The sequence below is a fragment of the Ensifer sp. R1-3 genome, from assembly GCF_056739175.1.
Window position 1 is genome coordinate 2,740,001 of sequence record NZ_CP096515.1, and the last position, 230,686, is coordinate 2,970,686.

A 230,686-nucleotide genomic window follows, 5' to 3' on the forward strand; every position below is an offset into this window, starting at 1 on the left:
CTCGACATCATCTTCGCCTTCAACCCCGCGGAAGCCTCCTCCGCGATCGCCAATGGCGAGCTGCCGGAGACGGTCCGCTCCTTCGCCTTTTCCGGCGGCACGCTCGGCAATACCCATTTCGTCGCCATTCCCTACAACGCAACGGCAAAGGCCGGCGCGCTTCTGCTTGCCGATTTCCTCCTCACGCCCGAGGCGCAGCTTCGCAAGCAGGATCCGAAGATCTGGGGCGACCCGACCGTGCTTTCTCCTGCAAAACTTCCGGCAGCCGACCGGTCCGCTTTCGAGCGCCTGGACCTCGGCATTGCGACGCTCCGCCCCGGCGAACTCGGTCCCGCGCTCGACGAACCGCACCCGGACTGGATGATACGGATCGAAACCGAATGGATCCGTCGTTATGGCGCAGCCAACTAGGCTCGGCGGAAACGCCCTCCTTGCCTTCATTCTGGGGCTTCCCATCCTTGCCGGGCTTGCAGGCACGATCCTGCCGGCCTTCGGCTACCTGCCGGCGCTCGGCGGTTTTCGCGTCACGCTTGCCCATTTCGGCGAACTCGCCGGCCAGCCGCACATCCTTCGCTCGGTCCTGACCGGCCTCGCTGCGGGATTGCTGACGACGGTCGCAGCGACAGCGGTCGTCGGCACATTCGTCGCGGGTTTCGCCGGCACGCCGACTTTCGCCCGCATCCAGCATCTCGTCTCTCCCCTGCTTGCCGTTCCGCATGCCGCCGCCGCCTTTGCGTTGGCTTTCCTCGTCGCCCCGTCGGGCTTCCTGCTCCGGCTGATCTCGCCGGAGGTGACGGGCTTCACGCGGCCGCCGGACTGGCTTCTTCCCAACGACCCTTTCGCGCTGACGATGATTGCCGGGCTCATCGCCAAGGAGGTGCCGTTTCTCTTCCTGGTGACGCTTGCCGCCCTGCCGCAGCTTGCCGTCACGAGAGCCTCGCGCCTTGCGGCGGCGCTCGGCTACGGGCGCGTCGCGGGCTTCGCCGTCTGCCTTTGGCCGGCCCTCTACCGCCAGATCCGCCTGCCGGTCTTCGCGGTGCTCGTCTATTCGGTATCCGTCGTGGACGTCGCCATGATTCTCGGGCCGAAGCTGCCGCCAACATTGCCGGTGCGAGTAACCCAATGGGCCGGAGATGACGACCTCGGCGCGCGATTTCTCGCATCGGCGGGCGCTTTCCTGCAGCTTGGGGTCGTCGTCGCTGCAATGGCCATCTGGATCGCGCTCGAACGGATCGGGAAAGCCGTTCTCGCGCGCCTGACCTTTTCGGGACGGCGCTTTGCGCGGGACGGCGCGGTTCGCGCCGCGGGCGCCCTCGCCATGACCACCTGTACGGTCACCATTTTCGCGGGGCTCAGCCTGCTTTCGATCTGGTCGGTTGCGGGCCTCTGGCCATTTCCCGACGCGTTGCCCGGAAGTCTCACGCCCAATACCTGGATGCGCATATTGCCTCAACTCTGGGCGCCGCTTGGCACCACGGTCGCGCTCGCTCTTTCGGCGTCATCGCTGGCGCTCGTATTTACGATCCTCCTGCTCTACCGCAACGGCATCGCCGGCGGACGGAAGAATGCAGCCGGCTACCGGCTGCTTTACCTCCCCTTGCTCGTCCCGGAGATCAGCTTCATCTTCGGGCTGCAGGTCCTGATGCTCTCGGCGGGGCTCACGCCGGGCTTCGCGAGCGTGCTGGCGGTCCATTTCGTTTTCGTGCTCCCTTACGTGCTTCTGTCACTGTCGGCCCCCTGGCGCGAGGTCGACCCGCGCTTCGAAAAAATCGCCGCCGGCTTCGGCAAGCCGGCGTTGGAAATCCTGTTCGCGGTCCGGCTGCCATTGCTCTTTCGTGCCTGCCTCACCGCGCTCGCGGTCGGTTTCGCGGTGTCGGTCAGCCTCTATCTTCCGACGCTCCTCATCGGGTCCGGGCGGCTGACGACGATCACGACCGAGGCCGTCGCACTCTCGTCGGGCGGCGACCGGCGGGTCATCGGCATCTACGCCCTCGTTCAGGGGCTCCTGCCTTTCCTCGCATTTCTCGTTGCGTCGCTCGGCCCGCAGTTGCTATTGCGCAACCGGCGGGCAATGAGGACGTGAATGCAGGAAAACGCCGGGTCAAAATCCCCGATCAAGACAGGATGCCTGACGCTCTCGGAGGTGACGATCTGTCTGGGCGGCCGGGCCCTGCTCGCCATATCGGCGGCCGTCGCACCGGGCGAGGTGCTGACGATCATGGGGCCGTCCGGCTCCGGCAAGTCGACCCTGCTGGCCTTTGCGGGAGGCTTTCTCGATCCGGCATTCGATGTGAGCGGCCGCATCCTGATCGACGGCAAGGACCTGACGGCGGTTCCCGCCAACCGGCGACACGCGGGCATCCTGTTTCAGGATCCGCTGCTCTTTCCCCATCTATCGGTCGGCGGCAACATCGTCTTCGCCATAGCGCCCGATGTCAAAGGACGGGGCGCACGCCGCCGGCTGGCCGATGCAGCCCTCGACGAGGTGGGCCTTGCCGGCTTCTTCGACCGCGACCCGGACACGCTCTCCGGCGGCCAGAAGGCGCGCGTGGCACTGCAAAGGGTGCTCGTTTCAGCGCCACGATTCCTGCTGCTCGACGAACCCTTCTCCAATCTCGACGCGGCGCTCAGGCAGCAGACGCGCGAGCTCGTCTTTTCCAAGGCGAGGGCGGCCGGGCTGCCGACCATCCTCGTGACCCACGACAGTGCCGACGCGGAAGCCGCCGGCGGCCGCGTGATCGAAATCGGAACGGAGGAGCAGGCGTGATGCGCGCGCTTCCTGCCCTGCCCATCCGCGAGATCCTGCCCGGCCTTGGCGACGCGCTCGCTTCGGCGGGATCGGTCGTGCTGTCGGCTCCTCCCGGCGCCGGCAAGACGACGCTGGTGCCGCTTTTTCTGCTCGACCAGCCCTGGCGCGGCGACGGCAAGATCATTCTCCTCGAACCGCGGCGGCTCGCCGCGCGGGCCGCGGCCGGACGCATGGCCGAACTTCTGGGGGAGAAGGTCGGCGAAACCGTCGGCTATCGGATGCGGCTCGACAACCGCGTATCGGGCAAAACCCGGATCGAGGTGGTAACGGAGGGCGTCTTCAGCCGGATGATCCTCGACGATCCCGAATTGTCCGGCGTTTCGGCTGTCCTGTTCGACGAGTTCCACGAGCGTTCGCTGGATGCGGATTTCGGACTGGCGCTGGCGCTGGACGTGCAATCGGCACTTCGCGAGGACCTCAGGATCGTCGTCATGTCGGCGACGCTCGACGTCGAGCGCATCGCCGGACTCGTCGGCGATGCGCCGGTCCTGAAAAGCGAGGGCCGGAGCTTCCCGATCGACATACGCTACGAAAACAGAGCGGCCGGTGAAAGCGTCGAGGACGCGATGGTCCGGACGATTGCCGAGGCGCACCGGTCCGAGAAAGGTTCCATCCTCGCCTTCCTGCCGGGGCAGGCGGAAATCGCCCGCACCGCCGCGCGTCTCGCGGATCGCTTCGGGGAGGCGACCGCAATCGTGCCGCTCTACGGCAATCTGAGCCAGAAGGAACAGGATGCGGCGATCCGACCGGCACCGAAAGGCACGCGCAAGATCGTGCTGGCGACCTCGATCGCCGAAACCTCGATCACCATCGACGGCGTCAGGATCGTCGTCGACAGCGGTCTGCAGCGGCTGCCGGTCTTCGAGGCCTCGACGGGCATAACGCGGCTCGAAACCGTGCGCGTTTCCAGAGCCTCGGCCGATCAGCGCGCCGGGCGCGCCGGAAGAACCGAGCCGGGTATCGCGATCCGCCTGTGGCATTCCGGCCAGACGGCGGCGCTCGCCGCTTTCACGCCGCCGCAGATCCTTGCCAGCGATCTCTCCGGCCTGCTCCTCGATCTTGCCCATTGGGGTGTGGCCGATCCGTCGACGCTGAGATTCCTCGACCCGCCGCCGGAAACGACCCTGCGCGAGGCGCGAGGCCTGCTCCTCGAGCTCGGCGCCATCGACAGCCGCGGCGCGCTGACGCCGAGAGGCCGCAGGATCCGCGATCTGGCGCTGCCGGTGCGGCTTGCGGCAATGGCGGTTGCAGCCGCCGAGGAAGGGCGGGCGCAGGAGGCCTGCCTCCTCGCGGTGATGCTCACCGAGCAGGGCCTCGGCGGCAACGGCATCGATATCGAGGAGCGGCTGCGCCGGTTCCGGAGCGAGCGCAGCGACCGGGCGGAAGCTGCCCGCGGTCTGGCGCGGCGAATGGCCGCCGAACTCGGCGCCTCAAAGAACGCGGGTCCGAAGCCCGTTTTGCCTGGAGCCCTGCTGATGCACGCCTTTCCCGACCGCATCGCGCTGCAGCGCGGCGGGCGCGGCCGCTTCGTCATGGCGAACGGACGCGGCGCCGAGATACCCGAGACCGAACGGCTTGCTGCGGCCGGAATGCTCGTCATTGCCGATCTTACCGGCAGAGCCGGCGCACAGCGGGTGCTCGCAGCCGCGGAGATAGACCGGTCGGATGTCGAGGGGCACATGCCGGAAGCCATCGTCACCGAGGAGCAGAGCTTCTTCGATCGGGCGAGCCGGCAGGTGCGTGCCCGCCGGGTGACACGGCTCGGGGCGATCATCTTCGAGGAGAAACCCCTGCCTCGTCCCAGCGGCGAGGCGGCGGCGCGGGCACTCGCGGACGGTATCCGGCAGTTGGGGCTCGCCGCTGTCCCGTTCCCGAAGGACGTGGAGCAACTGCGCGACCGCATCGGCTTCCTGCACCGCTCCATCGGCGAGCCCTGGCCGGACATGTCGGATACGGGTCTGATCTCCCGTCTCGACGAATGGTTCGTTCCTTTCCAGGGAGGCGCCGGCGGCATCGACGGGATCAAGGGCCGCGATCTCGCCGAAGGCCTCATGTCGCTCGTTCCATACGAGCTTCAGCGCGACCTCGCCCGGCTGGCCCCGACGCATTTCGAAGCGCCGACGGGCCAGCGTCATCCGATCCATTACGACGGCGACGAACCGCTCCTGTCGATCCGCGTTCAGGAGCTCTTCGGTCTGCAAACGCATCCCGCGATCGGCGACGGTCGACTGCCGCTGCTTCTCGAGCTGATTTCCCCCGGCCACCGCCCGATCCAGACGACACGGGACCTGCCCGGCTTCTGGGCGGGTTCGTGGAAGGACGTGAGAGCCGAGATGCGCGGCCGCTATCCGAAACATCCCTGGCCGGAGGACCCCGCCAATGCGATGCCGACGACGCGCGCGAAACCGCGCGGGACTTAGAGCGGGGTGGGATGAAGTGTACTCGTTTCCCGCTCGCATTCCGCTCCAACGTGGCCGGATGCGGCTCTACGGCGCACCGCGGTTGGGCGCCGTTTCATATTTGCCGGGTTCGGCATAAAGTCCGGTAAGATGAAATGACGCCCGGTCGCGCATGCGACCCGCATCGCGAAACGGAAACGCATGGCAGCTGCGACACTCTATAACGATCTGAACAGCAACCGCAGTCTGAGGCTGCAGACGCTCGTGCGGCTGCGCTGGCTGGCGGTGGGTGGACAATCGCTCGCCGTCATCGTCACGGCGCTGTGGCTGCAGTTCCCGCTGCCGGTCGTTCCCTGTTCCGTATTGATCGCCTGCCTGGCGCTTCTCAACGTCTTTCTCACGCTCCGCTTTCCGCCGACGCAGCGGCTGACGCCGCCGGCCGCCTTCACCCTGCTCGGCATCGACCTTGCGCAACTGACTGCGTTGCTCTTCATCACCGGCGGCCTTGCCAATCCCTTCGCACCGCTTCTCTGCGTGCCGGTCATCATATCGTCGGCCTCGCAGCCGAAGCCGCAGAGCATCGTGCTGGCCGGCCTCGCCGTCCTGGGCGTCACCGCCCTTGCCTTCTCGCCCTTCCCGCTGCCCTGGTATCCGGGCACCCTTCTGTTGATGCCGCGCGTGCTGACGGCGGGCATCTGGTTCGCGATCGTCTCGATGACGGCCTTCGCCGCCTTCTACACCTATCGCGTCTCGCTCGAGGCAAGCGAGCTTTCCGAAGCGCTGACGGCGACCGAGCTCGTGCTCCAGCGCGAGAAGCACCTGTCGCAGCTCGACGGTCTCGCGGCCGCCGCCGCCCACGAACTCGGAACGCCGCTCGCGACGATCAGCGTCGTCGCCAAGGAGATGGAACGGGAGCTCGGCGACGATCCGCGTTTCGGCGAGGACGTCCATCTTCTGCGCAGCCAGAGCGAACGCTGCCGCGACATTCTGAGGCGGCTGACCACCCTTTCGTCCGAAAGCGAGGAACATATGCGGCTTCTGCCGCTCTCATCGCTGATCGAGGAGGTAATGGCACCGCATCGCGAATTCGGCATAGAAATCCAACTGAAGGAGCAGGGCGATCGCGCCTCGGAACCGGTCGGCATCCGCAATGCCGGCATTCTCTACGGCCTGGGCAATCTACTGGAGAACGCGGTCGACTATGCGCGCAAGAAGGTGACCGTCACGACGGAGCACACGGCCGAGCGCGTGCGGGTGACGATCGAAGACGACGGCGACGGTTTTTCGCCGGACATCCTGGCGCGGATCGGCGAACCCTATGTGACGCGGCGGCAGAAGGACGACAGCGCCGGCGGCCTCGGCCTCGGCCTCTTCATCGCCAAGACGCTGCTCGAGCGTTCAGGCGCCCGGCTGCGCTTCGAGAACGGCGGCTCGAAACACCCGGGCGCCCGGGTCAGCGTCGAATGGCCGCGCGTGCTGATGGACACGAAACTGGCGAAATGACTTTTGGCGGTTTATTGAAGACAGGTGCGGGGAAACCCACATGATTGCCAGAAAAACCACCGGTTTATGCCTACCGCATGTTTCCTTTGATCCTGTCCGGTGAAAGGATAGCACATGCAGCACTTGAAGGGTTACAGCGGCCTCTGCGCGTCCGGTGAGACGCATGGCGCTGTAGGGATTTGAGAAATGATCGAAAAGTCGATGCCTGCGCCAAACACTCACGCCGCGGATGCGGACCTGATCGGGCCTGACAAGAGCCTTCTGATCGTCGATGACGACACGGCTTTTCTGCGGCGCCTCGCGCGCGCCATGGAAGCGCGCGGCTTCGCGGTCGAGATCGCCGAATCGGTCGCCGAGGGCATAGCCAAGGCGAAGACCCGCCCGCCGAAACATGCAGTCATCGATCTCCGCCTGAGCGACGGCAGCGGTCTCGACGTGATCGAGGCGATCCGCGGGCGCCGCGACGACACACGCATGATCGTTCTGACGGGCTATGGAAACATCGCGACCGCGGTCAACGCCGTGAAGCTCGGAGCGCTCGACTATCTGGCCAAGCCCGCGGACGCCGACGACATTCTCGCGGCGCTGATTCAGCGCCCGGGCGAGCGGGTGGAGCCTCCGGAAAACCCGATGTCGGCCGACCGCGTACGGTGGGAGCATATTCAGCGCGTCTATGAAATGTGCGAGCGCAATGTTTCGGAAACCGCGCGCCGGCTCAACATGCACCGACGGACCCTGCAGCGCATTCTGGCGAAACGGGCGCCCAAATAACCGCGCCGCCCTCTAATCCCGCTCGCCGCTGACGATGTCGCTGATGGATTGGCCGAGGTCGCCGTTTCGCTCGGCTGCCCATTCTGCGAGCGTCAGGCGCTGCGCCGCCGTGCGGGCGAAGGCCTGCGTCACCGATTTTCGCGTGCTCGGCGGCAGGCGGTGTTCCGGTGCCTCGCGCAGCATATGCGCGCCGTAGCCGTCGGAAAGCATCAGCCCGCATTCTTCCGGAAAGATGTCGAGCGGCACCTGCGCATGGGTTGCGAAGAACAGGCGGTCGCAGTGAAGCCGGTATTCCGGCCACTTGCGGTCGACGCGGAAATCCTCGATCGAGGTCTTGATCTCGATGATCCAGATTTCGCCCTTGGGCGAGAGCGAGATGAGATCGGCCCGCCGGCCGCTCGCAAGCGTCAGTTCGGGCAGAGCCGCGTGGCGCAGTTCCATCAGCAGCCGCTGAACGCCGCGGCGTACCTTCATCGCCCGCTCTGACTGGCGTCCGTCTGCGAGCGGATTATCTCCATGGATAGATAAGATCGTCATTGCCGCCCTCGGAAAGTGCTACGGCGACCTCTGCGCGTCTGATGAGAAGCGCGGCGCTGCAGGGTGGTTTGTTGCAAAAAAGCAATCGTCACGGAATTTACACCTTTCGGCCACATTGCGGGGGGCCGGTCCCTTGCGCACTGCGGTGCAATAGAAAATAAGCTGGTGCCGCTGACGGCCGGACACCCTCCCCCGTATTTTCCTGACCTCTTTTACGAGACCATCATGCGCTTCCGCAACGCTCTCCTTCTGTGCAGCCTGGCGGCCACCGTTGCCCTCGCCGGCTGCTCACAGACCACGACCACGGCCGGCTCCTCTCCCGAGGGCGAGAAAGTGGCGACGAACCAGATATTCTCCAGCAATTATGGCCCTGTTGAGGACCACGGGTATGCGGTGCCGGGCGTTCCGATCAACCGCGTAGACCAGCGTTTCCATCGGCAGATCGTCGATTACCCGACGAAGGAACGCCCGGGAACGATCGTCGTCAACACGCCGAGCCGCTTCCTCTATTACGTGCTGCCCGGCGGCAAGGCCGTACGTTACGGGATCGGCGTCGGCAAGCAGGGTTTCGCGTGGGAAGGCGAGGCCTACGTCGCCTGGAAGCAGGAATGGCCGACCTGGCACCCGCCGAAGGAAATGGCCGAGCGCAAGCCGGAAGTCGCCAGATATGTCGAGGCCGGCATGGGCCCGGGCATCAGCAATCCGCTCGGCGCACGCGCTCTCTACCTCTTCAACAAGGAAGGCCGGGACACGCTCTTCCGCCTGCACGGCACGCCGGAATGGTCGTCGATCGGCACCGCTGCCTCGTCCGGCTGCATCCGCCTGATGAACCAGGACATCATGGATCTCTATTCGAGGGTCCGCCCCGGCCGCAACGCACGCGTCGTCGTGCAGCAGTAGCGGCTGCAACACATCGAAAAAGGGCCGCCCGGTGATGCCGGGTGGCCCTTTCTTTTTGCCGTAGCGGGGTGATTGCGCTCAACTCGATAAGTTAGTGCGTCCCTTTGGACGCACGGCGCGCCTTGTTGATCCCCTCATTCCTGTGCTTGTCACAGGAATGAGGAAATCAAACAAGCGACGGCGGGTGGCCCGAACCTCAACAGGCCTTATGCCCCCTGCTTCGCCTTCAGCTCCAGCCGGCGGCGGTGCAGGACCGGCTCGGTATAGCCGTTCGGCTGCTCGCGGCCCTTGAGCACGAGATCGAGCGCCGCCTGAAAGGCGATCGACTCCTCGAAGCGGCCGGCCATCGGCTGATAGTTCGGATCGCCGGCGTTCTGCCCGTCGACGATTGCCGCCATGCGCTTCATGGTTTCGACGATCTGCGCTTCGCTGACGATGCCGTGATGCAGCCAGTTCGCCATATGCTGCGCCGAGATGCGCAGCGTCGCGCGGTCCTCCATCAGGCCGACATTGTTGATGTCGGGCACCTTGGAGCAGCCGACGCCCTGGTCGACCCAGCGCACGACATAGCCGAGAATGCCCTGCGCATTGTTGTCGAGTTCGCGCTGGATTTCCTCCTCGGTCCAGTTCGGCCGTGCGGCGACCGGCACGGAGAGGATATCGGCGAGCTTCGCGCGGGTGCGGCTCTTGAGGCCCGCCTGGACTTCGGCGACGTTGACGCGGTGGTAGTGGGTGGCGTGCAGAGTCGCGGCCGTCGGCGACGGTACCCAGGCCGTGTTCGCGCCCGCCTTCGGATGGGCGATCTTCTGCTCCAGCATCGCCGCCATCAGGTCCGGCATCGCCCACATGCCCTTGCCGATCTGGGCGTGGCCGGAAAGCCCGCATTCAAGACCGACATCGACGTTCCAGTCCTCATAGGCCGATATCCACGGCGCCTGCTTCATGTCGCCCTTGCGGATCATCGGTCCGGCTTCCATCGAGGTGTGGATTTCGTCGCCGGTGCGGTCGAGGAAGCCGGTATTGATGAAGACGACTCGTTCGCGGGCGGCGCGGATGCATTCCTTGAGGTTGACGGTCGTCCGCCGCTCCTCGTCCATGATTCCCATCTTCATCGCGTTGGCCGGAAGCCCGAGCGCCGCCTCTACGCGGGCGAATATCTCGCAGGCGAAGGCGACTTCCTCCGGCCCATGCATTTTCGGCTTGACCACATACATGGAGCCGCTGCGGGAATTCGCCCGCCGACCGTTCCGGCCGATGTCGTGGAGTGCGATCAACGCCGTCACCATGGCGTCCATCAGGCCTTCCGGCACCTCTTCGCCGTCCCGGTCGAGGACCGCGGGGTTGGTCATCAGGTGGCCGACATTGCGCACCAGCATCAGCGACCGCCCCGGCAGTGTCAGCGTCGCACCGTCCGGAGCCGTATAGGCCCTATCGGGGTTGAGCCTCCGGGTGAACGCCCTGCCGCCCTTGGTCACCTCCTCCTCGAGATCGCCTTTCATCAGTCCGAGCCAGTTGCGGTAGACGAGCACCTTGTCCTCGGCATCGACGGCCGCAACCGAATCCTCGCAATCCATGATCGTGGTGATCGCCGATTCCAAAACGACGTCGGAAATGCCGGCGGCGTCGGCCTTGCCGATCGGTGTCGTCGCGTCGATGACGATGACGATGTGAAGGCCGTTCCGACGCAGAACGATCTCGGACGGCGCCGCGGGGTCACCGGCATAGCCGGCGAACTGAACGGAATTGCGCGGCGCGCTCTTCGTGCCGTCGGCAAGCGTTACGGTTAGCGTCGCTCCCTCGACCGAGAACGATTTGGCATCGCTCCAGCGGCCGGCCGCCAGCGGGGCGCTCGCGTCGAGAAATTCTCGCGCCCAGGCGATGACCTTGGCACCGCGCTGCGGATTGTATCCCTTGCCGCGCTCGGCCCCGTCGGTCTCGGCTATCGCATCGGTGCCGTAAAGGGCGTCGTAGAGCGATCCCCAGCGGGCATTGGCGGCATTGAGCGCGTAGCGCGCGTTCATCACCGGCACGACAAGCTGCGGCCCGGCGATCGTCGCGATCTCGGAATCGACATTTGCGGTCGAGACGTAAAAATCGGGACCTTCCGGCAGGAGGTAGCCGATCTCCCGCAGGAAGGCTTCATAGGCTTCCATGTCGACCGGGGCACCATGCTCGCGATACCAGCCGTCGAGCCTGGCCTGCAGCTCGTCGCGCTTGAGGAGAAGGGCCCGGTTCTTCGGTCCGAGATCGTGAACGAGATCCGAGAAGGCGGAAAAGAACCGATCCGCGTCGACGCCGGTGCCCGGCATCGCCTCTTCGACCAGAAAGCGGTGGAGCCCCGCATCGATCTGCAATCCATATTTCTCAACGCGGTCCATGCCACAGCTCCTGAATTCAGTATTTCTATTGCAATAGATAGAAGCGGTGCCCGGAAGGAAAAGCGCCTTGGCCCCGCTTACATGCGCGGACACTCTCTCATCAAACCATTCCCTGTCAATTCCGCAAGGATGCGAAGAATTGTTTCCGGAATGGAAAAGATCAAAACGCGTGATGCGCTATACGGGGCCGGCCGCTTGCCGAGGCGATGAAGCGTGCCTCGATCAGCTTGCGGCTGCCTTCGACTTCCGGCGCGTCGATCTCTTCCCGAAGCACCGCGGCCGGTTCTTCTGCACCGTTGGCGCGGGCGCTCTCCAGCGCCATCGTTTCGGCGCGCCGGCGGGCGACGCCGAAGGCCTCCTGCTGATCGACGAAGCGCTCGCTCGCCCCCGCACCGTTGACGATGAAAATGCCTTCTTCCGGCGTCGTCACGAAGACTGTGACTGTTGCCCGCACCTGACCGACAACCGCGCCGACGGCGTTTGCCACATCTGCCTCCGCGGGGATCGCGGCCTCGGTGGAAAGCATTTCGGCGATGGCGGGGTAATAGACCGGCGCCGAGGCGCCGAGGCCGACAAGCGGCCGGTCGAGGCTGATCGAAAAGCGCACGATGCCCGGTTCCCGTTTCAGCGCCCGGTCGACGGCAAGCGAGGCGGTGGGGTCGATGGCGGCGCTGTCCTCGCTGAGACAGGCCTGCAGGATGGCTTCCGAGGATTGCCGCGTCAGCCGGTCGACGATCATCTGCGCGAGAGCCTCGACGGAGGCGGCGATAGGCTGCCCCGAGCCGTCCTTGGTGCGGGCGGCGATCTCGAGGCCCAGGCGTGCGGCCTCGCCGTTCCACTGCGCCTGCCGTCCGAGAACATGCATCGCGTCCGAGGGGGTGAGCCCGCAGATATGCACCAGCCCGCGCGCCACGAGCCGGTCGAGCGTCGCCTTCTGCGGCGTGCTGACGAGAAGGTCCGCAAGCGCCACCGGCGCCATGCCGATGCGGCCGTAGAGTGCCTGCTCCTGCGGCTGAAGCCCGCTCGCCAGATGGTCGGGCAAGCCGGTGCGGACCGCCAGGCGGCCATCGTGACGGCCGGGATGGGGCGCCCGCAACTGCTTTTCGAGCACCGACAGGACCGCGTCGCCATGCAGCGCCGCGGCGAGGCTCAAGGGCAGAAAGCGGCGCGGCCCCAGATCGAGCCTGGCCTTGAGACCGCGATCGTTGATCTTCACCTCGGAGTCGCCGCCGAGGCCGTAGGTGCGCATGGCGACCGCCTCGACCATGGTGCGAAAGCCTCCGACGACCGCGCCCTCGGCATCGAGCCGCGGGCGGCCTTTTTCGAGTACGGCTACGTCGGTCGTCGTGCCGCCGATATCGGAGACGATCGCGTTGTCCAAGCCGGTCAGATAGCGAGCGCCGACGAGGCTCGCGGCCGGCCCGGAGAGGATCGTCTCGATCGGGCGCAGCCGCGCTTCGGCGGCGGAGATCAGCGCACCGTCGCCGCGCACCACCATCATCGGCACGTCGATGCCGCGGGCTTTGAGGAAATCCTCGCAGGAACCGATCAGCCGGTCGATCATCGAGACGAGGCGCGCATTCAGAAGCGTCGTCAGCGCCCGGCGCGGGCCGCCGAGCTTGGAGGAAAGCTCATGGCTGCAGGTGACCGGCAGGTGCGAGACCTCGCGGATGCGATCGCGCACGCGCTTCTCGTGGTCCGGGTTGCGCACGGCGAAATAACCGGCGATCGCGAAGGACGACACCTGGGAGCTGAGGTCCGGAAGCGCCTCGTCGAGCGCACTCATGTCGAGCGGCGTTTCGCCGCCATGGACGTTGTGGCCGCCGGGAAGGAAAAGAACGGGATCGGACCCGAGCGCTTCCTGAAGACCGTCGCGCTTCAAGTCTTCCGGACCGAAGCCGATCATGATCAGGCCAGCACGGCCGCCCTGGCCTTCGACCAGCGCATTGGTGGCAAGCGTCGTCGAGAGCGACACGAGGCTGATCGCCGAAACCGGTACCCTCGCCTTCGCGAGCACCGTTTCCACGGCGCCTGAAACGCCCTCGGCCAGATCGTGACGGGTCGTCAGCGCCTTGGCCTTGGCGACGACGCCGGTCGCTTCGCTGAAGAGGACGGCGTCGGTATAGGTGCCGCCGGTGTCGATGCCGAGGAGAAGATGCGGGGTCAATTTCTGCTCAGTCCAATGGTGAGGGGTCCGGAAGGGTCTGTCCGGTGATAGGACATATTTTTAGAAAAAACCATCGCGCGACAGCGACGTTTCCGTGTCTGATGGCGGGCGTATCCCGCCAACCGGAGACCTACTTGACCCTTGCCGACACCTTCATCGGCAAGCCGCCCCTCGGCTGCGTCGTCAGCCTTTGCACAGGCCAGGGATGCGTCTCGTCCGTCAGGTCGAAGCGGAAGCGGTGCATGAGCACGGCAAGCGCGATCACCGCCTCCTGCAGCGCGAAGGTCGCGCCGATGCAGACGCGCGGGCCGGCGCCGAAGGGCAGGTACTGGAAGCGGTTTATCTTGTCCCGGTTTTCCGGAAGGAAGCGCTCCGGCATGAAGGCGCGGGGTGTCTGCCAGTAGAGCGCGTGCCGGTGGAGCGTCCAGGGCATGACCAGCACCGATATTCCCTTGCGGATCGGCACGCGCTCGCCTTCCGGGGATGTCCACGCATCCTCCTCGATCGCGGCCCGGTTGATGGATGGCGCCGGCGGATAGAGCCTCAACGCCTCCTCGAAGGCGGCAAGCACATGCGGCATGCGCCCGAGCCAGTCGACCGGATCGGCGCCGCTTGCAAGAACCGAATCGATCTCCTGCTCCATCGTCTCGCGATAGGCGGGCGTATTGGCGACGCAGTAGAAGCACCAGGCGAGCGCCCGTGCGGTCGTCTCGTGGCCGGCGCCGATGAAGGTGAGAATATTGTCCTCGATCTCGGAGGTCGAAAGTCCATCCGGACCTTCCAGCTGCAGAAGCAGGGTCAGGAAGTCGTTCGGGACGTCGCCGGGCGCTTCCGTCATTCGTCGCCGGCGCGGAGACATCGTCTCGGAAACGACGCCGCGGAATCGGTCGAGCACCTTCCGGCCGCCGATGCGGGTCAGCCGCGGAACCCAACTCGGCGCAACCAGGAGGTCCATCGGATCGACGCGCCCCATTCGATGCAGCAATTCCTCGACATTGGCGGCGAAGCCCTGCTTTTCGACGGCGATTTCGCCGGAAAAGAGCGTCTCGGCCAGGATCTCGAAGGTGAGTTCCGTCATGTCCACGGCGACATTGGTGACGAAGGGTTCCGATGAAGCGCCCGCGTAGCGGTCGGCGAACGTCTCGGAAACACGAAGCATCTGGCCGGCAAAGCCTTGTGCGTGCCTTGGCGTGAAAACCGGCGCCATCGCCTTGCGCGACCGTTTCCAGACCTCGCCTTCCGCCGTCAGGAGGCCGTCGCGCAGGATCGGGCGCAGGATCAGCCGCCGAACATTCGACATTTCGTAGTTGGCGGCGTTCTCGACGAGGATGTAGCGGATGAGGCCTGGATCGTTGACGATAAGCGTCCGCTGATTGATGAACTTCGTCTCGATCCAGGGAAGCGTGTATGAAGGCTCGCCCCAGAGCTCGAGCGGGTTTCGCAGAACCGTGCGGATGATCTCGAGCCGCGAGGGAATGCCGGTGCGCGGCACGGGCGCGGGCGGCTCGAACGGCTCCGGTCGCGTATCCATGTGAATGCCTTCCTAGAGCACTTCCAGGTAAAGTGTGCAGCGGTTTTCCGTCCGGAATGTGGAATGCTCTTGTCTGCGTACCGTTCCAGTTTTTTACGGCGCAATCAAGAAATGCTTCACGTGAACCGCGATGATTCCGGGCGACAAAGGATCACAACAGGCTTTCGAGCTCTGCCAGTTTGTCGTTGACGAGCCAGCCGTAATAGTTCTCCTCCGGCCAGTGGACCTCGCCCCCCCGGTTCTTCGCGGCAAGCGCGGCCGCACGGGCATCCGGATTGCCGACATTATAGAGCGTTGCCGTCAGGCCCGGATTGCCGGAGATATCCATGCCGGCGATCGTGCGATAGGCGTCGATCGAATGCCGGATGGAGGCGGCCATATAGGCAAGCGACACGTCCGGGTCCATGATCGCCTCATAGACGCCGGCGGCATTGCTTTCATCGAGGCGCTCATAGCCGGAGACGCGCGAGACCATATCCGTCAGCATCAATGCGGTCAGCGGATTGATCTGGCCGAGACCGAAGGTCTGCCCGGCGAAGAACGGCTGGAAGAAGACGGCACTGAAGCGGTTGTTCGGGAAGGATTTGCCGGCCACCGTATGGCCGCGGAACTGGCTGTCCCAGACCCGCTCGCGGCAGCTCCAGAGCGCGTAGGAGCCTTTCTTGCCGGCGCATTCGGCAAATTCGGGCCGCTCGACGAATTCGGCGATGGACTCGCCCTCATGGCCGAACTGGAAGCTGTCGCCCGCATAGGCGGCCGCCTTGACGTAATAGGATTGCAGCCGGTCATAGGCGTCGACATTGTAGGTGTGTTCGCCGACGATCGCCCCGACCATGTGGATGGGCGCGATGCCGTAGGCGCCCGCGACCGACTTGATCTTGCCGACGAGGCTGCGGTCGGTGGCGAGAAGCTCGCGCACCTTCTCGTATTTCGCGTCGAAGGATGTGCGGCCGGCCTTGGTGCGGCGCACCGAGGCGCCGGGAACGCCCGGCTGCTCGACGTGGCGATTGCCCTGCGGGACGATGAGTATCCCGCTCGCAGCCGAAGGCCCGGCAGCGAGGCAAAATGTGAAGATCACGAGCATGCAGGCGGTAAGGCGCACGATCTGTTTTCCTGTAGAACTCTTCCAAGAACCGGCGGATCCCGCCCGTTCGGCGGCGCCCCTAAGGCAAGATCATGTCGGAATGATGCCTTAATTCTCAACGGCTCTGATCGGTCTAGAAAAAATGAAGGCGCCTGTCGAGTGACAGGCGCCCCACAATTCGGTGATCGGCTGCTCCCGGCGCCGTGCCGGGTCAGAGGATCGCGTCAGAGGATATAGCGCGACAGGTCGGTATTGGCCGCGAGATCGCCGACATGCCGGCGAACGTACTCGGCGTCGATCGTGACGCCCTGGCCGCCCCGATCGGGCGCGTTGAAGGAGACGTCGTCGAGCACCCGCTCCATCACGGTCTGCAGGCGACGCGCGCCGATGTTCTCGACATTGGCGTTGAGCTGGACCGCGACCTCCGCCAGCGCATCGATCGCGTCCTCGGTGAAGTCGAGGGCAACACCCTCGGTCTCGAGCAGCGCCTTGTACTGGCGGATGAGGCTCGCCTCCGTCTCGGTCAGGATGCGGCGGAAATCCTCCTTGGTGAGGGCCCGAAGCTCGACGCGGATCGGCAGGCGCCCCTGCAGCTCCGGCAAAAGATCCGACGGTTTGGCGACGTGGAACGCGCCGGAGGCGATGAAGAGGATGTGATCGGTCTTCACCGGCCCGTATTTCGTCGCCACAGTCGTGCCTTCGACCAGCGGCAGGAGGTCGCGCTGCACGCCTTCGCGCGACACGCCGGCACCGATGCCGCCTTCGCGGGTGGCGATCTTGTCGATCTCGTCGAGGAAGACGATGCCGTCGTTTTCCGCCGCCGCCACCGCCTCTCGCTGGATCTGCTCGTTGTCGAGCAGCTTGTCGGACTCGTCGTTGACCAGGAGCGCATAGGAGTCCTTGACCGTCGTCTTGACCTTCTTGGTCCTGCCGCCGAGTGCCTTGCCGAACATTTCCGAGAGGTTGAGGACGCCGATGTTGGCGCCCGGCATTCCCGGGATCTCGAAGGCGCCGCCGGGCGAACCGGTTTCGGCGACATCGACCTCGATCTCCTTGTCGTCGAGTTCGTTGCCGCGCAGCTTCTTGCGGAAGGAATCACGGGTTGCCGGCGAGGCGGTGGTGCCGACCAGCGCGTCGAGAACGCGCTCCTCGGCGTTCTGATGAGCCTTCGCCTTCACTTCGGCGCGCCTTTTCTCCCGCACGAGGCTGATGCCGACCTCCACGAGATCGCGCACGATCTGCTCCACGTCGCGGCCCACATAGCCGACTTCCGTGAATTTCGTTGCCTCCACCTTGACGAAGGGCGCGCCGGCGAGCTTGGCGAGACGACGGGAAATCTCCGTCTTGCCGACGCCGGTCGGACCGATCATCAGGATATTCTTGGGCATGACCTCGTCGCGCAGCTCGTCGTCGAGCTGCTGACGGCGCCAGCGGTTGCGCAGCGCAATGGCAACCGCGCGCTTCGCGTCCTTCTGTCCGATGATGTAGCGGTCGAGCTCCGACACGATTTCCCTGGGTGAAAAGTTGCTCATCGATTCCTCTCAAATTCCGTCCGCTTGAGCTCCATCAGGAGGGTTCGACCGGACTCGTCTATCCATTCGCCAAAAGGTACGAAACCGGCCTTCGCATAGGCTCGGACGGCGCGGCGGTTGCCGGCGTCGGGGTCGATGACGATGCGCGCGGCGCCGCTTTCGAACAGTCTTGCGGCAAAGGCTCTGAGCGCCATGGCGGCGACGCCTTTGCCTGTCATTTCGGGCGGGCCGATGAAGATGTCGACGCCGGGCGTGTCGCCCGACAGGTCCTTGGCCCAGGGCTCCTCGTCATATTCCGACGGGACCCAGGACTGGATATAGCCGGCCGGCTCCCCCTTCACACGAAAGACGAAACCGTCGACCTCACCCTTCGCACAACCGTCCCGTATCAGCCCGAGTTCCACATCGGGATCGCCCCACCACTGCCGGACATGCGGCTCGGAAAGCCAGGCAAGGAGCATCGGCAGGTGCCCCTCGGCCACCGGCTCGAAGCTGACCTCTGCCGGCTCATTCCGCATCCAGCGTCTCCACGACGACGTTGTGGTTGGTGTAGACGCAGATGTCGCCGGCGATTTCCAGCGCGCGGCGGGCGATCTCCTCGGCCGACTTGTCGCTGTCCATGAGCGCCCGTGCCGCGGCAAAAGCATAGTTGCCGCCCGACCCGATGGCGATCGTCCCGTGCTCGGGCTCGAGAACGTCGCCGTTGCCGGTGATCGCCAGCGTTACCGTCCGGTCGGCAACCAGCATCATCGCCTCAAGATTGCGCAGATACTTGTTGGTACGCCAGTCCTTGGCGAGCTCTACGGCCGCGCGCATCAGCTGGTCGGGATATTGCTCGAGCTTCGCCTCCAGCCGTTCCAGAAGCGTGAAGGCGTCCGCCGTCGCGCCGGCGAAGCCTGCAATCACGTCGCCCTTCGACAGGCGGCGGACCTTGCGGGCATTGCCCTTCATAACCGTCTGGCCGAGGCTCACCTGGCCATCGCCCGCCATAACCACTTTGCCGCCCTTGCGCACCGTGATGATGGTGGTCGCATGCATCGTTCCGTAAGGATTGTGTTCGCTCATGAAAGTACCTTTGGGCCCGGGAAGCCGGGGGGATGCGGCTCGAATGAGCCTGGTTGCTTGAGGCCTATGTAAGTCGCAGCCGCGCGATTGCAAATGTGCGAACCCCCGTCCGGGCGCCTTTCGTTTTCACGTCGCCGCGGCGGGCCGAATCTCCGTCGCAGTTCTGGATATTTCATGCCTCCCCTGATAAGGAGCGGCTCTGTGACGGAATGCGGAGAGCGAAGGCGGTATTTCGCCCCTCTCCGCAACGCCCGAAAACGATGTTGCTCCGATAGCCCGGCTGGCCCAAAGTCATCGGAGAGTGCAGACAGGAGAGCCTGATGGCAGACGTGACGCCGAGCCGCACCGGCCAAGTTTCGCGAAAGACGAATGAAACCGCCATATCCGTCTCGGTCAATGTCGACGGAACGGGCGTATCGAAGATCGCGACCGGCGTCGGCTTCTTCGACCATATGCTGGACCAGCTCTCGCGCCATTCGCTGATCGACATGGAGATCAAGGCGGAGGGCGACCTCCATGTCGATGATCACCACACGGTCGAGGACACGGGCATCGCCATCGGCCAGGCGCTGGCCAAGGCGCTCGGCGATCGCCGCGGCATCACCCGCTATGCCTCCATCGACCTCGCCATGGACGAGACGATGACGCGCGCCGCCGTCGACGTCTCCGGCCGGCCCTTCCTCGTCTGGAACGTGACCTTCACGTCGCCGAAGATCGGCACCTTCGACACCGAACTCGTGCGCGAATTCTTCCAGGCGCTCGCCCAGCATGCCGGCATCACGCTGCATGTGCAGAACATCTACGGCGCCAACAACCATCATGTCGCCGAGACCTGCTTCAAGTCCGTCGCCCGCGTGCTCCGCACGGCAACCGAAATCGATCCGCGCCAGGCGGGACGCGTCCCCTCGACCAAGGGGACGCTCGCCTGAGCCGGCCAGTATCTGGTTTAAAGACCATGGCCTCCTACCTGATCATGACCCCGCCCGGCGCACCGGCCGATGACGAAAGGGCGCGGTTCATCGCCGACGGATTCTCCTGGGCCGCCTTCTTCTTCCCCGGTCCGTGGCTCATCGTCAAACGCGCGTGGCTCATCGGAATCTTCGTTTCCGTTCTGCAGTTCCTGTTGCTTCTTGCGGCAACGATGCCCGGCGGCTTCAGCGCAGCGCTGCTCATCCATCTGGCGCTCGGTCTCATCGTGTCGCTCGAAGGACCGCTTCTCGTCGCCCGCAAGCTCTCCGCACGCGACTGGACGTTTCGTTCGGTCGTTCCGGCACGCGATCTCGAGACGGCCGAAGAAATCTATTACTCGAACGCCGAGCCGTCCGCCCGTGAAGGACATGCGGCTCCCATGCCGGCCGACCGGTCCGCCACGGGACGGCCGGGCGCTGCCGCCGGGCTCGGCTTCTTTGAATCCTATGGAGAGCGCTGATGCGGGTCGCCATCATTGACTACGGGTCGGGCAATCTGCGCTCGGCTACGAAGGCCTTCGAGCGCGCCGCCCGCGAGGCGGGCATCGCGGCCGAAATCGATCTCACCGACAGGCCGGAACGGGTGGCCACGGCCGATCGCATCGTGCTGCCGGGCGTCGGCGCCTATGCCGATTGCCGCCGCGGCCTCGCCGCCGTGGAGGGCATGGAGGAAGCGCTGACGGAGGCGGTCGAGAAAACCGGCCGCCCCTTCTTCGGCATCTGCGTCGGCATGCAGCTCATGTCGTCCCGCGGACTCGAAAAGACGGTGACGAAAGGTTTCGGCTGGATCGCCGGCGATGTCGTCGAGATGACGCCCGGGGACCCCTCGCTCAAGATCCCCCAGATCGGCTGGAACACGCTTGATCTCAAGCGCCCGCACCCGCTCTTGAACGGCATTCCGACCGGCGAGAACGGTCTGCACGCCTATTTCGTCCATTCCTACCACCTCGCGGCGGAGCGTGCCGAAGACGTGGTGGCCGAGGCGGGCTATGGCGGCCCGGTGACGGCCTTCGTCGCACGCGACAACAAGGCGGGCTCGCAGTTCCATCCGGAAAAGAGCCAGGCACTCGGCCTTGCCCTCATTTCGAATTTCCTGCGCTGGAAGCCCTGAGGCTGCCGCGTCATTTCTGATCGGACGAACAAATGATTCTCTTTCCCGCGATCGACCTCAAGGACGGGCAATGCGTGCGCCTGAAGCTCGGCGACATGGAGCAGGCGACGGTCTATAATCCCGACCCGGCCGCCCAGGCGCGCGCCTTCGAGGAGCAGGGTTTCGAATGGCTGCACGTGGTCGACCTGAACGGCGCCTTTGCCGGGGAGACCGTCAACGGCGCGGCGGTCGACGCCATCCTCAAGGCGACGAAGAACCCCGTGCAGCTCGGCGGCGGCATCCGCACGCTGGAGCATATCGAGAACTGGCTTTCGCGCGGGCTGAAGCGCGTGATCCTCGGCACCGTCGCGGTGCGCGATCCGGCCCTGGTGATCGAAGCCTGCAGCAAGTTCCCGGGACGGGTCGCCGTCGGCATCGATGCGAAGGGCGGCAAGGTCGCCGTCGAGGGCTGGGCGGAAGCCTCCGAGCTCGGCGTGGTCGAACTCGCCAGGAAGTTCGAGGGCGCGGGCGTCGCGGCGATCATCTATACGGACATCGACCGTGACGGCATCCTGACCGGCATCAACTGGGCTTCGACGCTCGAACTCGCGGACGCGGTTTCGATCCCGGTCATCGCCTCGGGCGGCCTCGCCTCGATGGACGACATCCGCCGCATGACCGAACCGGATGCGCAAAAGCTCGAAGGCGCGATTTCCGGCCGGGCGCTCTATGACGGGCGCATCGATCCGAAGGAAGCCCTGGATCTGATCCGCGAAGCAAGAAAGGGGAAGTTATGACCCTTAAAGCCCGTGTAATCCCCTGTCTCGATGTGAAGGACGGCCGTGTCGTCAAGGGCGTGAACTTCGTCGATCTGATCGACGCCGGGGACCCGGTGGAGGCGGCACGCGCCTATGACGCGGCCGGGGCCGACGAGCTCTGCTTCCTCGACATCACCGCCTCCTCCGACAATCGCGAAACGATCTTCGACGTCGTCGCCCGCACCGCGGAGCAATGCTTCATGCCGCTCACCGTCGGCGGCGGCGTGCGCCAGGTAGCGGACATCCGCAAGCTCCTGCTTGCCGGCGCCGACAAGGTGTCGATCAACACGGCGGCGGTGAAGAATCCGGAATTCGTCGCGGAAGCCGCCGACAAATTCGGCGACCAGTGCATCGTCGTCGCGATCGACGCCAAGAAAGTCTCGGCGCAAGGTGAGGCGGACCGTTGGGAGATATTCACCCATGGCGGGCGGCAGCCGACAGGCATCGACGCGATCGAATTTGCGCGGAAGGTCGTCGATCTCGGCGCCGGCGAAATCCTTCTCACCTCCATGGACCGCGACGGTACGAAGAGCGGCTACGACATCAGCCTGACACGGGCGATCGCCGATGCGGTACGCGCTCCCGTCATCGCCTCCGGCGGCGTCGGCACGCTCGACCACATGGTCGAGGGCATCCGCGACGGCCATGCGACTGCAGTGCTCGCCGCCTCGATTTTCCACTTCGGCACCTACAGCATCGGCGAGGCGAAGCGCCACATGGCCAAGCACGGCATCGCCATGCGGCTTGATTGAGACAGTAACGATGCAGGCCAGATGGGTGAACGCGTATGCCGCATAAGACCGAAGGGATCCGACAATGACCGACTTCACCCTTTCCGACCTGGAGAAGATCGTGGCGACCCGCGCCCGGGCGGCGCCAGAGGAGTCCTGGACCGCCAAGCTGGTGGCGGCCGGGCAGACGAAGGCTGCCAAGAAGCTCGGCGAGGAGGCGGTGGAAACGGTCATCGCCGCGATCGGCGAGGACCGGAAGAATCTGGTCGATGAGAGTGCCGATCTCCTCTATCATCTTATGGTCGTATTGAATATCGCCGCCGTCCCGTTGCAGGATGTGATGAGCGAACTGGCCAGGCGGACGAGCCAATCCGGCCTGCAGGAAAAAGCGAACCGGCAGAATCCATGAGCATCGCCGCGAAAGACATCGAACCGGCCGACATTCCGGGAAATCTCCAGGGGGGCGAATATTCGCCCTATCACGTCTTCTCCGCGGAGGAATGGTCGCGCTTTCGCGCCGACACGCCGCTGACGCTGACGGCCGACGAGGTGCAGCGCCTGCGCTCTCTCAACGATCCGGTCGATCTCGACGAGGTGCGACGGATCTATCTCTCGCTCTCACGGCTCCTCTCGGCCCATGTGGAGGCGTCGCAGATCCTCTTCAGGCAGCGCACGCGCTTCCTCAGCATGTCGAACGAGACGAAGACGCCCTTCGTCATCGGCGTCGCCGGCTCGGTAGCCGTCGGCAAGTCGACGACCGCGCGCATCCTTGCCGAGCTTCTCGCGCGCTGGCCCTCGAGCCCGAAGGTCGACCTCGTCACCACAGACGGCTTTCTTTATCCGAATGCGGTTCTCCAGCGGGAAAACCTGATGGACCGCAAGGGTTTTCCAGCGAGCTACGATATCGGTGCGCTGCTCAGATTCCTCTCTGCGATCAAGGCGGGCCGGCCGAACGTCAAGGCACCGACCTATTCGCACCTGACCTATGACGTGATCCCCGATCAGTTCCAGGTGATCGACCGGCCGGACATCCTGATTTTCGAAGGGATAAACGTACTGCAGTCGCGCGATCTGCCGGCCGACGGCAAGATCGTGCCGATGGTCTCCGATTTCTTCGACTTTTCGATCTATATCGATGCCGAGGAGAGTCTGATCCACAGCTGGTACGTGAACCGCTTCATGCGACTGCGCGAAACCGCGTTCCAGAACCCGCAGTCCTTCTTCCATCGCTATGCCACGATCAGCGAGGATGCGGCGCGCGCGATCGCCGAGGGCCTCTGGCACAATATCAACCTGAAGAACCTGCATCAGAACATCCTGCCGACGCGGCCGCGCGCCGATCTCATCCTGCAGAAGGGTCCCAACCACCTGACGCAGACGGTGGCGCTCAGGAAGCTCTGAGCGAGGTGATCGTGTTTTGGGAAGACCCCTCCCCAACCCCTCCCCCTTGTGGCCCCTTGTGGGGAGCTACGGCATGCACATATCTCTTGCGCGCCGGTGCGGCGGATACTGCTCATGAAGGGGATCCCTCGGGAACCCAACCGCCTCAACCCCGCTCGGTCGGGATTGCCCCTCAACCGGCTGCCGCCACCTTCTCCCCGCAGGCGGGGAGAAGGGATATGCCGCGCCCGCTCGCTCCCTCGGGCGGGCGGTGAATGCGGGGTTCAGTTGGCGCCGCTTGTCCCTTCTCCCCGCCTGCGGGGAGAAGGTGCCGGCAGGCGGATGAGGGGCGGGTGACCGCTAATGCCAATGTTAGCGCATACGGGTTTGATCCCAAGGACCCATCCGCAAGCCTCGCCACTGCTGGAAATACAGATGCCGCCACTCCAGAGTAAGTCCGCGAAGGGCTGGACAACAGGAGATATGTGCATGCCGTAGTTGTGGGGAGGGGTTGGGGAGGGGCCTTTTGCGGACATCGCGACCTCAAGGATTGACCCGTCGCAGCGTTAGATTGAGCCGGCCGCCGCTTCTCAGGAGCGTCGACGTGTTCGGATAGATGCGGTCGACGCCGTGAAAGGCGAGGCGTCCTTCGCCGCCGAGCACGACGACGTCGCCGCTTTCGAGCCTGAAAGACACGGTCTGTCCGCCGCGCGTGCGGCCGCCGACGCGGAAGAGGCAGTCGTCGCCGAGCGAGATCGAAACGACGGCGGTCTCGAGATCGCGCTCGTCCCGGTCCTGGTGGAGCCCCATGCGTGCCTCTGCCGAGTAGAAATTCACGAGGCAGGCCTCGGGGGACTTGTCGCTTCCGGCCACGGCATTCCAGATGTCCTGCAGCATGCCCGGTATCGGCGGCCACGGCTTGCCGGTGACCGGATGCGTGGCCTGGTAGCGGTAGCCGTGCTCCCGGTCGGTGACCCAGCCGAGCGCGCCGCAATTGGTCATGCGCACGGACATGGGTTTGCCGGTCTTCGGCATTGCGGGCGCGAAGAGCGGAGCCTCCGCCACGACGGCGCGGACGGCCTCGACCAGTTCCTCCTGGCGCGAACGGTCGAGGAAACCGGGAATGTGTCTCACCCCTTTCGGCAGCACAAGCATTGGCGGCATCCTGTCATGCGGTATCGATCGAATCCTCCCGTCAGCAGATCCGGCGGGAGATGACAGGTACATAGCGCTCACCGGGGTCGGGATCGACCCGAAACGGCCTTCGTTCAGCCGGCATCCAGATCCGGGATGCGCAGCACCTGCCCCGGATAGATCTTGTCGGGATGGGTGAGCATGGGCTTATTGGCTTCGAAGATCGCGGTGTGCTTGGCGCCCTTGCCCTTGCCGTAATGCGCCTCGGCGATCTTCCAGAGATTGTCCCCCTTCTTCACTGTGTGGAAGACCGGGGCCTTCGCCTCGGCCGGCGCGGCCGCGCCGTCGGCGACCTTGAGCTCGGATGCCTCGACCTTGGATATGCCGAGCGTATTGCCGACCGCCACGACCGCCTTCTCGAAGGTGGACTGGTCCCGTACGACACCCTTCAGTACGACCTTGTCATCCACGACATCGACCTTGACGTCCTTCGTGCCGAGATCATGGGAAGCGAGCTCCTTTTCGACACTCGCCGCATCCGGCGGCGTGTCGTCGCCGCCAATCCCGAGCTTCTTTCCCGCGTTCTTGATGAAACTGAACAAACCCATGATTGCCTCCTCTTCCGCAGACTATCCAATAAGAGAGGGCGATTGCGGGAAAAAGACAAGAGGAGCGAACACAACTTTCGCGCGCTCAGTCGCCGGCGGGGCGGCCGCGCAGCTTCTTGACTTCGGAACGGCCGGATTTTTCCTTCAGCCGGCGCTCGATCGAACCGCGCGTCGGCTTCGTCTTCCTGCGCGGCGGGGGCGGCGGTTCCGCCGCCTTCAGGATCAGTTCCTTCAGCCGCTCGCGGGCGTCCTCGCGGTTGCGTTCCTGACTGCGGAAGCGATTGGCTTCGATCATCAGGACGCCCTCCTTCGAGGCGCGCCGTCCGGCCAGCTTCAAGGCATTGGCCTTGACGCGCTCCGGCAGGGACGGCGAAGCCTGCACGTCGAAGAAAAGCTGGACGGCCGTCGAGACCTTGTTGACGTTCTGCCCGCCCGGGCCGCCGGCCAGCACGAATTGCTCCGTGAGCTCCCATCCGGCGATCACGATGTTTTCGTTGATGTAAAGCGGTTCGCTTGCCATGGTTCTTCCTCGGCCGTTCTATCGCATGCCTGAAAACCAGCCGCAAATGCAAACCCGGCCGCAGGCAGCCGGGTTTCACGTGAATCATGGCAAGAGACCGGTTTATTCGGCGGCCACCCTCGCGCCCGGGGCTGCGTCGCGCACGCTGCCGTCGACATGGCGCTCGAACTTGGCGAAGTTGGCAATGAACATGTCGACGAGGCGCCGTGCCTGGGTGTCGTAAGCCACGCCATCCGCCCAGGTCGAGCGCGGGTCGAGAATGCCGGCCTCGACGCCCGGTACCGACACCGGCACCGCGAAGCCGAAATTCGCATCCGTACGGAACGAGGCGTTGTTCAGCGAGCCGTCGAGCGCTGCCGAAAGAAGTGCGCGCGTCACCTTGATCGGCATGCGGCTTCCCGTGCCAAAGGCGCCGCCGGTCCAGCCGGTGTTGACGAGCCAGCAGGTGACGCCGTTCCTGGCGATGAGGTCCTTGAGAAGATTGCCGTATTCGGACGGATGGCGCGGCATGAAGGGTGCGCCGAAGCAGGTCGAGAAAGTCGCCTCCGGCTCCGTCACGCCCTTTTCGGTGCCGGCGACCTTGGCGGTGTAGCCGGAGAGGAAGTGATACATGGCCTGTTCCGGCGTCAGCTTGGCGATCGGCGGCAGAACCCCGAAGGCGTCCGCCGTCAGCATGATGATCGTGCGCGGCTGCGGCGCCGTGCCGGTCTTGCTGGCGTTCGGAATGAAGTGCAGCGGATAGGCGCAGCGGGTGTTCTCCGTCAGCGAGCCGTCGTCGAAGTCAGGAAGGCGCCGCTCGTCGAGGACGACGTTCTCCATCACGGTACCGAAGCGGCGCGTCGTCGCAAAGATCTCGGGCTCGGCCGCTTCCGAAAGGCGGATCGCCTTGGCATAGCAGCCGCCTTCGAAATTGAAGACGCCCTTTTCGCTCCAGCCGTGCTCGTCGTCACCGATCAGGGTACGGTTCGGATCGGCGGAGAGCGTCGTCTTGCCGGTGCCCGAGAGGCCGAAGAAGATCGCCGTGTCCCCGGCGGGCCCGACATTGGCCGAGCAGTGCATCGGCATCACCGACTTCTCGGGCAGCAGGTAATTGAGAACGGTGAAAACCGACTTCTTCATCTCGCCCGCATAGGAAGTACCGCCGATCAGCACGAGGCCGTTGGTCAGGTCGCAGGCGATGACCGTCTCGCTGCGGCAGCCGTGGCGTGCGGGATCGGCCTTGAAGCTCGGCAGGTCGATGATCGTGAGCTTCGGCTGAAAAGACGGAAGCGCCTCGCGCTCCGGGCGGATCAACAGATTGCGGATGAACAGCGAGTGCCAGGCGAACTCGGTAACGACGCGCGTCGGCAGCGCGTTCTCCGGGTCGGCACCGCCGACGAGGTCCTGGACATAGAGCGACATGCCCTTTGCATGCGCGAGCATGTCCCGACGAAGAACCTCGAAATGCTCCGGCGAAATCGCGCTGTTGTTGTCCCACCAGATCTGGTCGGCCGTGTTGGCGTCGCGCACGACATACTTGTCCTTGGGCGAGCGGCCCGTGTGCTGGCCGGTGCGGGCGCAAAGCGCGCCATGGGCCGTCAGTTCGGCTTCACCGCGAGCCAGGGCTTCTTCGTAAAGCTGCGCCGCCTCGAAGTTGTAGCGGACGACCGAGAGGTCGGAAAATCCGATCGATTCCAGTCCGATAGAGGGATTGCGGCTGCCGAGCTCATCCATGGTCAAGCTTCCTTCGTGTTTGGCCATTGGCGTTGAATTTCGTCGGAACATACCGGCAAGGCTGACCCAAGACAAGATAGCCAATTCTAAAAGGATAATGAATTCAGTATATTAATCGATTTAAAGAAAAATATGCATTTTTTAATCGGTTGAATCGCAGCTTCCGGAAACCCACCTGCGAGGCCAATTGCGGGGAAACCGGATCAGGTGCTTTTGCGCTTCGCCACAATTTGTTCCACCTTTATACTCAAGTAACGCGGCCGTGACTCGCGGTTGCCGCGATTCTTGCAACGTATCTCGAAGCGTCTCGGCAACCGGGCCTCGAAACGGAGTAGAATAAGATGCAGACCATCGCGCTTGTCGATGACGACCGCAACATCCTGACGTCCGTGTCCATCGCGCTGGAAGCCGAGGGCTACAAGGTCGAAACCTATACGGACGGCGCATCGGCGCTGGAGGGTCTGCTGGCGCGTCCGCCGCAGCTCGCTATCTTCGACATCAAGATGCCCCGCATGGACGGCATGGAGCTGTTGCGGCGGCTGAGACAGAAGTCCGACCTGCCCGTCATCTTTCTGACGTCCAAGGACGAGGAGATCGACGAGCTCTTCGGTCTGAAGATGGGCGCCGACGACTTCATCACCAAGCCCTTCTCACAGCGCCTCCTGGTGGAGCGCGTCAAGGCGATCCTGCGTCGCGCGGCCAACCGGGAGGCCGCGGCCGGGGGCACCGGACCGGCGAAGAATGCCGACACGCCTTCCCGCTCGCTCGAACGGGGACAGCTCGTCATGGACCAGGAGCGGCATACCTGCACCTGGAAGAACGAGTCCGTCACGCTGACCGTCACGGAGTTCCTCATCCTGCACGCACTGGCGCAGCGACCCGGCGTGGTGAAGAGCCGCGACGCGCTGATGGATGCCGCCTACGACGAACAGGTCTATGTGGACGACCGCACGATCGACAGCCACATCAAGCGGCTTCGCAAGAAGTTCAAGATGGTCGACAACGACTTCGACATGATCGAGACGCTCTACGGCGTCGGCTATCGCTTCCGCGAGACGGCCTGAGGGAGCGAGCCGGCGGATTGCGGATCACTCGTGGCCAGCGCCGTTGCGCCCGTGCCCCCCTTGCTGGATCACGATGTTTTTAGGTCGGGTGGACCTAAAAACATGAACGTGATCGACTAAGAAGTTAGCGGGATGCGGGCGGAAAACCGCACACAGTTTTCCTCATCCCGCTCTACTGCATGTTTCCTTTAATCGCATCCGATTAAAGGGCAAAAACATGCAGCAGATCAAAGTGCTACAGTGACCTTTGCGCGTCTAATAAGACGCGCGGCGCTGTAGCGCTTGCGCAGCAGCGCCGGCTGGCGTAGGGCATCGCGGAAACGGGCGAATGCGACAGGCGACGCGGGCAGTAGCGAACGTCGAATCGCGGGAGCGGGAGACTTGGTAGAAGTCTTGCAGGGCGATATCGAAGAAGCGGAAGGACGGGCATCGACGCTGCGCGGGCAGCGGCGATGGGCGCATCCCTTTACGCTGATCCGGCGCCTGTTCGGCAATGCGGTCTTCTCGAGCCTCACGCGGCGCATCGTCTTCTTCAACCTGGTGGCGCTCGTGGTCCTCGTCGGCGGGATCATGTATCTCAACCAGTTCCGGGAAGGTCTGATCGACGCCCGGGTGGAGAGCCTTCTGACGCAGGGCGAGATCATCGCCGGCGCCATCTCGGCCTCCGCCTCGGTGGACACCAATTCGATCACCATCGATCCGGAAAAGCTGCTCGAATTGCAGGCCGGCGAAAGCATCACACCGCTGCCGAGCGACGAAGACCTCGAATTCCCGATCATTCAGGAGCGCGTGGCGCCGGTCTTGAGAAGACTGATCTCGCCGACACGCACGCGCGCGCGCCTCTTCGACGCCGATGCCGACCTGCTGCTCGATTCGCGCCACCTCTATAGCGGCGGACAGGTGCTTCGTTTCGACCTGCCGCCGGTCGATCCGGAAAGTCCGAGCCTCGCCGATGAGTTCGGCACCTGGTTCAACCGGCTGCTGCAGCCGGGCGACCTGCCGCTCTACAAGGAGCCGCCCGGCGGCAACGGCTCGATCTATCCGGAGGTGATGAACGCCCTGACCGGCGTGCGCGGCGCCGTGGTGCGCGTGACCGAGAAGGGCGAGCTGATCGTTTCGGTGGCCGTTCCGGTACAGCGCTTCCGCGCGGTCCTCGGCGTGCTCCTCCTCTCCACCCAGGCCGGCGACATCGACAAGATCGTCCATGCGGAACGGCTGGCGATCATCCGCGTCTTCGGCGTGGCGGCACTGGTCAACGTCATCCTCTCGCTGCTTCTCTCGTCGACGATCGCCAACCCGCTGCGGCGGCTTTCGGCCGCGGCCATCCGCGTGCGCCGCGGCGGCGCCAAGGAACGGGAGGAGATCCCGGACTTCTCATCCCGCCAGGACGAAATCGGCAATCTTTCCGTGGCGCTCCGGGAGATGACGACGGCGCTCTACGACCGCATCGCGGCGATCGAGAATTTCGCCGCCGATGTGAGCCACGAACTCAAGAACCCGCTGACGTCGCTTCGCAGCGCGGTCGAAACCTTGCCGCTCGCGCGCAACGAGGAATCGAAGAAGCGGCTGATGGACGTCATCCAGCACGACGTGCGACGCCTCGACCGGCTGATCAGCGATATCTCCGACGCCTCGCGCCTGGATGCGGAGCTTGCCCGCGCCGACGCGAAGAAGGTCGACCTCGAAAAGCTGCTCGGCGACCTCGTCGAAATCTCACGCCAGATCCGGGGCAGCAAGAAACCGGTGCTGCTCGACTTCGTCGTCGACCGCAAGGACAATCCGCGCGCAAGCTTCATCGTCAGCGGCTACGAGCTGCGCATCGGCCAGATCATCACGAACCTGATCGAAAACGCCCGCTCCTTCGTCCCCGAGCAGAACGGCCGCATCGTCGTCCGGCTGACCCGGTCGCGATCGAGGTGCATCGTCTATGTCGAAGACAACGGCCCGGGCATCCAGGCGGAGGACATCGACCGTATCTTCGAGCGCTTCTACACAGACCGGCCGGAAGGCGAGGACTTCGGCCAGAACTCGGGACTCGGCCTTTCGATCTCGCGCCAGATCGCCGAGGCGCATGGCGGAACGCTCAGGGCCGAGAACATCGCCGGCAAGGACGGCCGCATCAGCGGCGCCCGCTTCGTTCTCTCACTGCCCGCCGGACCGCACCCGTGAATGCGCCCTTCGTCAATGTCCACGGGACCGCGATCGTTCTCGGCACGACCGGGCTGCTGATCACAGGGCCTTCCGGCTCGGGCAAGTCGGCGCTCGCGCTTTCCTGTCTTTCGGAAGTGAGGCACCGGGGCCGCTTCGCCGCGCTCGTCGCGGACGACCGCGTCGATCTGACGCTCGAGAACGGGCGCATCGTCGCGCGCTGCCCTGCCGCCATTCGCGGGCTCATCGAAATCCGCGGATCCGGAATCGCGGAAGTCGATACCGTCTCCGCCTGTGTTCTCGATTGGGCGATCATGCCGGTCAGGGCGCCCTTCGATCCGCGTCTGCCGCCGGAGGAGGAGTTGCAGCTCGAGATCGGGCGAAGTCTGCCGCTGTTGCGCCTCCCCGTTGAAGGGCCGCTGTCCCCGGTCGATGCGCTCGCCGCGCTTCTGCCCCAAATCTAGAGCGGGATGAGGAAAAGTGTTTGCGGTTTTCCGCCCGCATCCCGCGTCTCAACTTCTAGGAATCGATCACATTCATGTTTTTAGGTCGACCCCGACCTAAAAACATCTTGATCTAGGACTTTAGCCTTATCGGAAGGCAGTGCGGCTGCTTTTTCGGCATTTTTGGCTTGCACTTCGCCTTTTCCTTGCCAAGATGGCGCCCCCAACAGGTGGACGAAATTGCTGCATTGCGATATCTGGCCATCAACGAGTTGCATATGCAGTTGGAGCAAAGATACCCATGATCGGACTTGTGCTTGTCACTCATGGCAAGCTGGCGGATGAGTTTCGGCATGCTTTGGAGCATGTCGTCGGTCCGCAAAAAGCTATCGAGACCGTCTGCATAGGCCCCGAGGACGACATGGATCAGCGGCGTCAGGATATCCTCGATGCCGTCGAAAAGGCCAATGAAGGCGACGGCGTCATCATCCTGACGGACATGTTCGGCGGCACCCCCTCCAATCTCGCCATTTCCGTGATGCGCGGCGGCAGCGTCGAGGTCATCGCCGGCGTCAACCTGCCGATGCTGATCAAGCTCGCAGGCGTGCGCGGTGAAAGCGACATGGACAAGGCGCTGGTGGAAGCCTCCGAGGCGGGGCGCAAATACATCAACGTCGCCAGCCGGGTTCTGAGTGGAAAATGATGGACCACCGCCCCGACACGGCTCTGACGCGCGAACTGCTCATCGTCAACAAACGCGGCCTGCATGCGCGTGCCTCTGCGAAATTCGTGCAGACCGTCGAGACCTTCGACGCGGAGATCACCGTCTCCAAGGACGGCATGACCGTCGGCGGGACCTCGATCATGGGGCTGATGATGCTGGCGGCGAGCACCGGCTGCTCGGTCTTCGTCACCGCCAGCGGCGCTCAGGCCGAAGAAGCGCTCAACGCGCTGGATAGGCTGGTGCGCGACAGGTTCGGCGAAGAGATGTGACCGATATAAACATATAAAGACCTCTTTATATGTCGGTTGCCCTTCACGGGGTTTCCTGATAGACCGAAGGCACGCTGCCCGCGATCGCGGGAGGCACTGTCATGCCGCCAAACGGCCATGTGGCCGCGCGGCCCTAGGATCAGCCTGGAGAACTTCATGAGCGCAACTCAGGACTATATCGTCGCCGACATCGGGCTTGCCGACTTCGGCCGCAAGGAAATCGCCATCGCCGAAACGGAAATGCCGGGCCTGATGGCCTGCCGTGAGGAGTTCGGCGCATCGAAGCCGCTGAAGGGCGCCCGCATCACCGGCTCGCTCCACATGACCATCCAGACCGCCGTGCTGATCGAGACGCTGGTTGCTCTCGGCGCCGAGGTCCGTTGGGCGTCGTGCAACATCTTCTCGACCCAGGATCACGCTGCCGCCGCCATTGCCGCGAGCGGCGTACCCGTCTTCGCCGTCAAGGGCGAGACGCTCGAGGAATACTGGACCTACACCGACAAGATCTTCCAATGGGCCGATGGCGGCGTCTCGAACATGATTCTCGACGACGGCGGCGACGCGACCATGTACATCCTGCTCGGCGCCCGCGCCGAGGCCGGCGAGAACATTCTGACGAATCCGGGCTCCGAAGAGGAAGAGATCCTTTTCGCGCAGATCAAGAAGCGCCTCGCCGCGACACCCGGCTGGTTCACCAGGCAGCGTGACGCGATCAAGGGCGTGACCGAAGAGACGACGACGGGCGTCAACCGCCTCTACCAGCTCCAGGCCAAGGGCCTGCTGCCCTTCCCGGCGATCAACGTCAACGACAGCGTCACCAAGTCGAAGTTCGACAACAAGTACGGCTGCAAGGAATCGCTCGTCGACGGCATCCGCCGCGGCACCGATGTGATGATGGCCGGCAAGGTCGCGGTGGTCTGCGGCTACGGCGACGTCGGCAAGGGCTCGGCGGCCTCGCTCAGCGGCGCCGGCGCACGCGTCAAGGTCACGGAAGTCGACCCGATCTGCGCCCTCCAGGCGGCCATGGACGGCTATGAAGTCGTCCAGCTCGAAGACGTGGTATCCTCCGCCGACATCTTCATCACCACCACCGGCAACAAGGACGTCATCCGCATCGAGCACATGCGCGCGATGAAGGACATGGCGATCGTCGGCAATATCGGCCATTTCGACAACGAGATTCAGGTCTCGGCGCTTCGGAACCTGAAGTGGACGAACGTCAAGCCGCAGGTCGACCTGATCGAGTTCCCGAAGGGCAACCGCATCATCCTGCTTTCGGAAGGCCGCCTGCTCAACCTCGGCAACGCCACCGGGCATCCGTCCTTCGTCATGTCGGCATCCTTCTCCAACCAGGTTCTGGCGCAGATCGAGCTCTTCACCAAGGGCGAGCAGTACAAGAACGAAGTTTACGTGCTGCCGAAGCAGCTCGACGAGAAGGTGGCGCGCCTGCATCTTGCCAAGCTCGGCGCCAAGCTGACCGAGCTCTCGGAGGAACAGGCCTCCTATATCGGCGTCAAGCAGCAGGGTCCGTTCAAGGCCGAACACTACCGGTACTAATCCTTACCCGGGCAATCCACAACATCTTGTGGCCGCGATCTTGACAAGAGATCGCGGCCGCTTTTTTGGGCCTCGCACTTTCAGCCGAATCGTCAAAGAAGTATGTTTAGCTTATCGATTCGTTATGCCAGCGCGGTCTTTCCGGGCTGGCGCGGTCGAAATGGGATGTCTTGTCGGACAGGCGGCAAACAGACGGAGACAGACCGGAGATGCAATCGGAACTGACAGGAGCCTTTGAACGGGCTCCGGCGCGCGGGGGCGCAAGGTCGCCGGCACTTTCCGGACGAACGGGGACGGCGCCGTGAAAACACATGAAACCATGTCTTCTGCAGGACGGCTGGGGGCGCCGAGACTGATCAAGCGGCTCCTTGCAGGAACGGTACTGCTTGCGGCAAGCGATGCCGCAGCCCAGGCCACCGATCCCGGCAGAAGCATATTCGGCACCTCCGAGGTCGTGACGTTCTCCGTCCTGATCGGCGTTATTTCCGCCGCCATGATTTCGGCGATCTGGCTCATCCGCCAGCGCGGCAACATCGAGGCCGAGAACCGCGAGCTTCGTTCCAATCTATCCGACGCGAACCAGCGCATTTCCCGCTTCCAGGCTCTCATTGCCGACAAGAACAGGCGCATCGTGATCTGGGACGGGCTAGCGGAGCGCCCCGAATTCCTCGGTCAGCTTCCGGCCGAAACCGGCGCGCCGCAGGACGACCGGGACTTTCTCGCCTTCGGCCGCTGGATCAAGCCACAATCGGCAGGCCAGCTCGAAAAGGCGATCGAGGCCTTGCGTGCCCAGGCGCAGAGCTTCGATCTCGTACTCGAAACCCAGCGCAACGAGGTACTCGAGGCCCAGGGCCGGGTATCCGGCGGGCGGGCCTTCGTGCGCTTCATCGCGCTCAACAATCTCAGGGCCGAACTCGCCGAGCTGAAGCTCGAGCGCGACCAGCTGCATTCTTCGCTTTCGACGTTCCGCACGCTGCTCGACGCGGTCGATCTTCCCGCGTGGCAGCGCGGAGGAGACGGCAGGCTCGAATGGGTCAATGCGGCCTATGCCAATGCGGTCGAAACCCAGAGCGCGAGCACGGCCGTCGCCGAAGAGCGCGAGCTGCTTGCGACCACGGCCCGCGAGCGTATCCGGGCGGTCTCGACGCTCCAGACGCCTTTCCGCGACAAGGTTTCGACGGTGGTCAGGGGCAACCGGACGTTCTTCGACGTCGTGGACGCCCGCACGCCCGCCGGCTCCGCCGGAATCGCAATCGACGTCTCCGGCATCGAGGCGGTGCGCGAGGAGCTGGCGCGGACGCTCAAGAGCCATGCCGAGACGCTCGAACACCTGGCAACGCCGGTGGCAATCTTCGACGGCAATCAGCGGCTGCAGTTCTACAATCAGGCCTTCCAGCGGCTTTGGGATCTCGACATGGGATTCCTCGAGCGCAAGCCCGACAACGGCGAGGTGCTCGATCGGCTGCGTGCCGGCGGCAAGCTGCCGGAGCAGCTCAACTGGAAGCAATGGAAGACGAGTGCGCTCTCCGTCTATCAGGCGATCGATACGCAGTCCGATCTCTGGCACCTGCCGAACGGCCAGACGCTCCGCGTTTTCGCCACCGCGCGGCCGCAGGGCGGCGCCACCTGGGTGTTCGAGAACCTGACGGAACGGGTCGATCTCGAAACGCGCTACAACACGCTGGTCCAGGTCCAGGGCGAAACGATCGACCATCTCGCCGAGGGCGTCGCCGTTTTCGGCCCCGACGGCCGCATCCGGCTCTCCAACCCGGCCTTCCGGGCGATCTGGGGCATCAGCGAGACCGAGGCGCAGCCGGGCACCCATATCCGCGCGATCGAGCAGGCTTGCCTCGCCTCCTACGACCAGCCCGACGGCTGGAAGCGCTTCGCCCATATCATCACCAGCTTCGACGACGAGCGGCCGTCGAGCCGCGGCATTCTGGAGCTGCGCACCGGCCTCATCCTCGACTACGCGGTCATTCCGCTGCCCAATGCCCAGACGATGCTGACCTTCGTCAACATCACCGACAGCGTCCGCGTCGAGCGCGCACTCACCGAGAAGAACGAGGCGCTGCGCAAGGCGGATGCGCTGAAGAACGATTTCGTGCACCACGTCTCCTACGAGCTGCGCTCGCCGCTGACCAACATCATCGGTTTTGCCGACCTTCTGAAAACGCCGGTCTTCGGCGAGCTCAACGAGCGCCAGGCCGAATATGTCGACCACATCGCCACCTCCTCGTCGCTGCTTCTCACGATCGTCAACGACATCCTCGATCTTGCAACCGTCGATGCCGGCATCGTCGAGCTCGAACTCTCGGAGGTGAATCTCATCGACCTGATCGACGATGTGACGCAGCAGATGGGCGACCGGCTGGTCGAGAGCGGCGTGTCGCTTCGAACCGATGCACCCGACAATCTCGGCCGCATCACCGCGGACCAGCAGCGGCTGAAGCAGATCTTCATAAAGCTTCTCACCAATGCGGCGAATTTCGCGCCGGACGGGAGCACGATCGAGCTCAAATGCTGGCGCGAGGGGAGCGACTTCGCCTTCTCCGTCACCGACACCGGACCGGGCATCCCGCAGGACGTTCTCAACACCGTGTTCAACCGCTTCGAAAGCTACGGCCAGCGCGGCGGCGCGGGTCTGGGCCTGTCCATTGTGGAGAGCTTCGTCAGCCTTCACCACGGCAATGTTTCGATCCGCAGCAAGGAGGGTGAAGGTACGGCAGTAACCTGCCGCATTCCCTCCGCCGAAGCGCCGAAGGTCATCGCGGCGGAATAGATGAACTAAATGAAATCTCTCGAACGTCTGCTGAAGGACGAGGCCGCCACCATCGAATTCGGCGAAGATCTCGCATTGGCGCTGAAGGCCGGCGAATGCGTCGCGCTCTCGGGCGATCTCGGCGCGGGAAAGTCGACCTTCGCAAGAGCCTTCATCCGGGCAATGGCCGACGACGAGACGCTCGAGGTGCCGAGCCCAACCTTCACCCTGGTTCAAAGCTACGACCTCAGGATCCCGGTCGCTCATTTCGATCTCTACCGGCTCGCGGACGCATCCGAGCTTGACGAGCTCGGTTTCGACGAGGCGCTCGCCGACGGCATCTGTCTCGTCGAATGGCCGGAGAAGGCCGAGGAGGCACTTCCGGCCGACCGGATCACGCTCACCTTCTCGCATGAAGACGACGGGCGGCGCATTCACCTGACGGCTCCGGACGCGGCTTTCGAACGGATCACCCGCTCGCTTGCCATTCGCAAGTTCCTTATCGATGCAGCCCATCCCTACGCCCGTCGGCGCCACCTGAGCGGCGATGCTTCGATCAGGGCCTATGAACGCATCGACACCCAGGATGGTGCGCCGGCGAAGATTCTCATGGATGCGCCGAGACACAAGCCGGGACCTATCCTCCAGGACGGAAAGTATTACCAGCAGCTCGCCCATATCGCCGAGGACGTCGTCCCATTCGTCGCGATCTCGCAACTCCTGCGCAAACGCGGTTTCGCCGCACCGGCGATCTACGCGCGCGACCTCGACCAGGGTCTGCTGCTCATCGAAAATCTTGGATCCGAAGGCATCCTCGACACCGATGGCCGCCCCGTCGCGGAGCGCTACATCGAAGGCGCGCGGCTTCTCGCCCGGCTGCATGCCCAGCCCGCGGAGCGCGACATCGCGGTCGCTGAAGGGGTCGTGCACAGCATCCCCGATTTCGACCGGACGGCGATCAGGATCGAAACCAGTCTGCTCGTCGACTGGTATCTCCCGTGGAAACGGGGGCGGCCTGCCTCGGACGATGAGCGGCGGGAATACTTCGCCGTATGGGATGGACTGATCGACGTTCTCGCCTCCGCGGAGAAGAACCTTCTTCTGCGCGATTTCCACTCGCCGAACATTCTCTGGCGTCAGGACCGCGCCGGCTTCGACCGCATCGGCATCATCGACTTCCAGGACGCGATGATCGGGCCGACGGCCTATGACGTGGCCTCGCTGGTGCAGGATGCGCGCGTGACGATCGAGCCCGATCTCGCCAAGCGGATGATGACTGCCTACATCTCCGAGCGCCGGGAGTTGGGTCCCTTCGACGAGGCGACCTTCCGGCGCGACTGGCATCTGATGGCCGCTCAGCGCAACTGCAAGCTCGCCGGCATTTGGGTGCGGCTAAAGGAGCGCGACGGCAAGCCCGGCTACATGAAGCACATGCCGCGCACCTTTGCCTATCTCGAGCATGCGCTCTCCCATCAGGTGCTGACACCCTTGCGCGAATGGTGCATTAAGGCTGGAATCCTCGCTCCCGAATCAGCGAACCGTTAGGATACGATGCCCATCACCAATGCCATGGTGCTTGCGGCCGGACTGGGCACCCGCCTGCGGCCGGTCACCGACACGCTGCCGAAGCCGCTGGTCAGGATAGCCGGCAAGCCGATGATCGACTATGTGCTGGATCTGCTCGCCGCCGCGGGTGTGACCAGGGCCGTTGTGAACGTCCATCATTTCGCCGGCCAGATGGAGGAGCACCTCGGCCGGCGGGAGGTGCCGCATATCCTGATTTCGGACGAGCGGGACGCGCTGATGAATTCCGGCGGCGGGCTCGCGAAGGGCCTGAAACTGCTCGATGGCGGGCCCGTCCTCGTGATGAATGCCGACCTCTTCTGGATCGGCGAAAAACCGCGGCAACCGTGCAACCTGAAAAAGCTTGCCGAGTTCTTCGATCCGGAGCGCATGGACATGGCGCTGCTCTGCGTGCGTCTCGAGGACACGACCGGGCACAACGGCAAACGGGATTTCTCGCTATCGGAAGACGGCCGGCTCACGCGTTATGAAGAAGGCATGGAAAATCCCGTCGTCTATGCCGGCGCGATCGCCATGGACGCAGCGCTGCTTGCCGATGCGCCGGACGAGGCGTTCAACCTCAACATCTATTTCGACCGGGCGATCGCCCGGGGACGCCTTTTCGGCCTGATGCTCGAAGGGCACTGGATCACCGTCGGCTCGCCGGAAGCCATAGCGGAGGCCGAGGCTGCGATCCGCCGCTTCCGGCCGGAGGGATGAGGTGCCCGGACATCCGAACGTCTTCACGATTCCAGCTGGCCTGCCCTTTCTGAGGACGGTCGCGGAAAGGCTCTGCAATGGCGAGCTGACCCCTGGCTTCCGCTACGATCCGGCGCAGCCGCTGGCACCGGCCGGTGTTACGATCTTCGTGCCGACCCGGCGCTCCGCCCGCGTGCTGCGTTCGGAATTCGTCGATCTGCTCGGCGGCCGTTCGGCGATCCTGCCGATGATCCGGGCGCTCGGCGAGACCGACGACGACAGCGGCTTCTTCGACGCCGAGGTGCCGGCGATCCTCGACCTCGCGCCGCCGCTTTCGGGAACGGCACGGCTCATCGAACTCGGCCGCCTCATTCTCGCCTGGCGAAACCGCCTGCCGCAGGTGGTCCTCGACATCCACGCGGAAAGCCCGCTGATCGCTCCGGCAAGCCCTGCCGACGCCATCTGGCTCGCGCGGAACCTCGCCGAACTCATCGATGCGATCGAGACCGAGGAACTCGACTGGGATGCCCTCGACGGGCTCGACGGGGGCGAACATGCGCTCTGGTGGCAACTGACGCTCGCCTTCCTCAAGATCGCCCGCACCTATTGGCCGGAGCGGCTGGCCGAACTCAAGCACTCCTCGCCCGCACGCCACCGCAATGCAGTGCTGAAGGCCGAGACCCAGCGTATCGCCGCCGGCAAAGTGAGCGGACCGATCATCATCGCCGGTTCGACCGGTTCGATCCCGGCGACGGCCGCACTGATCGCCGCGGTCAAGACGCTGCCGAACGGTACGATCGTGCTCCCCGGCCTCGACGGATCGATGAGCGATGCGGAGTGGCGGCTGATCGCGGGAGAGACGTCCGGCTCCGGCACTTCTGCAAGGAACCCGGCAAGCCGCACCCACCCGCAATATGGATTTCATCGTCTGCTCAAGCGCATGGGCATCGAACGCGGGGACGTGCCCGCCCTTGCGAGCGCTGCCGATGATCTCGACTATCGCAGCGCGGTCCTTTCGCGGGCGCTGTTGCCGGCCGACGCGACTGACGTCTGGATGGAGGCCCGCCGGAGCTTCGATGCGGAAAGACTCCTCTCCGCCTTTGCGGATGTGGCGCTGATCGAAGCGGCCAACGAACGCGAAGAGGCAACCGCCATCGCGATCGCGCTTCGGCTCGCGCTCGAAGCCGACGAGGAGAGCCAGGCGGCGCTCATCACCCCCGATCGAGGCCTTGCGCGTCGGGTCGGCACCGAGCTTGCCCGCTTCGGTATAGAGGCGGACGATTCCGCCGGCATTCCGCTCTCGGCGACGCCGGCGGGCGCACTTGCCCGGCTGCTGCTGGAGGCAACGCTCAGGCCCGACGACCCGGTCGCCCTGGTCGCACTCCTCAAGCATCCGCTGGCGCGCTTCGGCCAGACGGCGGACGATGCGCGCCGAGCTGCGGACGTGCTGGAGCTCGCGGCCCTGCGCGGCGGCACCGATGCGGCCGACATTTCGGCCTTGGAAGCGGTCCTCGACAAGGCGCTCGACAGGCAGAAGACCGACCGGCACCCGCCGCCCTGGAGAACGGGTATCGGCCCGGACGATATCGCCATGGCGCGCGCACTCGCACGCCGGATAGCCTCGGCGGTCGGCCCCCTGTCCAGCACTCTCTCTGCCGATCCGCAAACCGGCCGTCACCGCTCGACCGTGCTGCCCCTTTCGAATTGGGCGGAGCGTACGGGGCGCGCTCTGGAGGCGGCCGCGATCGACGAGCAAGGCAATCTCGGCGCCCTCTGGGCTTCGGAAGCCGGCGAAATATTGGCGACGCTCCTCAGGGGCATCATCGAAACCGATGGCCAGATGGAGGCCGACGGGCCGCAATGGTGCGACATTCTCGAGGCGCTTGCCGCAAGTGAAGCCGTCAAGCCGCGGTCGATGCGCCATCCCCGCGTCTTCATTTTCGGAGCGCTCGAATCGCGCCTGCAAAGCGTGGACCTCGTGGTGCTCGGCGGCATGAACGAGGGCACCTGGCCCGGGCAGACGTCGAACGATCCGTTCCTTTCGCGAACGATGAAGGCGGGTATCGGTCTGGAGCCGCCGGAGCGGCGCATCGGCCAGCTCGCGCATGACTTCCAGATGGCCTGCGGCACCCGCCGGCTGATCCTTTCGCGCTCCATGCGTCAGGGATCCGCGCCGACGGTGGCTTCCCGATGGCTGCAGCGCCTTCAGGCGCTCGGCGGCGAGAGGCTGACGGCGCTGCTCAAGGCAAATGGCGCCGACTATCTCCACTGGATGCGCATTCTCGACCAAGGCGAGCGTCAGCCGTTGTCGGAGCGGCCGGAACCGAAGCCTCCCGCGGAGCTGCAGCCCCGAAAATATTCCTTCAGCGAAGTGACGCGGCTGCGCCGCGATCCCTATGCCGTCTACGCGAGGCGCATTCTCCGGCTGGAACCGATCCAACCGTTCAACCGCGATCCGGGTGCGGCCGAACGCGGCCTGCTCTATCACCGGATCGTCGATCGATTCGTGAAGGGCGGCTTCGACCCGGCGGCGCGCGAGGGCGAGGAAGCGATGATCCGGCTCACCGACGAGGCCTTCGACGAGGAGAAACTGCCTGCGCATATCGACACCATCTGGCGGCCACGCTTCCAGGCGGTCGGAAGGGCGTTCCTCGAATGGGAACGGGAGCGCCGGCACGGCATTGTGAAATCGTTCACCGAGGTACCGGCGGCGATGGATCTCGGCATCGGCGATATCCGGCTGACCGGCATCGCCGATCGGCTGGATCGCCTGGCGGACGGAACGATCGACATCATCGACTACAAGACCGGATCGAGCCCCTCGCCCAAAGAGGCACGGGCGCTTCTCGACCCGCAGCTGGCGCTCGAGGCGGCGGCGCTCAGGGCCGGGGCATTCCATGTGATCGGGCCGGCTCAGCCGCACTCGCTGCGCTATGTCCGGCTGAAGCCGGGGAGCCGATTTGCCGTCGACACTGTCAACAACGAGGGCGCCCGTTCGAAGGAGACGAAATCCACCGGACAACTGGCGGACGAGTCGCTCGCCGAGCTCCGCAAGCTGCTTTCCGCGCTTATGAGCGGCAAGTTCGGCTTCGCCTCGCGCCTGATCGTTCAGAAACAACGCGACTACGGCGGGGAATACGATCATCTGGCGCGCGTCGCCGAATGGGCGACCGCAGATGGCGAGGACGACGATGAGGAGTGATGCGACAGGCCCGGAGGAGAGAAGCCCCGAGGGGTGGCTCGACTGGACGACGCAACGGCAGGCGCTCGCCTCCGATCCCGCGCGTTCCGCCTGGGTTTCCGCCAATGCCGGCTCCGGCAAGACGCATGTGCTCACGCAGCGCGTCATCCGGCTTCTGCTTGCGGGTTGCCGGCCGTCCGCCATCCTCTGCCTGACCTACACGAAGGCGGCCGCCTCCGAGATGTCGAACCGCGTGTTCGAGAAACTCGCCGAATGGGCGACCCTCGACGATACCACGCTGGAAAAGCGCATCGAGGCGATCGAAGGCAAGCGGCCGCCCACGGCCAAGATCCAGGAGGCCCGCCGGCTGTTCGCGCGCGCCCTGGAAACCCCGGGCGGGCTGAAAATCCAGACGATTCATGCCTTCTGCGAGGCGCTTCTGCACCAGTTCCCGCTCGAGGCCAATGTCGCAGGGCATTTCTCCGTTCTCGACGACCGCGCAGCGGCGGTGCTGCTCGCCGATGCCCGCAGGGCTCTCTTGACCGCCACGGCAGCAGCGAGCGACGGGGAACTGGCGGAGGCCTTCGCCACGGTCCTCGATCTTGCCGACGATACCGGGCTTGAAAAACTGCTTGCGGCGATCGTCGCCAACCGGGCGCCGATCCAGGCCTTTCTCGACCACGCCTCCGGACGCGGCGGTATGGAAGCGCATCTGCGGGCAGCGCTCGGCCTCGAACCCGGCGAGACCGCCGGGACGGTCATGGCCGCGGTCTGGCCGCTGGCGGGGCTAAATGGCCCGGCACTCGATGACTATATCGACCTTGGATTGCGCCTCGGCGGCGCGAAGCCCTCTGCCATCGCAGACGGCTTGCGGGCCGTCCGCGCGATCGAGGACGCCGCCACCCGCTATGCCAAACTTGTGGAACTCTTCTTCAACGGCGGCGGCAAGCCGAAGGCGGAATCGGCCTTTCTGAACGCCGCCATGCGCCGTGCAGCGCCGCAGCTCGAACTCAGGGTCGAAGAGGCGCGCAGCCATATGCTCGCCTGCGTGGACCGCCTGAGCATCGTCCAGATGTACGGGGCGACCCGCGCCGCCCTCATTCTCGCCGAGAGGCTCAACCGCGACTACGAAGCGCTCAAGAAGGCACGCAGCCAGCTCGATTTCGAGGATCTCATCAACCGCACGGCGGCACTGCTTGCCCGAAGCGACGTCGGTGCCTGGGTGCACTACAAGCTGGATCAGGGGATCGACCATATCCTCGTCGACGAGGCGCAGGATACGAGTCCCGCGCAGTGGACGATCATCCAGTCGCTCGCGGCGGATTTCTTTGCCGGCGAAACGGCGCGTGCGGACGACCGCACGATCTTCGCCGTCGGCGACGAGAAGCAGTCGATCTATTCCTTCCAGGGAGCCCGGCCGGAGCGCTTTTCGCGTGAGAGCACGTTGACGGAGCGGCGGGTGCGCGCGGGCAACAAGCACTTCAGCCCCATCCGCCTGCAGCTTTCCTTCCGCTCGACGGTGGACGTGCTCTCCGCCGTCGATACGGTCTTTGCAAATTCCGGGAATGCGAGAGGCCTGAGCGCCCGGAGCGAGGCGATCGTGCATGCCTCGAACAGGATCGGCCAGCCCGGTGCCGTCGACCTCTGGGATGTGATCGCGCCCGAGCCGGCGGCTTCGGAAGAGGATTGGACCGCTCCTTTCGACGCGACGCCCGAGCGCGCGCCGGTCAACATCCTCGCCCGGCGCATTGCAGCGGTCCTCGAAGATTGGATCGGCCGGGAGACGGTGATCGAAAAAGGCGTGCGCCGAGCGATGCGGCCCGGCGACGTCATCGTGCTGGTCCGCAAACGCGACGCCTTCGTCAACGCCCTGACGCGCGCCCTCAAGCGGCGGGGCAATATCCCGGTCGCCGGCGCGGACCGCCTGGTTCTGACCAGCCATATCGCCGTGCAGGACCTGATCGCGCTCGGCCGGTTCGTGCTTCTGCCCGAGGACGACCTGTCGCTCGCGGCACTGCTGAAGAGCCCGCTCCTCGATCTTGGCGAGGAGGATGTCTTCGAACTCGCCGCCCGGCGGACCGAGGGCAAAAGTCTCTGGCGGCGGCTGCGGCAGGCGGGCGCGGAGGAGACGAGCCGTTATCATGAAGCGGTCCGCACGCTTTCGCGCTATTCCGGCCTGGCGCGGGAACTGCTGCCGCACGATTTCTATGCCCGTGTCCTGGGCGCCGATGGCGGACGGCGTGCCTTCCTGGCGCGCCTCGGCAGCGAAGTCAGTGATATTCTCGACGAATTCCTCACCTTCGCTCTCGATCATGAAAGGAACGGTCTGCCGGGCCTGCAGGCTTTCATCTCGACGCTGGAGATCGAAGCGCCGACGGTCAAGCGCGAACAGGACAAGGAACGCGACGAGGTCCGCGTGATGACCGTACATGCCGCAAAGGGCCTCGAGGCGCCGGTCGTCTTCCTGGTCGACGGCGGCGGCGAGGCCTTCGTTCGCCAGCAGGTCTCGGACCTGCGCTTCCTGGAGAAAGCGCAGGCCGATCATTCCACGCTCACGGTCCCGGTCTGGCGCGCGCCGGGCTCGGCGCCGAACTCGCTCATCGCCGCCGACAACGAGCGGCTGAAGAAGCTCGCCGAGGAGGAATACCGCCGGCTCCTCTATGTCGGCATGACGCGCGCAGCCGACCGCCTGATCGTCTGCGGCTATCGCGGGCAGCGCCAGAACACCGACACCTGGCATTCGATGGTGCAGGGGACGCTGGCACAGGACCTCAAAGGCCGCGGAACGCCGAGGCTTTTCCGCGCCGGAAGCGAGGAGTGGCAGGGGATAGCCTGGCGCGAAGCGCATGTGCCGCGCGACCTCCCGACATCCGAAGGCCGCTCCGAAGAATCGCAACGGCCGACAGCCGGCCTGCCGACGGCGCTTTTCACGCCTCCGGCCGCGCCGCGGCGGCTGCCCCGGCCTCTTGCCCCGTCCGGAACGACCATCGCAATCGACGATCCCGACGCCGAAGCGATCGTCGGCTCGGCCCTCTTCGCCGGCAAGAGCGCGCCGAAATTCTCGATGCTGCGCGGCGCGATCCTGCACCGGTTGCTGCAGGTTCTTCCGTCGGTCGACCCCCGCGAACGTCTGGCCGCGGCGGAGCGCTATCTCGCCCGCTCCGTGCCACGCTGGCCCGAAGCCGAACGGCGCGCACTCGCCGGAACCGTGATGGACGTGCTCGACCATGCGGATCTGCAACCGCTTTTCGGCGAGCACAGCCGGGCGGAGGTCTCCGTGATGGGGACCCTGAAGCTTGGGGTCCGCGATTTCGCCGTATCGGGACGGATCGACCGTCTGGCCGTCACCGGCGACATGGTGACGATCGCCGATTACAAGACCAACCGCGAAATCCCTGAGACGCCCGAAGAGATAGCGCCGGTCTACAGAAATCAGCTTGCGATCTATCGCGAACTCCTGAAACCTCTTTACCCCGGCAAGCGTTTCCGATGCGTGCTGATCTTCACGGAAGGGCCCGCGATCCGGGTGCTTCCCGAGCCGATGCTGGACAGGAGTCTTGAAGAGCTCGCGACAAAGTGAGATACACGATATTGAAAATCCGGTGGCGATGCCTCACATGAGACACAACATCTGGACACTGCCATTCCGAAGGAGCACCCGATGGCTACTGTGAAAGTCGATACTGCCAATTTTCAGAAGGAAGTTCTGAACTCGGCCGAACCGGTCGTCGTCGACTTCTGGGCGGAATGGTGCGGCCCGTGCAAGATGATTGCGCCGAGCCTCGAAGAAATCGCCACCGAGCTTGCCGGCAAGGTCAAGGTCGTCAAGCTCAATATCGACGAAAACCCCGAGCTCGCGGCACAATACGGGGTCCGCTCGATCCCGACGCTTGCCATGTTCAAGGGCGGCGAAGTCGCAGACATCAAGGTCGGAGCCGCACCGAAGACGGCGCTCAGCTCGTGGATTTCGAGCGCGGTGGCTTGAGCCGCCGGGACTTCACTTCGACAATGCGAAAGCCCGGCTTGGCCGGGCTTTTTCTTTTCGGCTGAACCATGTGCGTCGCCGGCTATCTGCCCCTCACCCTAACCCTCTACCCGCGAGCGGGGAGAGGGGATTGCCCTGGCGCTTGCCGCGAGTCTCCTTCGCCCCGCCTGCGGGGAGAAGGTGGCCGGCAGGCCGGATGAGGGGCCGGCAACTGCGAACCCTTCGTTCCGAACCTTAGAGCGGGATGACGAAACGTGTGTCGGTTTTCCGCCCGCATCCCGCGTCAATCCATTCGAATCGATCACGTTCATGATTTTGGGTCTATCCTGAAACCATCGTGATCTACCGCGGCGGCGTGCCGTTTTCCGCCAGCACGTCGCCGACCAGGTAGAGCGAGCCGCCGATCAGCACACGCGGCGGCACCGGGTCCTCGTCGGTGAGTTCGGCGATCTGGCCGAGCGCTTCGGCAACCGAGGAGGTGGCATTGGCCTCGAGTCCCGCAGCGGCCGCATCGGCGGCCAGCGCCAGCGGGTCCAGTCCCGCGTCGGACCCGTGCACCGGCACGGTGAAGACCTGTTCGGTCAGATCGAGGAAAGCCTTGAAATAGCCGATCGGTTCCTTGGTATTGATCATGCCGATGATCAGGAAGAGCGGTCGCGGGTCGCGCTCCTCGAAGGTGGCCATCGCCTCGGCAATGACATGGCCGGCGCCCGGATTGTGTCCGCCGTCGATCCAGATCTCGGCGCCCGGCGGGCCGAAATGCGAGAGCCTGCCGCCGGCGAGGCGCTGCAGGCGTCCCGGCCACTCGACGCCGGCCAACCCTTTCTCGATAGCCGCCTCGGGAACATCGAAGCCGGCTGCCCGAACGGCACGGATCGCCGCCGCGGCATTGGCATATTGATGCCGGCCCGGCAAGCGCGGCAGCGGCAGATCCGCAAGGCCGTTCTCATCCTGGAAGATCAGCCTGCCGAACTCCTCATGCGCCATGAAATCCTGTCCGTAGACGGATATGGGGCAGCCGAGACGTTCGGCGGTCGCGATCAGCACATCGCGCGCACTCTCTTCCTCCTGGTGGCCGATCACCACCGGGCAGCCGCGCTTCATGATCCCCGCCTTTTCCGCAGCGATCAGCTCGACCCGGTCGCCGAGATAGGCCTGATGATCGAGCGAGATCGGCATGATCACGGCGACGGCCGGCCGGGCGATCACATTGGTCGCATCGTAGCGTCCGCCGAGACCGACTTCTATGATCGCGACATCGGCCGGATGTTCCGCGAAAAGCAGGAAAGTTACCGCGGTCAGGATTTCGAACACGGTGATCTTCTCACCGCCATTCGCTTCTGCAACGCGGCGTACGGCATCGGCAAGCACGGGGTCGCTGACCAGGGCGCCCTTGCCGCCCTTTACACCCAGGCGATAGCGCTCGTGCCAGTTCACTAGATGCGGCGACGTGTGGACATGGACGCTGAGGCCCGCGGCCTCCAGGATCGCCCGGCAGAAGGCCGTGACCGAGCCCTTGCCGTTGGTGCCGGCCACGTGGATGACCGGTGGCAGGCGCTCGTGAGGATTGCCGAGGGCAGCAAGCAGCCGCGTGATCCTGTCGAGCGAAAGGTCGAACCCCTTGGGATGCAGCGCGAGAAGCTTCTCGATCTCCTGCGCCGCCTCGCTGACCTCAGTCGCCGTCATGATGGTAGCCCTAATCTAGGCGCTCGCGGCCACCGGCAGCGGGGCCAACTCCGTCGCGGTATCGCGCTTGACCGCCTTGGCCGGCTTCTTCATCAGAATGTTGAGAACGCGCGCGAGCGTCTCCGGGATGTCGTGGCGCTTGACGACCATGTCGACCATGCCATGCTCCAGCAGATATTCCGAAGTCTGGAAGCCTTCGGGAAGCTTTTCCCGCAGCGTCTGCTCGATCACCCGTTTGCCGGCAAAGCCGATTTCCGCGCCGGGTTCGGCCATGTGGATATCGCCCAGCATCGCATAGGATGCGGTGACGCCACCGGTCGTCGGGTTCGTCAGGACGACGATATAGGGAAGGCCCGCTTCCTTGAGCATGTTAAGAGCCACGGTCGTCCGCGGCAGCTGCATCAGCGACAGGATGCCTTCCTGCATGCGGGCGCCGCCCGAGGCCGGGAACATCACCAGCGGGCACTTCTCCGCTATCGCGCGCTCGAAGGCCTTCACGATCGCTTCGCCCGCGGCAATGCCCAGCGAGCCGCCGATGAAGTTGAACTCATGCGCGACGGCGACGAGCTTGATGCCCTGGACCTGGCCGAGGCCGGCAACGATCGTGTCCTCGAGTTCGGTCTTGGCGCGGCTGTCGCGCAGGCGATCGGAGTACTTCTTCGAGTCGCGGAACTTGAGCGGGTCCTGCGCCACCTTGGGCTGCGGGAAGGCCTCGTAGATTCCGCCGTCGAAGAGATCCTTCAAACGGGCCTTCGCCGGCATCTTCATGTGGAAGCCGGACTGCGGGATGACCCATTTGTTCTCTTCCAGATCGCGATGGAACACCATCTCGCCCGTTTCAGGGCACTTGATCCAGAGGTTCTCCGGAACTTCCCTGCGGCCGAGCATCGAGTTGATCTTCGGCCGAACGTAGTTTGTGATCCAGTTCAATTAAGCAGTCTCCTGAAGATTTTCCTTCGGCTTGTGCGCGTCAATATGGGCAATTATTCGGCTGCAGCAAGCCGTGCCGCCCGTACGCCGGCCGCAAGCCCCCTGACGAGCGCTTCGACACCCGGGACCGTCGCTTCCGTTGCCCGGCCTTCTTCGGTCAAGCTCGACGCGATCTGATTGACGATCGCCGTGCCGACGACGACGCCGTCTGCGGATGCGCCGATGGCGCGCGCATGGTCGGCGGTCTTCACCCCGAAGCCGACGCAGACAGGCAAGGGCGTATGCGCCTTGATGCGCGCGACCGCTCCGGCGATCAGCGACGGATCGGGCAGCGCCGAGCCGGTGATCCCGGTCATCGAGACGTAATACACGAAACCCGACGTGTTTTCGAGAACCTTGGGCAGGCGGCGATCGTCCGTCGTGGGCGTTGCCAGGCGGATGAAGCTGATGCCCTTCTCAAGTGCCGGAATGCAGAGTTCGTCGTCCATTTCCGGGGGCAGATCGACGACGATCAGGCCGTCGACGCCGGCCTCGAGTGCGTCCGCCAGGAACCGCTCGACGCCATAGATATAGATCGGGTTGTAATAGCCCATCAGCACGATGGGGGTGCGCTGGTCCTCCGCCCGGAAGAGCCGGGCGAGCTCCAGCGTCTTGGCGAGAGACTGCCCCGCCTTCAGCGCGCGCTGGCCGGCGAGCTGGATCGCCGGTCCATCGGCCATCGGGTCGGAAAAGGGCACGCCGAGTTCGATGATGTCGGCACCCGCCTGCCGCAGCGCCTTCATGATCGCCAGCGACGTGTCGAAATCCGGGTCGCCGCCCATGAAATAGGTCACGAGGACCGGGCGCCCCTCGGCCGCCACGTCGGCGAACCGTTGCTCCATGCGTGCGGTCATGATCTTTACTGCCCCATACCGAGAATTTTGCCGACGGTGAAAATGTCCTTGTCGCCGCGACCGGAGAGATTCATCAGGATGATCTCGTCCTTGCCCATTTTCGGCGCGCGCTTGATGACTTCGGCAAGCGCATGGGACGGTTCGAGCGCCGGGATGATGCCTTCGAGCCGCGTCAGCGTCTGAAAGGCCTCGAGTGCCTCATGATCCATGATCGGCACATATTCGACGCGGCCGATGTCGTTCAGCCAGGCATGTTCCGGTCCGATGCCAGGATAATCGAGCCCGGCCGAGATCGAATGGCCTTCCTTGATCTGGCCGTCACCGTCCTGAAGAAGATAGGTGCGGTTGCCGTGGAGCACGCCGGGCGAGCCGGCGGTCAGCGAAGCGCAATGCTCGTCGCCGTCGAGCCCCTTGCCACCCGCTTCGACGCCGACGATCCTGACGCCCTCGTCGTCGAGGAACGAATGGAAGATGCCGATCGCATTGGAACCGCCGCCGACGGCGGCGACGACGAGATCGGGAAGCCGGCCTTCGGCTTCGAGGATCTGCTGCTTGGCTTCCTCACCGATGACTGCCTGGAAGTCGCGCACCATCTCCGGATAGGGATGCGGGCCGGCGGCCGTGCCGATCAGGTAATAGGTGCTATCGACATTGGTCACCCAGTCGCGCAACGCCTCGTTCATGGCGTCCTTGAGGGTGCCGTTGCCGGCGGTCACCGGCTTCACCTCGGCGCCGAGAAGCTTCATGCGGAAGACGTTCGGCGCCTGCCGCTCCACGTCGGTCGCACCCATGTAGACCACGCAGGGCAGGCCGAAGCGCGCCGCGACCGTCGCCGATGCCACTCCGTGCTGGCCGGCGCCGGTTTCTGCGATGATGCGGGTCTTGCCCATGCGCTTGGCGAGCAGGATCTGGCCGATGCAATTGTTGATCTTGTGGGAGCCCGTGTGATTGAGCTCCTCGCGCTTGAAATAGATCTTGGCGCCACCGAGTTCGGCCGTCAGGCGCTCGGCGAAATAGAGCGGGCTCGGCCGGCCGATATAGTGGGTGCCGAGATTTTCGAGTTCCGCCTTGAAAGCCGGATCGTTCTTCGCCCTCGCCCATTCATCCTGGAGATCGAGGATCAGCGGCATCAGCGTCTCGGCGACGAAGCGCCCGCCGAATATGCCGAAACGGCCCTCTTCATCGGGTCCGGACCTGAAGGAGTTCGGTTTAGGCGGTTGATTCACGTCTTGCTCCCTGATCACGGCCGCTCAAGCTTCCGCCCGGCGGACCGCTTCGAAAAACGCTTCCATGAGCGTCAGATCCTTGATCCCCGGCGCGCTTTCCACTCCGGAGGATGTATCGATGGCGCGGGCGCCGGTCAGCGCAAGTGCGTCTGCGATGTTGCCCGCGTTCAATCCACCGGAAAGCATGTAATCGACGCTTCCGTCAAGCGCGTCGAGAAGCCGCCAGTCGAAAGAAATCCCGTTGCCGCCCGGCAGATCGGAACCGGCCGGAGGCTTCGCATCCAGGAGAAAACGGTCGACGATGCCCAAATAGGGATCGATCCGCTCCAGATCGGAGGCCTCACGGACGGCAAGCGCCTTCATCACCGGAAGACCATAAAGCGCCTTGATGGAAAGGACCCGCTCCGGAGTTTCGGAACCGTGAAGCTGGAGGACGTCGGGGTCGAGCGCCGACACGATCTCGTCGAGACCGTCATTGTCCGCATCGACCGTGACCGCAACGATCTTCGCGCGCCCGCGGGCGCGCGCGGCAAGGCGGCCGGCATCGTCCGGTTCGATGTTGCGGGGGCTCTTGGGAAAGAAGATGAAGCCTACGTGGGAAGCGCCGAGCGCGACGGCACTTTCCACGGCCTCGGCCGTCTTCAAACCACAGATCTTCACTTCCGTTTTCATGGAAAGCGACCTTGCATGAAAAGCCGCCCGAGTCGAGCAAAACCGTTGCGCGGCAGCGGCCAATCTTAGGACGAGGGCGGCGGCGGGCATCCGGTGTTTTTCGAGCGAACCAAGCCGGCGCCCCTCATCCGCCTGCCGGCACCTTCTCCCCGCAAGCGGGGCGAAGGGACAAGCGGCATGCTCCGTCATTCCCCTCTCCCCGCCCGCGGGTTGAGGGGCCGTTTGGCCACTCTCGATCTACCCGAAATCGATCGCATGCAGTATCGTGCCGTTGCGCTTGAGCCAGTGCTTGGCATCCTTCGTTTCAGGGCACAGGCTTTCGCACAACGCCCAGAAACGCGGTCCATGATTCATTTCCTGAAGATGGGCGACCTCGTGTGCCGCGAGATAGGCGATCACCTTCGGCGGCGCCATGGCAATCCGCCAGGAAAAGCTCAAATCGCCCTCGGCGGAGCAGGAGCCCCAACGGCTGCGGGTGTCCTTCAGACTGAGGGAGCGTGCCCTGCGCCCCGTCCTGCCCGCATAGACGGCGACCAGGCGCTCGAGTTCGCTGCGGGCTTCCTTCTTGAGATAGTCGGCGATGCGCCGGCGCAGATGCTCCTCGGCACCGCCCACCCTCAGAACCGCCTCGTCGTCGATCACGAGCGCTTCGGTCAAGCCGCGCAGGCGGCCCGTTCTCTCGATGCGGTGCGCAACGCCGCGAACAAGGATGGTGCCGCCGTCCTCGAGCTCGCTTTCGCCGGAAAAGCGGGCGAGCTTGGTCATCAACCAGCCTTGGTGCCGGATGAGAAAGGCGCTGACCTCGCGCTCCGGCAGGCCCTCCGGCACGGTGAGCTTCAACGCTCGGCCACCGGGCTCGATGCGGAGCGTCATCCGCGTCGCTCGCGCATTTTGCCGAATGGTCAGGGGAAGGACCTTGCCGGCGACCTCGATGTCACGGATGACATCAAGGGGCGGTCCACTGCCACGGCGCCGCTTGAGAGATGAAAACATGAGGCCGTTCTAGCCGATTCGCAGGGCACTTGGCAGATGGACGAGTAACATCCGGCGTTTCACATGAAACACCGGATGTCATGAAACACCGGATGCGATCAGCTCGATTCGAAGCCGGCTTCCGGACCGGTGCGGCCGTTCTTGCGTTCGCGCATGAAGCGGTCGAATTCCTCCTGGTCCTTTGCACGACGGAGCTCGCGTACATAGCCGTCGAATTCCTCGCGCATCTCGTCGAGCTTGCGGCGCTCCTCGTCGAGACGGGCAAGTTCCGCTGTCCGCCAGTCGTCGAAGGCGACATTGCCGGTACGATGATGTGCCCATTGTCCCCGGCGGTTCCGTTTGAAGCCGGCACACATGCGATCCACTCCTTCATTGGCGTCCTTCTTGAACGCCCTCAGCTTGTCGCCGAAGAGGATGTAGGCGAGCATTGCCAGGCCGAGCGGCCAGAACACAATGAAACCCAGCACCATCAATGCAATGGTCGCAGGCGTCCAGTCCGGACGGATCAGTGCAGATTGGTTCATCTTCAGGATTCCTCGCAGTCGGCGGGCCGCCCTTCGCGGCCCGATGAAAACGATGTGGGAAACCCACGGCCCCGACGCAAGACATTGTATCAAGGAATCGGACAACCCCCTGACTTTGCTCCGGCAAATCGAGCGCTCCAATCGCTCGCTCAGGCCGACTTGCCGCCCTTGATGAGCTGTTTGACCGGCTTCGCATGGCGTGAATGCCGGCGCTGGAAGGCGACTATGCGCGGTGCGATCTCGCGGCGGAAACGCGAGCCGTTGAAGACGCCGTAATGGCCGACGTCGGGCTGCATGTAGTGCTGCCGCATAGAATCGGGAATGCCGGTGCAGATCGTCTGCGCCGCCTTGGTCTGGCCGAGGCCGGAAATGTCGTCGTTCTCGCCCTCGACGGTCAGCAGCGCGACGCGTCGGATCGCCGTCGGATCGACACGCTTGCCGCGGTGGATCATCTCGCCCTTGGGCAGCGCATGTTGCATGAACACCACCTGCACGGTCTGCAGGTAGAACTCCGCGGTCAGATCCATCACCGCCAGATATTCGTCGTAGAAGTCACGGTGTTTTTCGGCCGCATCGCCATCGTTCTTGACCAGATGGGCGAAGAACTCCTTGTGGGCGATCAGGTGCCGGTCGAGGTTCATCGACATGAAGCCGGAGAGCTGGAGGAAGCCCGGATAGACCATGCGCATGAAGCCGGGCTGCGGCCACGGAACCGGCATGACGACATTGTCGCGGAACCACTCGATCGGCCGTTCCTTCGCAAGCTCGTTGACCGCGGTCGGGTTGATGCGCGTGTCGATCGGCCCGCCCATAAGCGTCATCGTCGACGGTGCGAGGGGATCCTCCGCCGCCTCCATCAGCGCGACGGCCGCCAGAACCGGCACGGCCGGTTGACAGACCCCGATCACATGCGCATCCGGCCCCACGAAATGCAGCATCTGGATGACGTAGTCGATATAGTCGTCGAGATCGAAGGTTCCCTCGCTCAAGGGAACCATGCGGGCATCGATCCAGTCGGTGATGTAGACGTCGGAATGGGGCAGCAGTGCTTCCACCGTTCCGCGCAACAGCGTGGCGTAGTGGCCGGACATCGGCGCAACGATCAGGACTTTCGGATCCGGAGCGCGATCCCTTGGCAGGCTGCGCTCGAAATGTATGAGGTTGCAGAACGGCTCGCGCCAGACGATCCTTTCGCGGACCGGCACGGGCTGCCCATCGATCTCGGTTTCGGGAAGGCCGAATTCCGGCTTGCCGTAGCGGCGGGTGGCACGCTCGAAAACCTCCAGCCCCGCGGCTGCGGCACGGCCGAAATAGGTATGCGAAACCGGGTTCATCGGATTGCTGAAGGCCAGCCGCATGGCGTCCGCCGCCGTGCGCCACGGAGCCATCATCGCATGGTTCATCTCGTAAAGCTGGTAGAACATGGGCGCGTATCCCTTGTTTCAAATCAACGAAAACGCCGCTCCCAGTCCGACGCCGGAGCGCTTCCACAGGAAACATTTCTAATGGTTTCCATCCGAAAGCGCCTAGTCACGAAGAGTAGATCATTTCACCGGGACGGCGGAATGATCTAGCTTGCGGTTGTTCGTCTCTGGTGTCCGCAATCGCTGCTACACTAGCATTTTTCTTGTGCAGAGCAACAAACGCATCCCTCACTTTTTGGGAAGGACATCCCCATGGAATGAAGCCTCTCACCCGGCGCTCACCGCGACAACCGCCTTGACGAGCCCCGACTTGTCGTGGACCCAGCGGGGAAGGTCGCGGACGAGGTCCTCGAGCGTCGTGCGGTGGGTGACGAGCGCCTCTATCGGGACGAGCCCCGCCGCAAGCGACTGAATGACGTGATCGAAGTCCTCGCGCGTGGCGTTGCGGCTGGCGACGAGCGTCATTTCCCGCTTGTGGAATTCGGGATCCGAGAAGCGGATCTCCTCCTTGACCACGCTGACGAAGACGAGCGTGCCGCCGTGGGCGACATGGCCAAACGCCCGTTCCATCGACTGGGCGTTGCCGGTGGCGTCGAAGACGACGTCGAACCCATCCCCGCCCGTCGCCTGCGCGAGCGCCGCATCGTCGCCCGCAAGGATGCCGGGCGAAAAGCCGAGCTTTTCCGTGGCGAAGGCCAGGCGCTCCTCGCTCGTGTCGAGCAGCCTTACGTCGTGGCCGGCGATGCGCGAGAAGAGGGCCGTCCCAAGTCCGATCGGCCCGGCACCTATCACCAGCGAACGGACGCCTCGGCCTGCCGCCGAACGCCGGACGGCATGAGCGCCGATCGCCAGGAACTCGACCGCCGCGGCGGCTTCCGGCGAAAGGCCTTCGGCCGGATAGAGGTTCTGCTCGGGCATGACGATTTCTTCACAGAAGGCGCCGTCGGTGTGAACGCCGAGGACGCGGATCGCCGTGCAGCAGTTCGGCTTGCCTTTGCGGCAGGCGATGCACTCCCTGCAGGAGAGATAGGGATTTACGACCACGAGCGTCCCCGGCGCGAGCCGGGTGCCGGGACCGCCTTCGATCACTCTCGCAGAGATCTCGTGGCCCATCACGCGCGGATATTCGAGAAAGGGGTGCTTGCCCTCGAAGATATGATAATCGGTGCCGCAGATCCCGACGCGGCTGACGGCAAGGCGCACCGAGCCGGGTGGCGGTGCCTCAGGCCCGCTGCGGGCGACGAGCGCGAGGCGGCCGGGCTCTGAACAGACGACGGCTTTCATGCGGCGCTCCGAAGCTTGCTGGGGACCGGTTGCGGGCAGGGCGGCCATCACCGCGCCCCCCGCCGCCGCAACTGGTCGAAATAGACGATCACGATGATCAGCAGCCCGGTGATGATGCGCTGCCAGAAGGAATTGACGTTCAGGAGATTGGCGCCGTTGTTGATCGTCGCAAGGATGAAGGCGCCGAGCAGGGGACCGTGGACCGAGCCGACGGCGCCGAAAAGGCTCGTGCCGCCGATGACCGACGAAGCGATCGCCTGCAGCTCCCAGCCTTCGGCCTGGGTGGCGTTGCCGATGCCGATGCGCGAGGCGAGCAGCAGCCCGACGAAGGCGGCGCAGGTCGATGACAGGATATAGGCCAGATAGATCGTGCGGTTGACGTTGACGCCGGAAAGACGCGCCGCCTCGCTGTTGGAGCCGACGGCGAAGAGATAGCGGCCGAAGCGGCTCAGATGCAGGAAGACGTAAGCCGGAATCGCAACGACGATCACCATCCAGAAGAGACTGGGAATTCCGAGGAAGTCGGCCCGTGAGAAAGTGGTGAAGGCGTCGTTGGTGATCGAGATGGTCGAGCCGTTGGTGATCAGGAGACCGATGCCGCGAAGCGAGGTCAGCGTCGCAAGCGTGATGATGAAGGGCGGCAGCCCCATGCGGACGATGCCGAAGGCGTGGAAGGCGCCGATCAGCACGCCGATCGCCAGCGTCGCGATGATCGCGAGCCAGAGCGGAACCCCCGCCGCGAGCAGCCAGGCGACGATGACGCTGGTGAAACCGACGACGGCGCCGACCGAAAGGTCGATGCCGGCCGTGATGATGACGAAGGTCTGGCCGACGGCGAGAATCGCGGTCATCGCCCCCTGACGCAGGAGGTTGCTGATGTTGTTCGGCGTCCAGAAGGCGTTGGTCGCCAGGCCGAGGAGCAGCCACAGGACGACCAGCAATCCCACGAGCGTCAGACCGAACAGGATGCTGACGCCTTTCTTCGGCGTCGGTCCCGCGCTTTCAACCGTTTCCACACTCATCGCTTCCTCCCTGCGTCCTTCCTCATCCGGCTCTCAGGCATTGATCGCCTGCGCCAGCACTTCCTCATGGCTTGCGGCCCGGTAGTCGTGGCTTGCCACAAGCCGCCCCTGCCGGAACACATGCAGGCGATCGGCCAGTTCATAGACCTCCGGCAGGTAGGAGGAGATCAGGATGATCCCTGCCCCCTTCTCCAGAAGCCGCGCAAACAGCCGGTAGATTTCCGCCTTGGTGCCGACATCGACGCCCACGGTCGGCTCGTCGAAGATGAAGAGCTTCGCTCCGTGGCTCAGCCATCTGCCGATAACGATTTTCTGCTGGTTGCCGCCGGACATGGCGGAGGCAAGCACCCGCCGCGACGGCGTCTTGATGTTCAGATCCCTAATCTGACGTTCGGCATTGGAGGCCTCCTGCGCACGGTTGATCGTCAAGCCGCGCGTCAGCCTTTTGAAAACAGGCAGGTTGATATTGACGCCGATCGGCAGGTTGAGGCACAGGCCCTGATCGCGGCGGCTCTCCGGCGCGAGCGCGATCCCGAGATCCATGGCCTTCCGCTCATTGCCTATCGCGACCTTGCGGCCCTGCCAGAAGATCTCTCCGGCGCTCACCGGATTGCGCCCGTAAAGGCCGAGCGCGAATTCGCTGCGGCCGGCGCCGATCAGACCGTAGAGCCCGACGATCTCGCCCGCCCTGACCGAGAGCGATATGTCGCGGAAACCTGGACCGGAGAGCCCGCGCGTCTCGACGATCATCTCGCCCGGTTCGAAACGTTCCTTGTGGTAGATCTGTTCGATCGTGCGGTTGATCATCAAAGTGATGAGCTCGGCCTCGTTCGTCTCGGAAATCGCGCGCGTGCCGACATGCGTGCCGTCGCGAAGCACCGAGACGCGGTCCGCAAGCTCGAACACCTCTTCCAGCCTGTGGCTGATATAGACGATCGTGACGCCCTCGCCCTGCAGCCGGCGGATCAGGCGGAAAAGCTGTGCCGATTCCTGTCGCGTGAGATAGGCCGTGGGCTCGTCGAAGATGAGGAACTGCGTGCCGCGCATGGCCGCCCGAGCAGTGGCGACCAGCTGCTGCTGGCCGATCGTCAGGCTGCCGAGTTCGGCATTGGCGGGCAGATTGAAGCCGAGATCGTCAAGCACGCCCTGGGCCGCGCCGGTCATCGCGCGCTTGCGCATCAGCCCGCGCCGGTTCATCTCGTCGCCCAGGAACATGTTCGCCGCAACGCTCAGATGCGGGCAAAGCACCACCTCCTGGTGAACCGCATTGATGCCGCGGGCGATCGCTTCGTTGGGCGTGGCGAGGTCGACAGTTTCGCCGCACCAGCGGATTTCTCCGGCACTGCGGGCAATGACCCCGGTCAGGAGCTTGATCAGCGTCGATTTGCCGGCACCGTTCTCGCCGACGATCGCGTGGATTTCGCCGGATAGAAAGGTCATCGTCGCGGGCTTCAGAGCCTCGACCGCGCCATAGTTTTTCTGCAGGCCGCGGAGTTCCAGGATGGGTGCGCCCTTCGGAACCGGATGGCCGCCCGCCGCCCTCACCTGTTCGTCATGGCGATGGCTGACCTCTTGAAGCCCTATCATGGCATTGTCCTCCACTTCCCGGATCGCAACGGCCGATCCCCTCGGCCGTTGCACTGTTCTCCTGAAGGCGATGCGCAGCGCCGGTCCTGCGGCGCCGCGCAATTCCGTTCGTCAGTTGACCTTCGGATTCAGAAGCGCGTCGATCTTCGGTTCGCTCATATTGGCCTTGGTGACCAGATTGGCGCCGGTATCGACATTGGCTTCGACCTTCTCGCCCTTGGAGACCGCAAGAGCCGTCTTCACGCCGTCATAGCCCATGCGGTAGGGATCCTGGACGACGAGGCCCGCCAGCACGCCTTCCTTGAGGAAGCCCACGGTCTTCTCGTCGCTGTCGAAGCCGATCACCTTGATCTTGTCGCCGAGCTTGTTCTCGGCGATCGCCTGGCCGACGCCCTGCGCCATGATCAGGTTCGAGGCGAAAACGCCGACGAGATTGGGGTTGGCGGTGATCAGATCGGTCATGATGTTGAGACCGGTCGTCGCCTGTCCGTCGGCATACTTGTCGGCAACCACTTTCAGGCCCGGATATTTCGTCTTGACCTGATCGAGAAAGCCTTCGCGGCGCTGGTCGAGCGAGCCGACGCCCGGCAGGCTGGTGATGATCGCGATCTCGCCCTCTTCCTTGCCGGTCGCCTCCTTGATGGCGGCGGCAAGACCGTCGGCGGCGATGCGTCCGCCCTGGACGTTGTCCGTGGTGAGGAAGGAGGTGAAGGCCTTCGAATCCGCCCCGGAATCGATGCCGATCACCGGAACCGATTTCGCAGCCTCGTCGACGGGCTTGCCGAGCGCCTTGAACTCCGTCGGCGCGATCACGACCGCGGCCGGCGCGCCCGCAACGGCGTTTTCAAGGATGGTGATCTGGCCGTTGATGTCGGATTCCGACTGGGCGCCGAGCTCCGGCACGTTGACGCCGAGGTCCTTGCCGGCGGCGCGCGCGCCCGCAAGCACGATCTGCCAGTAGAAGGAGGTGGTGTCCTTGACGATGATGGGAATCGTGACGTCCTGCGCGAAAGAGGTCGCGGGGACCATTGCGGCGACGAAAGCGGCGCCGGCCAGGGCGTTGAAGGCACGGCGTGAAAGAATGCGCTTGGCTATGCTCATCGGGTTCTCCTCTCAGTGACACCTTGTTCCGTTATCGACCGGGCCGCCAGGTGCATGCGGGCCCGGTTGCTTATGAGAGTGGCGGCCGCCATCGAGGGCGGCGAAGCATCAGGCCCTTACCGCCTCCGGCCCCAGCTCGGGCGCGACAAGCGTATGGGGTTCGAAGGCCGCGTAATCTTCCGGCGCGATCCCGTAGCGGGTCAGTTCCATGTTGCGCGTCAGGCTCGACGGTTTGGCGGTTCCGAGCAGCACCGAGGCGACGTGAGGATTGGCCAGCGGGAACTGCAGGGCCGGGGCGGCCAGCGGCATGCCGCGCTCTCCGGCGATACGCTCCATCGCCGCGACTTTGGCGCGCACCTCGCCGGTCGCGGGCATGTAATCGAAATGCGCTCCCTCGATCGGTCCGGTCGCGAGAATGCCGGAATTGAACACGCCGCCGACGACCAGCAAGGTGTCCTTCTTCGCGCAGAGCGGCAGGAGCTCGGCAACCGCGGAGCGGTCGAGGAGCGTATAGCGACCGGCAAGCAGGATGCAGTCGATGTCGGCCTGGCGCATGACATCCAGGCAGACCGGCACCTCGTTGACGCCGAGGCCGTAGGCTGAAATGACGCCGCTCGATTTCAGCTCATCGAGTGCTTTCAGGCCGGAATCCAGAAGCTGCCGCAGGTAGACGGCGTTTTTCGCCGCGCCATGCGTGTAGCCGCCGATGTCGTGGACATAAAGAATGTCGATGCGGTTGAGACCGAGACGGGCATAACTCATCTCGACCGAACGCATGATCGCGTCGTAGCCGTAGTCATAGGTGACGTCGAAGTTCAGCGGCTTGACGTAGGAATAGTCAGGGACCTGGTTCTCAGGCACCGGATGAAGCAGGCGGCCGACCTTCGTCGACAGCACGAAGCTGTCACGCGGCTTGTCGCGCAGGAAGTCGCCGACCCGCCGCTCGGCAAGGCCCAGCCCATAGAACGGCGCTGTATCGAAATAGCGGATACCCGCTTCCCAGGCGGCGTCGAGCGTCGCCATCGCCGCTTCGCCGGTACATTCGCGATAGAGACCGCCCAGTCCCGCCGTGCCGAAACTGTATTCGGTCACCGCAAGCGCGGTCCGGCCTATCCTTCTCGTCTGCATTCCTTGTCTCCTCCCCAAGGATTGCGCCCTTACGCGTCTCGCTTCGCCCCTTCAGCCTAGAGCGTCGCCCCCAGATGCCAGGGCACGAATTCGTTGTCGCCGTAGCCGAAAAGCTCGCTCTTGGTCTTGCGGCCCGAGGCGGTCTCTATGATGAGCTCGAAAATCCCCCGGCCGAGATCGGCGATGGTGGTTTCACCCGAGGCGATGACGCCGCAGTCGATGTCCATGTCCTCTTCCATGGCCCGATAGAGCGCCGTGTTGCTGGTGAGCTTGATCGACGGCGCCGGCCGACAGCCGAAACAGCTGCCGCGGCCGGTCGTGAACGCGATGACGTTGGCTCCGCCGGCGACCTGGCCGGTTGCCGAGACCGGATCGTAGCCGGGCGTGTCCATGAAGACCAGGCCGGGCTCCGTCACGCGCTCGGCGTAATTGTAGACAGCCGTCAACGGCGAGCGGCCGCCCTTGGCGACGGCGCCAAGCGACTTCTCGAGAATCGTCGTCAAGCCGCCGCGTTTGTTACCCGGCGAAGGATTATTGTCGAGCGAGGCGCCATGCATCGCCACATAGTCCTCCCACCAGGCGATCAGGCCGTCAAGCTTGACCGCGACCGTCTCGTTGACCGCTCGGCTGCGCAGCAGATGCTCGGCTCCGTAGATCTCGGAAGTCTCGGAAAGGATCGCCGTGCCGCCGGCGGCGGCGAGTATGTCGACCGCCGCACCGAGCGCCGGATTTGCGGTGATGCCGGAAAGCCCGTCCGAACCGCCGCATTGCAGGCCGACGATGATCTCGCTGACCGGGATCGGCACGCGCCGGGCGGCCGCGACTTCCTTGGCGATTTCGTCGAGAATGCCGAGGGCGCGCTCGACCGAGCGGCGCGAACCGCCGGCCTCCTGGATGTTGAAATGCCGCTTCTCGGCCCCGGCCCCGCTCTGGCCGTAGAGCGTCAGCTGATTGACCTCGCAGCCGAGCCCGACCATCAGCACGCCGCCGAAATTCGCGTGGCGCGCATAGCCGGCGAGCGTCCGGTGCAGGTTCTTCATGCCGTCGCCGGTGGACGACATGCCGCATCCCTGGTCGTGGACGATCGGCACGAAACCGTCGATGCCTTCATATTTCGGCAGAATGCGCCTGTTCGCCTCGTCGGCGATCGCGCGACAGACCGTGGTGGAACAGTTCACGCTGGCGACGATGCCGATATAGTTGCGCGTTGCGGCCCTACCGTCCGCCCGGCGATAGCCGAGGAATGTGCGCGCCTTGTCCGCCTCGCTCGCAGCCTCCGGCGGAACGGCGGCGCCAATGGCGAGCCGGCCCTGATCGAAGGCAAGATTATGAGAATGAACGTGCTCGCCGGGCGCGATGGGGGATGTGGCGCGGCCGATCGCCTGGCCGTATTTGACCACCGGCTCACCGACGTCGATCCTGCGGATCGCGGCCTTGTGGCCCGGCTCTATGCGCGCGACCGCCGACACTCCGCCGGCCAGCCGGTCGCCCGGCGCAATCGCCGCGGTGGCGACGACGACGTTATCGTCCGGCGAAAGAAGGATCGAAGACGGTGCGGGCAAATCAAGCTCCTCCCGAACGGTTTCCAACATGTGCAAGCACCAGTTCTGTCTTTTATCTACAATAGACAGATGTTCGTCAATGGCTATTATGGGGCCATTGCGGTCGTCGCGGAACGGAGCCACGGCGTGCCGACACCAGAAACCCGAACCGGGCCGGATCCGCGCCAATGGCGAAGCAAAACACCGTCTTCAAGGATGCCTTCAACCGCTGCCTCGAGCTGTTCGCGGAGACCACCACGCTTCCGTCCGAACCGGAGCTCGGGCAGGCACTCGGTGTCAGCCGCACGACCGTGCGCGCCATCCTTACGCGCTGCGAGGAACTGAGCCTCATCGCCTGGGACAAGCGCAGCAAGACGGTGCTGAGAAGGCCTGAGCCCTCGGACTACTTCCCGACCGCGGAGACCGATTCGCTCGCCGAGAGGATCGAGCGGAGCTTCATGCGCCGGATTCTGGCAGGCGGCGCCGAGCCCGGCATGCAGATCAACGAGCTCGAGCTTGCCCGCGAAATCGGCGCCGGGACGACCAGCGTGCGCGAATTCCTGATCCGCTTCAGCCGTTTCGGGCTGATCGAAAAACGACCGAACAGCCATTGGGTTCTCAAGGGGTTCACGCGCGAATTCGCACTCGAACTGACGGAAGTAAGGGAGATGTTCGAGCTGCGCTCGGCCGCCCGCTTCGTCTCCCTTCCCGACCAGGACCCGGCCTGGGAGGAGCTGAAGAAGATCGAGGCGGTGCATCGGGAGATCCTCGCCGACATCGACAATCGCTACAGCGAATTTTCCGAACTCGACGAGCGCCTCCACCTGCTGGTGCACAAATCGTCGAGCAACCGCTTCATCATCGACTTCTACGATGTCATCGCCATCGTCTTCCACTATCACTACCAGTGGAACAAGGCGAATGCGCGGGAGCGCAACGCCCGGGCGCTGGAGGAGCATCTCGACTACATCGTCGCGCTGCAATCGCGCGATCCCATGCTCGCCGAACAGGCCTGCCGGCGACACCTGAAATCGGCGCGGGAGACGCTGCTCCAGTCGATTTCGTAGTAGGCAGATCGATCAATAGCCGGATTCTATCCGTGTCGGTCCGCTCTCTCCAAGAAATTCCCGGCGCAGCCGCTCCGTTGCGCTGACGAGCAATGTCACGTCGGTGCCGATCGCCATGAAATCGGCCCCGAGGTCACGATAGTCGCGCGCCTGGGCGGGATCGAGGGTCATGATGCCACGCGCCTTGCCGGCGCGCTCGATCCGCGCGAAGGCCTCGATTATCGCTGTCCGCACCTCCGGATGGCCCGGATTTCCGAGATGTCCCATGTCCGCGGCAAGATCCGCCGGACCGACGAACAGGCCATCGACGCCGTCCAGCGCAGCGATGGCGTCGATCGCCTCGAGCCCTGCCCGGCTCTCGATCTGCAGCAGCAGACAGATCTCGTCGTTGGCGTTTTCGAGATAGTCGCCGATGCGGCTGAAGTTCGTTGCCCGGCCGAGCGCGGCACCGACACCGCGAACGCCATGCGGCGGGTAGCGCACGGCGCGCACGAGCTGCCGCGCCTGCTCGACATTGTCGACCATCGGGATCAGCAGCGTTTGCACGCCGGCATCCAGGATCTGCTTGATCATGACCGCGTCGCCGACCGGCAGGCGGACGATCGGATGACTGCCTCCGCCGGCGACGGCGCGATACTGCGCCGCCAGCATGGGAAGGTCGTTCGGCGCATGCTCGCCATCGATCAGCAGCCAGTCATAACCGCTGCCGGCCACCACTTCCGCCGCATAGGGACTGGCGAGCGCCACCCAGAGACCGAGCTGAAAGCGGTTTTCGCGGATCGCCGCTTTGAAGGTGTTTTTGGGGGCGGGCATAGTCGTCTCCTCTTGCGTCCGAGTCTGTCTGGTTGGGATGCGGAGAAGTCGTCCGCTTTCTCTGCCCCTCATCCGCCTGCCGGCACCTTCTCCCCGCCTGCGGGGAGAAGGGATATGCCGCACCGCTCCAGTCCCCTCTCCCCGCCTGCGGGGAGAGGGTTAGGGTGAGGGGCAATCCCGAATTTCAAAACGTCGATTAACCTCTTAACGGTAAAAGAAAAAACCGGCCAGAACTTTCCGGCCGGCTTGTTTCCGATCGCGAGCAGCCTCAGGCAATGCCGCCGAGGCAGACATATTTGATCTCCATGAATTCCTCGATGCCGTATTTCGAGCCCTCGCGGCCAAGGCCCGAGAGCTTGACGCCACCAAAGGGTGCTTCGGCCGTGGAGATCAGGCCTGTATTGACACCGACCATGCCGTATTCCAGCGCTTCCGCCACGCGGAAGACGCGGGCGAGGTCCTTGGCGTAGAAATAGGAGGCGAGGCCGAACTCGGTGTCGTTCGCCTGTGCGATCACATCCGACTCGTCCTTGAAGCGGAAGAGCGGCGCTACCGGTCCGAAGGTCTCTTCCCGCGCGACCGCCATCGCCTGGGTCACGTCGGCCAGCACCGTCGCCTCGTAGAAGGTGCCGCCGAGTGAATGGCGACGGCCGCCCTGCACCACGCGCGCGCCCTTCGCAAGCGCATCCGCCACATGCTCCTCGACCTTTTCCAGCGCCGGCTGGTCGATCAGCGGTCCGAGGATGACGCCGTCCTCCATGCCGTTGCCGGTCTTGAGCTTGGCGACGGCCTGGGCGAGCTTGTCGGAGAAGGCCTCGTAGACGCCGTCCTGCACATAGATGCGGTTGGCGCAGACGCAGGTCTGGCCATTGTTGCGGAACTTGGCGATCAGCGCGCCTTCGACCGCCGCATCGAGATCGGCATCATCGAAGACGATGAACGGGGCGTTGCCGCCGAGTTCCAAGCCAAGCTTCTTGATCGTTGCCGCGCTCTGGCGGTAGAGCTCTGCGCCGACCTCGGTCGAGCCGGTAAAGGTAAGCTTGCGGACGGTCGGGTTCGAAGTCATCTCGGCGCCGATCTCGCGCGCGGAGCCGGTAATGACGCTGAAGAGACCTTTCGGCATGCCCGCGCGCTCGGCGAGCACGGCGATGGCGATGGCCGAAAACGGCGTCTGCGCGGCCGGCTTCAAGACCATGGCGCAGCCGGCGGCAAAGGCCGGCCCGGCCTTGCGGGTGATCATCGCGTTCGGGAAGTTCCACGGCGTGATCGCGGCGACGACGCCGATCGGCTGCTTCATCACCAGAATGCGCTTGTCCTTCTGATGGCCGGGGACGAGATCGCCATAGACACGCCGCGCCTCTTCCGCGAACCATTCGATGAAGCTCGCTCCGTAGACGATCTCGCCTGTCGCCTCCGCTAGCGGCTTGCCCTGCTCCATCGTCAGAATCCGGCCGAGATCGTCCTTGTTCTCGATCATCAGCTCGAACCAGCGGCGCAGCACCGCCGAGCGCTCCTTGGCGGTCCTCGCCGCCCATTCCTTCTGCACCCGCGCCGCGGCCTCGATCGCGGTTCGGGTCTCGGCGGCGCCGAGCTTCGGGACGCGGCCGATGATTTCGCCGGTCGCCGGATTGTTCACCTCGATCGCATTCTTCGGGTCGGCTTCGATCCAGGTCTCGCCCACGAGAGCAGCCTGGCGAGACAGCGACGGGTCTTTCAGATTCATGGCGAGTCCTTCCTCAAAAAATCTACAGAACTTATACAACTTTTTTCGCCGGTTCGACAATCGCATGATTGCCGTTTACGGATCCTTCTCGCCTATATTGAGCTGACGCGCAGGAATGGCGATGCGTCGGACAGGTGCGTATCTGCAAGAATAAGGATGTTCGTTCGTGACAGAAATCAACCATAGAAGAGCCGATCACCCCATCCACTCGATCTTTCTGGAGCGCTGGTCGCCGCGCGCCTTTACCGGCGAGGAGATCGGGGAAAAGGATCTGCTCGCCCTTTTCGAAGCGGCGCGCTGGGCGCCTTCGGCCAGCAATCTTCAGCCCTGGCGCTTCGTCTACGCCCGCCACGGCACCGAGCATTTCGTTCGCCTGCTGTCGACGCTCGACGAGGGCAACCAGCGCTGGGCGAAAAACGCATCTGCCCTGGTCATCATCCTTTCGAAAACCCACAGGGTCACAACGACCGGCGAACTGAGGCCGGCCTTTACGCATGCCTTCGACACGGGAGCGTCCTGGTTCGCGCTGGCGCTGCAGACGCAGCTCGCCGGATGGCATGCCCATGCGATGGCGGGGGTCGACAGGGAGAAGGCCATGCAGGTGCTCGGCGTTCCGGAGCACTACCGGGTCGAGGCAGCCGTTGCGATCGGCAGGATTGCGGATCCTTCCACCCTGCCGGACGATCTGCGGGAACGCGAAAAACCAAGCCAGCGCAAGCCCATCAGCGAACTCGTCTTCGAAGGACGTTTCACGGGCGAATGATCCGCGAGCGATCGAGCTTCCGTAAAGACGAGAGCAGGGCGGAGGACCGCCCTGCTCTTGTCGAAGCTATGATCAAAGTGCTGCGGCTACACTTGCGCGTCAAATATCGAGATTGGCGACGCTCAGTGCGTTTTCCTGGATGAAGTCGCGCCGCGGCTCCACTTCGTCGCCCATCAGGCGCGAGAACAGACCGTCCGCATCCGTCGCATCGGTAACCTTGACCTGCAGCAGCGAACGGACGTTCGGATCGAGGGTCGTCTCCCACAATTGCTCGGCGTTCATTTCGCCCAGGCCCTTGTAGCGCTGCATGGTGAGCCCCTTGCGGCCGGCGGCGAAGATCGCGTCGAGGAGGGCGCGCGGACCGCTGATCTCCTGCGTGCCGTCGCGGCGGCGCAGCACCGGCGGAGCGCCATAGACCTCCTTCAGCCGTGCCTTGAGCTGATCGATATGGCGGGCATCGGAAGAACCGATCAGCGCCATGTCGAGCACGGCCGCTTCCTTGACGCCGCGCACCATGCGCTCGAGCTTCAGCCCGCCTTCCGCCGTCACCGCTGCCTCCCAGCCGCGTTCGGTCTCCTCGGCGATGACATCGAGCCGGCGGGCCACTTCGGCGGCGATCAACTGATATTCGTCGCGTTCGCCGTTGAGTTCCACGTTGAGCGCCCCGGCGATGGCGGCCTGCTCCACGACCGAGCGATTGTAGCGGGAGTGGAGCCCCTCCATCAGCGAGCGCAGGCGCAGCGCGTCGTTGATGACCTCGCGAAGGTCCTGGCCGACGCGCACTTCGCCCGAAGCGAGTTCGAGCGACGCCTCCTCGAGGCCCATGCTGATCAGATAATCTTCGAGCGCCTTCTCGTCCTTGAGGTACTGGACGGACTTGCCGCGCGCCACTTTGTAAAGCGGCGGCTGGGCGATGTAGAGGTGGCCGCGCTCGATCAGCTCCGGCATCTGCCGGAAGAAGAAGGTGAGCAGCAGCGTGCGGATGTGGGCCCCGTCGACGTCGGCATCCGTCATGATGATGATCTTGTGATAGCGCAGCTTGTCGGCGTTGAACTCGTCCTTGCCGATCGACGTGCCGAGCGCGGTGATCAGCGTGCCGATTTCCTGGCTCGACAGCATCTTGTCGAAACGCGCGCGCTCGACGTTGAGGATCTTGCCGCGCAGTGGCAGGATCGCCTGGTTTTCACGCGAGCGGCCCTGCTTGGCCGAGCCGCCTGCCGAGTCGCCCTCCACCAGGAAGAGTTCGGATTTGGCCGGGTCGCGCTCGGAACAATCGGCGAGCTTGCCGGGAAGCGACGAGATGTCGAGCGCACCTTTTCGGCGCGTCAACTCGCGTGCCTTGCGCGCGGCTTCGCGCGCGGCGGCCGCCTCCACGACCTTGCCCACGAGAATCTTGGCATCGGAAGGATGTTCTTCGAGCCAGACGCTCAGGGCCTCGTTGACCAGGCTTTCGACGACCGGGCGGACTTCCGAGGACACCAGCTTGTCCTTGGTCTGCGAGGAGAATTTGGGATCGGGAACCTTCACCGACAGCACAGCCGTCAGCCCCTCGCGGCAATCGTCGCCCGTGAGCGATACCTTTTCCTTCTTGGTGATGCCGGATGTATCGGCATAGGAGGTGATCTGACGCGTGAGCGCGCCGCGGAAGCCGGCCATATGCGTGCCGCCGTCGCGCTGCGGAATGTTGTTGGTGAAGCACAGCACGTTCTCGTGATAGCTGTCGTTCCACCACATTGCGACTTCGACGGTGATGCCGTCCTTCTCGCCGCGGATCGACACCGGCTTCTGCACGAGCGGCTTCTTCGCCCGGTCGAGATAGGCGACGAACGCCTCGAGACCGCCGTCATACATCATTTCTTCCCGACGGATGTCAGAATGGCGCTTGTCGGTCAGCACGATGCGCACGCCGGAATTCAGGAAGGCGAGTTCGCGCAGTCGATGCTCGAGCGTGCCGAACTCGAACTCGATGTTCGAGAAGGTCTGTTCGCTCGGCGTGAAGGTGACCTCGGTTCCGGTCTCGCCGCCGGCGTCGCCCGTCACCTTGAGCGGCCCGTCCGCTACGCCGTGGGTGAAGCTCATTTCGTGGATCTTGCCGGCCCGGCGGATCTTGAGCTTCAGCGACACGGAGAGGGCGTTGACGACCGAAACGCCGACGCCGTGCAGGCCACCGGAGACCTTGTAGGAATTCTGGTCGAATTTCCCGCCGGCATGAAGCTGCGTCATGATGACTTCCGCCGCCGAGACGCCCTCTTCCCGGTGGATGTCCGTCGGTATGCCGCGGCCGTTGTCCGTCACCGTGACGGATCCGTCGGGATTGAGCGTGACGGTCACGATGTCCGCATGGCCGGCAAGCGCCTCGTCGATCGCGTTGTCCACGACCTCGTAGACCATGTGGTGCAGACCCGAGCCGTCGTCGGTGTCACCGATATACATGCCCGGGCGCTTGCGCACGGCATCGAGGCCTTTCAGCACCTTGATGGAATCGGCACCATATTCGGCGATTGCGCCGGCTTCGGTCTCAGAAATATCGGTCATTCGGGCTCAGGTCTTTCCAGGTTTTCGGACGTCGCGATTCATTGCGAATCACAGCGCGAGATGCCTCGCGGACTATAGAAAATTTGTCCAATGGTTCCAAATCCCGACGCGAAGATCTCGGCCGGGAGGGGCTTTCATCCCCTGTCCTTATCAGGAAATGTGGCTTTTTCCAAAACATCTTCCAGCGCCCGAATCGTCTCCGCCGACAGGCCGCGAATCTCCATGCTCAAACGGTTGGCGAAGGCGGTGTGACCGGGCGGAAGGCCGGACGTGTCGAGCACGACTTTCGGGTCTGAAAGATGCGCTATCCGGAAGAGTTCGTCGGCCTCGTCCCAGATCACGTTGAAATAGCCGGCAACGCGCTGGAGGAAGTCGAAGCTCGGCGCTCCCCGCTTGCCGTGTTCGAGAGCGGACAGATAGGCGGGCGAAACCCCGATCGCCGCCGCCATCTCCTTCTGAGACACGCCCTTGCGCCGGCGAAGTTCGCGCACGGCTTCGCCGAAGGGAGTCATGATGCGCCTCCCTTCGCACGCGCCAGCCGCACATAGAGCGCGCCCTCGCCGCCGTGATTGCGGGCTGCCGGTTCGTAGGACGATATCAATGGCCGGAACTCGGGAAGCGAGAACCAGAGCGGCACGGCCCGCTTCAGGGCGCCGTCGCTGCCGAGCGACGTCCCTTTGCCGGTGATGACGAGGACATGCCTCAAGCCGCGGTCGCGCGCCCTGAGGAGGAACTGCAGCAGCAGTCCGTGCGCCTCGCTCTGGATCATGCCGTGCAGGTCGATCCTCGCCTCGAGCGTCAGCCGGCCCTTGGCAAGTTTGCGTTTGACGGGCCGCTCCAGCGGATGATGAGGGCGGTGTTCTGCCTTGTCGCGGCCGAGAGAAAAGCCCCTGCCGGCCTTTTCGGGCGTGCTCGAGGAAGGCGCCGCCTCCGGGCCGGGTACAGCCTTGATTTCCGCGGTCCCGCCCAGCAGCTCCTCGAGATTCTCCAACCGCCCGGGCATGGGCCGCGCCGAACGCGCGACCTTCCCCCAGAGAATGCGGTCCTCGGTGGAAAGCTTCTTGTCCTTAGCCATGGCTGGACTGCGGGCGATATCGGACCGCGGCCGCGCGGGGTACGAAAATGAAGAAGTCTGCGTCGTTGCGCACGCAACCCGCGAGTTCCCCCGCCTGGTCGCCGGAGCCCGTGAAGATATCGCCGCGCGCCGGGCCGACGATGGCCGAACCGGTGTCGAGCGCGAGCATCAGGCGACCGAAGGGATGTCCGCCGTCGAGATGGGTCAGGGTTTCGCTCGCGACGTAAAAGGGAACGCCGAATGTGTGGATGAGGCGGTCGACCGCAAGCGAGCGTCCCGGCTCGAGCGGCACCTTGGCAGCCGCCACGGGGCCAAGCCCCTCCTCATCGACCGGCGCCTCGCGGAAAAAGATGAAGGACCGGTTGTGCCACAGAACCTCGTCCGCCCTGTCGGCATGGGCCGCCAGCCAGGCGCGAATGCTCGCCATCGACACGGTGGCGGCATCAATCTCGCCGCGATCGATCAACAGCTTCCCGACGGCGGAAAAGCGGTGCCCGGTTTTGGCGGCATAGGTGATGCGGCGGCGCGATCCGTCCGGATAGATCAACCGCGCCGCACCCTGCACATGGACGAAGAACACGTCGACCTTGGAGCGGGCATAGGCGATTTCCAGTCCGCGGCCGGCGAGAAATCCTTCTTCGATCGCGCGGCGGTCCGGATATTCCTCGATCCTGCCGTCACGGCGGCGGCCGAAGACGAAATAAGGGTCCATTCCTGCCGGCCGGTTCGTGTCGTCGATATCGACGAGGTCCGAGGGACGCCGGTAGAAGGGAAAGCGGAACTCCGCATCCGGCCCAGCCCGTACCTCGACCTCCGGTTCGTAAAAAGCAGTGACGAAGCCGGTCCTTTTCTCTTCCGGGCAGACGCGGAACGGAACGAACTGGGCCTCGAAAAATGCGCGTGCGGCCGCCGCATCGGAGAAATCGCTGCCCGCCGCCTCGAAGGCGGGCAGGAGGTCGCCGACCGAAATGCCGAGCGAGCCGGTCTTGTACGGCTTCACCTCCGTTGCATGCCGGTGACAGCGCCGAAGCGAAGCGATCACCGGCGCCGGGTCGTCCGCAGACCAGCCGGGCAGCTCCGAAAAGGAGACCGGCTCGAGATGAAAAGCCATGGCCGCCCGCTTCCCGGTCAGTTTTCCGATTCGGTGGCGATCAGCTTCCAATTCGGGTCGCGTGAACGGATATCGCGCGCAAAAGTCCACAGGTCGTTCACTTCGGCAACCGAATCGGCGTCTCCGTCGACCAGTTTCCCCTGCTTGTCGTAGGTCGCGGAAATAAGCTGGCTGATGATCCTGACCGTTATGTTTTCCTCGGCGTCCTTGATCTCCGCGTGCACGATATCGGCTTTGTCGATGCCGACGAAGGTCGACTTGACCACCTCGCCCTTGGCCTCGCGCTCCGCAATCGCGGCCTCGAAGCCCTCGTAGACCTCGCGGGACAGCAAACCCTTGAGGGTTTTGCGGTCGCCGTCGGCAAAGGCCATGACGATCATCTCGTAGGCCATCTTCGCACCGTTGAGGAATTCGGCCGGATTGAAGTTGGGATCCGCGTCGGTCATTGCCCGGAGTTGGGCATTCAGCGGAGTTCCGGCCTTGGCGACGATCTCGATCGCGGCATAGCGCGACTCGTCCTCCGCCGTCTCGCGACGTGGAAGCTGAACGACCTTGCCGTTATCCTTGGCTTCCGGCCCTTGAGCGATATCCCGTGGAGAGTAGGGATCGAAAGGAGGCCGCTCGCTGCCGGTCCTGCGACCTAAGACGCTACGCAATTGCAGGAAGATGACCACGGCAGCGATCAGGAAAAAAAATGTGATGAAATCAAAAGAGCCCATTTCCACCCGGAACCGCTGTTAGAATTTCTCGTACTGTTCCATATAGTCCGGAAGGATAGACCATTCAAACGACGATGTCGCACCCATAAACCGGAGACCGGACAATTGCACTCACCTTCTTGCGAGCACGGGCGATGCGTTTCCTGATCCCGCTCGTCATTCTCGGGCTGCCGCTTGCGGAAATCGCAGGCTTCGTCGCCGTCGGGCGCGAGATCGGCGTGGCGATGACGCTTCTTCTCGTTTTCGCAAGTGCCGTCGCCGGCATCATGCTCCTGCGCATCCAGGGATTCGGCGTGCTCCGGCGCGTGCAGGAGGCGGCGCGGACGGGCAACGATCCGGGGCTGGACGTTCTCGGCGGTGTGCTGATCTTCATCGCCGCTATCCTTTTGATCGTGCCCGGTTTCATCAGCGACCTCGTCGGCCTTCTCATCTTTCTGCCCCCGGTCCGGCGCGCCATCGCCGCCTTCCTGCGCAGAAGGATGACGATTTTGAGCAGCGCAACCGGCTTCAATCGTTCCTCCAGGCGCCAATCCCCTGGCCCTCAATCCTCTGGTCCTCAGTCCTCTGGTCCCCAATCCGCTGGCACCCAGTCCGCTGGCACCCCTCGCGAGGAGCGCCGCGGCCCGCTGACGATCGATCTCGACGAGGACGAATTTTCGCGCAAGACAAAGGACGAAGACGACCCGCCGCCGCCGCCGGATCGTCCGCCTCATTGATCCGAGCTTCACTTTTTCTGATCCCGGCTCCAATCGGGTCTATAATACCGGTTCCCAAAGAAGGTCGGACGTGTTCCTGCGTCGGGCCAGGCCGGGCCACGAGGGTTGTAAGCCCAGGCCCTAAATGCTAGATGGCCTCACCAATTCGAAGTCCGAGGAAACTCTTATGACGACTGATACCGCATCAAACGGCAACGGCAGTGCCCAGCAGCAGAGCCCGTCGCTCAATATCCTGGCCCAGTACGTCAAGGACCTCTCCTTCGAGAACCCCGGCGCACCGCGTTCGCTGCAGGCTCGCGACCGCTCCCCGTCGATCAACATCAATGTCAATGTCAATGCCAATCCGCTGGCGGAGAATGATTTCGACGTTGTCCTGTCGTTGAGCGCCCAGGCGAAGGACGGCGACAAGATGCTCTTCAACGTCGAGCTCGCCTATGGCGGCGTCTTCCGCGTTGCCGGCTTCCCGCAGGAGCACATGCTGCCGCTGCTCTTCATCGAGTGCCCGCGCCTCCTGTTCCCCTTCGCGCGCCAGATCGTAGCCGACGCCACCCGCAACGGCGGCTTCCCGCCGCTGATGATCGATCCCATCGATTTCGCGCAGATGTTTGCCCAGCGCATGGCCGAGGAAAAGGTCCGCGCGCAGGTGGCCAATACCAACGACACGGCCAACTGATCGGTCCGAATGATTGGAAGACCCGGCTCACCGAGCCGGGTTTTTTGTGCCCGGTCTATGCGATTCGGCTTGAGAAACCTCGCGGGCGCCGCAATACGGATAGGCCTAGACAGCTTCCGATCTGAGAACGTCATCGGCTTCGCTGTATTTCGACCAGATCGCATTCGCGCCGATCTTCGCGACGAGCGCCGCATGGGCGGCGATCTCGGCCTCCGTCAGCCGTGGCCGTAGAGGCCTTTCCCTTGTGACCACGACGACCGGTCCGTCGTCAGCCTCGATCGGCCGGTCACCTGCCTCCGTCACCACGAGACCGAGCGCGGCCTGGCGCCCGCCGATCATCTCGATATAGACCTCGGCCAGCAGCTCGGAGTCGAGCAGGGCTCCGTGCCTGGTTCGATGGGAGTTGTCTACACCGTAGCGACGGCAGAGCGCATCGAGCGAATTCGGCCCCATCGGGTGCTTACGGCGGGCAAGAGCCAGAGTGTCGATAACCCGGTCGCTGCCGATCGGCGGCAGGCCGAGCCGCTCGAACTCCGCATTGATGAAGCCGATGTCGAAGGTGGCGTTGTGGGCGACCCAACGGGCATCGCCGAAGAAATCGACGATTTCCTGGGCGACATCGGCGAAGGGCGGCTTGTCCTTCAGGAACTCGTCGGTGATACCGTGGACGGCCAGGGCTTCCGGGTGAACCTTGCGCTCCCCCGGATTGATATAGATATGGATCGTGCGCCCCGTCGGAAACTGGTTCTCGAGCTCTATACCGCCGATCTCGATCACCCGGTCCTCGCGGTTGTCGAGGCCGGTCGTTTCCGTATCGAAGATGATTTCACGCATACGGGAGCCCTGTGGACGCTGTTTCGGGGCGAATCACCCGAAGCTGACCTCCATTCTTAATGGCATTTCGCCGTCATTTGAAGCTTCAGTGCCAGGTTTGCACCGATGATAGCGCATCGGTTCGCGAAGCGATCTAGCTCTTCGAAGTCGCCTCCGGACGGAGACCACTGACACTTTTCCTGAAAGTGCGCTAACTAACCGGCCCGCAAATCATCGACGATCGCACGGATCTGCTGCCGCGTGACGTCGAAGCTGTCGCTTGTGTCGACGATATAGTCGGCGCGGGCGCGCTTCTCGCTGTCGGGCACCTGCCGCTTGAGGATCATCGCAAACTTCTCGGCGGTCATGCCCGGGCGCTTCATGACGCGTTCCCTCTGCATCTCCGGATCGCAGGTCACGACGACGATGCGGTCGAGGCGCGCCTCAGCCTTGGTCTCGAAGAGAAGCGGAATATCGAGCAGCACGAAAGGTGCACCGTCCGCTCTGTGCCGCGCAACGAACTCCTGCTCCTTGGCGCGCACCAGCGGATGGACGATCCGTTCCAGCTCGGCCAAACGCTCGGGTGCCGCAACAAGCCGCAGCGAAAGCTCGGCCCGGTCGATGACCCCGCCCTTGGCGACGCCCGGAAAGGCCGCTTCGACCGGAGCCACCGCTTCGCCGCTATAGAGCATATGCACCACTTCATCGGCATCGTTCACCGGCACGCCGAGTTCCCGGAACATGCCCGCAGCGGTCGATTTTCCCATTCCGATGGAGCCGGTAAGCCCGACGATGATCATGCGTGCCTGTCCATATCGCTGATGATGATCTGTCTTAGCGTTTCGTCGACGACCGGCCTCAGTCCGAACCATTTTTCAAATCCGGGCACTGCCTGATGCAGAAGCATGCCAAGTCCGTCGACGACGCGGAAGCCCTGCTCTTCCGCCTGCCGCAACAGCGGCGTCTTCAATGGCACATAGACGATGTCGGTGACGACGGCGTCGGGTGCCAGGCCCGAAAAGTCGATCGCCGGCGCCGGCTCGCCGTCCATGCCGAGCGAGGTCGTGTTGACGAAGAGGCCGGCGCCGGAAACGACTTCGGGAAGCGCCGCCATCGAATGTGCGTGCACCGCCGTGCCGAAGCGATCGGCCAGTTCCCTCGCCCTCTCGGGCGTGCGGTTCACCACATGGATCGTCTTGACCCCGCGGTCGCGGATCGCCTGGATCACGGCCCGGCTGGCGCCGCCGGCACCGAGAATCACTGCGGCCGAGATGCGGTCCCATCCTTTGGCGCGCTCGTCCAAATTGGCGACGAAGCCACGCCCGTCGGTGTTCGTCGCGCGGATTTTTCCATCCTCGAGCCAGAGCGTGTTGGCCGCACCGAGTTCGGCGCTCAGTTCGTCCGGCCGATCGGCCAGCCGGAAGGCGGCCTCCTTATGCGGAATCGTGACATTGCCGCCGCAGAAGTCGGTTCTTCCTTCCTTGATCTGCCGCATGAAATCGGGAAAGGCCTCGGGCGTAACTTCGTGGGCCCGGTAGCTCCCCCGAATTCCGAACTGTTTCAGCCAATGGCCATGAATGAGCGGCGATCGCGAATGCTTCACGGGATAGCCGGTGACAAAGGCATGGTTAACAAATGTTTCACGTGAATCATGCATCGATCGCACCCAGTTCGCGTAGTTTGGAGAGAAGCGGCAGCATCGGCAGGCCGAGTATGGTGAAATAATCGCCCTCGATCCTCTCGAAGAGCTGGATGCCCTCGCCTTCGAGCTGATAGGCGCCGACGCTTGTCAGCGCCTTCTCGCCCACCCTTGCAAGATGCCGATCGATGAAGCCGCCGCTCAATGGCCGCACGGTCATGTTCGCAGTCGAGACGTGCCGCCAAACGACCTCGTCGTTGCGCACGAGAACGATCGCGCTGTTGAGACTGTGCATCCTGCCCGAGAGCGACCGGAGATGTTCGGCGGCTTCCGTTATGTCCCGGGGCTTGTGATAGACGCGGGTTCCAAGCGACATCGTCTGATCCGAACCGATGACAAGGGCGTCCGGAAAATATCGTGCGACATCCTTCGCCTTGGCTTCGGCCAGCGCCAGCGCGACATCAGCCGGCGAAGCGCCAGACGCTTCCAGCGGCTGCTCGAGCGCACGCTCGTCGATCGCGGCGGCCCGGGCCTCGAAGGCCAGTCCTGCATTGGCAAGCAGAGCGCGACGAAAAGGACTGGCCGAGGCCAATATGAGCAAGGGTTTCATTTTCCGGTTCCGTGTTCGCGACCTGCAAGCTGTTCTTGCGGTTCGCTCTATCTAAGCCGCGGCCGCAGGGCAACGATTGCTGCGGCAGTCTCCTCTATCGAGCGCCGCGTTACGTCGATCAGCGGCCAGTTGTTGCGCGCGCAAAGCGAGCGGGCATATTTAAGCTCCTCGGCGATCGCCGCCCGATCGGTATAGTCTTCCCCGTGGAAGCTCTGCGTCGTTCCGAGCACGCGATGCTGGCGCACCTGGGAGAGACGCTCGGCCGAAGCGATAAGCCCGACGATGAGTGGTTTCGTCGCCTTCAGGAGCGCATCGGGCAGGGGCACGCCCGGCACGATCGGTATGTTGGCCGTCTTTATACCGCGATTGGCGAGATAGATGCTCGTCGGTGTTTTCGACGTGCGGCTCACGCCCACAAGGACCACATCCGCCTCGTTGAAATCGGAGGGGATCTGACCGTCGTCATGATCCATCGTGAAGTTCAACGCCTCGATCCGGGCGAAATATTCGGCATCCATGACATGCTGCGCACCCGAGCGGCGGCGCGAGGGCGAGCCGAGATAGGATTGGAAAAGTTCAATGATCGGGTCGAGGACCGAGACGCAGGGCACGCCGATCTCGCGGCATCTCTGATCGATGAGGCCGGCAAGTTCCCGGTCGACGATCGTGTAGAGTACGATTCCCGGTGCCCCGTCGACCGCGTCCATGACCTGCATCAGCTGCTTCCGGTTGCGGATCAGCGGATAGACGTGTTCCAGCGCATGGGAGGACTGGAATTGCGCAGCAGCCGCTCGGCCGGCGGCGATCAGAGTTTCGCCGGTCGAATCGGAGATCAAATGCAGATGGAAGTAGTTTTTGCGGTTCTCCACGCAATTCTCCGCGGTCTGTTGATAAGGCGGGACAAAAACAGCTAACGGCGGCGCCTGGCTTCAGGCAAGTGGAAAAGCGGCGACTTGTTCACATCTGACACCTAACCGGAAATCTCTTGCCCGGGCATGTGGACAAGACTCATGGCCACGACAAATTGTCACGCAGATCGACTCCTCATCCACAGGAACCGCAAACTCCCGATCGCCGGCAAGGGGCTGACTCTGCAGTGTTTTCCCGGGTTTCCCCGCTTACCGCGCAATTCGGCCGGAATCTCTCCCGCCTCTTTGCCGGAGATTGACGCGGACTGGATAGGATGAGGATTGATTTTAATCCTTGATACCCACCGACTCTAAGAAATAGAAACCTTATAAATTCAGTTTTATTTTTAGATTAGGAAGCGGCAAGTGAGCGAAACGCATCGCAAAGTGCTGGAGGTTTTGAGCGGGAGAGCGCTCACCCCTCCCCCCATCTGGCTGATGCGACAAGCGGGACGCTATCTCCCCGAATACAGGGCGGTGCGCGCGAAGGCCGGAAGCTTTCTCGATCTCTGTTACACGCCGGACCTCGCGGTCGAAGTGACGTTGCAGCCGATCCGCCGCTACGGCTTCGATGCCGCGATCCTTTTCTCCGATATTCTCGTGATACCCGATGGGCTCAAGCGCAATGTTCGTTTCGAAGAGGGACAGGGTCCACGGATGGATCCGATCGACGAGGACGGGATTGCCCGGCTGAGCCCCGATGGCGTCATCGCTCACTTGGCTCCGGTTTTCGAGACCGTCTCCCGGCTGAGACGCGAACTGCCGGCGGAAACCACGCTCCTCGGCTTCTGCGGGGCGCCGTGGACGGTGGCGACCTATATGATCGCCGGCCGCGGAACGCCGGACCAGGCGCCTGCGCGTCTTTTCGCCTATCGTCATCCCAAGGCTTTCGAGCGGCTTCTGACGCTGCTCGCCGACATTTCCGCCGACTATCTGGTAAAACAGATCGATGCCGGCGCCGATGCTGTGCAGATATTCGATTCCTGGGCAGGTGTGCTCGGCGAGGAGGAGTTCCAGCGTTTCGCGATCGAGCCGGTCCGGCGGATGATCGCATCCGTCCGCGCGCGCCGCCCCTCGGCCAAAATCATCGCTTTCGCGAAGGGTGCGGGCCTCCTGCTGAAGAATTATCGGCAGGCGACCGGTGCGGATGCGATCGGCCTCGACTGGTCGGTGCCGCTCGCCTTCGCCGCCGAATTGCAGAAGGACGGGCCGGTTCAGGGCAATCTCGATCCGGTGCGGGTCGTGGCCGGTGGCGCGGCCCAGGAGCGTGGAACCGACCGCATCCTGGACGTCCTCGGCCAGGGGCCGCTGATCTTCAATCTCGGGCACGGCATAACGCCGGACGCCGATCCGGATCACGTTGCCGCACTCGTCGCCCGCGTTCGAGGATCGCGATGAAAGGGCAGCGATGAGAGGGGAACGCCAAACCGACAGCGGGCCGGGCAAACGGGCTCGGCTTCGTGCGGCCATCGCGGTCTCGGCCTTTGCGGCTTTGCTGATCGGCCTCTTCGCCGGGCAGCCGGACGACCTCTATCTGTGGATCAAGGCGCTCCACATCATTGCGGTGATCTCCTGGATGGCGGCTCTGCTCTACATGCCGCGCCTGTTCATCTATCACACCGATGCAGCGCCCGGATCGGAACAGTCCGAGACCTTCAAGATGATGGAACAGCGACTGCTCAAGGTCATCATGAATCCGGCCATGATGATCTCATGGGTGCTCGGACTTTACCTCGCCTGGAGCGTCTATGGCTTTGTCGGAGGCTGGCTGCATGCGAAGATTCTCTGCGTTTTTCTGCTGACGCTGGTGCATGTGCATTTCAGCCGCGCGGCGAGAGCCTTCCAGCGGGACGAGAATCGCCGCGACGCGCGCTATTGGCGGCTGATGAACGAGGCGCCAACCCTGCTGATGATCGCCATCGTCATCCTTGTCGTGGTGAAACCATTTTGAATTCAATCGATTCGCAGCTGCAATAGTTGCTGCTAAATTGCTGCGACCCCTTGCGGCGTTTCACGTGAATCGCTATTTTCCCTCATCTCCTTCTTCCTGTGGCCTGTGACGAAGTTTTAGAGCCTGCCTCTTCCCCCTTGCAGCTCCCTTACAAATCGCGCCGGCTCCCAATCCCCTATCAAGCACGGACCCTTCATGGCTGAAATGAAGCTTCAAGAACTTAAGAACAAGACGCCGACCGACCTCCTGGCCTTTGCCGAAGAGCTCGAGGTGGAGAATGCCAGCACGATGCGCAAGCAGGAGCTGATGTTCGCGATCCTCAAAATGCTGGCTCAGCAGGAAATCGAGATCATCGGCGAGGGCGTCGTCGAGGTCCTTCAGGACGGATTTGGCTTCCTGCGCTCGGCCAATGCGAACTATCTCCCGGGTCCTGACGATATCTATATTTCGCCTTCGCAGATCCGCCGCTTCTCGCTGAAGACCGGAGACACGGTCGAGGGCCCGATCCGCGGGCCGAAGGAAGGCGAACGCTATTTCGCACTTCTGAAGGTCAACACGATCAACTTCGACGATCCGGAGAAGATCCGCCACAAGGTTCACTTCGACAACCTGACGCCGCTCTATCCGAACGAGCGCTTCAAGATGGAACTCGAGGTTCCCACGTCCAAGGATCTCTCGGCGCGAGTCATCGATCTGGTCGCACCGCTCGGCAAGGGCCAGCGCGGCCTGATCGTAGCGCCGCCGCGCACCGGTAAGACGGTGCTTCTCCAGAACATCGCGCATTCGATCACCGCGAACCATCCGGAGTGCTACCTGATCGTCCTCTTGATCGACGAGCGGCCGGAGGAAGTCACGGACATGCAGCGCTCGGTCAAGGGCGAAGTGGTGTCGTCGACCTTCGACGAGCCGGCAACGCGCCACGTCCAGGTCGCCGAGATGGTGATCGAAAAGGCCAAGCGCCTGGTGGAACACGGACGCGATGTGGTGATCCTGCTCGACTCGGTCACCCGTCTCGGCCGCGCCTACAACACGGTCGTTCCCTCCTCGGGCAAGGTTCTGACCGGCGGTGTCGACGCAAACGCCCTGCAGCGCCCGAAGCGCTTCTTCGGCGCTGCGCGCAACATCGAGGAAGGCGGTTCGCTGACGATCATAGCAACGGCGCTGATCGACACCGGTAGCCGCATGGACGAAGTCATCTTCGAAGAGTTCAAGGGTACCGGCAACTCCGAAATCGTCCTTGACCGCAAGGTTGCGGACAAGCGCATCTTCCCGGCTATGGACATCCTGAAGTCCGGCACGCGTAAGGAGGACCTCCTGGTCCCGCGTCAGGACCTGCAGAAGATCTTCGTGCTGCGCCGCATTCTCGCGCCGATGGGCACGACCGACGCGATCGAGTTCCTCATCGACAAGCTGAAGCAGACGAAAACCAATGGCGACTTCTTCGACTCGATGAATACGTAAGAGCGAGACTTTCTTTCTCGGGAAAGAGGCCGGCGTGTCCAGCGCCGGCCTCTTCGTGCATCTGGGATGCAGCACATCCTCCTGCCGCCATTCTTTCCCCTGTCGATTGTCATCCCGGTCGAGCCCGATACGGGAGTGATTCACGTGAAACGCCGGGGAGATGCGCCCAAAACAGGGCGGCACTTGATTTCGAGCTCGGCTCGGTGCATAAGGCCGCTTCGCTTTAGCCCGACGAGCGTCGCACAGTTGCGCTTCCGATTGGCTCTGCCCGATTCCCAATGTTCAAGATGCCGTGATGGCGGGTATGGCCTGCGTCGAACCCTGCTCGTCATTCCGTAAACCGGTAAGCTGATGCTATCCACCGATACGATCTACGCGCTTTCGAGCGGTTCGCTGCCTGCAGGAGTTGCCATTATCCGCGTGAGCGGTCCGGAGACCGCAGATGCGCTGGTGCGACTTTGCGGAACCCTGCCCCCGCCGCGCATCGCAACGCTCAGAACGATTCGGACTCGAAACGGTGAAACGCTGGATAGCGGCCTGGTGCTCTATTTTCCGACGCCGGCGTCTTTCACCGGTGAAGATTGCTGCGAATTGCAGGTTCACGGCGGACGGGCCGTGGTGAGCGCCATTCTCGACGAGCTTGCCGCAACCGGCGGCCTACGACATGCGGAGGCCGGAGAATTCGCAAGGCGGGCCTTTCAGAATGGCAAGCTGGATCTGGTCGAGGTGGAGGGGCTGGCGGACCTGATTGCGGCAGAAACGGAAATGCAGCGTCGTCTCGCCATAGAGCAGTCCGGTGGCGGGCAGTCCGCACTCTATGCCGGTTGGGCCCGACGGCTGACCCATTCGCGTGCAATGATCGAGGCGGAGCTCGACTTTGCGGATGAGGACGATGTTCCGGGTTCTGTCAGCGCGATGATCTGGGACGATGTCGGCAGGCTCCGACAGGAGATAGATGGACATATCGCGCGCGCCGGCTTGGCCGAGATCATTCGGGACGGGCTCAAGATCGTCATTGCCGGTGAGCCGAACGCAGGCAAGTCGAGCTTGCTGAACGCCCTGGCGCGAAGGGACATCGCTATCGTGACGGAGGTCGCGGGAACGACACGCGACGTACTGTCCGTGGATCTTTCCTTAGCCGGATTCTCAGTTAAACTCTTCGATACGGCTGGGCTTCGTGAAACGGACGAGCTTGTGGAGCGGGAGGGTATTCGGAGAGCGCGGCAGGTTATCGCCGATGCCGATCTTGTCCTCCTATTATCGGAAAAACCGGGATACTTTCGGATTGATGAGGTTCTTCCGGAAAACGTGCCCGTTATTCGGGTCGCAACCAAGGTTGACCGCCCTTTGCCGAGTTGGGCTCCCTCGGATGCGGACATCTTTCTGTCCACGAGGACCGGTGAAGGCATGGCCGATCTGTTGACGGCGCTGCAGTCGCATCTCCCCGATCTGGCCGGTAGGACAGCCTTGGCGATGCCCTCGCGGAAGCGCCACGTCGATTGCCTGCGACAGGCCAGTGCTGCACTGGAGCGCAGCCTGATTTCTTCCGACCTAGAACTGCGTGCGGAGCAGCTTCGGCAAGCAGGCGATGCCCTAGGCAGGATAACCGGGCGGGTCGATGTAGAGAACCTTTTGGACGTGATATTCTCCGAGTTCTGTATCGGAAAGTAACCCGGCCGACGATACAACGCAGGCGAGTCATTGCGCGCGTTTCACGTGAAACGCTCTTGACTCAATCGTATGAACCTACAATCAAGGCGGAAGCCGGAAAAGGGTCTAGGCTGGAGCATGTCTATGACGGACTATGATGTCATCGTAATTGGTGGAGGCCACGCGGGCTGCGAAGCTGCCTCGGCTTCTGCGCGGCTCGGCGCCCGTACGGTCCTCATTACGCATAAAATGGATACCATCGGGGTAATGTCCTGTAACCCCGCGATCGGTGGGCTGGGCAAGGGCCATCTCGTCCGGGAGATCGATGCACTCGACGGCCTCATGGGACGTGTGGCCGATGCTGCCGGCATCCAGTTCCGGCTACTCAACCGGCGCAAGGGGCCGGCAGTGCGCGGCCCACGGACGCAGGCGGATCGCAAGCTGTATCGCGAGGCAATGCAGCGGGAGATCAGCGGGATCGAAAACCTCTCGGTGATTGAAGGCGATGCCTTCGATCTATTGACAGAGGACGGTGTGGTTTGTGGCACGGCTATGAAGGACGGGCGGGTCTTTCGGGCGGCAGCCGTCGTTCTTACGACCGGCACGTTTCTAAAGGGCCTCATCCATATCGGTCAGCGCAAGATTCCGGCCGGACGCGTGGGTGAGGAACCGTCCCTAGGCCTCTCCGGGACACTGCGGCGTTTCGGCCTGCAGCTTGGCCGATTGAAGACCGGCACGCCGGCGCGCTTGGACGGGCGCACGATTGACTGGGACCGCGTCGGGCGCCAAGGTCCGGACGAAAACCCAGTTCCGTTCTCGTTCATGACTGATGCAGTCATCAATCGTCAGATTGATTGCGGCGTAACGCGAACCACGGATGCAACGCACAAGATCATCGCCGATAACATTCACCAATCCGCGATGTATTCGGGACAGATCGAAGGCGTCGGCCCACGCTATTGCCCCTCTATCGAGGACAAGATCGTTCGCTTCGGCGAGAGGGACGGTCATCAGATATTTCTGGAGCCGGAAGGACTGGACGATGACACCGTTTATCCGAACGGGATCTCGACCTCCCTTCCCGAGGATGTGCAGGATGCCTTCATTCGTACAATTCCGGGGTTAGAGCAGGTCAAGATTCTGCAGCCGGGCTACGCGATCGAGTACGACCACGTCGATCCGCGGGAGCTGGAACTGTCCTTGGGCGTGCGCAAAATGCCCGGACTATTTCTTGCGGGGCAGATCAACGGCACAACGGGATACGAAGAGGCAGGAGCTCAGGGGCTCGTTGCCGGTTTGAATGCCGCGCTTCGCTCGATCGGCCGCGCTCCACATTTCTTCAGCCGCACCGACTCCTACATCGGGGTGATGATCGATGACCTGACTTCGCGGGGCATAACCGAACCCTATCGCATGTTCACGTCGCGGGCGGAATACAGGCTATCGTTGCGCGCAGATAATGCGGACATGCGGTTGACTCCGGCGGGTATTACCCTGGGATGTGTCGGCGACGCGCGCCGTCAGCGCTTCGAGGCATGGAAGCATTCCTATGAGACGGGACGCACGCTCCTCCAGTCTCTTTCAGTCACGCCAAGCGAAGGCAAGCGTTTCGGCCTGAAGCTCAATCAGGACGGACAGCGTCGGACCGCTTTCGATATCCTCTCCTACCCGGACCAGTCGATCGCCGCCTTGAAGCCGCTTTGGCCTGCACTTCAAACCATTCCTGCCGGAGTGGTTGAGGCGCTGGAGATCGATGCGGCCTATGCTGTCTACATGGAGCGTCAGGCCACTGACATTGCCGGTGTAAGGCGGGATGAAAATACGTCCATACCGGATGATTTCGACTACGAGGTGCTTCCCGGGCTTTCGAACGAGCTTAAGCAAAAGCTGGCACAACACAAACCGAGGAACCTCGCCCAGGCCATGAAAGTCGATGGCGTGACGCCAGCGGCTATATCTCTCATTTTGTCTTGGCTGCGCAGGCAGGATCGCCAAGCACAACGTGTGGGTGGGTAAGGTATACAATGCAAGCGAGTCTCACTCAGGCACTGAACGGATTGCGTGTTTCACGTGAAACGGTTCAAAAGCTCGAACATTTTGCCGCCCTCTTCCAGAAATGGGCGCGATCGATCAACCTCGTCGCGCCGTCGACGCTAGAGGATTTATGGCGGCGCCATATCCTCGATAGTCTCCAGCTTTACCAACTCTCCCCTGGGCCGAAGACCTGGGTCGATCTCGGAAGCGGCGGCGGATTTCCCGGGGTCATTACGGCGATTTGCCTCTCGGAGGCAGAGGGCGGATGGGTCCATCTGGTGGAGAGTAATAACAAGAAGGCCGCATTCTTGCGCGTTGCGCTGAGGGAAACCGGAGCCAGGGGTTCCGTTCATCCGATTCGAATCGAGGCAGCGCCCGCCGAAATCCCGAGTTGCGACGCGATTTCGGCGCGTGCGCTCGCCGATCTGAGCCAATTGCTCGACTATTGTGCTCCATGGATGCTCGCTGAAGGCTCCGGAACGGTCGCTTTCTTTCACAAAGGGCGGGATTATCAGCAGGAAGTCGACAAAGCGGTTAGCCGCTTTCAATTCGATCTGATAAAACATGCAAGTGTCGTCGAGCCGGATTCGGTTGTGCTCGAGATTGCAAATCTTTCACGTCGGACGAAGTGATAGGCGAGCGAAACATGTTTGGCCCAAAGAATCGGATTATCACTATTGCCAATCAGAAGGGCGGCGTCGGCAAAACGACGACGGCCATCAATCTTGCGACGGCGCTCGCCGCCATCGGCGAAAGGGTGCTGATCGTCGATCTCGATCCGCAGGGCAATGCCAGCACCGGGCTCGGGATACAGCGTCGTGCCCGGCATCTGTCTTCCTATGAGTTGATGATGGGGACCCATTCCATCGGCCAGATTGCACAGGATACGGCGGTGCCGAATCTTGCCATCGTGCCTTCGACCATGGATCTGCTCGGCGTCGAAATGGAAATTTCCAAGGAATCGGACCGCGTCTTCAGGCTTCGAAAGGCTTTGGCTTCGGTGGATGCCCTCGCCTATTCCTATGTGCTGGTAGACTGCCCGCCCTCCTTCAATCTCTTGACGATGAATGCGATGGCGGCGGCGCATTCGGTTCTCGTGCCATTGCAGTGCGAGTTTTTTGCGCTTGAAGGCTTGAGCCAGCTGTTGGAGACGGTGGATCAGGTGCGGCAGACGGTCAATCCGGGCCTCGATATCCAGGGTATCGTACTGACTATGTTCGATTCCCGGAACAATCTCGCCCAGCAGGTCGTCAGCGACGTCCGCTTGCACTTGGGGGATAAGGTTTATCATACCCTCATTCCCCGCAATGTACGGGTGTCCGAGGCACCTTCCTATGGCAAGCCGGCCATTCTCTATGACCTTAAATGCGCCGGAAGTCAGGCTTATCTCCAGTTGGCCTCGGAAGTCATTCAGCGCGAAAGGCAGCGGAAGGCCGCCTAATCGTTTCGGTATCGTAATTAATTGGGTGTCAGATGAACGACGACAGCTCCAAGAGGCGTCTGGGTCGCGGCCTTGCCGCTTTGATCGGCGAAATGGATCAGCCGCTGCACACCGGCGCTGCTCCCGCCGCCACCATCAGTGCCGATCGGCGGATCCCGATCGAGTTCGTTTCCCGTAACCCTCGCAACCCCCGCCGGCAGTTCGATGAGGCCGAGCTCCAGGACCTTGCAAGCTCGATCCGTCAGCACGGGATCGTTCAGCCGGTCGTCGTGCGCACCATCGGTCACGAACGATATGAGATCATCGCCGGCGAAAGGCGCTGGCGCGCGGCGCAACTTGCCGGCTTCACCGAAATACCGGTCATCGTGCGCGATGTCGACGACAGGACGGCGCTCGAAATCGCCATCGTCGAGAATGTTCAGCGCTCCGACCTCAATCCCCTCGAAGAGGCCCTGGGCTACGAGCAACTGATCGCGGAGCACGGCTACACGCAGAACGATCTCGGCGACATCATCGGCAAGAGCCGAAGCCATGTTGCGAACAGCCTGCGCCTTCTAAAGCTGCCGGAGCCCGTGCGCGACATGCTTTCCGATGGCAGCCTTTCCGCGGGCCATGCCCGCGCGCTTATACCCACATCGGACCCGGTGGCATTGGCGCGCGCGGTCGTCTCGAAGGGTCTCTCGGTTCGCGAGGCCGAACGGCTGGCGCAGAACGACATCAAGTCGCAGAACGATCCCAACTACGCAAAGGGCCGCCAGCGCGAGGAAAAGGACGCCGATACGCTGGCGCTGGAGCGCACCCTGTCGGATAGCCTCGGCCTCGAAGTGAGTGTCAACCACAAGGCCAGCGGCGGGCATCTCAAGATCACATATAAGACGCTCGATCAATTGGAAGAGATTTGCCGGCTGCTCGAACGGCGTTGAAGTACAAACTCAACGCCGCGCCGACTGGATGGTGATCGCCAGGAGATTCTGGATCACCAGGCTTTCCTCGAGGCTCTGGCGGCTGCGGCTTTGATAGATGGTCGCCTGCAGGCGGCCCAATTCGCGTCGAATCGCCGGCCCGGTCCAGTGTTTCAGCGCCGCCTCGACAACCGGCTTGCGGCGGAAGTGCAGGCCGCGGCCGAGGCTTGCGACGACCTGACCCGCGGACTGGCGGCTCGCATCCATTTCGGCTCGCATCACGTCGAGCTGCTGGAATTGCCTGAGGCAGGCCTGGAGCACGAGGAAAGGCGGCGTCTTGGATGTCGTGATCTTCTTCATCGCGTGCAGCAGCGCGTCGGCGTCGCCCTTCAACACCGCATCGACCGCATCATCGACCGAAATGGCGCTGGCGTCGCCGACGATACCGAGGACGTCATCCTCATCGACCATATCCTTGCCGCGGCAATAGAGGGCGAGTTTGCGAAGCTCGTTGCGCGAAGCCATGCGGTCGCCCCCGAGCGCCTCGACGAGGCGTTCACGCGCGGCGGGACCGATGCGCAGGCCCGCTTCCGAAAGTTCCGTGTCGACAAGTGCCTGCAGGCCCCTGATGTCGTCGCTGTAGCAGGCGATCGAAGCGACGGAGCGGGAAGTTTCGCCCACTTTCCTGAGCGCCGCCCCCTTCTTGAGGTCGCCGGCTTCGACGATGAGCCGGGCGCCGGCCGGGGGATCGGCCGCGAGGATCTGTAGCGCTTCGGTGAGCGCCTTCTCAGCGGACGCGCCGCGGACCCAGACCAGCTTGTCGCCGCCGAACAGGCCGATGGCATTGACTTCGTCAAGCACGCTACCGGCGCCCTGCAAGGTAGCTGCGTCCAGCTTGACGACGGCGAAGGGATCATCGAGGGGGATGCCGAAGCTGCCGGCGAGCTCGGACGCGCGTTCCGAGACGAGGCCGCGATCGGGACCGTAGAGCAGGAAAAGCCGGTAGATCGCCGCAGATCGCTGCAGGAAACTATCGAATTCGTGCGACTTGACCTCGCTCATCTGACGATCGGATCAGCGGCCGAGGGCGGCTGCAAGGTCGGCCCCGATAATCTCCGCCAGCTCCTTGGCGGCGCGGTTCTCGCCGTCGCGCACGGCGCGAATCTTGGCGAATTCCTGCTGGGGGAAGTCGACCAAGGCGACGGCCGTCCGGTTGCCTGCCTTCACGGTCTCGCCGGTGGCGGTCTTGGTCAGGTTGTAGTCGGCCTTCACGACGATGCGGCCGGCTCCGGCGTCGTCGTCGTCATGGTCATTATCCGTGCTCTCATAGAGCACGCCCATTGTCCGGTGCGAGACGCTAAGCGCCAGATGGTATTGCGGATTGACCGGTTCGCCCTGGCCGCGCGACGTCAGAAAGACGAGGGCATTTCGGACTTCCTGCTCGACGCGGTCGTCGGCTTCCGAAATCTCGATCGCGGCAAGCGCGATCGACGTCGAGCCAGTCGGACCGTCGGAATAAAGAGGCCTGACCTGGCAGCCGCTGAGTGCCGCAAGCGACAATGCGCCGGCTACGAAGCCCAAGGACCGAAGACGGAAGCCAGCTATATCAGACAACGACATTGACGATCCTCTGAGGCACGACGATGATCTTCTTCGGGCGGCCGCCGTTGAGCGCGGCCTTGACGGCATCCAGCGCGAGCACGGCGCTTTCGATCGCACTCTGATCTGCGTCGCGCGCGATTGTCAAATCGGCACGCTTTTTCCCGTTGATCTGGACCGGCAGCGTGATCTCGTTCTCGACGATGAGCGCAGGATCGAATTTCGGCCAAGGCCTCTCGGCGATGAGACCTTCGCCGCCGATCTCCCGCCAGCATTCTTCCGCAAGATGCGGCATCATCGGCGCGATCAGGTTGATCAGGATCGCGGCGGCGTCCTTTACCGCAGCAGTCAGAGCGTTGTCCGCCTTGCCGCTCGCGACCTGCGTCAGCGGGGCGGCCATGGCGTTCACCAGCTCGTAGATACGTGCGACCGCCTTGTTGAAGGCGAGCTTGTCATAGTCCGCCTCTACCGCCTTGAGCGTGCGATGTGCGGCCTGGGACACTGCAAGCCCCTCGCCTCCGCTTGCCGGCGCGGCATCGACGGCACGCAGCCTCTCCGCGGCCTCGGTCAGAAGACGCCAGACGCGCTGCACGAAGCGATGGGCGCCTTCGACGCCTGCCTCGGACCAGATGACGTCGCGATCCGGCGGCGAATCGGAGAGCACGAAGAAACGTGCCGTGTCGGCACCGTAGGAGCCGATGATGTCATCCGGGTCGACGACGTTCTTCTTCGACTTCGACATCTTCTCGATCGAGCCGATGGCGACTTCCTCGCCGGTCTCGATGTGGACCGCGCGCCGCTGTCCGTCGACTTCCTCCACGCGGATCTCGGCGGGCGTGATCCATTCCCGCTGCGCGCCTTCGCCGCGGCTATAGGTCTCGTGGACGACCATGCCCTGCGTGAACAGCCCCTTGAAGGGCTCGTCCAGCGCCACATGGCCGGTCGCCTTCATCGCGCGGGTGAAGAAGCGCGAATAGAGCAGATGCAGGATCGCGTGCTCGATGCCGCCGATATACTGGTCGACCGGCAGCCAGTGATTGGCCGCTTTCGGATCCGTCGGGTTGTCCTCCCAGGGCGCCGTAAAGCGGGTGAAGTACCAGGAGGAATCGACGAAGGTATCCATCGTGTCGGTTTCCCGGCGCGCGTCCTTGCCGCATTGCGGGCAGGCGACGTGACGCCAGGTCGGGTGACGATCGAGCGGATTGCCGGGTTTGTCGAAGGTCACGTCCGGCGGCAGCGTCACGGGCAGATCTGCCTTCGGCACCGGAACGACGCCGCAGTCGTCACAGTGAATGACCGGGATCGGGCAGCCCCAGTAGCGCTGGCGGGAAATGCCCCAGTCGCGCAGGCGGAAATTGACCTTGCGCTCCGCGCGCGGCGTGCCGTTCAGCAGATCGTTTTCGAGCCTGGAGGCGACGGTCTCGAACGCCTCTTCCGCCGAAAGCCCGTCGAGGAAGCGCGAATTGATCATCACGCCGTCGCCGTCATAGGCCTCGTCGCCGATCGTGAAGGTCTGCGGATCGGCATCCTTCGGCATCACCACCGGAACGACCGGCAGATCATATTTGCGGGCGAAGTCGAGGTCGCGCTGGTCGCCCGAGGGGCAGCCGAAGATGGCGCCCGTGCCGTAGTCCATCAGCACGAAATTGGCGACGTAGACCGGCAGCTCCCAGTTCGGATCGAAGGGATGCCGTGCGCGTATGCCGGTGTCGATGCCCTTCTTCTCCGCCGTTTCCAGTGCGGCGAGCGACGTGCCGGCGCGCCGGCATTCCTCGCAGAAGGCTTCGATCTCGGCGTTCTTGGCTGCGGCATCCCTGGCGAGCGGATGATCGGCGGAGATCGCCAGGAAGGAGGCGCCGAACAGCGTGTCCGGCCGCGTCGTATAGACCGTGACTTCCTTTTCCTCGCCGGGGACCGTCGCCGGATCGAGCTCCCAGCGGACCGAAAGCCCTTCTGAGCGGCCAATCCAGTTCTTCTGCATCAGCCGCACTTTTTCGGGCCACTCGTCGAGCGTGTCGAGCGCGTCGAGCAGATCCTGGCTGAAGTCGGTGATGCGGAAGAACCATTGCGTCAGCTCGCGCTGTTCAACGAGCGCGCCGGAGCGCCAGCCGCGGCCTTCTATTACCTGCTCGTTGGCAAGCACGGTATTGTCGACCGGGTCCCAGTTGACCTTCGACTGCTTTCGGTAGACCAGGCCTTTTTCCAGGAAATCGAGGAAAAGGTGCTGCTGGCGCTGGTAATATTCGGGATCGCAGGTCGCAAATTCCCGGCTCCAGTCGAGCGAAAGCCCCATGACCTTGAGCTGCGCCTTCATCGAGGCAATGTTCTGGTACGTCCAGCTCGCCGGATGGACGCCGCGCTCCATGGCGGCGTTTTCCGCCGGCATGCCGAAGGCGTCCCAGCCCATCGGGTGCAGCACGTTGAAGCCGCGGGCGCGCTTGTAGCGGGCGACCACGTCGCCCATCGTGTAATTGCGCACGTGACCCATGTGGATCCGTCCGGATGGATAGGGGAACATCTCCAGGACGTAATATTTGTCGCGCGGATCGTCGTTCTTCGTCTCGAAGACCTTGCCCGCTTCCCATTGGTGCTGCCAGCGCGGTTCGGCATCGCGCGGATTATATCGTTCGGTAGCCATGTCTTTGTCGATGTTCCGGAAATTCTGCCGGGCGCGAGCGCCCGCGCGTGATAGCTGGCGTGACCTTCACCACGAAACGCCCCAAGCGTCAAGTTTTGAAGGATTCGCCAGGCGGTCCACTCGATTCGCAGTTCAAACGAGGGCAGATGACGCCACGGCCGAGGCGAACCCGCCCGCTCCGGCTTGTGCTGGACTTGGCAAGCGCCGCAAGTTTCAATAAGCCGCTAGCGAAGATGTCGAAACGATCTTGAACAGGAGCGTGGGGATGGAAGTCGAGGAACGGCTGAACGAAGTGCTGAGCCGGATTCGCGCAAGCGAGAAGTCGGCGAACCGTCCGGAAAATGCCGTCAGTCTGGTGGCCGTGTCGAAAACGTTCGACGCCGAGACGATCCGGCCGGTGATCGAAGCTGGCCAGCGCGTCTTCGGCGAGAACCGCGTGCAGGAAGCGCAGGCCAAATGGCCCGCGCTCAAGCGTGAGACCCCCGACATCGAGCTGCACCTGATCGGTCCGCTGCAATCCAACAAAGCTGCCGACGCCGTTGCGCTCTTCGACGTCATCGAGACGATCGACAGGGAGAAGATCGCGCGCGCGGTCGCCGCCGAAATGAAGCGCCAGGGACGCGACATCCGCCTCTATGTTCAGGTGAACACCGGTCTCGAACCGCAGAAGGCCGGCATCGCGCCGGAAGACGCGGCCGCTTTCGTCGCGCTCTGCCGTGACGAGTTGGCTCTGAACATCGAAGGACTGATGTGCATTCCGCCGTTCGACGAAAATCCGGGACCGCACTTCGCCCTGCTCGCCAAGCTTGCCGGTCAGTGCGGCCTTTCCAGGCTCTCCATGGGCATGTCCGGTGACTTTGAAACGGCAATCGCCTTCGGCGCCACCGGCGTGCGGGTAGGCTCCGCCATTTTCGGAGCGCGCTGAGTCCCGCTCCCCATTACCCTTTCGTCGGGGTTCCCGTTTACCTCCGTTCGCCTATCTTTCGAAGTGGAGGAACCGGGCTTCTCGTCCGGAGAGCGAGTGGGAGGAAACGGGTATGGCGAGCCGCTATTCCGAAGTGTATGCCGCGTGGAAAACCGATCCGCACGGCTTCTGGGCAGATGCCGCATCGGCGATCGACTGGTTCAAGCGGCCGGAGCGCATTTTCGAGCCTGCCGGCGGCACCTATGGTCACTGGTTTCCGGACGGCGTCACCAACACCTGCCACAACTGCCTGGACCGACATGTCGAGGCCGGCCGTGGCGAGCAGCTGGCCTTTATATACGACAGTCCCGTCACCGGCCGGATCGAGAGAATCTCCTATGCGGACCTGCTCGCCGATGTGAAGGCTATGGCTGCGATCTACCGCAAGCTGGGCGTCGACAAGGGCGATCGCATCATCATCTACATGCCGATGATCCCGCAGGCGGCGATCGCCATGCTCGCGGCAGCGCGGATCGGCGCGGTGCATTCCGTCGTATTCGGCGGCTTTGCCGCCAACGAACTCGCCATGCGCATCGATGATTGCCAGGCGAAGATCGTCGTCTCGGCGAGCTGCGGGCTGGAGCCCGGGCGAACCGTCGCCTACAAGCCTCTGCTCGATCAGGCGATCAAAACGGCCAGCCACAAGCCGGCCCGTTGCCTCATCTATCAGCGCGACATGCTCGCCGCCGAAATGGTTAGCGGCCGCGACATCGATTTCGCCGAAGCGCTTGCGGCGGCCAGAGACGCCGGTGAGGAAGCCTCTTGCACGCCGGTCGCCTCCACCGATCCGCTCTATGTCCTCTATACGTCCGGCACGACCGGCCAGCCGAAAGGCGTCGTGCGGGACAATGGCGGCCACATGGTCGCGCTCAGATGGTCGATGGAGCACTTCTTCGGAGTCAATGCCGGCGACGTGTTCTGGGCGGCTTCCGACATCGGCTGGGTGGTCGGTCATTCCTACATCGTCTATGGGCCGCTCCTCAACGGCTGCACCTCGGTCCTCTTCGAAGGAAAGCCGGTCGGGACGCCCGACCCCGGAACCTATTGGCGCGTCATTTCCGAACACGGCGTGGCCGTCATGTTCACCGCGCCGACGGCGCTGCGAGCGATCCGCAAGGAGGACCCGGAAGCGGCCCATGCGGGCCGTTACGACCTGTCGCGGTTCCGGGCGCTTTATCTCGCGGGCGAGCGGGCCGACCCGGACACGATCCGCTGGGCGGAACGGGCGCTGAAGGTCCCGGTCATCGATCACTGGTGGCAGACCGAAACAGGATGGCCCGTTGCCGGCAATCCATTGGGTCTCGGCCTCCTGCCGGTAAAATACGGTTCCCCGGCGGTTCCCCTCCCCGGCTATGACGTGCAGGTCGTCGACGACGCGGGCCACCCGGTGGAAACCGGCACGCTCGGCAATGTCGTGATCAAGCTGCCGTTGCCGCCCGGCTGCCTGCCGACTCTGTGGAATGCCGATCACCGCTTCCATGCGGCCTATCTCGAGGAATATCCCGGCTTCTACAAGACGGCGGATGCCGGCTATGTCGACGAGGACGGCTATATCTTCATCATGGCCCGGACCGACGACATCATCAACGTCGCGGGACACCGGCTGTCGACGGGGGCCATGGAAGAGGTTTGCGCCAGCCATCCGGACGTCGCCGAATGCGCCGTGATCGGCATCGCCGATCCCCTCAAGGGGCAGGTGCCGGCGGGCTTCCTGGTCATCAACGCCAATGTTTCCCGTGAAACGGAAGAAATCGAGAAGGAGGTTGTCGGTCTCGTGCGCGAGCGCATCGGGCCGGTCGCCGCCTTCAGGACGGCGGTCTGCGTCAAGCGGCTGCCAAAGACGCGATCCGGCAAGATTCTGCGCTCGACGATCCAGAAGATCATCGACCGACAGCCATGGACGATGCCGGCAACGATCGACGATCCGGCGATCCTGGACGAGATTACCGAACTGTTGCGGTCAAAGGGGATCGGCGTTTAGAGCGGGATGAGGAAAAGTGTGCGCGGTTTTCCGCCCCGCATCCCGCGTCTCAACTTCTTGGAAGCGATCACGTTAATGCTTCTAGGTCGACCCGACTAAAAACATCGTGATCTAGCACTTCCAGGAAGTGTGCGCGGGACTGCACCTCGTCCGCCTGCCGGCAAGCGGGGCCAAAAGACAAGCGGCGCCCGCCTGCGTCGATCCTGTCAGCGACGGTCAATAAAAAACCCGGATCCTGCGATCCGGGTTTTCGCATCTCGCCGATGGCGAAGCGATCAGTAGTCGTCTTCCTCGTCGTCCTTGCGGTCCGACTTCAGCGACTTCAGCTTGGCGAAGACGGCATCGGCGTCGATTTCCTTTTCCTCTTCGCGATCCTGGCCGTAGTCGAGCTTCTCGGTTTCCTGTGCGGATTCGAGCGTTGCGCCGGTCTCGGCTGCCGAAGGCAGCGGGCGCCCCTTGGAGGCGCGCTCGACCTCGAGGTCCAGGTCGATCTGCGAGCAGAGGCCGAGAGTCACCGGGTCCATCGGCGTCAGGTTGGCGGAGTTCCAGTGGGTGCGCTCGCGAATCTGCTCGATCGTCGCCTTCGTCGTGCCGACAAGACGCGAGATCTGCGCGTCCTTCAGCTCCGGATGGTTGCGGACCAGCCACAGAATGGCGTTCGGGCGGTCCTGACGCTTGGAGACCGGCGTATAGCGCGGGCCCTTGCGCTTGGAGTCCGGGACGCGGACCTTCGGCTCCGAAAGCTTGAGTTTGTGATTCGGATTTCCTTCGGCGCGTGCGATCTCGTCGCGCGAAAGCTGACCGGTAGCGATTGGATCGAGGCCCTTGATACCCTGCGCCGATTCACCGTCGGCAATCGCCTTGACCTCGAGCGGGTGCAGCTTGCAGAACTGCGCGATCTGGTCGAACGAGAGTGCGGTGTTGTCAACCAGCCAGACGGCTGTTGCCTTGGGCATAAGCAGTTGCTGAGCCATGGATATAGTCCTTTTGTCCGTCCGCGCCGGTGTCGCGGGCCGTGGAGTCTACCACTCATTTCCGGGAATTGGGGGTTCTATACCGTTCTTGTCTCGAAATTGCAATTCTTCACTTTCAAATGTGCTTTTGTCTAATTGCGGACCCGAAGCGACCTGCTTATGAATTGTCGCAAAGGACCGGTGGGAGCCGATCCGGGGCGGAATGAGGAAATCTGTGCGCGGTTTTCCGCCGGCATTCCGCCCATGATCTGACCAGAAATGCGCAGGGAGGAAAATTATGGACGTCAAGACCTACCCGGTCCTGGAAGCGGCCAAGAACCGCACGCTGCTCGACAATGCGACCTATCTCGAATGGTATCGCGAGAGCGTTGCCGATCCGGAGAAGTTCTGGGGCGAGCACGGCAAGCGGATCGAATGGTTCGAGCCCTATACCAAGGTCAAGAACACGTCCTTCGAGGGCGATGTCTCGATCAAGTGGTTCGAAGACGGACTGACCAACGTCTCCTACAATTGCATCGACCGCCACCTGAAGACGCACGGCGAAAAGACGGCGATCATCTGGGAGGGAGACAATCCCTATCTCGACAAGAAGATCACCTATAACGAGCTCTACGACAAGGTTTGCCGTCTTGCCAACGTCTTGAAGGAGCAGGGCGTAAAGAAGGGGGACCGCGTCACCATCTACATGCCGATGATCCCGGAAGCAGCCTATGCGATGCTCGCCTGTGCCCGCATCGGCGCGATCCATTCGGTCGTTTTCGGCGGCTTTTCGCCCGAGGCGCTCGCCGGCCGCATCGTCGATTGCGAGTCCACCTTCGTGATCACCTGCGACGAGGGCGTGCGCGGCGGCAAGCCGGTTGCGCTCAAGGAGAACACCGATACCGCGATCGACATCGCTGCCAGACAGCACGTCACGGTCAGCAAGGTCCTCGTCGTGCGCCGCACCGGCGGCAAGGTCGGCTGGGCACCGGGCCGCGATCTCTGGTATCACCAGGAGACCGCGGCGGCAGAGCCGCATTGCCCGCCGGAAAAGATGAATGCGGAGGACCCGCTCTTCATTCTCTATACTTCGGGTTCGACCGGGAAGCCGAAAGGCGTGCTGCACACGACCGGCGGCTATCTCGTCTATGCTTCGATGACGCATCAATACGTGTTCGACTACCAGGACGGCGACATCTACTGGTGCACGGCCGATGTCGGCTGGGTCACCGGTCACTCCTACATCGTCTACGGGCCGCTCGCCAATGCGGCGACGACGCTGATGTTCGAGGGCGTGCCGAACTTCCCCGACGCGGGACGGTTCTGGGAAGTGGTCGACAAGCACAAGGTCAACATCTTCTATACCGCGCCGACCGCGATCCGCTCGCTGATGGGAGCGGGCGACGGTTTCGTCAAGCGCTCCTCGCGCTCTTCGCTGCGCCTGCTCGGAACGGTCGGCGAGCCGATCAATCCGGAAGCCTGGGAGTGGTACTATCACGTCGTCGGCGACGAGCGCTGCCCTGTCGTCGATACCTGGTGGCAGACCGAAACCGGCGGCATACTGATCACGCCGCTGCCGGGGGCTACCGATCTCAAACCCGGCTCCGCGACACGGCCCTTCTTCGGCGTCCAGCCGCAGATCGTGGACAGCGACGGCAAGGTCGTAGAGGGCGCGGCCGACGGCAACCTTTGCATCACCGATAGCTGGCCCGGGCAGATGCGGACGGTCTATGGCGATCACGAACGCTTCATCCAGACCTACTTCTCCACCTACAAGGGCAAGTATTTCACGGGCGACGGCTGCCGCCGCGACGAGGACGGCTACTATTGGATCACCGGCCGCGTCGACGACGTCCTGAACGTTTCCGGCCACCGGCTCGGCACGGCGGAGGTGGAATCGGCGCTCGTCTCGCACAACCTCGTTTCCGAGGCGGCGGTCGTCGGCTACCCGCATCCGATCAAGGGTCAGGGCATCTATTGCTACGTTTCGCTGATGGCCGGCGAGGTCGGAGACGACGAACTGCGCCAGGCGCTCGTCAAGCACGTCCGCTCGGAAATCGGACCGATCGCGACACCGGACAAGATCCAGTTCGCGCCCGGCCTTCCGAAAACACGCTCAGGCAAGATCATGCGCCGGATTCTCCGCAAGATCGCCGAGGACGATTTCGGTTCGCTCGGCGACACTTCGACGCTCGCCGATCCGGGCGTCGTCGACGACCTGATCGCCAATCGTCAGAACCGCGCTTGATGTGAGCCGGGGTACGGGTGGCAACAGCCCCTCATCCCGCTGCCGCGACCTTCTCCCCGCAAGCGGGGAGAAGGGGCATTGCGGCCACCGCACTCCCTCGCATTTGCTGTAACCGCATCAGCATTCTCGTCCCCTCTCCCCGCTCGCGGGGAGAGGGTTAGGTGAGGGGCGAAGCGCAAAGCGATGTACGGGTGGAACGCAGCGGCCGATTCGCCACCGAAACGAAAACCCGACGGCCTGCCCTCAGAAATCGATCGCGCGGCCCTTGATCTCCCAATCGCCGAAGCGAGCCGGGTCGAGGCCGCCGCGCCCGCCGAGTTCCGCCGGCATATCCTTTGGCGCTTCGGCACGTCGCCGCTCTTCGGCCTCCTTCAGAGCGCGCAGCGCTGCCGGGGAAAGCGGACGTCTGGGGCGGTCGGGAGAATTGTCGTTGTCGTTCTGCATACCGGTCGCGGTTTCCGTAACGATATTGAAGAGCTGGCCGTTTATCCCCATCATATAGGCACTTCCGTGTGAACGGAAAAGCTTGATTCACGTGAAACCTTCGCGCGTACCGAATGGAACGAAGCGGCTGCAGGCGGCTTTCCAAGAGGCGCGGGAAGGACACCGATTTGGTTGGAGCTCATTCATGAATCTCATGCGCACCGCAATGCTGCTCGCCTTCATGACCGTCCTCTTCATGGCCGTCGGCTATGTCATCGGCGGCCGCGGTGGCATGATGATCGCCCTCGTCATCGCCGCAGGCATGAACTTCTTCTCCTATTGGAATTCCGACCGGATGGTCCTGCGGATGTACCGGGCGCAGGAGGTGGACGAGCACAGCGCGCCGGAATATTACGGGATCGTCCGCGATCTGGCGAAGAATGCCGGCCTGCCGATGCCGCGCGTCTACGTCATCGACAGCCCGCAGCCAAATGCCTTCGCCACCGGCCGCAATCCGGAGAATGCCGCGGTCGCCGCTTCGACGGGACTGCTGCATTCGCTTTCCTACGAGGAGGTTGCCGGGGTCATGGCGCATGAGCTCGCCCATATCCAGTATCGCGACACTTTGACGATGACGCTGACGGCGACGCTCGCCGGTGCGATTTCCATGCTTGGCAACTTCGCCTTCTTCTTCGGTGGCAACCGCGAGAACAACAATCCGCTCGGCTTCATCGGCGTGCTGATCGCGATGATCGTCGCCCCGCTCGCGGCCATGCTGGTACAGATGGCGATCAGCCGTACACGCGAATATTCCGCCGACCGCCGCGGTGCGGAGATATGCGGCAATCCGCTCTGGCTTTCCTCGGCGCTCCGCAAGATCGCCGGTGCCGCTCAGGTCATCCATAACAATGACGCCGAGCGCAATCCGGCGACGGCGCATATGTTCATCATCAATCCTCTCTCGGGCGAGCGGATGGACAATCTGTTCTCGACCCATCCGAACACGGAGAACCGGGTTGCGGCTCTGGAGAGAATGGCCCGCGAGACGTCCACGGGCTCGACGGCGCCGGTCCGCCCTGATAATGCAGGGCGCAAATCGCGCTCTGTCCCGAGAACCGGCTGGGGTCGCGGTGGTTCCGAACCGCCGAAAGGCCCCTGGTCCTGATGCCCGAAGACAATAAGAACGATTCACGTCCGAAACGATCCCGAGAGCACAACCGCTCCGGAGCGGCAGGAGCCCGGCCCGGTGCGGATGCCGCGGCCAAACCGGGCCTGAAGAGCCGCCAGGCGGCTGCCAAGATCCTGGCGGCGGTGGTGGACCGCAAGACACCGCTCGACGGAATGCTCGATCCGGAGCGCGGGAACCCGGCCTATCGCGAGTTGAGCGAAGCCGATCGCGCGCTCGTGCGCGCCATTCTCAACTCGGCACTCCGCCATCTGCCTCGTATTCGTGCGGCCATCGATTCGCTTCTGCAAACGCCTCTGCCCGAGGGTGCGCGGGCTCTCGAACATGTGCTGACCGTCGCCGCCGCGCAAGTTCTCTATCTCGACGTTCCGGATCATTCGGCCGTCGACCTCGCAGTGGAACAGGCCCAGTCCGATCCGCGCAACCGCCGGTTCGCAAGCCTCGTCAACGCCGTGTTGCGGCGGCTTTCGCGTGAAAAGGAAGAAATTCTCGAAAAGCTGCGACAAGTCCCGGCGATGCCCGGCTGGTTCTTCGACAGGCTCGTCGCCTGTTACGGTCCCGACCAGGCCGAGCGCATCTCCGAGGCGCAGCTCGTACCCGCCGCCATCGACCTGACCGTGAAGTCCGATGCCGCTTCCTGGGCGGAGCGGCTCGCCGGCACCGTGTTGCCGACCGGCTCCGTTCGTCTTCAGGAATTCTCCGGTTCGATCCCGTCGCTTTCAGGCTTTTCGGAGGGCGCCTGGTGGGTCCAGGACGCGGCTGCCTCCATTCCGGCGCGCCTTTTCGGGGATATTTCCGGAAAGAAGGTGGTCGATCTCTGTGCCGCGCCCGGCGGCAAGACGGCGCAGCTCGTCCTCGCGGGGGCGGAGGTGACCGCGCTCGATCAGTCTTCAAGCCGGTTGCGGCGGCTCAAGGGCAACCTCGAGCGGCTTGGCTTCGAGGCCCGAACCAAGGAGAGCGATATGGCCGAGTTCCGGTCGGAAGAACTCTTCGACGCGGCCCTTCTCGACGCTCCCTGCTCCTCGACGGGCACCACCCGGCGACATCCCGACGTGCTCTGGACGAAAGGCCCGCAGGACGTCGCGAAGCTTGCCGGGCTGCAGGAACGGCTGCTGCGGCACGCGCTTACCTTGGTGAAGCCCGGCGGTCTCATCGTCTTTTCCAATTGCTCGCTCGACCCGCTGGAGGGCGAGGAGGTCGTCGCCCGCGTCGTCGCCGACAGCGGATGCGAACGGGTGCCGATCGACGCAGCCGATTGGCCGGGGCTCGAAAAGGCAATCACCGCGCTTGGAGAGTTCCGCACGACACCTGCGATGCTGCCGCTGGAACCGCCCTTCGCCGGTGGCCTCGATGGCTTTTATGCCGCCGTGCTGCGCCGTGCGGGCGCCTGAGGGCGCTCATCAACAGACTGTTTTGCTGGAACAATTGACGCCCTCGGACGGCCCGCCTATCAATGGCGGCAGGGTTGATAAATATTTAATGATCTTTCCCGCACGATTCCGATCTTCTGCTTGATCCTCGAATCGGCTCCGGTTCAAGAGGAAACCCACGGGCGCCGATGCCGTTTTCCAGTAAAACAAGGCTCCTATATTTGTATTTGCGCGAAGGCCAACGACGATTGGCGCGCCTGCTTTCGCGCGGAATGACGACGGCGCTGCGCTTTGCGGGCTCTACGCCCGCCCGCCTGATCGTCGCACCCACGGATCTTCGGGCCATCGATCCCTTCGCCGCCGAAGAGATCCTCGCGGGTCGTTTTCCGCTCGCCGGCCGCGTTCTGGATACCGAAGGCGAGTCGCCTTTCGAAATCGACCTGCCGTCGCACGAGTTCGCGGCCCGGCTTCATTCCTTCGGCTGGCTGCGTCACATGCGGGCGATACAGGACGAAGCCGGCTCGATCAGGCTGCGCCAGATCATGGACGACTGGATGGGCAGCCATGGCCGAAGCATCGGCGAAATCTCGTGGGAAGCGGACGTGGTTGCGCAGCGCGTCATCGCCTGGCTGTCCCATTCGCCGGTGGTGCTGCGCAACGCCGAGCACGGTTTCTATCGCCGCTTCCTGAGAAGCCTTGCCCTTCAGGTCCGCTATCTCCGGAATGTCGCCGAGACCGTTTCCGATGGAGAGGCGCGCCTGAGGGTTCGCCTGGCACTCGCCATGGCCTCCGTTTCGATGCCGGCTACGGCGTCGGCGATCCGCAAGGCGTCGCGCAATCTGGATCTGGAGCTGGAGCGGCAGCTTCTGCCCGACGGGGCGCATTTCTCCCGAAACCCCCGCGCCGGGCTCGAGCTGCTGCTCGATCTGCTGCCGCTGCGCCAGACCTATGTCAATCTCGGACACGACGTGCCCGCGAGGCTCATTCCCTGCATCGACCGCATATATCCGGCGCTCCGCTTCTTCCGCCACCAGAGCGGGGAGCTCGCCCTTTTCAACGGCGCGACATCGGTTCTCGCCCATGAGCTCGCCTCGGTGCTCAGATATGACGAGACGTCCGGCGAGCCGTTCCGGTCCTTGCCGCACGCCCATTACGAACGTCTGGCGATGGGCGATACCGTCATCATCATGGACACCGGACGACCGCTTTCGGTCGACCTATCGCGCAGCGCCCATGCCGGCTGCCTCTCCTTCGAGATGTCCTCCGGCAGGAACCGCTTCGTCGTCAACTCCGGCGCGCCGAAATTTGCCGGCGATCGATTTCGGCAGATGGCGCGCACGACCGCCGCGCATTCCACAGTCACCGTCGACGACACGTCCTCCTGCCGCTTTTCGCAGTCGCGCTTCCTCGGCCCGGTCATGATCAGCGGCCCCTCGCGCATCGTGATCGAGAGGAAGGACGAGCCGGGAAGCATCGAGCAGGTCAAAGCGAGTCACGACGGCTACCTTGCGCCCTTCGGCCTGATCCACGAGCGCGACATCGGAATTCTCAATGGCGGGCGGCTGATCCGCGGTCGCGACCGACTGCTGCTGGAGGATGGCAGCGATCCGGAAAATGACGACGACGCGACCGCTGTCGCCCGTTTCCACATCCATCCGGCAATCGGCATGCGCCGGCACAGCGAGAGCGAGATATATCTGACGGCACCCGATGGAGAGGCATGGCTCTTCGCCTGTCGCGACGGTGCGCTCGCGATCGAGGAGGACATTTTCTTCGCCGATCCCTCCGGCGTGCGCGCCTCGTCGCAGATAAGCGTGACCTTCTCTGCCGCCTCGCAGCCGGAAATCCAGTGGACTTTCACGCGCGAGGGATGATCCCGAAATTGCGCCGGGCCTATTTTCCCGTTGTCGCGGCGCCGAAGGTTCCTTCCGGGAACAAGCTATGCTAACGGCAGCCATCCCAATCGCCGGAACCTCCTCACTACGCGTCCGGCGCTGCCAAAGGAGCAAGGTCGATGGTTGTCGCCTCCAAGAAAATCCCCGCCCCGGACGAGGTCCGGATCAAAACCGCCCTCCTTTCGGTCTCCGACAAGACGGGCATCGTCGAACTCGCCCGCGCCCTCAACGACAAGGGCATCCGGCTCATCTCGACCGGCGGTACGCACAAGGCGCTTGCCGATGCCGGCCTTCCCGTCAGCGACGTGTCGGAGCTGACCGGCTTTCCGGAAATCATGGACGGGCGCGTCAAGACGCTTCACCCCGGCGTCCATGGCGGTCTTCTCGCGATCCGCGACGACGCGGAGCATGCGGACGCCATGAGCGCGCACGGCATCACCGCGATCGATCTCGCCGTCATCAATCTCTATCCCTTCGAAGAAGTCCGCGCCAAGGGCGGCGACTATCCGACCACGGTTGAGAATATCGATATCGGCGGCCCCGCAATGATCCGGGCATCGGCCAAGAACCATGCCTATGTGACGATCGTCACCGACCCGGCTGACTATTCGCCGCTGCTGGAGGAAATCGCAGACGGCGCGACGCGCTACGCCTTTCGCCAGAAAATGGCGGCCAGGGCCTATGCCCGCACGGCGGCCTATGATGCGGCGATCTCCAACTGGTTCACCGAAGTGCTCGACACGCCCATGCCGCGCCACCGCGTTCTCGGCGGCGTGCTCAGGGAGGAGATGCGCTACGGCGAGAACCCGCACCAGAAAGCCGGATTCTACGTGACCGGCGAGAAACGGCCGGGAGTGGCCACGGCGGCGCTGCTACAGGGCAAGCAGCTCTCCTACAACAACATCAACGATACCGATGCCGCCTTCGAACTGGTGGCGGAATTCCTGCCGGAGAAGGCACCGGCCTGCGCCATCATCAAGCATGCCAACCCCTGCGGCGTTGCGACCGCGCCCTCGCTCGCCGAAGCCTATCGCCGGGCGCTCGCCTGCGATTCGACCTCGGCATTCGGCGGCATCATCGCGCTCAACCAGGAACTGGACGCCGAGACCGCGGAAGAGATCGTCAAGCTCTTCACCGAGGTGATCATTGCGCCTTCGGTCAGCGACGAGGCGAAAGCCGTCATCGCCCGCAAACCGAACCTGCGGCTGCTTGCGGCCGGCGGCCTGCCGGATCCGCGCACGCCCGGCCTGACGGCGAAGACGGTCGCCGGCGGGGTGCTCGTCCAGACGCGCGACAACGGTATGGTCGAGGACCTGGAGCTCAAGGTGGTTACCAAGCGTGCGCCGACGGCGCAGGAGCTCGAAGACATGAAGTTCGCCTTCAAGGTGGCGAAGCACGTCAAGTCCAATGCCATCGTCTATGCCAAGGACGGCCAGACGGCGGGTATCGGCGCCGGCCAGATGAGCCGCGTCGATTCCGCGCGCATCGCTGCCATAAAGGCGGAAGAAGCGGCCAAGGCGCTGGGCCTCGCCGAGCCGCTCACGCGCGGTTCGGCCGTCGCTTCGGAGGCCTTCCTCCCCTTCGCCGACGGGCTTCTGTCAGCCATCGCTGCCGGCGCAACCGCCGTCATCCAGCCGGGTGGTTCGATGCGCGACGAAGAAGTGATCGCGGCAGCGAACGAGCACGATGTCGCGATGGTCTTCACGGGCATGCGGCATTTCCGGCACTAGATCACGATGTTTTTGGGTCGGGTCGACCTAAGAACATGAACGTGATCGAGTCCAAGAAGTCGAGACGCGGGATGCGGGCGCATAACCGCACAAACTCTTTCTCGTCCCGCTCTGAGCCTCCTGCGCGAAATTCCTATAGCGGCCGGTGCGCCGGATAGGGGGTCCGCAGGAGGATCACGAGACCGACGGCGAGAAAGGCGACCAGCGCCATCATGCCGATCCGGGCCGATCCGGTCACAAGCGTGATCGTCGCGACCGAGGCGGGCGCCAGGAACGAGGTGGCGCGGCCGGAAAGAGCGTAGAGACCGAAATAACGCCCGGCTTCGTCGGGCGAAACACTGCGCGCGAGGTAGGATCGGGACGAGGCCTGGACCGGCCCGAAGGCTACCCCGACCAGGAGTCCATACAGAATATAGGCCTTTTCGGCGGCGGTGCCGAAGAGGCCGCCCGAGTCCGTCGAGCCAAGCGGGACAAGCCCGAAGAGCGTGAAACCGGGCCCGGTCGAGACGATGCCGAGGGTGGCGATTGTCAGTGAGACGAGGCTGGCGACGACGATCGTCTTGGAGCCGAGCCGTGCATCCAGCCTGCTCGCATAAAGGCAGCCGAAGATCGCCACGACATTCAGGATGATGCCGTAGAGCCCGAGTTCCATCGTCTGCCATCCGAACATCCCGGCGGCGAAGGTGCCGCCGAGCGCGAGCAGCCCGTTGACGCCGTCCTGGAAGATCATCCGGGCGATCAGGAACCGCAAGATGCCGGCCCTCTCCTTGAGTTCGGCAAGCGTGCCCTTCAGTTCTTCGAAGCCCCGAGCGGTTGCCTTCGCCATGGACATCCTTGCCCTGGTCGCATCCGGCGTGAAGAGGAACATCGGCAGGATGAAAACGAGGTACCAGGCGGCGGATATGGGGCCGGTGATCCGGGCGTCTTCGCCCTTTGCCGGATCGAGCCCGAACAGAGGCTCGAGTCCGATCGCCGTCTTGCCGGTCTGCGGGCTTCCGGCAATCAGCGCGACCACGGCGATCAGCACGATCATGCCGCCGAGATAGCCGAGGCCCCAGGCGATGTTGGAGATGCGTCCCACTTCCTTTTCGCTCACGAGCCGCGTCATCATCGAATCGTTGAAGACGATGGAAAATTCGGCTGCCACGGTCGCCAGCGCAAGAAAGATCGCCGTATAGATCAGGGACGAGCCCGGTGCCGCGTTCCAGAGCAGGGCGAGCGAGATGATCTTCACGGCGGCGAAAAAGGCGATCCACGGCTTTCGTGGGCCGGACGCATCGGCAATTGCGCCGAGGACCGGCGAAAGCAGGGCAATCACGATCCCCGCGACGGTCAGCGTATAGCCCCAGACCGCCTGCCCATGTGCGGGATCGGCCGTTAGCCGGGAAACAAAATAGGGCGCGAAGATGAAGGTGGTGATGACGGTGAAGAAGGGTTGCGCGGCCCAGTCGAACAGCATCCAGCCGGCAATGCCGAGACGCGAAGTCCGAGGCCGCTCCTCCATTCGCCCAGCCGCGATATCCACTTCATCCCTCCCCGACACTTGCGCAAGCGCGCCGCGTTCGTAGGCGGCGGGCAGGGCAATGAAGAACAACCTTCAACCGGAGCGGAATTGGGCCCTCCGGCTTATTTACGGCCGGAGGGACTGTGTCATTTCGTCCAGCCGCGTGCAAGATCGCTGAGGAGACCGGCTGCAACAGTGACCTTGGCGAGGGTCGTTTCGCCCTTTTCGGTCAGCAGCCTCAGCTGGTCGCCGACAGTGGCGACGCGTTGGCGATCGCGGTCCTGCCAGGCGAGAACGGGGTTTCGGTCGCCCTTATGCTCGACGAGGGCGGCGATGGTGATATCGCGGCGTGCGGTGCCGATATCGCCGACCGCCCGCGAGAGCGCCATCGACTCGAACTGCTCGGTGGCGGGCACGCGGTCGGCGGCCGCCAGCAGGCGGTTGATCCTCAGGCTCTCGGTGACGGTGAAATAGGCTTGGGCGGTGCGGCTCAGCGGCTCGCCGGTTACCGTGGCGATCTGCATGATCTCAGGGACCAGGGTCATGAGCGACAGTTCGGCGATTTCCTCGGCAAGCTTTGCCGGCACGCCGTTTTCGATGAAGCCAGCGGCCCTCAGGCGCGCTTCCTCGGCACCCTCCCTGGATATCGCCGCCCGCATGGTGCCGCGCAGCTTCTGCAGCCCGTCGCGAAGCCGGGCAACCGCTTCGGCCACGGAGCCCTCGGAGGCGCGGGTGCGCAGCGCCCTTTCGGCGACGAGCGCAAAGATACGCCCCACCTCATGATAGAGCCTGTTCTGGATCGCGCCGCTGATCCTGTTGTCGAGCGCGTCGATCTCGCCGTAGATGCGCGGCAGATCGAAGCCATCCAGGGCCAGCACCGCTGCCTTCACGACGTCGGCGGATAGGAAGCCGGTGGCATCCGTCAGCGTCGAGACGAAAGCGGGGCCGCCGCGGTTTATCGTTTCGTTGGCGAGCACGGTCGTGATGATCTCACGGCGCAGCCGGTGCCCGTGAATGTCGCCGGCATAGGCCTTGCGCATCTTTGCGGGGAAGTAGCGCTCCAGGGTCGCCGTGAAATAGGGGTCGTCCGGAAGCTCGCTGACGATCAGCTCGTCGAAGAGCACCAGTTTCGCATAGGAGAGCAGCACGCCGATCTCCGGGCGCGTGAGCGGCCGGCCCGCCTGGTAGCGCTCGCTCATCGCCTGGTCGGTCGGCAGGGTCTCGACCTTCCGGTTGAGGTGACCGTCGGCCTCCAGCCGCGCCATCAGCCGCGCCAGCGGCGTGCGGTTGGCGAGGCCCTGCATTTCGGTGAGCGAGATCGCCAGCGACTGCTGGTAGTTGTTACGCAGCACGAGATGTCCCACCTCATCCGTCATCGATGCCAGAAGCGTGTTGCGCTTGGGCCGGGTCAGGCGGCCGTCGCGCATGGCCGAGGCAAGCGCGATCTTGATGTTGACCTCGACGTCGGAGGAATTGACGCCGGCCGAGTTGTCGATGGCATCGGAGTTGCAGCGCCCGCCATTGAGCGAGAAGCCGATCCGGCCTTTCTGGGTGACGCCGAGATTGGCCCCCTCTCCGATCACGCGCGCCCGCACGTCCTCGGCGGAGACGCGGATCGCGTCGTTGGCGCGGTCGCCGACCTCCGCATCCGTCTCGTTGGCGCCGCGCACATAGGTGCCGATGCCGCCGAACCAGAGCAGGTCGACCGGGCTCTTCAGGATTGCGCTCATGATCTCGAAGGGCGTTGCCTTCGGCTTGTCGATGCCGATCGCCGCCATCGCTTCGGGGGTGAGTGTCACCAGTTTTTCCGAACGCGAGATGATCATCGCGCCGGGCGAGAGCGCCTTGCGGTCATAATCCTGCCAGCTGGAGCGTGGCAGCGCGAACATTCGCTTGCGCTCGGCAAAGGAGAGATCGATATCCGGCTCGGGATCGATGAAGATATCGCGGTGATCGAAGGCCGCGATCAGCCGGATCTTTTCCGAAAGCAGCATGCCGTTGCCGAAGACGTCACCCGACATGTCGCCGACGCCGGCGACGGTGAAGGGCGTCGTCTGGATGTCGACGTCCATTTCGCGGAAGTGCCGCTTGACGGCCTCCCACGCGCCGCGTGCGGTAATCCCCATCTTCTTGTGGTCGTAGCCGGCGGAGCCGCCTGAAGCGAAGGCGTCGTCGAGCCAGAAGTCCGCTTCCTGGGCGAGCGCATTCGCCGTGTCGGAGAAGGTTGCCGTTCCCTTGTCGGCGGCAACGACGAAATAGGGGTCGTCGCCGTCGAGCCGTAACGTGTCCTCAGGGGGAACGACCTCCTGGCCGATGATATTGTCGGTAACCGAGAGCAGCGTGCGGATATAGGTCTTGTATGCTTCCGTTCCCGCCTTGAAGATCTCGTCGCGGCTGCCGCCGACAGGCAGCTGCTTGGGATAGAAGCCGCCCTTGGCGCCGACCGGAACGATGACGGCGTTCTTCACCTGCTGCGCCTTGACGAGACCGAGCACCTCGGTCCGGTAGTCCTGTGCCCGGTCGGACCAGCGAAGCCCGCCGCGCGCTACCTTGCCGAAGCGCAGATGGACGCCTTCCACTTCCGTGCCGTAGACGAAAATCTCGCGGAAGGGCCGCGGCTCCGGCAGGCCTTCGAGCTGCTTCGGATCGAGCTTGAAGGCAAGAACCGCGCGCGGCCTGCCCTCGGCGTCCTTCTGGAAATAGTTCGTCCGGAGCGTCGACTGGACGGCATTGACGTAGCGGCGCAGGATTCTGTCCTCGTCGAGGCTGGGCACGGCAGACAGCGCCTCCTCGATGCCCGCCAGCAAGGCGTTGCACTTCTTCGTGCGCGCCTTCACCTCCGTCGTCGGATCCATGCGCGTGGAGAAGAGACGGAAGATGTCGGCGGCGATCGTCGGATATTTGTTCAGGGTATCGGCGATATAGCCTTGGGAATAGGTGATGCCGGCCTGGCGCAGATAGCGCGCATAGGCGCGCAGTACCGTGATTTCGCGGGCGGTGAGCCCGGCAAGCAGGACCAGCCGGTTGAAGTTGTCGTCCTCCGTCGTGCCGTTCCAGGCCGCGAGGAAGGCCTCCTCCAGTGCCGGGCCGATCCTGGCGAGGTTGAGCGTGTGCCCGTCGCGGTGGATCAGTTCCATGTCGTGAAGGACGACCTCGCGGGGCTCGTCCCCATGGACGTGCACGCCGATGTCGTAGGTCTGCTCGCTGATGACACGGAAGCCGAGATTTTCGAGAAGCGGCACGCGGCGCGACAGCGAAACGGGCGTGTCGGCATGGAAGATCTTCAGTTCCAGCGTATCCGGCCGCTCCTGGTGCCGGTGGTAGAAGGAGATGCGGATCGGGTCGCCAGCCGTGCAGGCGGCGATGTCTCCGAGGTCGGCATAGGCTTCCGCGGGCGTGAAGGCCGCCTGATAGGCCTCACCGACCGATATCTCGGTGCCCTCCTTGCGGGCGAGCAGATTGAACCGATCGATCCAGCGGGTGACGATGGCGCGGACCGCCTCTTCGAGCTTCGCCTGGGGAACCCGTGGCGTCTTGCCGCCGGAGCGGCCGATGATGAAATGGACGCGTGCGAGCCCGCCTTCGGGAAAGGCCGGGTAATAGGCCGAGACCCGGCCGTCATAGACGGTCTTCAGATAGTCGCCGATCTTTTCGCGGACATCGGAATCGTATTGTTCGCGCGGCACGAACACGATGACCGACACGAAGCGGTCGAAGTGGTCGATGCGCGGCAGCACCCGTACCCGCGGCCGGTCGCCGAGTTCGTTGATCTGTTCGCAGAAGGCGGCGAGAAGCCCGACATCGATCTGGAAAAGATCGTCGCGCGGATAGGCTTCCAGCGTGTTCGCCAGCGTCTTGCCGGAATGGCTCTGCGGATCATAGCCGAAATGATCGACGATCTTCTCGATCTTGTGCCTGAGCAGCGGGATCTCCGACGCCTGGCGCGTGTAGGCCGTCGAGGTGAACAGACCGACGATGCGCAGCTCGCCGACGACATTGCCGGAGGCGTCGAAGCGCTTGATGCCGATATAGTCCATATGAGCACGCCGGTGGACGACCGACTTCACATTGGCCTTGGTCACGATCAGGAAGTCTGGGCCCTCGAGGAAGGCGAGGATTTCCGGCGTCGTCAGCACCGCATCCTTGCCCTGGCGCAGGACCCGCACGTCCGGATTGGACAGGATGCCGAGCCCCCTGCCCTTGCCGCGCTCGACGGTCGCCCGTCCGCCCTTGCCGGAATAGGTATATTCCCGCATGCCCAGGAACGTGAAGTTGCTATCCCTTAGCCAGCGAAGGAACGCCAGCGCCTCGTCGCGGTCGCTCTTCTTGCGGGAAGCGTTGTAGTCCTCGAGCTCCCGCATTGCCTGGTCGAGCAAAGCGGTCATTGCCGGCCAGTCGTGTACGGCTTGATGAACCTGCTCCAGCACATCCGAGATGCGCTTGCTCAGTGAGCGTGCCTCGAGCGGCGTCAGCCTGCTCAAGTGGATTTGAATATGGCTGACGCGGTGCTCGGGCGCGCTTTCCTCGTCCGGATCGAAGAGCTTCACGGGCTTGCCGGATTCCATCACCAGAATCGGGTGGATCGCCAGGTGGATGTCGCGGTGGGTGCTCGTCACCTCTCCCATCACCGAATCGTAAAGGAAGGGCATGTTGCGCTCGGTGATCGCGATGATCGAAACCTCGATACCACCCGGTGCGACCCCTGCTACCGTCTCCACCGAGACCTGCGGCTTGCCGCCGTCCCAGCGCGCGAGCTCGCCGCGCGCGTGGGCAGCGGTGAGCGCCAGCATCTCAGGCGTGTAACGGTCGAGGTCATCGTTGCTCGCTCCGCCGAAGAGGATTTCCGGTGGCAGTGTCTCGGCCCCGAATCTGGACCCTGCCGCCCGGGCCGCATCGATGTGCCGATCCCGCTTCGGATTATGCTTCACGCCCATGAAATCGCTCTCCACTCATGATGCTTGAACCTACCAGAACCATGCCCAATGGCGACCGTTTTTATGATGGATTTCGGCAAAATGGAGCCGGATTTTGGAGAAAATCACGTAGATTCGACCTAAATCCATTTAAATCGAAGGTAATTTTGCAAAAATTTCCCGAAAAACCGCAAAAACGAACGAAAACGCCGAAGTTTCTTCACGCGTGGTCTGCAAGAGCAGCTGTTGACAGGCCGTGAGGGGCGGGCGATCACACTTCGAAAGCGAATAATGGGGTCTCCCGATGTCCGACACGCCTGCCGCGCCCGGTGCCGTCATCGTCATTTCGAGTCACGTGGTCCGCGGTGCGGTCGGCAACCGGGCTGCCGTCTTCGCGCTGGAAATGCTCGGCCATCGGGTCTGGGCTTTGCCGACGGTCGTGCTCCCCTGGCATCCGGGACACGGCCGGTCGACGCGGGTGACCATGCCCGACGAGGACTTCCGCTCGATCATCGACGATCTCGTCGCTGCGCCCTGGATCGGCGAGGTGCGCGCGGTGCTGTCCGGCTATCTGGGTTCCCCCGAACAGGCGGCGGCCGTTGCCGGCCTCGTGAAGGCGCTGCGCCGGCGTGATCCCGCGCTCTTCTATGCCTGCGATCCGATTCTTGGCGATGCGGGTGGCCTCTACGTCCCGGTGGAGATCGCCGGCGCCATCCGCGACCTGCTGCTGCCGCTTGCGACGCTCGCCACGCCCAACCGGTTCGAGCTCTCCTGGTTGGCAGGTGCTTCGCTCGAGACGAATGCGGCTATCCTCGACGCGGCGGTCGACCTCGGACCGTCACGGGTGCTGGTGACATCGGCGATACCGATGATGAGCGGCGGTACGGGCAATCTTTACCTGTCCGGACGTCATGCGCTGCTTGCCGAGCACCGCCTGATCGACAATCCTCCGAACGGCACCGGCGACCTGCTCTCGGCCGTATTCCTCGCGCGCCTCCTGGAAGGGCTTCCGGAGGAACGCGCGCTGCAGATGGCGACCGCCAGCGTCTACGAGATCATTGCGAGAAGCCGCAAGCGCGATTCCGACGAGCTAACGCTCGAACAGGATGCATCGAGCCTGGCGACGCCGATGGCAATGGTGCAGATGCGCCGCCTCATGCATCCGAGCCAAGCGCGGAAGAAATAGCAGCGGAAGAAATAGCATCAGATACGGAAGAAATGCCTCATGGGCGCATTTCGCCCTTTCGAATGGCGGGAGCTCGCTGTAACAGTTCGACGCTTCATGGTTCCCGGTGCGTCTTTCAGACACGCTACCCGCATGTTTCCTTGAATCCCGATCAAAGAAGGAGCACCAGGACGATGCCGCAGGAACGAGTGGATGAAACGGGGTTACCGATGGATATACAGGGCTTTCCGGAACATCTTCTGACCGGCTACCGCAATTTCATGAGCGGTCGCTTCAACGAACAGCAGCAGCGCTACAAAACGCTCGCCGAGAGCGGTCAGAAACCGAAGACGATGGTCATCGCCTGTTGCGACTCCCGCGCCGCACCCGAAACGATCTTCGATTCCGGCCCGGGAGAACTCTTCGTGGTGCGCAACGTCGCCAACATGATGCCGCCATACGAACCGGACGGACATTATCACTCGACCTCGGCCGCGCTCGAATTCGCGGTCCAGTCGCTGCGGGTCACCAACATCGTGGTCATGGGCCACGGGCGCTGCGGCGGCATCAAGGCGGCCCTCGACCCGGACGCCGAGCCCCTCTCCCCGGGCGATTTCATCGGCCGCTGGATGAACCTCCTGAAACCGGCCGCCGAGCAGATCCAGAGCAACGACGTGATGACTCAGGCGGAACGACAGCGCGCGCTCGAGCGGGTCTCGATCCGCAATTCGATCGCCAATCTGAGGACGTTTCCCTGCGTGAACATTCTCGAGTCGAAGGGAAAGCTGCGCCTGCACGGCGCATGGTTCGACATCTCGACCGGCGAGCTCTGGGTCATGGACGCGAAGACCGGCGACTTTTCCCGACCGGGAATGTAACGGCCGCCAGTCAGGCCCCTCATCCGCCTGCCGGCACCTTCTCCCCGCAGGCGGGGAGAAGGGACAAGCGGCGCCAACTGAACCCCGCATTCACCGCCCGCCCGAGGGAGCGAGCGGGCGCGGCATATCCCTTCTCCCCGCCTGCGGGGAGAAGGTGGCGGCAGCCGGTTGAGGGGCAACCCCGACCGAGCGGGGTTGAGGCGGTTGGGTTCCCGAGGGATCCCTTTCATGAGCAGTATCCGCCGCACCGGCGCGCAAGAGATATGTGCATGCCGTAGCCCGCATGCGGGGAGAGGGTTAGGGTGAGGGGCAAATTGCAACCGGTTACGCCGGTGAGTCTTTCTGTCACCCGCCGTCGATTTCGGCGCCGATGATGGCGATCGCCTGCTGATAGACGCTGGCGGCGTTCCAGCCCTGGATGGCGGCGAAGTTGACCTCGCCCGGCTGATAGCCGCCGCCCGGCTGCCAACCATGGCCGCGCAGGAAATTTGCCGTCGAGGCAAGCGCATCCGCTTTGGAGCGGACCATGTCGACATGGCCGTTGCCGTCGCCGTCGACGCCGTATTTCAGCACGTTCACCGGGAGGAATTGCGTCTGTCCGATCTCGCCGTGCGCTGCCCCGCGGGCGGCCGGGCTGAGGTCGCCGCGCTCGACGAGCTGGAGGGCTGCATAAAGCTGGTTCGTGAAATAATCCGAGCGGCGACAATCATAGGCGAGCGTCGAGACGGCGGAAAGCGTGTGTTCCTTGCCCAGGAACGAGCCGAAGCCGGTCTCCATGCCCCAGATGGCGATCAACGGGCCGGCGGGAACGCCGTAGCGCTGCTCGATGCTCTGGAAAAGCCTGGCATTCTGCGCCCGCAGCTTCTTGCCGCGCGAAATGATCACCTGACCGCCGCGCTTCTGCATGAACTGGTCGAGCGACAGCTTGAAACTCTTCTGGCCGCGATCGGCGCGGATCGTCGCCCTGCTGTAGGAGACGTTGGCGAGCGCCTGGTCGACCACCGAAGGGCTGATGCCGTTCCCGGCGGCTTCGCGCTTGAATTCCGACAGCCAGGCGGAGAAGCCGCTGCCGTCATTGCCGCACTGCGCCGCAGAGGCGGCCGCCGGAAGAACTACGGTTGAGATCAGGGCCGCCAGGCCCGCTGCTGCGCTCTTCACCCTATGCATAGAATACCCCGTCGATTGCCCGAATCTGTTGCCTTCGAAATTCCCGCTTCGTTTTCCGCTCTTCGCCGGCACGCGGTTTCACGTGAATCCATTGCCGGCCGACGAACTGCGGACCCCGCCTGTCGCCATAACGAGGCAGGCGGGGCTTAAAATTTTGCCCGACCGAGGCCGCTCAAGCCGCCTGCTTGCGCGGCTTGATCAGGCCGCGGTTGATCAGCAGCTCTGCGATCTGCACCGCGTTGAGCGCCGCGCCCTTGCGCAGGTTGTCCGAGACGATCCACATGTTGAGGCCGTTTTCGACCGTCGCATCCTCGCGGATGCGCGAGATATAGGTCGCGTCCTCGCCGGCGCATTCGTAAGGCGTCACATAGCCGCCGTTCTCATGCTTGTCGACGACCAGGCAGCCCGGCGCTTCGCGCAGGATCTCGCGCGCCTCGTCGGCGGTGATCTCGTTTTCGAATTCGATATTGACCGATTCCGAATGGCCGATGAAGACCGGAACGCGCACGGCCGTGCAGGTCACCTTGATCTTCGGGTCGAGCATCTTCTTGGTTTCGGCCAGAACCTTCCATTCTTCCTTGGTATAGCCGTCTTCCATGAAGACGTCGATGTGCGGAATGACGTTGAAGGCGATGCGCTTGGTGAACTTCTTGCTCTCGATCGGATCGGCGACGAACACAGCGCGGGTCTGGTTGAAGAGCTCGTCCATGCCGTCCTTGCCGGCGCCGGAAACCGACTGATAGGTCGAAACGACGATGCGCTTGATCTTGGCGTGATCGTGCAGCGGCTTCAGCGCCACCACGAGCTGCGCCGTCGAGCAATTCGGATTGGCGATGATGTTCTTCTTGGAGAACTGCGCGATCGCGTCCGCGTTCACCTCCGGTACGATCAGCGGAACATCGGCGTCGTAGCGCCAGGCCGAGGAATTGTCGATGACGACGCAACCCTCCCGGCCGATCTTCGGCGAATACTTCTGCGAGACGGCGCCGCCGGCCGACATCAGGCAAATGTCAGTGTCGGAGAAATCATAGGTGTCGAGGTTCGTCACTTTCAGCGTCTTGTCGCCGTAGGAGACCTCGGTGCCGACCGAGCGCGAGGAGGCGAGCGCCACCACTTCGTCGGCCGGAAAGCCGCGCTCGGAAAGAATGTTCAGCATCTCCCGGCCGACATTGCCGGTGGCGCCTGCGACAGCAATTTTGAAACCCATGATCTAAGCTCTCTTTCTGTCTCTCCTCGTCTGGTGGAGGGGGAAACCGCGCGGTCCGACCGCGAAGTTCCTGTCCCCGGCCTTACCGGGGAGAGAGCGGAGGGCCAGAGACGTCAGACGGTTTTCGTCGTCGTTTTGGCCGTGGTTTTGCGAGCGAGCGAGAAATGGCTGATCGGCCCGGCGTGGTGGGCCGGCAAATTCAGCGCAGCGATGGACGAACCCTTCGGTCGCATGGCGGTTTCCTCGTTCGCCGCTGCTCTTACCGGCTTTTCGGCAAGAGTCAAGCCGCGGAGGCCTTCCCAGCGATCCGAATGCAGGGCAACGCGGTTTCGCGTTTGCTCGGAAGTCTTGAACCGTGAGGCGAAAGAGAGTATATACACGGAAGTAGATACGGAAGTGGGAGGCGACCACCATGCCCCATCTTGCACGGGTGTTCCAGTCCGGAAATTCGCAGGCCGTCCGCCTGCCTAAGGAATTCCGCTTCAACGTCGATCGCGTCGAAATCACGCAGGAAGGCGACGCGCTCATTCTCCGCCCGCACGTCGAGCAAGGCGAGCAGTGGTCATCGCTGAAGGCGGCACTTGCCCGTGGCATGAGTGAAGACTTCATGATGTGCGGACGCGAGCAGCCGGAACAGCAGGATCGGCCGGAACTCGACGCGGTATTTCGGTGATCTCCCATATTCTCGACACCAACGCCGTCATCGCTTTGATCGGGCGCAAATCGGATGCATTGGTCACCCGTGTACTCCATAGCCCTCAGGGCATTATCGGGCTCCCGTCGGTCGTCGCGTATGAACTCTATTTTGGAGCGCAGAAAAGCGCGAAGGCCCAACACAATCTCGAAACCCTGCGTTTGTTGATAGCGGATTTTCCGATCCTCGACTTCGACCGGAACGATGCCTTTGTCGCAGGCGAGATCCGGGCCGCCCTTGCCGCGACGGGTACGCCCATCGGACCTTATGACGTGCTGATTGCGGGACAGGCCAAAGCCCGTGGATTGACGCTCGTCACCAACAATGTCGGCGAGTTCAATAGGGTTGAGAACCTGCGCGTGGAGGATTGGTCGCTCTAGGACCTGTGGACACTTATGGTCCGCCCGAAGGGTTTTGCACAATCGCCCACTGCCGGCGGCTTTTCCCTTGCAAAGGGGGCAACCCTTTGCTGCGGAAAAATCCTTGGCATTGACCGATTTGTGCAAAATCAAACTCCTATCCATAAGCGTCTACAGGTCCTAGGCCTTGCCCGGTGCCGGCTGCGCGTCGGGAGCCGGGCCGCCTTCCTCAGGAATTCCCCATCCTGGTCACGGCATTAGACGAAAGTCATAAGCCCAAAGCATCCCTGCCTCGCGTGCCACTTTTCTGACATCTTGTTGCGAGGCGCACCACGCCCGGATGTCAAAGGGGACCCGACGTTCAGGGAGGAATGTCCGGACCGGGGAATGGGCGCTCCAATAGACCGATTTTTGGAGTGGAGGATATCAAAATGGCAAACGTCGTGACAGCGGGCGGCACAAAAGCCGGCCCGATGACCGGCGAGGAGAAGAAGGTCATCTTCGCCTCGTCGCTCGGTACCGTCTTCGAATGGTATGATTTCTATCTCTACGGTTCGCTTGCCGTTTATATCGGTGCAACCTTCTTCAGCCAGTATCCCGAGACCACGCGCAACATCTTTGCGCTGCTCGCCTTCGCCGCCGGCTTCCTTGTCCGGCCGTTCGGCGCGCTGGTTTTCGGCCGCCTGGGAGACCTCGTCGGCCGCAAATACACATTCCTCGTCACCATCCTGATCATGGGCGTGTCGACCTTCCTCGTTGGCGTCCTGCCCGGTGCCGCCTCGATCGGCATTGCGGCTCCGATCATCCTGATCGCGCTGCGCCTCCTGCAGGGCCTTGCGCTCGGCGGCGAATACGGCGGTGCCGCAACCTATGTCGCAGAACACGCGCCGCATGGTCGCCGCGGCTATTTCACCTCGTGGATCCAGACGACGGCGACGCTTGGTCTCTTCCTCTCGCTGGTGGTTATCCTTCTGGTCCAGTACATGCTGGGTAAGGAAGCTTTTGCCGAGTGGGGCTGGCGCATACCCTTCCTGCTCTCCTTCGTACTGCTCGGCGTCTCCGTCTGGATCCGCCTGAAGATGAACGAGTCTCCTGCCTTCAAGAAGATGAAGGAAGAGGGCAAGGGTTCGAAAGCGCCGCTGACGGAGGCTTTCGGCCAGTGGCGCAACGCCAAGATTGCCCTTCTGGCGCTCTTCGGCGCGGTCGTCGGCCAGGCCGTGGTCTGGTATTCCGGCCAGTTCTACGCGCTGTTCTTCCTGCAGAGCATTCTGAAGGTCGACGGCCAGTCGGCAAACCTGATGGTTGCCGCCTCGCTCCTTCTCGGCACGGGCTTTTTCGTCTTTTTCGGCTGGCTGTCGGACAAGATCGGCCGCAAGCCGATCATCATGGCGGGCCTCCTGCTTGCCATGCTCACCTACTTCCCGCTGTTCAAGGCGCTGACCTGGGCCGGCAACCCCGCGCTTGCGGAAGCGCAGCAGAGCGTTCGCGCCACCGTCACCGCGGCTCCGGGCGACTGTAAGTTCCAGTTCAACCCGACGGGCACGGCGAAGTTCACCACGTCGTGCGACATCGCCACCGCCTTCCTGACCAAGAACTCGGTTCCCTATGACGTCGTGACCACGGCGGCTGCGGGTACGCCGGCGACGGTGAAGATCGGCGAAACGACGATCACCAGCTATGACGCTATTGCGGCCGGCGACAGGGCGAAGGCCGAGGAAGCGGCCTTCGGCAAGCAGATCAACATGGCGCTGCAGGCCTCGGGCTATCCGCTGGTGCGCGGTGCTGCCAAGGTTCCGGAATCGAAGCTCGACGCCTTCGTCGCTGCCAATCCGGAACTTGGCCTCGACGCCGCTGCCGTGCGCGCCGGCGAAAAGACCATGGTGCCGGCCGACAAGCTCGTCGCCGACAAGCTGCTCACCCAGGAAGAAGTCGGCAGCGCCACCGAAATGGCGGTCTATAACATCGACAAGGGCGGCGCCTTCACGATGGTGGCCGACCCGGCCCGCGTCAACTGGACGGTGATCATTGCCGTGCTGACCGTGCTCGTCATCTATGTGACCATGGTCTACGGGCCGATCGCGGCGCTGCTCGTCGAACTCTTCCCGACCCGCATCCGCTATACCGGCATGTCGCTGCCCTACCATATCGGCAATGGCTGGTTCGGCGGGCTGCTTCCGGCAACGGCCTTCGCGATGAGCGCGGCAAAGGGCGATATCTACTACGGCCTCTGGTACCCGATCGTTTTCGCGGGCATCACGCTGGTGATCGGTCTTCTGTTCCTGCCCGAGACGAAGGACCGGGATATCCACACGATGGAGTGAGCCGGCGGACGGGAGCGGGATGGGGAGCGTGTTTCCCATTCCGCTTTCTCAACAGCTCTCCTGACTCCGGCGCGGCTTCCGCGCCGGCTTTTTATTCGGTTTACTCGGCTCCCCTTTCCTTGGCCTCGTGCTCCACATGCCTCAGCACAGGCCAGCCGGCCGCACCGAGCTTGAACAGCCAGCCCTGCCGGGCAAAGACGAAAGCCATCATCAGCGCGACCCAGAGCCCGAGCAGCAGGCCGGCGGCGACATCGCTCGGGTAATGCGCGCCGACGACGACGCGCGAGATGCCGACAAGCAGGGCCAGCAGCAGAAACAGCGGCCGAAGCTGCGGCATCACCATCGCGAAGGCGCCGAAGAAGGCGCCAGCCGCCGTGGAATGTCCCGACGGGAAGCTTTCGAACAGCGTGTCGCCGGTGAAGGGCGTGAGGCTGTAGGGGCCGTAATCGGCAAGGAGTTCGGGACGGGCACGGCCGATCAGGAATTTCAGGCCGTGCACCAGCACGCTCGCCGTGCCGATCGTCAGCAGGAAATAGGCGGAAAGATTGCGCGCCGCGCGCGCCCTCTGCCGCAAGGTGTCGCGCGCGGAGGATCGCCTGACGACGAAGGCGATCAGCAGCAGCAAGGCCGAGCTGTAGATCATCCAGGCGAAGGTGCCGATATCGGTGATGGCGCGATTGAAGCCGACGATCTCCTCCGGCAGACCTTGCGCCCATTCGGACAGATGCGGGTCGAAAGGGGTGAAGGCGACGACGAGGACGACCGTCATCAGCCAGATCCAGACGGTCAGTGAAAGCGGTCGGTTCATTTTGCTCCTTCCTTCGCCTTATGGATGTGAAGGCGCGGCCGGCAAAATCAAGACCCCGCAAACGCAAAGCACCCCCGGCAAAGCCGGAGGTGCCGTTCTCCAGGGACAATTGCGCGAAAGCGCAGCCGTCAGGCCGAGAGGCTCTTGAACTCGGCGAGGATCGCGTCGCCCATCTCGGCGGTACCGACCTTCCGGCAGCCCTCCGCCATGATGTCGCCGGTGCGGATGCCCTGATCGAGCACGTTGGCGATCGCTTTCTCGAGGTCGTCGGCTTCCTTCACGAGGTTGAAGGAGTAGCGCAGGCACATGGCGAAGGAAGCGATCATGGCGATCGGGTTGGCGACGCCCGTGCCGGCGATGTCGGGTGCCGAGCCGTGCACCGGCTCGTAGAGCGCCTTGCGCTTGCCGGTCTTGGCATCCGGTGCGCCGAGCGAGGCGGAGGGCAGCATGCCGAGCGAGCCGGTCAGCATGGCGGCGACGTCCGACAGCATGTCGCCGAAAAGGTTGTCGGTGACGATCACGTCGAACTGCTTCGGCTGCCGCACGAGCTGCATGCCGCCGGCATCAGCCAGCATGTGCTCGAGCTGGACATCGGAATATTTCGCCTTGTGCGTCTCGGTCACGACCTGGTTCCAGAGCACGCCCGACTTCATCACGTTGCGCTTTTCCATCGAGCAGACGCGATTGTTGCGGGTACGGGCGAGTTCGAAGGCGACCCCGGCGATGCGCTCGATCTCGTAGGTGTCGTAGACCTGCGTGTCGATACCGCGCTTCTGGCCGTTGCCGAGATCGACGATCTCCTTGGGCTCGCCGAAATAGACGCCGCCCGTCAGCTCGCGCACGATGAGAATGTCGAGGCCCTCGACCAGCTCGGGCTTCAGCGACGATGCGTTGGCGAGCGCCGGGTAGCAGATGGCCGGGCGCAGGTTGGCGAATAGCTCGAGGTCCTTGCGCAGGCGCAGGAGCCCGGCTTCCGGCCGCACCTCGTAGGGCACCGCATCCCATTTCGGTCCGCCGACGGCGCCGAAGAGCACCGCATCGGCGGCAAGCGCCTTCGCCATATCCCCTTCGGAGATCGCCGCGCCATGGGCGTCATAGGCGGACCCACCCACAAGTCCCTCGTCCGTCACGAAGCCGGCGTCACGTTCGGCATTCATGTAAGCGATGATTTTGCGGACTTCCGCCATGGCTTCCGGGCCGATGCCGTCGCCAGGCAGAAGGAAGAGATTGCGCACAGTCATGGAAAGTCCTTCTCGCGTGAAAACTCGGCCGGGTTCTTAGCGCAACTTCGTATCGAGGGAAATTGCGTCTGCGAAAGAATTGTGCGTGCTGCTGTGTCACGGCTACCCTGTTTCCGCTTGACGGAACCGCGCGCCGGCGCTCGAATGGCTGCACTCAACCGGGGATTTCGCCATGTCCGAAACGCTTCTTTTCGGTGCCTTTCTCGCAGCGCTTTCCTACACTCTGATCCCCGGCCCCGCCTTCCTGGCGCTTCTGGGCATCGGAGCAGGCCAGGGCCGAAGGGCCGGCGCGCTCTTCATGGGCGGTCATCTTGCCGGCGACATTCTCTGGTCGACATTGGCGCTCGTCGCCATCGTCGGTGCCCGATCGATCGGCACGGCGCTCTTCGACGTGCTCGGGCTCCTCTGCGGCGCCTATCTCGCCTGGATCGGCTGGACCGCGCTTACCGCCCGCCCCAGGGGCGACAACAAGGGGCTGTTGGTGGTGGAGCGGCCGCTCAGGCGTGGACTTGTCTTCGGGCTCACAAACCCCAAGGGCTATCCGGTCGCGCTCGCGACCTTCACGGCGCTTCTTGCGGGTTCCGCCAATGCGCTGGAATTCACGGCGCTGCCGATGTTGCTTGCCGTGTCGCTGGTCGGCTTCCTGGTCGCCGACGTCATTCTCATCGCGATTATCGGCGCATCCGTGGTGCGCCGTTTCTATCGCCGCCACGAGCTGGCGATCGTCCGGCTCTCGGGATTGCTCTTCATCGGCTTCGCGGCGCAGGCGGTCTGGCACGCGGCGCCCGGCCTTTTCGGCCTGCGCAGACCTTGACGGTCCGGCGTCGATCGACCACTTCAAGCACCTGCTTCGCGGTTCGCGCTACGCCCCCGCCCGCTGCATTTCGAAAAGGAATCCGGATGACCACCATTGCTTCGCTCAACCCCGCCCTCGTGAACTGGACCGGACATGAGGGCCTGCCCCGGTTCGAGGCGATCATGGACGAGGATTTCGCGCCTGCCTTCGACGCGGCCTTGGCGAGCCACGAGGCGGAGATCGAGGCCATTGCCGACAATCCGGAGGATCCCACCTTCGCCAACACCGTCGTCGCGCTGGAAATCGCCGGCGATGAACTTTCGCGCGTCTCCGCTCTCTTCTGGAGCAAGGCGGGTGCCCATACGAACGAGGTGATCCAGGCGCTGGAGCGCGAGATCGCGCCCAAGATGTCGCGCCATTATTCGAAGATCGGCACCAATCCGGCACTCTTCGGCCGCATCGACGCATTGTGGGAGAAACGGCAAGAGCTCGGCCTCGATGTCGAGGCCATGCGCGTTCTGGAGCGGCACTGGAAGAGCTTCGTGAAGGCAGGCGCCAAGCTTCACAAGCCCGAGCAGGAGCGCCTCGCGGCGATCAACGAGAAGCTCGCCGGCCTCGGCGCCCGGTTCGGGCAGAACGTTCTCGCGGACGAGAAGGACTGGGCGCTGATCCTGTCGGGCGAAGAGGACCTGGCGGGGATTCCGGATTTCCTGAGAGATGCGATGGCGGCGGCCGCGCGCGAGCGCGGCGAGGAAGATAAATATGCGGTCACGCTGTCGCGCTCGATCATCGAGCCGTTCCTGACCTTCTCCGAAAGACGGGAACTGCGCGAACAGGCTTTCAGGGCCTGGACGGCGCGCGGCGAAAATGGCGGTGAGACCGACAATCGCGGCATCATCGCCGAAACGCTCGCTCTGCGGGCGGAGAAGGCGAAACTGCTCGGCTATGAGAATTATGCGGCGCTGAAGCTCGACAACACCATGGCAAAGACGCCCGAGGCCGTGAACGGCCTGCTGATGCAGGTATGGGAAAAGGCGGTGGCGCGGGCTCGCGAAGAGGAGGCGGACCTCGCAACGCTCATTGCCGAAGAAGGCCGCAATCACGAGGTCATGCCTTGGGACTGGCGCCACTATGCGGAAAAATTCAGGGCGCAGAAATTCAGCTTCTCGGAAAGCGAACTGAAGCCCTATCTGCAGCTGGAGAAGATCATCGACGCCTGCTTCGCCGTTGCCCGGCGCCTCTTCGGCATCACGGCAACCGAGAAGAAAGGCATTCCCGCCTATCATCCGGACGTCCGCGTCTTCGAGATCTGCGATGCCTCCGGCCGGCTTACGGCCCTTTTCCTCGGCGACTATTTCGCGCGCTCCTCGAAACGCTCCGGCGCCTGGATGAGCTCCTTTCAGTCGCAGCACAGGCTGAAGCTCAAGAATGGCGAGACCGGCGAAATCCCGATCGTGTACAATGTCTGCAACTTCGCGAAACCCGCCGAGGGCAAGCCGGCGCTTCTGTCGATCGACGACGCCCGCACGCTCTTCCACGAATTCGGCCATGCGCTGCACGGCATGCTTTCCAATGTCACCTATCCCTTGGTTTCGGGTACCGGTGTCGCGCGCGATTTCGTGGAGCTGCCCTCGCAGCTTTACGAGCATTGGCTGACGGTGCCTGATATTCTGAGGAAATATGCGGTGCACTACAGGACCGGCGAGCCGATGCCGCAGGCGCTGCTCGACAAGGTGTTGGCGGCCCGGACGTTCAATTCCGGCTTCGCGACGGTCGAGTTTACCGCCTCGGCGCTCGTCGACATGGCCTATCATACGGCGGAAACGGTCGGCGATCCGATGGCGCTCGAAGCGGCGACGCTCGAGAAGATCGGCCTGCCGCAGTCGATCGTCATGCGCCACCGCAGCCCGCATTTCCTTCACGTCTTCTCCGGCGACGGCTATTCGGCCGGCTACTACTCCTACATGTGGTCGGAGGTACTCGACGCCGACGCATTCGCGGCCTTCGAGGAGACCGGCGATCCCTTCGATCCGGCGATGGCGGCCAGACTGAAGGACAATATCTATTCGGTCGGCGGCTCCCTCGATCCGGAAGACGCCTACAAGGCCTTCCGCGGCAAGCTGCCGAGCCCGGATGCGATGCTGGCGAAGAAGGGGCTGGCGGCCTAGGTTTAAGTCGGGAAAATTGCCCCTCACCCTAGCCCTCTCCCCGCAAGCGGGGAGAGGGGACGTGCGCCGCATGGGGGCGATCTCATTGCGGCTACGCCTATGGCGTGGAGGGGGACCGGGAGGGTGCGGCGTCGCCCCTTCGCCCCGCTTGCGGGGAGAAGGTCGCGGCAGCGGGATGAGGGGCTCAATCGGCCCAAATGAGGACGCGATCAGGCGAGATCTACGCCTGCTCAACGCCCAGCACAGCCAGCAGATTGCGCATGCGTGCCGCCGCGAGTTCCGGCTTGTCGAGCACATTGGCCTGATCTGCCAGGCGGAAGATGTCGGCATAATGGAGCAATCCGCGGGCCGATTGCAGGCCGGACGGCAGGGTGAAATGCCGTTGGTGGCCGTTCAGCCAGGCCAGGAAGACGACGCCGGCCTTGTAGTATTGCGTCGGCGCTTCGAAGATCTTGCGCGAGAGAGGCACGGTCGGCTCGATGACGCCGCGAAAGGTCGCAAGATCACCCTCGGCGAGGGCCGCGAGCGCCTTCGAGGCGGACGGCGCGACGGCGTCGAAGATGCCGAGCAGTGCGTGGCTGTACTTCTTGCCGTCGCCCTCGATCAGTTCCGCATAGTTGAAGTCGTCGCCGGTGAAGCAGAGCACGCCCTCCGGCAGCCGGCTGCGCAGCGCCAGTTCCTTGGCGTTGTCGAGCAGCGAAATCTTGATGCCCTCTATCTTTGCGCTGTTCTCGCCGATGATGGCCAGCACGGTTTCGAGCGCCTGCCCGAAGTTTTCCGAGCCCCAGTAGCCTTTGAGCTGCGGGTCGAACATGTCGCCCAGCCAGTGGAGTACGACCTTGTCCTTCGTCCGGGACAGGATGCGGCCATAGACGCGGCGGTAGTCGTCGGGGGAGCGCGCGACGCGGGCGAGCGCCCGGCTCGCCATCATGATCGCCCGGCCGCCCTCGGCCTCGACGAAGCCGACCTGTTCCTCGTAGGCGGCGATGACATCGTCTATCGAGCGCGCGTCGGCTGGAGAAAGGTGGTCGGTGCCGGCGCCGCAGGCGAGATCGGCGCCCGGAACGCTTCGCGCTTCGGCGAGCGAGCGGCGGATCAGTTCCTGCGCCGCCGGCCATGGAAGTCCCATGCCGCGTTGCGCGGTATCCATCGCCTCGGCGATCCTGAAGCCGAGGCCCCACAGGTGATGGCGGAAGGCCATCGTCGCCTCCCAGTCGATCGCCGGATTGCCCCAAGGGTCGCTATCGCGAAGCGGATCGGAAACGACATGCGCGGCCGCATAGGCGATGCGGTTGAAGGCCGGGGCCGCGCCGGGCCGGGTGATGGGTTCGCCCCGAAGCCGGTACTCTTCGAGCGAACCGTCCTGGCGTGGCAGAAAAACGCTGGTCATCGGCTTTAAGTCCTCCTCTAGCTCATCGCATCGAATAATTTAGACCGTTCCAAATTTCAAGGTGAAAAGCAAACTCCCTCCTCGCAGCAGGGGGCGCTCACCTTTGGAATCTCCGTCCGTCCGAAAAGAAGTAATCCCCTCGGAGTAGCTATATCAGCCACTTAAGGGAACGCCGCAGTTCCATGCATTGCCAAGCGCCGGCCTAAATCGCAGAAGAATGTGAGCAGAAGCCTCTTGACGAAATTGGAACGTTCCAATTATTAAGAATGAGGAGATGAAATTTCAGGAGGATGTTCATGGGGAAGGAGCGGGTGACGGTTGTCGACATCGCGCGCGCCGCCGGCGTGTCGAAGTCGACCGTGTCGCTCGTGCTGCAGGCAAGTCCGCTCGTCAATGAATCGACGCGGGCGAAGGTCAATGCAGTGATCCGTGAGCTCGGCTATGTTTATAATCGCAGCGCCGCCAATCTGCGCCAGGCGAGATCGAAGATCATCGGCATCGTCGTCAACGATCTCACGAACAGCTTCTTTGCGGAGCTCGCGGTCGGCGTCGATGAGGTCGTGCAGACGGCCGGTTTCGTGCAGTTCCTCGCCAATACGAGCGAGAAGCTCGACCGCCAGCGCGAGGTCATCGCTTCGATGCGCGAGCACGGGGTGTCGGGGCTCATCATATCCCCGGCGCGCGGAACGGAAGCCGCGGATCTCGCGCCGCTCGTTGCCGCCGGCATTCCGGTCGTGCTCGTCGTGCGCGACATCCCCGGCGCCGGTGTATCCTCTTTGACTTCGGACAATCACGCCGGCGCCGTTGCCGCCGTGCGCCACCTGGTCGAGCGTGGCCATCGCCGCGTCGCCTTCCTCGGAGGCTTCGCCGATACCGCGGTCTTCGAAGCACGCATGCGCGGCTATGGCGATGCCCTTCGGGAGGCGGGCCTCGAGGTCTCAAACGATCTCATCATCGGTTCGTCGCCGTCGCGCGCCGGCGGGGTGACGGCGATCGAGCAGGCGATGATGCTGAAGGAGCGGCCGACCGCGGCTCTCTGCTTCAACGATGCCGTCGCCTTCGGCGTCTGCGACGGGCTGCGTGCGCGCCGGCTGGAGCCCGGCGAGGATTTCGCGGTGATCGGTTTCGATGACGTGATCGAGGCCAAGACCGCGGTGCCGGCGCTGACCACGGTCTCCGTCGATCCGCAGGGCATGGGCGAGCGTGCGGCGGAACTGCTCTTGAAACAGATCAATAGCGGCCGTGTCGAGCCGGAAGCGATCGTCAGCCCGGTTCGGCTCGCCATTCGCCAGAGCTGCGGCGCTGCCGTCGGACGCAGAGTGAAGGAGATTTCGTCATGATTCGCTGGGGACTGATCGGCGCGAGCACGATCGCGCGCGAATGGGTGATCGGCGCCATCCGCGCCGCAGGCGGCGAAGTCGTCTCGGTGATGAGCTCGAGCGCGGAACGAGGAGAGGCCTATGCCGCGGAGAACGGGATCGCAAAGGCTGTGACGAGCGTCGACGATCTCGTCGGCGATCCCGACGTGGACGCCGTCTACATCTCGACGACCAACGAGCTTCACCACGGCCAGGCGCTGGCAGCGATCCGCGCCGGCAAGCACGTTCTCTGCGAGAAGCCGCTGGCGATGAACCTCAATGACGGCTGTGAAATGGTGCTTAAGGCCTGTGAGGCCGGCGTCGTGCTCGGCACCAATCATCACTTGCGTAATGCCGCCACGCATCGGGCCATGCGGGAAGCGATCGCCGCGGGCCGGATCGGCCGGCCGATCGCGGCGCGGGTCTTCCATGCCGTCTATCTGCCGCCGCACCTCCAGGGCTGGCGGCTCGACAAGCCGGAGGCGGGCGGCGGCGTCATTCTCGATATCACCGTGCACGACGCCGACACGCTGCGCTTCGTTCTGAACGACGACCCGATCGAGGCCGTCGCGATCAGCCACAGCGCCGGCATGGGCAAGGAAGGACTCGAGGACGGGGTCATGGGCGTGCTCCGCTTCCGCTCCGGCGTCATCGCCCAGTTCCATGATGCCTTCACCACGAAATTTGCCGAGACGGGTCTCGAAGTGCACGGCACCGCGGGATCGCTGATCGGCCGCAACGTGATGACGCAGCGGCCCGTCGGCACGGTCGTGCTGCGCAATGAAGAGGGCGAGAGCGAATTGCCGCTCGACCACCGCAATCTCTACGAGACGGCGCTCGAGGCATTCCATTCAGCGATCGGGGGCGATGGCCGTCCGTCGGCGAGCGGTGAGGATGGCGTCTGGTCGCTCGCCACCGGCCTTGCGGTGGTCAAGGCGGCCGCCACCGGCGGCGCCGTCGAGATCGAAACGGGACTTTGATGCGCATGACGGGCAAACATATTTCGCTTGCGGACGCTGCCGGCTTGATTCCGGACGGCGCAGTCGTTTCGGTCTCCTCCTCCAGCGGGCTTGGCTGCCCGGACCTGATGCTGAAGGCGATCGGCGAACGCTTCGAGGCGACCGGACATCCGCGCGATCTGACGACGCTGCATCCGATCGCCGCCGGCGACATGAGCGGCATCAAGGGCGTGGACTACATCGCCAGGAAGGGTCTCCTGAAAAAGATCATCGGAGGCTCCTATCCTTCCGGTCCGTCGAGCGCCGAACCGCCGCTGATCTGGCAGATGATCGGCGCGAACGAGGTGGCAGCCTACAATATTCCCTCGGGCATTCTCTTCGACATGCATCGCGAGGCGGCGGCGAAGCGTCCCGGCGTAATGACCAAAGTCGGGCTCGACACCTTCGTCGACCCGTCGCGCGAAGGCTGCGCCATGAATGAGTCCGCCGCCGCCGAACCGGTGGTGAAGAAGGTCGGCTTCGAGGGCGAGGACTGGCTTTATTTCAAGGCGATCGCGCCGCAGGTGGCGATCATCCGCGCGACGACCGCCGACGAACGCGGCAATCTCACCTATGAACACGAGGGCGCCTATCTCGGCGGCCTCGACCAGGCGCTTGCGGCCCGCAACAATGGCGGCATCGTCATTGCTCAGGTGAAACGCATTGCCAAGGAAGGCTCGCTGAAGCCTCATGATGTGCGTGTTCCGGGCGTCCTGGTCGACTATGTCGTCGTGGATCCCGATCAGAAGCAGACCACGCAGACGCTCTATGACCCCGCCATTTCCGGCGAGATTTTCCGTCCGCTCGACAGCTTCCGGCTGCCGGAATTCAATATCCAGAAGGTGATCGCGCGGCGCGTGGCCCAGGAGCTCGAGGCGGGCAGTGCGGTCAATCTCGGTTTCGGCATTTCCGCCAACGTCCCGCGCATCCTCATCGAAGAGGGTCTGCACGGCGCAGTCACCTGGGTCATCGAACAGGGCGCCGTCGGCGGTGTGCCGCTCCTTGATTTCGCCTTCGGCTGCGCTTCCAATGCGGACGCCTTCATGCCGTCGCCGTACCAGTTCACCTATTTCCAGGGCGCAGGCTTCGATGCCTCGCTGCTCTCCTTCCTGGAGATCGACCGCACCGGCTCCGTCAACGTCTCGAAGCTCAGCTTCCGGCCGCATGTGACGGCGGGGGCAGGCGGCTTCGTGGACATAACCGCGCGGGCGAAGAAGATCGTCTTCTCCGGCATGTTCAATGCGGGTGCGAAGCTGGCGGTCGCCGATGGACGGCTCGTGATAGACAAGGAAGGCAAGCTCAAAAAGCTCGTCAACGCGGTCGAGCACGTCACTTTCTCCGGCCGCCGCGCCGTCGAGCAGGGGCAGGACATCACCTATGTCACCGAGCGCTGCGTGATGAAATTGACGCCCGAGGGCGTCATGCTCACCGAAATCGCCCCGGGCGTCGATCTCGAAACGCATATCCTTGGCCAGTCAGAGTTTCCGCTGATTGTCTCCGACGCGCTGAAGCCGATGGATCCGGCGCTGTTCGGCGAGGGGCCGATCGGCCTGACGCTGCCCGCCAAGGCGCCGCGCCGGCTCAAGGGAGGCGTCGATGGCTGACGAACGCATCCGCGTCGATTTCGAAGACCCCATAGCGATCGTGACGGTCGCACGGCCGGAAAAGCTCAACGCCTTCGACATCGACATGCTGAAAGCGCTCGACTCGGCCTGCGATACGGTCGAGGCAAAGCGCGATGTGCGGGCCGTGATCCTTACCGGCGAGGGCAAGGCCTTTTCCGCCGGCGGCGACATCAAGGCCTGGGGCGGCATGGAGCCAGCCGCCTTCGGCCATGACTGGGTGCGTTTCGGCCACCGCGTTTTCGAGCGGCTCGCGACCCTGCGCATGCCGGTGATCGCGGCCCTCAACGGCCATGCGCTTGGCGGCGGTCTGGAGCTTGCGGCGGCGGCGGATATACGTCTGGCCGAAAAACAGGTGAAGATCGGCCTGCCCGAGACGAGCCTCGGCATGGTTCCGGGCTGGTCGGGCACGCAGCGCCTGGTCGCGCGCTTCGGCGCGCAGATCGTTCGCCGCATGGTGCTCGGCGGCGAGATGTTCTCGGCGGCGGAAGCCAGGGCCGAGGGGCTCATCGACGCAGTGGTCGAGACCGGCGCGGTCATGCAGGCGGCGCGCGACTACGCCGCGCGGGTCGCCGCGCGCGGGCCGGCGGCGCTCGAAATATCGAAGCTGATGATCGCTTCGGCGAGCGGCGAAGACAAGGGCGCAGCGGTGGAAGCGTTGGGATCGATCCTCGCCGCCAAGACCGGCGATCTCAAGGAAGGCGTAGCCGCCTTCAGCGAAAAGCGTGAAGCCCGCTTCAAGGGAGAATGGTGATGACGGTGGTGGTGAGGCCGAAGGCGCTCGGCGACTACGAGACCCGCGAATTCCGGATGCTGATCGACGGTGAGTGGGTGGATGGCGCCGAGGGCCGCACGATCGAGCGCGTGGCGCCGGGGCACGGCGTCGTCGTCAGCCGCTATCAGGCGGCGGCGAAAGCGGATGCCGAACGGGCGATCGCCGCCGCACGGCGCGCTTTCGACGAAGGACCGTGGCCGCGCATGACCGCCTCGGAACGGTCGTTGATCCTGCTCAGGGTCGCCGACATGATTGCCGCGCGCGCGGATGAGCTGGCTTTTCTCGACGCGGTCGAATCCGGCAAGCCGATCAGCCAGGCGAAGGGCGAATTGGCGGGTGCCGCCGACATCTGGCGCTATGCGGCAGCACTTGCCCGCGAACTCTCGGGTGAAAGCTACAATACGCTCGGGGAGGGTACGCTCGGCGTCGTGCTGCGCGAGCCGATCGGCGTCGTATCGATCATCACGCCGTGGAACTTCCCTTTCCTGATCGTCAGCCAGAAGCTTCCCTTCGCCCTTGCCGCCGGCTGCACGACGGTGGTGAAGCCCTCTGAACTCACCTCGGCCTCGACGCTGGTTCTCGGCGAAATCCTGGAAGCGGCCGGCGTGCCCCAGGGGGTCGTGAACATCATCGTCGGCACGGGGCCGGAGGCCGGCGCGCCGCTCACCACGCACCCGCATGTCGATATGGTCTCCTTTACCGGCTCGACCGGAATCGGCCGGCTGACCATGGCGAATGCGGCGCAGACCCTGAAGAAGGTCTCGCTGGAACTCGGCGGCAAGAACCCGCAGATCGTCTTTCCGGACGCAAACCTGGATGAATTCATCGATGCGGCCGTCTTCGGCGCCTATTTCAATGCCGGCGAATGCTGCAATGCCGGCTCGCGGCTGATCCTGCATCGCGATATCGCCGAAGAGGTGACGGCGCGCATCGCCAGCCTCTCGGCCAAGGTCAAGGTCGGCGATCCGCTCGACCCTGAAACGCAGGTCGGCGCGATCATTACGCCGCAGCATCTGCAAAAGATTGCCGGCTATGTTTCTTCGGCGTCGAACGAAGGCGCGAGAATAGCCCATGGCGGCACCACGCTCGATCTCGGCATGGGACAGTTCATGGCGCCGACCATCCTGTCGGCCGTTCGGCCCGAAATGGCCGTGGCCCGGGAGGAAGTCTTCGGGCCGGTTCTCTCCGTTCTGACTTTCGAGAAGACGGAAGAGGCGATCCGCATCGCCAATTCGATCGATTACGGGCTTTCCGCCGGAGTCTGGAGCCGCGACTTCGATACCTGTCTGACGATCGGGCGGCGCGTACGCGCCGGCACTGTCTGGATGAACACCTTCATGGATGGCGCATCCGAGCTGCCTTTCGGCGGCTACCGGCAATCCGGACTCGGCCGCGAGCTCGGTCGCCATGCGGTCGAGGACTATACGGAGACGAAGACGCTCAACATGCATATCGGCCGGCGCAGCAACTGGTGGATGCCGCGCTGAGGAAGGGAAGGGGTGAGGTTTCGTAATCGGCGAAAGGGTGTAACGTCTTGAATTGGCCGGGTGATGTTAGTCGCAGGCCATGCCGTCCGCGGGAACCGGGCGGTACCAGAAAAGAGCGGAGGAGGTTCCGCTTCGGAAACTTGCAAACGGGAGGATAACGATGCGCAAGTTCATGACGACGACTGCTGTTGCAGCACTGATGTTGGCGGCGACAGCCGCGCGTGCAGCGGAGAATGTGGAGGTATTGCACTGGTGGACGTCCGGCGGCGAAGCCGCGGCCCTCGACGTCCTCAAGAAGGACCTGGAGAGCAAGGGCATCAGCTGGACCGACATGCCGGTCGCCGGCGGCGGCGGCACCGAAGCGATGACGGTGCTTCGTGCCCGCGTCACCGCGGGCAATGCGCCGACGGCCGTGCAGATGCTCGGCTTCGACATTCTGGACTGGGCCAAGGAAGGCGCGCTGGGCAATCTGGACGAGGTCGCCGCCAAGGAAGGCTGGGACAAGGTCGTTCCGGCTGCCCTGCAGCAATTCTCCAAATATGACGGCCACTGGATCGCCGCGCCGGTGAACGTTCACTCGACCAACTGGGTCTGGATCAATAAGGCCGCGCTCGACAAGGCCGGCGCCAAGGAACCGACGACCTGGGAAGAGCTGATCGCACTGCTCGACAAGTTCAAGGAGCAGGGCATCACGCCGATCGCCCATGGCGGCCAGCCCTGGCAGGACGCGACGATCTTCGACGCCGTGGTTCTTTCGCTGGGCAACGATTTCTACAAGCAGGCTTTCATCGATCTCGATCCGGCGGCACTCGGCGGCGACAAGATGAAGGAAGCCTTCGATCGCATGACGAAACTGCGCTCCTATGTGGACGACAACTTCTCCGGCCGCGACTGGAACCTCGCCTCGGCGATGGTCATCGAGAACAAGGCCGGCCTGCAGTTCATGGGTGACTGGGCGAAGGGCGAGTTCCTGAAGGCGAAGAAGGTGCCCGGCACCGATTTCGTCTGCATGCGCTTCCCCGGAACGCAAGGTTCGGTCACCTTCAATTCCGACCAGTTCGCGATGTTCAAGGTGTCGGAAGACAAGGTTCCGGCACAGCTGCAGATGGCCTCGGCAATCGAGAGCCCGGCCTTCCAGTCGGCCTTCAACGTCGTCAAGGGGTCCGTTCCCGCCCGCACCGACGTCCCGGATACCGATTTCGACGCCTGCGGCAAGAAGGGCATCAAGGACCTCGCGGAAGCCAATACCAGCGGCACTCTTTTCGGCTCCATGGCCCACGGCCATGCCAATCCGGCTGCCGTCAAGAACGCGATCTACGACGTGGTCACGCGCCAGTTCAACGGCGAACTCAACTCGGAAGAGGCGGTGACGGAACTCGTCGCGGCGGTCGAGGCTGCGAAGTAAGGCGGAGCGAGGGAAGTTGCCCCTCACCCTAACCCTCTCCCCGCTCGCGGGGAGAGGGTTAGGAGGCGGCGCGGCATACCCCTTCTCCCCGCATGCGGGGAGAAGGGGTATGCAGGCGGATGAGGGGCAGACCGCGGCACGAACGAAACATACGGTGGTAGCAAACATGGATAGCCGCAACCGGCTGCAGGAGCTTTTGCCGAAGCTCGTGCTCGCCCCCAGCTTTCTCATAGTTCTGGTGTTCGTCTACGGCTTCATAGCCTATACGGGCTTCCTGTCGATGACGGACAGCAAGATGCTGCCGTCCTACAATTTCGTGGGTTTGAGCAATTACAGCCGGCTTTGGGCCCTGCCGCATTGGTGGCGCGCGGTCAGCAACCTGGCGATCTTCGCCACGCTCTACATCGCCGTCTGCTCGGTGCTGGGACTGGCGCTGGCGATCCTGCTCGACCAGAAGATCCGCGCTGAGGGATTTCTGAGGCCCATCTATCTCTATCCGATGGCGCTTTCCTTCATCGTCACCGGCACCGCATGGAAATGGTTCCTCGATCCGGGGATCGGGCTCGAGAACACTATGCATCTCTGGGGCTGGGAAAGCTTCTCGTTCAACTGGATCAAGGACCGCAACTACGCGATCTACTGCGTCGTCATAGCGGCCGTCTGGCAGTCGACCGGCTTCATCATGGCGATGTTCCTGGCGGGCCTGCGTGGCGTCGACAACGAGATCATCAAGGCCGCCCAGATCGACGGGGCGACGACCCCCACCATCTATCGCCGGATCATCATTCCCCTGATGCGGCCGGTTTTCCTTTCCGCCTTTGTCGTGCTCGCCCATCTTGCCATCAAGGCCTACGACCTGATCATCGCATTGACGGGCGGCGGGCCGGGGCAGGCGACCGAGCTGCCGGCGACCTTCATGTATTCCTATACCTTCACCCGAAACCAGATGGCGATCGGCGCCTCGTCGGCGATCGTGATGCTGGTGATGATCTTCTCGATCATCGTTCCCTATCTCTATTCCGAAGTCCGGGGAGGAAAACGCTGATGGGCGCTCCCAATCCCGAGAACGTCATCTCGCACAACCGCCTGACGCGCGCCCTGATCTATTCGGCGCTGATCCTTTTCGCACTCTATTCGCTGCTGCCGCTCTACGTGATGCTGGTGAATTCCCTGAAGCCGCTGGATGAGATTCGCCAGGGCGGCATGTTGAACCTGCCTCAGACCTGGACCGTCGAACCGTGGCTTTCGGCCTGGTCGACGGCGCAGATCGGCGTACAGCCGACGGGCCTTCGCCCCTTCTTCATCAATTCGATCCTGATGGTCGTTCCGGCCGTGGCGATCTCCACGATCATCGGCGCGCTCAACGGCTACGTGCTGACCAAGTGGCGCTTCCCCGGCGCGAACATCTTCTTCGGCATGCTGCTTCTCTCCTGCTTCATCCCCTTCCAGATCGTGCTGATCCCGATGGCTCGCATTCTCGGCATCCTCGGCATCGCCGGTTCGATCTGGGGTCTGATCCTGGTGCATGTGGTCTACGGTATCGGCTTCACGACGCTCTATTTCCGCAACTATTACGAGGCCTTTCCGACCGAGCTGGTGCGTGCGGCACAGATCGACGGCGCCAGCTTCTTCCAGATCTTCCGGCGGATATTGCTGCCGTCGTCAGGGCCGATCATCGTCGTCTCGGTCATCTGGCAGTTCACCAATATCTGGAACGACTTCCTGTTCGGGGCCTCGTTCTCCGGGCCGTATTCGACGCCGATGACGGTGGCCCTCAACAATCTCGTGAGCTCGTCAACGGGGGTCAAGGAATACAATGTCCACTTCGCCGGCGCGATCCTCGCCGCCCTGCCAACGCTCATCGTCTACATCGTGTCCGGCCGCTATTTCGTCCGCGGACTGATGTCCGGCGCCGTGAAAGGATAAGCCATGTCGTTTCTGAAGATCACCAATCTGCGCAAATCCTACGGTGCTCTCGAGATCCTTAAGGACATCAACCTGGAGATAGAAGAAGGCGGCTTCCTCGTGCTCGTCGGCCCCTCCGGCTGCGGCAAGTCGACGCTTCTGAACACGATCGCCGGCCTGGAGCCGATCACCTCGGGCGACATCGCCATCAACGGCCGCTCGGTTTCGGGACTGCACCCGTCGAAGCGCGACATCGCCATGGTGTTCCAGTCCTATGCCCTCTATCCGAACATGACGGTTGCCGGGAACATCGCCTTCGGCATGGAGATCCGCGGCGTGCCGAAGGAGGAACGCGAGAAGGCGATCAAGCAGGTGGCCGACATGCTGCAGATCGGCCATCTGCTCGACCGCAAGCCGAGCCAGCTTTCCGGCGGCCAGCGCCAGCGCGTCGCCATGGGCCGGGCGCTGGTGCGAAATCCCCAGGTCTTCCTCTTCGACGAGCCGCTCTCGAACCTCGACGCGAAGCTTCGCGTCGACATGCGCACCGAGATCAAGCGGCTGCATCACCGCATGAAGACGACCATCGTCTATGTGACGCACGACCAGATCGAGGCGATGACGCTCGCGACCAAGATCGCCGTCCTGAAGGACGGCGTGCTGCAGCAATTCGGAACGCCGGCGGAGATCTACAACAACCCCGCCAACATGTTCGTTGCCGATTTCATGGGATCGCCTGCGATGAACCTGCTCAAAGCGCAGATAGAGACCGCAGGCTCGCAAGTCTCGGTGACGCTGGCGCGGCCGAATGCCGAACCCTTGAGACTCGCCGTGCCGCATAACGGCGCGCTCTCCGCCTATGCCGGCAAGGAGGTGGTCTTCGGCATCCGTCCGGAAGCGCTCACCGACCCGGACGGGGCTGATCGCAATGCGCAATTCGTCGCCGAAGGCGAATGCCTGATCGAGGTGGTCGAGCCGGCCGGCTCCGATACCTTTGCCGTGACGAGGCTCGGCGGCAAGGAAATCGTCGCAAGGCTCAGGGCCGATGCGCGCATCGCGCCCGGCCAGACGTCACGGCTCGCCTTCAACCTCGACAAGGCCGTCTTCTTCGACCCGCAAAGCGAAAAGCGGATTGCATGAGGAAGACGATGGAGAGCCAGCCGGATATCGTCATCATCGGATCGGGGGTCGGCGGCGCAACCGTCGCTGCGGGCCTTGCTGCCTCGGGCGCCAAGATACTGATCCTCGAAGCGGGCTCGCATATCGAGGACCTGCCGGTCAATCGCGACCAGCGGGCGATCTTCCAGCGCGGCCATTTCCGCCCGAAGGAGACCTGGTACGAGGCGGGCGGCCCCGGCTTCAATCCCGGCAATTACTACAATGTCGGCGGCAATTCGAAGTTCTACGGCGCGGTGCTGACCCGCTATCGCCGGGAGGATTTCGAGGAGATGCAGCATCGGGACGGCGTCTCTCCGGCCTGGCCCTTTTCCTACGAGGAACTCGAGCCGTGGTATTCCAGGGCAGAGCAGCTTTACCAAGTGCGAGGCAGATTGGGCGAGGACCCGACGGAGCCCGCTCATTCGAGCGGTTATCCCCACGGCCCGGTGCCGGACGAGCCTGCCATCGCCAAGGTCCGCGAGCGCCTGGCCGAGATCGGCCTCCATCCCTATTCGCTGCCGCTCGGCGTCGACATCGAGCGCTGGCTCGCCAAGGGCAAGACGCCGTGGGACGCGCATCCGAACTCGTCCGACGGCAAGATGGATGCCGAAACGGCGGCGCTGGCGGCGGCGCTGAAATTTCCGAATGTGCGGCTGCAGACCGGCTCGCGAGTGACGCGGCTCGCAACCGGCCCGGACGGCAAGGCGATCGAAACCGTGCTCTACGCCAGGGACGGGGCAGAGCACAGTCTTTCGCCGAAGCTCGTCATCCTCTGCGCCGGCGCGGTGCAGTCGGCCGTACTGCTCCTGCGCTCGGCCGACGACAGCAACCCGACCGGGCTTGCCAATCGGTCCGATCAGGTCGGCCGCAATTTCATGAACCACAATTCGAGCGCCGTCATCGCGCTCAGCCCCTGGTACCGCAACGACTCGGTCTATCAGAAGACCTTCGGCCTCAACGACTTCTATCTCTCCGACGGTGCGGGCGGGCCGCCGCTCGGCAATGTCCAGCTTCTCGGCCGCATTTCCGGCGCGATACTGAAGGCGAACATGCCGGCCATGCCGGAATGGCTGCTAAACCGGGTGTCCGCCCGCGGCATCGACTTCTACGCCATGAGCGAGGACCTGCCGTCACCGGAAAGCCGCGTCATGGTCGACGGCGAGCGCGTTGTGCTGAAATGGGTGCGCACCAATTGGCGGGCACATCTCGACCTCGTTGCCAAGCTGAAGGCGGTGCTGAAGAAAGCCGGCTTCCCGATCGTGCTCGCACGGGCCTTCGACAAGCGGACGCCCTCGCACCAGTGCGGAACGGTCCGGATCGGCAATGATCCCGGCCAGGCGCCGCTCGACGTCTATTGCCGCGCCTTCGATCATCCGAATCTCTTCGTCGTCGATGCCGGCTTCCTGCCGACCTCCGCCGCCGTCAATCCGGCACTGACCGTCGCGGCACAGGCGCTGCGTGTCGCCGACCATATCGTGAAAGAGGATCTGCGGTCATGACCGAGAAGGCGCGCCCCGTCGCGATCGTCACCGGCGGCCGCCGCGGCATCGGGCTCGGTATCGCCCGGGCACTCGCGGCGAGCGGTTTCGACATCGCCATCACCGGCATAGGCGATGCGGAGGGTGTCGCTCCCGTAATCGCCGAACTCACCGGGATCGGCGCCCGGGTGATCTTCCTGCGCGCCGATCTCGCCGACCTTGCGAGCCATCAGGCGACCGTCGACGCGGCCGTCGCGGAATTCGGCCGGATCGACTGCCTCGTCAACAATGCCGGCATCGCCTCCATCGTGCGCGGCGATTTTCTCGATCTGAAGCCGGAGAATTTCGACACGATCGTCGGCGTCAATCTGCGCGGCACGGTGTTTTTCACGCAGGCCGTTGTGAAGGCGATGCTCGCGAGCGACGCTCGAGCGTCGCGCTCGATCATCAACATCACCTCGGTCTCGGCCGCGATGACGTCGCCCGAGCGGCTCGACTACTGCATGAGCAAGGCGGGGCTTGCGGCCTTCAGCCAGGGCCTGGCGCTGAGGCTCGCCGAGACCGGCATCGCGGTCTTCGAAGTCCGTCCCGGCATCATCCGCTCGGACATGACGGCTGCGGTTTCCGGCAAATACGACGGGCTGATTGAAAGCGGTCTGGTGCCGATGCGGCGTTGGGGCGAACCCGAGGACATCGGCAATATCGTCGCCGGCCTCGCCGGCGGGCAGTTCGGTTTCGCCACAGGCTCTGTCATCCAGGCGGATGGAGGGCTCTCGATCGGGCGGTTGTGAATTTTCCTCTCGCCGGTCGTGAGACTTGCCCCTCACCCTAACCCTCTCCCCGCAGGCGGGGAGAAGGTGGCGGCAGCCGGATGAGGGGCCCGATAGCTGATACCGCGCCGAAGCGCGTGACTTTGAGGACATGTGAATGACCTACGACTACATCATCACCGGGGCCGGTCCGGCCGGCTGCGTGCTCGCCAATCGCCTGAGCGAGGATCCGGACGTCGGGGTGCTGCTGCTCGAAGCCGGCGGCGGCGACTGGAATCCGCTGTTCCACATGCCGGCCGGCTTCGCCAAGATGACCAAGGGGGTCGCCAGCTGGGGCTGGCACACGGTGCCGCAGAAGCACATGAAGGGCAGGGTGCTGCGCTATACCCAGGCCAAGGTGATCGGCGGCGGTTCTTCCATCAATGCACAGCTCTATACCCGCGGCAATGCGGCCGACTACGACCTGTGGGCGAGTGAGGAGGGCTGCACCGGCTGGGACTATCGCAGCGTGCTTCCCTATTTCAAGCGCGCCGAGGACAATCAGCGCTTCGCCGACGACTATCATTCCTATGGCGGTCCGCTCGGTGTTTCCATGCCGGTTTCGGCGCTGCCGATCTGCGACGCCTATATCCGCGCCGGCCAGGAACTCGGCATTCCCTACAACCACGACTTCAACGGCAAGCAGCAGGCGGGCGTCGGCTTCTATCAGCTGACGCAGCGCAACCGCCGCCGGTCCTCCGCCTCGCTCGCCTATCTCTCGCCGATCAAGGATCGCCCCAATCTGACGGTGCGCACCGGCGTCCGCGTCGCCCGCATCATGCTCGAGGGCAGGCGCGCCGTCGGGGTGGAAGTCGTAACGGGGAGGGGCAGCGAGATCATTCGTGCCGAACGCGAGGTGCTGGTCTCGTCGGGTGCGATCGGTTCGCCGAAACTCCTTTTGCAGTCCGGCATCGGCCCGGCCGATCACCTTCGTTCCGTCGGCGTCGAGGTCAGGCACGATCTCCCCGGTGTGGGCGGCAATCTCCAGGACCATCTGGATCTCTTCGTCATCTCCGAATGCACCGGCGATCATACCTATGACGGCGTCGCCAGGCTGCACCGCACGCTCTGGGCCGGGCTGCAATATGTGCTCTTCCGCTCCGGCCCGGTCGCCTCGTCTCTCTTCGAGACCGGCGGCTTCTGGTATGCCGATCCGAATGCCCGCTCGCCGGACATCCAGTTCCATCTGGGCCTCGGTTCGGGCATCGAGGCCGGGGTCGCGCGGCTCAAGAATGCCGGAGTCACACTCAATTCCGCCTATCTGCACCCGCGCTCGCGCGGCACCGTCCGGCTCTCCTCGGCCGACCCGGCGGCAGCACCCCTGATCGATCCGAACTATTGGGAGGATCCGCATGATCGGCAGATGTCGCTCGAAGGTTTGAAGATCGCGCGCGAAATCATGCAGCAGCCTGCGCTGAAGCCGTTCGTCCTCGATGAACGTTTGCCCGGCAACGGCATCCGCACCGACGAGCAGCTCTTCGACTATGGCTGCGCCAACGCCAAGACCGACCACCACCCGGTCGGCACCTGCAAGATGGGGACCGACGCGGCGGCGGTGGTCGACCTGGAGCTCAAGGTTCGCGGGATCGAGGGCCTGCGCGTCTGCGACAGCTCGGTGATGCCTAGGGTCCCATCCTGCAACACAAACGGCCCGACGATCATGATGGGCGAAAAGGGGGCCGACATCATCCGCAGATTGCCGCCGCTGCCCCCGGCCGTGTTCCAGCACGAGCGCAACGACGCGCGCCCGCGGGCGCGCGCGGAGGTCCGCTGAAGGAGCGATCGGGCGTTGCAGTTTCGGGCGGCCGTTCGAAAAATCGTTGCGGCGGCTGAAGGCGGCGTCCAAGGTGCCTTCGTCCGTATCCAGAATTCCCGGTCTGATTCCATGACGTCAATAGAGCCGCGCCCTTTTCTCATATCCCTCTTCGAGGCCGCCGTCGCCGCGGCCGACCCTGAAGCAGCCATTCGGGCGCATCTTCCGGCGCGGCCGAAGGGCCGCACGATCGTGGTCGGCGCCGGCAAGGCCGCGAGCCAGATGGCAGCCGCTTTCGAGCGGCTCTGGGACGGGCCGCTCGCAGGCGCCGTCGTTGCCCGCCACGGGCCCGTCGAGAAATGCGGGCGAATCAGGGTCCTGCAGTCGGCTCATCCGGTGCCGGACGAGGCGGGGCTTGCCGCGTCCTCGGCGCTTCTCGAAACGGTCGGGGGACTGACGGCGGATGATCTCGTGGTGGCGCTCATCTCCGGCGGCGGCTCGGCTCTGCTGCCGGCCCCGCCCGGCGGCTTGACCCTGGAGGACGAGATCGCCGTCAACAAGGCGCTGCTTGCCTCCGGAGCGCCGATCTCCGCCATGAATGTGGTGCGCAAGCATGTCTCGCGGATCAAGGGCGGGCGGCTTGCGCTTGCCGCCGCGCCGGCGCGGGTCGTGAGCCTCGTCGTCTCCGACGTGCCCGGCGACAATCCGGCCTTCGTCGCCTCGGGCCCGACGGTTGCCGACCGATCCAGCCTCGAAGAGGCGCGCGAGATCGTCGCGCGATACGCTATCGCCCTGCCCGGGCGGGTGACGGCGCATCTCGCTTCCGATGCGGCGCGAGCACCACGGCCCGACGATGCTGCATTCGGCGGCAATGAAGTCCACGTCATCGCCTCGGCGAGTGTTTCGCTGGAAGCGGCGGCGGCACGGGCGCAGGAAAGCGGCATCGAGGCGATGATCCTGTCGGATGCGATCGAGGGCGAGGCGCGCGACATCGGCCGCATGCATGCGGCGCTCGCGCGGGAAGTGGCCTCGCGCAACCGTCCCTTTTCGAAGCCGGTCGTGCTGCTTTCCGGCGGCGAGACGACGGTGACGATCTCCGGCGAAAGTTACGGAAAGGGCGGACGTAACAGCGAATTCCTGCTGTCGCTCGCGCTCGACATCGACGGCATCGGCGGTATCGATGCGCTTGCCGCCGACACCGACGGCATCGACGGATCCGAGGACAATGCCGGCGCCTTTGCCGACGGCGCAAGCATTGGCCGGATGCGGGCGGCAGGCGCCGATCCCAGAGCGCACCTCGCGCGCCATGACGCCTGGACGGCCTTCGCGGCCAGCGGCGACCTCTTCGTACCCGGCCCGACGGGGACGAATGTCAATGATCTGCGGGCGATCCTGATACGCTGAATTTGCTTCTGGAAGGGGATGGCACGGCCTGAAATTGCCCTCCCCAACCCCTCCCCAACCCCTCCCCACAAGGGGGAGGGGCTTGGCGCTCATGGCGCCCGACTGCTATTGCCGAGACCTTGAGACGGCGCATCCGTCCAAATGTGGCGGGAAGGCGCGGCAGATTAAGCCCCTCCCACCTGTGGGGAGGAGGGGTCATTCCGCGCGCGAACCGCCGTTACTTCACCCGCTTCAACGCATCGGCAAGGATCGAGACGATCTCGCCGAAATGCTGCTTCTCCGCGATCAGAGGCGGCGAGAAGGCGATGATGTCGCCGGTGACGCGGATCAGCAGGCCGCGCTCGAAGCAATCGACGAAGACGTCATAGGCGCGAGCGCCCGGCGCGCCGTCGCGCGACTGTAGCTCGATGCCGGCGATGAGGCCGATGGTGCGGATGTCGATGACATGCGGCAGGCCTTTCATGGAATGCATCGCCTCGTGCCAGTCGCCCTCGATTTCGGCGGCGCGCGTCATCAGGCCTTCGTCGCGATAGATGTCGAGCGTGGCGATGCCTGCGGCACAGGCGGCCGGATGGCCGGAATAGGTATAGCCGTGGAAGAGCTCGATCTGGCCTTCGGGGCCGTGCATCAGCGCGTCGTGCACCTTGCGGCTGGCAAAGACAGCGCCCATCGGGATCGCGCCGTTGGTAAGCCCCTTGGCGGTGGTGACGATGTCCGGCGTGACGCCGAAATAGTCGGTCGCAAAGGCCGCACCGAGCCGGCCGAAACCGGTGATCACCTCGTCGAAGATCAGGAGAATGCCGTGCTTGTCGCAGATCGCGCGCAGCCGCTCGAGATAGCCCTTCGGCGGGATCAGCACGCCGGTCGAGCCGGCGACGGGCTCGACGATGCAGGCGGCGACCGTCTCGGCGCCGTGGAGCGCCACGAGCCTTTCGAGGTCGTCGGCAAGCTCTGCACCATGCTCCGGCTGCCCTTTGACGAAGGCGTTCTTCGCCGGGTCATGGGTGTGGCGCAGATGGTCGGATCCGGGAAGCTGCGGGAAGACGCGGCGGTTGTTGACGATGCCGCCGACGGAGATGCCGCCGAAGCCGACGCCGTGATAACCGCGTTCGCGGCCGATGAGGCGGGTGCGCGTGCCCTGGCCGATCGAACGTTGATAGGCAAGTGCCATCTTCAGCGCGGTGTCCACGGATTCCGAGCCCGAGCCGGTGAAGAACACCCGATCGAGCTTGGCGCCGGCCGGACCGGGCGCGATCTCGGCCAGCCGTTCGGCGAAGTCGAAGGCGATCGGATGACCCATCTGGAAGGACGGCGCGAAGTCCATGGTCGAAAGCTGCCGCTCGACCGCGGCGGCGATCTGCCGGCGGCCGTGCCCGGCATTCACGCACCAGAGGCCGGCGGTGCCGTCGAGAACCGTCCGGCCGTCGACGCTGGTGTAGTGCATGCCCTCGGCAGCGGCGAGCAGCCGGGGTGCCGCCTTGAACTGGCGGTTGGCGGTGAAGGGCATCCAGTAGCTGTCGAGAACCGGAGCGTTGGGCTTGTTGTGGGCGTTCATGGCATCCTCCTGTCGTTAGCCGATTGACGCCATGATTTGGATTTACGAACAAGTCCTTTTCTAAGGTCATCTAAGTCGTTGTATTTTCACGGGAGAGTTTGATAGAGTTTCGCTATTTCAAACAACGTCAACACCGGAGTTCGCTATGAGCGTCGATATCGGCAGCCGCCTGCGGCATGTGCGGCTGAGGCACAAGCTTTCCCAGCGCGAACTCGCCAAACGGGCTGGGGTTACCAACTCCACCATCTCGCTGATCGAATCGAATGCATCGAACCCCTCGGTCGGCGCGCTGAAGCGTATCCTCGACGGTATTCCGATCGGGCTTGCGGAGTTCTTCTCCTTCGAGCCGGAGAAGCCGCGCAGGGCTTTCTATGCGGCGGAGGAACTGGTGGAGATCGGCAAGGGACCGATCTCCTATCGCCAGATCGGCGATAACCTTTTCGGCCGCAGCCTTCAGATCCTGAAGGAGTGCTACCAGCCGGGCGCGGATACCGGCAAGGTGCCGCTGGTGCATGAGGGCGAGGAAGGCGGCATCGTGCTTTCGGGCCGGCTCGAAGTGACCGTCGACGACGAGCGGCGCATCCTCGGGCCCGGTGATGCCTATTATTTCGAAAGCCGGCGGCCGCACCGCTTTCGCTGCATCGGCCCGGTGCCCTGCGAAGTGATCAGCGCCTGTACGCCGCCGACGTTTTGAAGGGGAAAGAACGCCCCTCATCCGCCTGCCGGCACCTTCTCCCCGTTCTGACGGGGAGAAGGGACAAGCGGGCTACTCCCCTTCCTGCCGAAGCCGTTGCGGTGTTACGAGCGAGCGCCACGAGGCCCTTCTCCCCGTGGAACGGGGAGAAGGTGCCGGCAGGCGGTTGAGGGGCAATTCGAGCCGCTCACGAAAGCCGCTCGCAAGCCGCAGCGATTCGTTCGAGCGCCTCCTTCAGCTCCGCCTCCGATGTTGCATAGGAGATGCGGAAAAAGGGTGAGAGGCCGAAGGCCGAGCCCGGGACGACGGCGACATGGGCGTCTTCCAGAAGATAGGCGCAGAAGTCCGTATCCGTTTCGATCCTCTTGCCTGATGGCGTCACCTTGCCGAGCACGCCGGCGCAGCCGGAGAAGGTGTAGAAGGCACCCTCGGGAACGCGGCAGTCGAGGCCGTCGATCGCGTTCAGGCCGTTGACCACGAGATCGCGGCGGCGCTGGAAGCTCTCGGTCCGTTCTTTCAGGAAGTCCTGCGGCCCGTTGAGCGCCGCGACCGAAGCCGCCTGGCTTATCGAAGAGGGGCATGAGGTCGCCTGGCTCTGGACGACCGCCATCGCCTTGATGAGCTCGCGCGGGCCACCGGCATAGCCGATCCGCCAGCCGGTCATCGCATAGGCCTTCGAGACGCCGTTTACGGTCAGCGTGCGGTTCTTCAGGCCCGGCTCCAACTGCGCCGGGGTGACGAAGCGGAAACCGTCATAGACGATGTGCTCATACATGTCGTCGACGAGCAGCCAGACATGCGGGTGCCTCAGAAGTACCTCGAGCAGCGGCCGGTAGTCGGCCGCACTGTAGGCGGCGCCCGAGGGGTTGGAGGGCGAGTTCAAGAGCACCCATCGGGTCCGCGGCGTGATGGCCGCCTCCAGCTTTTCCGCCGTCAGGCGGAAACCGGAAGATGCGTCGCAGGCGATCAGGACCGGCTTGCCCTCGCAGATCTGGACAATGTCCGAATAGGAGGTCCAGTAGGGCGTCGGAATGATGACCTCGTCGCCCGGATCGAGCGAGGCCATCATGGCGTTGAAGAGGATCTGCTTGGCGCCGGTCGCGACCGTGATCTCGTCCAGCTCGTAGGCCAACCCGTTCTCGCGCTGGAATTTCTCGCGGATCGCCTTCTTCAGTTCCGGCGTGCCGTCGAGTGCGGTGTATTTCGTCTCGCCGCGGTGAATCGCATCCGAGGCGGCCTGCTTCACGTGTTCCGGCGTGTCGAAGTCCGGCTCGCCGGCGCCGAGGATGATCACCGGCTTGCCTTCGCGCTTCATGGCGGCGGCGCGGGCGCCGATCTTCAGGATTTCCGAAACTCCGATCGAGAAAATCCGCGAGGCGGGCTGAAAGCCCGCCTCCTTGACCGTTGCATTGATGGTCATGGCCGATCCTGTTCGATTATTCGATGTCGAAAGAGACGCCCTGCGCCAGCGGCAGAGCCTTCGAATAGTTCACCGTGTTGGTGGCGCGCCGCATATAGGCCTTCCAGGCGTCGGAACCGGATTCTCGGCCGCCGCCGGTCTCCTTTTCGCCGCCGAACGCGCCGCCGATCTCGGCGCCGGAGGTACCGATATTGACGTTGGCGATGCCGCAATCCGAGCCGTCGGCTGCGAGGAAACGTTCCGATTCCTGCATGTCACGGGTGAAGATCGAGGAGGAAAGCCCGGCGGCAACCGCATTGTGCTCGGCGAGCACCTCGTCGAAGTCGCTGTACTTCATGACGTAGAGGATCGGCGCGAAGGTTTCCTCGAGAACCGGGCCTTCCTGCTTCGGCATTTCGACCAGTGCCGGCTTGACGTAGTAACCGTTCTCGTGGCCGAGCTCGACGCGCTCGCCGCCGGTGACGGCTCCGCCATGGTTCTTTGCCTCGGCGATCGCCTTCTGCATCCCGTCGAAGGCCGCCTTGTCGACGAGGGGGCCCGACGAGTGCGGCCGATTCCAGCGGGTTGCCGACCGAAACCGACTGATAGGCTTTCTTCAGGCGCGGCACGAGCTGGTCGTAGACGCTTTCATGGACGAAGAGGCGGCGCAGGGTCGTGCAGCGCTGCCCGGCGGTACCCATAGCCCCGAAAGCAATGGCGCGCAGCGCCATGTCGAGATCGGCGGACGGGCAGACGATGCCCGCATTGTTGCCGCCGAGTTCCAGGATCGCACGGGCGAAGCGCTTGGCAAGCCGCGGACCGACCTCGCGGCCCATGCGGGTGGAGCCGGTCGCCGAAACCAGCGGCACCTTCGGATGGTCGACGAGAACCTCGCCGATCGCCCGGTCGCCGATCAGGACCTGCGACAGGCCTTCCGGAGCGTCGCCGAAGCGTGCGATGGCGCGTTCCAGGATCGCCTGGCAGGCGAGCGCGGTAAGCGGCGTCTTTTCCGACGGCTTCCAGACGACGGCGTCGCCGCAGACGAGCGCGAGCGCTGCATTCCAAGACCAGACCGCGACGGGGAAGTTGAAGGCGGAAATGATGCCGACGACACCGAGCGGGTGCCAGGTTTCCATCATCCGGTGGCCGGGACGCTCGGTGGCGATCGTCAGGCCGTAGAGCTGGCGGGAAAGGCCGACGGCGAAATCGCAGATATCGATCATCTCCTGCACTTCGCCGAGGCCTTCGGACGGGATCTTGCCGGCTTCGATCGAGACGAGGCGGCCGAGATCGGCCTTGAAGGCGCGCAGTTCCTCGCCGAGAAGCCGGACGAGTTCGCCGCGCTTGGGCGCCGGTACGAGGCGCCAGGCGCGGAAAGCCTCGTCGGCCTTCTCGATCTTGCCGGCGGCTTCAGCGGCAGATACGGTCTTGAGACTTGCGATCTTCTCGCCGGTGACCGGGCTGAAGGACGGCATGTCGCCGCCGGTGTAGAGGTCCTTGGCGACGCCCATTTTATCGAGGAGCGCGGCTGCCTCGCTCGCGACATCGATTTTCTTGGCTGCAATGTTCATGTGGTGACTCCCGTCTTGTAACTGGCGCGATGACCTAACCGAAGCGCACGCTGCCGAGCTTGCCCGGCGAGGTGAGCGTCTTGAGGCCGGCCGCCATGTTCTTCAGTTTTTCCGGCGTGTAGAGATCGTAAAAAGCCTGGTTGCGGCGGCCGAGCGCATGTTCCGCGCTGAAGCTGCCGTGATATTGCTCGACCGCCACCGCAAAGACCCATTCGCGCAGTCGCTGCTCGAAGGTCGCATCGGCCAGCAGCGGACTATCCTTGGCGACGACCAGGTTGAAGTGAACGCCGCCGTCGCCGATATGGCCGAAATCGCAGACCGTGACGCCCGGAAATTTTTCCGGCATTTCCGTCTTCATATGGTCGCAGAAGGCCATGATGTCACCCCTGCGGAAGGAGAGATCGAAGGCGATCAGCTTGCCGAGGTGTTTTACGCCCTCCGAAAGCCCATGGCGCAGCGCCCAGATCTCGTGCGGCGGGCCGACGAGTGCATCGGCGAGCAGTACCTCTTCCATCTCCCATATCTCCGCGAGCACGCTTTCGAGAACCGCGTCGAGCGGCTGCTCGCCTTCGCGAGGGCTCGAGGTGCGGGAGATTTCGGCGAGGATCACGTAGTCGGGGACCTTGCCGCCCTGGAAGGGGTTTTTCAGCGCCGGCACATGGGCGAAGGCCGCGGCGATCGCGTTCCTCGACATTCCCTCGAAGGCCGAGAGATAGGCGCCGAGCCGCTCTTCCATGGCCTTCAGGAGCGGCAGGACATGCGCGCCGCTCGCCGGCACGAGGAAGGCGGTCGCCGTCTGCTTCGGCAGGCGCTCGAGATTGAGCACGCATTCGGTGACGACGCCGAAGGCGCCCGAGGTGCCGATGAAGATCTGCTTCCAGTCGACGCCGGTATTGTTCTTGCGCAGGTCCGAGCCGAGGTCGAGCACCGTGCCCGCCTCGTCGGCGAGGACCACTTTCAGACCCAGCGTGTTGCGGCGCACGTCGCCATATTTGAGGAAGCGCGAGCCGCCGGTATTGGTGGCGATCATGCCGCCGATCCGCGGATCGGCGCCGAGATCGATCGGGAAGAACAGGCCGTGTTCCTCCAGGCGCCGATTGAGCTCGGACAGGCGGAAGCCGGCATCGACGCGCAAGGAGCGATTGTCGAGGTCGAGCGCGAATTGGCGGGTCAGCCGGTCGAGGCTGACAACGACCTCGCTGCCGGACTCGTCCGGCGTCGATCCCGAGACGAGGCCCGTATTGCCCGACTGGGGGATGAGGGCGATGCCGCTGCGGACGCAGTAACCGACGGCGGCCGAGACCTCTTCCGTCGTTGCCGGACGCACGACGGCCGCCGCGCGGCCGCGGTCGTAGCGTGCGCCGGCCTCGTAAGCCTCCATGTCCTCCCGACGCGTGACGACGCCCTTGTCGCCAAGGAGCTTCGTCAATGCGTCGATATGGTGCTCGTCAATCATCGCCGGCGTATCACTCCGCTGCCATGGCGGCGGTAAGCGCCTTGAGGCAGCCTTCGATCGATGCCTGCTCGATGCCGGCATAGTGATCGAATTCGTTGAGCACGGCGACGCCGAGATCGGTCTCGAAGCGCTTCTGGTTCGGGCTCGCTTCGAATTCCTGCTGCGCACTGTCGCCGAGGTTCGACTGGAAGATACCGGCGGCGCTGACGGGAAGGAAGTCCTCATAGACGATCGGATCGAATTGAACGAGGCCGTCGGCGATCAGGGAATTGAGATCGCGCCGGCCGGGCAGCTTCGTCCGCCGGCCCTTATCCGTCAGGGAGTAGCTGAAATAGCCGAGGCCCGCCTCGCGGAGCTCCGCCCAGCTGTCGGGGAACGCCTCGAAGACCTGGGCCAAGGCCGCTTCGTATTCTCTGGCGTTTGAACCATCGGCGGCCGGGCGTACGATCTTGCGCGATTCGTCGAGCAGCCGGTCGTAGAGACCTCGGCCCTTAGGCGTCAAAGCGATGCCGCGCTGCTCGATCTCGCCGAAGCGGGCGGTATGCGAGCCGGTCTTCCAGCTGCCGTCGGCGTCGCGGAAGGAAACCGGCTCTTCGAGCGCCTTGAAGGACGTCTGGCGAAGCAGGACCGGGCATTTGCGTGTCGGCGGTCCTTCGACGACGGCCTTCGGGGCGATGCCATATTCCGGCATCAGCGCCTGGACGCGGTCGATGTCGAGCGTCCGTGGCGTCAAATGGTTGATATGCGGCCCCTTGAAGGAGACCACGTCGGCGATCAGCCGGTGCGCATCGTGCAGGCGCTCGTACATGCCGGCGCTGACATTCGCCTCGTCGTGCCAGCGGAAGGTCTCGAGCACTTCGGCGACGAAACGCTCGGCATCGGCCCTGTCGAGGCCGCCGTCCCGCTCGGCCTTTTCGGTAAGCTCGACCGCACCGGATGTAAAGATCCGGCGCTCTTTCAGGATCGCCTCCGCCTCGGCGCGAAGGGCCTCGTCGGAAATGAGGTCGAGCCTCAGAAGCGAGGTGAAGACGCGGAAGGGGTTGCGCTTCAGAGCCGCGTCGCCCACCGGCCGGAAGGCCGTGGAGTGGACCGGCACCCCGGCGGTCGACAGATCGTAGTAGCCGACCGGATACATGCCCATCACGGCAAATACCCGGCGCATCATCGAAAGCTCCGCCGGCGTGCCGAGACGGATCGCGCCGTGACGCTCCTCGGAAATGCGTTCGAGCGAATCGGTCGCTTCCAGGCGCCCCTTCAGGGCGGCGTCGGCCGAGAGCGTTTCACCGTTGACCCTGGCGACGAGCTCCATCAGCGTGCCGTAGGCCGGCACTTCCTCGCGGTACATCAACGACATCGCAGCGGAAAAGGCCGAGCGAATATCGTCGGCGGATACGAAACTATTCTCTTTCACTGGGGCTCGCCTCGCGCTATGGATGAAGGACAAGGTCATTCTTAATTCTGATCATATCGGAAGGCTCTGAGCTTGGATCGCGCTGCTTCTGACTATGTTGATGCGAGGCTGGAATGAAGTTGAGCCGCCGACTGGTTCCCGACGTGACGACGCTGCAGGCCTTCGAATGCGCGGCGCGCCACGGCAGTTTCACCCAGGCCGCCGCGGAGCTCAATCTCACGCAGAGCGCCGTCAGCCGGCAGATCAAGGATCTCGAGAACCAGCTGGGCGTGCTGCTCTTCGAGCGGGTACGCCAGCGGGTCATTCTTTCCGATGCGGGGCAGAAATTCCTGCCGGAAGTGCGCCGGCTTCTGAACCAGACCGAAGAGCTGATGGTGCGCGCCATGGCGTCGGCGCGGGCCGACTCGAGCCTCTCCATCGCATCGCTTCCGACCTTCGGCAGCCGCTGGCTGGTGCCTCGCCTGCCCGATTTCCTGAGGCGCCATCCGGGCACCGTCGTCAATATCGCCTCCCGGTCTGAGCCGTTCGATTTCGAAGAGCAGAACTTCGACCTCGCCATCCATTACGGCCAGCCCGTCTGGGCGCGGGCCATTTGCAACTACCTCTGCAGCGAAGTCATCGTGCCGGCAGCTAGCCCGACCCTTCTTTCGGTGCATCCGGTGGAGGCGCCTGCGGACATCGGCGGCGCCCCGCTGCTGCATCTGGCGACGCGGCCCAAGCTCTGGGCGCAATGGTTCGAGGCAAACGGCGTCGAGCAGGACGGCGCCTATCGCGGCAACCGCTTCGATCAATTCTCGATGGTAATCGAGGCGGCAACTGCAGGTCTCGGTTTTGCCCTTTTACCTCGCTATCTGATCGAGCAGGAACTTACCGCAGGCACCCTGCGGATCGTTCTCGATCGACCGATGCAGACGGAGAACAGCTATTATCTCGCCATTCCGGAAGGCAAGCTCGAAAATCCGATCAGCCGCGCTTTCCGGGAGTGGATCACCGAACAGGTCGGTTGATCGGTCGCGGTGACAAGCCCCGGTCGAGGACCTACGGATCTCAGACTGCGGATATGATGCTGCTTACACCAGGAAGGGGCGGATTTTGACAGAGATATCCATCGAACCGAGGGAGCTTGCCGGCTGGCCCGGCTCCGCGCGGTGCGGGTCTCCGGAGCCGGCTGCGGGCGATGCTCGCATTCCTTGCAAGCTGCTGACATCACGGCTAAAAAATGCCATCTTCATGCACCACGCGGCCGTGAAATCCAGCGCGCCGCCGGCTTTGCGTTCGGCGCCTGCCTTCACCGATACTCTCTTCCCGGGACGATGACGGCGAAGGAGGGCACATGACCGTGTCTAGAAACGCGCCGGCGCCGTCTGCATCCTCAGGGTCGCAGCCACACCGGCAGAACAACGACAACCGGGCCGATCAGTCCCGAGTGGAACCAGAATCCGTACCCATGCTCCAGAACACAACGCAGTCCAATTTACCGCGCGAACCGGAAGCGAAGCAGATCGATTACAACGATTCGATCCGCTCGACCTATTTCTCGATCGACGACCTGCGAGCATGCGGCGCGAGCCTCGCCGAAAAAGGCACATCCGCTCTGCCGGGCTTCTTTCCTTTCGAATTTCGCGCCCGCCACCGGGAGAACGAAAAGGAAATCCTGCGCGTCTACCGCGCGACCGCGGCCGACGTGGAAGCCGGCGCCTCGATCACGCCTGCAGCCGAATGGCTGCTCGACAACCACCACGTCGTCGAAGAGGCGACCCAGGAGGTACGGCGCGACTTTCCGCGCCGGTTCTACCGGCAACTGCCGACCCTCTCGGTCTCCGGAACCGTCATCCCGCGCACGATGGCGCTTGCCTGGCTTTACGTTGCCCATACCCATAGTACCGTCACGCGGGAAAGCATCACCGCGATGGTGGAGGGCTTCCAGGAGCACGAGACCCTCAAGATCGGCGAATTATGGGCGCTGCCGTCGATCCTGCGTTTCGTCCTCATCGAAAATCTGAGGCGCATCGCCATCCGCGTCGAGCGCTCGCGCGGCATGCGGCGGAAGGCGAACGAGGTCGCCGACCAGCTCATCCGGCTGAACGATCCGGAAGGCTGCCGGACACTTCTGGTGGAGTCCGAGGCGCTCGCCGCCGACAACACCTTCATCGCACAGCTCCTTTACCGCATGCGCGACGGTTCGCAGAGCTCGGGTGCCGTCATCGCCTGGATCGAGGAGAGGCTGGAGAGGCGCGGCACCGATGTCGAGGAGGCGCTGGTAGCGGAGCAGAACCGCCTTTCGTCCGGCAACGCGACGATGAGCAATATCATCCGCAGCCTGCGCGAGATCGACGACACGGACTGGGCCGTCTGGTTCGAAAGCGTCAGCAAGATCGATGCGACGCTGCGCGAAGGGTCCGACTATGCGGCGCTCGATTTCGGATCGCGCAACACATATCGCGACACGATCGAGAAGCTCGCCCGCCGCTCCGGCCACAGCGAGCACGAAGTCACGGAGATCGCGATCGAGATGGTCGAGGAGGCGAAGGCCGCCGCGGCCGTCGAAGCGCCTCTGCAGGAGCCGAATGTCGGCTCCTTCCTCGTCGGCAAGCAGCGCCTGGCGCTCGAGAAGAGGATCGGCTATTCGCCCTCGATCTTCCAGCACCTCATCCGGTCGGTGCGCAAGCTCGACTGGTTCGCCATAGCCGGGCCGAACATTCTCTTGACGATCCTGGCGATGATCGTCGTCTATGCCTTCGTCAGCCCGATGGATATTCCGAGCGGCGCGAAGCTGATCATGCTCCTGCTCTTCGCGCTGCCTGCCTCCGAAGGCGCGATGGGGCTGTTCAACACGGTCTTCACGCTGTTCGCCAAACCCTCGCGGCTCGTCGGTTACGAGTTTCTCGACGGAATACCCGAGGATGCACGCACGCTGGTCGTGGTGCCTTGCCTGATTGCCAAGCGCGACCATGTGGACGAGCTCGTGCGCAACCTCGAGGTTCACTATCTCGCCAATCCGCGCGGCGAGATCTATTTCGCGCTCTTGAGCGATTGGGCCGACAGCAAGTCGGAGGAGGCGCCCGCCGACACGGATGTCCTGGAATATGCCAAGCGCGAGATTGCGTCTCTCTCTGCCCGCTATGCATATGACGGGAAGACGCGGTTCTTCCTGCTGCACCGCCGCCGCCTCTACAACGAGGCCGAGGGCGTGTGGATGGGATGGGAGCGCAAGCGCGGCAAGCTGCACGAGTTGAACCTGCTGCTTCGCGGCGACCGCGATACCTCCTTCCTTCAGGGCGCCAACATGGTGCCGGAGGGCGTGCAATATGTGATGACGCTCGACTCCGACACGCGTCTCATGCGCGACGCGGTGACCAAGCTCGTCGGGAAGCTCTATCACCCGATCAACAGGCCGGTCGTCAATCCGAGGACACAGGAGGTCGTGACCGGCTACAGCCTCCTGCAGCCGCGCGTTACGCCGTCGCTCACCACCGGCAGCGAGGCCTCGGCCTTCCAGCGCATCTTCACCATCAATCGCGGCATCGACCCTTACGTCTTCACCGTTTCGGACGTCTATCAGGACATTGCCGGCGAAGGCAGCTTCACCGGCAAGGGCCTCTATCATGTCGACGCCTTCGAGGCTGCTCTCAAGAGCAGGATCGAAGAAAATGCGGTGCTCAGCCACGACCTTCTCGAAGGTTCCTATGCGCGTTGCGCGCTGGTCACGGACATCGAGCTCGTCGAGGATTTTCCGATCCGCTACGAGGTCGAGATGTCGCGCCAGCATCGTTGGGCGCGGGGCGACTGGCAGCTGCTGCCGTATATCTTCAATCCGAAGAACGGCCTGTCGATGCTCGGGCGCTGGAAGATGTACGACAACCTGCGCCGCTCGCTCATTCCGGTCGCCTGGCTCGCCGCCTCGGTCATGGGCTGGTACTACATGGAGCCGACCCCGGCGCTGATCTGGCAGCTCGTGCTGATTTTCAGCCTGTTCGTCGCGCCGACGCTGTCGCTGATTTCCGGGATCATGCCGCGGCGCAACGACATCGTCGCGCGTGCGCATCTCCACACGGTGCTGTCGGACATACGCGCCGCAAACGCGCAGGTCGCGCTGCGCATCGTCTTCATCGCCCATAATGCCGCGATGATGGCGGATGCGATCGTGCGCTCGCTCTATCGCACCTTCGTCAGCCGCAAGCTGATGCTCGAATGGCGCACCGCCGCGCAGGTGCAGAGCGCCGGTCACGGTTCGATCGGCGACTACTTCCGCGCGATGTGGACGGCACCGGCGCTTGCGCTCGTGTCGCTGGCGCTCGCCGCCATCTCCGATACGGGGCTGCCCTTCATCGGGCTGCCCTTTGCCCTTATCTGGGCCGCTTCGCCGGCGGTCGCCTGGTTCGTCAGCCAGTCCGCCGAGACCGAAGACCAGCTCGTCGTTTCCGAGGAGGCGATCGAGGAGATGCGCAAGATCGCCCGGCGGACATGGCGCTATTTCGAGGCGTTCGTCACTGCCGAGCAGAACTTCCTGCCGCCGGACAACTTCCAGGAAACGCCGCAGCCGGTGCTCGCGGAGCGTACCTCGCCGACGAATATCGGCGTCTACCTCCTGTCGGTCATGTCGGCGCGGTCCTTCGGCTGGATCGGTTTCGAGGAGACGATCACGCGCCTCGAGCAGACGATCGCCACGATCGACCGCATGCCGAAATATCGCGGCCATCTCTTCAACTGGTATCGCACGCGCGGCCTCGAACCGATGGAGCCGCGCTATGTCTCCTCGGTCGACAGCGGAAACCTCGCCGGACACCTGATCGCGGTCTCGTCCATGTGCCGCGAATGGGCCGAAGCGCCCTCCGCCCACGTCCAGGGCAATCTCGACGGCATCGGCGACGTCGCGGCGATTCTGAAGGAGGCGTTGAACGAGCTTCCCGACGATCGCAAGACCGTACGGCCGCTCAGGCGTCTGGTCGAGGAACGCATCGCCGGCTTCCAGAATGCACTTGCGGCGGTCAAGCGCGAGCGCGAATTCGCCTCCATCCGGGTGATCAACCTCGCGGTGCTCGCACGCGACATGCACAAGCTGACGGTCAATCTCGACCATGAGGTGCGCACGGTCCAGAGCGGCGAAGTGGCGACATGGGCGGGCTCGCTGGTGGCAGCCTGCGAGGCGCATATCGCCGACGGCGTCTTCGACCTAGGTGCCATCGAGGCTCTGCGCCAGCGTCTGCTGGTGCTCAAGGAGCGCGCGCGCGACATCGCCTTTTCGATGGACTTCAGCTTCCTGTTCCGGCCGGAGCGGCGGCTGCTGTCGATCGGCTACCGGGTCAACGCCAATGAGCTCGACGAGGCCTGCTACGACCTGCTCGCCTCCGAGGCGCGGCTGACGAGCCTTTTCGCGATCGCCAAGGGGGATCTGCCGACCGAGCACTGGTACAAGCTCGGCCGCCCGATCGTGCCGATCGGCGCGCGCGGTGCGCTCGTCTCCTGGTCGGGTTCGATGTTCGAATATCTGATGCCGCCGCTCGTCATGCAGGAGCGGCAGGGCGGCATCCTCAACCAGACCAACAATCTGGTGGTCCAGGAGCAGATCAATCACGGCCGGCGGCTCGGAACGCCCTGGGGCATTTCCGAGGCGGCCTTCAATGCGCGCGACCACGAGCTGACCTACCAGTATACGAACTTCGGCGTGCCGACGCTGGGCCTGAAGCGCGGCCTCGGGCAGAACGCCGTCATCGCGCCTTACGCGTCCATTCTCGCCTGCATGTACGATCCGAAATCGGCGCTCGCCAATCTGGCGCGGCTCCGGGAGGTCGGTGCGCTTGGGGCCTACGGCTATCACGACGCCGTCGACTTCACGCCGACGCGCGTGCCGGAAGGCCAGAAATGCGCCGTCGTGCGCAACTATTATGCCCATCATCACGGCATGTCGGTCGCCGCGGTCGCCAATGTCGTCTTCAACGGGCAGCTGCGCGAGTGGTTCCACGCCGATCCCGTCATCGAGGCCGCCGAACTCCTCCTGCAGGAAAAGGCCCCGCGTGACATCCCGGTCATGGCCGCCAAGCGCGAGCCGGAAGCGCTGGGCAAGGGGCAGGCCGATCTCCTGCGCCCCGAAGTCCGCGTCGTCGAAGACCCGATCAACCAGGACCGCGAGACGGTGCTTCTGTCGAACGGTCACTACTCCGTCATGTTGACGGCGACAGGGGCGGGCTATGCCCGCTGGAACGGCCAGTCGGTCACGAGATGGACTCCGGACCCGGTAGAGGACAGGACGGGGACCTTCATCTTCCTTCGCGACACGGTGACGGGCGACTGGTGGTCGGCCACGGCCGAGCCCCGGCGTGCGCCGGGCGAAAAGACCGTTACCCGCTTCGGCGACGACAAGGCCGAATTCGTCAAGACCGTCGGCGATCTGACAAGCGAGGTGGAATGCATCGTCGCGACCGAGCACGATGCCGAAGGCCGCCGGGTTATCCTGCTCAACACGGGCACGGAGGACCGGTTCATCGAGGTGACCTCCTATGCCGAGCCGGTGCTTGCGATGGACGATGCCGACAGCTCGCACCCGACCTTCTCGAAGATGTTCCTGCGCACCGAGATCAGCCGTCACGGAGACGTGATATGGGTCTCGCGCAACAAGCGCAGCCCCGGCGATCCGGACATCGAGGTCGCCCATCTCGTCACCGACAATGCCGGCAGCGAGCGCCACACGCAGGCGGAAACCGATCGCCGGCGCTTCCTCGGCCAGGGCCGCACGCTTGCCGAGGCGGCCGCATTCGACCCGGGCGCCACGCTTTCCGGCACCGACGGCTTCACGCTCGATCCGATCGTGTCGCTCCGCCGCGTCGTACGCGTGCCGGCGGGCAAGAAAGTGAGCGTCATCTTCTGGACGATCGCCGCCCCGGACAGGGAAGGCGTCGACCGGGCGATCGACCGCTACCGGCATCCGGAAACCTTCAATCACGAGCTCATCCATGCCTGGACCCGCAGCCAGGTGCAGATGCGCCATGTCGGGATCACCTCGAAGGAGGCCGCGAGCTTCCAGATGCTCGGCCGCTATCTCGTCTATCCGGATATGCACCTTCGCGCCGACGCGGAGACCGTCAAGACCGGGCTCGCCTCGCAATCGGCGCTGTGGCCGCTGGCGATCTCCGGCGACTTCCCGATCTTCTGCCTCAGGATCAACGACGACGGCGATCTCGGCATCGCCCGCGAGGCCTTGCGGGCGCAGGAATATCTGAGAGCTCGCGGCATCACCGCCGATCTGGTGGTCGTCAACGAGCGCGCCTCCTCCTACGCGCAGGACCTGCAGCACACGCTCGACTCGATGTGCGAGAATTTGAGGCTTCGCGGCCTTTCGGACGGCCCGCGCCAGCACATATTTGCGGTGCGCCGTGACCTTATGGAACCGGAAACCTGGTCGACGCTGATCTCGGCATCCCGCGCCGTCTTCCATGCGCGCAACGGCACGATCTCGGATCAGATAGCCCGCGCCACATCGCTCTACTCCAAATCTTCCGAAAAGAAGGAGGAGGGCGCCGAGATGCTGCTGCCGGTGATACGGGAGGCCGACGCGCGGACGGCGGTCGAACTCGATGGCGGCGACCTGGATTTCTGGAACGGCTTCGGCGGCTTTGCCGAGGACGGCCGAGAATATGCCGTGCGGCTGCGCGGAGGCGAGGCGACGCCGCAGCCCTGGATCAACGTCATCTCCAACGAGCAGTTCGGCTTCCATGTCTCCGCCGAAGGTGCGGCCTTCTCCTGGAGCCGCAATTCGCGCGACTATCAGTTGACGCCCTGGACCAACGACGCGGTCGTCAATCGTCCGGGCGAGGCGATCTTCGTGCGCGACATGGCAAGCGGCGCGGTGCTGACGCCCTATGCCGCACTGTCGCGGCGCAAGTCCGCCCTGTTCGAAACCCGTCACGGCCTCGGCTATTCGCGCTTTCTCAGCACACAGGACGAGCTCGAGATCGAGGCCATGCATACGGTCCACAGGACCTTGCCGGCCAAGCTCGTACGGCTGACGATCCGCAACCGCAGTTCGGCCGCGCGCAAGCTGCGCGTCTACGGCTATGCGGAATGGGTGCTCGGCAACAATCGCAGCCGTACCGCGCCCTTCGTCCTCAGCGAGTGGGACGAAAGCGCGAAGACGCTCGTCGCCACCAATCCCTACAGCATCGATTATCCGGGCCGGTGCGCGTTCTTCGCCAGCGACGGCGATATCGCCGGCTTTACGGCGAGCCGGCGGGAATTCCTTGGCCGGGCCGGAGGAATCCTCGCCCCGCAGGCAGTGATATCAGGCGCCGAGCTCACCGGATCGACGGATGTGGACGGGGATGCCTGCGCGGCGCTCGCGACGGATATCACCGTCGAGGCCGGCGTGGAGCGACAGGTCACCTTCTTCCTCGGTGATGCCGACAATTCCGATCAGGTGCGAGCCGTCCTGGAGGAACTCAGGGCGGACAGTTTCGGCGCCGCGCTCGAGGCGGCGAAGGCGTTCTGGGGTGATTTCACCGGAGTCGTGAAGGTGGAGACGCCCGATCGGGCCTTCAACCACATGATCAACCACTGGCTTCCCTACCAGGCGCTCGGCTGCCGGATCATGGCACGCTCGGCCTTCTACCAGGCAAGCGGTGCCTTCGGTTTCCGCGATCAGCTGCAGGACACGCTCGCCTTCCTCATCCATCGGCCGGCGCTTGCCCGTGCGCAGATTCTCAATGCCGCGGCGCGGCAGTTCGTCGAAGGCGACGTGCAGCATTGGTGGCTGCCCGGAACGGACGCGGGCGTCCGCACGATGATCTCGGACGACGTGGTCTGGCTCGCACACGCGGTTGCGCATTATTGCGCCGTCACCGGCGAGGAAGACATCCTCAAGGAGAAAGTTCCCTTCATCACCGGGCCGGCTCTGGAAGAGGGCCAGCACGACAGCTTCTACAAGCCGGATGTGGCCGACGAGGTGGGCGACGTCTACGAGCATTGCGCCCGTGCGCTCGATCTCGCCATTCATCGGACCGGTGCCAACGGTCTGCCGCTCATTCTCGGCGGCGACTGGAACGACGGCATGAACCGGGTCGGGGAGGCCGGGGAGGGCACGAGTGTCTGGCTCGGCTGGTTCCTGGCCGGCACCCTGCGCGCGTTCCTGCCCTACGCCCGTGCCCGGAAGGACAAGCCGCGCGTGGCGCTATGGGAGCGGCATCTCGAAGCACTGAAGGATGCGCTCGAACAGGCAGGTTGGGACGGCGACTACTATCGCCGCGGCTATTACGACGACGGCACGCCGCTCGGATCGGCGGAGAACGGCGAGTGCCGCATCGATTCGATCGCGCAATCCTGGAGCACACTCTCGGGAGAGGGCGACAAGGAGCGCTCGCTGCGCGCAATGGATGCGGTGATGGCGGAGCTCGTCGATCCCGAAAAGCGTATCGTCCGGCTGTTCACGCCGCCGCTCGAGACGACGAAGCAGGACCCGGGCTACATCAAGGCCTATCCCCCGGGCGTGCGCGAGAACGGCGGTCAATATACCCACGCGGCCACCTGGGTGGTGCTGGCATTCGCTGCCCAGGAGCGGGCGGAGGAGGCCTGGCGCACCTTCCGCATGCTCAACCCCGTGTCGCATGCTCTCAGCCAGGCGGACGTCGAGCATTATCGTGTCGAGCCCTATGTGGTTGCTGCCGATATCTATGGTGAGGGCGCGCTTGCCGGCCGCGGCGGCTGGACCTGGTACACAGGCTCCGCCGGCTGGCTCTACCGCGCCGGCGTCGAGGGGATCCTCGGCATCCGCAAGAGAGGCGACAAGCTCTTGATCCGCCCCGTCCTGCCCTCCGAATGGCCGGGCTATTCGGCCGAAGTGCGCGTCAACGGCACCACGCACCGGATTTCCGTCAGCCGCGATTCAAAAAGTGGTGAACCGGTCGTAAGTGTAAATAATAGTGTCACAAAAAACGCGCATGAAGGGGTTTTGCTGTAGCTGCCGGACTTGAAGCATGAGCTGAACCGGCTTTGTATCCGTCAGGGCAAGGCCGGTTTTTGTTTGCCCAGGTTCGTCATTCATTCATGGCGTCGGCGCGGCCCGGATTGTCCCGGCACGGCGGCGCCGGTTTCAACAGGGGTGGGGCGGGGCGCCAAATCCCGGATATCGACGCGCATGCTGCAAAAGACTTTTGAGGGCGGCAACGATCAGAGAGGGGTCGCCCATCCGGTGCCGACCGGGCGCGACACACGCCTCGACGTTTTTCGGGCCCTCTGCCTGCTGACCATCTTCGTCAACCATGTACCGGGCCAATATCTCGAATATCTGACGCACAAGAATTTCGGCTTTTCCGATTCGGCGGAGGCCTTCGTGCTGATTTCCGGCCTGTCGGTCGGGGCGGCCTATTCCGGCAAGTTCCTGGCCGGCGGCCGGCTCGCCCTCACGCTGAAGATATGGCGGCGCGCCCTGGCGCTCTACGTCGCGCACATCATGACGAGCGTGGTGACGCTTGCGATCTTCGCCGGCGGGGCCCTCTATTTCGGCCGTCAGGAGCTGATCGGCGAGATCAACATCCGGCCGATCGTCGAGCAGACGGAGCAGGGGATCGTCGCCATGGTGCTGCTCGGGCACCAGCTCGGCTACAACAACATTCTGTCGATGTATGCGGTGCTGTTCCTGCTGCTGCCCGGCTTCCTGTGGCTGAATGCCGTCCGCCCCAGATTGCTGCTCGCGTTTTCGGCGACGCTCTGGCTCGCTGCCGGCTGCTTCAAAATGGTGCCCTATAACTTTCTCGACGACGGCTACTGGTTCCTCAATCCCTGGTCCTGGCAGTTCCTGTTCGTGATCGGCATCCTGTGCATGAGCCATGTGCGGCGGGGCGGCAGTCTGCCGCGAAGCCCCTGGCTCCTTGGCCTTTCCGTCGCCTATCTCGCGATTTCCGCCTTCTGGGTGCTGTTTTCCTGGTGGAACATCGATCTCTCCTTCGGGCTGCCTGCGGTGCTGACCGGCTTCGACAAGACCTTCCTGTCGCTGACGCGGCTGCTGCATGTGCTGGCGCTCGCCTATATTCTCGCAACCGTTCCCGTCTTCAGCCGGCTGACGCGGGTCGGAAGCAACCACCCCCTGGTGATGATCGGGCGCCATTCGCTTGCCGTCTTCATCTTCGGAACGATCCTCGCAATGGCGGGCCAGGTGCTGCTTCTCGTCACCGACCGGGACCGGATCATCGGCACAATCTTCGTCATCGGCGGCATCGGCCTGCACTTCGCCTATGCCTATTACCTCGAATGGCTGAAGGAAGTGTCCGTGGCGCCGCCGCTGAAGGCGGCGTGAGGGATACCTTTATCCGCACGCAGGGAGCAGAGTCGCCCTGCCGCGTGCCCCAATTGGCGAGATAGAGGGGCAGGTCGAAGAAGCGTTCCATTAGTTCGTGAAGCTCGTCGCAGAGATCCGCGCCCGCGAGGAGAAGTCGCGCAGCATTCCCTGCTCGCCCTTCGTCAGCGACCTGTCGGTCGCCTGAAACTCGTAGAACTGATATTCACTCATTGAACGCAAGGTCTCCCGGAATTGGACGGAGCAGGCCCAGTGCTTTCCAGCGACGGACGAAAGTGTGTGCCGAGGGGCAGTCTTCTCCCGATCGCCGTGGAGGTGCAAGCCGTGGATTATCCCCAAGCGCTCCGGTCATGCCGCCAGCGCCGTGCGCCGAATGGAGCCGTCTTTCCCGGTCAACAAAAAATGCCCCGGAGCCGGGGCATTTCGTTGCAAATCCGGTGAGGCGATCACGCCGCCGTAAGGCTCTTGCGGACATCCTCGTCCGTCAGGATACCGCTGGCGCGAAGCAGCGCGGCGAAGCGGCCGTTGCTCTGGCTGAGTTCGTGGAAGCCGCCCATTTCCACGATCCGGCCCTGATCCATGAAGATGACCAGATCGGCTTCCCGTACGGTCGACAGGCGGTGGGCGATGATGAAGGTCGTCCGGTCCTTGCGCAAGGCGTCGATGGCATCCTTGACGCGGGCCTCGGTCTCGACGTCGAGCGCGCTGGTCGCCTCGTCGAGCACCAGGATCGGCGCATTCTTCAGGATCGCGCGGGCAATCGCGACGCGCTGGCGTTCGCCGCCCGACAGGCGGTTGCCGCGTTCGCCGACGACCGTGTCGTAGCCGTTGAGGCGGTCCTCGATGAAGTCGCTCGCGGCGGCGGCCTCGGCGGCGGCCATCACCTCGTCCAGAGAGGCGTCCTCACGGCCAAGGCGAATATTTTCGCCGATCGAGCGGTTCATGAGGCCGGCATCCTGGAAGACAGTGGCGATCGACCGGCGCAGCGACTTGCGGGTGACGGTCGCGATGTCCACGCCGTCGATGAGGATCTGGCCGTGTTTCGGCTCGTGGACCCGCTGCAGGAGGTTGACGAGCGTGGTCTTCCCGGCACCGGTCGGGCCGACGATGGCGATCGTCTGGCCGGCCTTCGCCTTGAACGAGACGTTGCGCACGCCTTGGGCCGAGTTTGCGAAGTCGAAGGAAATGTCCCTGAATTCGACCTCGCCGACGACACCCTTCAGTTCCCCGGCATCGGCCGGTTCCTCGCGGTCCTGCACGGAATCCTCGAGCTGGAAGAAGTCTTCGAGCTTGGCGCGGGCTTCGAAGATCTGGGTGGCGAAGGCCTTCATCTGGTCGAGGCGGCCGATCAGCAGATTGGCGAAGCCGATGAAAGCGATCACTTCGCCGACGCCGAGCTCGCCGCGCTGCACCAGCACGGTGCCGATGACGAGGATCGCCATCATCGAGATCGTCGATGCGATGCGGTTGAGGCCGCTCGCCAAAGCCCACCAGTCGAGCACCGGATACTGGGCCGACAGCAGGCGCTGCGTGAACTTCTTCAGTTCGCGCGTTTCAGCCTCGATCCGATTGTAGCTGTGAACCACCGAAACATTGCTGATCGAGTCGGACACGTGCGAGAAGACGGTGTGGTAATGGCCCTCGACGGCAGCCTGGCCCTCCTTCGTGCGGCTCATCACGACCTTGCTGATCATCACATAGGCCGCACCGAGCACCACCAGGATGAGCGACAGGCGGACGTCCATAGCAAAGGCGGTCGGAATCAGAAGCATGAGCGCCACCGCCGTCGCCAGATGCTGCCGCATGAATTCGAGCCAGAGACCGAAGAGCGTCTCGCAGGCGCGCAGCAGCGTATGCAGCGCATTGGAGGTGCCGCGCTGGCTGTGCCATGAGAGAGGCATCGAGACGATCCGGCCGAAGGCTTCGGTCAGGAGCGAAGCGCGGCGACCATGCGCGAGACGGTCCGCCTCGCGGGAGACGAGCACGAAGGCGATCGTATTGAAGACGCCGAAGCCCGCCCACAGGAGCAGCATCGGCGCGACGTCCTTCTGTGACGAGATCGCGTCGATGATTCGGCCGAACAGAATCGGCTCCGCAATGGTGATGGCAGCCAGGACGATATTGGCTATGACGATCGCCCCGACGCGAAACTTGTGGACAGCAAGATACTGAAGCGCTCTTGCATACACCTGAAACAAGGACACTGTCTCACCCCTTTCGGGTATCGGAATTGGCGCCGCAACGGCACGATGCGGCAATGCGTTGCGTCTTGAACCGACGGCAAGGATGATCTTCATCCACCTTGCGTGCCGGCAAAGCCGCGGGTGACGGCCTTTGCGTTCTTCCCAAAAAACGCGGTAGACGGGGCGGATCAGCGAAAAGAATCATCCGATACCATGGGAGGGTTGGCGGGATGATTCATCGTTAGCTATCTTGATGCCTCGACTCCGAGTTTTTGCAGGTTTCCTGCAAGACCGGGCGTGATATGAAGAATTATCGCGGTTGCAACATGAATGGCTTCTGAACGGCGTATTCACATGGCCTGGCGGGTTGCGCGGCGCGTTTTTGATTTGAGGATGCTCTATGAATATTACGTTGCTCGTACAGTTTCTGGCGCTACTGGAAGAGATGAAGACGCGCGAGGAGATCCTGCCCGAGTTCGAGCGCCTGCTCGACCGCTGCGGTTTCGACTTCTACGGCATCGTGCGTCAGCCGAAACCGCACGAGAATCCGCTGAGACTTCTTCTGGCCGGACGCTGGCCGGAGGGCTGGCCGCAAATCTACATCCGCAAGAAATACGTCGTGATCGATCCGACCATTCGCTTCCTCGGGCATGCCCAGCGCGGCTTCCGCTGGCGCGACACGCTCGTGGCCTTCCGCTCGGACCCGCACCGCAAGCGCATGGAAAGCATGATGGTCGAGGCGCGCAATCACGGCCTCTTCGACGGCTATATCTTTCCGGTCCACGGCCGGCGCGGGCTCATGGGCAACCTGACCGTGGGCGGCCGGGTGGTCGATCTTAGCCCGGTGGAGTTGAGCCTTTTCGACGCCATCGCCAAGCGGCTGTTCTGGAAGCTGCTCGAACTCACCGATCCGGAGATCATGGCGGAACTCGTCTCGCGCGTCGAAGTCCAGATGACGCGGCGCGAAATGGAGGCGCTCCACTATCTCGCCGACGGAATGACGTCGAACGACATCGGCAAGGTCCTCGACATTTCCAGCCACACGGTCGACTGGTACATGAACGGCATCCAGGAAAAGTTGAAGGCGAAGAACCGCCATCACGTCGTGGCGATCGCCTTCCGCCTGGGACTGATCTCCTGACGGCGCCTCGACCGGATTCGAAAGGGGTCGCGCTCCCTCCCCTTCATTCCTGTGCCCGTCACAGGAATCCAGCCAGCCCAAGTCCTGCAGAAGTTAGAGCGGGATGCGGGCGGAAAACCGCACACTTTTCCTCATCCCGCTCTAGGCTGAAAGGACGTGTTCCCCGCCGCAGACGCGGCGGTGCTGGCTCCCTGTGACAAGCACAGGGGTGAGGGAGGTTTCGAATGTTCACGCCACTCTCGTGCACCGTGCTCCTGACCGAATGGGTCAGCGTTCATGTCGCATCTGAAATTGCGCTTCATTCCTTGACTCGCTAATAGTTCTTTTCGCGGGTGCAGCATTCCCGCGTGTCCAAGTCTATGAGGAGTCCGACTTGTCCATTTCCAAGATCCTTGTTGCCAACCGTTCCGAAATCGCCATCCGCGTCTTCCGCGCGGCCAATGAGCTGGGGCTTAAAACGGTCGCGATATGGGCTGAGGAGGATAAGCTGGCGCTGCACCGCTTCAAGGCGGACGAGAGTTATCAGGTCGGACGCGGGCCGCACCTTCCCCGCGACCTCGGACCGATCGAGAGCTATCTGTCGATCGACGAGGTGATCCGCGTCGCCAAGCTCTCCGGCGCCGACGCCATACACCCGGGCTATGGGCTGCTCTCCGAAAGCCCGGAATTCGCCGAGGCCTGTGCCGCAAACGGCATCACTTTCATCGGCCCCAAGCCGGAGACGATGCGCCAGCTCGGCAACAAGGTCGCGGCCCGCAACCTCGCGATCTCGATCGGCGTGCCGGTCGTGCCGGCGACCGAGCCTCTGCCGGACGACCCGGAAGAGATCAAGCGACTGGCCGAGGAGATCGGCTATCCGGTGATGCTGAAGGCCTCCTGGGGCGGCGGCGGCCGCGGCATGCGGGCGATCCGCGACCCCAAGGACCTGATCCGCGAGGTGACCGAGGCCAAGCGCGAGGCCAAGGCCGCCTTCGGCAAGGACGAGGTCTATCTCGAAAAGCTCGTCGAGCGCGCCCGTCACGTCGAAAGCCAGGTCCTCGGCGACACGCACGGCAATGTCGTCCATCTTTTCGAGCGCGACTGCTCGATCCAGCGTCGCAACCAGAAGGTCGTGGAGCGGGCGCCGGCGCCCTATCTCAATGAGGCGCAGCGCCAGGAACTCGCGGATTATTCGCTGAAGATCGCCAGGGCGACCAACTATATCGGCGCCGGCACCGTCGAGTATCTGATGGATTCCGATACCGGCAAGTTCTACTTCATCGAGGTCAATCCGCGCATCCAGGTCGAGCATACGGTAACCGAGGTCGTCACCGGCATCGACATCGTCAAGGCGCAGATCCATATTCTCGACGGCTTCGCCATCGGTGCGCCGGAATCGGGCGTGCCGCGCCAGGAGGACATCCGCCTCAACGGCCATGCGCTGCAGTGCCGCATCACGACGGAAGACCCGGAGCAGAACTTCATTCCGGACTATGGCCGCATCACCGCCTATCGCGGCGCCACCGGCTTCGGCATCCGCCTCGACGGCGGCACCGCCTATTCCGGCGCGGTGATCACCCGTTACTACGATCCGCTGCTCGAGAAAGTCACCGCCTGGGCGCCGAATCCGGGCGAAGCGATCCAGCGGATGATCCGTGCGCTGAGAGAATTCCGCATCCGCGGTGTGGCGACCAACCTCACCTTCCTCGAGGCTATCATCAGCCACCCGAAGTTCCACGACAACAGCTATACAACGCGCTTCATCGACACGACGCCGGAATTGTTCCAGCAGGTCAAGCGCCAGGACCGCGCCACCAAGCTTCTCACCTATCTCGCCGACGTCACCGTCAACGGCCATCCGGAAGTCAAGGGACGGCCGAAGCCTTCCGACGATATCGCCGCGCCGGTCGTGCCGTTCATAGGCGGCGATGTGAAGCCCGGCACAAAGCAGCGCCTCGACCAGCTCGGCCCGAAGAAATTCGCCGAATGGGTGAAGGCGCAGCCGGAGGTGCTGATCACCGACACGACGATGCGCGACGGCCACCAATCGCTTCTCGCCACGCGCATGCGCACCTACGACATCGCCCGCATCGCCGGCACCTATGCGCGGGCGCTGCCCAACCTCTTTTCGCTCGAATGCTGGGGGGGCGCGACCTTCGACGTGTCGATGCGCTTCCTGACCGAAGATCCGTGGGAGCGGCTGGCGATGGTGCGCGAGGGTGCGCCGAACCTGCTTCTGCAGATGCTTCTGCGCGGCGCCAACGGCGTCGGCTACAAGAACTATCCGGACAATGTCGTCAAATATTTCGTCCGCCAGGCCGCGAAGGGCGGCATCGACGTCTTCCGCGTCTTCGACTGCCTGAACTGGGTCGAGAACATGCGCGTGGCGATGGACGCGGTGGCCGAGGAGGACAGGATCTGCGAGGCGGCGATCTGCTACACCGGAGACATCCTCAATTCCGCCCGGCCGAAATACGACCTGAAATACTACACGGCGCTTGCGGCCGAGCTGGAAAAGGCCGGCGCCCACATGATCGCCGTCAAGGACATGGCCGGGCTCCTGAAGCCGGCCGCGGCGCGTGTGCTCTTCAAAGCGCTCAAGGAAGCGACCGGCCTGCCGATCCATTTTCACACGCACGACACTTCCGGCATTGCGGCGGCGACCGTGCTCGCCGCAGTCGAGTCGGGCGTCGATGTCGTCGATGCGGCGATGGACGCGCTCTCCGGAAACACGTCTCAGCCCTGCCTCGGCTCGATCGTCGAAGCGCTGTCCGGCTCGGAGCGCGACCCGGGCCTCGATCCGGAATGGATCCGCCGCATCTCCTTCTACTGGGAGGCGGTACGCCATCAATATGCGGCCTTCGAAAGCGACCTCAAGGGGCCGGCTTCGGAAGTCTATCTGCACGAGATGCCGGGCGGCCAGTTCACCAACCTCAAGGAACAGGCCCGCTCGCTCGGCCTCGAGACCCGCTGGCACGAGGTGGCGCAGGCCTATGCCGACGCCAACCGGATGTTCGGCGATATCGTCAAGGTGACGCCGTCTTCCAAGGTCGTCGGCGACATGGCGCTGATGATGGTCTCCCAGGATCTGACGGTCGCCGATGTCGAGAATCCGGGCAAGGACATCGCTTTCCCGGAATCGGTCGTCTCCATGCTCAAGGGCGATCTCGGCCAACCGCCGGGCGGCTGGCCGGAGGCGCTGCAGAAGAAGGCGCTGAAGGGCGAGGAGCCCTATGACGCGCGTCCGGGCTCGCTGCTCGAAGACGCGGATCTCGACGCCGAGCGCAAGGGCATCGAGGAGAAGCTCGGCCGCGAAGTGACCGATTTCGAGTTCGCCTCCTACCTCATGTATCCGAAGGTCTTCACCGATTATGCGGTGGCCTGCGAGACCTACGGCCCGGTCAGCGTGCTGCCGACGCCCGCCTATTTCTACGGGATGGCGCCGGGTGAGGAACTCTTCGCCGACATCGAGAAGGGCAAGACGCTCGTCATCCTCAACCAGGCGCAGGGGGAGATCGACGAGAAGGGCATGGTCAAGATGTTCTTCGAAATGAACGGGCAGCCGCGTTCCATCAAGGTACCCGACCGCAACCGCGGCGCCTCGGCTGCCGTCCGCCGCAAGGCGGAAGCCGGCAACGCCGCCCATCTCGGCGCGCCGATGCCGGGCGTGATCTCGACCGTCGCGGTGGCCTCCGGCCAATCGGTCAAGGCCGGAGACGTGCTGCTCTCCATCGAGGCGATGAAGATGGAGACGGCGCTTCACGCCGAGAAGGACGGGGTGATTTCCGAGGTGCTCGTAAGGGCCGGCGATCAGATCGATGCGAAGGATCTGCTGGTGGTGTTCGGGGGTTAAGCACCGCCCGCCCTTCAGATGTCATAGCTCATCGGCGCACTCAGCGAGGCGATGAACCGCTTGGTCCGCTCGCGCTCCGGTGTCGAGAAGATCTTGCGCGGGGGGCCGCTTTCGACGACGACGCCGCCATCCAGGAAGACGACGTGATCGGCGACGCGGGAGGCGAGGCGAAGGTCGTGGGTGGCCATGATCATCGTGGTGCCCTCCCGCGCAAGGCGGCTCAGGACCTCCACCACTTCTTCCGCCAGTTCCGGATCCAGCGCCGAGGTCGGCTCGTCGCAGAGGAGCACGCGCGGCGAGGGGGCGAGTGCGCGGGCGATCGCGACGCGTTGCTGCTGGCCGCCGGAAAGCGTGGCCGGCCAGGCATCCGCCTTGTGTGCCATGCCGACCTTCTCCAGCAGCTCGAGCGCCCGGGTGCGCGCCCGGTCGGCCGGCCATTTGAGAACGGTGACGAGACCTTCCATCACATTGCCGATCGCCGTCTGGTGCGGGAAGAGCTGGAAGTTCTGGAACACCATTCCCGTCTGGCGGCGCAGTCTCTGGATCGCCTGCCAGCCGACCTTGCGGCCCTCGGCGAATTCGAGCCGGTCGTCGCCGAGGCGGATTGTCCCGGCCGTCGGGATTTCCAGCAGGTTGACGCAGCGCAGCAGCGTGCTCTTGCCGCCGCCGGAGGGACCGACGAGCGCAGTCACGCTGCCTTCCGCGAGCGAGACGCTGATGTCGTTCAGCACGGTGTTGGTGCCGAAGCGCTTGACGATGTGGGAGAGCTCGATCATGCGCGCGCCTCCAGGAAGCCGCCATAGCGGGCGAAGCGCTGCTCCAGTTTCCCCTGCAGCGCCGAAAGAACGGAACTCATGACAAGATAGATCAGGGCAGCCTCGATGTAGAGGATCAAGGGTTCGTAACTCGTGGCGACGATGCGCTGCGCCGTCTGGAAAAGCTCCGGCACCGTGATCGCAGCGGCGAGCGAGGTGTCCTTGACGAGCGAGATGAAGGTGTTCGACAGCGGCGGAACAGCGACGCGGCCCGCTTGCGGAAGGATCGTCCGGCGCATCGCCTGACTCCAGCTCATGCCGATCGAATAGGCCGCTTCCCACTGCCCCCTCGGAACCGACGAGATCACCGCGCGGATGATTTCGGAACTGTAGGCGCCAATGTTGAGCGTGAAGCCGATCAGCGCTGCCGGAAAGGCGTCGAGCAGTATGCCCATGCTCGGCAGGCCGTAGAAGATGACGAAGAGCTGCACGAGCAGCGGCGTGCCGCGGATCACCCACACATAAAACCGGGCCACGGCCGCGAAAGGAGCCGGAGCAAACAGCCGGACGACGGCGGTGACGAGGCCGAGAGCCAGGCCGAGGGTGAAGGAGAGGAGCGTCAGCGGGATCGTGAAGATCAGCCCCGCCCAGAGCAGGGCCGGCAACGAGTCCGCCATCAGTTGAAGCCAGTGGGGCAAGACAGAACCTTTCAAAACGCGCGATCCGTCCCGGATGCAGGGACGGATCGCGATTCATAAGCAGGATGGGGAAAGGTGTGAAGCCCACATCCGTGCAACTGTTCCGTGGGCCTCTCTCCCCGCTTCAGGTCACCCTGGTTGATCCGCCGGCCGCAGGGAATGCGAAGGCACGGATTGCCCCTCTCCTCGGGTCAAACCCGAGGACTAACCCTCTCCCGGCAGGCGGGGAGAGGGTATTTAGGAGGCCGCGGCGCATCGCGTCTTCCAAAGGCGAGTGAGGTGCGAGAGGTTGCCGCGTGTCCCTTCGCCCCGCTTGCGGGGAGAAGGTGCCGGCAGGCGGATGAGGGGCCGTTCCGGCATCTTCCACACGCTATTTCGAAACGTCGGCGCCGAAATATTTCTGCGAGATCTTCTCATAGGTGCCGTCGGCCTTGATCTCGGCCAGCGCCTTGTTGATCGCTTCGAGCAGCTCCGGCTCGCCCTTGCGGATGATGATGCCCGAATAATCGGCACCGGGCTTTTCGGCGGCGATCTTCACATTCGCATCCGGCTTCTGCTTCTTGAAGTCGAGGAAGGAGAGGCTGTCATTGATGGTCGCGTCGGCGCGGCCCGTCAGCACGAGCTGGATCGACTGGTCGAAACCGTCGGTTCCGACGAGCTCGGCGCCCGAGGCTTGCGCGAGCTTGCCGAAGTTGCTGGTCAGCGACTGTGCCGATTTCTTGCCCTTCAGGTCGGCGAAGTCCTTGATCTCCTCGTCGTCGCCGCGGACGATCAGCACGGCCTTGGAGGCGATATAGGGTTCGGAGAAATCGTATTTCTTCTTGCGTTCCTCGGTGATGCCGACCTGGTTGATGACAGCGTCGTAACGGTTTGCGTCGAGGCCGGCGATCAGTCCATCCCACTTGCCTTCCAGGAATTCCGGCTTGACGCCGAGGCGCTTGGCGACTTCCTGGCCGATCTCGACGTCGAAGCCGACGAGAGCGCCGCTCGCATCATGATAGGTGAAGGGGGCGTAGGTACCCTCGGTGCCGATCTTCAGCACGCCTGCGGACTTGACCTCGTCCAGGTTCTGCCCCGCCTCAGCGGGAACGAAGGCGGCGAATTGCAGGAGTGCGGCGGCAAAAAGCGTCGGAAGGAGTTTCATCGTTGTTTTTCCAGTTCTGGTTCTCCGGCCCGTCATCCGGATTACAGCGAATTTCGCATAAACCCGCCGGTTTCCAAGCGTATAAAAGACCAATTCCGAACGGTTTCGATAAAGATTTTTCCTCAGATGGCCGATTCCCACCCAAAACGCTGAGGCGTGAAATGTTCCGTTTGCGTGCCTGCGGTTTTGCGGCAGGCGGGATTGAAAGCCGCGCTCGGGAATGATAATCACGTTTCCATCGATTCATGCACGATTATGCACGGTTCCACGATGTCCACCGATCTGCTGCTGCGAGAGAGAAAGAGCCTGATCCAGGAAAGGCTGAGAACCGAGGGCCGGGTGCTCGCGGTCGATCTCGCGCGCGAATTCCGCGTGTCGGAAGACACGATCCGCCGCGACCTGCGCGAGATGGCCGCCGCCGGCCTTTGCGAGCGCGTCTATGGCGGAGCGCTGCCGGTTGCGCCCGACGCAGGCTCGCTTGTGGCCCGGATATCCCGCGCGCCCGAACGCAAGGCGGCGCTGGCGCGGGCTGCCGTCGCCTTTCTAAGGCCGCGCATGACCGTGTTCCTCGACGCCGGCTCCGCCAATCTGGCGATTGCGCAGGCAATCGGACCGGACCTCTCCGCGACGATCATCACCAATACGCCGCCGATCGCCGCGGCCTTGATGGAGAAGCCGGGCATCGAGGTCATTCTGGTGGGCGGGCCGCTGAACCGCGCTGTCGGCGCGGCGGTCGGTGCGCGGGCGCAGCGCGATGCCGAGCTCTTGCGGCCCGATCTCGCGATTCTCGGAACCTGCGGTGCGGATGCCGAAGCAGGGCTGACCGCGTTCCACTTCGAGGATGCGGAATTCAAGCGGCTGATCGCTTCCAGGAGCCGCGCCCTGCTTGCGGCCGTCACGACCGACAAGCTCGGTACCGCAGCACCGCATACGGTGGTCGCCATCGACGGCGCCTGCACGCTCGTTCTCGAGGCGGATGCGCCGGAAGCCGAGGTCGCGGCCTTCACGGCGCGGGGGGCGAACGTCGTTCTCGCGAAGGAGCCTATCCGGTGATCCGCGATCCCGACGGCAATCTCATCGAAATCACCAATTGAGCCGGACGATCCGGCAGCGGAAGGTTAACCCATGGATCAGCGCACAGATTCCGCCCCGAAAGCCGTTGGCCGGCAGGGCTATATGTCGAAAAACCGGCTTGCCGTGTCTCTCCTGTTTCTGATGAACGGCTTCGTCACCGGAAGCTGGGCGCCGAAAATCCCGGAGTTCAAGGAGCGGCTCGGCATCGGCGAGAGCGTTCTCGGTCTTCTCATCCTCGGTTTCGGCATCGGCTCGCTGGTGCTGATGCCGATTGCCGGCGGCTTCATCGCCCGTCTCGGCTCGCAGAAGGTGGTCAAGGTCACGGCGATCATCCTTTCACCGCTGCTTCTCCTTCTGACGCTCCTGCCGAATCTGTGGACGGCAGCACTCGGCATGTTCCTGCTGGGTGGCTTCGTCGGCGCGATGGATGTGGCCATGAACGCCAATGCCGTCGAGGTCGAGAAGTCGATGCGCCGTGCCATCATGTCCTCGTGCCACGCCTATTGGAGCCTCGGCGGGCTGATCGGCGCGGGGATCGGCGGCTTTCTGATGGCGCGCTTCGGCGTGCTGCCGCATGCGATCGTCGTCACCTGCCTGTGTCTTGCGATACTCGCGGTTGCCTGGCCGATGATCCTTGCCGACCGTCCGCATCCTGCGGCAACCAGAGAGAAGCTCAGGCTGCCGATGACACCGCTGCCCTGGCTGATCGGCATCATGGCCCTTTTCTCGATGGTGCCCGAGGGTGCCGTTCTCGACTGGGGTGCGCTTTATCTGAAGGATGAACTCGGCGCCTCCGTCGAGCTTTCGGGCTTCGGCTTTGCCGCCTTCTCGGCGACCATGGCGGCGATGCGCTTTGCCGGCGATCACGTGCGCGACCGGCTCGGTGCCACTCTGACCTTGCGCATCTGCACCGTGACCGCTCTCGCCGGCATGGTGCTGGCCGGTCTCGCTCCCAATGCCGTTCTCGCGATCCTCGGTTTTGCGCTTGCAGGCATCGGCATATCCAACATGGTGCCGATCGCCTTTTCGGCCGCCGGCAATATGCCGGGTCTGCAGCCGGGCATAGGGCTGTCGGTCGCGACCACCATGGGCTATTCCGGCATGTTGTTTGCGCCCTCATTGATCGGCTTCATCGCGGAACACAGCGGCTTCGCGATCATCTTCGCCTGCGTTCCCGTGCTGTTCATCGTGGTGCTTCTGCTTTCGCATCACGCCGTTCATGCGGATCACAGCAAGGGGTGATCGTCGTTTGGGCGGATGAGGGGCAGTCGCGCAGCCGCTGCCATCAATTCGCCGTCAGCGCGTGATGTTGCCGTTGACAAGCGGGCGTTCCTTCGCCACCTGAAGTGAAAGTTCCCGGGCGGTCCGTGCGCGTTCCGCTCTGCAGCAACGGACCCAAGAAGAGGCCTTCATGTCTTCTGCCTTCGATTTCGAGCCACAGCCGCGCCGCGCCTCGGTCGCCGTCGATGTCGGCGGCGTGATTGTCGGCGGCGGTGCTCCGGTCGTCGTCCAGTCGATGACGAACACCGATACGGCCGATATCGATGCGACGGTCGCGCAGGTGGCCGCACTCCACAAGGCAGGGTCGGAGCTGGTGCGCATCACGGTCGACCGCGACGAGAGCGCCGCGGCCGTGCCGAAGATCCGCGAGCGGCTCCTGCGCCTCGGCATTGACGTGCCGCTCGTCGGCGATTTTCACTATATCGGCCACAAGCTGCTCGCCGATCATCCGGCCTGCGCCGAGGCGCTTGCGAAATACCGCATCAATCCCGGCAATGTCGGCTTCAAGGACAAGAAGGACAAGCAGTTCGCCGAAATCATCGAAATGGCGATCCGCTACGACAAGCCGGTGCGGATCGGGGTGAACTGGGGCTCGCTCGACCAGGAGCTCCTGACGCGGCTGATGGACGCGAACCAGGCGAATGGCTCCCCTCTGACGGCACAACAGGTGATGCGCGAGACGATCGTGCAGTCGGCGCTTCTCTCGGCGGAACTTGCCGAGGAGCTGGGCCTGCCGCGTAGCCGCATCATCCTGTCCGCCAAGGTTTCGGGCGTGCAGGATCTGATCGCCGTCTATGCGATGCTCGCCGCGCGTTCCGACCATGCGCTTCATCTCGGCCTCACCGAGGCGGGCATGGGCACCAAGGGCATCGTCGCCTCTTCCGCCTCGCTCGGCATCCTGATGCAGCAGGGTATCGGCGACACCATCCGCATTTCCCTGACGCCCGAGCCCGGAGGCGACCGCACGCGCGAGGTGCAGGTGGCGCAGGAGCTTCTGCAGGTGATGGGCTTCCGTCAGTTCATTCCGGTCGTCGCGGCCTGTCCGGGCTGCGGCCGCACCACCTCGACCGTGTTCCAGGAACTCGCCCAAAAGATCCAGGAGGATATCCGCGCGAGCATGCCGGTCTGGCGTGAGAAATATCCGGGCGTCGAGGCGCTGAAGGTCGCCGTGATGGGCTGCATCGTCAACGGCCCCGGCGAGAGCAAGCATGCCGATATCGGTATTTCGCTTCCCGGAACCGGCGAAATGCCGGCCGCACCCGTATTCATCGACGGGCAGAAGGCGCTGACGCTGCGCGGGCCGAAGATCGCCGAGGACTTTCAGCTGCTCGTCGCCGATTATATCGAGAAACGCTTCGGCCACGGCCAGGCGGCGGCGGAGTAGTATCGAGGATCAGAGCCGTGCCGTCAGCAGCTTGAAGCCCGCAAAGGCGAAGAAGCCGGCCATCAGGCTCTCGATGATCCGCCGCGATTTCAGATAGGCGCGATGCACCGGCGCGAGCGAGAAGACGATCGCGAAGCCGCAGAAGATCACGAGGCCGATCAGCATGCAGCCGCCGATGAAGGCGGCCGTGACGCCGATCGGCGCTCCCTCCGGCATCCCGAGCGAGACCAGCATGATCCAGGCGAAGATCGCCTTCGGATTGGTCAGGTGGATCCCGAGACCTTTGAGGTAAAGCTTCTTCAGCGAGGAAGTCGGGGGAACACGAAGGGCGGACGGTTGGGCGTCGCCCCGCATCGCCGCTCTGAGCGCGTTATAGGCAAGCCAGAACAGATAGCAGGCGCCGGCGATCTTCAGGACGATGATCGCCTGGCCATAGGTCCGGATGAGGGCCGACAGGCCGGAAGCCGTCAGCATCGCCCAGGTGTAGCTGCCGCTCAGCACGCCGAAGGCGAGCGCCAGGCCCGCGCTTCTCCCCCGGCTGACCGAGGTCGCGATGATCGCCAGAACCGCTGGCCCCGGCGAAGCAACGGCGATGATATAAGCTGTCCACGCGACGAGGAGCTGCGGCAGATAGGGCGTGAGGTCGAGCATGACGGCGTCCGATTGTCCTTGCGGACGGGACAGTAGCCGAGGCTTCAGTTGATGCCAATGGGGTGCGCGATGCCCCGAGCGCGAAGAAACGGCCGGTATGTTTTTGGCTTGCCCCTCATCCGGCCTGCCGGCCACCTTCTCCCCGCAAGCGGGGCGAAGGAGATTCGCGGTGAAGCGTTGCCCAAGTCCCCTCTCCCTGCAAGTCCCCTCTCCCTGCCTGCGCTAGGGCATATACGCATCTGATCCTCTCGCGGAATCCGTTGCCATGGGGAGAAACCGGCTGGCTCTCCGTTCCGGTTATGCGGTCTCCCGACGGCATCGTTTGGGGCGGGTGAAGGTCAAGCCGCTTGTCGTCTCCCCCACAAGGGGGGAGAATATTTGCGGCAGGCCCTCGCCTCCACTTCTGCGTTCTGTCCGTGGCATCGTTTAGGCATGCGAAGGTCAAACCGTTTATCGCATACCCATGGCAACGGCTCCCGCCGGAGGAGCAGATATGCATATGCCATAGCCGGCCTGCCGGGAGAGGGTTGGTCCTCGGGTTAAACCCGAGGAGGGGGCGAAACGCGCGGTCCGCCGTTCAGCCCTTACAGAACCTCGTCGAGTGCCGCGACCAGCTTGGCGCATTCCGCGTCGGTGCCGATGGTGATGCGCAGGAAATCCGCGATTCGCGGCTTGGCGAAATGGCGGACGATCACAGCCCTTTCGCGCAGTTTCGCCGCCAGCGTCTGGCCCGCATGTCCGGGGTGGCGGGCGAAGACGAAGTTTGCCTGCGACGGCAGGACCTCGAAGCCGCGCTTTTCGAGTTCGCTCGTCAGCTTCGCCCGCGAGGCGATGATCTTGCCGCGGGTCGCCTCGAACCACGCCTCGTCCTCGATCGCAGCCGTTGCGCCGGCCTGGGCGGCGCGTCCGAGCGGATAGGAGTTGAAGCTGTCCTTGACGCGCTCCAGCGCCTCGATCAGCGGCCGCTGGCCGATCGCGAAGCCGACGCGCAGGCCGGCCAGCGCGCGTGACTTCGAGAAGGTCTGAACGACGAGCAGGTTGTCGTATTTCGGAACGAGCGCGATTGCGGATTCGCCGCCGAAATCGATATAGGCCTCGTCGATCACCACCGGCTGACCGGGATGGTCGGCCACCAGCCTTTCGATTTCGGCAAGCGGCAGGCCGATGCCGGTCGGGGCGTTCGGGTTCGGCAGGATGACCGCGCCCGAGGGCCGGCGATAATCGGCGATGTCGATGCGGAATGCGGCGTCGAGCGGCACCTCCACCGCCTCGATGCCGAAAAGGCCCGCATAGGTCGTGTAGAAGCTGTAGGAGATGTCCGGAAAAAGCAGCGGCCTGTCGTGCTTCAGCAGCGCCGCGAATGTGTGTGCCAGGACCTCGTCGGAACCGTTGCCGACGAAGACTTCGCCGACCGATACCTGGTGGCGCGCGGCGATCGCCTGCCGCAGTCCGAGAGCCACCGGATCCGGGTAGAGCCGGAGATCCGTGTCTGCGGCCGCCCGGATCGCCCCCAGCGCCTTTTCCGAGGGGCCATAGGGGCTCTCGTTGGTGTTGAGCTTGACGAGATCGGCCATGCGCGGCTGTTCACCGGGGACGTAAGGTTTCAGCGCGGCAACGATCGGCGACCAAAGTTTGCTCATGAGCTCAGTTCCTGCGGTTGGCGATGAAGCGGGCGGTTTCGGCAAGGATCGCCGAGCGTGGTCCGTAGGGTTCGAGCAGGCCTTCCGCCTCGGCCACCAGGCTTTCGAGCCGCCGCTCGGCCCAGGGCTGGCCGTGCAGGGAGACAAGCGTGCCCTTCCCCCGTGCGGCATCCTTGCCGGTCGCCTTGCCGACGATTGCGGCATCGGCGGTGAGGTCGAGCAGGTCGTCGGCAAGCTGGAAGGCGAGGCCGATCTTCTCCCCGAAGGCGCGCAGCCGTCGGCGGTCCTCTGCCGGCGCATCGGCGATGATCGCGCCCGCCTCGCAGGCGAAGCGGATGAGGGCGCCTGTTTTCATCGACTGCAAGAGGACGATGCCCGCTTCGTCGGGGGCGCTCTTTTCGGCGGCTAGGTCGAGCGCCTGACCGCCGGCCATGCCGCCATGCCCCGCGGCGCGCGCGAGCGCCAGCACGAGCGTCGTCTTCTGACGGTCGGAGAGCGCCGTTTCCGGCGCCGCGATGATGTCGAAGGCGAAGGTCAGCAGGCTGTCGCCCGCAAGGATCGCCGTCGCCTCGTCGAAGGCGACGTGCACCGTCGGCTTTCCGCGGCGCATGTCGTCGTCGTCCATGGCCGGGAGGTCGTCATGGACGAGCGAATAGCAGTGGATGCATTCGAGCGCAGCGCCGGTTCTGAGCGCCGTTTCCGCATCGCCGCCGAGGAGGGCCGTGCTTTCGGCGACGAGAAAAGGGCGCAGCCGCTTGCCGCCGTTGAGCACGCCATGGCGCATGGCGCCGAGCAGGTTTGCCGGGCGGGCGATTTCGCCCGTGCCCACGGCCGGGCCGAGCAATGTCTCGAGCAGCGCTTCGACCGCGACCGCGTTGGTCTTGAGGCGCGCCGGAAAGGATGATCTCTCGTCTGTCATAGAGGCTCTTTGACACGCGGCGGAGCGGCTTTCAACGGGCTTTGGCGTCGCAGCGCACAGGGCTGGTCCGGGGATGACGGCGCTGCAGAGCCTTGCCTTTTGCGAGAAAGGCCGTTCAACTTTCGCTCGCCATCGCATATGAGAGGGTGAATGGGACAAGAGGCGGGCGGAAAAGAGGTGGACGGACGGGGCGTGGAGATCGTTTCGGAAGAACGCGAGGAGGCGGAGTTGCCCGCCGGTCGCTGGACGGCCACGCGCAGGACCTGGCGCTCGCGGCGGCGTCGGCTCGTTTTTATCGTCCTCTCAGTTCTCATCCTGCCCTATGCCCTGATCGGCCTCTATCTCTTGGAGTTCATTCACCCGGTTTCGACACTGATGCTGCGCGATCTCGTGCTGCTGCGCGGCTATGACCGGCAGTGGGTGGAATTCGACGACATCGCGCCGGTGCTCGTCCAGTCGGTGATGATGTCGGAGGACGGGCAGTTCTGCGCCCATGCCGGCATCGATTGGGCGCAGATGCGCGGCGTCGTCGAGGATGCGCTCGACGGCGAACAGACGCGCGGCGCCAGCACGATCCCGATGCAGACGGTCAAGAACCTGTTCCTCTGGAACGGCCGTTCCTTCGTGCGCAAGGCGATGGAACTACCGCTCGCGATCGCGGCCGATTTCGCCTGGAGCAAGCGGCGCCTGATGGAGATCTACCTGAACGTCGCCGAATGGGGCGAGGGCATATACGGGATCGAGGCCGCCGCCCGGCATCATTTCGGCGTTTCGGCGGCGAAGCTTTCGCGCCGCCAGGCCGCTCTCCTCGCCGTCTCGCTGCCCAACCCGATCGATCGCACTGCCGGCAAGCCGGGGCGTGGCCTGCGGCGTCTCGCTGCGGTGATCGAACGCCGGGCCGGCCGCTCCGGCGGTTATATCACGTGCCTTTATGATTAGGATGAAACCAATTCATTGGTTCGCCGGCCGCTGATGTGGCAAGGCTGCGTTTGTATCTCGCATGAGCGAACCCAGTCGGAGACAGGATCATGGCCAAGCTCGTCCTCTATGTCGGCAACAAGAACTATTCGTCCTGGTCGCTGCGGCCCTGGCTCGCCCTCACGGCCGGCGGAATTCCGTTCGAGGACGTCGTCGTTCCCTTCGATTTTGCGGCCGGAAATCCGCGTTTTCACGAAATCTCGCCCACGGGCCGCGTTCCCGTTCTTCATCACGGCGAGATCCGCATATGGGAATCGCTCGCGATCATCGAATATGTCGCGGAGCTTTTCCCGGATGCGGGTCTCTGGCCGGAGGACCGCGCGGATCGTGCCCGTGCGCGCAGCTACTCCATGGAGATGCTCTCCGGCTTCCGGGCGCTGCGCGGCGCCTGCCCGATGAACATCCGCCGTCCGAGAAAGGCGATCGCTCTGCCGGACGGCGTCGTCGAGGACGTGGCACGGATCGAGACGATCTGGCGGGAGTCGGTCGCGCAATCAGGGGGGCCGTTCCTTTTCGGCCGGTTCACCGCGGCCGACGCGATGTTCGCCCCGGTCGTCAACCGTTTCGAGACCTATGAGCTCGTGGCGGACCCGGTGACGCTCGCCTATATTGACGCCGTCAAGGCGCATCCGGCCTTCCGCCAATGGGAGGAGGCGGCGAGAGTCGAAACATGGATCGTACCCGAGGACGAGGCCTGAGGCGGATCGGGGCTTCCCGCGCCCGAGTCGAAAATTTGCGCGCGGGGACTGGTCAAAGTGCGGTTCGACATGTATAAGCGCGCGAAATTCCGAGATCGACATCTGTTTGACCCGGCCATTTTCGGCTGCTGAACAGTGTTTTGCCCGATAAGTGGAGAATGAAATGGCTGTACCGAAAAGAAAAACGAGCCCGTCCAAGCGTGGCATGCGCCGTTCCGCTGACGCCCTCAAGGCTCCGACCTACATCGAAGACAAGAACTCCGGCGAACTGCGCCGCCCGCATCACATCGACCTGAAGACCGGCATGTATCGCGGCCGCCAGGTCCTGACGCCGAAGGAAAACGCATAAGCGTTTCCGCCTGCGGATGAAGTTCGAAGGGTCGGCATTGCCGGCCCTTTTTCTTTGGTGGATCGAGGGGTGATCAGCCCAGATTATCCAGTTTCGTCTGAAGGGCGCGGAGCTGTTCCTTCAGTTCGTCGATGTCCTTCGCCTCGGCCTTCCTGGTTTCCTTGGCCGGCGGGGCGGCCATGAAGGGCGAAAACATCTGCATGGCCTGATGGAACATTTCAGTGTTGCGCCGGACCTGTTCCTCGACGAGCTGCAGCGGCACCTTCAGGTTCTTGCCGATCGGCGTATCGCCGAAGGCCTTGGTGATCTGCTCCCGCATCTGCGCCTGCTGTTCGGTGAAGGCCTGCATCGAGTGCTCGAGATAGCTCGGTACGACCATCTGCATCTGGTCGCCATAAAAGGAGATCAACTGGCGGAGAAAGGAAATCGGCAGGAGCGTGTTGCCGGTCTTCGACTCCTGTTCGAAGATGATCTGCGTCAGCACGGAATGGGTTATATCTTCGCCGGACTTGGCATCCTGAACTATGAAGTCCTCGCCCCTCTTCACCATGACAGCCAGGTCGTCGAGGGTCACGTAAGTGCTCGTACCGGTATTGTAGAGTCGCCGGTTCGCGTATTTCTTGATAACGATCTGGCCTTCGTTTTTCCCCATCAGGGTCTCCTCTTACCCATGGTCCCGTCTTTATTGTATTTTTCAGAGTATCCGCAAAAGAGCGCCACTGACAATCTCTTTGTGCAATGCGGCGACGCAGGTGCGAAGGAGCGCCGACAAGCGACCGTGAAGCTTTTGCGGCAGTGCAACTAGCCGTTTGACTCGCGCTCCTCCCTTTGCCAGTCTGCCTCCATCAGGCAAAGCAAATATGAGGAACGTCCCATGAGCAATCCCTCGATCGTCATCGCCAGCGCGGCTCGCACGGCCGTCGGCTCCTTCAACGGCGCCTTCGGCAATACTCCCGCGCACGAACTGGGTGCGGCCGCCATCAAGGCGGTGCTGGAGCGGGCTGGCGTCGAAGCGGGCGAGGTGGACGAGGTGATCCTCGGTCAGGTGCTGCCGGCGGGCGAGGGGCAGAATCCTGCGCGGCAAGCGGCGATGAAGGCCGGTCTCCCGCAGGAAAAGACCGCCTGGGGCATGAACCAGCTTTGCGGCTCGGGCCTGCGCGCCGTAGCGCTCGGCATGCAGCAGATCGCAACCGGCGATGCGAAGGTCATCGTTGCCGGCGGCATGGAGTCGATGTCGATGGCGCCGCATTGCGCGCACCTGCGCGGCGGCGTGAAGATGGGCGACTACAAGATGATCGACACGATGATCAAGGACGGCCTGACGGATGCCTTCTACGGCTACCACATGGGCATCACCGCCGAGAACGTTGCGCGGAAATGGCAGCTGACGCGCGAGGAACAGGACGAATTCGCGCTTGCCTCCCAGAACAAGGCGGAAGCGGCCCAGAAGGCCGGCCGTTTCGCCGACGAGATCGTGCCTTTCGTCGTGAAGACGCGCAAGGGCGACGTAAACGTGGATCAGGACGAGTACATCCGCCACGGTGCCACGCTGGATTCGATCGCAAAGCTCCGCCCGGCCTTCGACAAGGAAGGTACCGTGACCGCGGGCAACGCTTCGGGTCTCAACGACGGTGCCGCCGCGGCGCTCTTGATGACCGAGGCCGAGGCGGCCCGGCGCGGCATCCAGCCGCTTGCCCGCATCGTCTCCTGGGCCACGGCAGGCGTCGACCCGCAGATCATGGGCACCGGCCCCATCCCCGCATCGCGCAAGGCCCTCGAAAAGGCCGGCTGGTCGGTCGCCGATATCGAGCTCGTGGAGGCTAACGAGGCTTTCGCGGCTCAGGCCTGCGCCGTCAACAAGGACCTCGGCTGGGATCCTTCGATCGTCAACGTCAATGGCGGAGCGATCGCCATCGGCCATCCGATCGGTGCCTCCGGTGCCCGCGTGCTGAACACGCTTCTTTTCGAAATGAAGCGGCGCGGCGTCTCCAAGGGGCTTGCCACCCTGTGCATCGGCGGCGGCATGGGCGTCGCCATGTGCGTGGAACGCCTGTAACCGGCCTCCCGCGATGCGGGCAAGTTTCGGATCAGATGATGCACATCAGCGGCCCGGGCTCGCCGGGCTGCAGGGGTGTGCTTTTGCAAATTTGACTTAACCGAGTGGGAGGCGAGTATGAGCAGGGTAGCACTGGTAACGGGCGGATCCCGCGGCATTGGCGCTGCGATTTGCGTGGCGCTGAAGGCTGCGGGCTACAAGGTGGCCGCAAACTATGCCGGAAATGACGAGAGGGCCAAGGCCTTCGAGCAGGAAAGCGGCATTCCCGTCTACAAATGGGACGTATCGAGCTATCAGGCCTGCGTCGATGGCATCGCCAGGGTCGAGGCCGACCTCGGACCGGTCGACATCCTCGTCAACAATGCCGGCATCACCCGTGACGCCATGTTCCACAAGATGACGCCGGAACAGTGGGGCGAAGTGATCGGCACCAATCTCACCGGCGTCTTCAACATGACGCATCCGCTGTGGTCGGGCATGCGCGACCGCGGCTTCGGCCGTATCGTCAACATCTCGTCGATCAACGGGCAGAAGGGGCAGATGGGCCAGGTGAACTATTCCGCCGCCAAGGCCGGCGATCTCGGCTTGACCAAGGCGCTGGCCCAGGAAGGGGCGGCGAAAGGGATCACCGTCAACGCGATTTGCCCCGGCTATATCGGCACCGAGATGGTGCGCGCCGTTCCGGAAAAGGTGCTCAACGAGCGGATCATTCCCCAGATACCCGTCGGACGCCTCGGCGAGCCGGAGGAAGTGGCACGCTGCGTCGTGTTTCTCGCTTCCGACGACGCGGGCTTCATCACCGGCTCGACGATTTCGGCCAATGGCGGCCAGTACTTCGCCTGAGGCATGGTGCCCTCGGCTTTCCGGCGCCCTTCGGGGCGCCGGATTCGTTTCGGCCCTGGCACTAGATATTGTGGTGAACGAAAGGGGAAAACGTTCCCGCCGGCGAGTCGGCGTTGCTCTGCCCCGGCAGGAGGCGGGTGCCTGTGAAGCGATTCCTATTTCCGGACTCGGCCGATCGGCAGCGAATCCCGTTAAAATTTTTCAATCTTTCCAGACTCTTGGATTCGGAATCCTTTGCGTGGTCAACGGCCGCAATGACGCCAAACGAAGCCGATCGGCAACTTCTGAGGGGTGATCCTCCCTTGGATTCAGCATATGGTGCGTAACTAGATGTTGAAATCTATATATAGCCGTGAACATAAAGTGAATCAGCGGGAGTCAGCGATTCGTCTCTGATTCGTTCCGTCGCTGTTCCAGAATCCTGAACGAGAGTTCTAAGGGGAGGCGCAAGATATGGTTGCCGATTGGCGTATTTATTCCCCGTGAACCCTTGCGTTTGGCACGTCGCATAGGCATCTGTTTCCCGCCGGAGCATGAAAGCGCGCCGGATCTCAGTGCGTGTTCCATAAATCGGAGCCGTTTTACGGATAATACATACGGAAAATCAGCACTGCAGCGAGCTTCGCGCGACCAAAAGAAGTGCGGCGCTGCAGAGACTGCCCGGGATCGAGACCTTGTCCTTTCAATCCATGATCCTGAGCGGCCGCGGCGTGACCGCGGTGCTCGGACCCACCAACACCGGCAAGACCCATTATGCGATCGAGCGCATGATCGCGCATGACAGCGGCGTCATAGGGCTTCCGCTGAGATTGCTCGCGCGCGAGGTCTACACCCGTCTCGTGGAGAAGGTCGGTCACCACAATGTCGCGCTGATCACGGGCGAGGAAAAGATCGCGCCGCATCGCGCCCGTTACTCGGTCTGCACGGTGGAGGCGATGCCGCGCGAGACGACGGCCTCCTTCGTGGCGATCGACGAGGTTCAGCTCGCAGGCGATCTCGAACGCGGCCACATCTTCACGGACCGGATCCTGCACCTGCGCGGCCGCGGCGAGACGCTGCTGCTCGGCGCCGCGACGATGCGGCCGATCCTCGAATACCTGCTGCCCGGCATCACCGTCGTCGAGCGGCCGCGCATGTCGCAGCTTCTCTATGCCGGCTCCAAGAAAATCACCCGCCTGCCGAACCGCTCGGCAATCGTCGCCTTTTCGGCCGACGAGGTCTATGCCATCGCGGAGCTCATCCGGCGCCAGCGCGGCGGCGCGGCCGTCGTACTGGGGGCGCTTTCGCCGCGAACCCGCAATGCGCAGGTGGCACTCTATCAGGAGGGGGACGTCGACTATCTCGTGGCGACCGACGCGATCGGCATGGGGCTGAACCTCGACGTCGATCATGTCGCCTTCGCTCAGGACCGGAAGTTCGACGGCTATCAATACCGTAACCTCAATCCGGCGGAGCTCGCCCAGGTCGCAGGGCGCGCGGGCAGGCATGTCCGGGACGGGACCTTCGGCGTGACCGGACGCGTCGATCCGTTTGACGAGGAGCTGGTGCACCGGATCGAATCGCATGAGTTCGACCCTGTCCGGGTGCTGCAATGGCGCTCCAAGGCGCTCGACTTTTCTTCGCTGAAGGCACTGAGAAAGAGCCTCGAGGCCGCACCGGCGGTATCGGGCCTGGCGCGGGCGCTCCCGGCCGTCGATCAGCAGGCGCTCGAGCATCTGACCCGCTACCCGGAGATCGTCGACGTCGCCACGGCGTCCGAGCGCGTCGAGAAGCTCTGGGAAGCCTGCGCGCTCCCGGATTATCGCCGCATCACGCCGGCCCAGCATGCGGATCTGATCTCGACCATCTATGCCGACCTCGTTCGCCATGGCACGGTCAACGAGGATTTCATGGCCGAACAGGTCCGGCGCGCCGATCATACGGACGGCGAAATCGACACACTTTCGGCGCGAATTGCGCAGATCAGGACCTGGACCTATGTATCCAACCGGCCCGGGTGGCTTGCCGATCCGACACACTGGCAAGAAAAGACGCGGGAAATCGAAGATCGATTGTCCGACGCGCTACATGAAAGGTTGACGAAACGCTTTGTTGATCGCAGGACATCTGTGCTCATGAAGCGCCTGAGAGAGAATGCGATGCTGGAAGCAGAAATCAGTGTGAATGGTGATGTCTTCGTAGAGGGACACCATGTGGGTCAGCTAGCCGGTTTCCGGTTCACGCTCGCCGCGGGCAGCGAGGGAACGGACGCGAAGGCCGTTCAGGGTGCCGCCCATAAGGCGCTCGCGCTGGAATTCGAAGCGCGCGCCGCTCGTCTCCATGCGGCCGGCAACGGCGACCTGGCCCTGTCGTCGGATGGTCTTGTCCGTTGGCTCGGAGATCCGGTCGCGCGGCTCACGGCGAGCGACCACGTCATGCGTCCCCGCGTCATCCTGCTTGCCGACGAGCAGCTCCAGGCCAATGCCCGCGAACACGTGCTGGCGCGGATCGAGCGTTTCGTGAACCATCACATCAGCACGGTGCTGAAGCCTCTGGACGACATTTCGCGCGCCGAGGATCTCGAGGGTCTCGCCAAGGGTCTCGCCTTCCAGATCGTCGAGAATCTCGGCGTGCTCTTCCGTCGCGACGTCGCCGAGGAGGTGAAGTCGCTCGATCAGGAGAGCCGCGCGTCGATTCGCAGATACGGTGTACGCTTCGGCGCCTATCACATCTTCCTCCCCGCGCTTCTGAAGCCGGCTCCGGCGGAGCTGATCACGCTTCTCTGGGCGCTGAAGAACGACGGGCTGGACAAGCCCGGCTACGGCGAGCTCATCCCGATGCTTGCTGCCGGCCGCACCTCCGTCGTCACCGATCCGTCCTTCGAGCGGACCTTCTACAAGCTCGCGGGCTTCCGGTTCCTCGGCAAGCGCGCGGTGCGGATCGATATCCTGGAGCGGCTTGCCGATCTCATCCGTCCGCTCCTGCAGTGGAAGCCGGGAACATCGCCGCGTCCTGAAGGCGCCTATGACGGCCGCCGTTTCGTCGCGACGACGTCGATGTTGTCCATTCTCGGGGCAACGCCCGATGACATGGAGGAAATCCTCAAGGGTCTCGGCTATCGCGCGGACGCCGTGACGGCCGAGGAGGCGGCAGCTTTCCTGGCAAGCCAGAATGGGGAGACGGCGCCTGCCGAAGAGGCCGGTGCGAGTGTAGCGGATGCGGGGAGCGTCGAGGCTGAAGCCGCGGATGCGCCGACCGCAGAGACGGAAGCCACCGGAACCGCGGCTGCCGAGGCGCCGGCCGCGCCGGCTGCAGAGACGGAAGCCGCCGATACCGCAGCTGCCGAGACGCAGGCCGCGCCGGCGGGCGACGATGCGGCGGCACCGGCTGAGCCGGAGGCCCCGGCTGAGGCCAAGCCGGTGCTCCTGTGGCGTCCGGGCACCCGTCAGGACAATCAGCGACAGGGCGGTCGCCAGGGCGAACAGCGCCGGGGCGGCCAGCGCCATGGCCAGACCGAAGGCCGCGAGGGCGGCCGCAGGCAGGCCCCTCACGGCAAGTCGCAGGGCAAGTCGCAGGGCAAGCCCTGGGAAGGCAAGCCGCAGGAGGGCAAGGGGTCTGAAGGAAGGCCGGGCGGCCAGCGAAAAGACCGCGGCGACCGGCACGATCGAAACAAGTCGTCTCCTCCCAAGTTCGAAGGGCGCCCGCCCCGCAAGGAAAAACCGATCGATCCGGATTCACCTTTCGCCAAGCTCGCTGCTCTGAAGGAGCAGATGAAGAAGTAGGTCAGGCCCATGGAAAAGCAGCCGCCGTCCGCCCCTGCAATGCGCCAGCGGCTCGACAAGTGGCTGTTCTTCGCCCGGCTGATCAAATCGCGCTCGCTCGCCCAGAAGGCGATAGAGGCGGGTCATGTGGCGGTCAACGGCAAGCGTGAGACGCAATCGTCCGCCCAGATCAAGGCCGGCGACATGCTCGAGGTATCGCTGGAGCGGCGCGATCTCGTCGTGCGCGTGCTGCTGCCCGGGTCCCGCCGCGGCCCCTATGAGGAAGCGCGCCTGCTCTACGAGGATCTGACTCCCGCCGTGCCCGCCGGCAGGCCGACGCTTTTCGAGCAGGCGACGCGCGACCGCGGAGCGGGGCGGCCGACAAAGCGGGACCGCCGCGAGACGGACCGCTTGCGGCCGGGGCCGGACCGCTTGCGGCCGGGGGACCTGGAAGACGACTGATTTTCAGACATTGGATCCGGCGCCGTACACTGTCGGAGGCGGCCTGCAGCCGATTTCGGCACGCCCGTCCCGAGGCTGGAAAACTGTGCCCCCACAGGGGCAAATCGCGCATGGATAATTCTTGCAAAGGCCCGTCAAAGCCTTTACGTGACAAGCAACGCTACAGTGCCGAACGCCCCGTTCGAGGGGCGAAGGTTGGTGTAGCAGCTTGAACCGATGTGTGGTTTCACCGGATCGATTCCGATTCACGAAGCCATGCAGAGGATGGCATTCGGGTCTGCCTCGGCAGCTATGCGCGCCGGACATGCCTAGCATGCGCGGGCGATCGAGTGTCACCGTTGATTGCCGTCTGCCATCAAATGTGAGCATTGGCTGGAGTACCTCATGACGTATGTCGTGACCGATAACTGCATTCGCTGCAAGTACACGGACTGCGTTGAAGTCTGCCCGGTGGATTGTTTCTATGAGGGGGAGAATTTCCTCGTCATCCACCCGGATGAATGCATCGACTGCGGCGTATGCGAGCCGGAATGTCCCGCGGGCGCAATCAAGCCCGATACCGAGCCGGGCCTCGATATGTGGTTGAAACTGAACGCGGAATTTTCCACACAGTGGCCGAACATCACCGTCAAGCGCGACCCGCTGCCGGAGGCCAAGGAGATGGATGGCGTAGAAGAAAAATACGAGAAGTATTTTTCTTCCGAACCGGGACAGGGCGACTGAGGCGGGTTTCGGCCGCTCGGTTCGTCACGGCTGACGGACGACAGATGGCGAGGCCGGAAAGCTGGGGAAATCCCGCCGGCACTTCGCGCTTGCGAGCGCGGCGACTTGATCGTTGCCGTGCAGCAAATTATTGATTTCCGCTCTTTTTTGTGATAGTTTTCATACACTGATCCACAGAGGGTGCTTTTGCGCGCCCGAAAACCAGCACGAAAGCACACGATCTCCACCGCGCGGCACTTTTGAGATATGCAACGGCCCGTTGCTTGTGACTGCGCCATAAGAGCTTGTTTGCGTTTCGTTGGAGGACCAGGTGGACCCACCCGGCGGTATCTCCGTCTATCCCGGGCCTGACTGACCCGGCCCCGGCCCCTGTGAGGGCCGGGTGCGCACTAGGGAGTGTTTGAAACGAATGACCACCCAGCAGAAGAAATCTTCAACGCGCCAAGGCTTCAAGACCGGTGAATCGATCGTTTACCCGGCCCATGGCGTTGGCCAGATCGTCGCGATCGAGGAGCAGGAAGTCGCGGGCATGAAGCTCGAACTCTTTGTCATCGACTTCGAGAAGGACAAGATGCGTCTCAAGGTGCCGGTGGCGAAGGCTGTGGGCATCGGCATGCGTAAGCTGTCCGAAACCGATTTCGTCGACCGCGCGTTGAAGGTCGTGCAGGGCAAGGCGCGCGTGAAGCGGACCATGTGGTCGCGTCGCGCTCAGGAATACGATGCCAAGATCAATTCCGGCGATCTCATTTCCATCGCGGAAGTCGTACGCGACCTCTATCGCGCCGAGAACCAGCCGGAACAGTCCTATTCCGAGCGCCAGCTCTATGAAGCCGCGCTTGACCGGATGGCGCGCGAAATCGCTGCCGTGAACAGGATGTCGGAAACTGAGGCCGTTCGCCTTGTCGAGGCCAATCTCAACAAGGGCCCGAAGCGCGGCAAGGCTATCGAAGAAGACGACGCACAGGACGAAGCCGCTTAAGCACTCCTTGCGTAAAATCAGAAAAGCCCGGCTCCAAAGGCCGGGCTTTTTTGTTGCCGTATGTTCCCAAGCTGAGCGCCCGATTGCACGAGAAGGCGAGAGCCGGGCGCGGCGCAGCCGCGTTACAATCGGTGGGGCGTATAGCGGCGGGATCCACAATCAAAAATCGCGCCCGCCCGCGGAACTTTTCGCGCCCGCGCACGTTTAACACTCCCGGCAGGGAGGCCTTCGCCTGTGCTGCCGAGCGATCTTGGCCCCGTGATTTCCTCACGCCTCAGGTTCGTATTCTTCCATCTAGGGCGCCCTGTCATTTCGTCAACCAGCGCCATCCGTCCCCGTTGCCGAACGCCGCAAGAGAGCGCTCGGCGTTTGGAGTTCAATCGTGAAATGGCGCTTGCCGCCAGCTACGGAGCAATCGATGAAGACCCTCACAGCAGACAGGCGTATGATCAAGATTGCCATGGAAGCGCCCTATCTCGAGCGGGATGAGGAACATGCGCTCGCACAGGCCTGGCGGAACGATAACGACCAGGAGGCGCGCAACAAGATCGCAATGTCGCACATGCGTCTGGTGATTTCGATGGCGGCGAAGTTCCGCAGTTTCGGACTGCCCATGGGAGATCTCGTGCAGGAGGGGCATATCGGGCTGCTGGAAGCCGCAGCGCGTTTCGAGCCGAGCCGGGAGGTGCGTTTCTCGACCTATGCCACGTGGTGGATCCGCGCATCGATGCAGGACTACGTGCTGCGCAACTGGTCGATCGTACGCGGCGGCACCAGTTCGGCGCAGAAGGCCTTGTTTTTCAATCTGCGCCGGTTGCGCGCGAGGCTCGCCCAGGGGGACAGGCAACTGACCTCGCAGGCGATGCACGAGGAGATCGCCGCGGCTCTCGGTGTCAGCCTTGCCGACGTGCAGACCATGGATGCGCGCCTTTCCGGAAACGACGCGTCGCTGCAGGCGCCGATCGGCGGCGGCGACCCGGATGCCGGCGCCCGGCTGGACTTCCTGGCGAGCGAGGCACCTCTGCCCGACGAGCAGGTGAGCGATCTGATCGACGGCGAGCGCGCCCGCCGATGGCTGCAGGTCGCGCTCGGAGAGCTCAGCGAGCGTGAAATGAAGATCATTCGCGCCCGCCGCCTGACGGAGGATGGCGCCACGCTGGAGGAGCTCGGCGTCGCGCTTGGAATATCGAAGGAGCGCGTGCGGCAGATCGAGACGCGCGCACTCGAAAAACTTCGTGCGGCGCTCACCGCCAAGGCGCCGGCGCTGACGGCGTCGATGCATTGAAGCGTAAGGCTTCGCGAGGTCATTTGCCCCTCATCCGCATGCCGGCACCTTCTCCCCGCGAGCGGGGCGAAGGGACGAGCCTTGGGCTCGCCAGTTCTCCATTGAGCGACTACAGCGCCGCGCGTCTTATCAGACGCGCAAAGGTCGCTGTAGCACTTTGATCTGCTGCATGTTTGTCCTTTAATCGGATACGATTAAAGGAAACATGCAGTAAGAGGCGAAACGGCACCGCGAGTCCGATGAGAGGCAGCCCCTGCGCCGCCTCACTCCGAAATGATCTTCACCTTGTCGCCGGGTCTGACGGTCGATGTGATCTGCATCGCATTGATCAGCCGGAAAAGATCGAGCTTGCGGTCTGTACCCATCATGCGGGCCGCAAGGGTAGCGATCGTATCGCCGGACCTGACCGTGACCACCCGGACGCGCAGCGGCTTCAACGACTGGACCTCGCCGGACGTCATGCGGCGGAAGGAGGTTCGCAACTGGTTTGCCGTCGGCTCGAGTGCGCTCGAGCCCTTCGGAACGGCCGTCAGGAAGCGGTAGATGCGCTCGCCGAACCTGATCACCGTGACATCGAAATCCCAGCGGTCTGCCGATGCGCGCGCCGTTGCGGCCTCGAGGCCGTTGACGGTGATCGGGCGGATCGTATCGGGCTTGAGGCCCGTTACCCAGCCGCTGGCGATGTAGTCGGTCAGGCTGCGCCGGCTCGTGTCGGCGATGCCGTCGAAACGAATGGCGACCTCGCCCGCCCCGGTGGCGAGCACCGCCTCGGCCTTGTTGTCGATCTGGAAGCCGGTGGGCACGTCGAAGCGTATGCCGAGCTGGCCATGCAGGAAGGTCTGTCCGCGGACATAGCCCTCCTGCGGGCTGTCGCCATAGAGGATACCGTCGATGCCGGCGAGATAATAGTCGCGCCCGCGGTCGCCGCTCGTCCCCTCGGGGCCGAAGGCGCGGGCATGCCGGCGCGCGAGATCGACGCGCTGCGGCGCGTTGGGGTGGCTCGACAGGAAGTCCAGACTCTGGTCCGCCTCCGGGTCCACCGCGCTGAAGCGGCTATAGGCGGCCATGGAATCGAGGAAGCGCGCTGCCGCATAGGGGTCGTATCCGGCCTCGCCCAGCATGCGGACGCCGATCACGTCGGCCTGCAGTTCCTGATTGCGCGAGAAGGCGGCAAGGCGCAGCTTGCCGCGGGCAAGCGCCTGCTTCCCGGCAAGGTCGGAGGAAAGCACCTCGGACACGACACGGCTGGCGATCACCTCAGCCTCCTCGCGCTGCTGGCGCTGGATGCCGTGATTGGCCGTCACATGCGCCATCTCGTGCGAGAGTACGGCGGCCACTTCCGAGGCGTCGTTGGCAAGCGCCAGCAGGCCGCGCGTCACGTAGAGATAGCCGCCCGGAAGCGCGAAAGCGTTGATTGCCGGCGAGTTGAGGATCGTGATGCGGTAGGATTGCTGCGGGTTTTCCGAAACCGCCGTCAGGGCGCCGGTGATCCGGGCGACCAGCCGCTCGGTCTTGGCGTCGCGGTATTCTCCGCCGTAGCTCGCCACGATGCGCGGATGCTCGCGCGCGCCGAGTTGGGCCCGCGGGTCGTTCTTCTGCACTTCCTCGACGATCTGCGGATTGGAGGATGGCGAAACGGTGGGCTCGTAGGTCTGCTCGATCACGGATTGGCAGCCAGCGATCAGCGTCGTGGCAGCCAATGCGACCAGCGCTCGTGCGCGAACGGCTCCATGCCGCCGCGGAAACCAGCCATTCATGACTGCCTGCCTTATCATGCCTCAGCCCGTCCCCATCCGCCGGTGCGACCCGCGGCTCGAAGCCATTCATCGCAATCGGCGAAAAGTCCTACTTTTTCAGCCGGATGCGGTGCACCGGCGCGGGTGTTTCAGCCAGGATTCTGCTGTATCCGATTTCAGCGCCGCCTGCCTAGCCGACCCCAGTAGAAATAGTTGCCCCGTGGTATCGCAGCAACGGATGCGCGAATTTTGCGAGATACCCGCTGGTGTCTCCCGCGCCTCGCACGGCGCGGCGGTCAAATTGTGGCGTCCGGCGAATTTAGTTCGCCCGGCGTCGGATCGGCCGCCGCGAACAATACGTCATCCTTCGTTGCCGAGGAACCGGTTGATCGCAGCGATGTCGCGGCGCCCGAGGAACCGATCGACTTCATCATGGGCGACAATCCGGCCCCGGTCGAGAAAAAGAACGCTGTCGGCGAGCGCCCTCACGTCATCGGGATGATGTGTGATCATCAGTATCGTGTTGCCTTCCTCCTCGTGCAGATCGCTGATGAGTGCCCGCATCTCGGCGCGCATGCCGGGGTCGAGCGCGGCGAAAGGCTCGTCGAGCAGGAGGATCGGGCGGTGCCGCACGAAGGCGCGCGCGAGCGCGACCCTCTGGCGTTCGCCGCCTGAAAGCGTCGGCGGCAGGCGCTTGCCAAAACCGGCGAGCCCGACCCGGGCCAGTGCATCCTCCACTTTCGTGCGGTCGGCCGCATCCAGCCGCAGCGCCGGGCTGATGCCGAAGCCGACATTGGTGGCGACGTCGAGATGTGCGAAGAGGTTATGTTCCTGGAATATGATCGAGACCGGCCGTTCCGCCGGCGCCCGACCGGTCATTTCCTCGCCGAGGATGCGGACTTCCCCGCGCCCCGGTTGCTCGAAGCCGGCGATGATGTTGAAGAGCGTCGACTTGCCCGAGCCGGAGGCGCCGGCCACGGCGACGATCCGCTTCGCGGGAACCGCGCAGTCGAAGGCGAGCGTCGTCGTTTCGAAGCTTATCTCGACGCTCTTGACGGCGAGAGCGGTGGAACTCATGTGCTTTTACCTTCGGGCGGCCTCTCCTCTCCCGCCGTGCCGAGCACCGTCAGGACAAGGCAGAGAAGGCCGAGAACCAGCGCCAGTCCGGCCGCATCCGCGGTGCGATAGCTGCCCATCCGGCTATAGAGCAGATAGGGGAGGGTTACCATGTTCTCGGAGCCGAAAAGAGCGACTGCTCCCAGATCGCCGAGCGAGAGGGCCATGGCAAAGGAAAAGGCGACAAAGAGAGGCTTGCGCAGGCCCGGCCAGTCGATCCACAGCAGGCGGTGAAAGCCGCCGATGCCAAGGCTCGCGGCAAGGCGCGCGGTGCGCGCGGCATGCGTCGCCATGGCCGGCGCGAGCACCCGGTGAACGAAGGGAAGCGCCATCAGCGCATTGATGGCGACGACGACGGCCGGCGCGAAACGGGCGACGTCGCCGAAAGGCCTCAGGAGCAGGAACCATCCGGCGCCGAGCACGACGGGAGGCACGAGCAGTATGAAGGAGGTGCTCGCGCCGATCGTGCCTGCAAAGAGGCGAGGCGCCGCTCCGGGGCGCCGCTGCGCCAGCGCGAGCCGTTCGGTACGGATCATCAGCGCCGCGATGGCGACGGAGATCGTGGCGGAGACAAGGGCGATCGTCGCGCTCATGGCGAGCGCCCGATGGAATGCCGGCTCGCTCACGAGACGGACGAGGTCGGCCTTCGATCCGCTATAGGCGATGGCCGCAAATGGCAGGCCGACGAGGATGACGGCGAGTATCAGCCAGATCCGGTCGGCAAGCCGCGACAGACCGCTTGCGCCGTCGAAACGCCGGATGGCCCTGCCGCTGGTCTCTCCCTCCAGCGGTGCCGGCGCGATCAATTTCAGGACGAGAAGCAGCGCTCCGGTAAGGGCGACCTGAAGTGCCGAAAGGGCGATCGCCCGCGGCGGGTCGAAGTCGAAGCGCAGCGCCTGATAGATCGCCACTTCGATCGTGCTGGCGGCCGGCCCGCCGCCAAGCGTCAGCACGAGCGTGAAGCTGGTGGCGCAGAGCATGAAGATGAGCCCGGCGATGCCGGGAAGCAATCCGCGGATCACCGGCCACTCGATGAAGCGAAAGGTGGCGAAGGATCCCATGCCGAGATTGGCGCTGGTGCGCCAGTATTCGGCCGGAATGCGCTCGATGCCGGCAAGCATCAAGCGTGCGGCGAGCGGCATGTTGAAGAAGACATGGGCAATGAGAATGCCGGAGAGGCCATAGATGCTGACCGGCTGCTCCAGCCCGGCTGCCGAAAGCACCCTGTTCAAGAGCCCCTGCCGGCCCCAGATTTCGATGAGCCCGAGTGCGGCGACGAGCGCCGGCAGGCCGAGTGGCAGCGCCAGAAGCCGCAGCACCCAGATGCGGCCGGGGAACGAAGCCTGGCGGGCAAGTGCCCGGGCAACCGGTATGGCGAATAGGATGGCAAGAAGTGTCGAGAGGCTGGCCTGCAGCAGCGTGAAGCGTGTGATGCGCCAGATATAGGCATCGAAAAGCGGACCAGCGCCGGCGCTGCCGGCCGATTGGGCAAGCAGTGCCGCGCCGGCGAGGCCGACGAAAAGCAGGATGCCGCCGAGGGCGAAGGCCCCGGCGGCGATGGTCATCCTGCTTTCCTTTGTGCCGGACAATCCGGCCTCAGTTCCGGCTCATGGCGGCCAGCCATTCGTCGATCCAGGCCTTGCGGCTGGCGGCGACCTCCCCGGAGGGAATGAGGAACGTCTTTTGCGGTTCGACGAGCTTGCCGAAGGCTTCCGGCAGCGGCTCCTTGGTCGCCGTCACCGGCATCATCCAGTTGGTCGTCGGGATGATCGACTGGAATTCCGGACCGATCATGAAGGTCAGGAAGCTCCGGGCGAGTTCCGGGTCCTTCGCGTTCTTCGTCAATGCGGCGACTTCGATCTGGATATAGTGGCCTTCGGCGAAGGGGGCCGCCTGGTAGCGCTCGGTGTTCTCCGCGACCATGTGATAGGCAGGCGAGGTGGTGTAGGAGAGAACCATCGGCGCCTCGCCCTTTGTGAAGAGACCGTAGGCTTCCGACCAGCCCGGCGTGACCGTCAGCACGCGGTCCTTGAGCTTCGCCCAGGCCTCGCCGGCCTTGTCGCCATAGACCGACTTCACCCAGAGCAGGAGGCCGAGGCCGGGGGTTGAGGTCCGCGGGTCCTCGATGACGATCTTCTGCGACGGATCGCCCTCGACCAGTTCCTTGAGGCTCTTCGGTGGGTCCTTCAGTGCCTCTGTGTCGTAGACAACGGCAATATGGCCGTAGTCATAGGGTATGAAGGTGTCGTCGGAGAAGCCGCCCGGAACCTTGACGGAAGCGGTATCGGCGCCGTGCGGTGCGAAGAAGCCGGTCGCCTTCGCCTCCGCCACCAGATTGGTGTCGAGGCCGAGTACGATGTCGGCCTTGGATCCCTGACCTTCGAGCTTCAGCCGCGTCAGGAGTTCGACCCCGTCGGCGACCCCTACATAGTCGACCTTGCAGTCACACGTCTTCTCGAACGCTTCCGCCACCTTGGCGCCCGGCCCCCATTCGGTGATGAAGCTCTCATAGGTATAGACCGTCAGCGTTTTTTCCGCGGCCGCCGCGCTCACGGAAAATGCCGCGATCGAAGCGGCGGCGATCGCAAGCCGGCCAAGGATTTTTCGATGGAGTGAACTGGACATTCTGGCACCTCTCCCTTTGTTGTTGCTGCAATGGGAAAAGCGCGTATCGGTCCGATCGCTTCTAATCCCTCCGCCGGTATGAGCCGGATCAGGTTCCGCGGGTTGGCTCGAAGCCTCTCAGCCATGGTCGCAAAGCCGGCCAGGGCACCCCGTTAGAGCAGCAGAAGATTTAGCTTCCGGCGACGGCTTAGGCAAGCTGAGTTTCAGCAGGGACGTTTGCCATCCGCGCCGGGCGCGCTATTAAAAGTCAAACAATTGCCGGCGCCGTTTGTTCGCCGAAAGCGGAGACAATTCCATGCCAGACATGCTCGTCCGCCTCTATGCCTTGCCCGAGGGCCGTCCATCGCGTCTCGACCCCGACGTCCGCATCCGGCGGGCGCTTGCGGCCGAGCGGCGGGTCGTCATTCCCTGGATCGAGGAGCGCTTCGGGGCCGGGTGGGCCGGCGAGGCCGAAACCGCCTTCTCCTCGACGCCGGCGCGCATCCACATCGCTCACCATCGGGACCGGATCGTGGGCTTCGCATGCCATGACGTAACCGCGCTCGGCTTCTTCGGTCCGACCGGAGTGGACGCGGCCATGCGCGGCAAGGGCATCGGCGAGGCCCTGCTCGTCGAAAGCCTGCTGTCCATGCGCGCCGCCGGCTATGCCTATGCGATCATCGGCGGCGTCGGCCCCGCCGATTTCTATGCCCGCGCGGTCGGTGCGGTGGAGATCGCCGGATCGACGCCCGGCATCGGCATGCTTTTCCCCGGGGATCCGGCGTCCGGAACCTGATCCGCGCAGCATGCGTTCGCAAAACAGCAGCCGGAGCCCTTTTCCTTCGCCGCTGCTTTGCGCTATGGGCTTCTGCCATGATCCGATCACCCTTCACCATCCTGCTCGGCGGCGCGCTGACGCCGACAGACCGGCTCGCTCGACAGCTCGAAGGCAGCCGCTTCGTCGCCGCCGACGGCGGCATGCGCCATGCAAGGACGCTCGGGGTCGTTCCCGATCTCTGGGTCGGCGACTTCGATTCCACGGACGAGGCGCTTCTGGCGGAGTTCGCCGGCGTCCCGCGTGAACGCCATCCGGCTGCCAAGAACGCGACCGACGGGGAGATCGCCGTCGAGGCGGCCCTCGAGCGTGGCGCGACCTCGCTCGTCTTCGCGGGCGGACTCGGCGGCGCGCGCAGCGATCACGCTTTCCTGCACCTCCTCGGCACCGTCGCACTTGCCGAGAGCGGCGTTGCGGTGATGATGACCTCCGGCGAGGAGGAGGCCTATCCGCTGCTGCCCGGCTCGCAGGAGATCGAGTTGCCGAAAGGCAGCCTCTTCTCGATCCTCGGCTTTGCTGACCTTGACGGTCTCTCGATCGAGAACGTGCGCTACCCGCTGAAGGATTTTCATCTGCCCTTCGGCTCGTCGCGCACCATTTCGAACATCGCGGATGGCACGGTCCGCTTCACCCTGAAATCCGGCCGGGCCGTCATTCTCGCCCGGCCCTATGATCTTTCCGGAGCCTGATGCCTTGGCACCTCCCATCCTTAAGCTTGACGACATTCTACTGACCTTCGGCGGCACGCCGCTGCTCGCGGGTGCGGGCCTGCAGGTCGAGCCGGGCGATCGCATCTGCCTCGTCGGCCGCAATGGTTCGGGCAAATCGACGCTGATGAAGATCGCCGCCGGGCTTGCAGAACCCCAGTCGGGCGAGATCTTCAGGCATCCATCGGTGACGATACGCTATCTCCACCAGGCACCCGATTTCGACGGCTTCGATACGGTCCAGGCCTATGCGGAAGCCGGCCTCGGCCCAGGCGACGATCCCTACCGGGTCGCCTACCTGCTGCAGCATCTGGGGCTGACCGGGGAGGAAGAGCCGACGCGCCTTTCCGGCGGCGAGGCGCGTCGTGCCGCCCTTGCCCGTGTGCTTGCGCCGGAACCCGACATTCTGCTTCTCGACGAACCGACGAACCATCTCGATCTGCCGACGATCGAGTGGCTGGAAGACGAGCTCGTCCGCAGCCGTTCGGCGCTGGTGCTGATTTCGCACGACCGGCGCTTCCTCGAAAAGGTGTCGACGGCGACCGTCTGGCTGGACCGCGGCCAATCGCGCCGCCTCGATCGCGGCTTCGCGCATTTCGAGGCCTGGCGCGACGAGGTGCTGGAGGCGGAAGAGCTCGAACAGCACAAGCTCGGCAAGGCGATCGAGCGCGAAGAGCACTGGCTGCGCTACGGCGTGACCGCAAGGCGCAAGCGCAACATGCGCCGGCTCGGCGAGCTGCAGGACATGCGGGCCCGCCATCGCGGGCACAAGGGGCCGCAGGGTACGGTCCAGGCCACCGTGGCCGACGCCAGGGAATCGGGCAAGCTCGTCATCGAGGCGGAGAAGATCACCAAGGCCTATGGCGATCGCGCGATCGTCGCGCCGTTCTCGATCCGCGTCCACCGCGGCGACCGCATCGGCCTCGTCGGACCGAACGGCGCCGGCAAGACGACGTTGCTGAAGCTCCTGACCGGTCAGCTCGCGCCGGACACGGGCAGCGTCAAGCTAGGCACCAATCTCGAGATCGCCACGCTCGACCAGAAACGCGAGGAACTGAACCTGGACGAGACGCTGGCGCATTATCTGACCGACGGGCGCGGCGAGACCCTCCTCGTCAATGGCGAGCAGCGCCATGTCACCGGCTACATGAAGGAATTCCTCTTCCAGCCGGAGCAGGCGCGAACGCCCATCCGCGACCTGTCCGGCGGCGAGCGCGCGCGTCTCATGCTCGCCCGCATCCTGGCACGCCCGACCAACCTCCTGATCCTCGACGAACCGACCAACGACCTCGATATCGAGACGCTGGACCTGCTGCAGGAGATCGTGGCCGGATTTTCCGGAACGGTGATCCTGGTCAGCCACGACCGCGATTTCCTCGACCGTACCGTGACCTCGACCATCGCGCCGGCCAACCCGGAGGCGCCCGATGGCCGCTGGATCGAATATGCCGGGGGCTATTCCGACATGATGGCGCAGCGCCGCGGCGCACTCGAGGAAAGGCGCCGGAGCGAGAAAGCCGAGAAGGCCAGATCGAGCGGCGCCTCCTCGTCGCCGAGCGAACCTCAGAAGGCGAAGGGCAAGCTCTCCTTCAAGCAGAAATTCGCGCTCGAAAACCTGCCGAAGGAGATTGCCAGGTCGGAGGCGGAGATCGCGAAGCGGGAAGAGAAGATGGCAGATCCCGACCTTTTCTCGCGCGACCCGAACGGCTTTGCCAAGCTCGCCGCCGAGCTCGAGAAGCTCAGGACGGACCTCACGCGCATGGAAGAGGAATGGCTCGAACTGGAAATGCTGCGCGAGGAACTCGAGGGCTGAGCGGGCGGACCGTGACGGCAGCGTTGGAGGTGCAGTACTCCCCTGCCTGCCCGACTCCCCCTTGCCTATCGCACTTGCGACCGCCTCAACCGCCGCTCGACCGCCCGAAGGGCCAGCGACAACCCAATCGTCAGCACGAGATAGACATAGGCGACGATGGAATAGGTCTCGAAGAAGCGGAAGGAGCCTGAGGCATAGACCTTGCCCATCTGGGTGATGTCGGCGACGCCGAGCACCGAGACGAGGGAGGAATCCTTGACCATCGCCACGAAGTCGTTGCCGAGCGGCGGCAGGATGACGCGGATCGCCTGCGGAAAGACGACGAGGCGAAAGCGCTGGTAGCGGGAGAGCCCGAGCGCCTTTGCCGCCTCCACCTGGCCCTTGTCGACCGACTGGATGCCGGCGCGGAAGACTTCGGCAATGAAGGCCGAATAGCCGATCATCAGCGCCATGATTGCCCGCCACATCAGCGACACGTCGCGAACGACGAACGGCTCGATCCAGCCCGCCGAAATCAGCGGCGCCGCCACGAAATTCGCGACCGTCACCAGCGCAGGCGCGCCGACGAAGGCGATATAGAACAGCAGCACGAGGATCGGTACGCCGCGGATGACTTCCGTATAGAAGCGCGCGATCTGGCGCAGGACCACATGCTCGGAAAGCGCCATCAGGGCCACGCCGAGGCCGAGCACCGTTGCGAGCACGAAACCGACGAGAGTGACGAAAACGGTGACGCCCAACCCCTTCAGGACGACGGTGAATACCTGCGTGAAGATATCATTGGCGGCGATGACCGCGGCCAGTGCCGCAGCGATCACGAGAAGGGCGATCAGCCACCAGGGATAATCGTCCTTCCCGGAAGTGTCGGATGATTGGACCGGCGTCATTTCAATTCCAGTAGGTGGAAGCGGGACGTGGGCGGAAAACCGCACATGCGTTTTATCCCGTTCCGGCGGTCAGCCGCCCATCTTGTAGTCGAGGAACCACTTCTTGTTGAGCGCGTCGAAGGTGCCGTCCTCCTTGAGCGCCTTGATGGCGGCATTGACCGGCGCGACGAGTTCCGATCCCTTCGGGAAGATGAAGCCGAAATCCTCGGTGCCGAGCGGCTCGCCGACCACCTTGAGCTGGCCGTCGGAGGAATCCACATAACCCTTGGCCGCGACACTGTCGGTCAAGACCAGATCGACGTCGCCGGCCTTCAGCGCCTGCACCGTCGCACCGAAGGTTTCGAACAGCTTGATGCGCGGGTTCTGCTCGTTGCCGTCGAGAACCTCGTAGACGGCCGTGTAGAAAGGCGAAGTCCCGGGCTGGGCGCCGACCAGACCGCTTTCGAGCGCTGCGAAGCTCTTGGCATCGTCGAAGCGGGTCTCGTCGCCGCGCACCAGCATGAACTGCTGCGAGCGCATATAGGGATCCGAGAAATCGACCTTCTCCTTGCGGTCGTCCTTGATGGTGATTCCGGTCATGCCGATCTGGTATTGACCGTCGGAAACCGCCTGGATCATCGCATCCCAGCTCGTGTTCTGGTACTCGACCTTGAAATTCAAGCGCTTGGCGATCTCGTTCATCGCGTCATATTCCCAACCGATGGCCTGGCCGGATTTCGGATCGACGAACTGCAGCGGCGGATAGGCATTCTCCGTCACCACGACGACCGTCTTGCCGCCGAGGTCGGGCAGGTCGCTGGCGAAAACGGGCGCAGAGACTGCGAATGGAACGGCAAGAACTGCGGCAATGCCCGCAAGCACGTGGCGACGAATTGTCATTGGAGGAACTCCCAGATTGTGGCGACAGAAAATGTCATAAAATCTATGGGGAGCACAAGCGGCTGATACCAAAAAGAAAGGCGGCCCGAGGACCGCCTTTCCGCACAACTCTGAAGAGTCGAAAACTTATTCTGCTGCAGCTTCCGCAGCCTTTGCTTCTTCCGCTGCCTTTGCCTCGGCGGCTTCGGCTGCTGCCTTCTCGGCGGCCAGAGCCTGGGCGGCTGCGACCTTTTCAGCCTCGATGCGTGCCTTCTCCTCGACAACGGCCTGGCGCTCGGCGTCGTTCAGCTTGCGGGCGCGGGTGCCGGTGTTTTCGACGATACGAGCCGACTTGCCGCGGCGGTCGCGCAGATAGTAGAGCTTGGCGCGGCGGACCTTACCGCGGCGAACCACATCTACGCTCTCGACGAGCGGGGAGTAGACGGGGAATACGCGCTCGACGCCTTCACCGTAGGAAATCTTGCGAACGGTGAAGCTCTCGTTGATGCCGCCGCCGGAACGGGCGATGCAGACGCCTTCGTAAGCCTGTACGCGGGTGCGGTTGCCTTCGACAACGCGTACATTGACGCGGACGGTGTCGCCCGGGGAGAATTCGGGAAGGGTGCGCTTTGCGGCGATCTTGGCGGCCTGTTCGGCTTCCAGCTGCTGGATGATGTTCATCGGTCTAACCTTTGCGTTTTTCTGAAACAGCCAGAGCGCTCTCGATCGGCCTGTCGGACTTCCCTTCAGGCCTTGCCGCATTTGCGGCAGGAGCGTATTCGCCATTCTTTGTTGACGGTCGACGGGCAAGGAACCCGAACCGGGCCGGCACATACACCATATGACCGGCCTTGTCATCCCCGAAAGCGGATTTTGTCGCACGCCCGCCTCAAGAATGCCCCTCCCCACCCCCTCCCGCCTGTGGGGAAAGATGGGGAGGGGCCGCAATGTATCGCGGACTTGCGGTCGACCGCGCCACCGGCTATCCCGATTCACGTGTTTCGGGGGAAAGCCATGACGTTGCTCCAGGTCTTTTTGCTCTTCGTCGCCGGCTTCCTGTCCGGCGTCGTCAATGCCATTGCCGGCGGCGGCACCTTCCTGACTTTCGGAGCGATGACGCTTGGCGGGCTGCCGCCGATCGTCGCCAACGCGACCTCGTCCATCATCCAGTTCCCAGGCTATATCACGTCGACGCTTGCCTATGCCAAGGAGATCCGCGCCGACCGGAAGAACGCCATCGTCCTCGGTATCATTTCGGCGATCGGCGGGCTCGCCGGCGCGCTTCTGCTGCTGTCGCTCTCCAATCCGGCCTTCCGTGCGATGGTGCCCTGGCTGCTGATCGCGGCAACGGCGATCTTCGCCGCCGGCCCCCTCCTGAAGCCGAAGGCGCGCAGCGACGAGCATCGCATCGGCCCGCTGGGCGTGGCGAGCCAGCTGGCGACCTCCGTCTACGGCGGCTTTTTCGGCGCCGGCATGGGCATCATGATGCTGGCCGTGCTCGGGCTTGCCACCGGCGGCGGCTACCACCGGCTGAACGCACTCAAGAACTTCATCTCCATCGTCATCGCCGCAATCGCCATCGTGGTTTTCGCCGCGGGTGGCGTCGTCTCCTGGCTGCACGCGGCGATCATGGTGCCGGGCGCAGCTCTTGGCGGCTATATGGGTGTGTGGGCGGCACGACGCGTCCCGCAGGCGGTCATCCGCGCCGTGGTGGTGGCGGTGGGTCTGCTGCTGGCGGCCTATTATTTCTTTACGGGTTGAGCCGGATCACGCTTCGGATGCCGGGCCCGTTCCAGGAGGTCGGGCCGGCGTTCCGCCGTCAGCCGGCGCGCCGTCGCTTCCCGCCACTGCGCAACGGCCGCGTGGTTGCCGGAGGTGAGGACGGCCGGGATTTCGTGACCTTCGAAGATCTGCGGACGCGTGTAGTGGGGATGTTCGAGGAGCCCTCCCTCGAAGCTCTCGTGGACACCTGAAAGCTGATTGCCCATGACACCCGGCAGGATACGCACCACGGCGTCGAGCAGAACGAGTGCTGCCGGCTCCCCGCCGGAAAGAATGTAGTCGCCGATCGAGACTTCCTCGAGTCCACGCGTATCGATGACCCGCTGGTCGACGCCCTCGAAACGGCCGCAGACGATGACTGCGCCGGGACCGGCGGCCAGCGCCCGCACCCGTTCCTGCGTCAGCGGCCGTCCGCGCGGGCTCATCAGAAGCCGCGGCCGCCCGTCATCTGCAGCGACATGATCGATGGCGCGGGCAAGAACGTCGGGCTTCAGTACCATTCCGGCACCGCCGCCCGCGGGCGTATCGTCGACGGTGCGGTGCTTGTCGCCGGCAAAGTCGCGAATCTGCACGGCCTCCATCGACCAGTCTCCGCGCTCCAGCGCCTTTCCGGCGAGCGAAACGCCGAGGTGCCCCGGAAACATCTCCGGGTAGAGCGTCAGGACAGTCGCGCGAAAGGGCATTGCCTTGGGCTCACTTGCGCTTGGTCGGAAAGGGCTTGCCGGGCCCGCTCTTCTCGTCGTCGACGAGCCCGGCGGCGGTCGGGTCGATGACGAGCTTGCCCGCTTCGAGGTCGATTTCGAGTACCGACCATTCGGTGAAGGGAATAAGCACCGGCCTGAGGCCCGGGCCCTTCAGTTCGAGGAGATCGCCAGCGCCGAAATCGAAGACACCGGTCACCGAACCATAGCTCTTGCCGGTGCGGTCGACCGCTTCCAGACCCTCGAGGTCTGCGTAGAAGAATTCGTCCTCGTCTAGATCGTCGTCGGGGAGATTGTCGCGCTCGATGAAGAGTTCGAGACCGTTGAGCGCTTCGGCAGCGGTCCGGTCGTTGATGCCCCGAAACCGCACGACGACCACGTTCTTGGCCTCGCGGATCTCAAGCACCTCGAAGACGCGGCCGTCCTCGCTGTGGAGGTTGCCATAGTCGCCGAGTGCGGCCGGATCGTCGGTGAAGGACTTTACCCGCACCTCGCCGCGCAGCCCTTGCGCCGCGCCGATCGTCGCCATCAGGACAGGGTTCTTCAGCTGTGTCATCGTCGGGCATCCAGGGTGAACGTGCTGCATGTTTCCTGAACCACATCGGGATGAGAACATGCGATTTTCCGGTGCACATAAAGCAAAACGGGCGGCATGGAAATGCCGCCCGTTTTCAATGCCGGTCGTCGGAAATTATTCCGCGGCTGCTTCCGAAGCTGCAGCGGCTGCTTCTTCGGCCTTCTGCTTGGCTTCAGCGGCACGTTCCTGTGCCTTCTTGCCGGGCTGCGCCTTGGTCGGGTTGTTGCGGGCCGGGCGCTTGGCAAGGCCGGCCTGGTCGAGGAAGCGCATTACGCGGTCGGTCGGCTGGGCGCCCTGGGCGATCCAGTGCTGAACGCGCTCGGCGTTCAGTTCGATGCGCTTTTCGTCGTCCTTGGCAAGCATCGGGTTCCAGGAGCCGAGCTTTTCGAGGAAGCGGCCGTCACGCGGGCTGCGCGCGTCGGCAACGACGATCTGGTAATAGGGACGCTTCTTGGAACCGCCGCGGGCGAGACGAATTTTCAGTGCCATTTCAATTTACTCCTTGCAGGCTTTCTTGACCGCTTGACTCAAGCGGAATGGGTGGTGCCGGCGCTGCCCGCGTTCTGCGAGCAATCGGCGGCGATGGCTTCATGATGCCGGATGACTTCCTTGATGATGAAGTTCAGGAACTTCTCGGCGAAATCCGGATCCAGATTGGCGTCTTTCGCCAGGTGGCGGAGGCGTTCGATCTGGTATTCTTCGCGCGCCGGATCGGCCGGCGGCAGCTGGTGCTTGGCCTTGAGCACGCCAACCGCCTTGGTGCAGCGGAAGCGTTCGGCCAGCATGTGGACGAGCGCGGCATCGATATTGTCGATCGACTGCCGGTAGCTCGCCAATTCCTCTTTGATCTCGGGATCAAGCATTCGTCGCGATCCTCACTTCTTCTTCGGTAGGCCGGGGAGGCCGGGGAAACCGCCGCCCAGACCGGGCAAACCACCGCCAAGACCAGGCAGGCCGCCGCCGGGCTTGCCGAGACCCGCGGCCTCGGCCTGCTTCTGCAGGGCCTCGAGCTGCTTCGGATCCATCTTCGAGAGATCGGGCATTCCGCCGCTTAAACCCCCGAGACCCATCTTGCCGGCGAGGCCGCCCATCATCTGCTTCATCATGCCGCCTTTGCCCTTGCCGCCCATCATCTTCATCATGTCCGCCATCTGGCGGTGCATTTTCAGAAGCTTGTTGATGTCGGAGGCATCGGTGCCGGAGCCGCTGGCGATGCGCTTCTTGCGCGAATGCTTGAGAATATCCGGATTGGCGCGCTCCGCCCTGGTCATCGAGGAGATGATCGCGAGCTGGCGCTTGAAGAGCGAGTCATCCAGGCCGGCGGCGGACATCTTGTCCTTCATTCCGGCCATGCCGGGCATCAGACCCATGATGCCGCCCATGCCGCCCATCTTCTGCATTTGCTGCAGCTGATCGGCGAGGTCGTTGAGGTCGAACTTGCCCTTGGCCATCTTGGCGGCCATGGCGGCCGCCTTTTCGGCGTCGATGTTCTCCGCCGCCTTCTCGACGAGCGAGACGATGTCGCCCATGCCGAGGATGCGGTCGGCGACGCGGCGGGGATGGAACTCCTCGAGTTCGTCCATCTTCTCGCCGACGCCGATGAGCTTGATCGGCTTGCCCGTGACGGCGCGCATGGAGAGCGCCGCACCGCCGCGGCCATCGCCGTCCATGCGGGTCAGCACCAGGCCGGTGATGCCGACGCGTTCGTCGAAATTGCGGGCGAGGTTGACGGCGTCCTGTCCGGTCAGCGCATCGGCGACGAGCAGGATCTCATGCGGGTTGGATTTCCGCTTGATCTCCGCCATCTCGATCATCAGCGGCTCGTCGATATGGGTGCGGCCGGCGGTGTCGAGGATGACGATGTCGTGGCCGCCGAGCTTGGCCGCCTGCACGGCACGTGCGGCAATGTCGGTCGGCGACTGGCCGGCGATGACCGGAAGCGTATCGACGCCGGTCTGCACGCCGAGCTGGCGCAACTGTTCCTGCGCGGCCGGGCGGCGGGTATCGAGCGAGGCCATCAGGACCTTCTTCTTGTCCCGCGCGGTCAGCCGCTTGGCGATCTTGCCGGTCGTCGTCGTCTTGCCCGAGCCCTGCAGGCCGACCATCATGATGACGACCGGAGCCGCCGCATTGAGATCGATCGTAACGCCCTCGGAGCCGAGCATCGCTATGAGCTCGTCATGAACGATCTTGACGACCATCTGGCCGGGCTTGATCGACTTTACGATTTCGGCGCCGACCGCCTTTTCGCGAACCTTCTCCGTGAAGGACCGCACCACATCGAGCGCCACGTCCGCTTCGAGCAGCGCACGGCGAACCTCCCGAAGCGCTGCGGAAACATCGGCTTCCGACAGGGCGCCGCGGCCGGTCAGTCCATTCAATATGGAACCAAGACGGTCCTGGAGGCTCTCGAACATATTCTCTTCCTTCTTGTCTCCGGATTGCGATAGATCGGCTCGTCCGGAAACGTGGGTCCCTTCGCGCGGAAAACAAGGCGCAAAGCCAAAAACCACCCGAGGGCGCAGCGCGCTGTCGGGTGTTGACCTCCGGGCTCTCTTTATACCTTTGCGGGGCCCGGTCGGTGGCTTCGGAAGTCATCACTTGCGAAGGAATTCGTCGCGATAAACAGGAAACCGGAAGAAAAGTCAAGGATCGAGCGCTCCACTGGCACGCTACGGTGCTGTTGAGGGCGCGCCAACAAACATGTGACCTTTGATCGTACCCGGTTAAAGGACAAAAAACGCGCAGCAGGTCAAAGTGCTGCAACGACCTTTGCGCGCCTGGTAAGACGCGCGGCACTGCAGGACCAACGAAGCGCTAACCGGTCCTGGCGACGCTACCGAAAACGAACGACGTCCGTGGAGGCCTTTCGCCGGGCGATAAATTCCCGCAGCAGCGGCAGGAAAAATGCTTTGCTGAAACGGCCGATCGGCGGTTCCGGTTCGAGATAGAAAGATCTGCCAACGATATCGCTGTTGAATTCGTCGAAGATGATCCAGAGACGTAGATCGACGTCGAGGCCGGCCCGCCGCTTTTCGATCGTCGGGACCTCCGCAGCAAATCGCGATGCATCCGGCTGCCTGGAGGTAATCGGGAAGAAGATGACGAGATTTCCGTCGGGTCGAGCTATGCGCACTCCGACCGCAACGGGCCGGTCTTTCCGGCCTTCCGTCTCACCCGCACGAGCCTGCCGTGCCCAGAGGTAAGGGTAGCGGATGACGGACGCGGTCTGGAAGTGGTCGTAGCTCATGGCTTTCCAGACTCATCCTCTTGCGCATAGGTTTCGACGGCATTCTCGAATTCGGCAAACAGGCCGTCAGACATGGTCTCGATCGTGCCGGCGCTTCGGCTGTCCAATTGCCGCGTCAACCGTTCGTAGTCTTCGATGTTGAGCAGCACCAGGCGCGGCTTGTTGCGCTGCGTGATGGTAACGGGCCGCCGCAATGCCTCGGCGATGATGTCGCCGGACTTACGGGAAAGCTCGCTTGTGGTGTAGGAACCGCCTGAACGGGGCATGGCCCTCTCCTATGATCGTTAGGTTTGCTGTATATTGCAGCATTTACAGCATTTATGCAAGTAAGTGTTCCCCGCGAGGAGCCTCAATCGAATCCGTTGGCGGAACCAGCGGTCTACCGGTCGATCTCCCCGGCGCTCCGCTGCACCTGGCGCGCCGCACTCAAAGGCGGCACTGGTAATTTCCGGGCTTTTCCGCCATATACAGCCCGAATGAAGGGCGCCTCCCGATCGGGGGCCAGGGTTTGGACCAGCGCGACATGGGCGATCAGGTGCAATTTGCCAGGATGAACGGGCTTGGAAACAAGATCCTGGTGGTGGACATGCGCGGGCGCAAGGATCGCGTGACGCCTCAGGCAGCGATCGCGCTCAATGCCGACCCGGCGACCGAGTTCGACCAAATCATGGCGATCCATGACCCGAAGTCCGCCGGCACCGATGCCTGGATCGACATCGTCAATTCCGACGGGTCGATGGCCCAGGCCTGCGGCAACGGCACCCGATGCGTCGTGCAGGCGCTTGCGGCCGAGACCGGCAGGAAAGCCTTCCTGTTCCATACGGTCGCGGGACTTCTCGAAGCGAAGGAACACGACGACGGCACGATCTCGGTCGATATGGGAAAGCCGCGTTTCGGCTGGGACCAGATCCCGCTCGCGGAGGAATTCCACGACACGCGGCGCATCGAGCTGCAGATCGGGCCGATCGATGCGCCCGTGCTGCATTCCCCCTCGGTCGCATCCATGGGCAATCCGCATGCGATCTTCTGGGTCGAGAACGATGTGTGGAGCTACGAGCTGGACCGGTTCGGACCACTCCTCGAGAACCATCCGATCTTCCCCGAGCGCGCCAATATCTCGATCGCCCGCATCCGCTCCCGCCAGGAGATGGACCTTAGGACCTGGGAACGCGGCGCCGGCCTGACGCTTGCCTGCGGTTCGGCCGCCTGTGCCGCCGCCGTCAACGGCGCGAGAACCGGCCGGACCGAGCGGATGGTTACCGTGAACGTGCCCGGCGGTCCGCTCAAGATCGAATGGCGCGAGCGCGACGACCACGTCATCATGACCGGGCCGGCCGAATGGGAATGGTCCGGCACCGTCGATCCCGTCACCGGCATCTTTGCACGCAACGAGCCGGAGAGCGGCGACAACGGAGCGAGAGCCCTTTGAGCGGCGTCGAGGTCATAACCTTCGGCTGCCGCCTCAACACCTATGAATCGGAAGTGATGCGGGCGGAGGCCGAAAAGGCGGGGCTGAACAACGCCGTCCTCGTCAACACCTGCGCCGTCACCGCCGAGGCCGTGCGCCAGGCGCGCCAGGCGATCCGCCGCGCGCGGCGCGAAAATCCGCACGCCCGTATCATCGTCACCGGCTGCGCCGCCCAGACCGAGAAGGAAACTTTCGCCGAAATGGCAGAGGTGGACGCGGTGCTCGGCAACGAGGAGAAGCTCGCAAGCGTTTCCTATCGCTCGCTGCCGGATTTCGGCGTCTCGGCCGAGGAGAAACTCCGTGTCAACGACATCATGAGCGTGCGCGCCACCGCACCGCAGATGGTGAAGCACATCGACGGGCACGTGCGCGCCTTCATCCAGGTGCAGAACGGATGCGACCACCGCTGCACCTTCTGCATCATTCCCTATGGCCGCGGCAATTCGCGCTCCGTGCCGATGGGCGCCGTCGTGGACCAGGCGAGACGCCTTGCCGAAAGCGGCTATCGCGAGATCGTGCTGACCGGAGTCGACGCCACGAGCTACGGCGCCGATCTGCCCGGAACGCCGACCCTCGGGCTTCTCGCGAAGACCTTGCTGAAACAGGTGCCGGAAATCGTCCGCCTGCGGCTTTCCTCCATAGACAGCATCGAGGCGGACGGCCACCTCCTCGACCTCATTGCCGAGGAGCCGCGCTTCATGCCGCACCTGCATCTTTCGCTGCAGCACGGCGACGACCTGATCCTGAAGCGCATGAAGCGGCGGCATTCGAGCGCCGATGCGCGTGCCTTCTGCGACGAGGTCCGGCGCCTGCGCCCCGGGATCAGCCTAGGTGCGGACATGATCGCCGGATTTCCGACCGAGACCGAGCCGATGTTCGAGAATGCCATGCGGCTCGCCGAGGATTGCGGCATCGCGCATCTTCACGTCTTCCCCTACAGCCCGCGCCCCGGCACCCCGGCCGCCCGCATGCCGCAACTCGACCGCGCGCTTGTCAAGGAGCGTGCCGCGCGCCTGCGTGCGAAGGGGGCGGAGCTTCATGCGGGCCACCTCGAGGGCATGATCGGCAGCAGCCAGACGATCCTGGTGGAGATGAACGGTCTGGCACATACGGAGAACTTCACGCTCGTAGACGCGGCCGGCCTTGAGCCGCGGTCGCTTGTTCCGGTCGGAATCACCGGCCACAATGGCAAGCATTTGACGATCGAGCGCAAACAGATGGCTGCGGCCTGATAGCGGACATTCCCATGGCGATTGGTTTCATCAAGAAGATCTTCTCCTTCGGCAAGGATGCCGTCGAAGAGAAACCGGCGCCGCCGCAGGAGACGGCCATTTCCGATGAGGTCGCGGTAAACCCCTCCGTCCCTTCGGGAGAACAGGGCGGGACCCAGGCACCCGTCGAGGAAAATCTTAGCGCAGCCGAGGCAACGGAAGCTGGCACAGACGATCGCGATGTTTCCCTCGAGCCAAGCACGCCGACGAGCGAAACCACGAGCGAGGAAGCGCCTGCAAGCACTGCTCCCGCCGCGGATGAAAACACCGTGGAGGAGGACGAGAGCGTCCCGCACCCGATCTCCCCCCCTGCGGGGGAGATGCCCGGCACGGCAGAGGGGGATGAACCTCCTTCCGAACACCCAGCGACTGTCGATGAGCTCTCGGCACCCCCCTCTGTCCCTTCGGGACATCTCCCCCTTAAGGGGGGAGAGCAGGAGGAGCGCGAAGCCGCCGTCGCAGCCGACGTCGAAGAGGTGGTGATTGACGTAGACGACCGCGGCGCTGGCTCTTCGGCAGATGAAAAGGCGGCGTCGGAGGACGAGAGCAATCCTCCTCCAATCTCCCCACTTGAGGGGGAGATGCCGGGCAGGGCAGAGGGGGGCGAGCCTCCATCCGAGCCCCTCGCACCCAGCCTTCCCAAAGGCTTCGCCGCTGCCGAGAGGCGCCCCAGGGAAGAAGCGCCCGCCCCGCAAGCCAAGCTCAACTGGTACCAGCGCCTTCGCCTGGGCCTTGCGCGCACCTCGTCGCAACTCACCGGCCAGATCGCCAGCCTCTTCACCAAGCGCAAGCTCGACGAGGCGACGCTGCAGGATCTCGAGGATCTGCTGATCCAGGCGGACCTCGGCGTCGAGACGGCGATGCGCATCACCGACACGCTCGCCTCGGAGCGCTATGGCAAGGATGTGTCCGGCGAGGACGTTTCGCGCATCATGGCCGGCGAGATCACCAAGGTGCTGGCGCCGGTCGCCAGGCCGCTGGAACTCGATCTCAGCCACAAGCCGCACGTGATCCTCGTTGTCGGCGTCAACGGAACCGGCAAGACGACGACGATCGGCAAGCTTGCGGCAAAGCTTTCCGGCGCGGGACTCAAAGTCATGCTGGCCGCCGGCGATACTTTCCGAGCGGCGGCGATCGAGCAGCTGAAGATCTGGGCCGAACGGACGAAATCCGAGATCGTCTCCTCGAAGCTCGGCGCCGATGCGGCGGGGCTTGCCTACGAGGCGTTCCAGCGTGCCCGCGAGCAGAAGGCGGACGTGCTGATCATCGACACCGCCGGGCGGCTGCAGAACAAGGCCGAACTGATGGCGGAGCTCGAAAAGATCGTGCGCGTTCTCGGAAAACTCGATCCGGACGCGCCGCATACGGTGCTGCAGACGCTCGACGCGACGACCGGGCAGAACGCCCTGCAGCAGGTCGAGATATTCCGCAATGTCGCCGGCGTCAGCGGCTTGATCATGACCAAGCTCGACGGCACGGCACGCGGCGGCATTCTGGTGGCGATCTCCGCCAAGCACAAGCTGCCGGTCTATTTCATCGGCGTCGGCGAAGGGATCGACGACCTCGAACCGTTCGAAGCCAAGGACTTCGCCGAGGCGATCGCCGGTGTTGCGGCTCCTTGACGAAGCGGGGGAGGTTTGCGTCAAAACCGCGGTTGATATGGTTTTGCCGCAATCCTGATGCTATGAGCGGCAGAAGATGACAGAACAGGATCCGCACATGTCGACGATCGAGGCCGCCAAGCCGAAGACAGAGGTAAGCCCGCTGCTCAAGCTCGTGCTGGAACTCGGCCCCCTGATGGTCTTCTTCTTCGCCAATTCGCGGGGCGAGTGGCTGGCTGGCCGCTTTCCTGCGCTGGCCGAGCTCGGCGGGCCGATCTTCATAGCGACGGGCCTCTTCATGGCGGCAACGGCGGCGGCGCTGATTGCTTCATGGATCATGACACGCACGCTGCCGATGATGCCGCTCGTCTCCGGTATCGTCGTCTTCGTCTTCGGCGCGCTGACGCTCTGGCTGCAGAACGACACCTTCATCAAGATGAAGCCGACCATCGTCAACACGCTCTTCGGCGCGATCCTGCTCGGCGGGCTCCTGTTCGGCAAATCGCTGCTCGGCTACGTCTTCCACGCCGCCTTCAAGCTGGACGAGGAGGGATGGCGGAAGCTGACGATCCGCTGGGGTGTGTTCTTCCTGTTCCTCGCCGTGCTCAACGAGGTGATCTGGCGCTCCTTCTCGACGGATTTCTGGGTCGCCTTCAAGGTCTGGGGCACCATGCCGATCACCATCCTCTTCACGCTCGCCCAGATGCCGCTGATCATGAAGCATTCGCTCGAACAGGATAGCGCGGAGTGACGATCGCGGCCGGCTCGCAGGACGACAAGCAGCGAAGAGCGGCGCTCTGGTTGCTTGCCTGCCTCGGCGTGCTGGCAATCCAGGTCCTCGTGCAGCATCTGATGGGGCGGCTATGGATCTGCGAATGCGGCTACATCAAGCTCTGGGAAGGCGTCGTCAAATCCAGCGGTAACTCCCAGCACCTTTCCGACTGGTACACGCCGTCCCATGTCATCCACGGATTTCTCTTCTACGGCCTCGGTCACCTTCTCATGCGCGGCAAGCCCTGGAGCGCGCGCCTGCTTCTCGCAACCGTGATAGAGTCCGCCTGGGAGATCGCCGAGAACACGCCGATGGTGATCGACCGCTACCGCGCCGCGACGATCTCGCTCGATTATTTCGGCGACAGCATCCTGAATTCGGCCATGGATACGCTCGCCATGGCTGTCGGCTTCTTCATCGCTTCGCGGCTCCCGGTGGCAGTCACGGTCGCGATCGCCATCGTTCTCGAACTCTTCACCGGCTACATGGTGCGCGACAACCTGACGCTCAACGTGCTGATGCTGGTCTGGCCGCTCGATGCGGTGAAGGCTTGGCAGGCGGGGGTTTAGACTAACGGCTCCCTCTCTCCGGCATTTGCCCCTCGTCCGGCTGCCGCCACCTTCTCCCCGTTCAACGGGGAGAAGGGACATGCGGGGCCGCCGCGAGTCTCCTTCGCCCTGCTTGCGGGGAGAAGGTGGCCGGCAGGCCGGATGAGGGGCAGCTGCGACTACGAACCCGCAAGCGCCTTCTCGATCGCCGGCATCAGCCCTTCCCGGAGGCTCTTCTCGTCGAAGGGGCCGGCGCGCTTGTAGAGGATCGTGCCGTCGGCGGCGACGAGGAAGGACTCCGGGATGCCGTAGACGCCCCAGTCGATCGCCGCCTTGCCGTTCGGATCGACGCCGATCGCCGAGAACGGATTGCCGAGTTCGCCGAGGAACCTCAGCGCGTTCTCGTTCCGGTCCTTGTAATTGATGCCGACGACGTTGAGGCGCGGGTCCTTCGACAATTCGAGGATGATCGGATGCTCCTGCCGGCAGGGGACGCACCAGGAAGCCCAGACATTGACGAGCGTGAGCTTGCCCTTTACCGCCGCGTCGTCGAGAGCCGGCATCGGCTCGCCCGACGGCGTTGCAGCCCCTTCGAGCGGGGGCATGGCGAGCATCGGCGCCTTGGTGCCGATCAGCGCCGAGGGGATTTCGCTGACGTCCCTGCCGGAGTTCAACTGGCTCCAGAAGATGAGTGCGAGCACCGCGAAGATGAGGAGCGGAAGCGCCGCCATGAGATAACGGAGGGCTCCGGGCCTGCGCTCGTCCTGCGGCGTCTCAGCGTCCGTCATTTGCCCCCTCCGGCTGGCCCTGCCGCGGAGCGGCGGCGGATCCCGGCGGCCTCGAGCTGCTGCAATTCGCGCCTGCGGGCGCGGCCGTCGGTAAGGACCCACAGGATGAGTCCGGCTACCGTGGCGGCGGCAACCGCGTAGCTGGCGACGACATAGGCGGCATGGCTCATCATGGCGTAAGCTGCTCCCGGCCGGCATTGCGCGCCGCCTGGCGCCTGAGCGAGGCCACGCGACGGCGCCAGATCTCGTTGCGCATGGCGGCGATATGCAGGGTGAAGAACAGGAGCGTGAAGGCGATCGCCATGACGATGAGCGGCCGGAGGAATTCCGGATCGATCGTCGGCCCGTCGAGGCGTATGACGCTTGCGGGCTGATGCAGCGTGTTCCACCACTCGACCGAGAACTTGATGATCGGGATGTTGACGAAACCGACGAGGATAAGCACGGCCGAGACTCGCGCAGATCGGCTCGGGTCATCCATGGCGCGGTTCAGCGCGATCAGCCCGAGATACATCAGGAAGAGCACGAAGACCGAGGTCAGCCGCGCATCCCAGACCCACCAGGTGCCCCACATCGGCTTGCCCCAGAGCGAGCCGGTGACGAGTGCCAGAAAGGTGAAGCAGGCGCCGATCGGCGCTGCGGCTCTTGCCGAGACGTCGGCGAGCGGATGACGCCAGACGAGCGTGCCGAGTGCGGAGATCGCCATGACCGTGTAGCACATCATGGAAAGCCAGGCCGAAGGCACATGCACATACATGATGCGCACCGTCTCGCCCTGCTGGTAGTCGCCTTCGGTGGTGAAGGAGAGCCAGAGCCCGACCGCGAAGACGAGCAGCGTGAGAACGGCAAGCCAGGGCAACACGCGATCCGTCAGCGCCAGGAACCGGGTCGGGTTGGCGAGATCGCTGAATTTGCGTATGGCCAGGCTGCTTTCACTCATGACGGTTCTTTAACGCGGAAGGCCGGCTTCCGCAATTCATCCTAAGGTGCCGGGTCCCGTCAGTCGGCCGAGTGCCTGAGTGCCGCCGCGGCCGCCACTGGTCCGATCACCGCGAAGAACAGGGTTATCGCCATCAATATCATGAAAGGCGGCAGAAACGGGGCCGGATCCTCGATTGCCGCATAGACCGCGCTGACGCCGAAGATGAGCACCGGTATGGCAAGCGGCAGGACGAGGATCGAGACGAGCAGGCCGCCGCGCGGCAGCGCCACCGCGACCGCAGCACCGACCGCGCCGATGAAGGTTATCGCCGGCGTTCCCGCGAGCAGGGTGACCATGGTGGCCCCGATGGCGCCTTCGTCCATGTTCATGAACAGGCCGAGAAAGGGCGAGGCGATCACCAGCGGCAGGCCGGTGGCGGTCCAATGAGCAGCGCATTTGACGAGAACGGCGAGAAGCAATGGCGTCTCCTGCATCATGATGAGATCGAGCGAGCCGTCCTCGCGCTCCGCCTGAAAGAGCCTGTCGAGTCCGAGCAGCGACGCGAGCAGCGCGCCGATCCAGAGGATCGCCGGGCCGATGCGGGCGAGCAGGTTCAGATCGGGGCCAACGCCGAAGGGGATGACCGCGACGACCGTCATGAAAAAGAGCACGCCGATCATCGCGCCGCCGCCGGCGCGCACCGAAAGCTTGAGATCCCGGAAAAAGAGGGCGATCAATGGACGAATCCCGTCATTTCAAGGCTCTTCGCCCCCGCGAATCCAAGCGGCTGGTGGGTGGCCGCGACGACGATGCCGCCGCGGTCGAGATGGGCGGCGACCAGCCCGGCAAAAAGCCTGTCGGCGCTGAGGTCGAGCGCCGCCGTCGGTTCGTCGAGAAGCCAGATGGGCCGGAAGGCGACAATGAGCTTCGCCATTGCCATGCGCCGCTGCTGGCCGGCGGAAAGATAGCCGAAGGGCAGATGAATGATGTCGGCGAGCCCCACGGCCTCCGCCGCTTCGACGAGGCCGATGCCGGAGCCGCCCGGCGAATCGCCGAGGAAGCGCTGCCAGAAGGTGAGGTTTTCCTCCACAGTCAGCTCGCGCTTCATCGCGTTGCGGTGGCCGAGATAATGGCTGAGTTCGCGCGGATGCTCGAACCCCGAGGGGCCGTCCTCGAGCCGGACGCGGCCCCCTTCCGGCTCGAGAAGCCCCGCCAGGACGCGCAGGAGCGTCGACTTGCCGGCACCGTTCGGGCCGGTCACCACAAGCGCCTCGCCGGCAGCCAGCGCGAACGAAATATCGTTGAAAATCAGGTCCTCGCCGCGCCTCGCACTCAAACCTTCAGCCATGAGGCGCATGAATTTCCAGCTTCCCTTGACGTATCTTTTCGCAGAGCAAAAAAAGTTCCGATTGGACCTTGGTTGGTCTGGCACGATTTGGAGAAATTATCTATAAGGCGGCCAACACGCCAGCGGTCGGCGTGAATTTCATCCAAGCGCCGAACATGGAACGAGCTTCCACGTACGGACAGCGGAAATGACCGTACCCGCATCCCACTTCGCGCCTCACAGGTGCTCGGGCGTTCGTACGTCAGTTTTTGGCGATCAGACGGAACGGGGTATCATCCAGTGTCCAAATCCCTAGACAGCTTCAATTGTCGCTCCACGCTCACGGTCAACGGCGTGGACTATGTCTATTACAGCCTGCCGAAGGCGGAGGCGAACGGCCTAGCCGGCATCTCGAAGCTTCCCTATTCGATGAAGGTTCTGCTGGAAAACCTGTTGCGCAATGAGGATGGACGCTCGGTCACCAAGAAGGACATCGAAAACATCGCCGCATGGCTCGGCGACAAGGGCACGGCCGAGAACGAGATCGCCTATCGCCCGGCGCGCGTGCTGATGCAGGACTTCACCGGCGTTCCCGCCGTCGTCGACCTCGCGGCGATGCGCGACGCGATGGTTTCGCTCGGCGGCGACCCGGAAAAGATCAACCCGCTCGTTCCCGTCGATCTCGTCATCGACCACTCGGTGATCGTCGACGAATTCGGCACGCCGACCGCCTTTGCCCGCAATGTCGAGCTTGAGTACCAGCGCAACGGCGAGCGCTACCGCTTCCTCAAATGGGGCCAGCAGGCCTTCAAGAACTTCCGCGTCGTGCCGCCCGGCACCGGCATCTGTCACCAGGTCAATCTCGAATATCTGGGTCAGGCCGTCTGGACCAGGGAAGAGGACGGCGAAGTCACCGCCTATCCGGATACCTGCGTCGGCACGGACAGCCACACGACGATGATCAACGGCCTCGGCGTGCTCGGTTGGGGCGTCGGCGGCATCGAAGCCGAAGCGGCGATGCTCGGCCAGCCGGTTTCCATGCTCCTGCCGGAAGTCATCGGCTTCAAGCTCACCGGCAAGCTCAAGGAAGGCGTGACCGCGACCGACCTGGTGCTTACCGTCGTGCAGATGCTGCGCAAGAAGGGCGTCGTCTCCAAGTTCGTCGAATTCTTCGGCCCCGGCCTCGACAACATGACGCTCGCCGACCGCGCGACGATCGGCAATATGGGCCCGGAATACGGCGCCACCTGCGGCTTCTTCCCGGTCGATGCCGAGACGATCAACTATCTCACCATCTCGGGCCGTGAAGAACAGCGTATCGCGCTGGTCGAAGCCTACTCCAAGGCCCAGGGCATGTGGCGGGAAGGGGATGGTTCCGAGCTCGTCTTCACCGACACGCTGGAACTCGACCTCGGCGACGTCGTGCCGTCGATGGCCGGCCCCAAGCGGCCCGAGGGCCGCATCGCGCTCGAGAACATCGCCTCCGGCTTCGCGGCGGCGCTCGACAACGACTACAAGAAGCCCGGTCAGCTCGCCAACCGCTACGCGGTCGAGGGCACCGACTACGATCTCGGTCATGGCGACGTCGCGATCGCCGCGATCACCTCCTGCACCAACACCTCGAACCCCTCGGTGCTGATCGCCGCCGGCCTGCTTGCCCGCAACGCCGTCGCCAAGGGCCTGAAAACGCAGCCCTGGGTCAAGACGTCGCTGGCGCCCGGATCGCAGGTCGTCGCCGAGTACCTGTCGAAGTCCGGCCTGCAGACGGATCTCGACAAGCTCGGCTTCAATCTGGTCGGCTTCGGCTGCACCACCTGCATCGGCAATTCCGGCCCGCTGCCGACGGAGATCTCCAAGACGATCAACGACAAGGGCCTGATCGCCGCCGGCGTGCTTTCCGGCAACCGCAACTTCGAAGGCCGCATCTCGCCGGACGTCCAGGCGAACTATCTCGCCTCGCCGCCGCTCGTCGTCGCCTATGCGCTGGCGGGTTCCGTCCAGAAGGACCTGACGAAGGAGCCGATCGGCGAAGACCGGGACGGGCAGCCGGTCTACCTGAGGGACATCTGGCCGACTTCGCAGGAGATCCAGGACTTCATCTTCAAGTACGTCACCCGCGAGCTCTACGCGACCAAGTATGCGGACGTGTTCAAGGGCGACGCCAACTGGCAGGCGGTCCAGGTTCCGGCCGGCCAGACCTATGCCTGGGACGAGGGGTCCACCTACGTCCAGAACCCGCCCTACTTCGTCGGCATGGGCAAGAAGGGCGCCGGCATTTCCGACATCAAGAACGCCCGCGTCCTCGGTCTCTTCGGCGACAAGATCACAACCGACCACATTTCCCCGGCCGGTTCGATCAAGGCGGCCTCGCCTGCCGGCGCCTATCTGCTCGAGCACGGCGTCGGGATTGCCGACTTCAACCAGTACGGCACGCGCCGCGGCAATCATGAGGTGATGATGCGCGGCACCTTCGCCAATATCCGCATCCGCAACCACATGCTCGGCCCGAACGGCAAGGAAGGCGGTTATACGATCCACTATCCCTCCAAGGAGGAGATGTCGATCTATGACGCGGCCATGCAGTACAAGGAGGAGGGCGTTCCGCTCGTCATCTTCGCCGGTGTCGAATACGGCAACGGCTCTTCGCGTGACTGGGCGGCCAAGGGCACAAACCTCCTCGGCGTCAAGGCCGTGATCGCCCAGTCCTTCGAACGCATCCACCGTTCGAACCTGGTCGGCATGGGCGTCGTCCCCTTCGTCTTCGAGGAAGGCATGACCTGGGAATCGCTGGGTCTCAAGGGCGACGAAGTCGTGACGATCGAGAATCTCGCCAACGTCCAGCCGCGCGAGAAGCGCGTGGCGAAGATCACCTATGGCGACGGCTCCGTAAAGGAGGTCCCGCTCATCTGCCGCATCGATACGCTCGACGAGGTCACCTACGTCAACAATGGCGGCATCCTGCAGACGGTTCTGCGCGATCTCGCCGCCTGATCGGCAAGTCATGAGCAGAAAAGCCGGGGCGTCTACAGCGGCGTCCCGGCTTTTTCATGCCAGCTCGGCGTGGGTTTTCCACGGCTTTGCGGCAGTCACTCCAACGTGACTTTTCGTTGAAGAATACCCGTCGTATGTAGGGGTCTCCCCACGCGGCAATCGCGTTGAAACGACGCACTTCCGGATGGAAAACGGTTCCACATTTTCCCGGAAGTGCTCCAACGAGCACGAACAAAGACGCCATGATATCCGCCTGCACACCAACAATCCGACGTCTCGCCCTGGCGGTCGGGCTGTTTGGTGCGTTCTGCGGAGCGTCCGCAGCGGATGACGGCAGGGCGGCCAAGGACGGGGCGGTCGGGGGCGGGGAGATCAAGGGCGTCGTCGAACTCTTCACCAGCCAGGGCTGCTCCTCCTGTCCGCCGGCGGACGCAGCGCTCAAGAAGCTCGTCGATGAAGGCGAGGTCGTCGCGCTCGCCTATCATGTCGACTACTGGAATTATCTCGGATGGGCGGACACGCTCGCTTCCAAGGAAAATACCGAGCGGCAATATGCCTATGCGCGGATGCTCGGCCGCTACGGCGTTTACACGCCGCAGGCGATCCTGAACGGGCGCGATCATGCCAACGGCGCGGACCTGCCGGCCATCAGGAACCGGCTTGCGTTGATGGACGAGAAGGGCAAGGGCCTGTCGGTGCCGGTCGATGCCTCGATCGGCGGCGATGAAATCTCGATCAAGGTCGGTGCCGGCAAAGGCAGGGCGAATGTCGTCGTCGTCTATTTCGACCGGGCAAGGGTGGTCAAGGTCGAGAAGGGCGAGAACAGCGGCAAGGAGATCGCCTATTGGCATGCCGTGCGCGACATCCAGACGATCGGCATGTGGGAGGGAAAGCCCGCGGAATTCACGCTGCCCGCCTCGGTCCTGATCGAAGGCCAGGGCAACAGCGGTTGCGCGGTGCTGCTGCAATCGATGAAGGACAAGGAAACGCCCGGAGCCATCATCGGCGCTGCAACGGTTCTCGCGGGGCCGCAGGGAAAGCTCTGAGGGCGCAGGAAACGTTCCGCCTCGCTTGCGGCGGAACAGGGGATGGTTCGGCCCGGCAGCATCGAGGGGCTGGGGCTGAGGGTTCGAAGTTACCGGACCGAACCAGCCATGTCTGCGTTCGAGAACCTCCCGCAGCATGACGGCTGGCCGGACATACGGTGGCAACGACTCTGTCCGGCAGCGGTCGGAGTGTTGCGGCGAATTGGGGCGGCGTTTTGACTGAATTGCGGCAGCCCCAAGAATTGCTGACATTGATCAACAGCTTCCGTCTTGCTTTTCCGATCGTGTGAGGCACACTGTCGTGGTCCTGTCACATTAGAAGGCCGAAATGCCGATGACTGATGAAACGGATTTGCCGCGAGGCGAAGCACGTCACTACGGCCGGACCACCTCCGAGGTGGTCGTCGATCTTCACGAATACAAGCAAGCCAAGAACCCCCCGCCCGTCACCTTCCATCGCCGCGAACTCGACCTGATCCTCAAGGTCTACGGCCGTATGGTGGGCGAAGGGGAGTGGCGCGACTATGCGATCGACCATCTGAGGGACCGGGCCGTTTTCTCGGTGTTCAAGCGCGCCGGAGAAGTGCCTCTCTACCGCATCGAGAAAAACCCGAAGCTCGCCGCGAAACAGGGCGCCTTCAGCGTGCTCAACGCTCACGGGACGATATTGAAGCGGGGCCACGAGCTCGCCCAGGTGCTCAAGGCCTTCGACAAGGTGCTGAAGCTCGTCAAGACCTGACCGACATATCACTGGAGCTGCCCCTCATCCGCCTGCCGGCACCTTCTCCCCGCAGGCGGGGCGAAGGGACAAGCGGCAGCGCTTCGCCTTGGTCCCCTCTCCCCGCGTGCGGGTTTATCCCTGAAACGGCGGGCAGGGCCAAATCGCCTGCACCGAGCGTGCCATCAGTGTTGCGAATCAGATAAGTGTATGCTTATCTGACGTCATGATTGAGAACGACATATTCAAAGCTCTCGCCGACCCGACACGCCGTGCAATCTTCGAGAAGCTGGCGAGCGGAAGTATGAACGCCAGTGCCTTGCGCAACGGAATGGACATCAGCCAGCCGGCCATGTCCCAACACCTCCACGTATTGCGTAATGCAAAGCTGGTGCGGGAGGAACGGCAGGGGCGCTTCGTGAACTACGAGGTCGACCCGGAGGGGCTGGCGCTCATAGCCGGATGGCTGGCGAAGTATCGCGCCTACTGGCCGGCGCGGATCGATGCGTTGAAGGTCTTGCTGAGGGATATGGATCAATGAACGATGTGGAGCTAAACGAGCAGGCAAGGAATCTGGTGCTCGAATACGAACTCGATGAAGCGCCTGAAAAGGTTTGGCGGGCGATCAGCATGCCTGAGTTTCGTGAGAGATGGTTGCCCAGGCGGGAACTGGCCGGGGCTGAGCCTGTCTCCACCGCACCGGGCAAGGAAATCCGCTACAAAATGCGCGACGACGAGCCTCCCTTTCTCGAAAGCCTCGTGGCGTTCCAGGTCAGACCTAACAATGACGGCGGCACGATTCTTAGAATTATCCATGGGCTGGAGGATGAGCGACTGGCTCCGCGAACTCCGCCGGCGGCGAATAGCAATCGGCTTTGGCTGATGCGCGCCGCCTGACGTCTCATTCTACCAAAACAAGGTCATCAGACAGGAGTTCGCCTATGCGCGAAGCGATGCAACTCGTCCCTATGGTCGTCGAACAATCCAGCCGTGGCGAGCGCTCTTTCGACATCTATTCCCGCCTGCTGCGTGAGCGAATCATCTTTCTGAACGGCGAGGTGAACGATGCAGTGTCCGCTCTCGTTTGCGCACAGCTGTTGTTCCTGGAGGCCGAAAGCCCCAAAAAGCCGATCCAACTCTATATCAATTCGCCCGGCGGTGTCGTTACCAGCGGCTTCGCGATGTACGACACGATGCGATACATCCGAGCGCCCGTTCATACGCTTTGCATGGGGACGGCCCGCTCGATGGGATCATTCCTGCTGATGGCAGGCGAAGCGGGCGAGCGCACCGCCTTGCCCAACGCAAGCATCCTTGTCCATCAACCGTCGGGCGGCTTTCAGGGACAGGCCTCCGATATGCTCATCCATGCCGAGGAAATCAGGCGAACCAAACACCGCATGACGCGGCTTTATGCCGAGCATTGCGGGCGAACATATGAAGAATTCGAGCGCGCCATGGATCGCGACCGGTTCATGACCGCGGAAGAAGCTCTGGAGTGGGGTCTGATCGACCGCATCCTCACCGAACGGGAGATCGGCGCTGAACGTGATGCATGAAGCTCACCTGCGCAGGCTCAGCTCCTATAAAGCGTATCCGGATAGACGCCCTCGGTGGGCTTGGTTGCGGTTCCTTCTCCGAGCGGCCGCTGCATGAAGGCGGTATCCAGCCATCGGCCATGCTTGAAGCCGGTTGCCTTCATCAGTCCCTGCAACTCGAAGCCGAGCGCCCGGTGCAGGGCGATCGATGAGGGATGCGCGCCGCCGATCACCGCTATCATCTGGCGGAAGCCGAGAGCCGTGCAGCGCCCGACCAGTTCGGAAAGCAGCGCCTTGCCGATGCCCTTGCCCCGCGCTTCCGGCGAAAGATAGATCGAATCCTCCACCAGGAACCGATAGGCGGTGCGGTTGCGGAAGGCGGAGGCATAGGCATAGCCGATAACCGCGCCACGCTCGTCCAGCGCGACCACATAGGGGTAGCCGTTACCGGTGATCGTGGAGAAGCGGAGCGCCATCTCGGCTTCGGATGGCGGCGTCTCCTCATAGGTCGCGACCCCGTTCAGGACGGACTCGCGATAGATTTCGGTGATCGAGCGGAGGTCGGCGGCAACGGCGTCGCGGAGCGTGGCAGTCATGGAATTCTTCGCGCGTTATGGCTGGATCTGTACTGTCTCGCATGGATGCGCCGGATCGATCAAGACCGGTTCCGGGCAATAAAAAAGGCGGCCGAAGCCGCCTTTTCCGTCGAACCGGTTCGCGACTACTCGTTCTTGTTGCCAAGGAACTGCAGCATGAACATGAACAGGTTGATGAAGTCGAGGTAGAGCGTCAGCGCGCCCATGATGGCCTTGCGGCCGGCGACCAAGGCGTCATCGCCTTCAAAGTACATTTCCTTGAGCTTCTGCGTGTCGTAGGCGGTCAGGCCGGCGAAGATGAGCACGCCGATCACCGAGATCGCGAAGCCGAGTGCCGAAGAGGCAAGGAAGATGTTGACGACGGATGCGATGATCACGCCGAAGAGGCCCATGATCAGGAACGATCCGAGGCCCGAAAGGTCCTTCTTCGTCGTATAGCCGTAAAGCGAGAGCGCCCCGAACGAAGCAGCCGTCACGAAGAACGTCTGCACGATGCTCTGGCCGGTGAAGACCAGGAAGATCGACGACAGGGACAGGCCCATCAGCGCCGCATAGACCCAGAAGGTCGTCTGCGCCGCGGAAACGCTCATGGAATTGATGCGGAAGCTCAGGAAGAACACCAGCGCAAGCGGCGCCAGCATAACGACCCACTTCAGGGGCGAAGCGTAGATAAGCTGGGCGAATGCCGGATTAGAGGCGGCAAGCGCATAGGTTCCGTAAGCTGCCACGCCGGTAATCGCCAGGCCGAGGGCCATCAGGTTGTAGACCTTCAGCATATAAGCGCGAAGGCCTTCGTCGATCACGGCACCCGCCTGAGCGCCGGCGGGCGACATTCGGGTTTGGTAGTTTCTCAGATCAGCCATTGTTTCCTCATTTAAGCCCCGGTTGAAGTTACGGTGTCGGGCGGCGAACCTTGTCGTTCCTTTGCGCGCCCAGGCGCCGCTGCGGGGCTCCAGCATGCCTGTGGACAAATATGATGGTGAACGCCGTCATGCACAAGGGCGAAGCGCTTGGAATCGAACAAAGTCGGGCGGCCGGACCATCAAACTAGAGTGATTTACGGTTAATTCGGCCATCGTGGCCGAAAGCGCGCGACAGGGATGGCAGGATCAGAGTTCCCGCAGCACCGGAGCGGCCTTTTGCCCGAGGACGCGCCATGTGCCGGCGAGGCCGATCCCGACCGTCACGACCAGCGCAAGAACGATCGTCGCGACGGCAACGTCCGGCAGGAAGCTCGAGGGCAGGGTCATGATGCGGCTGACGACGAACCAGGCCGAAACACCGCCGGCGAAGAGCGCGAAGACGGCAGTCGCCAGGCCGAGAATGACGTATTCGTAGCTGAAGGCGCGGATCAGGGTCGCCCGCGTCGCGCCGAGCGTCTTCAGGACCACCGCATCGTGGATGCGGGCACGGTTGCCGGCGGCAAGTGCGCCGGCGAGCACGAGGATAGACGCGATAAGCGCGACCGCCGCGGCGGCTCGCACCGCCGTTGCAAGCTGCCCGAGCAGCGTGTTGACGATGTCGAGCGCGTCCTTCACACGCACGCTGGTGATCGTCGGATAGGCATTCGTCACCCTCTTCAACACCGCCGCCTCCTCCTCGGCCGAGGCGTCGGGATCGATGATGGTCGCGAGCCAGGCATGCGGGGCGCCGGCGAAGGTGTTCGGGGAGAAGACCATGACGAAATTGATCGACAGCGATTCCCACTCGACCTCGCGGAAATTGGCGATCCGGGCCGTGATGTTGCGGCCGAGCACGTTGACGGTCACCGTATCGCCGAGCTTCAGCCCGAGTTCGCGGGCCTCCTCCGCCGAGAAGGAGACGAGCGGCTCGCCGCCATAGTCCTCGGGCCACCAGCTGCCTTCGGTGAGTTTCGAATTTTCAGGCCTGTTCCTGGCATAGGTGATGCCGCGATCGCCGCGCAGCACCCATTGGCCGCCGGGGGGAACGTTGCGGCTGTTCACATCCTCGCCGTTGAGCGCGACGATGCGCCCGCGCAGCATAGGCACTTCGATGATCTTGCCTTCCGGCATCGCTCCCGCGAGCAGGGAGCGGAAGCCTTCGATCTCGCTGCCCTGGATGTCGACGAAGAAGAAGTTGGGAGCGCGCTCGGCCATGTCGCCGGTGAGCTCGCGCCGCAGATTGCCGTCGATGAGCGCCAGCGTCACCAGAAGAGCGAGGCCGAGACCGAGCGACAGCACCACCGACGGCGTCAGGGCGCCCGGCCGGTGAATGTTGCCGATGGCCAATCTCAGCGCCGGCGAATTGACGCGCGGGCTGCGCCGCGCCAGCCAGGATATGAGGAGCGAAACCCCGCGCAGCACGATGAAGGCAAAGGCGATCGCGCCAAGGAAGATCAGCGAAATGTAACGGTCATAGGCGGTCCAGACCGCGAGCCCGGCAAGTGCTGCCAGGCAGATGAAGGCTCCGGCGAGATAGGGCAGGGCAGGCAAGCCCGTCGGCTCGAAACCCTGTTGCCGGAAAAGCGCAGTCGCCGGCACCCGGCGCGCCCGCCCGAGCGGCAGGATGGCGAAGGTCAGCGCCGTCAAGAGGCCGAAAAGCGCCGCAAGGCCCAGGGCGGAGGGATAGAGCACGAACGCGGTGGAGACGGGCAGCAGGCCGGCAAGGAACTGCGCTGCCACGAAGGGGATGAGGGCGCCGAGCACGAGGCCGATCGCGATGCCGATGAGGGCGATCATCAGGATCTGCGCAAGGTAGATCATCGCGACCAGCGACGCCGGAGCGCCGAGACATTTGAAAGTCGCGATGACGCTGCGCTTGCCGTCGAGATAGGAGCGCACGGCGTTGGCAACTCCGACGCCGCCGACGATCAGCGCCGTGAGCCCGACGAGCGTCAGGAATTGGGAGAAACGCGTGATGTTTGCATTGAGGGACGGTGCGGCATTGCCGCTCGTCCGTATCGACCAGCCGGCGGAGGGAAAGCGCGTCTCGGCCTGCACGCGAATGAGCGGCACGTCTGCGGGATCCGGCAGGCGGACCTTGTAGGTGTGTTCGACAAGGCTGCCGGTCTGCACGAGCCCGGAAGCGGCAAGCGCATCGGAGGAAATCATCAGCCGCGGCGCAAAACCGAAGCCGTCGGAAAGAGCGTCGGGTTCGCTGGCGAGTGTCGCGCCGATCCGGATACGCGCATTGCCGATGAGAATTTCCGCGCCGGGCGAGATGCCTAGGCGCTCGAGGAGTAAAGGTGCGGCGACTGCGCCGAACACCTCGCCGTCCTTGGCCAGCAACTCAGGGAGCGGCTTTGCCGGCTCGCTTTCGAGCTTGCCGTAAAGCGGGTAGGCGCCGTCCACGGCCTTGAGCTCCACCAGCGCCTGGTTGGAGCCGTCCGGAAGCCGCGCCATGGAACGCAGACCCGCGGATACCGAAACCTGGCCGAGACCCTGGAGGAAGGCCCGCTCGTCCGCGGTCGCCACCCGATTGTTCAGCTCGAACCGGATGTCGCCGGCGAGCAGTTCCTGCCCTTGCGAGGCGATCGTTTCGCTGATCGACTGGGACAGCGAGTTGACCCCGGCGATCGCGGCCGTGCCGAGGGCGATGCAGGCGAGGAAAATATAGAAGCCCCTCAGGCCCCCGCGCATTTCCCTGAGCGCCAGACGAAGCGCGAACAGCGGGCGAAGCGCGAGCAGAGGGCGCAGGGAAATCATCGGGCGCAGCCGCCGGGCGGCAACCGTCCCGCTCATGCGGACACGGCTCCCTGCCGGGCCGAGGCGGAGAGCCGTTCCGCGTCGGAGACGATTTCTCCCGAGCGGACGCGTATCTGTCTTTCGCAGCGTCCGGCGAGCGCCGCATCATGCGTGACGAGAACGAGCGTCATGCCACGCTCGCGCTGTTCGGCAAAGAGGAGGTCGGCGATCTGTCGGCCGGTCTCGGCGTCGAGGTTACCCGTCGGCTCGTCGGCGATCAGGAGCTTCGGAGAGGGCGCGAGCGCCCGGGCGATCGCCACGCGCTGCTGTTCGCCGCCGGAAAGCTGCCCGGGGTAGTGCGTCAGGCGTTCGCCGAGCCCCACGGCGATCAGTTCCTTGCGCGCTATGTCGAATGCATTGCGGACATTCGCGAGCTCGAGCGGCACCGCGACGTTCTCGAGCGCGGTCATGTTGGGGATGAGATGAAAGGACTGGAAAACGATGCCGACATTGCGGCCGCGGAAATCGGCGACCGCGTCCTCGCCGAGGCGGTGGAGCGCCGTGTCGTCAATGATGATTTCACCGCCGTCGAGCCGCTCCAGCCCGGCCATGACCATGAGCAGAGTCGATTTGCCCGAGCCCGAGGGGCCGACGATGCCCACCGATTCGCCGGCATCGATCGCGAGGCTTACGCCCTTCAGCACATGCACGGACGCAGCGGCTTCGCCCAGCGTCAGATCCGCATTTTTCAACTCGATGATGGTTTTTGCCACGCGAAAGAGCCCTATATGAAAATTGAATACGGATCATCAAACAATTGTCCGCCGATTTAGGAACGAACCTATGGCATTAAAAGACTTTCTGCCCATTTTATTCGGCCTGACAATGACAATCGTGTTATCGGCGGCGGCTCGCGCCGAGCCCGTCAGCCTCGTCGGCTTCGGCGACAGCCTGATGGCCGGCTACCAACTCCCCCCGGAAGATGCCTTCCCCGCCCGCCTCGAAAAGGCCCTGAAGGAAAAGGGGATCGACGTCACGATCGCCAATGCCGGCGTTTCCGGCGACACGACCTCCAGCGGTCTCGCCCGCATCGACTGGTCGATCCCCGAGGGCACCGACGGCGTCATCCTCGAACTCGGCGCCAACGACGCGTTGCGCGGCATCCCTCCGGAGGAGACGCGCAAGAATCTGGAGGCGATGGTCGCACGGCTCAAGGAGCGCGGCGTCGCCGTCCTGCTCGCGGGAATGATGGCGCCGCCGAACATGGGGCCGGATTATGCGGCGCGCTTCAATCCGATCTACCCCGACCTCGCAAAGGAACACAATCTGGTCTTCTACCCTTTCTTCCTCGACGGCGTCGTCACCGAGGTCGGCCTGAAGCTCGACGACGGGATGCATCCGAACGGCGGGGGTGTCGGCGTCATGGTAGACCGCTTCCTGCCGACGGCGGAGCTTTTCGTCCGCTCACTTGCGAAAGGAGAGTGACAGCGCATCCACAGTTAAGGGAAGGTTAACGTTCCGACGGAACAAATAATGGTTGCGTGCAGATGCGATGCGTGATTCGCTTCAAGCATCTGCAAGAGATTCGGGGAGCTCGCCATGCCGAGACTGTTCACCGCCCTCGAAATTCCGCGCAATGCAGCAATGAGTCTTTCCTTGCTGCGCGGAGGTCTTCCCGGAGCTCGCTGGATCGATGTGGAGAATTATCACATCACGCTCCGCTTCATCGGCGACGTCGACTGGCGAACCGCCGACGAGATCATCGACAGACTTGACCGCATCGAACGGCCCGAGTTTCAGCTGCAGCTGTCGGGCACCGGCGCCTTCGGCTCCAAGAAACCGCATTCCGTCTGGGCCGGCGTCAGCATCGCTCCCGAAATGTTCGCCCTGCAGGCCGAAATCGAGCGCATCTGCCAGCGCATAGGGCTGCCCTCGGATCCGCGCAAGTTCACCCCGCATGTGACGCTGGCGCGCCTGCGCTCCTCGCGCGTCGAGGATGTCGTCGAATATCTCTCCGGGCGCGGCAATTTCGTCACCGCTCCCTTCACCGTCTCCCGTTTCGTGCTCCTGTCGTCACGCGACTCGGTCGGCGGCGGCCCGTATCTCACGGAAGAGGTCTTCCCGCTTCACGAAGAGCGCTCGAACCTCGCGAGCAACGAGGAGCATCCTGCTTCGAGCGTCTGGTAAAGCGCCCGAAGGCCTGCGCCGGCTCCTAGACAGGGATCGGGAACGTCCTCGTCGTGCGACAAGGATTGCGCGTGAACATTGTCGCGGGCAAGTTCGTTGTTAAGCACAGGATGCAGCAAGGAGGAACAGCATGCGGCCGGAAAAATTGGACGCGGCGGCTATCGCCGAGCACTTGCACAAGATGGAGGGCTGGGTCCTTGCGGAGGATGGCGGCTCGATATGGAAGACCTTCCGGTTCAAGACTTTTGCCGAGGCCTTCACCTTCATGACGCAATGCGCCTTCGCCGCCGAAAAGCTCAATCATCATCCGGAATGGTTCAACGTCTACAACAAGGTGGACGTGACGCTCTCGACTCACGACGCGGAAGGACTGACCGAACTCGATTTCAAGTTGGCGGCGAAGATGGACCAGGCGGCCGAGGGCCGGATGCCCGACCATATGAAATGAGGGCCGGATGCCCGACCATTTGAAATGGCGGCCGGATGCCCGACCATTTGAAATGGCGGCCGCCATTCCCATATCAGGCTGCGGCACTACAGTGCCGCGCAGTACCCTGAACGACCGGAATCGACGCGATGGACGATATCAAGATCGGTGAAATCCTCCTCCCCGGCGAGGAATCCGAACAGGAGCGCAAGGAGCACAAGGTGCGCCGCCGGTTCTGGCCGACCTTCCGCCGCGCGGCCCGGCAGATTCCCTTCAGCCGCGACCTCGTCGCCGCCTATTATTGCGCAGTGGATCCGGCGACGCCGACGCGCACGCGCGGCATTCTGCTCGCGGCGCTTGGCTATTTCGTCCTGCCGCTCGATTTCGTGCCGGACATGCTGGCCATGATCGGCTTCTCCGACGACATCGCCGTTTTGACGGCCGCCTTTGCCGCGATCAGCGGCCAGATCAAGGAACGGCATTACCAAAAGGCCGACGAAGTGCTGCGAGACAGCGTCGAAAAGTGAGTTGTCCCCGCTATTGCGACATCTGTGCGTCTGATCATAACCCCGGCACGAGAGCGGGACGAGGAAATGCGTGTGCGGTTTTCCGCCCGCATCCCGCGTCTCAAATTCTTGGAATCGATCACGTTCATATTTTTAGGTCGACCCGACCTAAAAACATCGTGATCTAAGGCCTGTTGAGATTCGGGCAACCCGCAGCGGCTTGTTTGCTCTCCTCATCCCTGTGACGAGCACACTAGGGCATATACACATCTGATCCTGAGGAGCCTTGCCGCAATCCCGCCCGGAAAGTCAAACTCTTGCCCGATTCTTTGTGACATAGAGGGAGGCAAGGGGCGGCTCTCCAGTATCGACGTCGACCGGATCGGCAATCCGTGTGCGAATGGACCTCGAGGCGCGTTCGGGCGCAAAAAGGGGCGTTATCCCGAATCGTTGACGGTTTGGTAACCCGGATTAAGTCAAAATAAACTTAAATCGTGACTATGCGTTGCCCATCCCACGCGGTATCGGGCGACCGTAAGCAAGACAAGCGGCAGGAACTCATGTTTGTAAGAAAGATCGCAACTGCACTCGCACTCGTAATGGCTGCATCCGGCGTGGCTTCCGCTCAATCTCCGACGCGAATCCAGCAGTTCAACGCCTGGGGTGCATATTCCTACCAGGCCGGTAACGGCAAGGTCTGCTATGTGCTTTCCGTGCCCAAGGAAAGGACCCCGGCAAGTGTCGATCACGGCGATATCTTCTTCCTCGTTTCGCAGCGACCGGGACAGAACATCAGCTATGAGCCACAGGCGATGATGGGGTATCCGCTGCAGGACAATTCCAAGGTCAACGTGGTGATCGACGGCCGCACCTTCGTCATGTTCACCAAGGGCAATTCCGCCTGGGTGGAAAATGCCGCCGAAGAGCCGGCACTGGTCGCTGCGATGAAGTCGGGCAAGGCCATGTCGGTCAACGCGAAATCGCGGCGCGGCACGGAAACCTCCTACTCCTATTCGCTCTCCGGCATTTCGGCCGCCCTGAAGCAGATCGAGGCCTGCAAGTAAACTAAGCCCGCTTCGCCGATCGCAAGGGCCGGCCGTGAGGTCGGCCTTTTGCGTTGGGGGCCAGGCGGATCGGGGCAGAAAAATGTCCCATGGTGACTCGCCGCAAAAAGAATGCTAAAGCGGCCGCAAATTCTGAGCCCCTGCGCCCCCGTCGAGCGCGTGACCGAGGCTCGCCAGATTTCAATTCGAGCATCGGAACAGGATCCGGAAAACGTCTCCGGACGAGCCGTCGCTTTACGACAGGACAAGATGAGCATGGCAGCCACCGAGATTCTAAACAGGGCGGACATCGTCAAGGCGCCGCAGGTGCGGCTCGCGCCACAGCCGGAAAAGCCGTCGCTGATCGGCCTGTTGCGCGAAGACATCGCGAAGCTGCTCGCCGAAAAGGGCGTGCCGGAGCGGCAGGTGAAGATGCGCGTCAGCCAGCTCTGGCACTGGCTTTACGTTCGCGGCGTCTCGGATTTCGACGAGATGTCCAACGTCTCCAAGGACATGCGCGAGATGCTCAAGGAGCATTTCACCATCGGACGGCCGGAGATCGTCGAAGAGCAGGTTTCGGGCGACGGCACGCGCAAGTGGCTGCTGCGCTTCCCCCCACGCGGCGCCGGCCGTCCGGTAGAGATCGAGACGGTCTACATTCCCGAGGAGGGCCGTGGCACGCTTTGCATTTCGAGCCAGGTCGGCTGCACGCTCACCTGTTCCTTCTGCCACACCGGCACGCAGAAGCTGGTGCGCAATCTGACGGCGGAAGAAATTCTTTCGCAGCTTCTGCTCGCCCGCGACCGGCTCGGCGATTTCCCCGAGCGCGACACGCCGCAGGGTGCGATCGTGCCGGCGGAAGGCCGCAAGATCACCAATATCGTGATGATGGGGATGGGCGAGCCGCTCTACAATTTCGAGAACGTCAAGACGGCGCTGCTGATCGCGTCCGACGGAGACGGGCTGTCGCTGTCGAAGCGGCGCATCACCCTTTCCACCTCCGGCATCGTGCCGGAGATCTACCGCACCGGTGAGGAAATCGGGGTGATGCTCGCGATTTCGCTTCATGCAGTGCGTGACGATCTGCGCGACATGCTGGTGCCGATCAACAAGAAATATCCGCTGAAGCAGCTGATGGAGGCCTGCCGCGCCTATCCGGGCTTGTCGAATGCCCGCCGCATCACCTTCGAATATGTGATGCTGAAGGACGTCAACGACAGCCTGGAAGACGCCAAGGAGCTGGTGAAGCTTCTGAAGGGCATTCCGGCCAAGATCAACCTGATCCCCTTCAATCCCTGGCCGGGCACCAATTATCAGTGCTCGGACTGGGAACAGATCGAGAAGTTCGCCGACTTCATCAACCAGGCCGGCTACGCCTCGCCGATCCGCACCCCGCGCGGCCGCGACATTCTTGCCGCCTGCGGCCAGCTCAAGTCGGAATCGGAACGCATGCGCAAGGTCGACCGCCTCGCCTTCGAGGCGATGATGATCGCCAATCACGGCGAGGACTGAGGCGGCTCATCGCCCTTCCAGCCGTCCCGGGGGGGGCCGCACGATCACCGCGATCGATGAAGAAGTTTGATGGATGAAGCTGTTTGCGCCGATTGATTTCGGCCCCTCGCTTTCCTAAGAAAGCGGCGGAATTATTCTGAAGCGGGATGCGGGAGGGACGTTAGCCGGTCTTCCCGAAAATCGCTGACCAAAAACCGGAGGACACCCATGCGTTCGCTTCTCATCGCGCTTGCCGCCACGGTCGCGCTTTCTCTGCCGGCACGCGCCGACGAGGTCACGGTTGCCGTCACGGCAATCGTCGAACATCCCGCGCTCGATGCCGCGCGCGACGGCGTCAAG

The 230,686-nt window shown here is 63.8% G+C and carries 193 protein-coding genes, 1 pseudogene and 1 riboswitch (2 of these 195 cut by a window edge); of the genes and pseudogenes, 106 read left to right on the forward strand and 88 right to left on the reverse strand.

Annotated elements, in window-relative coordinates; translation table 11 throughout:
• The 6 genes from M1D43_RS13195 to actR all read left to right on the forward strand — a co-directional run.
• Positions 1-411 carry the end of an ABC transporter substrate-binding protein gene (locus M1D43_RS13195; RefSeq protein ID WP_153314015.1) on the forward strand. Its footprint begins 816 nt before the window's first position, so the window shows 411 of its 1,227 coding nt (coding positions 817-1,227); its start codon lies beyond the left edge, outside the window; it ends in the stop codon at positions 409-411.
• On the forward strand, positions 395-2,083 hold the full coding sequence (locus tag M1D43_RS13200; protein WP_127598505.1) for an ABC transporter permease: 1,689 nt from the start codon (positions 395-397) through the stop codon (positions 2,081-2,083). The genes M1D43_RS13195 and M1D43_RS13200 overlap by 17 nt, the downstream gene beginning before the upstream one ends.
• Positions 2,084-2,767: an ATP-binding cassette domain-containing protein gene (locus tag M1D43_RS13205; protein WP_153314017.1), complete on the forward strand. Its 684-nt coding sequence runs from the start codon at positions 2,084-2,086 to the stop codon at positions 2,765-2,767.
• Positions 2,767-5,229, forward strand: a complete 2,463-nt coding sequence (gene hrpB / locus M1D43_RS13210; RefSeq protein WP_153314018.1) for an ATP-dependent helicase HrpB — start codon at positions 2,767-2,769, stop codon at positions 5,227-5,229. Before M1D43_RS13205 ends, hrpB begins: the two co-directional genes overlap by 1 nt.
• A 180-nt stretch (positions 5,230-5,409) precedes the next feature.
• On the forward strand, positions 5,410-6,711 hold the full coding sequence (locus M1D43_RS13215; RefSeq protein WP_127598501.1) for an ActS/PrrB/RegB family redox-sensitive histidine kinase: 1,302 nt from the start codon (positions 5,410-5,412) through the stop codon (positions 6,709-6,711).
• Between the two features lie 186 nt (positions 6,712-6,897).
• Entirely contained in the window at positions 6,898-7,482 is a 585-nt protein-coding gene (actR, locus tag M1D43_RS13220; RefSeq protein ID WP_003531971.1) for a global response regulator transcription factor ActR, read from the forward strand.
• Between the two features lie 12 nt (positions 7,483-7,494).
• Here actR and M1D43_RS13225 read toward each other — a convergent pair whose 3' ends face one another.
• Positions 7,495-8,019: an MmcB family DNA repair protein gene (locus M1D43_RS13225; RefSeq protein ID WP_027992984.1), complete on the reverse strand. Its 525-nt coding sequence runs from the start codon at positions 8,017-8,019 to the stop codon at positions 7,495-7,497.
• Between the two features lie 225 nt (positions 8,020-8,244).
• Here M1D43_RS13225 and M1D43_RS13230 point away from each other — a divergent pair, with 225 nt between their 5' ends.
• Complete coding sequence (locus tag M1D43_RS13230; protein WP_003531973.1) at positions 8,245-8,919, forward strand: L,D-transpeptidase; 675 nt, start codon at positions 8,245-8,247, stop codon at positions 8,917-8,919.
• 206 nt (positions 8,920-9,125) lie between these two features.
• Here the strand turns inward: M1D43_RS13230 and M1D43_RS13235 are convergent, their stop codons facing one another.
• From M1D43_RS13235 to hslV, 7 genes are all read right to left on the reverse strand, one after another.
• Positions 9,126-11,297 carry a malate synthase G gene (locus tag M1D43_RS13235; protein WP_153314020.1) on the reverse strand — a complete coding sequence of 724 codons (2,172 nt, stop codon included), beginning with the start codon at positions 11,295-11,297 and terminating at the stop codon, positions 9,126-9,128.
• A 160-nt stretch (positions 11,298-11,457) separates the two neighbouring features.
• Entirely contained in the window at positions 11,458-13,464 is a 2,007-nt protein-coding gene (locus tag M1D43_RS13240) for a hydantoinase/oxoprolinase N-terminal domain-containing protein (protein ID WP_107607820.1), read from the reverse strand.
• 130 nt (positions 13,465-13,594) lie between these two features.
• A complete protein-coding gene (locus M1D43_RS13245) occupies positions 13,595-14,995 on the reverse strand; it encodes a cytochrome P450 (RefSeq protein WP_153314022.1) in 1,401 nt (466 codons plus the stop codon).
• A gap of 151 nt (positions 14,996-15,146) precedes the next feature.
• Positions 15,147-16,097, reverse strand: coding sequence for a DUF1402 family protein (locus tag M1D43_RS13250; protein ID WP_248448219.1), 951 nt, complete (start codon positions 16,095-16,097; stop codon positions 15,147-15,149).
• Positions 16,098-16,303: 206 nt separating this feature from the next.
• Positions 16,304-17,611, reverse strand: a complete 1,308-nt coding sequence (gene hslU, locus M1D43_RS13255; RefSeq protein ID WP_153314023.1) for an ATP-dependent protease ATPase subunit HslU — start codon at positions 17,609-17,611, stop codon at positions 16,304-16,306.
• Entirely contained in the window at positions 17,608-18,129 is a 522-nt protein-coding gene (locus M1D43_RS13260) for a GNAT family N-acetyltransferase (RefSeq protein ID WP_013844959.1), read from the reverse strand. Before M1D43_RS13260 ends, hslU begins: the two co-directional genes overlap by 4 nt.
• Positions 18,119-18,676 carry an ATP-dependent protease subunit HslV gene (gene hslV / locus M1D43_RS13265; protein WP_003531980.1) on the reverse strand — a complete coding sequence of 186 codons (558 nt, stop codon included), beginning with the start codon at positions 18,674-18,676 and terminating at the stop codon, positions 18,119-18,121. Before hslV ends, M1D43_RS13260 begins: the two co-directional genes overlap by 11 nt.
• Before the next feature lie 320 nt (positions 18,677-18,996).
• Between hslV and hisB the strand changes: the two genes are divergently transcribed.
• The 7 genes from hisB to coaA all read left to right on the forward strand — a co-directional run bounded on the left by hisB (position 18,997) and on the right by coaA (position 23,684).
• Positions 18,997-19,605: an imidazoleglycerol-phosphate dehydratase HisB gene (hisB, locus tag M1D43_RS13270; protein ID WP_003531981.1), complete on the forward strand. Its 609-nt coding sequence runs from the start codon at positions 18,997-18,999 to the stop codon at positions 19,603-19,605.
• 26 nt (positions 19,606-19,631) lie between these two features.
• Entirely contained in the window at positions 19,632-20,105 is a 474-nt protein-coding gene (locus tag M1D43_RS13275) for a DUF2628 domain-containing protein (protein WP_003531987.1), read from the forward strand.
• On the forward strand, positions 20,105-20,755 hold the full coding sequence (gene hisH, locus M1D43_RS13280) for an imidazole glycerol phosphate synthase subunit HisH (protein ID WP_153314024.1): 651 nt from the start codon (positions 20,105-20,107) through the stop codon (positions 20,753-20,755). Before M1D43_RS13275 ends, hisH begins: the two co-directional genes overlap by 1 nt.
• Positions 20,756-20,787: 32 nt before the next feature.
• Positions 20,788-21,531: a 1-(5-phosphoribosyl)-5-[(5-phosphoribosylamino)methylideneamino]imidazole-4-carboxamide isomerase gene (gene hisA / locus M1D43_RS13285; protein WP_027992978.1), complete on the forward strand. Its 744-nt coding sequence runs from the start codon at positions 20,788-20,790 to the stop codon at positions 21,529-21,531.
• Positions 21,528-22,304 (forward strand): imidazole glycerol phosphate synthase subunit HisF, encoded by a 777-nt coding sequence (hisF, locus tag M1D43_RS13290; RefSeq protein ID WP_010968318.1) that lies wholly within the window; start codon positions 21,528-21,530, stop codon positions 22,302-22,304. The genes hisA and hisF overlap by 4 nt, the downstream gene beginning before the upstream one ends.
• A 64-nt stretch (positions 22,305-22,368) precedes the next feature.
• Positions 22,369-22,692 (forward strand): phosphoribosyl-ATP diphosphatase, encoded by a 324-nt coding sequence (locus M1D43_RS13295; protein WP_003531991.1) that lies wholly within the window; start codon positions 22,369-22,371, stop codon positions 22,690-22,692.
• Entirely contained in the window at positions 22,689-23,684 is a 996-nt protein-coding gene (gene coaA / locus M1D43_RS13300; RefSeq protein WP_003531992.1) for a type I pantothenate kinase, read from the forward strand. The genes M1D43_RS13295 and coaA overlap by 4 nt, the downstream gene beginning before the upstream one ends.
• 522 nt (positions 23,685-24,206) lie before the next feature.
• On the opposite strand, the gene M1D43_RS13305 is transcribed toward coaA, so the two are convergent.
• The 4 genes from M1D43_RS13305 to M1D43_RS13320 form a co-directional block, all read right to left on the reverse strand.
• On the reverse strand, positions 24,207-24,818 hold the full coding sequence (locus M1D43_RS13305) for an alpha-ketoglutarate-dependent dioxygenase AlkB (protein ID WP_028011703.1): 612 nt from the start codon (positions 24,816-24,818) through the stop codon (positions 24,207-24,209).
• A gap of 113 nt (positions 24,819-24,931) precedes the next feature.
• Positions 24,932-25,405, reverse strand: coding sequence for a peptidoglycan-binding protein LysM (lysM, locus tag M1D43_RS13310; protein WP_028011702.1), 474 nt, complete (start codon positions 25,403-25,405; stop codon positions 24,932-24,934).
• Between the two features lie 85 nt (positions 25,406-25,490).
• Complete coding sequence (gene arfB, locus M1D43_RS13315) at positions 25,491-25,925, reverse strand: alternative ribosome rescue aminoacyl-tRNA hydrolase ArfB (protein WP_003531995.1); 435 nt, start codon at positions 25,923-25,925, stop codon at positions 25,491-25,493.
• A 102-nt stretch (positions 25,926-26,027) separates the two neighbouring features.
• A complete protein-coding gene (locus tag M1D43_RS13320) occupies positions 26,028-27,638 on the reverse strand; it encodes a phosphoenolpyruvate carboxykinase (protein WP_028011701.1) in 1,611 nt (536 codons plus the stop codon).
• Positions 27,639-27,979: 341 nt separating this feature from the next.
• On the opposite strand from M1D43_RS13320, the gene chvI reads away from it, so the two are divergent.
• The 12 genes from chvI (at position 27,980) to trxA (ending at position 46,032) form a co-directional block, all read left to right on the forward strand.
• Complete coding sequence (gene chvI, locus M1D43_RS13325) at positions 27,980-28,702, forward strand: two-component system response regulator ChvI (RefSeq protein WP_003531999.1); 723 nt, start codon at positions 27,980-27,982, stop codon at positions 28,700-28,702.
• 435 nt (positions 28,703-29,137) lie between these two features.
• Positions 29,138-30,871, forward strand: a complete 1,734-nt coding sequence (gene chvG, locus M1D43_RS13330) for a sensor histidine kinase (RefSeq protein WP_215624655.1) — start codon at positions 29,138-29,140, stop codon at positions 30,869-30,871.
• Positions 30,868-31,314, forward strand: a complete 447-nt coding sequence (locus tag M1D43_RS13335) for an HPr kinase/phosphorylase (RefSeq protein ID WP_127597760.1) — start codon at positions 30,868-30,870, stop codon at positions 31,312-31,314. The genes chvG and M1D43_RS13335 overlap by 4 nt, the downstream gene beginning before the upstream one ends.
• Positions 31,315-31,594: 280 nt before the next feature.
• On the forward strand, positions 31,595-31,996 hold the full coding sequence (locus M1D43_RS13340) for a PTS sugar transporter subunit IIA (protein ID WP_003532013.1): 402 nt from the start codon (positions 31,595-31,597) through the stop codon (positions 31,994-31,996).
• Positions 31,993-32,286 (forward strand): HPr family phosphocarrier protein, encoded by a 294-nt coding sequence (locus M1D43_RS13345; protein WP_013844956.1) that lies wholly within the window; start codon positions 31,993-31,995, stop codon positions 32,284-32,286. Before M1D43_RS13340 ends, M1D43_RS13345 begins: the two co-directional genes overlap by 4 nt.
• A 156-nt stretch (positions 32,287-32,442) precedes the next feature.
• Positions 32,443-33,843 carry an adenosylhomocysteinase gene (ahcY, locus tag M1D43_RS13350; RefSeq protein WP_003532016.1) on the forward strand — a complete coding sequence of 467 codons (1,401 nt, stop codon included), beginning with the start codon at positions 32,443-32,445 and terminating at the stop codon, positions 33,841-33,843.
• A gap of 301 nt (positions 33,844-34,144) precedes the next feature.
• Complete coding sequence (locus M1D43_RS13355; RefSeq protein WP_127597758.1) at positions 34,145-36,625, forward strand: sensor histidine kinase; 2,481 nt, start codon at positions 34,145-34,147, stop codon at positions 36,623-36,625.
• A 9-nt stretch (positions 36,626-36,634) separates the two neighbouring features.
• Complete coding sequence (locus M1D43_RS13360) at positions 36,635-38,149, forward strand: bifunctional tRNA (adenosine(37)-N6)-threonylcarbamoyltransferase complex ATPase subunit type 1 TsaE/phosphotransferase (protein ID WP_010968311.1); 1,515 nt, start codon at positions 36,635-36,637, stop codon at positions 38,147-38,149.
• A gap of 6 nt (positions 38,150-38,155) precedes the next feature.
• Positions 38,156-38,887, forward strand: a complete 732-nt coding sequence (locus M1D43_RS13365; RefSeq protein WP_153314011.1) for a nucleotidyltransferase family protein — start codon at positions 38,156-38,158, stop codon at positions 38,885-38,887.
• Position 38,888: 1 nt separating this feature from the next.
• Positions 38,889-42,068 (forward strand): double-strand break repair protein AddB, encoded by a 3,180-nt coding sequence (gene addB / locus M1D43_RS13370; protein ID WP_318854045.1) that lies wholly within the window; start codon positions 38,889-38,891, stop codon positions 42,066-42,068.
• Complete coding sequence (addA, locus tag M1D43_RS13375; RefSeq protein WP_153314014.1) at positions 42,058-45,627, forward strand: double-strand break repair helicase AddA; 3,570 nt, start codon at positions 42,058-42,060, stop codon at positions 45,625-45,627. The genes addB and addA overlap by 11 nt, the downstream gene beginning before the upstream one ends.
• 81 nt (positions 45,628-45,708) lie before the next feature.
• The gene (gene trxA / locus M1D43_RS13380; RefSeq protein ID WP_003532034.1) at positions 45,709-46,032 is read left to right on the forward strand and encodes a thioredoxin; all 324 of its coding nucleotides are present in this window, start codon (positions 45,709-45,711) and stop codon (positions 46,030-46,032) included.
• A gap of 342 nt (positions 46,033-46,374) precedes the next feature.
• Here the strand turns inward: trxA and M1D43_RS13385 are convergent, their stop codons facing one another.
• The 14 genes from M1D43_RS13385 to M1D43_RS13450 all read right to left on the reverse strand — a co-directional run bounded on the left by M1D43_RS13385 (position 46,375) and on the right by M1D43_RS13450 (position 62,094).
• Positions 46,375-47,718: a bifunctional folylpolyglutamate synthase/dihydrofolate synthase gene (locus M1D43_RS13385; RefSeq protein WP_003536449.1), complete on the reverse strand. Its 1,344-nt coding sequence runs from the start codon at positions 47,716-47,718 to the stop codon at positions 46,375-46,377.
• 15 nt (positions 47,719-47,733) lie between these two features.
• Positions 47,734-48,648, reverse strand: a complete 915-nt coding sequence (gene accD / locus M1D43_RS13390; RefSeq protein WP_003536448.1) for an acetyl-CoA carboxylase, carboxyltransferase subunit beta — start codon at positions 48,646-48,648, stop codon at positions 47,734-47,736.
• A 53-nt stretch (positions 48,649-48,701) separates the two neighbouring features.
• On the reverse strand, positions 48,702-49,541 hold the full coding sequence (trpA, locus tag M1D43_RS13395) for a tryptophan synthase subunit alpha (protein ID WP_010968305.1): 840 nt from the start codon (positions 49,539-49,541) through the stop codon (positions 48,702-48,704).
• A gap of 5 nt (positions 49,542-49,546) precedes the next feature.
• Positions 49,547-50,767: a tryptophan synthase subunit beta gene (gene trpB / locus M1D43_RS13400; protein ID WP_003536446.1), complete on the reverse strand. Its 1,221-nt coding sequence runs from the start codon at positions 50,765-50,767 to the stop codon at positions 49,547-49,549.
• 24 nt (positions 50,768-50,791) lie between these two features.
• A complete protein-coding gene (locus tag M1D43_RS13405; protein WP_027992968.1) occupies positions 50,792-51,439 on the reverse strand; it encodes a phosphoribosylanthranilate isomerase in 648 nt (215 codons plus the stop codon).
• A gap of 237 nt (positions 51,440-51,676) precedes the next feature.
• Positions 51,677-52,432, reverse strand: coding sequence for a M48 family metallopeptidase (locus M1D43_RS13410; RefSeq protein ID WP_153313982.1), 756 nt, complete (start codon positions 52,430-52,432; stop codon positions 51,677-51,679).
• A 98-nt stretch (positions 52,433-52,530) separates the two neighbouring features.
• The gene (locus M1D43_RS13415; protein WP_010968303.1) at positions 52,531-52,956 is read right to left on the reverse strand and encodes a DUF2852 domain-containing protein; all 426 of its coding nucleotides are present in this window, start codon (positions 52,954-52,956) and stop codon (positions 52,531-52,533) included.
• Between the two features lie 149 nt (positions 52,957-53,105).
• Positions 53,106-54,380, reverse strand: a complete 1,275-nt coding sequence (gene phaZ / locus M1D43_RS13420; RefSeq protein WP_153313981.1) for a polyhydroxyalkanoate depolymerase — start codon at positions 54,378-54,380, stop codon at positions 53,106-53,108.
• 267 nt (positions 54,381-54,647) lie between these two features.
• Positions 54,648-55,664, reverse strand: a complete 1,017-nt coding sequence (locus M1D43_RS13425; protein ID WP_153313980.1) for a zinc-binding alcohol dehydrogenase family protein — start codon at positions 55,662-55,664, stop codon at positions 54,648-54,650.
• A 47-nt stretch (positions 55,665-55,711) separates the two neighbouring features.
• Positions 55,712-56,686, reverse strand: a complete 975-nt coding sequence (locus M1D43_RS13430) for an ABC transporter permease (protein ID WP_010968301.1) — start codon at positions 56,684-56,686, stop codon at positions 55,712-55,714.
• Between the two features lie 33 nt (positions 56,687-56,719).
• Positions 56,720-58,273, reverse strand: a complete 1,554-nt coding sequence (locus M1D43_RS13435) for a sugar ABC transporter ATP-binding protein (protein ID WP_153313979.1) — start codon at positions 58,271-58,273, stop codon at positions 56,720-56,722.
• Positions 58,274-58,384: 111 nt separating this feature from the next.
• Positions 58,385-59,374: an ABC transporter substrate-binding protein gene (locus M1D43_RS13440; protein WP_003536438.1), complete on the reverse strand. Its 990-nt coding sequence runs from the start codon at positions 59,372-59,374 to the stop codon at positions 58,385-58,387.
• Between the two features lie 108 nt (positions 59,375-59,482).
• Positions 59,483-60,502: an aldo/keto reductase gene (locus M1D43_RS13445; RefSeq protein ID WP_153313978.1), complete on the reverse strand. Its 1,020-nt coding sequence runs from the start codon at positions 60,500-60,502 to the stop codon at positions 59,483-59,485.
• Positions 60,503-60,558: 56 nt separating this feature from the next.
• Positions 60,559-62,094: a UxaA family hydrolase gene (locus tag M1D43_RS13450; RefSeq protein WP_003536426.1), complete on the reverse strand. Its 1,536-nt coding sequence runs from the start codon at positions 62,092-62,094 to the stop codon at positions 60,559-60,561.
• 137 nt (positions 62,095-62,231) lie between these two features.
• Here M1D43_RS13450 and M1D43_RS13455 point away from each other — a divergent pair, with 137 nt between their 5' ends.
• Positions 62,232-63,110 carry a GntR family transcriptional regulator gene (locus M1D43_RS13455; RefSeq protein WP_028010710.1) on the forward strand — a complete coding sequence of 293 codons (879 nt, stop codon included), beginning with the start codon at positions 62,232-62,234 and terminating at the stop codon, positions 63,108-63,110.
• A 12-nt stretch (positions 63,111-63,122) separates the two neighbouring features.
• Here the strand turns inward: M1D43_RS13455 and hpaI are convergent, their stop codons facing one another.
• A complete protein-coding gene (hpaI, locus tag M1D43_RS13460; RefSeq protein ID WP_003536422.1) occupies positions 63,123-63,923 on the reverse strand; it encodes a 4-hydroxy-2-oxoheptanedioate aldolase in 801 nt (266 codons plus the stop codon).
• Positions 63,924-64,191: 268 nt separating this feature from the next.
• The gene (gene gabD / locus M1D43_RS13465; protein ID WP_153313977.1) at positions 64,192-65,646 is read right to left on the reverse strand and encodes an NADP-dependent succinate-semialdehyde dehydrogenase; all 1,455 of its coding nucleotides are present in this window, start codon (positions 65,644-65,646) and stop codon (positions 64,192-64,194) included.
• A 166-nt stretch (positions 65,647-65,812) separates the two neighbouring features.
• Between gabD and M1D43_RS13470 the strand changes: the two genes are divergently transcribed.
• Complete coding sequence (locus tag M1D43_RS13470; protein WP_107607798.1) at positions 65,813-66,409, forward strand: nitroreductase family protein; 597 nt, start codon at positions 65,813-65,815, stop codon at positions 66,407-66,409.
• Positions 66,410-66,508: 99 nt separating this feature from the next.
• On the opposite strand, the gene gyrB is transcribed toward M1D43_RS13470, so the two are convergent.
• From gyrB to M1D43_RS13495, 5 genes are all read right to left on the reverse strand, one after another.
• Complete coding sequence (gene gyrB / locus M1D43_RS13475; protein WP_003531714.1) at positions 66,509-68,944, reverse strand: DNA topoisomerase (ATP-hydrolyzing) subunit B; 2,436 nt, start codon at positions 68,942-68,944, stop codon at positions 66,509-66,511.
• 134 nt (positions 68,945-69,078) lie between these two features.
• Positions 69,079-69,456: a helix-turn-helix domain-containing protein gene (locus M1D43_RS13480; RefSeq protein ID WP_003531717.1), complete on the reverse strand. Its 378-nt coding sequence runs from the start codon at positions 69,454-69,456 to the stop codon at positions 69,079-69,081.
• Positions 69,453-70,019, reverse strand: a complete 567-nt coding sequence (locus M1D43_RS13485; RefSeq protein WP_153313976.1) for a Smr/MutS family protein — start codon at positions 70,017-70,019, stop codon at positions 69,453-69,455. Before M1D43_RS13485 ends, M1D43_RS13480 begins: the two co-directional genes overlap by 4 nt.
• Complete coding sequence (mltA, locus tag M1D43_RS13490; RefSeq protein WP_153313975.1) at positions 70,012-71,130, reverse strand: murein transglycosylase A; 1,119 nt, start codon at positions 71,128-71,130, stop codon at positions 70,012-70,014. Before mltA ends, M1D43_RS13485 begins: the two co-directional genes overlap by 8 nt.
• Before the next feature lie 17 nt (positions 71,131-71,147).
• Positions 71,148-71,849: a Tim44/TimA family putative adaptor protein gene (locus tag M1D43_RS13495; RefSeq protein ID WP_010968290.1), complete on the reverse strand. Its 702-nt coding sequence runs from the start codon at positions 71,847-71,849 to the stop codon at positions 71,148-71,150.
• A 134-nt stretch (positions 71,850-71,983) separates the two neighbouring features.
• Between M1D43_RS13495 and M1D43_RS13500 the strand changes: the two genes are divergently transcribed.
• Positions 71,984-72,565 carry an FxsA family protein gene (locus M1D43_RS13500; RefSeq protein ID WP_153313974.1) on the forward strand — a complete coding sequence of 194 codons (582 nt, stop codon included), beginning with the start codon at positions 71,984-71,986 and terminating at the stop codon, positions 72,563-72,565.
• A gap of 166 nt (positions 72,566-72,731) precedes the next feature.
• The gene (gene secB, locus M1D43_RS13505; RefSeq protein WP_010968288.1) at positions 72,732-73,238 is read left to right on the forward strand and encodes a protein-export chaperone SecB; all 507 of its coding nucleotides are present in this window, start codon (positions 72,732-72,734) and stop codon (positions 73,236-73,238) included.
• A gap of 105 nt (positions 73,239-73,343) precedes the next feature.
• On the opposite strand, the gene dnaQ is transcribed toward secB, so the two are convergent.
• The 5 genes from dnaQ to M1D43_RS13530 all read right to left on the reverse strand — a co-directional run bounded on the left by dnaQ (position 73,344) and on the right by M1D43_RS13530 (position 77,169).
• A complete protein-coding gene (gene dnaQ, locus M1D43_RS13510; RefSeq protein WP_003531724.1) occupies positions 73,344-74,072 on the reverse strand; it encodes a DNA polymerase III subunit epsilon in 729 nt (242 codons plus the stop codon).
• Positions 74,073-74,266: 194 nt separating this feature from the next.
• Entirely contained in the window at positions 74,267-74,851 is a 585-nt protein-coding gene (coaE, locus tag M1D43_RS13515) for a dephospho-CoA kinase (protein ID WP_003531725.1), read from the reverse strand.
• On the reverse strand, positions 74,848-75,708 hold the full coding sequence (locus M1D43_RS13520) for a shikimate dehydrogenase (RefSeq protein WP_027992957.1): 861 nt from the start codon (positions 75,706-75,708) through the stop codon (positions 74,848-74,850). The genes coaE and M1D43_RS13520 overlap by 4 nt, the downstream gene beginning before the upstream one ends.
• A complete protein-coding gene (locus M1D43_RS13525; protein ID WP_027992956.1) occupies positions 75,701-76,300 on the reverse strand; it encodes a Maf-like protein in 600 nt (199 codons plus the stop codon). Before M1D43_RS13525 ends, M1D43_RS13520 begins: the two co-directional genes overlap by 8 nt.
• Before the next feature lie 47 nt (positions 76,301-76,347).
• Positions 76,348-77,169, reverse strand: coding sequence for a pyruvate, water dikinase regulatory protein (locus tag M1D43_RS13530; RefSeq protein WP_003531728.1), 822 nt, complete (start codon positions 77,167-77,169; stop codon positions 76,348-76,350).
• 405 nt (positions 77,170-77,574) lie between these two features.
• On the opposite strand from M1D43_RS13530, the gene hemE reads away from it, so the two are divergent.
• The 8 genes from hemE to M1D43_RS13570 all read left to right on the forward strand — a co-directional run bounded on the left by hemE (position 77,575) and on the right by M1D43_RS13570 (position 86,668).
• Positions 77,575-78,606 carry a uroporphyrinogen decarboxylase gene (gene hemE, locus M1D43_RS13535; protein WP_318853552.1) on the forward strand — a complete coding sequence of 344 codons (1,032 nt, stop codon included), beginning with the start codon at positions 77,575-77,577 and terminating at the stop codon, positions 78,604-78,606.
• Positions 78,607-78,616: 10 nt separating this feature from the next.
• Positions 78,617-79,159: a protoporphyrinogen oxidase HemJ gene (hemJ, locus tag M1D43_RS13540; protein ID WP_153313973.1), complete on the forward strand. Its 543-nt coding sequence runs from the start codon at positions 78,617-78,619 to the stop codon at positions 79,157-79,159.
• A gap of 195 nt (positions 79,160-79,354) precedes the next feature.
• Positions 79,355-80,620, forward strand: coding sequence for a transcription termination factor Rho (rho, locus tag M1D43_RS13545; RefSeq protein ID WP_010970587.1), 1,266 nt, complete (start codon positions 79,355-79,357; stop codon positions 80,618-80,620).
• A 351-nt stretch (positions 80,621-80,971) separates the two neighbouring features.
• Positions 80,972-82,291, forward strand: coding sequence for a tRNA uridine-5-carboxymethylaminomethyl(34) synthesis GTPase MnmE (mnmE, locus tag M1D43_RS13550; RefSeq protein ID WP_153313972.1), 1,320 nt, complete (start codon positions 80,972-80,974; stop codon positions 82,289-82,291).
• A gap of 123 nt (positions 82,292-82,414) precedes the next feature.
• Entirely contained in the window at positions 82,415-84,286 is a 1,872-nt protein-coding gene (gene mnmG / locus M1D43_RS13555) for a tRNA uridine-5-carboxymethylaminomethyl(34) synthesis enzyme MnmG (RefSeq protein WP_153313971.1), read from the forward strand.
• 8 nt (positions 84,287-84,294) lie between these two features.
• A complete protein-coding gene (gene rsmG, locus M1D43_RS13560; RefSeq protein ID WP_127597720.1) occupies positions 84,295-84,936 on the forward strand; it encodes a 16S rRNA (guanine(527)-N(7))-methyltransferase RsmG in 642 nt (213 codons plus the stop codon).
• Between the two features lie 14 nt (positions 84,937-84,950).
• A complete protein-coding gene (locus M1D43_RS13565; protein ID WP_013844943.1) occupies positions 84,951-85,745 on the forward strand; it encodes a ParA family protein in 795 nt (264 codons plus the stop codon).
• Positions 85,746-85,777: 32 nt separating this feature from the next.
• Positions 85,778-86,668 (forward strand): ParB/RepB/Spo0J family partition protein, encoded by an 891-nt coding sequence (locus M1D43_RS13570; RefSeq protein WP_010970582.1) that lies wholly within the window; start codon positions 85,778-85,780, stop codon positions 86,666-86,668.
• Between the two features lie 9 nt (positions 86,669-86,677).
• Here the strand turns inward: M1D43_RS13570 and holA are convergent, their stop codons facing one another.
• The 3 genes from holA to leuS are packed head-to-tail and all read right to left on the reverse strand — an operon-like array spanning position 86,678 to position 90,884.
• Positions 86,678-87,709 (reverse strand): DNA polymerase III subunit delta, encoded by a 1,032-nt coding sequence (holA, locus tag M1D43_RS13575; protein ID WP_010970581.1) that lies wholly within the window; start codon positions 87,707-87,709, stop codon positions 86,678-86,680.
• 12 nt (positions 87,710-87,721) lie between these two features.
• The gene (locus tag M1D43_RS13580) at positions 87,722-88,267 is read right to left on the reverse strand and encodes an LPS assembly lipoprotein LptE (protein ID WP_153313969.1); all 546 of its coding nucleotides are present in this window, start codon (positions 88,265-88,267) and stop codon (positions 87,722-87,724) included.
• The gene (leuS, locus tag M1D43_RS13585; protein ID WP_127735901.1) at positions 88,254-90,884 is read right to left on the reverse strand and encodes a leucine--tRNA ligase; all 2,631 of its coding nucleotides are present in this window, start codon (positions 90,882-90,884) and stop codon (positions 88,254-88,256) included. The genes M1D43_RS13580 and leuS overlap by 14 nt, the downstream gene beginning before the upstream one ends.
• A 265-nt stretch (positions 90,885-91,149) precedes the next feature.
• Here leuS and M1D43_RS13590 point away from each other — a divergent pair, with 265 nt between their 5' ends.
• Positions 91,150-91,809, forward strand: coding sequence for a YggS family pyridoxal phosphate-dependent enzyme (locus tag M1D43_RS13590; protein WP_003531743.1), 660 nt, complete (start codon positions 91,150-91,152; stop codon positions 91,807-91,809).
• A gap of 112 nt (positions 91,810-91,921) precedes the next feature.
• On the forward strand, positions 91,922-93,829 hold the full coding sequence (locus tag M1D43_RS13595) for an AMP-binding protein (RefSeq protein WP_107607784.1): 1,908 nt from the start codon (positions 91,922-91,924) through the stop codon (positions 93,827-93,829).
• Positions 93,830-94,104: 275 nt separating this feature from the next.
• On the opposite strand, the gene M1D43_RS13600 is transcribed toward M1D43_RS13595, so the two are convergent.
• Positions 94,105-94,803, reverse strand: coding sequence for a DUF1013 domain-containing protein (locus tag M1D43_RS13600; RefSeq protein ID WP_003531751.1), 699 nt, complete (start codon positions 94,801-94,803; stop codon positions 94,105-94,107).
• A gap of 277 nt (positions 94,804-95,080) precedes the next feature.
• Between M1D43_RS13600 and acs the strand changes: the two genes are divergently transcribed.
• A complete protein-coding gene (gene acs / locus M1D43_RS13605; RefSeq protein WP_153313967.1) occupies positions 95,081-97,030 on the forward strand; it encodes an acetate--CoA ligase in 1,950 nt (649 codons plus the stop codon).
• 243 nt (positions 97,031-97,273) lie between these two features.
• Here acs and M1D43_RS13610 read toward each other — a convergent pair whose 3' ends face one another.
• Entirely contained in the window at positions 97,274-97,528 is a 255-nt protein-coding gene (locus tag M1D43_RS13610) for a DUF1674 domain-containing protein (RefSeq protein ID WP_027992946.1), read from the reverse strand.
• A gap of 130 nt (positions 97,529-97,658) precedes the next feature.
• Between M1D43_RS13610 and htpX the strand changes: the two genes are divergently transcribed.
• The 4 genes from htpX (at position 97,659) to purH (ending at position 103,634) form a co-directional block, all read left to right on the forward strand.
• Positions 97,659-98,618, forward strand: a complete 960-nt coding sequence (gene htpX, locus M1D43_RS13615) for a zinc metalloprotease HtpX (protein WP_003531758.1) — start codon at positions 97,659-97,661, stop codon at positions 98,616-98,618.
• The gene (locus M1D43_RS13620; protein WP_498813986.1) at positions 98,618-100,030 is read left to right on the forward strand and encodes an RsmB/NOP family class I SAM-dependent RNA methyltransferase; all 1,413 of its coding nucleotides are present in this window, start codon (positions 98,618-98,620) and stop codon (positions 100,028-100,030) included. The genes htpX and M1D43_RS13620 overlap by 1 nt, the downstream gene beginning before the upstream one ends.
• 167 nt (positions 100,031-100,197) lie before the next feature.
• Positions 100,198-101,883 (forward strand): heparinase II/III family protein, encoded by a 1,686-nt coding sequence (locus M1D43_RS13625; RefSeq protein ID WP_153313965.1) that lies wholly within the window; start codon positions 100,198-100,200, stop codon positions 101,881-101,883.
• Positions 101,884-102,023: 140 nt separating this feature from the next.
• On the forward strand, positions 102,024-103,634 hold the full coding sequence (gene purH, locus M1D43_RS13630; RefSeq protein ID WP_153313964.1) for a bifunctional phosphoribosylaminoimidazolecarboxamide formyltransferase/IMP cyclohydrolase: 1,611 nt from the start codon (positions 102,024-102,026) through the stop codon (positions 103,632-103,634).
• Positions 103,635-103,767: 133 nt separating this feature from the next.
• On the opposite strand, the gene M1D43_RS13635 is transcribed toward purH, so the two are convergent.
• Together M1D43_RS13635 and M1D43_RS13640 are read right to left on the reverse strand one after the other, a co-directional pair.
• On the reverse strand, positions 103,768-105,159 hold the full coding sequence (locus M1D43_RS13635; protein WP_015008004.1) for an MFS transporter: 1,392 nt from the start codon (positions 105,157-105,159) through the stop codon (positions 103,768-103,770).
• Positions 105,160-105,284: 125 nt separating this feature from the next.
• On the reverse strand, positions 105,285-110,072 hold the full coding sequence (locus tag M1D43_RS13640) for an NAD-glutamate dehydrogenase (protein ID WP_153313963.1): 4,788 nt from the start codon (positions 110,070-110,072) through the stop codon (positions 105,285-105,287).
• A gap of 283 nt (positions 110,073-110,355) precedes the next feature.
• Here M1D43_RS13640 and pdxY point away from each other — a divergent pair, with 283 nt between their 5' ends.
• Together pdxY and M1D43_RS13650 are read left to right on the forward strand one after the other, a co-directional pair.
• Positions 110,356-111,237: a pyridoxal kinase PdxY gene (pdxY, locus tag M1D43_RS13645; protein ID WP_015008003.1), complete on the forward strand. Its 882-nt coding sequence runs from the start codon at positions 110,356-110,358 to the stop codon at positions 111,235-111,237.
• A 173-nt stretch (positions 111,238-111,410) separates the two neighbouring features.
• Positions 111,411-112,094, forward strand: a complete 684-nt coding sequence (locus tag M1D43_RS13650) for a carbonic anhydrase (protein ID WP_010970569.1) — start codon at positions 111,411-111,413, stop codon at positions 112,092-112,094.
• A 345-nt stretch (positions 112,095-112,439) separates the two neighbouring features.
• Here M1D43_RS13650 and M1D43_RS13655 read toward each other — a convergent pair whose 3' ends face one another.
• Positions 112,440-113,261, reverse strand: a complete 822-nt coding sequence (locus M1D43_RS13655) for a lytic murein transglycosylase (RefSeq protein WP_013844939.1) — start codon at positions 113,259-113,261, stop codon at positions 112,440-112,442.
• Positions 113,262-113,433: 172 nt separating this feature from the next.
• On the reverse strand, positions 113,434-114,468 hold the full coding sequence (locus M1D43_RS13660; protein WP_003531790.1) for an aspartate-semialdehyde dehydrogenase: 1,035 nt from the start codon (positions 114,466-114,468) through the stop codon (positions 113,434-113,436).
• Between the two features lie 412 nt (positions 114,469-114,880).
• Between M1D43_RS13660 and M1D43_RS13665 the strand changes: the two genes are divergently transcribed.
• From M1D43_RS13665 to M1D43_RS13675, 3 genes are all read left to right on the forward strand, one after another.
• On the forward strand, positions 114,881-115,141 hold the full coding sequence (locus tag M1D43_RS13665; RefSeq protein WP_003531793.1) for an AbrB/MazE/SpoVT family DNA-binding domain-containing protein: 261 nt from the start codon (positions 114,881-114,883) through the stop codon (positions 115,139-115,141).
• Positions 115,138-115,542 carry a type II toxin-antitoxin system VapC family toxin gene (locus M1D43_RS13670; RefSeq protein WP_027993870.1) on the forward strand — a complete coding sequence of 135 codons (405 nt, stop codon included), beginning with the start codon at positions 115,138-115,140 and terminating at the stop codon, positions 115,540-115,542. The genes M1D43_RS13665 and M1D43_RS13670 overlap by 4 nt, the downstream gene beginning before the upstream one ends.
• A 410-nt stretch (positions 115,543-115,952) precedes the next feature.
• The gene (locus M1D43_RS13675) at positions 115,953-117,842 is read left to right on the forward strand and encodes an MFS transporter (protein WP_014527006.1); all 1,890 of its coding nucleotides are present in this window, start codon (positions 115,953-115,955) and stop codon (positions 117,840-117,842) included.
• A gap of 100 nt (positions 117,843-117,942) precedes the next feature.
• Here the strand turns inward: M1D43_RS13675 and M1D43_RS13680 are convergent, their stop codons facing one another.
• On the reverse strand, positions 117,943-118,650 hold the full coding sequence (locus M1D43_RS13680; RefSeq protein WP_003535894.1) for a phosphatase PAP2 family protein: 708 nt from the start codon (positions 118,648-118,650) through the stop codon (positions 117,943-117,945).
• Positions 118,651-118,778: 128 nt separating this feature from the next.
• Positions 118,779-119,891 carry a 3-isopropylmalate dehydrogenase gene (gene leuB, locus M1D43_RS13685; protein WP_003535893.1) on the reverse strand — a complete coding sequence of 371 codons (1,113 nt, stop codon included), beginning with the start codon at positions 119,889-119,891 and terminating at the stop codon, positions 118,779-118,781.
• Between the two features lie 172 nt (positions 119,892-120,063).
• Here leuB and M1D43_RS13690 point away from each other — a divergent pair, with 172 nt between their 5' ends.
• A complete protein-coding gene (locus tag M1D43_RS13690; protein WP_003535891.1) occupies positions 120,064-120,705 on the forward strand; it encodes a LysE family translocator in 642 nt (213 codons plus the stop codon).
• Positions 120,706-120,791: 86 nt separating this feature from the next.
• A complete protein-coding gene (locus tag M1D43_RS13695) occupies positions 120,792-122,855 on the forward strand; it encodes a M3 family metallopeptidase (protein WP_498813987.1) in 2,064 nt (687 codons plus the stop codon).
• A gap of 220 nt (positions 122,856-123,075) precedes the next feature.
• Here M1D43_RS13695 and M1D43_RS13700 read toward each other — a convergent pair whose 3' ends face one another.
• The gene (locus tag M1D43_RS13700; RefSeq protein ID WP_153315149.1) at positions 123,076-124,245 is read right to left on the reverse strand and encodes a dihydrodipicolinate synthase family protein; all 1,170 of its coding nucleotides are present in this window, start codon (positions 124,243-124,245) and stop codon (positions 123,076-123,078) included.
• A gap of 296 nt (positions 124,246-124,541) precedes the next feature.
• Between M1D43_RS13700 and M1D43_RS13705 the strand changes: the two genes are divergently transcribed.
• From M1D43_RS13705 to M1D43_RS13765, 13 genes are all read left to right on the forward strand, one after another.
• Positions 124,542-125,585, forward strand: a complete 1,044-nt coding sequence (locus M1D43_RS13705) for a LacI family DNA-binding transcriptional regulator (RefSeq protein ID WP_153315146.1) — start codon at positions 124,542-124,544, stop codon at positions 125,583-125,585.
• The gene (locus M1D43_RS13710) at positions 125,582-126,583 is read left to right on the forward strand and encodes a 1,5-anhydro-D-fructose reductase (RefSeq protein WP_153315144.1); all 1,002 of its coding nucleotides are present in this window, start codon (positions 125,582-125,584) and stop codon (positions 126,581-126,583) included. The genes M1D43_RS13705 and M1D43_RS13710 overlap by 4 nt, the downstream gene beginning before the upstream one ends.
• Positions 126,583-128,205: an acyl CoA:acetate/3-ketoacid CoA transferase gene (locus M1D43_RS13715; protein ID WP_153315142.1), complete on the forward strand. Its 1,623-nt coding sequence runs from the start codon at positions 126,583-126,585 to the stop codon at positions 128,203-128,205. Before M1D43_RS13710 ends, M1D43_RS13715 begins: the two co-directional genes overlap by 1 nt.
• Positions 128,198-128,977 carry an enoyl-CoA hydratase/isomerase family protein gene (locus tag M1D43_RS13720; protein ID WP_153315140.1) on the forward strand — a complete coding sequence of 260 codons (780 nt, stop codon included), beginning with the start codon at positions 128,198-128,200 and terminating at the stop codon, positions 128,975-128,977. The genes M1D43_RS13715 and M1D43_RS13720 overlap by 8 nt, the downstream gene beginning before the upstream one ends.
• Complete coding sequence (locus tag M1D43_RS13725) at positions 128,977-130,485, forward strand: aldehyde dehydrogenase family protein (protein WP_153315138.1); 1,509 nt, start codon at positions 128,977-128,979, stop codon at positions 130,483-130,485. Before M1D43_RS13720 ends, M1D43_RS13725 begins: the two co-directional genes overlap by 1 nt.
• Before the next feature lie 160 nt (positions 130,486-130,645).
• Positions 130,646-131,890, forward strand: coding sequence for an ABC transporter substrate-binding protein (locus M1D43_RS13730; RefSeq protein ID WP_153315136.1), 1,245 nt, complete (start codon positions 130,646-130,648; stop codon positions 131,888-131,890).
• A 166-nt stretch (positions 131,891-132,056) separates the two neighbouring features.
• The gene (locus tag M1D43_RS13735) at positions 132,057-132,935 is read left to right on the forward strand and encodes a carbohydrate ABC transporter permease (RefSeq protein WP_003535875.1); all 879 of its coding nucleotides are present in this window, start codon (positions 132,057-132,059) and stop codon (positions 132,933-132,935) included.
• Complete coding sequence (locus M1D43_RS13740; RefSeq protein WP_003535874.1) at positions 132,935-133,816, forward strand: carbohydrate ABC transporter permease; 882 nt, start codon at positions 132,935-132,937, stop codon at positions 133,814-133,816. The genes M1D43_RS13735 and M1D43_RS13740 overlap by 1 nt, the downstream gene beginning before the upstream one ends.
• 3 nt (positions 133,817-133,819) lie before the next feature.
• The gene (locus tag M1D43_RS13745) at positions 133,820-134,932 is read left to right on the forward strand and encodes an ABC transporter ATP-binding protein (protein WP_003535873.1); all 1,113 of its coding nucleotides are present in this window, start codon (positions 133,820-133,822) and stop codon (positions 134,930-134,932) included.
• Positions 134,929-136,449 carry a GMC oxidoreductase gene (locus M1D43_RS13750; protein WP_153315134.1) on the forward strand — a complete coding sequence of 507 codons (1,521 nt, stop codon included), beginning with the start codon at positions 134,929-134,931 and terminating at the stop codon, positions 136,447-136,449. Before M1D43_RS13745 ends, M1D43_RS13750 begins: the two co-directional genes overlap by 4 nt.
• On the forward strand, positions 136,446-137,219 hold the full coding sequence (locus tag M1D43_RS13755; protein ID WP_153315132.1) for a 3-ketoacyl-ACP reductase: 774 nt from the start codon (positions 136,446-136,448) through the stop codon (positions 137,217-137,219). Before M1D43_RS13750 ends, M1D43_RS13755 begins: the two co-directional genes overlap by 4 nt.
• 136 nt (positions 137,220-137,355) lie before the next feature.
• Positions 137,356-139,011, forward strand: coding sequence for a GMC family oxidoreductase (locus tag M1D43_RS13760; RefSeq protein WP_153315130.1), 1,656 nt, complete (start codon positions 137,356-137,358; stop codon positions 139,009-139,011).
• A gap of 15 nt (positions 139,012-139,026) precedes the next feature.
• Positions 139,027-140,394, forward strand: coding sequence for a glycerate kinase type-2 family protein (locus tag M1D43_RS13765; protein WP_192923498.1), 1,368 nt, complete (start codon positions 139,027-139,029; stop codon positions 140,392-140,394).
• Positions 140,395-140,611: 217 nt separating this feature from the next.
• On the opposite strand, the gene aptA is transcribed toward M1D43_RS13765, so the two are convergent.
• The gene (gene aptA, locus M1D43_RS13770) at positions 140,612-141,949 is read right to left on the reverse strand and encodes an omega-aminotransferase AptA (protein WP_153315126.1); all 1,338 of its coding nucleotides are present in this window, start codon (positions 141,947-141,949) and stop codon (positions 140,612-140,614) included.
• A 145-nt stretch (positions 141,950-142,094) separates the two neighbouring features.
• Between aptA and M1D43_RS13775 the strand changes: the two genes are divergently transcribed.
• Positions 142,095-142,643: a cupin domain-containing protein gene (locus tag M1D43_RS13775; protein WP_153315124.1), complete on the forward strand. Its 549-nt coding sequence runs from the start codon at positions 142,095-142,097 to the stop codon at positions 142,641-142,643.
• Positions 142,644-142,830: 187 nt separating this feature from the next.
• On the opposite strand, the gene M1D43_RS13780 is transcribed toward M1D43_RS13775, so the two are convergent.
• From M1D43_RS13780 to hglS, 4 genes and pseudogenes are all read right to left on the reverse strand, one after another.
• On the reverse strand, positions 142,831-144,063 hold the full coding sequence (locus M1D43_RS13780; RefSeq protein ID WP_153315122.1) for a pyridoxal phosphate-dependent aminotransferase: 1,233 nt from the start codon (positions 144,061-144,063) through the stop codon (positions 142,831-142,833).
• 16 nt (positions 144,064-144,079) lie between these two features.
• Positions 144,080-145,613 (reverse strand): annotated as a pseudogene (amaB, locus tag M1D43_RS13785) (L-piperidine-6-carboxylate dehydrogenase).
• Between the two features lie 34 nt (positions 145,614-145,647).
• Positions 145,648-147,069: an FAD-binding oxidoreductase gene (locus M1D43_RS13790; RefSeq protein ID WP_153315118.1), complete on the reverse strand. Its 1,422-nt coding sequence runs from the start codon at positions 147,067-147,069 to the stop codon at positions 145,648-145,650.
• A 10-nt stretch (positions 147,070-147,079) separates the two neighbouring features.
• A complete protein-coding gene (hglS, locus tag M1D43_RS13795; RefSeq protein WP_318853553.1) occupies positions 147,080-148,480 on the reverse strand; it encodes a 2-oxoadipate dioxygenase/decarboxylase HglS in 1,401 nt (466 codons plus the stop codon).
• A 113-nt stretch (positions 148,481-148,593) separates the two neighbouring features.
• Here hglS and M1D43_RS13800 point away from each other — a divergent pair, with 113 nt between their 5' ends.
• Positions 148,594-149,487 carry a LysR family transcriptional regulator gene (locus M1D43_RS13800; protein WP_027994095.1) on the forward strand — a complete coding sequence of 298 codons (894 nt, stop codon included), beginning with the start codon at positions 148,594-148,596 and terminating at the stop codon, positions 149,485-149,487.
• A 63-nt stretch (positions 149,488-149,550) separates the two neighbouring features.
• Here the strand turns inward: M1D43_RS13800 and M1D43_RS13805 are convergent, their stop codons facing one another.
• The gene (locus M1D43_RS13805) at positions 149,551-149,772 is read right to left on the reverse strand and encodes a hypothetical protein (protein WP_003535216.1); all 222 of its coding nucleotides are present in this window, start codon (positions 149,770-149,772) and stop codon (positions 149,551-149,553) included.
• Between the two features lie 155 nt (positions 149,773-149,927).
• Between M1D43_RS13805 and ndvB the strand changes: the two genes are divergently transcribed.
• Together ndvB and M1D43_RS13815 are read left to right on the forward strand one after the other, a co-directional pair.
• Positions 149,928-158,426, forward strand: coding sequence for a cyclic beta-(1,2)-glucan synthase (gene ndvB / locus M1D43_RS13810; RefSeq protein ID WP_420376735.1), 8,499 nt, complete (start codon positions 149,928-149,930; stop codon positions 158,424-158,426).
• A 177-nt stretch (positions 158,427-158,603) separates the two neighbouring features.
• Positions 158,604-159,761: an OpgC family protein gene (locus M1D43_RS13815; protein WP_027994093.1), complete on the forward strand. Its 1,158-nt coding sequence runs from the start codon at positions 158,604-158,606 to the stop codon at positions 159,759-159,761.
• Positions 159,762-159,851: 90 nt separating this feature from the next.
• Here M1D43_RS13815 and M1D43_RS13820 read toward each other — a convergent pair whose 3' ends face one another.
• Positions 159,852-159,974, reverse strand: coding sequence for a hypothetical protein (locus M1D43_RS13820; RefSeq protein WP_272950221.1), 123 nt, complete (start codon positions 159,972-159,974; stop codon positions 159,852-159,854).
• A 233-nt stretch (positions 159,975-160,207) separates the two neighbouring features.
• Complete coding sequence (locus tag M1D43_RS13825; protein ID WP_028004583.1) at positions 160,208-161,965, reverse strand: glucan ABC transporter ATP-binding protein/ permease; 1,758 nt, start codon at positions 161,963-161,965, stop codon at positions 160,208-160,210.
• A gap of 379 nt (positions 161,966-162,344) precedes the next feature.
• Here M1D43_RS13825 and M1D43_RS13830 point away from each other — a divergent pair, with 379 nt between their 5' ends.
• Complete coding sequence (locus M1D43_RS13830; RefSeq protein ID WP_003535227.1) at positions 162,345-163,085, forward strand: helix-turn-helix transcriptional regulator; 741 nt, start codon at positions 162,345-162,347, stop codon at positions 163,083-163,085.
• Between the two features lie 373 nt (positions 163,086-163,458).
• Entirely contained in the window at positions 163,459-166,917 is a 3,459-nt protein-coding gene (pyc, locus tag M1D43_RS13835; protein WP_153315112.1) for a pyruvate carboxylase, read from the forward strand.
• Positions 166,918-166,931: 14 nt separating this feature from the next.
• Here the strand turns inward: pyc and M1D43_RS13840 are convergent, their stop codons facing one another.
• The 3 genes from M1D43_RS13840 to M1D43_RS13850 all read right to left on the reverse strand — a co-directional run bounded on the left by M1D43_RS13840 (position 166,932) and on the right by M1D43_RS13850 (position 169,514).
• Positions 166,932-167,693, reverse strand: a complete 762-nt coding sequence (locus tag M1D43_RS13840; protein WP_153315110.1) for an amino acid ABC transporter ATP-binding protein — start codon at positions 167,691-167,693, stop codon at positions 166,932-166,934.
• On the reverse strand, positions 167,690-168,370 hold the full coding sequence (locus M1D43_RS13845; protein ID WP_003535752.1) for an amino acid ABC transporter permease: 681 nt from the start codon (positions 168,368-168,370) through the stop codon (positions 167,690-167,692). Before M1D43_RS13845 ends, M1D43_RS13840 begins: the two co-directional genes overlap by 4 nt.
• 370 nt (positions 168,371-168,740) lie before the next feature.
• Positions 168,741-169,514, reverse strand: coding sequence for an amino acid ABC transporter substrate-binding protein (locus M1D43_RS13850; protein WP_153315107.1), 774 nt, complete (start codon positions 169,512-169,514; stop codon positions 168,741-168,743).
• Positions 169,515-169,769: 255 nt separating this feature from the next.
• On the opposite strand from M1D43_RS13850, the gene M1D43_RS13855 reads away from it, so the two are divergent.
• The 3 genes from M1D43_RS13855 (at position 169,770) to ispG (ending at position 173,253) form a co-directional block, all read left to right on the forward strand.
• The gene (locus M1D43_RS13855) at positions 169,770-170,567 is read left to right on the forward strand and encodes a DeoR/GlpR family DNA-binding transcription regulator (protein WP_192923497.1); all 798 of its coding nucleotides are present in this window, start codon (positions 169,770-169,772) and stop codon (positions 170,565-170,567) included.
• Between the two features lie 72 nt (positions 170,568-170,639).
• The gene (locus M1D43_RS13860; protein ID WP_003535755.1) at positions 170,640-171,830 is read left to right on the forward strand and encodes an MFS transporter; all 1,191 of its coding nucleotides are present in this window, start codon (positions 170,640-170,642) and stop codon (positions 171,828-171,830) included.
• Between the two features lie 169 nt (positions 171,831-171,999).
• Positions 172,000-173,253, forward strand: a complete 1,254-nt coding sequence (ispG, locus tag M1D43_RS13865; protein WP_014527003.1) for a flavodoxin-dependent (E)-4-hydroxy-3-methylbut-2-enyl-diphosphate synthase — start codon at positions 172,000-172,002, stop codon at positions 173,251-173,253.
• A 9-nt stretch (positions 173,254-173,262) separates the two neighbouring features.
• On the opposite strand, the gene M1D43_RS13870 is transcribed toward ispG, so the two are convergent.
• The 3 genes from M1D43_RS13870 to M1D43_RS13880 form a co-directional block, all read right to left on the reverse strand.
• Entirely contained in the window at positions 173,263-173,904 is a 642-nt protein-coding gene (locus M1D43_RS13870) for a LysE family translocator (protein ID WP_153315103.1), read from the reverse strand.
• 584 nt (positions 173,905-174,488) lie between these two features.
• A complete protein-coding gene (gene hisC / locus M1D43_RS13875) occupies positions 174,489-175,544 on the reverse strand; it encodes a histidinol-phosphate transaminase (RefSeq protein ID WP_010970532.1) in 1,056 nt (351 codons plus the stop codon).
• A 4-nt stretch (positions 175,545-175,548) separates the two neighbouring features.
• Positions 175,549-176,463: a polyprenyl synthetase family protein gene (locus tag M1D43_RS13880; protein ID WP_153315101.1), complete on the reverse strand. Its 915-nt coding sequence runs from the start codon at positions 176,461-176,463 to the stop codon at positions 175,549-175,551.
• Between the two features lie 150 nt (positions 176,464-176,613).
• Here M1D43_RS13880 and mtgA point away from each other — a divergent pair, with 150 nt between their 5' ends.
• The 3 genes from mtgA to rpmF all read left to right on the forward strand — a co-directional run bounded on the left by mtgA (position 176,614) and on the right by rpmF (position 178,488).
• Positions 176,614-177,402, forward strand: coding sequence for a monofunctional biosynthetic peptidoglycan transglycosylase (mtgA, locus tag M1D43_RS13885; RefSeq protein ID WP_010970530.1), 789 nt, complete (start codon positions 176,614-176,616; stop codon positions 177,400-177,402).
• Between the two features lie 89 nt (positions 177,403-177,491).
• Positions 177,492-178,139 (forward strand): glutathione S-transferase family protein, encoded by a 648-nt coding sequence (locus tag M1D43_RS13890; RefSeq protein WP_153315099.1) that lies wholly within the window; start codon positions 177,492-177,494, stop codon positions 178,137-178,139.
• 163 nt (positions 178,140-178,302) lie between these two features.
• Positions 178,303-178,488, forward strand: coding sequence for a 50S ribosomal protein L32 (gene rpmF / locus M1D43_RS13895; protein ID WP_003535764.1), 186 nt, complete (start codon positions 178,303-178,305; stop codon positions 178,486-178,488).
• 73 nt (positions 178,489-178,561) lie between these two features.
• On the opposite strand, the gene phaR is transcribed toward rpmF, so the two are convergent.
• Positions 178,562-179,140 carry a polyhydroxyalkanoate synthesis repressor PhaR gene (phaR, locus tag M1D43_RS13900; protein WP_003535770.1) on the reverse strand — a complete coding sequence of 193 codons (579 nt, stop codon included), beginning with the start codon at positions 179,138-179,140 and terminating at the stop codon, positions 178,562-178,564.
• 222 nt (positions 179,141-179,362) lie between these two features.
• On the opposite strand from phaR, the gene M1D43_RS13905 reads away from it, so the two are divergent.
• From M1D43_RS13905 to M1D43_RS13935, 7 genes are all read left to right on the forward strand, one after another.
• Entirely contained in the window at positions 179,363-180,544 is a 1,182-nt protein-coding gene (locus M1D43_RS13905) for an acetyl-CoA C-acetyltransferase (protein WP_003535771.1), read from the forward strand.
• A 117-nt stretch (positions 180,545-180,661) separates the two neighbouring features.
• Positions 180,662-181,387, forward strand: a complete 726-nt coding sequence (locus M1D43_RS13910; protein ID WP_003535773.1) for a beta-ketoacyl-ACP reductase — start codon at positions 180,662-180,664, stop codon at positions 181,385-181,387.
• 689 nt (positions 181,388-182,076) lie between these two features.
• Positions 182,077-185,148 carry a DEAD/DEAH box helicase gene (locus tag M1D43_RS13915; protein WP_192923500.1) on the forward strand — a complete coding sequence of 1,024 codons (3,072 nt, stop codon included), beginning with the start codon at positions 182,077-182,079 and terminating at the stop codon, positions 185,146-185,148.
• 9 nt (positions 185,149-185,157) lie between these two features.
• A complete protein-coding gene (locus M1D43_RS13920; protein ID WP_003535776.1) occupies positions 185,158-185,589 on the forward strand; it encodes an RNA-binding S4 domain-containing protein in 432 nt (143 codons plus the stop codon).
• 384 nt (positions 185,590-185,973) lie between these two features.
• Positions 185,974-186,312 (forward strand): ferredoxin FdxA, encoded by a 339-nt coding sequence (gene fdxA / locus M1D43_RS13925; protein WP_003535779.1) that lies wholly within the window; start codon positions 185,974-185,976, stop codon positions 186,310-186,312.
• A 409-nt stretch (positions 186,313-186,721) separates the two neighbouring features.
• Entirely contained in the window at positions 186,722-187,291 is a 570-nt protein-coding gene (locus M1D43_RS13930) for a CarD family transcriptional regulator (protein ID WP_003535785.1), read from the forward strand.
• A gap of 418 nt (positions 187,292-187,709) precedes the next feature.
• Complete coding sequence (locus M1D43_RS13935) at positions 187,710-188,576, forward strand: RNA polymerase factor sigma-32 (RefSeq protein ID WP_153315095.1); 867 nt, start codon at positions 187,710-187,712, stop codon at positions 188,574-188,576.
• A gap of 263 nt (positions 188,577-188,839) precedes the next feature.
• Here M1D43_RS13935 and M1D43_RS13940 read toward each other — a convergent pair whose 3' ends face one another.
• The 4 genes from M1D43_RS13940 to thiB all read right to left on the reverse strand — a co-directional run bounded on the left by M1D43_RS13940 (position 188,840) and on the right by thiB (position 194,053).
• The gene (locus M1D43_RS13940) at positions 188,840-190,351 is read right to left on the reverse strand and encodes a M48 family metalloprotease (RefSeq protein ID WP_003529768.1); all 1,512 of its coding nucleotides are present in this window, start codon (positions 190,349-190,351) and stop codon (positions 188,840-188,842) included.
• Between the two features lie 321 nt (positions 190,352-190,672).
• Positions 190,673-191,389 (reverse strand): thiamine ABC transporter ATP-binding protein, encoded by a 717-nt coding sequence (gene thiQ / locus M1D43_RS13945; protein WP_003529766.1) that lies wholly within the window; start codon positions 191,387-191,389, stop codon positions 190,673-190,675.
• Positions 191,386-192,993: a thiamine/thiamine pyrophosphate ABC transporter permease ThiP gene (thiP, locus tag M1D43_RS13950; protein ID WP_153315093.1), complete on the reverse strand. Its 1,608-nt coding sequence runs from the start codon at positions 192,991-192,993 to the stop codon at positions 191,386-191,388. Before thiP ends, thiQ begins: the two co-directional genes overlap by 4 nt.
• Positions 192,994-193,024: 31 nt before the next feature.
• Positions 193,025-194,053 (reverse strand): thiamine ABC transporter substrate binding subunit, encoded by a 1,029-nt coding sequence (gene thiB / locus M1D43_RS13955; protein ID WP_153315091.1) that lies wholly within the window; start codon positions 194,051-194,053, stop codon positions 193,025-193,027.
• A 48-nt stretch (positions 194,054-194,101) separates the two neighbouring features.
• Positions 194,102-194,215, reverse strand: a riboswitch (TPP riboswitch).
• Between the two features lie 133 nt (positions 194,216-194,348).
• Here thiB and M1D43_RS13960 point away from each other — a divergent pair.
• The 3 genes from M1D43_RS13960 to M1D43_RS13970 all read left to right on the forward strand — a co-directional run bounded on the left by M1D43_RS13960 (position 194,349) and on the right by M1D43_RS13970 (position 197,387).
• Entirely contained in the window at positions 194,349-194,828 is a 480-nt protein-coding gene (locus M1D43_RS13960; protein ID WP_153315089.1) for a GNAT family N-acetyltransferase, read from the forward strand.
• 77 nt (positions 194,829-194,905) lie between these two features.
• Entirely contained in the window at positions 194,906-195,556 is a 651-nt protein-coding gene (locus M1D43_RS13965) for a thiamine diphosphokinase (protein ID WP_003529758.1), read from the forward strand.
• 4 nt (positions 195,557-195,560) lie between these two features.
• Positions 195,561-197,387 (forward strand): ABC-F family ATP-binding cassette domain-containing protein, encoded by a 1,827-nt coding sequence (locus tag M1D43_RS13970; protein ID WP_107608582.1) that lies wholly within the window; start codon positions 195,561-195,563, stop codon positions 197,385-197,387.
• A 65-nt stretch (positions 197,388-197,452) separates the two neighbouring features.
• On the opposite strand, the gene M1D43_RS13975 is transcribed toward M1D43_RS13970, so the two are convergent.
• From M1D43_RS13975 to rplS, 3 genes are all read right to left on the reverse strand, one after another.
• Complete coding sequence (locus M1D43_RS13975; RefSeq protein ID WP_003529754.1) at positions 197,453-198,274, reverse strand: amino acid ABC transporter permease; 822 nt, start codon at positions 198,272-198,274, stop codon at positions 197,453-197,455.
• 69 nt (positions 198,275-198,343) lie between these two features.
• Positions 198,344-199,153: a basic amino acid ABC transporter substrate-binding protein gene (locus tag M1D43_RS13980; protein WP_010970519.1), complete on the reverse strand. Its 810-nt coding sequence runs from the start codon at positions 199,151-199,153 to the stop codon at positions 198,344-198,346.
• A 126-nt stretch (positions 199,154-199,279) separates the two neighbouring features.
• Positions 199,280-199,813: a 50S ribosomal protein L19 gene (gene rplS / locus M1D43_RS13985; protein WP_003529750.1), complete on the reverse strand. Its 534-nt coding sequence runs from the start codon at positions 199,811-199,813 to the stop codon at positions 199,280-199,282.
• A 333-nt stretch (positions 199,814-200,146) separates the two neighbouring features.
• On the opposite strand from rplS, the gene M1D43_RS13990 reads away from it, so the two are divergent.
• Complete coding sequence (locus M1D43_RS13990) at positions 200,147-200,893, forward strand: sulfite exporter TauE/SafE family protein (RefSeq protein WP_010970518.1); 747 nt, start codon at positions 200,147-200,149, stop codon at positions 200,891-200,893.
• Here M1D43_RS13990 and trmD read toward each other — a convergent pair.
• The 7 genes from trmD to M1D43_RS14025 all read right to left on the reverse strand — a co-directional run bounded on the left by trmD (position 200,875) and on the right by M1D43_RS14025 (position 205,708).
• The gene (gene trmD, locus M1D43_RS13995) at positions 200,875-201,597 is read right to left on the reverse strand and encodes a tRNA (guanosine(37)-N1)-methyltransferase TrmD (RefSeq protein ID WP_107608549.1); all 723 of its coding nucleotides are present in this window, start codon (positions 201,595-201,597) and stop codon (positions 200,875-200,877) included. The genes M1D43_RS13990 and trmD overlap by 19 nt on opposite strands.
• Before the next feature lie 10 nt (positions 201,598-201,607).
• Positions 201,608-202,171, reverse strand: a complete 564-nt coding sequence (gene rimM / locus M1D43_RS14000; protein WP_010970516.1) for a ribosome maturation factor RimM — start codon at positions 202,169-202,171, stop codon at positions 201,608-201,610.
• Positions 202,172-202,306: 135 nt separating this feature from the next.
• Positions 202,307-202,681: a 30S ribosomal protein S16 gene (gene rpsP, locus M1D43_RS14005; protein WP_003529742.1), complete on the reverse strand. Its 375-nt coding sequence runs from the start codon at positions 202,679-202,681 to the stop codon at positions 202,307-202,309.
• Positions 202,682-202,719: 38 nt separating this feature from the next.
• On the reverse strand, positions 202,720-203,055 hold the full coding sequence (locus M1D43_RS14010; protein ID WP_003529740.1) for a chorismate mutase: 336 nt from the start codon (positions 203,053-203,055) through the stop codon (positions 202,720-202,722).
• A 12-nt stretch (positions 203,056-203,067) separates the two neighbouring features.
• The gene (ffh, locus tag M1D43_RS14015) at positions 203,068-204,609 is read right to left on the reverse strand and encodes a signal recognition particle protein (RefSeq protein WP_003529739.1); all 1,542 of its coding nucleotides are present in this window, start codon (positions 204,607-204,609) and stop codon (positions 203,068-203,070) included.
• A 419-nt stretch (positions 204,610-205,028) separates the two neighbouring features.
• On the reverse strand, positions 205,029-205,442 hold the full coding sequence (locus M1D43_RS14020) for a hypothetical protein (RefSeq protein WP_003529738.1): 414 nt from the start codon (positions 205,440-205,442) through the stop codon (positions 205,029-205,031).
• Positions 205,439-205,708 carry a type II toxin-antitoxin system prevent-host-death family antitoxin gene (locus M1D43_RS14025; protein WP_003529737.1) on the reverse strand — a complete coding sequence of 90 codons (270 nt, stop codon included), beginning with the start codon at positions 205,706-205,708 and terminating at the stop codon, positions 205,439-205,441. Before M1D43_RS14025 ends, M1D43_RS14020 begins: the two co-directional genes overlap by 4 nt.
• A 257-nt stretch (positions 205,709-205,965) precedes the next feature.
• On the opposite strand from M1D43_RS14025, the gene dapF reads away from it, so the two are divergent.
• From dapF to M1D43_RS14050, 5 genes are all read left to right on the forward strand, one after another.
• A complete protein-coding gene (dapF, locus tag M1D43_RS14030) occupies positions 205,966-206,871 on the forward strand; it encodes a diaminopimelate epimerase (RefSeq protein ID WP_050577793.1) in 906 nt (301 codons plus the stop codon).
• Entirely contained in the window at positions 206,868-208,142 is a 1,275-nt protein-coding gene (mtaB, locus tag M1D43_RS14035; RefSeq protein ID WP_153315087.1) for a tRNA (N(6)-L-threonylcarbamoyladenosine(37)-C(2))-methylthiotransferase MtaB, read from the forward strand. The genes dapF and mtaB overlap by 4 nt, the downstream gene beginning before the upstream one ends.
• 14 nt (positions 208,143-208,156) lie before the next feature.
• Complete coding sequence (gene ftsY / locus M1D43_RS14040) at positions 208,157-209,803, forward strand: signal recognition particle-docking protein FtsY (RefSeq protein WP_153315085.1); 1,647 nt, start codon at positions 208,157-208,159, stop codon at positions 209,801-209,803.
• 97 nt (positions 209,804-209,900) lie between these two features.
• A complete protein-coding gene (locus M1D43_RS14045) occupies positions 209,901-210,533 on the forward strand; it encodes a septation protein A (protein ID WP_010970512.1) in 633 nt (210 codons plus the stop codon).
• Complete coding sequence (locus tag M1D43_RS14050; RefSeq protein WP_318853554.1) at positions 210,530-211,123, forward strand: DUF2585 domain-containing protein; 594 nt, start codon at positions 210,530-210,532, stop codon at positions 211,121-211,123. The genes M1D43_RS14045 and M1D43_RS14050 overlap by 4 nt, the downstream gene beginning before the upstream one ends.
• 158 nt (positions 211,124-211,281) lie before the next feature.
• Here M1D43_RS14050 and M1D43_RS14055 read toward each other — a convergent pair whose 3' ends face one another.
• Genes M1D43_RS14055 through ccmA form a run of 5 tightly spaced genes read right to left on the reverse strand, consistent with a single transcriptional unit; the run spans position 211,282 to position 214,169 of the window.
• Entirely contained in the window at positions 211,282-211,890 is a 609-nt protein-coding gene (locus M1D43_RS14055; protein WP_088217593.1) for a DsbE family thiol:disulfide interchange protein, read from the reverse strand.
• The gene (ccmD, locus tag M1D43_RS14060; protein ID WP_003529719.1) at positions 211,887-212,063 is read right to left on the reverse strand and encodes a heme exporter protein CcmD; all 177 of its coding nucleotides are present in this window, start codon (positions 212,061-212,063) and stop codon (positions 211,887-211,889) included. Before ccmD ends, M1D43_RS14055 begins: the two co-directional genes overlap by 4 nt.
• Positions 212,060-212,830, reverse strand: coding sequence for a heme ABC transporter permease (locus tag M1D43_RS14065; protein WP_028010564.1), 771 nt, complete (start codon positions 212,828-212,830; stop codon positions 212,060-212,062). Before M1D43_RS14065 ends, ccmD begins: the two co-directional genes overlap by 4 nt.
• A gap of 59 nt (positions 212,831-212,889) precedes the next feature.
• Positions 212,890-213,549: a heme exporter protein CcmB gene (gene ccmB / locus M1D43_RS14070; RefSeq protein WP_003529714.1), complete on the reverse strand. Its 660-nt coding sequence runs from the start codon at positions 213,547-213,549 to the stop codon at positions 212,890-212,892.
• Complete coding sequence (gene ccmA / locus M1D43_RS14075; RefSeq protein ID WP_003529713.1) at positions 213,546-214,169, reverse strand: heme ABC exporter ATP-binding protein CcmA; 624 nt, start codon at positions 214,167-214,169, stop codon at positions 213,546-213,548. Before ccmA ends, ccmB begins: the two co-directional genes overlap by 4 nt.
• A gap of 270 nt (positions 214,170-214,439) precedes the next feature.
• On the opposite strand from ccmA, the gene acnA reads away from it, so the two are divergent.
• The 6 genes from acnA (at position 214,440) to M1D43_RS14105 (ending at position 220,453) form a co-directional block, all read left to right on the forward strand.
• On the forward strand, positions 214,440-217,130 hold the full coding sequence (gene acnA, locus M1D43_RS14080; protein ID WP_028010562.1) for an aconitate hydratase AcnA: 2,691 nt from the start codon (positions 214,440-214,442) through the stop codon (positions 217,128-217,130).
• Between the two features lie 242 nt (positions 217,131-217,372).
• A complete protein-coding gene (locus tag M1D43_RS14085; protein ID WP_003529710.1) occupies positions 217,373-218,176 on the forward strand; it encodes a DUF1223 domain-containing protein in 804 nt (267 codons plus the stop codon).
• Positions 218,177-218,504: 328 nt separating this feature from the next.
• Positions 218,505-218,915 carry a DUF2794 domain-containing protein gene (locus tag M1D43_RS14090; protein WP_013844925.1) on the forward strand — a complete coding sequence of 137 codons (411 nt, stop codon included), beginning with the start codon at positions 218,505-218,507 and terminating at the stop codon, positions 218,913-218,915.
• Between the two features lie 205 nt (positions 218,916-219,120).
• Positions 219,121-219,435 (forward strand): ArsR/SmtB family transcription factor, encoded by a 315-nt coding sequence (locus M1D43_RS14095; protein ID WP_003529706.1) that lies wholly within the window; start codon positions 219,121-219,123, stop codon positions 219,433-219,435.
• The gene (locus tag M1D43_RS14100; RefSeq protein WP_010970508.1) at positions 219,432-219,791 is read left to right on the forward strand and encodes an SRPBCC family protein; all 360 of its coding nucleotides are present in this window, start codon (positions 219,432-219,434) and stop codon (positions 219,789-219,791) included. The genes M1D43_RS14095 and M1D43_RS14100 overlap by 4 nt, the downstream gene beginning before the upstream one ends.
• 44 nt (positions 219,792-219,835) lie before the next feature.
• A complete protein-coding gene (locus M1D43_RS14105; RefSeq protein WP_028010559.1) occupies positions 219,836-220,453 on the forward strand; it encodes an ATP-dependent Clp protease proteolytic subunit in 618 nt (205 codons plus the stop codon).
• Between the two features lie 17 nt (positions 220,454-220,470).
• On the opposite strand, the gene M1D43_RS14110 is transcribed toward M1D43_RS14105, so the two are convergent.
• The 4 genes from M1D43_RS14110 to M1D43_RS14125 all read right to left on the reverse strand — a co-directional run bounded on the left by M1D43_RS14110 (position 220,471) and on the right by M1D43_RS14125 (position 225,445).
• Complete coding sequence (locus M1D43_RS14110; protein WP_010970506.1) at positions 220,471-221,028, reverse strand: GNAT family N-acetyltransferase; 558 nt, start codon at positions 221,026-221,028, stop codon at positions 220,471-220,473.
• Between the two features lie 125 nt (positions 221,029-221,153).
• Positions 221,154-221,891 (reverse strand): Bax inhibitor-1/YccA family protein, encoded by a 738-nt coding sequence (locus M1D43_RS14115; protein ID WP_010970505.1) that lies wholly within the window; start codon positions 221,889-221,891, stop codon positions 221,154-221,156.
• A gap of 246 nt (positions 221,892-222,137) precedes the next feature.
• Positions 222,138-224,729, reverse strand: coding sequence for an ABC transporter permease (locus M1D43_RS14120; protein WP_010970504.1), 2,592 nt, complete (start codon positions 224,727-224,729; stop codon positions 222,138-222,140).
• Entirely contained in the window at positions 224,726-225,445 is a 720-nt protein-coding gene (locus M1D43_RS14125; protein WP_318853555.1) for an ABC transporter ATP-binding protein, read from the reverse strand. Before M1D43_RS14125 ends, M1D43_RS14120 begins: the two co-directional genes overlap by 4 nt.
• 70 nt (positions 225,446-225,515) lie before the next feature.
• Here M1D43_RS14125 and M1D43_RS14130 point away from each other — a divergent pair, with 70 nt between their 5' ends.
• The 7 genes from M1D43_RS14130 to M1D43_RS14160 all read left to right on the forward strand — a co-directional run.
• Positions 225,516-226,157 carry an arylesterase gene (locus M1D43_RS14130; RefSeq protein ID WP_003529696.1) on the forward strand — a complete coding sequence of 214 codons (642 nt, stop codon included), beginning with the start codon at positions 225,516-225,518 and terminating at the stop codon, positions 226,155-226,157.
• 114 nt (positions 226,158-226,271) lie between these two features.
• Positions 226,272-226,859, forward strand: coding sequence for an RNA 2',3'-cyclic phosphodiesterase (thpR, locus tag M1D43_RS14135; protein WP_003529695.1), 588 nt, complete (start codon positions 226,272-226,274; stop codon positions 226,857-226,859).
• 130 nt (positions 226,860-226,989) lie between these two features.
• A complete protein-coding gene (locus tag M1D43_RS14140; protein ID WP_028010554.1) occupies positions 226,990-227,307 on the forward strand; it encodes a 4a-hydroxytetrahydrobiopterin dehydratase in 318 nt (105 codons plus the stop codon).
• A gap of 128 nt (positions 227,308-227,435) precedes the next feature.
• The gene (locus M1D43_RS14145) at positions 227,436-227,813 is read left to right on the forward strand and encodes a YkvA family protein (RefSeq protein WP_003529692.1); all 378 of its coding nucleotides are present in this window, start codon (positions 227,436-227,438) and stop codon (positions 227,811-227,813) included.
• A gap of 539 nt (positions 227,814-228,352) precedes the next feature.
• Positions 228,353-228,856, forward strand: a complete 504-nt coding sequence (locus tag M1D43_RS14150; protein ID WP_003529690.1) for an invasion associated locus B family protein — start codon at positions 228,353-228,355, stop codon at positions 228,854-228,856.
• A gap of 255 nt (positions 228,857-229,111) precedes the next feature.
• The gene (gene rlmN / locus M1D43_RS14155) at positions 229,112-230,347 is read left to right on the forward strand and encodes a dual-specificity RNA methyltransferase RlmN (protein ID WP_153315081.1); all 1,236 of its coding nucleotides are present in this window, start codon (positions 229,112-229,114) and stop codon (positions 230,345-230,347) included.
• A 207-nt stretch (positions 230,348-230,554) separates the two neighbouring features.
• A protein-coding gene (locus M1D43_RS14160) for an ABC transporter substrate-binding protein (RefSeq protein WP_003529687.1) crosses the window boundary here: on the forward strand, positions 230,555-230,686 show its 5' end (the start). 822 nt of this gene lie beyond the right edge of the window; the window shows 132 of its 954 coding nt (coding positions 1-132); its start codon is at positions 230,555-230,557; the stop codon falls past the right edge of the window.

Coding starts and splice junctions, on each gene's coding strand:
- rpsP (WP_003529742.1), bottom strand. CDS start 202,681: ATGGCACTGAAAATTCGTCTCGCCCGCGGCGGTTCCAAGAAGCGTCCC.
- coaE (WP_003531725.1), bottom strand. CDS start 74,851: ATGATCATCGTCGGGCTTACCGGCTCCATCGGAATGGGAAAATCGACC.
- M1D43_RS13715 (WP_153315142.1), top strand. CDS start 126,583: ATGCGCATGACGGGCAAACATATTTCGCTTGCGGACGCTGCCGGCTTG.
- M1D43_RS14090 (WP_013844925.1), top strand. CDS start 218,505: ATGCCGATGACTGATGAAACGGATTTGCCGCGAGGCGAAGCACGTCAC.
- M1D43_RS14105 (WP_028010559.1), top strand. CDS start 219,836: ATGCGCGAAGCGATGCAACTCGTCCCTATGGTCGTCGAACAATCCAGC.
- M1D43_RS13620 (WP_498813986.1), top strand. CDS start 98,618: ATGCCCGAAGACAATAAGAACGATTCACGTCCGAAACGATCCCGAGAG.
- M1D43_RS14115 (WP_010970505.1), bottom strand. CDS start 221,891: ATGGCTGATCTGAGAAACTACCAAACCCGAATGTCGCCCGCCGGCGCT.
- thpR (WP_003529695.1), top strand. CDS start 226,272: ATGCCGAGACTGTTCACCGCCCTCGAAATTCCGCGCAATGCAGCAATG.
- pdxY (WP_015008003.1), top strand. CDS start 110,356: ATGTCCGACACGCCTGCCGCGCCCGGTGCCGTCATCGTCATTTCGAGT.
- M1D43_RS13815 (WP_027994093.1), top strand. CDS start 158,604: ATGCTGCAAAAGACTTTTGAGGGCGGCAACGATCAGAGAGGGGTCGCC.
- secB (WP_010968288.1), top strand. CDS start 72,732: ATGACGACTGATACCGCATCAAACGGCAACGGCAGTGCCCAGCAGCAG.
- M1D43_RS13750 (WP_153315134.1), top strand. CDS start 134,929: ATGAGGAAGACGATGGAGAGCCAGCCGGATATCGTCATCATCGGATCG.
- M1D43_RS13365 (WP_153314011.1), top strand. CDS start 38,156: ATGCCCATCACCAATGCCATGGTGCTTGCGGCCGGACTGGGCACCCGC.
- M1D43_RS14010 (WP_003529740.1), bottom strand. CDS start 203,055: ATGCTTGATCCCGAGATCAAAGAGGAATTGGCGAGCTACCGGCAGTCG.
- actR (WP_003531971.1), top strand. CDS start 6,898: ATGATCGAAAAGTCGATGCCTGCGCCAAACACTCACGCCGCGGATGCG.
- M1D43_RS13360 (WP_010968311.1), top strand. CDS start 36,635: ATGAAATCTCTCGAACGTCTGCTGAAGGACGAGGCCGCCACCATCGAA.
- M1D43_RS13700 (WP_153315149.1), bottom strand. CDS start 124,245: ATGACCAGCGTTTTTCTGCCACGCCAGGACGGTTCGCTCGAAGAGTAC.
- leuB (WP_003535893.1), bottom strand. CDS start 119,891: ATGACTGTGCGCAATCTCTTCCTTCTGCCTGGCGACGGCATCGGCCCG.
- M1D43_RS13640 (WP_153313963.1), bottom strand. CDS start 110,072: ATGGGCGTGAAGCATAATCCGAAGCGGGATCGGCACATCGATGCGGCC.
- M1D43_RS14145 (WP_003529692.1), top strand. CDS start 227,436: ATGGACGATATCAAGATCGGTGAAATCCTCCTCCCCGGCGAGGAATCC.
- acs (WP_153313967.1), top strand. CDS start 95,081: ATGGACGTCAAGACCTACCCGGTCCTGGAAGCGGCCAAGAACCGCACG.
- hisF (WP_010968318.1), top strand. CDS start 21,528: ATGACCCTTAAAGCCCGTGTAATCCCCTGTCTCGATGTGAAGGACGGC.
- M1D43_RS13920 (WP_003535776.1), top strand. CDS start 185,158: ATGGAAAAGCAGCCGCCGTCCGCCCCTGCAATGCGCCAGCGGCTCGAC.
- M1D43_RS13820 (WP_272950221.1), bottom strand. CDS start 159,974: ATGAGTGAATATCAGTTCTACGAGTTTCAGGCGACCGACAGGTCGCTG.
- M1D43_RS14055 (WP_088217593.1), bottom strand. CDS start 211,890: ATGACGGACGCTGAGACGCCGCAGGACGAGCGCAGGCCCGGAGCCCTC.
- M1D43_RS13600 (WP_003531751.1), bottom strand. CDS start 94,803: ATGGCTCAGCAACTGCTTATGCCCAAGGCAACAGCCGTCTGGCTGGTT.
- dnaQ (WP_003531724.1), bottom strand. CDS start 74,072: ATGCGTGAAATCATCTTCGATACGGAAACGACCGGCCTCGACAACCGC.
- M1D43_RS13305 (WP_028011703.1), bottom strand. CDS start 24,818: ATGCTTGTGCTGCCGAAAGGGGTGAGACACATTCCCGGTTTCCTCGAC.
- M1D43_RS14020 (WP_003529738.1), bottom strand. CDS start 205,442: ATGAGCTACGACCACTTCCAGACCGCGTCCGTCATCCGCTACCCTTAC.
- M1D43_RS13755 (WP_153315132.1), top strand. CDS start 136,446: ATGACCGAGAAGGCGCGCCCCGTCGCGATCGTCACCGGCGGCCGCCGC.
- M1D43_RS13625 (WP_153313965.1), top strand. CDS start 100,198: ATGCCGTTTTCCAGTAAAACAAGGCTCCTATATTTGTATTTGCGCGAA.
- mnmE (WP_153313972.1), top strand. CDS start 80,972: ATGCTATCCACCGATACGATCTACGCGCTTTCGAGCGGTTCGCTGCCT.
- thiQ (WP_003529766.1), bottom strand. CDS start 191,389: ATGAGTTCCACCGCTCTCGCCGTCAAGAGCGTCGAGATAAGCTTCGAA.
- arfB (WP_003531995.1), bottom strand. CDS start 25,925: ATGGCAAGCGAACCGCTTTACATCAACGAAAACATCGTGATCGCCGGA.
- holA (WP_010970581.1), bottom strand. CDS start 87,709: ATGAGCGAGGTCAAGTCGCACGAATTCGATAGTTTCCTGCAGCGATCT.
- M1D43_RS13745 (WP_003535873.1), top strand. CDS start 133,820: ATGTCGTTTCTGAAGATCACCAATCTGCGCAAATCCTACGGTGCTCTC.
- M1D43_RS13580 (WP_153313969.1), bottom strand. CDS start 88,267: ATGTCGTTGTCTGATATAGCTGGCTTCCGTCTTCGGTCCTTGGGCTTC.
- M1D43_RS13705 (WP_153315146.1), top strand. CDS start 124,542: ATGGGGAAGGAGCGGGTGACGGTTGTCGACATCGCGCGCGCCGCCGGC.
- aptA (WP_153315126.1), bottom strand. CDS start 141,949: ATGAACGCCCACAACAAGCCCAACGCTCCGGTTCTCGACAGCTACTGG.
- M1D43_RS13720 (WP_153315140.1), top strand. CDS start 128,198: ATGGCTGACGAACGCATCCGCGTCGATTTCGAAGACCCCATAGCGATC.
- rsmG (WP_127597720.1), top strand. CDS start 84,295: ATGCAAGCGAGTCTCACTCAGGCACTGAACGGATTGCGTGTTTCACGT.
- M1D43_RS13500 (WP_153313974.1), top strand. CDS start 71,984: ATGCGTTTCCTGATCCCGCTCGTCATTCTCGGGCTGCCGCTTGCGGAA.
- trpA (WP_010968305.1), bottom strand. CDS start 49,541: ATGACCGCACGCATGGAGCAACGGTTCGCCGACGTGGCGGCCGAGGGG.
- M1D43_RS13940 (WP_003529768.1), bottom strand. CDS start 190,351: ATGATAAGGCAGGCAGTCATGAATGGCTGGTTTCCGCGGCGGCATGGA.
- M1D43_RS13840 (WP_153315110.1), bottom strand. CDS start 167,693: ATGATCGAGCTCTCCCACATCGTCAAGCGCTTCGGCACCAACACCGTG.
- rho (WP_010970587.1), top strand. CDS start 79,355: ATGGCTGAAATGAAGCTTCAAGAACTTAAGAACAAGACGCCGACCGAC.
- M1D43_RS13205 (WP_153314017.1), top strand. CDS start 2,084: ATGCAGGAAAACGCCGGGTCAAAATCCCCGATCAAGACAGGATGCCTG.
- M1D43_RS13320 (WP_028011701.1), bottom strand. CDS start 27,638: ATGGATGAGCTCGGCAGCCGCAATCCCTCTATCGGACTGGAATCGATC.
- rpmF (WP_003535764.1), top strand. CDS start 178,303: ATGGCTGTACCGAAAAGAAAAACGAGCCCGTCCAAGCGTGGCATGCGC.
- M1D43_RS13590 (WP_003531743.1), top strand. CDS start 91,150: ATGGAAGTCGAGGAACGGCTGAACGAAGTGCTGAGCCGGATTCGCGCA.
- M1D43_RS13905 (WP_003535771.1), top strand. CDS start 179,363: ATGAGCAATCCCTCGATCGTCATCGCCAGCGCGGCTCGCACGGCCGTC.
- ahcY (WP_003532016.1), top strand. CDS start 32,443: ATGAGCGCAACTCAGGACTATATCGTCGCCGACATCGGGCTTGCCGAC.
- M1D43_RS13430 (WP_010968301.1), bottom strand. CDS start 56,686: ATGAGTGTGGAAACGGTTGAAAGCGCGGGACCGACGCCGAAGAAAGGC.
- trxA (WP_003532034.1), top strand. CDS start 45,709: ATGGCTACTGTGAAAGTCGATACTGCCAATTTTCAGAAGGAAGTTCTG.
- thiB (WP_153315091.1), bottom strand. CDS start 194,053: ATGTCCAGTTCACTCCATCGAAAAATCCTTGGCCGGCTTGCGATCGCC.
- M1D43_RS13800 (WP_027994095.1), top strand. CDS start 148,594: ATGAAGTTGAGCCGCCGACTGGTTCCCGACGTGACGACGCTGCAGGCC.
- trmD (WP_107608549.1), bottom strand. CDS start 201,597: ATGCCCTTTCGCGCGACTGTCCTGACGCTCTACCCGGAGATGTTTCCG.
- M1D43_RS13480 (WP_003531717.1), bottom strand. CDS start 69,456: ATGACTCCCTTCGGCGAAGCCGTGCGCGAACTTCGCCGGCGCAAGGGC.
- M1D43_RS14065 (WP_028010564.1), bottom strand. CDS start 212,830: ATGAGTGAAAGCAGCCTGGCCATACGCAAATTCAGCGATCTCGCCAAC.
- M1D43_RS13740 (WP_003535874.1), top strand. CDS start 132,935: ATGGGCGCTCCCAATCCCGAGAACGTCATCTCGCACAACCGCCTGACG.
- M1D43_RS13525 (WP_027992956.1), bottom strand. CDS start 76,300: ATGAAACCCTTGCTCATATTGGCCTCGGCCAGTCCTTTTCGTCGCGCT.
- M1D43_RS13675 (WP_014527006.1), top strand. CDS start 115,953: ATGGCAAACGTCGTGACAGCGGGCGGCACAAAAGCCGGCCCGATGACC.
- M1D43_RS13890 (WP_153315099.1), top strand. CDS start 177,492: ATGGCCAAGCTCGTCCTCTATGTCGGCAACAAGAACTATTCGTCCTGG.
- M1D43_RS13650 (WP_010970569.1), top strand. CDS start 111,411: ATGCCGCAGGAACGAGTGGATGAAACGGGGTTACCGATGGATATACAG.
- hrpB (WP_153314018.1), top strand. CDS start 2,767: ATGCGCGCGCTTCCTGCCCTGCCCATCCGCGAGATCCTGCCCGGCCTT.
- M1D43_RS13295 (WP_003531991.1), top strand. CDS start 22,369: ATGACCGACTTCACCCTTTCCGACCTGGAGAAGATCGTGGCGACCCGC.
- M1D43_RS14085 (WP_003529710.1), top strand. CDS start 217,373: ATGATATCCGCCTGCACACCAACAATCCGACGTCTCGCCCTGGCGGTC.
- htpX (WP_003531758.1), top strand. CDS start 97,659: ATGAATCTCATGCGCACCGCAATGCTGCTCGCCTTCATGACCGTCCTC.
- mtgA (WP_010970530.1), top strand. CDS start 176,614: ATGGGACAAGAGGCGGGCGGAAAAGAGGTGGACGGACGGGGCGTGGAG.
- M1D43_RS13520 (WP_027992957.1), bottom strand. CDS start 75,708: ATGCATGATTCACGTGAAACATTTGTTAACCATGCCTTTGTCACCGGC.
- rlmN (WP_153315081.1), top strand. CDS start 229,112: ATGGCAGCCACCGAGATTCTAAACAGGGCGGACATCGTCAAGGCGCCG.
- M1D43_RS13655 (WP_013844939.1), bottom strand. CDS start 113,261: ATGCATAGGGTGAAGAGCGCAGCAGCGGGCCTGGCGGCCCTGATCTCA.
- M1D43_RS14045 (WP_010970512.1), top strand. CDS start 209,901: ATGTCGACGATCGAGGCCGCCAAGCCGAAGACAGAGGTAAGCCCGCTG.
- M1D43_RS13435 (WP_153313979.1), bottom strand. CDS start 58,273: ATGATAGGGCTTCAAGAGGTCAGCCATCGCCATGACGAACAGGTGAGG.
- M1D43_RS13595 (WP_107607784.1), top strand. CDS start 91,922: ATGGCGAGCCGCTATTCCGAAGTGTATGCCGCGTGGAAAACCGATCCG.
- M1D43_RS13485 (WP_153313976.1), bottom strand. CDS start 70,019: ATGGCTAAGGACAAGAAGCTTTCCACCGAGGACCGCATTCTCTGGGGG.
- M1D43_RS13425 (WP_153313980.1), bottom strand. CDS start 55,664: ATGAAAGCCGTCGTCTGTTCAGAGCCCGGCCGCCTCGCGCTCGTCGCC.
- M1D43_RS13690 (WP_003535891.1), top strand. CDS start 120,064: ATGTCCGAAACGCTTCTTTTCGGTGCCTTTCTCGCAGCGCTTTCCTAC.
- M1D43_RS13870 (WP_153315103.1), bottom strand. CDS start 173,904: ATGCTCGACCTCACGCCCTATCTGCCGCAGCTCCTCGTCGCGTGGACA.
- M1D43_RS13565 (WP_013844943.1), top strand. CDS start 84,951: ATGTTTGGCCCAAAGAATCGGATTATCACTATTGCCAATCAGAAGGGC.
- purH (WP_153313964.1), top strand. CDS start 102,024: ATGGTTGTCGCCTCCAAGAAAATCCCCGCCCCGGACGAGGTCCGGATC.
- M1D43_RS13450 (WP_003536426.1), bottom strand. CDS start 62,094: ATGTTGGAAACCGTTCGGGAGGAGCTTGATTTGCCCGCACCGTCTTCG.
- M1D43_RS13730 (WP_153315136.1), top strand. CDS start 130,646: ATGCGCAAGTTCATGACGACGACTGCTGTTGCAGCACTGATGTTGGCG.
- M1D43_RS13260 (WP_013844959.1), bottom strand. CDS start 18,129: ATGCGGAATGAGCCGGCAGAGGTCAGCTTCGAGCCGGTGGCCGAGGGG.
- M1D43_RS13235 (WP_153314020.1), bottom strand. CDS start 11,297: ATGGACCGCGTTGAGAAATATGGATTGCAGATCGATGCGGGGCTCCAC.
- phaZ (WP_153313981.1), bottom strand. CDS start 54,380: ATGTTCTACCAGCTTTACGAGATGAACCATGCGATGATGGCTCCGTGG.
- M1D43_RS14120 (WP_010970504.1), bottom strand. CDS start 224,729: ATGAGCGGGACGGTTGCCGCCCGGCGGCTGCGCCCGATGATTTCCCTG.
- M1D43_RS13445 (WP_153313978.1), bottom strand. CDS start 60,502: ATGCAGACGAGAAGGATAGGCCGGACCGCGCTTGCGGTGACCGAATAC.
- M1D43_RS14025 (WP_003529737.1), bottom strand. CDS start 205,708: ATGCCCCGTTCAGGCGGTTCCTACACCACAAGCGAGCTTTCCCGTAAG.
- M1D43_RS13275 (WP_003531987.1), top strand. CDS start 19,632: ATGGCCTCCTACCTGATCATGACCCCGCCCGGCGCACCGGCCGATGAC.
- M1D43_RS13880 (WP_153315101.1), bottom strand. CDS start 176,463: ATGACAGACGAGAGATCATCCTTTCCGGCGCGCCTCAAGACCAACGCG.
- M1D43_RS13695 (WP_498813987.1), top strand. CDS start 120,792: ATGACCACCATTGCTTCGCTCAACCCCGCCCTCGTGAACTGGACCGGA.
- rplS (WP_003529750.1), bottom strand. CDS start 199,813: ATGAACATCATCCAGCAGCTGGAAGCCGAACAGGCCGCCAAGATCGCC.
- M1D43_RS13405 (WP_027992968.1), bottom strand. CDS start 51,439: ATGAAAACGGAAGTGAAGATCTGTGGTTTGAAGACGGCCGAGGCCGTG.
- M1D43_RS13665 (WP_003531793.1), top strand. CDS start 114,881: ATGCCCCATCTTGCACGGGTGTTCCAGTCCGGAAATTCGCAGGCCGTC.
- M1D43_RS13385 (WP_003536449.1), bottom strand. CDS start 47,718: ATGACGGCGACTGAGGTCAGCGAGGCGGCGCAGGAGATCGAGAAGCTT.
- M1D43_RS13830 (WP_003535227.1), top strand. CDS start 162,345: ATGAATATTACGTTGCTCGTACAGTTTCTGGCGCTACTGGAAGAGATG.
- thiP (WP_153315093.1), bottom strand. CDS start 192,993: ATGACCATCGCCGCCGGGGCCTTCGCCCTCGGCGGCATCCTGCTTTTC.
- hisC (WP_010970532.1), bottom strand. CDS start 175,544: ATGAGCAAACTTTGGTCGCCGATCGTTGCCGCGCTGAAACCTTACGTC.
- M1D43_RS13975 (WP_003529754.1), bottom strand. CDS start 198,274: ATGACGCCGGTCCAATCATCCGACACTTCCGGGAAGGACGATTATCCC.
- M1D43_RS13775 (WP_153315124.1), top strand. CDS start 142,095: ATGAGCGTCGATATCGGCAGCCGCCTGCGGCATGTGCGGCTGAGGCAC.
- M1D43_RS13340 (WP_003532013.1), top strand. CDS start 31,595: ATGATCGGACTTGTGCTTGTCACTCATGGCAAGCTGGCGGATGAGTTT.
- M1D43_RS13980 (WP_010970519.1), bottom strand. CDS start 199,153: ATGACAATTCGTCGCCACGTGCTTGCGGGCATTGCCGCAGTTCTTGCC.
- lysM (WP_028011702.1), bottom strand. CDS start 25,405: ATGGGTTTGTTCAGTTTCATCAAGAACGCGGGAAAGAAGCTCGGGATT.
- M1D43_RS13935 (WP_153315095.1), top strand. CDS start 187,710: ATGAAGACCCTCACAGCAGACAGGCGTATGATCAAGATTGCCATGGAA.
- hisH (WP_153314024.1), top strand. CDS start 20,105: ATGCGGGTCGCCATCATTGACTACGGGTCGGGCAATCTGCGCTCGGCT.
- M1D43_RS13855 (WP_192923497.1), top strand. CDS start 169,770: ATGCACGGTTCCACGATGTCCACCGATCTGCTGCTGCGAGAGAGAAAG.
- ispG (WP_014527003.1), top strand. CDS start 172,000: ATGTCTTCTGCCTTCGATTTCGAGCCACAGCCGCGCCGCGCCTCGGTC.
- M1D43_RS13850 (WP_153315107.1), bottom strand. CDS start 169,514: ATGAAACTCCTTCCGACGCTTTTTGCCGCCGCACTCCTGCAATTCGCC.
- M1D43_RS13410 (WP_153313982.1), bottom strand. CDS start 52,432: ATGTTTTCATCTCTCAAGCGGCGCCGTGGCAGTGGACCGCCCCTTGAT.
- ndvB (WP_420376735.1), top strand. CDS start 149,928: ATGCTCCAGAACACAACGCAGTCCAATTTACCGCGCGAACCGGAAGCG.
- M1D43_RS13225 (WP_027992984.1), bottom strand. CDS start 8,019: ATGACGATCTTATCTATCCATGGAGATAATCCGCTCGCAGACGGACGC.
- gyrB (WP_003531714.1), bottom strand. CDS start 68,944: ATGACCGATATTTCTGAGACCGAAGCCGGCGCAATCGCCGAATATGGT.
- hslU (WP_153314023.1), bottom strand. CDS start 17,611: ATGAGCAACTTTTCACCCAGGGAAATCGTGTCGGAGCTCGACCGCTAC.
- M1D43_RS13610 (WP_027992946.1), bottom strand. CDS start 97,528: ATGATGGGGATAAACGGCCAGCTCTTCAATATCGTTACGGAAACCGCG.
- ccmA (WP_003529713.1), bottom strand. CDS start 214,169: ATGCGCCTCATGGCTGAAGGTTTGAGTGCGAGGCGCGGCGAGGACCTG.
- M1D43_RS13990 (WP_010970518.1), top strand. CDS start 200,147: ATGACGTTGCTCCAGGTCTTTTTGCTCTTCGTCGCCGGCTTCCTGTCC.
- M1D43_RS13345 (WP_013844956.1), top strand. CDS start 31,993: ATGATGGACCACCGCCCCGACACGGCTCTGACGCGCGAACTGCTCATC.
- ffh (WP_003529739.1), bottom strand. CDS start 204,609: ATGTTCGAGAGCCTCCAGGACCGTCTTGGTTCCATATTGAATGGACTG.
- M1D43_RS13910 (WP_003535773.1), top strand. CDS start 180,662: ATGAGCAGGGTAGCACTGGTAACGGGCGGATCCCGCGGCATTGGCGCT.
- coaA (WP_003531992.1), top strand. CDS start 22,689: ATGAGCATCGCCGCGAAAGACATCGAACCGGCCGACATTCCGGGAAAT.
- M1D43_RS13760 (WP_153315130.1), top strand. CDS start 137,356: ATGACCTACGACTACATCATCACCGGGGCCGGTCCGGCCGGCTGCGTG.
- gabD (WP_153313977.1), bottom strand. CDS start 65,646: ATGAATCTGAAAGACCCGTCGCTGTCTCGCCAGGCTGCTCTCGTGGGC.
- M1D43_RS13680 (WP_003535894.1), bottom strand. CDS start 118,650: ATGAACCGACCGCTTTCACTGACCGTCTGGATCTGGCTGATGACGGTC.
- M1D43_RS13415 (WP_010968303.1), bottom strand. CDS start 52,956: ATGAACCAATCTGCACTGATCCGTCCGGACTGGACGCCTGCGACCATT.
- hpaI (WP_003536422.1), bottom strand. CDS start 63,923: ATGCCCGCCCCCAAAAACACCTTCAAAGCGGCGATCCGCGAAAACCGC.
- M1D43_RS14150 (WP_003529690.1), top strand. CDS start 228,353: ATGTTTGTAAGAAAGATCGCAACTGCACTCGCACTCGTAATGGCTGCA.
- fdxA (WP_003535779.1), top strand. CDS start 185,974: ATGACGTATGTCGTGACCGATAACTGCATTCGCTGCAAGTACACGGAC.
- ftsY (WP_153315085.1), top strand. CDS start 208,157: ATGGCGATTGGTTTCATCAAGAAGATCTTCTCCTTCGGCAAGGATGCC.
- M1D43_RS13860 (WP_003535755.1), top strand. CDS start 170,640: ATGGATCAGCGCACAGATTCCGCCCCGAAAGCCGTTGGCCGGCAGGGC.
- M1D43_RS13230 (WP_003531973.1), top strand. CDS start 8,245: ATGCGCTTCCGCAACGCTCTCCTTCTGTGCAGCCTGGCGGCCACCGTT.
- leuS (WP_127735901.1), bottom strand. CDS start 90,884: ATGGCTACCGAACGATATAATCCGCGCGATGCCGAACCGCGCTGGCAG.
- hslV (WP_003531980.1), bottom strand. CDS start 18,676: ATGAGCGAACACAATCCTTACGGAACGATGCATGCGACCACCATCATC.
- M1D43_RS14110 (WP_010970506.1), bottom strand. CDS start 221,028: ATGACTGCCACGCTCCGCGACGCCGTTGCCGCCGACCTCCGCTCGATC.
- M1D43_RS13735 (WP_003535875.1), top strand. CDS start 132,057: ATGGATAGCCGCAACCGGCTGCAGGAGCTTTTGCCGAAGCTCGTGCTC.
- M1D43_RS13215 (WP_127598501.1), top strand. CDS start 5,410: ATGGCAGCTGCGACACTCTATAACGATCTGAACAGCAACCGCAGTCTG.
- M1D43_RS13245 (WP_153314022.1), bottom strand. CDS start 14,995: ATGGATACGCGACCGGAGCCGTTCGAGCCGCCCGCGCCCGTGCCGCGC.
- M1D43_RS13440 (WP_003536438.1), bottom strand. CDS start 59,374: ATGAGCATAGCCAAGCGCATTCTTTCACGCCGTGCCTTCAACGCCCTG.
- hemJ (WP_153313973.1), top strand. CDS start 78,617: ATGAGAGGGGAACGCCAAACCGACAGCGGGCCGGGCAAACGGGCTCGG.
- M1D43_RS13725 (WP_153315138.1), top strand. CDS start 128,977: ATGACGGTGGTGGTGAGGCCGAAGGCGCTCGGCGACTACGAGACCCGC.
- M1D43_RS14140 (WP_028010554.1), top strand. CDS start 226,990: ATGCGGCCGGAAAAATTGGACGCGGCGGCTATCGCCGAGCACTTGCAC.
- M1D43_RS13495 (WP_010968290.1), bottom strand. CDS start 71,849: ATGGGCTCTTTTGATTTCATCACATTTTTTTTCCTGATCGCTGCCGTG.
- M1D43_RS13915 (WP_192923500.1), top strand. CDS start 182,077: ATGATCCTGAGCGGCCGCGGCGTGACCGCGGTGCTCGGACCCACCAAC.
- M1D43_RS13710 (WP_153315144.1), top strand. CDS start 125,582: ATGATTCGCTGGGGACTGATCGGCGCGAGCACGATCGCGCGCGAATGG.
- rimM (WP_010970516.1), bottom strand. CDS start 202,171: ATGACACAGCTGAAGAACCCTGTCCTGATGGCGACGATCGGCGCGGCG.
- mnmG (WP_153313971.1), top strand. CDS start 82,415: ATGACGGACTATGATGTCATCGTAATTGGTGGAGGCCACGCGGGCTGC.
- addA (WP_153314014.1), top strand. CDS start 42,058: ATGAGGAGTGATGCGACAGGCCCGGAGGAGAGAAGCCCCGAGGGGTGG.
- M1D43_RS13780 (WP_153315122.1), bottom strand. CDS start 144,063: ATGACCATCAATGCAACGGTCAAGGAGGCGGGCTTTCAGCCCGCCTCG.
- M1D43_RS13965 (WP_003529758.1), top strand. CDS start 194,906: ATGATCCGATCACCCTTCACCATCCTGCTCGGCGGCGCGCTGACGCCG.
- M1D43_RS14095 (WP_003529706.1), top strand. CDS start 219,121: ATGATTGAGAACGACATATTCAAAGCTCTCGCCGACCCGACACGCCGT.
- M1D43_RS13790 (WP_153315118.1), bottom strand. CDS start 147,069: ATGATTGACGAGCACCATATCGACGCATTGACGAAGCTCCTTGGCGAC.
- chvI (WP_003531999.1), top strand. CDS start 27,980: ATGCAGACCATCGCGCTTGTCGATGACGACCGCAACATCCTGACGTCC.
- M1D43_RS14100 (WP_010970508.1), top strand. CDS start 219,432: ATGAACGATGTGGAGCTAAACGAGCAGGCAAGGAATCTGGTGCTCGAA.
- phaR (WP_003535770.1), bottom strand. CDS start 179,140: ATGGGGAAAAACGAAGGCCAGATCGTTATCAAGAAATACGCGAACCGG.
- M1D43_RS13455 (WP_028010710.1), top strand. CDS start 62,232: ATGGCGAAGCAAAACACCGTCTTCAAGGATGCCTTCAACCGCTGCCTC.
- M1D43_RS14130 (WP_003529696.1), top strand. CDS start 225,516: ATGGCATTAAAAGACTTTCTGCCCATTTTATTCGGCCTGACAATGACA.
- M1D43_RS13570 (WP_010970582.1), top strand. CDS start 85,778: ATGAACGACGACAGCTCCAAGAGGCGTCTGGGTCGCGGCCTTGCCGCT.
- mltA (WP_153313975.1), bottom strand. CDS start 71,130: ATGGCTTTTCATCTCGAGCCGGTCTCCTTTTCGGAGCTGCCCGGCTGG.
- dapF (WP_050577793.1), top strand. CDS start 205,966: ATGGGCGATCAGGTGCAATTTGCCAGGATGAACGGGCTTGGAAACAAG.
- hisA (WP_027992978.1), top strand. CDS start 20,788: ATGATTCTCTTTCCCGCGATCGACCTCAAGGACGGGCAATGCGTGCGC.
- ccmD (WP_003529719.1), bottom strand. CDS start 212,063: ATGATGAGCCATGCCGCCTATGTCGTCGCCAGCTACGCGGTTGCCGCC.
- hisB (WP_003531981.1), top strand. CDS start 18,997: ATGGCAGACGTGACGCCGAGCCGCACCGGCCAAGTTTCGCGAAAGACG.
- M1D43_RS13660 (WP_003531790.1), bottom strand. CDS start 114,468: ATGGGTTTCAAAATTGCTGTCGCAGGCGCCACCGGCAATGTCGGCCGG.
- M1D43_RS13930 (WP_003535785.1), top strand. CDS start 186,722: ATGACCACCCAGCAGAAGAAATCTTCAACGCGCCAAGGCTTCAAGACC.
- M1D43_RS13960 (WP_153315089.1), top strand. CDS start 194,349: ATGCCAGACATGCTCGTCCGCCTCTATGCCTTGCCCGAGGGCCGTCCA.
- M1D43_RS13200 (WP_127598505.1), top strand. CDS start 395: ATGGCGCAGCCAACTAGGCTCGGCGGAAACGCCCTCCTTGCCTTCATT.